The 230,686-nt window shown below is 57.0% G+C and carries 188 protein-coding genes, 7 pseudogenes and 1 riboswitch (2 of these 196 running past the window's edge); of the genes and pseudogenes, 105 read left to right on the top strand and 90 right to left on the bottom strand.

What is annotated here, in order from left to right; all coding sequences use genetic code 11:
- Together recQ and ACTJKV_RS18455 are read left to right on the top strand one after the other, a co-directional pair.
- On the top strand, positions 1 to 625 hold the end of the coding sequence (gene recQ, locus ACTJKV_RS18460) for a DNA helicase RecQ (RefSeq protein ID WP_113179012.1). Its footprint begins 1,235 nt before the window's first position; the window shows 625 of its 1,860 coding nt (coding positions 1,236–1,860); its start codon lies beyond the left edge, outside the window; it ends in the stop codon at positions 623 to 625.
- A 124-nt stretch (positions 626 to 749) separates the two neighbouring features.
- Positions 750 to 1,472, top strand: coding sequence for a L,D-transpeptidase (locus ACTJKV_RS18455; RefSeq protein ID WP_062426970.1), 723 nt, complete (start codon positions 750 to 752; stop codon positions 1,470 to 1,472).
- A 7-nt stretch (positions 1,473 to 1,479) separates the two neighbouring features.
- On the opposite strand, the gene ACTJKV_RS18450 is transcribed toward ACTJKV_RS18455, so the two are convergent.
- A complete protein-coding gene (locus ACTJKV_RS18450) occupies positions 1,480 to 2,097 on the bottom strand; it encodes a hypothetical protein (RefSeq protein ID WP_440599341.1) in 618 nt (205 codons plus the stop codon).
- A gap of 199 nt (positions 2,098 to 2,296) precedes the next feature.
- Between ACTJKV_RS18450 and ACTJKV_RS18445 the strand changes: the two genes are divergently transcribed.
- The 6 genes from ACTJKV_RS18445 to ACTJKV_RS18420 all read left to right on the top strand — a co-directional run bounded on the left by ACTJKV_RS18445 (position 2,297) and on the right by ACTJKV_RS18420 (position 8,668).
- The gene (locus ACTJKV_RS18445) at positions 2,297 to 2,983 is read left to right on the top strand and encodes an AprI/Inh family metalloprotease inhibitor (RefSeq protein ID WP_440599245.1); all 687 of its coding nucleotides are present in this window, start codon (positions 2,297 to 2,299) and stop codon (positions 2,981 to 2,983) included.
- 429 nt (positions 2,984 to 3,412) lie between these two features.
- Positions 3,413 to 4,942, top strand: a complete 1,530-nt coding sequence (locus ACTJKV_RS18440; protein WP_440599244.1) for an ABC transporter substrate-binding protein — start codon at positions 3,413 to 3,415, stop codon at positions 4,940 to 4,942.
- A 141-nt stretch (positions 4,943 to 5,083) separates the two neighbouring features.
- Complete coding sequence (locus ACTJKV_RS18435) at positions 5,084 to 6,025, top strand: ABC transporter permease (RefSeq protein ID WP_440599243.1); 942 nt, start codon at positions 5,084 to 5,086, stop codon at positions 6,023 to 6,025.
- Positions 6,026 to 6,040: 15 nt separating this feature from the next.
- The gene (locus tag ACTJKV_RS18430; protein ID WP_440599242.1) at positions 6,041 to 6,919 is read left to right on the top strand and encodes an ABC transporter permease; all 879 of its coding nucleotides are present in this window, start codon (positions 6,041 to 6,043) and stop codon (positions 6,917 to 6,919) included.
- Between the two features lies 1 nt (position 6,920).
- Positions 6,921 to 8,123 (top strand): amidohydrolase/deacetylase family metallohydrolase, encoded by a 1,203-nt coding sequence (locus ACTJKV_RS18425; RefSeq protein ID WP_440599241.1) that lies wholly within the window; start codon positions 6,921 to 6,923, stop codon positions 8,121 to 8,123.
- Between the two features lie 32 nt (positions 8,124 to 8,155).
- Positions 8,156 to 8,668 (top strand): RidA family protein, encoded by a 513-nt coding sequence (locus tag ACTJKV_RS18420; protein WP_062442902.1) that lies wholly within the window; start codon positions 8,156 to 8,158, stop codon positions 8,666 to 8,668.
- A 15-nt stretch (positions 8,669 to 8,683) separates the two neighbouring features.
- Here ACTJKV_RS18420 and ACTJKV_RS18415 read toward each other — a convergent pair whose 3' ends face one another.
- Positions 8,684 to 9,502 (bottom strand): IclR family transcriptional regulator, encoded by an 819-nt coding sequence (locus ACTJKV_RS18415; RefSeq protein ID WP_440599240.1) that lies wholly within the window; start codon positions 9,500 to 9,502, stop codon positions 8,684 to 8,686.
- A 112-nt stretch (positions 9,503 to 9,614) separates the two neighbouring features.
- Here ACTJKV_RS18415 and ACTJKV_RS18410 point away from each other — a divergent pair, with 112 nt between their 5' ends.
- The 4 genes from ACTJKV_RS18410 to xth all read left to right on the top strand — a co-directional run bounded on the left by ACTJKV_RS18410 (position 9,615) and on the right by xth (position 14,066).
- Positions 9,615 to 10,811, top strand: a complete 1,197-nt coding sequence (locus tag ACTJKV_RS18410) for an aminotransferase class V-fold PLP-dependent enzyme (RefSeq protein WP_440599239.1) — start codon at positions 9,615 to 9,617, stop codon at positions 10,809 to 10,811.
- 69 nt (positions 10,812 to 10,880) lie between these two features.
- On the top strand, positions 10,881 to 12,722 hold the full coding sequence (locus ACTJKV_RS18405; protein WP_440599340.1) for an ABC transporter ATP-binding protein: 1,842 nt from the start codon (positions 10,881 to 10,883) through the stop codon (positions 12,720 to 12,722).
- Between the two features lie 110 nt (positions 12,723 to 12,832).
- Complete coding sequence (locus ACTJKV_RS18400; RefSeq protein ID WP_313056694.1) at positions 12,833 to 13,090, top strand: hypothetical protein; 258 nt, start codon at positions 12,833 to 12,835, stop codon at positions 13,088 to 13,090.
- Between the two features lie 202 nt (positions 13,091 to 13,292).
- Positions 13,293 to 14,066, top strand: a complete 774-nt coding sequence (gene xth, locus ACTJKV_RS18395) for an exodeoxyribonuclease III (RefSeq protein WP_440599238.1) — start codon at positions 13,293 to 13,295, stop codon at positions 14,064 to 14,066.
- A gap of 39 nt (positions 14,067 to 14,105) precedes the next feature.
- Here xth and imm45 read toward each other — a convergent pair whose 3' ends face one another.
- From imm45 to ACTJKV_RS18375, 4 genes and pseudogenes are all read right to left on the bottom strand, one after another.
- A complete protein-coding gene (gene imm45, locus ACTJKV_RS18390; RefSeq protein WP_425532487.1) occupies positions 14,106 to 14,324 on the bottom strand; it encodes an Imm45 family immunity protein in 219 nt (72 codons plus the stop codon).
- 394 nt (positions 14,325 to 14,718) lie between these two features.
- Positions 14,719 to 15,378, bottom strand: a complete 660-nt coding sequence (locus ACTJKV_RS18385; protein WP_440599237.1) for a DUF6892 domain-containing protein — start codon at positions 15,376 to 15,378, stop codon at positions 14,719 to 14,721.
- A gap of 460 nt (positions 15,379 to 15,838) precedes the next feature.
- On the bottom strand, positions 15,839 to 16,018 hold the full coding sequence (locus tag ACTJKV_RS18380; RefSeq protein ID WP_162744362.1) for a DUF2283 domain-containing protein: 180 nt from the start codon (positions 16,016 to 16,018) through the stop codon (positions 15,839 to 15,841).
- Between the two features lie 265 nt (positions 16,019 to 16,283).
- A pseudogene (locus tag ACTJKV_RS18375) lies at positions 16,284 to 17,125 on the bottom strand (acyl-CoA thioester hydrolase/BAAT C-terminal domain-containing protein).
- Between the two features lie 191 nt (positions 17,126 to 17,316).
- Between ACTJKV_RS18375 and ACTJKV_RS18370 the strand changes: the two are divergent.
- The 3 genes from ACTJKV_RS18370 to ACTJKV_RS18360 all read left to right on the top strand — a co-directional run bounded on the left by ACTJKV_RS18370 (position 17,317) and on the right by ACTJKV_RS18360 (position 21,692).
- Positions 17,317 to 19,170: an ABC transporter ATP-binding protein gene (locus ACTJKV_RS18370; protein ID WP_440599236.1), complete on the top strand. Its 1,854-nt coding sequence runs from the start codon at positions 17,317 to 17,319 to the stop codon at positions 19,168 to 19,170.
- A gap of 627 nt (positions 19,171 to 19,797) precedes the next feature.
- On the top strand, positions 19,798 to 20,781 hold the full coding sequence (locus tag ACTJKV_RS18365) for a phosphotransferase enzyme family protein (protein ID WP_440599235.1): 984 nt from the start codon (positions 19,798 to 19,800) through the stop codon (positions 20,779 to 20,781).
- A gap of 125 nt (positions 20,782 to 20,906) precedes the next feature.
- Positions 20,907 to 21,692, top strand: a complete 786-nt coding sequence (locus ACTJKV_RS18360; RefSeq protein WP_440599234.1) for an SDR family NAD(P)-dependent oxidoreductase — start codon at positions 20,907 to 20,909, stop codon at positions 21,690 to 21,692.
- A 268-nt stretch (positions 21,693 to 21,960) separates the two neighbouring features.
- Here ACTJKV_RS18360 and ACTJKV_RS18355 read toward each other — a convergent pair whose 3' ends face one another.
- From ACTJKV_RS18355 to ACTJKV_RS18345, 3 genes are all read right to left on the bottom strand, one after another.
- Positions 21,961 to 22,371 carry a hypothetical protein gene (locus tag ACTJKV_RS18355; RefSeq protein ID WP_440599233.1) on the bottom strand — a complete coding sequence of 137 codons (411 nt, stop codon included), beginning with the start codon at positions 22,369 to 22,371 and terminating at the stop codon, positions 21,961 to 21,963.
- Positions 22,372 to 22,482: 111 nt separating this feature from the next.
- Entirely contained in the window at positions 22,483 to 22,680 is a 198-nt protein-coding gene (locus ACTJKV_RS18350) for a hypothetical protein (RefSeq protein WP_440599232.1), read from the bottom strand.
- Between the two features lie 136 nt (positions 22,681 to 22,816).
- Entirely contained in the window at positions 22,817 to 23,929 is a 1,113-nt protein-coding gene (locus ACTJKV_RS18345; RefSeq protein ID WP_440599231.1) for an ABC transporter ATP-binding protein, read from the bottom strand.
- Here ACTJKV_RS18345 and ACTJKV_RS18340 point away from each other — a divergent pair.
- From ACTJKV_RS18340 to ACTJKV_RS18275, 14 genes are all read left to right on the top strand, one after another.
- Positions 23,919 to 24,668, top strand: a complete 750-nt coding sequence (locus ACTJKV_RS18340) for a GntR family transcriptional regulator (protein ID WP_440599230.1) — start codon at positions 23,919 to 23,921, stop codon at positions 24,666 to 24,668. The two genes, ACTJKV_RS18345 and ACTJKV_RS18340, sit on opposite strands and share 11 nt — an antisense overlap.
- Positions 24,665 to 25,645 carry an alpha/beta hydrolase gene (locus ACTJKV_RS18335; RefSeq protein WP_440599229.1) on the top strand — a complete coding sequence of 327 codons (981 nt, stop codon included), beginning with the start codon at positions 24,665 to 24,667 and terminating at the stop codon, positions 25,643 to 25,645. The genes ACTJKV_RS18340 and ACTJKV_RS18335 overlap by 4 nt, the downstream gene beginning before the upstream one ends.
- Before the next feature lie 27 nt (positions 25,646 to 25,672).
- Positions 25,673 to 26,872, top strand: a complete 1,200-nt coding sequence (locus tag ACTJKV_RS18330; protein ID WP_440599228.1) for an ABC transporter substrate-binding protein — start codon at positions 25,673 to 25,675, stop codon at positions 26,870 to 26,872.
- A 66-nt stretch (positions 26,873 to 26,938) separates the two neighbouring features.
- Positions 26,939 to 27,862 (top strand): carbohydrate ABC transporter permease, encoded by a 924-nt coding sequence (locus ACTJKV_RS18325; protein WP_440599227.1) that lies wholly within the window; start codon positions 26,939 to 26,941, stop codon positions 27,860 to 27,862.
- The gene (locus tag ACTJKV_RS18320; RefSeq protein WP_111851088.1) at positions 27,859 to 28,692 is read left to right on the top strand and encodes a carbohydrate ABC transporter permease; all 834 of its coding nucleotides are present in this window, start codon (positions 27,859 to 27,861) and stop codon (positions 28,690 to 28,692) included. Before ACTJKV_RS18325 ends, ACTJKV_RS18320 begins: the two co-directional genes overlap by 4 nt.
- A 59-nt stretch (positions 28,693 to 28,751) precedes the next feature.
- Positions 28,752 to 29,633, top strand: coding sequence for a sugar phosphate isomerase/epimerase family protein (locus ACTJKV_RS18315; RefSeq protein WP_440599339.1), 882 nt, complete (start codon positions 28,752 to 28,754; stop codon positions 29,631 to 29,633).
- Complete coding sequence (locus ACTJKV_RS18310) at positions 29,630 to 30,625, top strand: Gfo/Idh/MocA family protein (protein ID WP_440599226.1); 996 nt, start codon at positions 29,630 to 29,632, stop codon at positions 30,623 to 30,625. Before ACTJKV_RS18315 ends, ACTJKV_RS18310 begins: the two co-directional genes overlap by 4 nt.
- Positions 30,626 to 30,766: 141 nt before the next feature.
- Entirely contained in the window at positions 30,767 to 31,192 is a 426-nt protein-coding gene (locus ACTJKV_RS18305; protein ID WP_440599225.1) for a GlcG/HbpS family heme-binding protein, read from the top strand.
- 618 nt (positions 31,193 to 31,810) lie between these two features.
- On the top strand, positions 31,811 to 32,503 hold the full coding sequence (locus ACTJKV_RS18300) for a FadR/GntR family transcriptional regulator (protein ID WP_440599224.1): 693 nt from the start codon (positions 31,811 to 31,813) through the stop codon (positions 32,501 to 32,503).
- Positions 32,500 to 33,675 (top strand): PLP-dependent transferase, encoded by a 1,176-nt coding sequence (locus ACTJKV_RS18295; RefSeq protein WP_440599223.1) that lies wholly within the window; start codon positions 32,500 to 32,502, stop codon positions 33,673 to 33,675. Before ACTJKV_RS18300 ends, ACTJKV_RS18295 begins: the two co-directional genes overlap by 4 nt.
- 33 nt (positions 33,676 to 33,708) lie before the next feature.
- Entirely contained in the window at positions 33,709 to 34,968 is a 1,260-nt protein-coding gene (locus tag ACTJKV_RS18290) for an ABC transporter substrate-binding protein (protein ID WP_062426772.1), read from the top strand.
- 243 nt (positions 34,969 to 35,211) lie between these two features.
- Positions 35,212 to 36,114 (top strand): carbohydrate ABC transporter permease, encoded by a 903-nt coding sequence (locus ACTJKV_RS18285; RefSeq protein WP_440599338.1) that lies wholly within the window; start codon positions 35,212 to 35,214, stop codon positions 36,112 to 36,114.
- Positions 36,115 to 36,117: 3 nt separating this feature from the next.
- Complete coding sequence (locus ACTJKV_RS18280; protein WP_440599222.1) at positions 36,118 to 36,948, top strand: carbohydrate ABC transporter permease; 831 nt, start codon at positions 36,118 to 36,120, stop codon at positions 36,946 to 36,948.
- A 4-nt stretch (positions 36,949 to 36,952) separates the two neighbouring features.
- Positions 36,953 to 38,032 carry a sn-glycerol-3-phosphate ABC transporter ATP-binding protein UgpC gene (locus ACTJKV_RS18275; protein WP_113178988.1) on the top strand — a complete coding sequence of 360 codons (1,080 nt, stop codon included), beginning with the start codon at positions 36,953 to 36,955 and terminating at the stop codon, positions 38,030 to 38,032.
- Between the two features lie 192 nt (positions 38,033 to 38,224).
- On the opposite strand, the gene ACTJKV_RS18270 is transcribed toward ACTJKV_RS18275, so the two are convergent.
- The gene (locus ACTJKV_RS18270; protein ID WP_440599221.1) at positions 38,225 to 39,094 is read right to left on the bottom strand and encodes a YiiG family protein; all 870 of its coding nucleotides are present in this window, start codon (positions 39,092 to 39,094) and stop codon (positions 38,225 to 38,227) included.
- A 345-nt stretch (positions 39,095 to 39,439) separates the two neighbouring features.
- Here ACTJKV_RS18270 and ACTJKV_RS18265 point away from each other — a divergent pair, with 345 nt between their 5' ends.
- Positions 39,440 to 41,062, top strand: coding sequence for a GMC oxidoreductase (locus ACTJKV_RS18265; RefSeq protein ID WP_440599220.1), 1,623 nt, complete (start codon positions 39,440 to 39,442; stop codon positions 41,060 to 41,062).
- A 77-nt stretch (positions 41,063 to 41,139) separates the two neighbouring features.
- Here the strand turns inward: ACTJKV_RS18265 and ACTJKV_RS18260 are convergent, their stop codons facing one another.
- The 3 genes from ACTJKV_RS18260 to ACTJKV_RS18250 are packed head-to-tail and all read right to left on the bottom strand — an operon-like array spanning position 41,140 to position 44,136.
- Complete coding sequence (locus tag ACTJKV_RS18260; RefSeq protein ID WP_062442427.1) at positions 41,140 to 41,781, bottom strand: ThuA domain-containing protein; 642 nt, start codon at positions 41,779 to 41,781, stop codon at positions 41,140 to 41,142.
- Between the two features lie 17 nt (positions 41,782 to 41,798).
- Positions 41,799 to 42,899, bottom strand: a complete 1,101-nt coding sequence (locus ACTJKV_RS18255) for a Gfo/Idh/MocA family protein (protein WP_440599219.1) — start codon at positions 42,897 to 42,899, stop codon at positions 41,799 to 41,801.
- A gap of 37 nt (positions 42,900 to 42,936) precedes the next feature.
- The gene (locus tag ACTJKV_RS18250) at positions 42,937 to 44,136 is read right to left on the bottom strand and encodes an ROK family transcriptional regulator (RefSeq protein WP_113225735.1); all 1,200 of its coding nucleotides are present in this window, start codon (positions 44,134 to 44,136) and stop codon (positions 42,937 to 42,939) included.
- Between the two features lie 204 nt (positions 44,137 to 44,340).
- On the opposite strand from ACTJKV_RS18250, the gene ACTJKV_RS18245 reads away from it, so the two are divergent.
- The 13 genes and pseudogenes from ACTJKV_RS18245 to ACTJKV_RS18185 all read left to right on the top strand — a co-directional run bounded on the left by ACTJKV_RS18245 (position 44,341) and on the right by ACTJKV_RS18185 (position 59,789).
- On the top strand, positions 44,341 to 45,642 hold the full coding sequence (locus ACTJKV_RS18245) for an extracellular solute-binding protein (protein WP_440599218.1): 1,302 nt from the start codon (positions 44,341 to 44,343) through the stop codon (positions 45,640 to 45,642).
- Positions 45,643 to 45,727: 85 nt separating this feature from the next.
- Complete coding sequence (locus tag ACTJKV_RS18240; protein WP_440599337.1) at positions 45,728 to 46,651, top strand: carbohydrate ABC transporter permease; 924 nt, start codon at positions 45,728 to 45,730, stop codon at positions 46,649 to 46,651.
- Positions 46,644 to 47,492: a carbohydrate ABC transporter permease gene (locus ACTJKV_RS18235; RefSeq protein WP_062597890.1), complete on the top strand. Its 849-nt coding sequence runs from the start codon at positions 46,644 to 46,646 to the stop codon at positions 47,490 to 47,492. The genes ACTJKV_RS18240 and ACTJKV_RS18235 overlap by 8 nt, the downstream gene beginning before the upstream one ends.
- Before the next feature lie 12 nt (positions 47,493 to 47,504).
- Positions 47,505 to 48,578 (top strand): ABC transporter ATP-binding protein, encoded by a 1,074-nt coding sequence (locus ACTJKV_RS18230; RefSeq protein ID WP_440599217.1) that lies wholly within the window; start codon positions 47,505 to 47,507, stop codon positions 48,576 to 48,578.
- Positions 48,579 to 48,982: 404 nt separating this feature from the next.
- Positions 48,983 to 49,714, top strand: coding sequence for a helix-turn-helix transcriptional regulator (locus ACTJKV_RS18225; protein WP_062426786.1), 732 nt, complete (start codon positions 48,983 to 48,985; stop codon positions 49,712 to 49,714).
- Positions 49,715 to 50,141: 427 nt separating this feature from the next.
- Complete coding sequence (locus tag ACTJKV_RS18220; protein ID WP_156380068.1) at positions 50,142 to 50,522, top strand: hypothetical protein; 381 nt, start codon at positions 50,142 to 50,144, stop codon at positions 50,520 to 50,522.
- A 217-nt stretch (positions 50,523 to 50,739) separates the two neighbouring features.
- On the top strand, positions 50,740 to 52,530 hold the full coding sequence (locus ACTJKV_RS18215; RefSeq protein ID WP_440599216.1) for a methyl-accepting chemotaxis protein: 1,791 nt from the start codon (positions 50,740 to 50,742) through the stop codon (positions 52,528 to 52,530).
- A 301-nt stretch (positions 52,531 to 52,831) separates the two neighbouring features.
- Positions 52,832 to 54,154: a solute carrier family 23 protein gene (locus ACTJKV_RS18210; RefSeq protein WP_440599215.1), complete on the top strand. Its 1,323-nt coding sequence runs from the start codon at positions 52,832 to 52,834 to the stop codon at positions 54,152 to 54,154.
- Between the two features lie 240 nt (positions 54,155 to 54,394).
- Positions 54,395 to 54,977 (top strand): annotated as a pseudogene (paoA, locus tag ACTJKV_RS18205) (aldehyde dehydrogenase iron-sulfur subunit PaoA).
- On the top strand, positions 54,974 to 55,924 hold the full coding sequence (locus ACTJKV_RS18200) for an FAD binding domain-containing protein (protein ID WP_440599214.1): 951 nt from the start codon (positions 54,974 to 54,976) through the stop codon (positions 55,922 to 55,924). Before paoA ends, ACTJKV_RS18200 begins: the two are co-directional and overlap by 4 nt.
- Before the next feature lie 3 nt (positions 55,925 to 55,927).
- Positions 55,928 to 58,126 carry an aldehyde oxidoreductase molybdenum-binding subunit PaoC gene (paoC, locus tag ACTJKV_RS18195; RefSeq protein WP_440599213.1) on the top strand — a complete coding sequence of 733 codons (2,199 nt, stop codon included), beginning with the start codon at positions 55,928 to 55,930 and terminating at the stop codon, positions 58,124 to 58,126.
- A gap of 48 nt (positions 58,127 to 58,174) precedes the next feature.
- Positions 58,175 to 59,101, top strand: coding sequence for an XdhC family protein (locus ACTJKV_RS18190; protein WP_440599212.1), 927 nt, complete (start codon positions 58,175 to 58,177; stop codon positions 59,099 to 59,101).
- 85 nt (positions 59,102 to 59,186) lie between these two features.
- On the top strand, positions 59,187 to 59,789 hold the full coding sequence (locus ACTJKV_RS18185; protein WP_440599211.1) for a nucleotidyltransferase family protein: 603 nt from the start codon (positions 59,187 to 59,189) through the stop codon (positions 59,787 to 59,789).
- A gap of 113 nt (positions 59,790 to 59,902) precedes the next feature.
- Here ACTJKV_RS18185 and ACTJKV_RS18180 read toward each other — a convergent pair whose 3' ends face one another.
- Entirely contained in the window at positions 59,903 to 61,513 is a 1,611-nt protein-coding gene (locus tag ACTJKV_RS18180; protein WP_440599210.1) for a phytoene desaturase family protein, read from the bottom strand.
- A gap of 313 nt (positions 61,514 to 61,826) precedes the next feature.
- Between ACTJKV_RS18180 and ACTJKV_RS18175 the strand changes: the two genes are divergently transcribed.
- From ACTJKV_RS18175 to ACTJKV_RS18150, 6 genes are all read left to right on the top strand, one after another.
- Positions 61,827 to 63,362 (top strand): ABC transporter substrate-binding protein, encoded by a 1,536-nt coding sequence (locus tag ACTJKV_RS18175; protein ID WP_343107293.1) that lies wholly within the window; start codon positions 61,827 to 61,829, stop codon positions 63,360 to 63,362.
- Positions 63,363 to 63,470: 108 nt separating this feature from the next.
- On the top strand, positions 63,471 to 64,481 hold the full coding sequence (locus ACTJKV_RS18170) for an ABC transporter permease (protein WP_440599209.1): 1,011 nt from the start codon (positions 63,471 to 63,473) through the stop codon (positions 64,479 to 64,481).
- Positions 64,482 to 64,536: 55 nt separating this feature from the next.
- Positions 64,537 to 65,382, top strand: a complete 846-nt coding sequence (locus ACTJKV_RS18165; RefSeq protein ID WP_440599208.1) for an ABC transporter permease — start codon at positions 64,537 to 64,539, stop codon at positions 65,380 to 65,382.
- Entirely contained in the window at positions 65,379 to 66,251 is an 873-nt protein-coding gene (locus ACTJKV_RS18160; protein WP_113225747.1) for an ABC transporter ATP-binding protein, read from the top strand. The genes ACTJKV_RS18165 and ACTJKV_RS18160 overlap by 4 nt, the downstream gene beginning before the upstream one ends.
- A 1-nt stretch (position 66,252) precedes the next feature.
- A complete protein-coding gene (locus ACTJKV_RS18155; protein ID WP_440599207.1) occupies positions 66,253 to 67,098 on the top strand; it encodes an ATP-binding cassette domain-containing protein in 846 nt (281 codons plus the stop codon).
- Positions 67,099 to 67,150: 52 nt separating this feature from the next.
- Entirely contained in the window at positions 67,151 to 67,699 is a 549-nt protein-coding gene (locus tag ACTJKV_RS18150; RefSeq protein ID WP_144622231.1) for a VOC family protein, read from the top strand.
- Between the two features lie 354 nt (positions 67,700 to 68,053).
- On the opposite strand, the gene ACTJKV_RS18145 is transcribed toward ACTJKV_RS18150, so the two are convergent.
- Positions 68,054 to 69,775 carry a thiamine pyrophosphate-dependent enzyme gene (locus ACTJKV_RS18145; protein ID WP_440599206.1) on the bottom strand — a complete coding sequence of 574 codons (1,722 nt, stop codon included), beginning with the start codon at positions 69,773 to 69,775 and terminating at the stop codon, positions 68,054 to 68,056.
- Between the two features lie 211 nt (positions 69,776 to 69,986).
- Between ACTJKV_RS18145 and ACTJKV_RS18140 the strand changes: the two genes are divergently transcribed.
- Positions 69,987 to 71,003 carry an FUSC family protein gene (locus ACTJKV_RS18140; RefSeq protein ID WP_440599205.1) on the top strand — a complete coding sequence of 339 codons (1,017 nt, stop codon included), beginning with the start codon at positions 69,987 to 69,989 and terminating at the stop codon, positions 71,001 to 71,003.
- Positions 71,004 to 71,243: 240 nt separating this feature from the next.
- Here ACTJKV_RS18140 and ACTJKV_RS18135 read toward each other — a convergent pair whose 3' ends face one another.
- Positions 71,244 to 71,825 (bottom strand): TetR/AcrR family transcriptional regulator, encoded by a 582-nt coding sequence (locus ACTJKV_RS18135; protein WP_440599204.1) that lies wholly within the window; start codon positions 71,823 to 71,825, stop codon positions 71,244 to 71,246.
- A 218-nt stretch (positions 71,826 to 72,043) separates the two neighbouring features.
- Between ACTJKV_RS18135 and ACTJKV_RS18130 the strand changes: the two are divergent.
- The 4 genes and pseudogenes from ACTJKV_RS18130 to ACTJKV_RS18115 all read left to right on the top strand — a co-directional run bounded on the left by ACTJKV_RS18130 (position 72,044) and on the right by ACTJKV_RS18115 (position 76,979).
- Positions 72,044 to 73,035: pseudogene (locus tag ACTJKV_RS18130) on the top strand (XdhC family protein).
- Between the two features lie 106 nt (positions 73,036 to 73,141).
- A complete protein-coding gene (locus ACTJKV_RS18125; RefSeq protein ID WP_440599203.1) occupies positions 73,142 to 73,690 on the top strand; it encodes a 2Fe-2S iron-sulfur cluster-binding protein in 549 nt (182 codons plus the stop codon).
- Positions 73,687 to 74,676, top strand: a complete 990-nt coding sequence (locus ACTJKV_RS18120) for an FAD binding domain-containing protein (protein ID WP_113260330.1) — start codon at positions 73,687 to 73,689, stop codon at positions 74,674 to 74,676. The genes ACTJKV_RS18125 and ACTJKV_RS18120 overlap by 4 nt, the downstream gene beginning before the upstream one ends.
- A complete protein-coding gene (locus ACTJKV_RS18115) occupies positions 74,673 to 76,979 on the top strand; it encodes a xanthine dehydrogenase family protein molybdopterin-binding subunit (RefSeq protein ID WP_440599202.1) in 2,307 nt (768 codons plus the stop codon). The genes ACTJKV_RS18120 and ACTJKV_RS18115 overlap by 4 nt, the downstream gene beginning before the upstream one ends.
- Positions 76,980 to 77,063: 84 nt before the next feature.
- Here ACTJKV_RS18115 and ACTJKV_RS18110 read toward each other — a convergent pair whose 3' ends face one another.
- From ACTJKV_RS18110 to ACTJKV_RS18090, 5 genes are read right to left on the bottom strand one after another with little or no spacing between them, the layout of a single operon-like run.
- Complete coding sequence (locus ACTJKV_RS18110; protein ID WP_440599201.1) at positions 77,064 to 78,017, bottom strand: aliphatic sulfonate ABC transporter substrate-binding protein; 954 nt, start codon at positions 78,015 to 78,017, stop codon at positions 77,064 to 77,066.
- A 45-nt stretch (positions 78,018 to 78,062) separates the two neighbouring features.
- Positions 78,063 to 78,767, bottom strand: coding sequence for an ABC transporter ATP-binding protein (locus ACTJKV_RS18105; protein ID WP_440599200.1), 705 nt, complete (start codon positions 78,765 to 78,767; stop codon positions 78,063 to 78,065).
- The gene (locus tag ACTJKV_RS18100) at positions 78,764 to 79,600 is read right to left on the bottom strand and encodes an ABC transporter permease (RefSeq protein ID WP_245495259.1); all 837 of its coding nucleotides are present in this window, start codon (positions 79,598 to 79,600) and stop codon (positions 78,764 to 78,766) included. Before ACTJKV_RS18100 ends, ACTJKV_RS18105 begins: the two co-directional genes overlap by 4 nt.
- Positions 79,593 to 80,726, bottom strand: a complete 1,134-nt coding sequence (locus ACTJKV_RS18095; RefSeq protein ID WP_440599199.1) for an LLM class flavin-dependent oxidoreductase — start codon at positions 80,724 to 80,726, stop codon at positions 79,593 to 79,595. Before ACTJKV_RS18095 ends, ACTJKV_RS18100 begins: the two co-directional genes overlap by 8 nt.
- Before the next feature lies 1 nt (position 80,727).
- On the bottom strand, positions 80,728 to 81,498 hold the full coding sequence (locus ACTJKV_RS18090; RefSeq protein ID WP_440599198.1) for an ABC transporter substrate-binding protein: 771 nt from the start codon (positions 81,496 to 81,498) through the stop codon (positions 80,728 to 80,730).
- A gap of 209 nt (positions 81,499 to 81,707) precedes the next feature.
- On the opposite strand from ACTJKV_RS18090, the gene ACTJKV_RS18085 reads away from it, so the two are divergent.
- The gene (locus tag ACTJKV_RS18085) at positions 81,708 to 82,100 is read left to right on the top strand and encodes an ArsR/SmtB family transcription factor (RefSeq protein ID WP_113260327.1); all 393 of its coding nucleotides are present in this window, start codon (positions 81,708 to 81,710) and stop codon (positions 82,098 to 82,100) included.
- A 112-nt stretch (positions 82,101 to 82,212) separates the two neighbouring features.
- Here the strand turns inward: ACTJKV_RS18085 and ACTJKV_RS18080 are convergent, their stop codons facing one another.
- Positions 82,213 to 83,532: an LLM class flavin-dependent oxidoreductase gene (locus ACTJKV_RS18080; protein WP_440599197.1), complete on the bottom strand. Its 1,320-nt coding sequence runs from the start codon at positions 83,530 to 83,532 to the stop codon at positions 82,213 to 82,215.
- A 319-nt stretch (positions 83,533 to 83,851) separates the two neighbouring features.
- On the opposite strand from ACTJKV_RS18080, the gene ACTJKV_RS18075 reads away from it, so the two are divergent.
- On the top strand, positions 83,852 to 85,810 hold the full coding sequence (locus ACTJKV_RS18075; RefSeq protein WP_440599196.1) for an AI-2E family transporter: 1,959 nt from the start codon (positions 83,852 to 83,854) through the stop codon (positions 85,808 to 85,810).
- 329 nt (positions 85,811 to 86,139) lie between these two features.
- The gene (locus ACTJKV_RS18070) at positions 86,140 to 87,300 is read left to right on the top strand and encodes a GGDEF domain-containing protein (protein ID WP_440599195.1); all 1,161 of its coding nucleotides are present in this window, start codon (positions 86,140 to 86,142) and stop codon (positions 87,298 to 87,300) included.
- Positions 87,301 to 87,493: 193 nt separating this feature from the next.
- Here the strand turns inward: ACTJKV_RS18070 and ACTJKV_RS18065 are convergent, their stop codons facing one another.
- The 13 genes from ACTJKV_RS18065 to ACTJKV_RS18005 form a co-directional block, all read right to left on the bottom strand.
- On the bottom strand, positions 87,494 to 89,254 hold the full coding sequence (locus tag ACTJKV_RS18065; protein ID WP_440599194.1) for a BatD family protein: 1,761 nt from the start codon (positions 89,252 to 89,254) through the stop codon (positions 87,494 to 87,496).
- A 14-nt stretch (positions 89,255 to 89,268) separates the two neighbouring features.
- Positions 89,269 to 91,692: a VWA domain-containing protein gene (locus tag ACTJKV_RS18060; protein ID WP_440599193.1), complete on the bottom strand. Its 2,424-nt coding sequence runs from the start codon at positions 91,690 to 91,692 to the stop codon at positions 89,269 to 89,271.
- A gap of 1 nt (position 91,693) precedes the next feature.
- Positions 91,694 to 92,725 carry a vWA domain-containing protein gene (locus ACTJKV_RS18055; protein WP_440599192.1) on the bottom strand — a complete coding sequence of 344 codons (1,032 nt, stop codon included), beginning with the start codon at positions 92,723 to 92,725 and terminating at the stop codon, positions 91,694 to 91,696.
- The gene (locus ACTJKV_RS18050) at positions 92,722 to 93,186 is read right to left on the bottom strand and encodes a DUF4381 domain-containing protein (RefSeq protein ID WP_440599191.1); all 465 of its coding nucleotides are present in this window, start codon (positions 93,184 to 93,186) and stop codon (positions 92,722 to 92,724) included. Before ACTJKV_RS18050 ends, ACTJKV_RS18055 begins: the two co-directional genes overlap by 4 nt.
- Positions 93,183 to 94,103 (bottom strand): DUF58 domain-containing protein, encoded by a 921-nt coding sequence (locus tag ACTJKV_RS18045; protein WP_062426830.1) that lies wholly within the window; start codon positions 94,101 to 94,103, stop codon positions 93,183 to 93,185. Before ACTJKV_RS18045 ends, ACTJKV_RS18050 begins: the two co-directional genes overlap by 4 nt.
- 17 nt (positions 94,104 to 94,120) lie before the next feature.
- Positions 94,121 to 95,110 carry an AAA family ATPase gene (locus ACTJKV_RS18040; RefSeq protein ID WP_440599190.1) on the bottom strand — a complete coding sequence of 330 codons (990 nt, stop codon included), beginning with the start codon at positions 95,108 to 95,110 and terminating at the stop codon, positions 94,121 to 94,123.
- 287 nt (positions 95,111 to 95,397) lie between these two features.
- Positions 95,398 to 96,714 (bottom strand): sensor histidine kinase, encoded by a 1,317-nt coding sequence (locus ACTJKV_RS18035; protein ID WP_440599189.1) that lies wholly within the window; start codon positions 96,712 to 96,714, stop codon positions 95,398 to 95,400.
- 61 nt (positions 96,715 to 96,775) lie between these two features.
- Positions 96,776 to 97,453, bottom strand: a complete 678-nt coding sequence (locus ACTJKV_RS18030; RefSeq protein WP_062597858.1) for a response regulator transcription factor — start codon at positions 97,451 to 97,453, stop codon at positions 96,776 to 96,778.
- A gap of 342 nt (positions 97,454 to 97,795) precedes the next feature.
- Positions 97,796 to 98,857 (bottom strand): DUF2218 domain-containing protein, encoded by a 1,062-nt coding sequence (locus tag ACTJKV_RS18025; protein WP_062426833.1) that lies wholly within the window; start codon positions 98,855 to 98,857, stop codon positions 97,796 to 97,798.
- The gene (locus tag ACTJKV_RS18020) at positions 98,854 to 99,684 is read right to left on the bottom strand and encodes an ABC transporter ATP-binding protein (protein ID WP_062426834.1); all 831 of its coding nucleotides are present in this window, start codon (positions 99,682 to 99,684) and stop codon (positions 98,854 to 98,856) included. Before ACTJKV_RS18020 ends, ACTJKV_RS18025 begins: the two co-directional genes overlap by 4 nt.
- Positions 99,681 to 100,730: a FecCD family ABC transporter permease gene (locus ACTJKV_RS18015; RefSeq protein WP_440599188.1), complete on the bottom strand. Its 1,050-nt coding sequence runs from the start codon at positions 100,728 to 100,730 to the stop codon at positions 99,681 to 99,683. The genes ACTJKV_RS18020 and ACTJKV_RS18015 overlap by 4 nt, the downstream gene beginning before the upstream one ends.
- The gene (locus ACTJKV_RS18010) at positions 100,727 to 101,755 is read right to left on the bottom strand and encodes a FecCD family ABC transporter permease (RefSeq protein ID WP_440599336.1); all 1,029 of its coding nucleotides are present in this window, start codon (positions 101,753 to 101,755) and stop codon (positions 100,727 to 100,729) included. Before ACTJKV_RS18010 ends, ACTJKV_RS18015 begins: the two co-directional genes overlap by 4 nt.
- Positions 101,756 to 101,766: 11 nt before the next feature.
- Positions 101,767 to 102,711: an iron-siderophore ABC transporter substrate-binding protein gene (locus ACTJKV_RS18005; RefSeq protein ID WP_440599335.1), complete on the bottom strand. Its 945-nt coding sequence runs from the start codon at positions 102,709 to 102,711 to the stop codon at positions 101,767 to 101,769.
- A gap of 330 nt (positions 102,712 to 103,041) precedes the next feature.
- Between ACTJKV_RS18005 and ACTJKV_RS18000 the strand changes: the two genes are divergently transcribed.
- Positions 103,042 to 105,168, top strand: a complete 2,127-nt coding sequence (locus ACTJKV_RS18000) for a TonB-dependent siderophore receptor (protein WP_440599187.1) — start codon at positions 103,042 to 103,044, stop codon at positions 105,166 to 105,168.
- Positions 105,169 to 105,204: 36 nt separating this feature from the next.
- On the opposite strand, the gene ACTJKV_RS17995 is transcribed toward ACTJKV_RS18000, so the two are convergent.
- The 3 genes from ACTJKV_RS17995 to ACTJKV_RS17985 all read right to left on the bottom strand — a co-directional run bounded on the left by ACTJKV_RS17995 (position 105,205) and on the right by ACTJKV_RS17985 (position 108,405).
- The gene (locus ACTJKV_RS17995; protein WP_440599186.1) at positions 105,205 to 106,104 is read right to left on the bottom strand and encodes a helix-turn-helix transcriptional regulator; all 900 of its coding nucleotides are present in this window, start codon (positions 106,102 to 106,104) and stop codon (positions 105,205 to 105,207) included.
- Positions 106,105 to 106,320: 216 nt separating this feature from the next.
- Entirely contained in the window at positions 106,321 to 107,739 is a 1,419-nt protein-coding gene (locus tag ACTJKV_RS17990; RefSeq protein WP_440599185.1) for an ATP-binding protein, read from the bottom strand.
- The gene (locus tag ACTJKV_RS17985; RefSeq protein ID WP_112520310.1) at positions 107,740 to 108,405 is read right to left on the bottom strand and encodes a response regulator; all 666 of its coding nucleotides are present in this window, start codon (positions 108,403 to 108,405) and stop codon (positions 107,740 to 107,742) included. It abuts the gene before it with no gap.
- Between the two features lie 265 nt (positions 108,406 to 108,670).
- Here ACTJKV_RS17985 and ACTJKV_RS17980 point away from each other — a divergent pair, with 265 nt between their 5' ends.
- The 3 genes from ACTJKV_RS17980 (at position 108,671) to ACTJKV_RS17970 (ending at position 111,970) form a co-directional block, all read left to right on the top strand.
- On the top strand, positions 108,671 to 109,969 hold the full coding sequence (locus tag ACTJKV_RS17980; protein ID WP_113273354.1) for an MFS transporter: 1,299 nt from the start codon (positions 108,671 to 108,673) through the stop codon (positions 109,967 to 109,969).
- 250 nt (positions 109,970 to 110,219) lie between these two features.
- Positions 110,220 to 111,038, top strand: a complete 819-nt coding sequence (locus ACTJKV_RS17975) for an alpha/beta fold hydrolase (RefSeq protein ID WP_062426842.1) — start codon at positions 110,220 to 110,222, stop codon at positions 111,036 to 111,038.
- Positions 111,039 to 111,292: 254 nt separating this feature from the next.
- Entirely contained in the window at positions 111,293 to 111,970 is a 678-nt protein-coding gene (locus ACTJKV_RS17970) for a YciE/YciF ferroxidase family protein (RefSeq protein ID WP_440599184.1), read from the top strand.
- A 302-nt stretch (positions 111,971 to 112,272) separates the two neighbouring features.
- Here the strand turns inward: ACTJKV_RS17970 and ACTJKV_RS17965 are convergent, their stop codons facing one another.
- Both ACTJKV_RS17965 and ACTJKV_RS17960 read right to left on the bottom strand, forming a co-directional pair.
- Entirely contained in the window at positions 112,273 to 113,196 is a 924-nt protein-coding gene (locus ACTJKV_RS17965; RefSeq protein ID WP_440599334.1) for an AAA family ATPase, read from the bottom strand.
- An 87-nt stretch (positions 113,197 to 113,283) separates the two neighbouring features.
- A pseudogene (locus tag ACTJKV_RS17960) lies at positions 113,284 to 113,448 on the bottom strand (AAA family ATPase); the annotation flags it as partial.
- Positions 113,449 to 113,974: 526 nt separating this feature from the next.
- On the opposite strand from ACTJKV_RS17960, the gene ACTJKV_RS17955 reads away from it, so the two are divergent.
- Complete coding sequence (locus ACTJKV_RS17955) at positions 113,975 to 115,111, top strand: polysaccharide biosynthesis/export family protein (RefSeq protein WP_062597850.1); 1,137 nt, start codon at positions 113,975 to 113,977, stop codon at positions 115,109 to 115,111.
- Between the two features lie 41 nt (positions 115,112 to 115,152).
- Here ACTJKV_RS17955 and ACTJKV_RS17950 read toward each other — a convergent pair whose 3' ends face one another.
- The 14 genes from ACTJKV_RS17950 to tssA form a co-directional block, all read right to left on the bottom strand.
- A complete protein-coding gene (locus ACTJKV_RS17950) occupies positions 115,153 to 116,019 on the bottom strand; it encodes a protein kinase domain-containing protein (protein WP_440599183.1) in 867 nt (288 codons plus the stop codon).
- A 16-nt stretch (positions 116,020 to 116,035) separates the two neighbouring features.
- On the bottom strand, positions 116,036 to 117,457 hold the full coding sequence (tagF, locus tag ACTJKV_RS17945; RefSeq protein ID WP_113267115.1) for a type VI secretion system-associated protein TagF: 1,422 nt from the start codon (positions 117,455 to 117,457) through the stop codon (positions 116,036 to 116,038).
- An 80-nt stretch (positions 117,458 to 117,537) separates the two neighbouring features.
- A complete protein-coding gene (tssM, locus tag ACTJKV_RS17940; protein WP_440599182.1) occupies positions 117,538 to 121,020 on the bottom strand; it encodes a type VI secretion system membrane subunit TssM in 3,483 nt (1,160 codons plus the stop codon).
- The gene (gene tssL, locus ACTJKV_RS17935) at positions 121,017 to 122,528 is read right to left on the bottom strand and encodes a type VI secretion system protein TssL, long form (RefSeq protein WP_440599181.1); all 1,512 of its coding nucleotides are present in this window, start codon (positions 122,526 to 122,528) and stop codon (positions 121,017 to 121,019) included. Before tssL ends, tssM begins: the two co-directional genes overlap by 4 nt.
- Positions 122,525 to 123,865, bottom strand: a complete 1,341-nt coding sequence (gene tssK, locus ACTJKV_RS17930) for a type VI secretion system baseplate subunit TssK (RefSeq protein ID WP_112360829.1) — start codon at positions 123,863 to 123,865, stop codon at positions 122,525 to 122,527. Before tssK ends, tssL begins: the two co-directional genes overlap by 4 nt.
- Positions 123,855 to 125,051: an FHA domain-containing protein gene (locus ACTJKV_RS17925; protein ID WP_440599180.1), complete on the bottom strand. Its 1,197-nt coding sequence runs from the start codon at positions 125,049 to 125,051 to the stop codon at positions 123,855 to 123,857. The genes tssK and ACTJKV_RS17925 overlap by 11 nt, the downstream gene beginning before the upstream one ends.
- Positions 125,048 to 126,067 carry a type VI secretion system baseplate subunit TssG gene (tssG, locus tag ACTJKV_RS17920; RefSeq protein WP_440599333.1) on the bottom strand — a complete coding sequence of 340 codons (1,020 nt, stop codon included), beginning with the start codon at positions 126,065 to 126,067 and terminating at the stop codon, positions 125,048 to 125,050. Before tssG ends, ACTJKV_RS17925 begins: the two co-directional genes overlap by 4 nt.
- Before the next feature lie 8 nt (positions 126,068 to 126,075).
- On the bottom strand, positions 126,076 to 127,860 hold the full coding sequence (gene tssF, locus ACTJKV_RS17915; protein WP_440599179.1) for a type VI secretion system baseplate subunit TssF: 1,785 nt from the start codon (positions 127,858 to 127,860) through the stop codon (positions 126,076 to 126,078).
- Positions 127,853 to 128,362, bottom strand: a complete 510-nt coding sequence (gene tssE, locus ACTJKV_RS17910) for a type VI secretion system baseplate subunit TssE (RefSeq protein WP_112956344.1) — start codon at positions 128,360 to 128,362, stop codon at positions 127,853 to 127,855. Before tssE ends, tssF begins: the two co-directional genes overlap by 8 nt.
- On the bottom strand, positions 128,355 to 129,182 hold the full coding sequence (locus ACTJKV_RS17905) for a type VI secretion system accessory protein TagJ (RefSeq protein ID WP_440599178.1): 828 nt from the start codon (positions 129,180 to 129,182) through the stop codon (positions 128,355 to 128,357). Before ACTJKV_RS17905 ends, tssE begins: the two co-directional genes overlap by 8 nt.
- Positions 129,179 to 130,573 (bottom strand): type VI secretion system contractile sheath large subunit, encoded by a 1,395-nt coding sequence (gene tssC, locus ACTJKV_RS17900; RefSeq protein ID WP_440599177.1) that lies wholly within the window; start codon positions 130,571 to 130,573, stop codon positions 129,179 to 129,181. The genes ACTJKV_RS17905 and tssC (ACTJKV_RS17900) overlap by 4 nt, the downstream gene beginning before the upstream one ends.
- Before the next feature lie 55 nt (positions 130,574 to 130,628).
- On the bottom strand, positions 130,629 to 132,110 hold the full coding sequence (gene tssC, locus ACTJKV_RS17895; protein WP_062426855.1) for a type VI secretion system contractile sheath large subunit: 1,482 nt from the start codon (positions 132,108 to 132,110) through the stop codon (positions 130,629 to 130,631).
- A 91-nt stretch (positions 132,111 to 132,201) separates the two neighbouring features.
- Entirely contained in the window at positions 132,202 to 132,711 is a 510-nt protein-coding gene (gene tssB / locus ACTJKV_RS17890) for a type VI secretion system contractile sheath small subunit (protein ID WP_440599176.1), read from the bottom strand.
- 62 nt (positions 132,712 to 132,773) lie between these two features.
- Positions 132,774 to 133,835 (bottom strand): type VI secretion system protein TssA, encoded by a 1,062-nt coding sequence (gene tssA / locus ACTJKV_RS17885; RefSeq protein WP_440599175.1) that lies wholly within the window; start codon positions 133,833 to 133,835, stop codon positions 132,774 to 132,776.
- Positions 133,836 to 134,065: 230 nt separating this feature from the next.
- Between tssA and tssH the strand changes: the two genes are divergently transcribed.
- From tssH to ACTJKV_RS17825, 12 genes are all read left to right on the top strand, one after another.
- Positions 134,066 to 136,732, top strand: coding sequence for a type VI secretion system ATPase TssH (tssH, locus tag ACTJKV_RS17880; protein WP_440599174.1), 2,667 nt, complete (start codon positions 134,066 to 134,068; stop codon positions 136,730 to 136,732).
- Between the two features lie 44 nt (positions 136,733 to 136,776).
- The gene (locus ACTJKV_RS17875; RefSeq protein WP_062426859.1) at positions 136,777 to 137,253 is read left to right on the top strand and encodes an Hcp family type VI secretion system effector; all 477 of its coding nucleotides are present in this window, start codon (positions 136,777 to 136,779) and stop codon (positions 137,251 to 137,253) included.
- Between the two features lie 128 nt (positions 137,254 to 137,381).
- Positions 137,382 to 137,882: a hypothetical protein gene (locus tag ACTJKV_RS17870; protein WP_312807989.1), complete on the top strand. Its 501-nt coding sequence runs from the start codon at positions 137,382 to 137,384 to the stop codon at positions 137,880 to 137,882.
- A 156-nt stretch (positions 137,883 to 138,038) separates the two neighbouring features.
- On the top strand, positions 138,039 to 140,153 hold the full coding sequence (gene tssI / locus ACTJKV_RS17865; protein ID WP_440599173.1) for a type VI secretion system tip protein TssI/VgrG: 2,115 nt from the start codon (positions 138,039 to 138,041) through the stop codon (positions 140,151 to 140,153).
- Positions 140,154 to 140,158: 5 nt separating this feature from the next.
- Complete coding sequence (locus ACTJKV_RS17860; protein ID WP_062597836.1) at positions 140,159 to 141,433, top strand: hypothetical protein; 1,275 nt, start codon at positions 140,159 to 140,161, stop codon at positions 141,431 to 141,433.
- Between the two features lie 8 nt (positions 141,434 to 141,441).
- Positions 141,442 to 142,656, top strand: a complete 1,215-nt coding sequence (locus ACTJKV_RS17855; RefSeq protein WP_440599172.1) for a hypothetical protein — start codon at positions 141,442 to 141,444, stop codon at positions 142,654 to 142,656.
- Positions 142,657 to 142,986: 330 nt separating this feature from the next.
- Positions 142,987 to 143,430, top strand: coding sequence for a hypothetical protein (locus tag ACTJKV_RS17850; RefSeq protein WP_440599171.1), 444 nt, complete (start codon positions 142,987 to 142,989; stop codon positions 143,428 to 143,430).
- Between the two features lie 19 nt (positions 143,431 to 143,449).
- A complete protein-coding gene (locus tag ACTJKV_RS17845) occupies positions 143,450 to 144,544 on the top strand; it encodes a DUF2169 family type VI secretion system accessory protein (protein ID WP_440599170.1) in 1,095 nt (364 codons plus the stop codon).
- 2 nt (positions 144,545 to 144,546) lie between these two features.
- The gene (locus ACTJKV_RS17840) at positions 144,547 to 145,656 is read left to right on the top strand and encodes a DUF4150 domain-containing protein (protein ID WP_113225788.1); all 1,110 of its coding nucleotides are present in this window, start codon (positions 144,547 to 144,549) and stop codon (positions 145,654 to 145,656) included.
- Positions 145,657 to 145,677: 21 nt separating this feature from the next.
- Entirely contained in the window at positions 145,678 to 146,610 is a 933-nt protein-coding gene (locus tag ACTJKV_RS17835) for a DUF3396 domain-containing protein (protein ID WP_113225789.1), read from the top strand.
- Between the two features lie 28 nt (positions 146,611 to 146,638).
- On the top strand, positions 146,639 to 147,502 hold the full coding sequence (locus tag ACTJKV_RS17830) for a hypothetical protein (protein WP_062597829.1): 864 nt from the start codon (positions 146,639 to 146,641) through the stop codon (positions 147,500 to 147,502).
- A 5-nt stretch (positions 147,503 to 147,507) separates the two neighbouring features.
- Positions 147,508 to 148,611 carry a hypothetical protein gene (locus ACTJKV_RS17825; protein WP_062597828.1) on the top strand — a complete coding sequence of 368 codons (1,104 nt, stop codon included), beginning with the start codon at positions 147,508 to 147,510 and terminating at the stop codon, positions 148,609 to 148,611.
- Between the two features lie 159 nt (positions 148,612 to 148,770).
- Here the strand turns inward: ACTJKV_RS17825 and ACTJKV_RS17820 are convergent.
- Positions 148,771 to 149,959, bottom strand: a pseudogene (locus tag ACTJKV_RS17820) (IS3 family transposase).
- Positions 149,960 to 150,295: 336 nt separating this feature from the next.
- Positions 150,296 to 151,177, bottom strand: a complete 882-nt coding sequence (locus ACTJKV_RS17815) for a (2Fe-2S)-binding protein (protein WP_440599169.1) — start codon at positions 151,175 to 151,177, stop codon at positions 150,296 to 150,298.
- Positions 151,178 to 151,795: 618 nt separating this feature from the next.
- On the opposite strand from ACTJKV_RS17815, the gene ACTJKV_RS17810 reads away from it, so the two are divergent.
- From ACTJKV_RS17810 to ACTJKV_RS17780, 7 genes are read left to right on the top strand one after another with little or no spacing between them, the layout of a single operon-like run.
- Positions 151,796 to 153,058, top strand: a complete 1,263-nt coding sequence (locus tag ACTJKV_RS17810) for a RhtX/FptX family siderophore transporter (RefSeq protein WP_440599168.1) — start codon at positions 151,796 to 151,798, stop codon at positions 153,056 to 153,058.
- A gap of 41 nt (positions 153,059 to 153,099) precedes the next feature.
- A complete protein-coding gene (locus ACTJKV_RS17805) occupies positions 153,100 to 154,455 on the top strand; it encodes a diaminobutyrate--2-oxoglutarate transaminase (RefSeq protein ID WP_440599167.1) in 1,356 nt (451 codons plus the stop codon).
- Positions 154,452 to 155,936, top strand: coding sequence for a pyridoxal phosphate-dependent decarboxylase family protein (locus tag ACTJKV_RS17800; protein WP_440599166.1), 1,485 nt, complete (start codon positions 154,452 to 154,454; stop codon positions 155,934 to 155,936). Before ACTJKV_RS17805 ends, ACTJKV_RS17800 begins: the two co-directional genes overlap by 4 nt.
- Complete coding sequence (locus tag ACTJKV_RS17795; RefSeq protein ID WP_440599165.1) at positions 155,923 to 157,677, top strand: IucA/IucC family protein; 1,755 nt, start codon at positions 155,923 to 155,925, stop codon at positions 157,675 to 157,677. Before ACTJKV_RS17800 ends, ACTJKV_RS17795 begins: the two co-directional genes overlap by 14 nt.
- Entirely contained in the window at positions 157,670 to 158,257 is a 588-nt protein-coding gene (locus ACTJKV_RS17790; protein ID WP_144622148.1) for a GNAT family N-acetyltransferase, read from the top strand. Before ACTJKV_RS17795 ends, ACTJKV_RS17790 begins: the two co-directional genes overlap by 8 nt.
- A 2-nt stretch (positions 158,258 to 158,259) precedes the next feature.
- On the top strand, positions 158,260 to 159,624 hold the full coding sequence (basC, locus tag ACTJKV_RS17785; RefSeq protein WP_440599164.1) for a putative histamine N-monooxygenase: 1,365 nt from the start codon (positions 158,260 to 158,262) through the stop codon (positions 159,622 to 159,624).
- Positions 159,608 to 161,413: an IucA/IucC family protein gene (locus ACTJKV_RS17780; RefSeq protein ID WP_440599163.1), complete on the top strand. Its 1,806-nt coding sequence runs from the start codon at positions 159,608 to 159,610 to the stop codon at positions 161,411 to 161,413. Before basC ends, ACTJKV_RS17780 begins: the two co-directional genes overlap by 17 nt.
- Positions 161,414 to 161,454: 41 nt before the next feature.
- Here ACTJKV_RS17780 and ACTJKV_RS17775 read toward each other — a convergent pair whose 3' ends face one another.
- On the bottom strand, positions 161,455 to 162,315 hold the full coding sequence (locus ACTJKV_RS17775) for a helix-turn-helix transcriptional regulator (protein ID WP_440599332.1): 861 nt from the start codon (positions 162,313 to 162,315) through the stop codon (positions 161,455 to 161,457).
- 248 nt (positions 162,316 to 162,563) lie between these two features.
- On the opposite strand from ACTJKV_RS17775, the gene ACTJKV_RS17770 reads away from it, so the two are divergent.
- The 3 genes from ACTJKV_RS17770 (at position 162,564) to ACTJKV_RS17760 (ending at position 167,649) form a co-directional block, all read left to right on the top strand.
- Positions 162,564 to 164,810, top strand: coding sequence for a TonB-dependent receptor (locus ACTJKV_RS17770; RefSeq protein WP_144622139.1), 2,247 nt, complete (start codon positions 162,564 to 162,566; stop codon positions 164,808 to 164,810).
- Complete coding sequence (locus ACTJKV_RS17765) at positions 164,810 to 165,913, top strand: GNAT family N-acetyltransferase (RefSeq protein ID WP_144622137.1); 1,104 nt, start codon at positions 164,810 to 164,812, stop codon at positions 165,911 to 165,913. Before ACTJKV_RS17770 ends, ACTJKV_RS17765 begins: the two co-directional genes overlap by 1 nt.
- A 479-nt stretch (positions 165,914 to 166,392) precedes the next feature.
- The gene (locus ACTJKV_RS17760; protein ID WP_144622135.1) at positions 166,393 to 167,649 is read left to right on the top strand and encodes an arsenic transporter; all 1,257 of its coding nucleotides are present in this window, start codon (positions 166,393 to 166,395) and stop codon (positions 167,647 to 167,649) included.
- Between the two features lie 423 nt (positions 167,650 to 168,072).
- Here ACTJKV_RS17760 and ACTJKV_RS17755 read toward each other — a convergent pair whose 3' ends face one another.
- From ACTJKV_RS17755 to ACTJKV_RS17695, 13 genes are all read right to left on the bottom strand, one after another.
- A complete protein-coding gene (locus ACTJKV_RS17755; protein ID WP_062426870.1) occupies positions 168,073 to 168,276 on the bottom strand; it encodes a cold-shock protein in 204 nt (67 codons plus the stop codon).
- 1,559 nt (positions 168,277 to 169,835) lie between these two features.
- The gene (locus ACTJKV_RS17750) at positions 169,836 to 171,479 is read right to left on the bottom strand and encodes a Na/Pi cotransporter family protein (protein ID WP_144622133.1); all 1,644 of its coding nucleotides are present in this window, start codon (positions 171,477 to 171,479) and stop codon (positions 169,836 to 169,838) included.
- 44 nt (positions 171,480 to 171,523) lie between these two features.
- Positions 171,524 to 173,194: a metallophosphoesterase family protein gene (locus tag ACTJKV_RS17745; protein ID WP_144622131.1), complete on the bottom strand. Its 1,671-nt coding sequence runs from the start codon at positions 173,192 to 173,194 to the stop codon at positions 171,524 to 171,526.
- The gene (locus tag ACTJKV_RS17740; protein ID WP_144622129.1) at positions 173,178 to 173,795 is read right to left on the bottom strand and encodes a dual specificity protein phosphatase family protein; all 618 of its coding nucleotides are present in this window, start codon (positions 173,793 to 173,795) and stop codon (positions 173,178 to 173,180) included. The genes ACTJKV_RS17745 and ACTJKV_RS17740 overlap by 17 nt, the downstream gene beginning before the upstream one ends.
- Before the next feature lie 116 nt (positions 173,796 to 173,911).
- Positions 173,912 to 175,039, bottom strand: coding sequence for an ABC transporter ATP-binding protein (locus ACTJKV_RS17735; protein WP_062442672.1), 1,128 nt, complete (start codon positions 175,037 to 175,039; stop codon positions 173,912 to 173,914).
- Between the two features lie 67 nt (positions 175,040 to 175,106).
- Complete coding sequence (locus tag ACTJKV_RS17730) at positions 175,107 to 176,330, bottom strand: extracellular solute-binding protein (protein ID WP_144622127.1); 1,224 nt, start codon at positions 176,328 to 176,330, stop codon at positions 175,107 to 175,109.
- Between the two features lie 28 nt (positions 176,331 to 176,358).
- Positions 176,359 to 178,188 carry an ABC transporter permease gene (locus ACTJKV_RS17725; RefSeq protein WP_144622125.1) on the bottom strand — a complete coding sequence of 610 codons (1,830 nt, stop codon included), beginning with the start codon at positions 178,186 to 178,188 and terminating at the stop codon, positions 176,359 to 176,361.
- A gap of 64 nt (positions 178,189 to 178,252) precedes the next feature.
- Positions 178,253 to 179,110, bottom strand: coding sequence for an inositol monophosphatase family protein (locus tag ACTJKV_RS17720; protein WP_113178909.1), 858 nt, complete (start codon positions 179,108 to 179,110; stop codon positions 178,253 to 178,255).
- Between the two features lie 88 nt (positions 179,111 to 179,198).
- Positions 179,199 to 180,188, bottom strand: coding sequence for a LacI family DNA-binding transcriptional regulator (locus ACTJKV_RS17715; RefSeq protein ID WP_112359076.1), 990 nt, complete (start codon positions 180,186 to 180,188; stop codon positions 179,199 to 179,201).
- A 164-nt stretch (positions 180,189 to 180,352) separates the two neighbouring features.
- Positions 180,353 to 180,853 carry an NUDIX hydrolase gene (locus ACTJKV_RS17710; protein WP_062600738.1) on the bottom strand — a complete coding sequence of 167 codons (501 nt, stop codon included), beginning with the start codon at positions 180,851 to 180,853 and terminating at the stop codon, positions 180,353 to 180,355.
- A gap of 265 nt (positions 180,854 to 181,118) precedes the next feature.
- Positions 181,119 to 181,739 (bottom strand): GNAT family N-acetyltransferase, encoded by a 621-nt coding sequence (locus ACTJKV_RS17705; RefSeq protein WP_144622123.1) that lies wholly within the window; start codon positions 181,737 to 181,739, stop codon positions 181,119 to 181,121.
- A gap of 10 nt (positions 181,740 to 181,749) precedes the next feature.
- The gene (locus ACTJKV_RS17700; protein WP_062600737.1) at positions 181,750 to 182,910 is read right to left on the bottom strand and encodes a Gfo/Idh/MocA family protein; all 1,161 of its coding nucleotides are present in this window, start codon (positions 182,908 to 182,910) and stop codon (positions 181,750 to 181,752) included.
- A 31-nt stretch (positions 182,911 to 182,941) separates the two neighbouring features.
- Complete coding sequence (locus ACTJKV_RS17695) at positions 182,942 to 184,192, bottom strand: ROK family protein (protein WP_144622121.1); 1,251 nt, start codon at positions 184,190 to 184,192, stop codon at positions 182,942 to 182,944.
- A gap of 213 nt (positions 184,193 to 184,405) precedes the next feature.
- On the opposite strand from ACTJKV_RS17695, the gene ACTJKV_RS17690 reads away from it, so the two are divergent.
- The 6 genes from ACTJKV_RS17690 to ACTJKV_RS17665 all read left to right on the top strand — a co-directional run bounded on the left by ACTJKV_RS17690 (position 184,406) and on the right by ACTJKV_RS17665 (position 191,490).
- The gene (locus tag ACTJKV_RS17690) at positions 184,406 to 185,365 is read left to right on the top strand and encodes an extracellular solute-binding protein (RefSeq protein WP_153312454.1); all 960 of its coding nucleotides are present in this window, start codon (positions 184,406 to 184,408) and stop codon (positions 185,363 to 185,365) included.
- A complete protein-coding gene (locus ACTJKV_RS17685; protein WP_144622117.1) occupies positions 185,362 to 187,368 on the top strand; it encodes an ABC transporter permease in 2,007 nt (668 codons plus the stop codon). The genes ACTJKV_RS17690 and ACTJKV_RS17685 overlap by 4 nt, the downstream gene beginning before the upstream one ends.
- Entirely contained in the window at positions 187,361 to 188,422 is a 1,062-nt protein-coding gene (locus ACTJKV_RS17680; RefSeq protein ID WP_144622115.1) for an ATP-binding cassette domain-containing protein, read from the top strand. Before ACTJKV_RS17685 ends, ACTJKV_RS17680 begins: the two co-directional genes overlap by 8 nt.
- Before the next feature lie 3 nt (positions 188,423 to 188,425).
- Positions 188,426 to 189,226 carry an inositol monophosphatase family protein gene (locus tag ACTJKV_RS17675; RefSeq protein WP_144622113.1) on the top strand — a complete coding sequence of 267 codons (801 nt, stop codon included), beginning with the start codon at positions 188,426 to 188,428 and terminating at the stop codon, positions 189,224 to 189,226.
- A 506-nt stretch (positions 189,227 to 189,732) separates the two neighbouring features.
- Positions 189,733 to 190,761: a four-carbon acid sugar kinase family protein gene (locus ACTJKV_RS17670; protein ID WP_440599331.1), complete on the top strand. Its 1,029-nt coding sequence runs from the start codon at positions 189,733 to 189,735 to the stop codon at positions 190,759 to 190,761.
- A 3-nt stretch (positions 190,762 to 190,764) separates the two neighbouring features.
- Positions 190,765 to 191,490, top strand: coding sequence for a FadR/GntR family transcriptional regulator (locus ACTJKV_RS17665; protein WP_062600731.1), 726 nt, complete (start codon positions 190,765 to 190,767; stop codon positions 191,488 to 191,490).
- 75 nt (positions 191,491 to 191,565) lie between these two features.
- On the opposite strand, the gene ACTJKV_RS17660 is transcribed toward ACTJKV_RS17665, so the two are convergent.
- Genes ACTJKV_RS17660 through ACTJKV_RS17650 form a run of 3 tightly spaced genes read right to left on the bottom strand, consistent with a single transcriptional unit; the run spans position 191,566 to position 194,832 of the window.
- Positions 191,566 to 192,678: an iron-containing alcohol dehydrogenase gene (locus tag ACTJKV_RS17660; protein WP_062600730.1), complete on the bottom strand. Its 1,113-nt coding sequence runs from the start codon at positions 192,676 to 192,678 to the stop codon at positions 191,566 to 191,568.
- 5 nt (positions 192,679 to 192,683) lie between these two features.
- Positions 192,684 to 193,640, bottom strand: a complete 957-nt coding sequence (gene pdxA, locus ACTJKV_RS17655) for a 4-hydroxythreonine-4-phosphate dehydrogenase PdxA (protein WP_062442711.1) — start codon at positions 193,638 to 193,640, stop codon at positions 192,684 to 192,686.
- Between the two features lies 1 nt (position 193,641).
- Positions 193,642 to 194,832, bottom strand: coding sequence for an exo-alpha-sialidase (locus ACTJKV_RS17650; protein ID WP_144622111.1), 1,191 nt, complete (start codon positions 194,830 to 194,832; stop codon positions 193,642 to 193,644).
- 332 nt (positions 194,833 to 195,164) lie between these two features.
- On the opposite strand from ACTJKV_RS17650, the gene ACTJKV_RS17645 reads away from it, so the two are divergent.
- The 5 genes from ACTJKV_RS17645 (at position 195,165) to ACTJKV_RS17625 (ending at position 201,151) form a co-directional block, all read left to right on the top strand.
- Positions 195,165 to 196,676, top strand: a complete 1,512-nt coding sequence (locus tag ACTJKV_RS17645; RefSeq protein ID WP_112520293.1) for an ABC transporter substrate-binding protein — start codon at positions 195,165 to 195,167, stop codon at positions 196,674 to 196,676.
- Between the two features lie 95 nt (positions 196,677 to 196,771).
- Positions 196,772 to 197,686: an ABC transporter permease gene (locus ACTJKV_RS17640; RefSeq protein WP_112520292.1), complete on the top strand. Its 915-nt coding sequence runs from the start codon at positions 196,772 to 196,774 to the stop codon at positions 197,684 to 197,686.
- 12 nt (positions 197,687 to 197,698) lie between these two features.
- Entirely contained in the window at positions 197,699 to 198,622 is a 924-nt protein-coding gene (locus tag ACTJKV_RS17635; protein WP_112520291.1) for an ABC transporter permease, read from the top strand.
- The gene (locus ACTJKV_RS17630) at positions 198,615 to 200,234 is read left to right on the top strand and encodes an ABC transporter ATP-binding protein (RefSeq protein WP_112520290.1); all 1,620 of its coding nucleotides are present in this window, start codon (positions 198,615 to 198,617) and stop codon (positions 200,232 to 200,234) included. The genes ACTJKV_RS17635 and ACTJKV_RS17630 overlap by 8 nt, the downstream gene beginning before the upstream one ends.
- Before the next feature lie 26 nt (positions 200,235 to 200,260).
- Positions 200,261 to 201,151, top strand: a complete 891-nt coding sequence (locus tag ACTJKV_RS17625; protein ID WP_062442722.1) for a dihydrodipicolinate synthase family protein — start codon at positions 200,261 to 200,263, stop codon at positions 201,149 to 201,151.
- A 400-nt stretch (positions 201,152 to 201,551) separates the two neighbouring features.
- Here ACTJKV_RS17625 and kdgD read toward each other — a convergent pair whose 3' ends face one another.
- The 9 genes from kdgD to ACTJKV_RS17580 form a co-directional block, all read right to left on the bottom strand.
- Positions 201,552 to 202,457, bottom strand: coding sequence for a 5-dehydro-4-deoxyglucarate dehydratase (gene kdgD / locus ACTJKV_RS17620; protein WP_186330262.1), 906 nt, complete (start codon positions 202,455 to 202,457; stop codon positions 201,552 to 201,554).
- A gap of 25 nt (positions 202,458 to 202,482) precedes the next feature.
- Complete coding sequence (locus tag ACTJKV_RS17615) at positions 202,483 to 203,457, bottom strand: mannonate dehydratase (RefSeq protein WP_112520288.1); 975 nt, start codon at positions 203,455 to 203,457, stop codon at positions 202,483 to 202,485.
- Positions 203,458 to 203,553: 96 nt separating this feature from the next.
- Entirely contained in the window at positions 203,554 to 204,357 is an 804-nt protein-coding gene (locus ACTJKV_RS17610; RefSeq protein WP_111849092.1) for an NAD-dependent epimerase/dehydratase family protein, read from the bottom strand.
- Positions 204,354 to 205,241, bottom strand: a complete 888-nt coding sequence (locus tag ACTJKV_RS17605; RefSeq protein ID WP_111849094.1) for an aldose epimerase family protein — start codon at positions 205,239 to 205,241, stop codon at positions 204,354 to 204,356. Before ACTJKV_RS17605 ends, ACTJKV_RS17610 begins: the two co-directional genes overlap by 4 nt.
- Positions 205,228 to 206,415, bottom strand: coding sequence for a galactarate dehydratase (locus tag ACTJKV_RS17600; protein ID WP_062426897.1), 1,188 nt, complete (start codon positions 206,413 to 206,415; stop codon positions 205,228 to 205,230). The genes ACTJKV_RS17605 and ACTJKV_RS17600 overlap by 14 nt, the downstream gene beginning before the upstream one ends.
- A gap of 256 nt (positions 206,416 to 206,671) precedes the next feature.
- Complete coding sequence (locus tag ACTJKV_RS17595; RefSeq protein WP_440599162.1) at positions 206,672 to 208,420, bottom strand: ABC transporter ATP-binding protein; 1,749 nt, start codon at positions 208,418 to 208,420, stop codon at positions 206,672 to 206,674.
- 8 nt (positions 208,421 to 208,428) lie between these two features.
- Positions 208,429 to 209,550, bottom strand: coding sequence for an ABC transporter permease (locus ACTJKV_RS17590; RefSeq protein WP_062426899.1), 1,122 nt, complete (start codon positions 209,548 to 209,550; stop codon positions 208,429 to 208,431).
- A gap of 10 nt (positions 209,551 to 209,560) precedes the next feature.
- Positions 209,561 to 210,547, bottom strand: coding sequence for an ABC transporter permease (locus tag ACTJKV_RS17585; protein ID WP_062426900.1), 987 nt, complete (start codon positions 210,545 to 210,547; stop codon positions 209,561 to 209,563).
- Positions 210,548 to 210,732: 185 nt separating this feature from the next.
- Positions 210,733 to 212,682, bottom strand: a complete 1,950-nt coding sequence (locus ACTJKV_RS17580; protein WP_112520287.1) for an ABC transporter substrate-binding protein — start codon at positions 212,680 to 212,682, stop codon at positions 210,733 to 210,735.
- A gap of 465 nt (positions 212,683 to 213,147) precedes the next feature.
- Here ACTJKV_RS17580 and ACTJKV_RS17575 point away from each other — a divergent pair, with 465 nt between their 5' ends.
- The 4 genes from ACTJKV_RS17575 to ribB all read left to right on the top strand — a co-directional run bounded on the left by ACTJKV_RS17575 (position 213,148) and on the right by ribB (position 216,936).
- Positions 213,148 to 213,867 carry a FadR/GntR family transcriptional regulator gene (locus ACTJKV_RS17575; protein WP_062442744.1) on the top strand — a complete coding sequence of 240 codons (720 nt, stop codon included), beginning with the start codon at positions 213,148 to 213,150 and terminating at the stop codon, positions 213,865 to 213,867.
- A 119-nt stretch (positions 213,868 to 213,986) separates the two neighbouring features.
- Positions 213,987 to 214,868, top strand: a complete 882-nt coding sequence (locus ACTJKV_RS17570) for an SMP-30/gluconolactonase/LRE family protein (protein ID WP_440599161.1) — start codon at positions 213,987 to 213,989, stop codon at positions 214,866 to 214,868.
- Between the two features lie 32 nt (positions 214,869 to 214,900).
- Positions 214,901 to 215,833, top strand: a complete 933-nt coding sequence (locus tag ACTJKV_RS17565; RefSeq protein ID WP_440599160.1) for a dihydrodipicolinate synthase family protein — start codon at positions 214,901 to 214,903, stop codon at positions 215,831 to 215,833.
- 210 nt (positions 215,834 to 216,043) lie between these two features.
- Positions 216,044 to 216,188: riboswitch (FMN riboswitch) on the top strand.
- 112 nt (positions 216,189 to 216,300) lie between these two features.
- A complete protein-coding gene (gene ribB, locus ACTJKV_RS17560) occupies positions 216,301 to 216,936 on the top strand; it encodes a 3,4-dihydroxy-2-butanone-4-phosphate synthase (RefSeq protein ID WP_062426905.1) in 636 nt (211 codons plus the stop codon).
- 69 nt (positions 216,937 to 217,005) lie between these two features.
- On the opposite strand, the gene ACTJKV_RS17555 is transcribed toward ribB, so the two are convergent.
- From ACTJKV_RS17555 to ACTJKV_RS17540, 4 genes are all read right to left on the bottom strand, one after another.
- Positions 217,006 to 217,794, bottom strand: a complete 789-nt coding sequence (locus ACTJKV_RS17555) for an SDR family oxidoreductase (protein WP_440599159.1) — start codon at positions 217,792 to 217,794, stop codon at positions 217,006 to 217,008.
- Positions 217,795 to 217,808: 14 nt separating this feature from the next.
- Positions 217,809 to 219,287 (bottom strand): sugar ABC transporter ATP-binding protein, encoded by a 1,479-nt coding sequence (locus tag ACTJKV_RS17550; RefSeq protein WP_343107366.1) that lies wholly within the window; start codon positions 219,285 to 219,287, stop codon positions 217,809 to 217,811.
- A gap of 107 nt (positions 219,288 to 219,394) precedes the next feature.
- A complete protein-coding gene (locus tag ACTJKV_RS17545) occupies positions 219,395 to 220,321 on the bottom strand; it encodes a substrate-binding domain-containing protein (protein WP_113181006.1) in 927 nt (308 codons plus the stop codon).
- 130 nt (positions 220,322 to 220,451) lie between these two features.
- Entirely contained in the window at positions 220,452 to 221,432 is a 981-nt protein-coding gene (locus ACTJKV_RS17540) for an ABC transporter permease (RefSeq protein WP_440599158.1), read from the bottom strand.
- Positions 221,433 to 221,663: 231 nt separating this feature from the next.
- Here ACTJKV_RS17540 and ACTJKV_RS17535 point away from each other — a divergent pair, with 231 nt between their 5' ends.
- From ACTJKV_RS17535 to ACTJKV_RS17515, 5 genes are all read left to right on the top strand, one after another.
- Positions 221,664 to 222,473, top strand: coding sequence for a transketolase (locus ACTJKV_RS17535; protein WP_062442763.1), 810 nt, complete (start codon positions 221,664 to 221,666; stop codon positions 222,471 to 222,473).
- Positions 222,473 to 223,429, top strand: coding sequence for a transketolase family protein (locus tag ACTJKV_RS17530; protein WP_274102902.1), 957 nt, complete (start codon positions 222,473 to 222,475; stop codon positions 223,427 to 223,429). The genes ACTJKV_RS17535 and ACTJKV_RS17530 overlap by 1 nt, the downstream gene beginning before the upstream one ends.
- A 139-nt stretch (positions 223,430 to 223,568) precedes the next feature.
- The gene (locus ACTJKV_RS17525) at positions 223,569 to 225,038 is read left to right on the top strand and encodes an FGGY family carbohydrate kinase (protein WP_440599157.1); all 1,470 of its coding nucleotides are present in this window, start codon (positions 223,569 to 223,571) and stop codon (positions 225,036 to 225,038) included.
- Between the two features lie 18 nt (positions 225,039 to 225,056).
- Positions 225,057 to 226,010: a sugar-binding transcriptional regulator gene (locus ACTJKV_RS17520; protein ID WP_440599156.1), complete on the top strand. Its 954-nt coding sequence runs from the start codon at positions 225,057 to 225,059 to the stop codon at positions 226,008 to 226,010.
- Positions 226,011 to 226,038: 28 nt separating this feature from the next.
- Positions 226,039 to 226,824, top strand: a complete 786-nt coding sequence (locus ACTJKV_RS17515) for an SDR family oxidoreductase (protein WP_312808564.1) — start codon at positions 226,039 to 226,041, stop codon at positions 226,822 to 226,824.
- Between the two features lie 75 nt (positions 226,825 to 226,899).
- Here the strand turns inward: ACTJKV_RS17515 and ACTJKV_RS17510 are convergent.
- Positions 226,900 to 227,171, bottom strand: a pseudogene (locus tag ACTJKV_RS17510) (hypothetical protein); the annotation flags it as partial.
- 338 nt (positions 227,172 to 227,509) lie between these two features.
- Between ACTJKV_RS17510 and ACTJKV_RS17505 the strand changes: the two are divergent.
- Positions 227,510 to 228,632, top strand: a pseudogene (locus ACTJKV_RS17505) (RHE_PE00001 family protein).
- A 100-nt stretch (positions 228,633 to 228,732) separates the two neighbouring features.
- On the opposite strand, the gene ACTJKV_RS17500 reads toward ACTJKV_RS17505, so the two are convergent.
- The 3 genes from ACTJKV_RS17500 to ACTJKV_RS17490 form a co-directional block, all read right to left on the bottom strand.
- Positions 228,733 to 229,356, bottom strand: a complete 624-nt coding sequence (locus tag ACTJKV_RS17500; RefSeq protein ID WP_440599155.1) for a hypothetical protein — start codon at positions 229,354 to 229,356, stop codon at positions 228,733 to 228,735.
- Positions 229,357 to 229,679: 323 nt separating this feature from the next.
- Positions 229,680 to 230,195 (bottom strand): hypothetical protein, encoded by a 516-nt coding sequence (locus ACTJKV_RS17495; protein ID WP_440599154.1) that lies wholly within the window; start codon positions 230,193 to 230,195, stop codon positions 229,680 to 229,682.
- Between the two features lie 16 nt (positions 230,196 to 230,211).
- Positions 230,212 to 230,686, bottom strand: partial view of an AAA family ATPase gene (locus ACTJKV_RS17490; protein WP_440599153.1) — the 3' end only. Its footprint extends 629 nt past the window's final position; only the last 475 of its 1,104 coding nucleotides appear in the window; its start codon lies beyond the right edge, outside the window; it ends in the stop codon at positions 230,212 to 230,214.

Genomic DNA, 230,686 nt, shown 5'->3' with positions numbered 1-230,686 from the left:
GAAACCCGTGGAAACCTGGGATGGGACGGATGCCGCGATCAAGGCGATGGCGGCGATCTACCGAACGGGAGAGCGCTTCGGTACCGGCCACCTCGTCGATGTTCTGCTCGGCAACGAGAACGACAAGACAACCCGCTTCGGCCACGTCGATATGCCGGTTTTCGGAGCTGGCAAGGACCTGCCGGCCAAAACCTGGCAATCGGTCTATCGCCAGCTTCTTGCCGCGGGACTGATCAGCGTCGATCATGGCGCCTATGGAGCTCTCAAGCTGGAGCCGGATTCGCGCGCCGTCTTCAAAAAGGAACGCGAGGTACGTTTTCGCAAGGATCGGCCGACGACGGGCAAGGCATCCCGATCGTCCTCGGCAAGTTCAGCAAATGCAAAGTCTGGATTGGAAGGCGCCGATCTCGAACTCTTTCAGGCGCTACGCGCTGTCCGCATGGACATATCCAAGGATCTCGGCGTGCCACCCTATGTCGTTTTTCCCGACACGACACTGGTTGCGTTTGCGACCGAACGGCCATCCGACGAAGACGAGATGCTGGATATTTCCGGCGTCGGGCCTTCCAAGCTGGAGCGTTTTGGCGACGCCTTTCTTGAGGTCATCAACGCGCATTCGCGATGACCGTGACACTTTTGGCGCAGCCCTCAGTGTATATTAGTTCGATGCCATGGATGTGATCTTCTCCGGCTTGCCATGCGTTTTTCGATGGGCAAGAAGGAGGCGCAATTTCTATGGATTTTCCCACATGACACTTCTTCAGCGCGTATCTCGTCGCAGCTTTATCTTCGGAACGCTTTCGGCAACGGCAGCGCTTGCGGGCTGCCAGACAAACTCCACACCCGCAGTGGTGCCGCAAGCCGCTCGGCGGCCTATCGTGCCGCCGGATGAGGCGGAGTTGCAGCAGCGCTACGCGGCGTTGGAGGATGGCGGACACAGCCTCCCTGCAATTCCCTACCAGCAGATCGATCCGAAATACTACCGTCAGCGCGTGCTAGACCCGACAGGCGAGAAGCCCGGCACGGTGGTCGTCGATACGCCAAACCGCTTCCTCTATGTGGTCGAGCCTGGCGGAACGGCGATGCGCTACGGCGTTGGCCTCGGACGCGACGGCTTTGCCTGGGAAGGTGAGGGGATCGTTCATTGGCGCCAGCCTTGGCCGCGCTGGAAAGTTCCGGCTGAAATGGTTGCTCGTCAACCAAAACTGGCACGCTTCTCCGTCGAGAATGGCGGCATGGATCCGGGGATCAAGAACCCGCTTGGTGCCCGCGCGCTCTATATCTTCAAGGACGGCAAGGACACGCTCTACCGTCTCCATGGTTCGCCGGAGTGGCAGTCGATCGGCAAGGCAACCTCTTCGGGCTGTGTTCGCCTCGTCAATCAGGACGTGATCGATCTTTACCAGCGCGTGCCATACCACGCTCGGATTGTCGTCCATCAAGGCCCGCTCGGCGCCCGCGCCACAGCGTAGCTTTGCGCTATCGAAGAAGGCCATCGCGGTCGAACTCTTCCCAACCGGAGAGTTCGGCCGAACTACGCTCAGGCGGACGCGCCGACTTCGCCTTTTTGAGCGAACGTGTCAGCTTGGCTTGATGCGCCGCGCGCCGTCTGTTCTCTGCCTTCGCGGCGAGATCATGTTCTCGCCATTCGTCGATGGTGCCACTGTTGAGAAGCTCCTCGATGACCTTCGGCTCGAAGACGTGGAAGGTGATCCGTTTCGCCCTGCCACGCAGTCTTACCGTCCTGATGCCGCCGCTCGGCAGGCGACCATCTTCAAGCCAGCGTCGGCGCTCTGTGGTGGAGATGGTCAGGATATCCTCGATCTCGCGCGGCAGCACCGGCAGGCTTTCCATGGTTTCCAGCAATTTCGAGACCTTGGCGCGCGCCGTCTTGAATTCGTCCTCGTCGTCTTCTGGAACCGCGAGGGTCAAAACCATGCCTGCGATATCCAGATCCCTGCGGACGGCGAAAGGCAATTTGGCGCGCAACTCCATCAAGATGCCCTTGGCACGGACGGATGAGCCGAGCGTTGCCGCGGGCGGCAGCGTCCAGGACTCCTTCAGAAGCGGCACGGTGTTTGATTTCTTTTTCGCCATAGACACTGAAGTGGTGGCGACGGCGGATATGGTCAACACGGGAACTTGCAATTCATCATCTTGACGAAGCAAATCAGGAGGTTATCGCCGCCAGCCGTCGTTGCTGGCGAATGGCAGCCCGACCGCCACCCCACAAATAGGTCTTGATAAAAAACCGGAAGCGGAGCCCAATAGGAACGAGATCGTATCTGGGGGGTGGATGATGCGAGTAGTTCGGAGCGTGCTGACAAGCTTTGCTATCATGCTGGCATCGAGCGGTGTCGGTCGGGCTCAGGAGGTCAGTGAGGACATTGTGGACGCGACGGTGGGTGACTGGCTGATCGTGTCGGAGGATGGGAGCCTTGGCTGTCACATCACGCTGAAGAAAGACAAGACGATCGGCGGGCGGGCCGTGGCGGAAGGAAAGACGTGCGGCGCACCCTGGCACGATCAGATCGCTGCCTGGGATTTCGCCGGCCCAGGGATCGTCCTGCGCGACGCGACCAAAAAAGAGATCATCGGTTTTGGAGAACGGGAGGTCGGTCCATGGGTGACGGACATCGAGCGGTCACCCCGCATTTATTTCGTTCCGGAGCCTGGAAAGATGGACCGTGCCGCAACGGAGAAGGACGCTATCGGTAAATGGGTTTTGACCGACAAGAAGGGAAAAGCGCTCTGCCACCTGTCTTTGCTGGATACCGCTTCCACCAGGGGTGACGACACCAAGGGCCTGCAGATCAGAGGCGACTGTGCTGCCAATGTCAAAAAGAAGAAAATGGACGGATGGCAGATCGATGAGATCAAGCTCGTATTCATCGGTGGCGAGGACTATGCTTACTCGCTGATTCCAACGATCGACGGGTTCGTCACAGATGACGACCGATATCAACTCAAGCGCGATAAATAGGCGCCTCTCGGGTGAGGCCTCGACCAGGCTAGCCAGAGTTTATTAGGCGTTCCAGGCCAACTGAACTCGACGGTCAAAAGTCGAAAAGCGCCCGCCACATGCGACATCGATGCTTAAATCTTTGATCGACACCATCGCGACAGTGGCGGAATCGCGCTGTCATTTGGTGAGGTTGCTGATCATTAAAGGTCGCACTCGCGCACCAGCGAGAAATCCGACCCCGTCAAACTCTATGACCCGTCGTCTCACCCCATCCAACTTCAGCCCAGCGTGCCACTCCCCTCGAGTGGAAGGTGACGCTGAATCGCCCGCGTTTCAGGACGTCCTAACTCACCGTCAAGAACGTGATTGACAGCAACTCCCTTTCCGATATTCTCTTATAAAAGCTTATATAACATAATAACGGAACAATAAAGCTGGGAGTATGATATGAAACTGAAGCTCGCATTCCTTCTCGCCACGGCACTGATTGTCAGCCCGTCGGTTCTCTTTGCGCAGGATCGTGGTGGCGTGATCAATGTCGCAACCATCGGTGAGCCGCCTACGCTCGATCCAATGGCATCAACCGCGGATCTCGTCGGCATCGTCACGCAGCACATCTTCGAAACGCTTTATACCTTCGACAAGGAGTGGAAGACGACACCGCTTTTGGCGGAAAGTCTTCCGGAGATCAGCGCAGACGGAAAAACCTACACGATCAAGCTGCGCGCCGGCATCAAATTCCACGACGGCTCCGCCATGGCGTCGGATGATGTCGTTGCTTCCCTCGATCGCTGGATCAAGGTTGCATCGCGCGGCAAGCAGGCTGCGTCCTTTATCGACAAGATCGAAGCCACCGACCCGTTGACCGTCACGATCACCCTGAAGCAGCCTTATGCGCCGCTCGTTTCGCTTCTTGCCTTCAACAACTCCGCGGCGATCATTCTTCCGAAGGAAAAGCAGGAAGAGCCGATGAAGGAGTTTATCGGTACTGGCCCGTATATGCTAAAGGAGCGCAAGGCCGACCAATATATCCAGCTCGTGCGCTTCGACGGATATAAGTCCCGCGAAGGCGACAGCAATGGGTATGGTGGCGCGCGGCATCAGTATCTCGACGAGATCCGCTTCGTGCCCGTGCCTGACGCCAACACCCGTGTCGAGGCGGCGGTTTCCGGTCAATATGATTACATCGACTCGATCCCGGTCGAATCCTTCGACAAGATCAAATCCTCTTCCGTGACAGAGCCGGTTGTCCTGAAGCCGTTCGGCTACCCGGTCTTCGTCTTCAATACGGCGGAGGGGCTTGCCAAGGATGTCGCGATGCGCAAGGCAATCCGCCAGGCGCTCAGCATGGAAGACATGCTGGCAGCCGCCTTCGGCAGCACGGATTTTTATGCGCTTGACGGTGATATCTATCCGAAGAACTTTATCTGGAACACAAATGCAGGTGTCGAGGGCAATTACAATATTGCCGATCCGGAAGGCGCTGCAAAAGCCGCCAAGGCCGCAGGCTATGACGGCGAAAAGCCCATCCGCATCCTCACAAGCCGGCAGTATGAGTTTCATTACAAGATGGCGCAGGTCGCTGCCGAGTATCTGAAGCTTGCAGGCTTCAAGGTGGACATGCAGGTGGTGGACTGGGCAACGCTTACCCAACGCCGCGCAGACAAGGCGCTATGGGACATCTACATTACCCATAGCCCATTCCTGCCAGAGCCAGCTCTGATCGGCTCTCTCGCGCCGACATCGCCAGGATGGTGGGATACGCCGCTGCGCAAGCAGACAGTTGAAGCGTTCTCGGCCGAATCCGATCCTGAAAAGCGTATCGCTCTCTGGGCTGATGTTCAAAAGGCCATGTATGAGGAGATCCCCTACATGAAGATCGGTGACTTCAATGCGGTCGCTGCCAAGTCGAAGAAGATCGAGGGTATCCAGGCGGCACCTTGGCCATACTTCTGGAACGCTTCCATCAAGAAGTAGTCGATCGAGCGAGCGTCGTCGCGCCATTGTTCATCTCATGTCCAACGGGACGCAGAGAGAGTTGGCGCGACCCTGATACTCAGTCCAGCAACGCATACCCAAGCAGACTCCTTTACCCTGCGGCAAGGGAACGCCAAGCCCATGATACGATATATTCTCCAGCGCCTCGCAGGCATGATCGTCGTGATGTTTCTCGTCGTCACGATCGTCTTCATCATCGTGCGCGTTACCCCGGGTGACCCGGCAGCCGTCATGCTCGGCCCGGATGCATCAGCGCAAGACATTGCTGATCTGAGAACGCGTTTGGGGCTCGATCAGTCGCTGGCCGTGCAATATTTCTACTACATCGGCCAGATGCTGAAAGGTGATCTTGGGCAGTCGATCTTCCTGAATATGCCCGTCACGACGGCGCTGCTTGATCGCGCTGAACCGACCTTCTTTCTCACACTGTTTTCGTTGCTGATTGCCAGTGTCATCGCCTTGCCCATTGGCATTTACGCCGCCTATCGCCGCGGATCTTTCTTGGACCAGGCTGCAACGACCGTTGCGATGCTTGCGGCCAGCATTCCGAGCTTCTGGCTTGGGCTTATCCTCATGCAGTTCTTTGCGGTGCGGCTCAATCTTTTCCCGGTCTCGGGCTATGGTGGTCCTGGCTCAAGCTTCCTTGATCGCATGTATCACCTCACGCTTCCGGCTTTCGCACTCGGATTGGTGTCGTCGGCATTGATCCTCCGCTTCACCCGCGCATCAATGCTCGATGTGCTTGGTGACGATTATATTCGCACTGCTCGGGCGAAGGGTGTGGTCGAACGGCGGGTGGTGATGAAACACGCGTTGAAGAACGCGCTCATTCCTATCCTCACCGTTCTCGGGTTGACGGCTGCGGTACTCATTTCAGGCGCTGTCGTCACCGAGACGGTCTTCGGGCTTCCAGGCGTTGGCAGTCTCGTGGTTTCCGCGGTTCTGCGACGAGACTATCCGGTCATTCAAGGTGCGCTTCTCGTCATTGCAGCGCTCTACGTCCTCATCAATTTCGCGATCGACATGCTCTACCTGCTGATCGATCCGCGCGTGCGCTATTAAAGGGGGCGGGAACCGATGACGGATATTGCTACAACTACACCGACCCCTTCGAGCAGCGAAGGCTTGAAGTTTTTCAAACGGTTTCTGAAACGAAAGACGGTGGCCTTCGGCCTGATCGTGCTTATCATCTTCGTACTTCTGGCCGCGCTCGCGCCCTGGATTGCACCTTACTCGCCATCCAAGCTGTCCATCGTCAATCGCCTCAAGCCGCCCAGCGAAACCTTCTGGTTCGGCACGGATGAATTTGGCCGCGACGTCTTTTCGCGCACCATTTATGCAGGCCGGTTGTCGCTGCTTGTGGGCGCCTCCGTCGTTTCTTTGTCCGCGATCATCGGTGTGACGCTTGGTCTGCTGGCCGGTTTCTTCAAGCGGCTGGACACACCGATTGCGCGCCTCATCGATGCAATGATGGCGTTCCCGGATATTCTTCTCGCCATTGCGCTCGTTGCAGCCCTTGGACCATCGCTCACCACCGTGATCGTCGCGCTTTCTATCGTCTATTCGCCGCGCCTCGCCCGCATCGTGCGCGCCTCGACCCTTGTCATCAGGGAGCTTCCCTATGTAGAGGCGGCTCAGGCGCTTGGGATATCGACGTTCCACATCATGACGCGCCATGTGCTGCGCAACCTGTTGTCGCCGATCCTGGTGCAGGCCTCCTTCCTGTTTGCCAGCGCCATGCTGGCGGAAGCAGGCCTCTCTTTCCTCGGGCTTGGTGTCAGCCCGGAAATTCCGACCTGGGGCACGATGATTGCCGCTGGCCGCCAATATATCGGGCAAGCCGACTGGATGACCTATTTCCCCGGCTTCGCCATTATTCTTTCCGTTCTCTCGCTGCAAATGGTCGGCGACGGGTTGCGGGACATGCTCGATCCAAGACTGCGAAGGGATTTGTAATATGACCGGCCAACAGGCAAAGCCGCTGCTCATCAAGAACGTCAAGCCCATGGCTTTCGGCGAAAGCGGAAAAGATGCCGTCACCGACATTCTGGTGAACAGCGACGACAACATTGCCGCCATCGGACAGGCGCTTGCGTGCGATGAGGCAACGGTGATCGATGGTAAAGGTGCCTGGATCTCGCCGGGCTGGGTGGATCTGCATGTCCATATCTGGCACGGCGGCACAGACATCTCGATCCGTCCGTCCGAATGCGGTGCCGAGCGCGGCGTCACGACGCTTGTTGATGCGGGATCTGCAGGCGAAGCGAACTTCCATGGCTTCCGCGAATATATCATCGAACCGTCCCGAGAGCGGATCAAGGCCTTCCTCAATCTCGGTTCCATTGGCCTCGTTGCCTGCAACCGCGTTGCGGAACTGCGCGACATCAGGGATATCGATCTCGACCGCATCCTTGAATGCTATGCGGAAAACAGCGAGCATATTGTCGGCATCAAGGTTCGCGCCAGCCATGTCATCACCGGGTCCTGGGGCGTAACACCGGTGAAGCTCGGCAAGAAGATCGCCAAGATCCTAAAAGTTCCGATGATGGTTCATGTCGGCGAGCCACCGGCACTTTATGATGAAGTGCTGGAAATCTTAGGCCCCGGCGACGTCGTCACTCATTGCTTTAACGGCAAATCCGGTTCGTCGATCATGGAAGATGAGGACTTGTTCAACCTCGCCGAACGCTGCGCATCCGAAGGGGTCCGGCTCGATATCGGCCATGGCGGCGCGTCCTTTTCCTTCAAGGTGGCAGAGGCGGCGATTGCGCGTGGACTTCTGCCCCATTCCATCTCGACTGACCTCCACGGCCATTCGATGAATTTCCCGGTGTGGGATCTCGCGACGACCATGTCGAAGCTTCTGTCGGTCGGAATGCCTTTCGACAAGGTGGTGAATGCTGTGACGCATGCACCGGCAGAAGTCATCAAGCTCGATATGCTAAACCGGCTGTCCGTCGGAGCGCGCGCCGATTTCACCATTTTCGATCTGGTCGATTCCGATCTGGAGGCAACCGACTCCAATGGCGACGTCTCGGTGCTGAAGCAGCTCTTTGAGCCGCGCTATGCCGTCATCGGCGGGGAAGCCATTACTGCGAGCCGATACATACCGCGCGCTCGCAAGCTTGTGCGCCACAGCCACGGCTACTCGTACCGATAAGACGGCGGGTCGCCGCTGGAATGAATGAAAAGATGACAGGAGTTTGCGTGACACAGTCCCCGATCAAGATCGAAGCGAAAGCAGAGACGCCGCGCGATCGGCTTGCCGCACTCGGCATAGACCTTCCACCGGCGCCACCGCCCATCGCCAATTTCGTGACCCACGTCGTCGAAGGCAACATGTTGTATCTTTCGGGGCAGGGGCCGCGCGAGGCGAATGGTTTCATGCACACCGGCAAGGTGGGCGTGGATGTCTCGGTCGAGCAGGCCTATGAGAATGCGCGGCTGACCGGCGTCAATCTCCTGGCGGTGATGAATGAGGCGCTCGGCGATCTTTCCCGCGTCAAGCGGGTCGTGAAGCTGCTGGGGATGGTCAATGCCTCACCGGACTTCAAGGACCACCCGCAGGTGATCAACGGCTGCTCGGACCTGTTCAACGCCGTCTTCGGCGAGGCTGGTCGGCATGCCCGCTCGGCTGTCGGCTTCGGCTCGCTTCCGGGAAACATCACCGTCGAAATCGAAGCGATCATTGCATTGCAGGATTAACCGGCAAGGAGACGATTAGTGGTTGCGCCATCCCATCAGCTGTTCGATCCTTGCGGCCGACGCTTTCACGCGGTCTGCGTAGCCGGTCTTGTCAGCCATGACTTTCTGCTCGGGAAGGACGATAGAAATCGTCGCTACGCAGTCTCCGCGGTTATCGACGATGGGCGAAGCGATGCAGGCAACCGAGTAGTCGGATTCCCCCGCCTGGATCGACAGACGTTCTTCGAAGGCGTTGCGCGCGGCGTCCGAAAGGCTCTTGGCGTCGATGGTGGCGCGGCCCGTCGGCGAGATGCGGGCTCCGCGCTTGAACAGATCGATGCGTTGCTCTTCCGGCATATGGCCCACAAGAAGGCGTCCAGACGCCGTCCAGTTCAGGGGTACGCGGGTACCAACCCGCGAGGCGACCTGAAAATGGCTGGGGCCATCGGCCATGGCGAGGACAAGCATATGCTCGTCATCGCGTCCGCAAACCTGCACCGTTTCACCGGCGGCGCGGCAAAGATCATGCATTTCGTGCATCGCGACGCTCATGAAATCCAGCGAGCGAGCATAGGCGAGGCCGTAATGATAGAGGCGCGCACCAAGCCAGATACTGCCATCGTCGTTGCGCGCCAGCATGTTCTTTTCCACAAGGTCGTCAATGATCGCGTAAATCGTCGAGAGCGGTGCCTTCACCGCCTTGGCAATGGCGTAGGCACCGGCCGGCGCCCCCGTTTCGTACAGATGGTCAATGATCTGAATGGCGCGGTCGATGCCGCTGACGCGCGAGCGCCGCGCCTTGCCGCCTTCCTCGGAAGACGAGAGCTCGAGGGCTTCACCAGATGAAGATGTCATATCCAATTCACGCTCCCGCACATCAAAGAACCTATTGCGTTATTATGGCATAGCCTGACGCGGGGCAACAGAAATCATGCGCCAGACAGGCTGGCAAACTGGAGAGATGAGAATGTCAGACGATATCCGCACGAAGATGGGCCTTCGGCCAGTCATCAACGTTTCCGGCACGATGACGAGCCTTGGCGCGTCCATCGTGGTTCCCGAAGCGATCGAGGCTATGGCGGCGATCCTCCCGCAATTCGTGGAGATCAATGATCTGCAGCGCAAGGCAAGTGCAGTCATCGCTCGGCTGACGGGCGGTGAAGCCGGCTTTGTTACGGCCTCATGCTCCGCTGGTATTAGCCTCGCGGTGGCCGGCACCATCACAGGGCCAGATCTCCTGGCAATCGAGAGACTGCCGGAAACGTCCACGCCAAAGAACGAAGTTCTGGTGCAGATGGGGCATATGGTCAGCTATGGCGCGCCTGTCGATCAGTCGATCCGGCTTGCGGGCGGCAAGGTGGTGATGATTGGCCAAGCAACCTCCACCCATCGGTATCACATGGAAAACGCGATTACCGACAGGACTGCAGCGGCTGTCTATGTCGTTTCCCATCACGTGGTCGATTATGGTCTCCTCAATCTCAAGGAATTTGTCGAGATCGCGCATGCCAAGGGCGTGCCGGTTATCGTCGATGCTGCATCCGAATATGACCTGCGACTCTTCCTGGAGCAGGGTGCCGATATCGCGCTTTATTCCGGCCACAAGTTTCTGGGCGGCCCCACCTCCGGCATCGTGGCCGGCAAAAAGGAACTCGTGCGCAATGCCTTTCTCCAGAACATGGGAATTGGTCGCGGCATGAAGGTGGGCAAGGAAAGCATCTTCGGCGTGATGGCGGCCTTGGAAGCTTGGGAAAAGCGTGACCATGTGGACATACGCGAGCGCGAGACCGGCTATCTGAACCTGTGGAAGGAGACGCTTTCCGATCGCCCCGGCATCACCGCATTGATCGAGCCAGACCCGACGAACAATCCATTGGATCGTATGCGGGTGATTGTCTCTCCCCAGGAGGCTCACATCACGGCCTGGGATCTTGCCGCACGCCTTCGCAGCGGCCCGACACCGATCATCGTGCGCGACCATGAGGTAGAGCACCACTACTTCTACCTCGATCCCTGCAATCTTCACCCCGGCCAGGAGCGCATCGTCGCGGCACGGCTGGCGGAAGAACTGGATAAGGCGCGTGCCTCGAACGAAGTCATCGCGACGCCGTTCGAAGATCTGAGCCGCCATCGTTTCGATGGTGCGTTGCGCTGGCCCGACTGAGCAAGCGTGCGGCCCGGAGCGGCCGCATAGCCTGCCACTCCAACGAATTGACGAGGATCGACGATGATGATGTCCAACGCCCTGAACAAGACCGCGACTGCACCGGCCACCGGCCCGGTTCTTGCCGTTGAAAATCTCAGAACATCCTTCCTTGTCGATGGTGCCTGGAAGCCGGTGGTTCGCGATATCTCCTTTACGGTCATGCCTGGCGAAACGGTCGCGATTGTCGGCGAAAGCGGCTCCGGCAAGTCGGTCACCTCGCTCTCCATCATGCGCTTGCTCCAACCTGATATGAGCAAGATCGAAGGCAAGGTTATGCTGGGAGGGCGTGATCTTCTTGCGCTTCCGGAGCACGAGATGCGCAAGGTGCGCGGCAATGATGTCGCGATGATTTTTCAGGAGCCGATGACGAGCCTGAACCCCTTGCTCACCATCGGCGATCAGATCTCCGAGGCACTGCTTTCACACTTGCCGATCAGCAAGGCTGATGCGCGGGCTGAGACCATCCGCATTCTGGAGAAAGTGCGCATCCCCTCCGCCGCGTCTCGTTTCGATGAATATCCGCACCGATTTTCCGGCGGCATGCGCCAACGCGTGATGATTGCTATGGCGCTTGCAACCAAGCCTTCGTTGCTGATCGCCGATGAGCCGACCACGGCACTCGACGTGACCATTCAGGGACAGATCCTCGACCTGATCAAAATGCTGCAGGAGGAGGAAGGTACCTCAGTTCTGTTCATCACCCACGACATGGGGGTCGTCGCCGAGATCGCCGACCGGACCGTCGTCATGTATCGGGGCGAGCAGGTGGAAACGGGCCCGACCGCCGACATTTTCCATCGTGGCCAACATCCCTATACCCGAGCGCTCCTGTCCGCTGTCCCAGTGCTTGGCTCGATGCAAAACCACCAGAGACCTTTGCGCTTTCCGGTGGTGGATGTAACGACAGGTCAGTCCGATGTTCCTGTGGAAGTGAAGAATACGGTCGTCGAAGGCCGGCCGGTTCTGGAAGTTCGCAATCTCACCAAGCGCTTCGATATTCACTCCGGCCTCTTTGGCACGCTCACCGGCCGCGTGCATGCCGTGGAAGACGTGTCCTTCGATCTCCAGGCTGGGGAGACGCTCTCCCTTGTCGGCGAATCGGGATGTGGAAAGTCGACGACAGGCCGCGCCATCATGCGGCTTATTGAACCCGATAGCGGCTCCGTTATCGTTGAGGGCCGCGATGTGCTGGCGCTGAGCAAGCAGGATATGCGCGAGATGCGCAAATCCGTGCAGATGATCTTCCAGGATCCCTTCGCCTCGCTCAATCCGCGCATGACCGTTGGCGCGGCCATCGCCGAGCCGTTTCTCGAGCACAAAATGGGAAGTGCCAAAGAGGCGAAAGATGTCGTGGCCGACATGCTGACGAAAGTGGGCCTAACACCCGATATGGCGGGTCGATACCCGCACGAGTTTTCTGGCGGGCAGAGACAGCGTGTCTGTATCGCGCGTGCACTGGCGCTCCAGCCAAAGGTCATCGTTGCCGACGAAAGCGTCTCGGCACTGGATGTGTCGATCAAGGCGCAGGTGATCAATCTGATGCTCGACCTTCAGCAAAGCCTTGGCCTCGCCTTCCTGTTCATCTCCCACGACATGGCCGTGGTGGAACGTGTCAGCCACCGCGTCGCCGTCATGTATCTGGGGGAGATTGTCGAGATCGGCCCTCGCGCTGCCGTCTTCGGGAACCCGCAGCATCCTTACACCAAGCGGCTTATGTCTGCTGTGCCGGTGCCAGACCCGGAACGCAGACGCGTAAAAAGCGCAGCTGTTGTCGAGGAACTGAAAAGTCCCATACGCCCGGTCGAGTACAAGGTGATGCCTGCTCGTTTTCGTGAAGTGTCTAAAGGCCACCTCGTGGCCGAGAATTGATGTCTGTCGTGGTGGCATCCAGCCGCGGAAAGTGACGGGCAGCGCATTTTTCCTGCTCTGGAACAACAACCGTCCCACTGTGTTAGCTTTAGCAACTTGGGAGATAAGCCATGACCAACACATCCAATGACGACAAAAAGGCGACACCGCAAACATGGTCGGCTGATCATGGCGGGGGTGTCTCTCCGCCGACATCGACCGGAACGGTCGATAAAGAGCAGGTGCACGAGCCGTCCAATGACTGGCCCGCTGCGGACGGTGTCGCGCATGATCCGGTTGAACCGGTACCGTCTCCGGTGGAAGAATTCGATCCGCCAAAAGGTGACGGTCGCCGCACGTTCCAGATCGGTGATACCGATCGCGGTTGAGACGCCGGACGTTTAGAAACGGCGCCACACCGCACGCTCAGTCGGCCGCGGATCACTAAATTTGAGATGACAAGATCGAGCTTCTTACGCTTGGTCTTTCGCCGTGGGCTCGTTCAAGTCCGCAGCGCCACCAGATCAGCCTGCCAACAGTTTAGATCGGATGCGCCGCTCCGTATTCGCGCGTCATCCACGGGGTCAACGCTTGAAAATTGCGACCTACAATGTCAACGGCGTGAACGGGCGACTGCCGAACCTTATCCGGTGGCTCGATGAAGCGTCGCCTGACATTCTGTGTCTTCAAGAGCTGAAAGCGCCGCAGAACAAGTTTCCGATCAAAGCAATAGAAGCGGCTGGCTACGGCGCTGTCTGGCTTGGGCAGAAATCCTGGAATGGTGTGGCGATCCTGGCTAAGGGGCAGGAACCTCATCTCACCAGACGGGCTCTGCCAGGAGACAGCAAAGACGAACACAGCCGCTACATCGAAGCAATTGTCGATGGAATACTGATCGGCTGTCTTTATGCACCGAACGGCAACCCCTATCCCGGACCGAAATTCAACTACAAACTCAGATGGCTTAGACGGTTGCGCGCCTACGCAGCCGAGCTTCTCGAACTGAACGTATCATCGATCCTTATCGGCGATTACAATGTCATGCCGACAGAACTCGACGTCTACAAACCTGAGCGGTGGAAAGACGACGCACTCTTTCGCATCGAAGCGCGAAACGCCTTCAAAACGCTTGTTGAGCAGGGGTGGACGGATGCTTTGAGGCATCTTCATCCCGACGAGCAGATCTACACATTCTGGGATTACTTCAGAGACGCTTTTGGCCGAAATGCCGGGCTCAGGATCGACCACTTCCTTCTCAGTCCGGAAGCCGCTTGCGACCTTATCGCAGCTGATGTCGACAGGCATGTTCGAGCGTGGGATCACAGCAGTGACCATGCACCGGTCTGGATAGAGTTGAAAGAGTAAGCGGTTAACGCGTGACGTGACCCCGTTAAATTAGGCCATTTAGAGCTGGAATTTTCCACTTATGATTCCTTGTGGGAAGAAGAGGAGAATTCGATGAAGGCCTCGGGGCAAATACACCAAGGGAATTCCCGCCTTGTAGCCGGACGAGACCATCAAGCCGTATCGTCTTTCGTCAAAACGGGTTTCGAAGATTATGAAGTCGACTCGTTCCTCATACGGATATTTCGCCGGAAGTCTGAGAACGTTCCCGCGAAACAACGATGCCTAGTCGAGATCGATGAGCCTCTGCTTTGGGTGCATACCAGTCCGTTCTATTCAAACCCTCTCGTAGCGGCTCATCCTTGGTGCGGACATGCCAACACTTCCTCACAGGATGCTGACTGTATGCTCCTGCTTACAAAAGTGTGGCCTGAATGGAAACATCTTCGAGAGGCAGCAGCACCAAGCGTTCATCAGGCAAGGGCCGTTGGAGCGCCTTTGCCTCATCCCATGGCGCATTCATCCATACGTCCACTTCCTCGCGAGAAGTCATCATCGCGCTCAGCACAAATATAAGGCATCAACCCAAATCTTTTGTTGAGGTCGCTTTCGATGCCCTTCTTGATGGTCCGCTTGGCGGCGTCAATTTTCGAAAGCGCACCCACGATCACAGTTATTGGTATGCGGCGCGGTTCTCATCGTAACTGGACACCCAATGGACCCAGACAGAGATTCCTCTAGCCTTCAGCACTTCCATCACCTGTCGATTGGGATGCCCTGGCGTCGTAACATCTGCGTAAAGCTGGTCGTCTAGGACACGGACGCTTCGTAGACTGGGCATGTCGAGCAGAGCCGGGATGTTCTCTAACGCAATCCCCGCATTGATGGTCTCGATCTTGAATGGCGGCAGGAGGTCACGAAGGTCCACAGTCCCGATCATCGACGTTAGATCAAGACTCTTAATGTTCGGGCAGTGCTTGATCCCGGCAAGGCTGTTGATGTCAAAGATATTGTCCTCTCCATCCCAGAAAAACCAGACATATCGATAGATGGAACTGCCTCCATCCAGAACAAGCTCGTCGATCTGACTCAGTAGGTCGGTCGAGAGAGGGTAGCGATCCAGATAGGCTCGAACTGCGGGAATGGGCTTGTAGCCTTCGTTCTCAAGATCGACGGGCCGCCCAAGAACATGCTCGGCAAGCTGTTGTGGAGTCCCGAGATCGATCAGTTGTTTGTCAATGAGGCTGGATAGGATCGCAAGCTTCAGATTAGGATCACCGAACGGCGCACCCGACATATCTCCAGGCGCAGGGTAGCGTGATGCGGTAGCCATTCGCGACCATCCAAGGGTTGCGAGAATGCCTCCCGCGGCCACGAAATCACGTCGTTTCAGCATTAAATGTGCCATATCTCCATGAAATTGAGCCGTTTTACCGCGCTGACCTGCTTCAATAGCAGGTCTAGCGAAAGTAGCCTACACTGACTGAGCGCGAGATCGGTGTCCGGAATGGGCCGACGGCCGTCATGGCGCTGAAGCGCCAATAGGAGACATTGCATAACGCCGCCCCGGCTTGTGCTTTTACGGCCTGTCATCTGCTGCGCGATCAGCCGAGACATTCGACTTGCTTTCGGCGAAAAGGATTGGAATGACTGTTGTTCGTGGTCGAGGGACTTGCCATAGCCCAGCCCGATCCACGCACTTCCATCACGCGACGAGAAGGAAAAGCGAAACCCGAGGCTGCGCTCCGCTTTATGGGGGCGACATTTCTCGAGCTCGATCTACTTACGCTTAACTATAAGGCATCGCGACAAGTCCGAATTACGTGTGGCGGTAATTTCTCACTTGCTTGAAGAACTTCAATTCCAATGAGACGACCATCGCTATCAAAATCCAAATTGATTTGGCCATCTACCTCGTTTGGATCACAGCAGTATGTGAAACCAAATGGGGTTTGATCGCCATCGGATTTCAACTGAATGTAAGCGGCGTCAACCGACGGATACGAGCTTGTCGTTCCGGCTTACAATGGATGGCCATGTCATGCTGACAGCAGGTCTACTGGGCATGAATCGGCGTTGTCGGCGGCGCTTTGCCTGCATTTTCGTCTAAGCGATTGCCCTTAGCGGCCGCCTTACGCGATCGCAGGTAATTACTCGGTCGCCCACAGAGTTCGCGGTCAATTTTCGCCACTGCAAACGACCGCTTCTGGACCGACGTGGTGATCTGCACCGATTAGCTTACAACAGTTGTTCTATTATCTGCCACGCTCTCACGCCGAGTTCCGCATCGGCTTCGTCAGTTCCGCCGTGTGAATGTAGGCTGGATCGTCGAGTCGACTCACCGGGGAATAGTATCCGATGACCAGCATCTTGATCGAAAATGAGTGTCGCCGACTTTCCGTGCGCCTGTCGCGATTGAACGATCTCACGAGCGAAATCGTCGGATGGCCAGAGCGCATCGTCGCCACCCGCCACGAGGATCAGCTCGGCGACGGACAGTTCGACTGGAATTCTTGCGCGCTTGTTTGTTTGGACGTAGTTGGCGAGACATTTCTCGAAAAATGAACGATAGGAGATCAGGCCATCTCTGTATTCTTTCTGCCAACTTAGGTCGGACGGAATGAAGTCTAATGGAGTACCTTTTAACGACCAAGATGATCGTTCGGGCCAGGCTATACCGTCAACACCTTCACCAATGTTACCCCAAACCACCGACGTTGGGCTAATAGCAACCACGGCTTTGATGCGCTGATCAATGGTTGATGCAAGGAGGGCCGCTTCAGCGCCCTTTGACGTTCCGACAACAATGATACGGTTACATTCCCTCGACGTTAGAAGGTCCGTTGCATCAATGAAAGTCTCAAGCGGGATTTCGCAAATTCCTGGCGACTGACTGGGTCCTCCGAACCATTGCAACGCCAACGCATGTGCCCGGCTTGTGCAAATAAACCAGCCCTCGGGATGTCAACTCTCCCACTGGAGCCGCCTAGAACGAGTACTCCCGTCTTGCTTTGTGCAGCGCCGGGAAGGAGAGCCCCTCTAACTTTACCGTTCAAGTTCTCAACGTCGTGGGCGAACATCTTTGCCTTAGATCAGTGGCCGATCTAGTGGATCAAGCGCCCGTCCGGCCCACATGTCAACGGTCGCTTTTGGCGCGAAGCAGCCCCAATTGTTCTCCTTGGGTCGATTAGCGGTTGAGCTTCCTGCCTTAAGATGTTTTGTTCTAGAAGTTGAATCCTCGCCCTCCGTTCCAACCAGAGTTCGAGCGACCATGTCTATTTCAGATGCAATCTACCGCCCATTTGAAAAGCTGATCCAGCCACTGGAGATCCCTTACCGGCCGCTGCCGTCCAGCGGACCAGTGGCGATCCTCCTGCATTTCATATCCATGTTCCGTGGCGTGTTGATAGGCGTGGCGCTTTCCGCCATGGCGATGGAGGCCATCAATCTGTCCATCGTCTGGGGACTTACGGTCGTCGTTGATGGTGTTAGTCAACATGGTGCAGGTCCATTCCTCCAGAGCAAGTGGCCACTTCTCGCTTTTCTTGCTTTCCTTATATTCCCGGCTATGCCGATCGCGTCGTTCATGCTCAACACGCTCCAGTCGCATACGCTTGGCATCGGCATGCCCGCCGCGATCCAATGGCAGGGCCACAAGGCGGTTGAGCGTCAGGATCTCGCCTTCTTCCACGACCTTTTCGCTGGTCAAGTCGCTTCACGACTGCAGCAAGTGGCATCCGCCGTCCAGCAGCAGACCATAGCTGCATTCCAGACCATCCCCCGTTTTATGCTTCAGATGGTTGGCTCCGTGATCCTCCTTAGTTCGCTGTCATGGCAACTCGCGCTCCCGGTTGTCATCTGGATAGCTCTTAATATCGCACACGCGGTGAGGATCGTCCCCATCTTTGCCGAAAGCGCTCGTCGGACTGCCAAGCAGCGGAGCCTGCTGGCAGGTGCTATCACCGACCTCTACACCAATATGCAGATGATCAAGCAGTTCGCCGCTGAAGATAGCGAGGCTGGCGCGATCCGCCGTGCCATTCTGAAGGCTGTGAAGACACAGCAGAGAGAACAACGCGTCTACCGCACCTCGGAAGCGACGGTGGTCATTCTCAACACGCTGCTCTGGGTAAGCATGCTGACGATCGGTTTTTCTGGTCTCCTCAAGGGCTTTCTTACAGTTGGCGAATTCGTCGGTGCGGTCTACATTCTCCAGCGCCTGTCGGCACAAATCTTTACCTTTCTGCAAGTGGGCCAGCAGGTCTTCCAGGCGATCGGCACCATCAAGGACGCCACGCCCGTCATGACGACGCCGCCAACTATTACGGATCGGTCGGATGCCGCCGATCTCCAAGTTGAAGCAGGCGAGATACGGTTCGAGAATGTCAGCTTCGCGTACAAGTCGGGTAAGACTGTCATCGACTCCTTGTCGCTCGAGGTCAGGCCCGGCGAGAAGGTAGGCCTCGTTGGACTTTCTGGTGCGGGCAAGACGACACTCGCGAGTCTTCTCCTACGCTTCTACGATATTCATGATGGTACCATCCTCGTGGACGGTCAGGATATCCGAGCGGTCACACAAACGAGCCTTCGGGGTGCGATCGGCGTCATAGCCCAGGATGTCGCTCTGCTCCACCGCTCTATCGGCGACAACATCCGGTATGGCCGGCCGGATGCGACGCAGGAAGAGATCGAGAGAGTGGCGAAGATGGCAAGTGCGGATGGCTTCATCGTCGATCTTACCGACGGAGAGGGCCGGAAGGGGTACGATGCCTTCGTCGGCGATCGCGGCATCAAGCTTTCGTGTGGCCAGCGCCAGCGGGTCGCCATTGCCCGTGTGCTTCTCAAGGATGCGCCGATCCTCGTGCCGGACGAGGCGACGTCGGCGCTCGACAGTGAATCTGAGGCTGCTATTCAGGAAAAGCTGAACCTCGCCATGGAGGGTAAAACGGTGATCGCCATCGCACATCGCCTCTCCACGATTGCGCGGATGGACCGGATCGTTGTGCTCGACCAGGGACGTATTGTGGAAGAAGGCAAGCCAGAGGAGTTGATCGAGGGCGAGGGGCTGTTTGCTAGCCTATGGAGACGCCAGACGGGCGGGTTCATTCCCGAGCAACTCACATAGTCCCGGAAACGTCTGTGCGTTTACGACACGCGTGTAATCGAACGATCTGATCTTCAAATCAGAGCCGGCTCCAGGGGTATGACTGCACCGGCGCACCTCATATCTCCTTACCGTAAAATTTGCAGTCGCAGGAATTTCACAGACCGTTTCACTGATAGGGAGTTCCAATCATGCTACCGATTGTGTTTGATTTGCCGATTTGAGTGAGTGGAAAGCTAGAGCGTGGAGAACAGAGAAAAAGTAGCGCTGGCGGCGCTTGCTCGTATGGTAGATCAATATCTCGAGAAACGACCTGACGGCATGATAGATAATTATGCCATGTCCGCTGGGGAGAATGCGTTCGAGGCACTATACGCGTACGGGTATATGGAGGACGCTGGCATGCGTTTCGCCCGTTGGACGGAGTTGGGTGAGGCACTCCTTGCATGGTCGCATTTTCCAAATGAAAATCCATTTCCAGCCCCGATCAGAGGAGATGGCGGCAAGGCATCCCGAAGATAAGGGCGCATACTGGGCAACAAAGGACCCAGCGTGTGATTTGATTATGGACGCCGCTGAGCAACGGACTTGGGCAATTGGAACAGGTCATGAAAGCAATAGGTTTTACAATCTGACGGCGCCACCTAGATGACTGACTTTGATCCGATCTATTCGATGGTGAGCGCTAAAGCCATTAAGGGCTTGATTGAAAGCAACTACGCCTTGGCGGGCTTAGCATCTTGTCGCTTGCTCCAGCGCGGCCTGAACGATGTGTACTTAGTCAGCTCGACTAGCGGTGAGCGTTATGTGTTTCGGCTGTCCCACCACCGCGTACGAGGGCCAGCAGATGTAAAGAGTGAAACGGATTTTCTGATCCACGTCTCCAAGCTTGGCGTGCCGGTCGCAACGCCAATCCCAACCATCGGGTGCGAACTCTTCCTACAAGTCCATGCGCCGGAGGGGCGACGAGAAGGCGTGCTTTTTCAGGCTGTAGATGGGCGGGAACCTCATGCAGGCGACGTCGGCGATGCTCATGCAAATGGAAGAACTCTCGCTCTTCTCCACAACGCGGCTGAGACATACATTCCGAATGCGCCGCTGTACAAGCTCGACTTGCAACATCTGTTGTATCGACCGCTTGCGCGAATTCGTAGCAGCGGCGTCATAGAAGACCCCTCTGTGCTTGACGAACTCGAACAGATCGCCGAACGGACCGGCGCTGCGATTAAGCTCCCCGCTAATCTCTCGTGGACCTATTGCCATGGAGACTGTCACGGCTTCAATTCGAAAATCACTGAAGCTGGAGCAGCTGTTTTCTTTGATTTCGATGACGGAGGTCCAGGATATTTGGCTTACGACCTAGCTGTCTTTCTATGGGCGCAGGTTTCTTTCGGTCGGGAGACAACACGAGCTTGGACATCATTTTTGGACGGCTATCGGTTGATAAGAACAATCACTTCAGATGATTTCGAAGCTGCTCTGCGGTTTGTTGTCGTCCGCCACGTCTGGCTCATGGGAGAACATGCAAGCCGGGTCGACGAGTGGGGCAGAAACAACGTCCGCTGGATTTCCCGTGGGTTGGGTTTTGTTAGAGCATGGGAGAGCGAGCACTTGATGGGCCGTTTGTTTTAGGCTCCCATGATCTTTATCCGCTTGTTGCGCAAGATAAACTTGTTGTCCTTCGACAGATGTTCGTGCCTACTCATGCGTGAAGTTCATGCTGTCCAACTGATGTCTCAGGAAACAGGAGACTGCCTGTGGTGCAAATATTGCCGCCGAAACGATATCCTGAGATGAGAGAAAAAATTGCTCTTGTAACTGGCGGCAGCACCGGAATCGGGCTGGCGACGGCGCAAGCGTTCGCTCGCGAAGGTGCGACTGTGATCATTGCTGGCCGCAACGAGAAGAGAGCTAAGCAGGCGCTGACGACGTTTTCTCCAGATAGTCGTGTGAGTTGGATCGAGTGTGACGTAACGAGTGGCCGCGACGTCGAGAGGCTTATGTCTTCAGCTTTGAAAGAGCACGGACAAATTGACTACGCTTTCAACAATGCTGGTAGCGGAGGTAAAATGTCTCCGATTGCGAGCATGAGTGAAGATGCCTGGGGAAAGACGATCAATGGCTATCTCACCTCGGTCTTCCTCTGCATGCGTTATCAGTTGCCGTCAATGCTCGAGGCTGGGCGCGGTGTCATAGTAAACAACTCCTCAGTCGACGGCCTTCGAGGTTATCCCCTTCCTGGCGGCGCCGCTTACTCGGCTGCTAAGCACGGGGTTTTGGGCTTAACACGAAGTGCGGCACTGGAACACGCGAAGGACGGAGTTCGAATTACCGCAATCTGCCCCGGCTGGATTGGCACGCCGCCAGTCGAGAATTTCATTAGGAAAAACGAGCAAGTTGGTGCTCAGATCGTAGGGCAAGAGCCAATCGGCCGTCTCGGCACTCCCATTGAAGTCGCGAACGGCGTCCTATGGCTTTGCTCTGACGCCGCTTCATTCATGCTTGGGAGCCCCCTTGTTCTCGATGGCGGCTACATGGCCTAGTTCTGAGACTTCAGAGGTATCCTGGGCTTCGCGCCGGCCGAGATGAATTGTTGAAGTTCGGGTTATCAGTGCTTCAATCTGCGGCAGTGGCAGATTCCGGAACGCCATCGAGTTCTCGCTGCAACGGGTTGAGCAAAAATGAGTGTAGTTGATGTCAAAGGCTGACGTGCCCTACTTCAGCCAGCGGGAGGCCGCGAAATGACTTTGCCTAGTTCGACTGACCGAAACATAAACTTGGCTCAGGCGCTCTGCGTTATCTCTTCTGCCTCTACCGGTCCATTTCGCCGAGCCACCCGGACGCGAAGTCTACAAGCACTTTTCGGGCCACCGCGATCCGGAATGCAGGCGTCGCTGGTTTTATTGAAGCCAAGTCACCCCTGTCGTCGCCGAAGAGGATGTTACGTTCGACATGAAGGATTCCGGTCCGCTGGCGGAGCTCTCCATCCCCGTCGGAGAACTTCTCGCAGTCAGTTCGAAAATGCCTTCTCAGCTCTTCCTCGAAGAACGCGACTTGTCCTTCTAAGGAGGCAGCAGTAGCATTCGCTTGTCGGCGTACAGCCGCTGCGACGGCTCTCTTGTTCGCTGCAGTCAACACTTCGGCCAGCGTCAATTTCGCGGACGCCAAGCGCTTTTTGATGAGAGTGACGTCTTTTGTATCGATACGGGCGTCGATCTCCATCCCCTCGAGGATTTCTTGGCCTCTGCAGCGACCAGGGCCTTGACCACGGGGAAAGATGCCCGCGCCGCGAAGCACGTCCTCCGAACCTTTCAGGGTCTTCGAGAATCCCATCTAGGCCGATGGCTCGGTGTCAGGCAGACTGCACCGAGCCTTAAGGGAGGTTTTCGCTTCCGCTCCAAGTAGGATTTCGGTCAGCTTCTCTATCTCAACCGCCATCGCTAAAAGACGGCAGGTCGTCTGCTGCTGCAGGTCGGTAGTCTGCTGAACCGCCGGTGAAAGCGTCTGCGCCTTTGGATCGATTTCTGCCAACTGACTGTCCCTAGTTGGGACGTCCACGCGACATCGGACCCTTCAACGCCGGTAATCGGATCGCTAAAATGCGAGCAATTGTGGAAAGCTTTGACTACGACGTAAGCTCCGCATGTGGTTTCGTTGGTTGGCGCTTTCACACCGGTGTAATTCTCCGGCCCGTCGTCGGATCGAAAAGATGGAGGCTTTCGGTTTGCGCTCGAAAATGTAACGTCTCACCAACGTTCAAGTCGCTCGTTCGAGGAAACTCCGCGCAGAGCATCTTTGAGTGACCGATCTCCACATAGCCATACGTCTGACTGCCCAAGCGCTCTGCAACAAGCAACTCTCCTGTCACCCAGGCGTCTTCCTCAGAACACTGTATAAGATCTTCCGGCCGAATGCCGACCACGACCTGACTGTCAAGCCCGCCGTAACCAAACGTCTCATCAAGGTGGATCGACTTTTTGAGTAACGTGAGTCGGCCATGAGTAAGGCTTGCGGGAAGGGTGTTCATAGTTGGGCTACCGATGAAGCGTGCGACGAATAGGCTTGCTGGTCTATGATACAAATCTAGAGGCCTGCCGATTTGTTCGATGACGCCGGCGTTCATCACAACGATGCGGTCCGCCAATGTCATCGCCTCCACCTGATCGTGGGTAACGTAAATGGTGGTCGCCCTCATGCGATGATGGAGCTTAGCAATCTCAAGCCGCATCTCGACACGGAGGGCGGCGTCGAGATTGGACAACGGCTCGTCGAAGAGAAATGCGGCCGGTTCACGCACTATCGCTCGACCCATGGCGACGCGTTGACGTTGGCCACCGGAAAGCTGAGCTGGTCTACGGTCAAGATATTCCGTGATCTTGAGGATGTCAGCCGCGTGGGAAACGCGGCTCTGGATTTCCTCATCTTTACTGCCACGCATCTTCAGGCCGAAAGACATATTGTCTCTCACGCTCATATGGGGATAAAGCGCGTAGTCCTGGAAAACCATTGCAATATTGCGTTCTGCAGGCGGGAGCAGATTCACTGTGCGTCCTTCAATCTGTAACTCCCCGCCGGAAATTTCCTCCAGTCCGGCAATCATTCGAAGAAGGGTGGATTTTCCGCATCCGGACGGGCCAACCAAGACAAGAAATTCGCCGCTCTCGATGTCGATATCGATATCGTGGATGACTTTTAGACTGCCATAAGACTTCTGGATTCCCCTCAGCGCAATTTCGGCCACGTTTTCCTCCCGGGTAGCAACTTCGTGCTTGACGATCATTATCGATGTCAATATCGATAATGATAAGTTCATCGAGACGCAACAGCTCAGGCACATTTGGATGACATATTTTCCACCCCGGCAAACCGCCACGAAATCCCTTAAATCCAGCGCAGCGTTTGCTTCGCTGAAGCGCGACATCATGCTCGGCGTGCTTGAACCGGGAACGGGTCTGACCGAGCTGGATCTTGCGACCCACTTCCAATGTAGCCAAGGCACTGTGCGCGAAGCTCTATTGCAGCTGCAGGAAGAGGGTCTTGTGCTTCGAAAGGGCCGTCGAGGAACTCAGGTTTCCGAATGCACCGCGGACGAAGCGATCGAAATGTTCAGGCTACGGCAGCAGATCGAGGGGAGTGGTATTGCGCGGATGATGCGTGCGCCGAGCCGGACTCTGATCAAAGACCTGGAGGACTTGTTGGGCAAAATGTTGGCTGCGGCCGACGCTGCCGACGAACTCGAGCTTGCGGCCATCGACCGGGATTTTCATCGTCGCATTTTTGAGGATGCCGATCTGCCGGCCCTTGATCCAATTCTTCATCGCTGCCTGGTGCATAATCATCGTTTCAAGATTTCGCGTAGTCCGATGTCACGGGATTTGAGGGCGACAGCGCTGCGCCACCGCAGCATCATCGAGTCCATTGAAAGCGGTGATGCGCGGCGGGCGACCGCCTCGATGCATCATCACATTGCTACGATTGTCGATTTCGGTCCTGAGGTATTTCCGGAGAGCGTTCAGTGAGCGCCGCTCACGCAGTCTCTGGTGCGTTGTCGGCAGAGAGTGTTGCTCTGATGGCAAGGACGCTGGCTGAACTTGGCCAGTTGCCAGATCCAACAACGTTGGCGCCCGAACAGGGGAGGGCTCAGTCGGCGTTTGCGAGCACGCGTTGCAATGTCGATCTGCCGCCGATGCGCAGCGTGTCGGAAGTCTGGATCGATGCGGATCTCGAGCTTGGTTCTGACCGCTGTCGCTTGAAAATTCTAGTTCCGAAAGGTGCTGGGCACGGTGCGATCCTGTTTATACATGGCGGAGGCTTTGCGTTCTGCTCTCCGGAAACGCACGAGCGTTGTGCGCGAACCCTTGCGATTGAAAGCGGAATGCCTGTCGTGTTGCCGGACTACCGGCTGGCGCCCGAATGCCCGTTCCCCGCAGGTCTGAAGGACGTGGTCTCGGCACTCCGGCACGTCTTTAGCGCAACATCTGCCTCGGGTGTCACGCGTGGCCCGTTGCTGGTGGCTGGCGACTCGGCCGGTGCCAATCTTGCATTGGCAGCCATGTTGCACGAAGAGGCGGCCGGACGACTCCTGCCGGACGGCGGACTGCTCTTTTACGGAAACTATGAACGGTCTTTCGAGACGCCATCCTACGTCCAATTCAGCGAAGGGCCTGGACTGACTCGCGGTAAGATGCAGCGTTATTGGGACTTCTATGCCGGGGGGCAGAAAATCGAAGGTGATCCTTTGGCATGTCCACTTGTCGCAACTGGAGAGCAACTGGCGGCAATGCCGCCGCTGTATTTGATGGCGGCGGAGGTCGATCCTCTGCTGTCGGACACGCTTCTTTTGAGTGAACGTCTCAGGGCGCTCGGTCGCAGCGACGAGTTGTCGATTATCCCAGGCGTGATGCACGGCTTCTTACAAAATACATCCGAACTGTCTGCTGCGCGGGAGGCGTTGGCAGCAGCGGGGAATGCAGCGAGGCGGCAGGCTGGCCGCTGAAAACAAATCAATCTGGAGGAGGAAAGCATGAAATTTCTGAAAACAATGGCGCTCAGCGTCGCACTGGCGGCGTCGGCAGCGCTGTCCCAGGCAAAAGCGGAAACGGTCCGGTTTTGGTACCACTTCGATAATCCAGCCAACCCGATGGCTGACCTGGTAAAGAAATTCGAAGCAGCCAATCCGGGCATCACAATTCAAGCCGAGAACGTGCCGTGGAACAGCTATTACGACAACCTCTACACCTCACTCGTGGGAGGTAATGCACCGGACGCTGCGATGGTGAAGCTTTTTGCTCAACCGCGCCTCGTTGAAATGGGTGCGCTCGAGCCGATCGGCAATATGATTGACGCCTGGAAAGGGAAGGCCGATCTACTCGATAACGTACTCGAACTGAACAAGGGGCCTGACGGTACTCAATATTACCTGCCGGTCCAATATGTCGTTCTCTATCTGTATTATCGCACGGATCTCTTTCAAGCCGCAGGCCTGCAGCCGCCCAAGACCTGCGAGGAGTTCAGGGATGCCGCTATCAAACTGACAAGGGCGCCCGACACCTATGGGTTTGGCCTGCGGGGCGGCAAAGGTGGATGGGATCAATGGGGCGCGTTTGTATTTTCTCAAGGAGCCGAACTGAAGCCTGACGGTCTTGTTAAGCCAGAAGCCATCGCTGCCAATCAGTGGGTAATCGACCTGTTCCAGAAGGACAAGGTAATACCACCATCCGCTCCGAATGACGGGTTCCAGGAAATCATTGCTGCTTTTAAATCCGGGAAAACCGCGATGACGATCCATCACATTGGCTCGTCCAAGGATCTGGTCGCGGCGCTTGGAGACAAGGTTTCAGCAGTGCCGGTACCAAAGTGCGGGAACGGTCAGTGGACATCCTACGGAGACGAGTCCCTCGCGATCTTCTCGAATTCATCCGTGAAGGACGCTGCATGGAAGTGGATTTCGTTTCTCGCCGAGGGTGAGAATAACGTCGCTTTCAATGGTGCAACAGGCCAAATGACGGTCACCAAGAGCGGTTCGGCGAATTGGAAGCTTCATGAACGCCGTTTCGTCGATGCTACGATCCAATCCCTTCCTTTTGCGACAGTGCTGCCGCAAACGTCGGCTGTCTCCGAATTCGTCAACAGTGCTTGGCAGACGAATATGCAGCAGGCGCTCACAGGGCAGATCAATTCGCAGCAGATGATGGAGCAGCTTCAAACGCTGTTTGCTCAGTAACACTTGCCATCTGTGTGCCCCGACGTCTGCGTCGGGGCCTTCCTCAAGGCTTGAAACGGACGCAGTATGTCTCTGTCAGCAACATCTTCCCCTAGGCGCCGCGCGACTTTCGACTGGCGCTCGGAACGGCTTCTTCCATATGTCCTGCTTGCGCCTGCATTTGTCGTGACGCTGGTCATTGTCTTCATGCCGATGGTGCAGGCGGTTTGGACGAGTTTCTACGATCTCATCCTCTTTAAACCGAACGCCAGCAAGTTTGTCGGTTTCGGAAACTATGTGACGCTCTTTAACGATCCCGTTTTCTGGGCCGCACTCTGGAACACCCTGTTATGGATCGGTCTGACCGTGCCACTTCAGATGGGGCTCGGCCTTCTTACGGCTTTGCTGTTGAACCGGGAGTTTCCCTGGCGTGGTCTAGCGCGAGCGCTGATCATTATTCCCTGGGCTCTGCCCAGCGTGGTGATCGCTCTGATGTGGCGTTGGATTTATGATCCCAATACAGGTGTGCTGAACGACATCCTTATCTATCTGTCGGTCGTGCAAGCGGCAGTGCCATGGCTCGCCGATCCAAAGGTTGCGATCTATGCGATCATAGCGACGTTGACATGGCAAGGCTTCCCCTTCTTTGCGGTGATGATTTTGGCAGGGCTGCAGGGTATCCCAAAGAGCCAGTATGAAGCTGCGTCGATCGACGGAGCGTCATCCTGGAGGCAGTTCCTGCATATAACGTTGCCTGGGATCGCGCCGGTTCTTGCGACCGCAGGCCTGTTGCGCGTGATCTGGGTTGCCAATTCGATGGACGTCATCTTCGTGATGACGGGAGGTGGACCCGGCTATGCGACTTATACGCTGCCGCTTTATGCGTTCATAAAAGCGCGCCAGAACCTCGACTTCGGATACGGCACCTCAATCGCCGTCACATTCACAATCCTTCTCGGAGCGTTCGTGGTTCTCTACCTCGCTCGTACCATGCGCGAGGTTGAAAGATGACGCAGAAAAACACGCTTCGCCGGATCGTCACAACAGATTTGCCTGTTCTTGCGATCGTCCTGTTCGCCATGGCACCGTTCGTGTGGATGATACTGACGTCACTCACGCCAACTGCCACCCTCTCCGCCACTGGCGTCTCCCTCTCGCCCATGGGTTGGCGGATTGACAACTATGTCCGATTGATCGAGCAGACTTCGTTTTTGAAAAACATGCTGGACAGTCTTATCATTGCTGGCGGCACGGTTGTGGTCGGCTTGATTGTCTCGGTTACCGCTGCCTATGCGTTCTCGCGTTTCCGCTTCCCTGGACGGAAACTCCTGATGATGCAGTTCTTGCTGATCAACATGTTCCCGATGGTCCTGCTGATCCTGCCGCTCTTCATTCTAATGCGCCGGATTGGAATTCTCGACACTCATATCGGGCTCATTCTTGCCAACGCAACAGTCGCTATTCCATTCGCCGTTTGGATGCTGACAAGCTACATCGCTGCAATCCCGAAAAGTCTAGATGAGGCGGCAATGACTGATGGCTGTTCGCGATTAACGGCTCTCCGAAAGGTCGTGCTGCCACTGACGATGCCGGGAATAATCTCGACCGGGATCTACATCTTCATCACCGCCTGGAATGAATATCTCTACGCGTTGACGCTGGGGGGCAGAAATGTCCGTCCTGTGACTGTCGCGATCCAGACGCTGATTGGCGAGTATCAGATCGAATGGGGATTGCTTGCTGCGGGTGCTGTGGTCGGTGCCATGCCTGCAACTATCCTCTTCCTGCTCGTTCAGCGTCGATTGGTTGGCGGCCTGACTCAGGGCGCCGTGAAGGGCTGATATTGACCCCAAACCCTTGCAAGCAACTCAATATCTACGCAGTAAAAAAGGAGGCAAAGATGAACCCTATCGGGCTGATTTCAATGCAATATGCCCGCCCGTTCACGGCCGAGCACTTCCCATTTTTTTTGAAGATGCGCGAGCATGGCTATGACTTTGTTGAACTTCTTGTTCCCGAGCTCGGTGAACTCGACATCAAGGCCACCAAAACAGCTCTCGATGATGCCGGGCTGGGCGTTGTTCTCGCCGCACGTGTGAATCTGCAGAGGAACTTGTCCTCTGCCGATGCCGACGCCCATCGTGCAGGCATCGATTACCTGAAATACACGGTGGATTGCGCCGCCGGTCTTGGCGCGACGGTCGTCGGGGGGCCCCTGACGGGAAACCCCCTCGTATTTGCGGGTCGTCCACCGCAGCCCGTGGAGGAGTCTGAGCGCGTTGCTCGAAAAGACCGGTGTGTCAAAGGGCTGAAGGAAGCGGGAGACTACGCGCAGAATGCTGGCATTGTTCTGGCTGTCGAGCCCCTCAACCGTTTCGAGAGCGACGTGCTTTGTACGACGCAGCAGGCGATGGAACTGCTGGATGCCGTTGATCATCCTGCTGTGAAGCTCATGCTCGACACCTTCCACATGCACATGGAAGAGAGTTCTCTTTCAGAGGCCATCCGGCTCGCAGGGGATCGCCTTGTCCATTTTCAGGCGAACGAGAACCATCGCGGCTTCCCCGGCACTGGCCTGACGGACTGGGTCGACGTTTGCCGCGCCCTCCATGAGGTTGGCTACAAGGGGCCGGTCTCGCTTGAACCCTTTCGTCGTACCGATGACCGTTTCGGTGTTCCGTTCGCCCAGTGGCGGGCGCCCCACGAAGACGAGAGCGATCGCCTGTCGGCATCGAGTGCATTCATGAAATCTCACCTCCTGCTTACGGAATATCGTCGATGACTATGAAAATCGGTTGGATCGGTTGCGGCATTCACGCAACCCAGATGCTGCTTCCGCAGCTTGTTCGCCATGACGTCGAACTCGTCGCGCTTTGCGATATAGATGGCGCGCGACTGAGAGATGCTGGACGTCAGTTCGGAGTGATCAATCTTGTCAGTGACGTTGCGGATCTGTTGAAGACGCCGGGCCTCGATGCGGTTGGAATGGCGGTTGGCCCTGACCAGCACTTGGCCTTCGGAAAGATGGCTCTTGAGCGGGGCCTGCCTGTTTTCATGGAAAAGCCGCCGTCGGGTAGTGCGGCAGGTGCTCGTGAACTTCTGGCCGCGTCGGAAAAGGCCAAGAAACCGCTCCTTCTGGGCTTCATGAAACGTTACTCAATCGGTAATCGCATGGCGGCCAATATCGTCAAGTCCGGTCGTTTCGGCGATGTCCTGGGATTGACCGGTTACTATATGACCGCACCGGGATATTTCGTTGGTAATGTCGACTATACCGGCTTCTTTCTCCACCATTGCGTTCATTATATGGATCTCGTGTCTTTCCTGGTTTCCCCGGTCCGCTCGATTAGTGCCCGTAAAGTCGAGAAGACGCCGGGACGCGTGCTCTTCCACGTCGGCTTCGAATTCGAATGCGGGGCCATCGGGAATGTTGCGATGGGCACAATCCAATCACGCGGCACGCCGGTTGAGCGCATCGAGCTCATGGGCGATCACCAGCGGATCGAAGTGGAAGACGTCATCGACATCAAATGGCATCGTAACCCGCCATTCAAGATCGACGATCTCGGCGCAACACTGAACGATGATTGCGACACGCTGACATGGAAACCGAATTTTACGGCAGCGGCCAATGAGGATCCCAAAGGGTACCATTCTCTGCTTGCAGATGTCGTCCCCGCCCTCGCTGGAGCAAGTACTCCTGCGCCAACGATCGCCGAGGGAGTTATTGCGATGGAGCGTCTGGAAACGCTCCGCCGTGAACTTGCGCTTTGATGCCCGAACGAGATCGCCCCGAAGAGCGGGGCGATCTCGTTCAATAGTAATCTTTGCGTAGAGTAACAGGCTATTGCGCGCAGTCGATCTTTCGAATGTGGTGCTTTGCTCGAGTTCATAAAAACAGGGAGGATACAGCAAGTGTTGGTCATCAAGCGCTTGGACATAGAGGATGCGCGTAGCTTGATTGCAGGCGCGCGAGCCAAAGCGACTGAAATTGGCGTGCCAATGTGTATCGCTGTTGTCGATGAATCCGGTCAGTTGATCGCGTTTGAACGGATGGATGGAGGTAAGATAACCAGCACCATCATTGCGCAAGACAAAGCGTACACGGCTGCGGGCGCAAAGCGAACGACCGAGAGTTACGGCACGGCAAGCCTGCCAGGTAATCCCGCCTACGGCATCAACTCTGCGATCGGTGGGCGCCTTATGGTCGTCGGCGGTGGCTTGCCAGTGATCGTTGATGGCGAGGTCGTCGGAGCAATTGGCCTGAGTTCGGGTACGCCGGCGCAGGATGTTGAATGTGCTCAAGCCGGAATTGATTACTTTCAAGCTTCCAGAAACTAAGCTCGTGATAGGTCAAATTTCTAAGTGAGATGGTGGTTGCTGCCAGAAGCGGACCAGAAGGCGGCGTATCTTGACGATGAGTTACGAGGTGTCGCTGCCGAGCTAGTCGAGGAAGTGCTCGACACCGCCATTCGTTCCTCACGGCGATGGGTGTGACGCTCATTCTTCGTGAACGGAGGCAGCAACTTCCTCGGGATGAATATCTGCAAAACTCAAAAGCTGAGCAGACACCCTAAAAACTCGACGCACCGCCGGGTACCGAACGGCTGCAGCCCACCTCCCATGTTTGATGTTCCAAGTCTCCGAAGCTGATGAGAGGCAGCGTAGCTCGCGAGTTAGATGAGCCGCGACCGCGCGCTTGGGCAGACGCTTCTTGCAGAAGATTGGACGTTCACAATGACAGCGGTCGCAGAACTCCGCAGCTTTGAGAATGGCCCTTCCGAAATTGTAAGAGGCGGTCAAAGCAACGAAAAAGAATCCAATCTCATAGGAAATCTGCAGCACGTCCGGCTTGACGCCTCCGAAAAATGAAGATTATGTTAATCGGTAAGATGTCAGACCAATTTGCAAGTGCTGACATTGCGGGGGCAAATGGATCAGACACTCGAAAAGCATGTGATGACTCCGCTGCCAGTCGTAGACCGGGTACGGCAGGTCGAAGGCGCGCTTGTCGAGTTTGTCGAGCGGGCTGATCTGAAGCCGGGGAGCCGCCTACCTGCCGAGCGTGAGTTGATGTCGGCGCTTGGTGTCGGGCGTTCCACCATTCGTGAGGTCATCCGAAAGTTTCAGGCGCTTGGTATTATCGATTCCCGCAAGGGCAGCGGCAATTATCTTTTGAAGCCGATTTCCACCGCGACTGTCCATATGCCGATTTCCATTGAGGCGCAAAGCCTGCGAGACGCGCTTTTGATGACGCTGGAAGTGCGCCGTGGGATCGAGGTTGAAGCGTCGATGGCGGCGGCTCGCCGCCGCACCGAGGACGATATCGAAACGATGCGTCTTCGGCTGGAAGAGATGGAGCGCGTTCATCTGGCCGAGGGTACGTCCGGCAAGGCTGACCTTGCGTTTCACCTTTCGATTTACGACGCCACTCATAATTCGCTGTTCAAGCAATTGCTCGAGCAGATGCGCGAAGGCTTCGAGCGCTTCTGGTCCAAGCCGTTCGACAGGCCTGATTTCGCCTCTCGCTCCTTTCCGTTTCACCGCACCCTGTTCAACGCGATCGTGGCCGGTGACACGTCGGCGGCGCGGCAGGAAACATTGAAAATCCTCGCGATCGTCGAGGAAGATATTAAGGACATGTCCAAATGAGCCAAGGCTCTGATTTTTTTGATGCAGCATCGCTCATTGTCGCGCATGACGAAACGCACGCTTTCGAAGCCGTGGTCCCACCGCTGGTGCAGACATCGCTCTTCACCTTTTCAAGCTATGACGAAATGGTCGCGACCTATCGTGGCGAAAAGAGCCGTCCTGTTTACACACGCGGGCTAAACCCGACCGTTCGCATGTTTGAAGAGATGTTAGCTAAGCTCGAAGGTGCTGAAGACGCACTCGGTTTTGCCAGTGGCATGGCAGCGATTTCGTCCACCGTACTGTCCTTCGTTTCTCCCGGCGATCGTATCGTCGCGGTCCGCCACGTCTACCCGGATGCCTTCCGTCTGTTTGGTACCCTGATGAAGCGGATGAAGATTGACGTGACCTATGTCGACGGTCGCGATGAGGCCGCAGTCGAGAAGGCGATGCCCGGCGCCAAACTGTTTTACATGGAGAGCCCGACAAGCTGGGTGATGGAGGCGCATGATGTCGGTGCCTTGGCAGCGATTGCCAAGCGACACGGCGCGATCTCTGTCATCGACAATTCCTGGGCCAGCCCGATTTTCCAGACGCCCTTGGCACTTGGCGTCGATATGGTGGTGCATTCGGCTTCGAAATATCTCGGTGGTCACAGCGACGTTGTTTCGGGCGTCGTTGCCGGTTCCAAGGCGATGATCGACCGTATTCGCGCGGAAGCTTACCCCTATCTTGGCGGCAAGATGTCGCCCTTCGACGCATGGTTGTTGATCCGCGGGCTGCGCACGCTTCCCATCCGCATGAAGGCGCATCAGGAATCGGCGCTTGCGATCGCATCGCGTTTGCAGGCGCTCGACGTCGTGGAGGCTGTTTGCCATCCGGGGTTGGCAAACCGTCTTCCGCCGGGGCTGAACGGCACGTCCGGTCTCTTCTCCTTCATCTTCCGGGAAGGTGTGGATGTACGGGCCTTCGCCGACCAGCTTCAGCTTTTCAAACTGGGTGTTTCCTGGGGAGGACATGAAAGCCTGATCGTCCCAGGGGAGGTGGTGCTTGAGCAGAAGGCGCAGCCAAATTCAGCACATACTTTCGGTATCAGCGCGCGCTCCGTGCGCCTGCATGTGGGCCTGGAGGGTACTGAAGCTCTCTGGAATGATCTTGAACCAGCCATCAGAGCGGCATCTGCCGCAGCCTGACGCATCGTGACGACAACAAAAAGGGAGAACGACATGAAAAAACTGGTAGCAGCAGCATTCTTTACCGCCATGATGGCCGGAACGGCGCTTGCCGACACAACCCTGAAACTGGTGGAAGTCATCACCAGCCCCGAGCGCACCGAGACGTTGAAAAGCCTCGTCGGCAAATTCGAGGCCGCCAATCCCGGCACGAAGGTCGAGATCATATCGCTTCCATGGAACGAGGCCTTCCAGAAGTTTGCCACCATGGTATCGGCTGGTGACGTTCCGGACGTGATGGAAATGCCTGACACCTGGCTGTCGCTTTATGCCAATAACGGCATGCTCGAGAGCCTGGAGCCCTATCTGGCAAAGTGGCAGTACACGTCGGATCTGACGCCGCGAGCCCTGGAGCTTGGCCGCGATGTGAAGAACACCGCCTACATGCTGCCCTACGGCTTCTACCTGCGCGCGATGTTCTACAACAAGAAGCTGCTTGAGCAGGCTGGCGTGAAGGAACTGCCGAAGACGCTGGACGAATTTGCCGACGCGTCGAAGAAGATTTCGGCCATTCCCGGCAAGTATGGCTATTGCCTTCGTGGCGGCGCCGGAGGTCTGAACGGCTGGGTGATGTTCGGCGCATCCATGGCCGGCTCCAATGAGTTCTTCACCAAGGACGGCAAGTCGACATTCGACAGCCCTGGCTGGGTCAAGGGCCTCACCTACGTCGTAGATCTCTACAAGAACGGCTACGCGCCAAAGGACAGCGTCAACTGGGGCTTCAACGAGATCGTCGCTGGCTTCTATTCCGGCACGTGCGCCTTCCTTGATCAGGATCCGGACGCCTTGATCGCCATCGCCCAGCGCATGAAAAGCGAAGATTTCGGCGTCATGACCATGCCGAAGGGACCGGATGGAAAGACCTTTCCGACCATCGGTTTTGCCGGCTGGTCGATGATGGCGTCTTCGAAGGACAAGGATCTTTCCTGGAAGCTGATCGAAACGCTGGAAGGACCTGAAGGCAATATCGAGTGGAACAAGAAGACCGGTGCTCTTCCAGTTCACACCTCCGCCGAGAAGGACCCCTTCTATGCAAGCGAGCAGTTCAAGGGATGGTTCGAGGAACTGGCCGACAAGAATGCCGTGCCGACAACCATGCCGACCTATCTCCAGGAGTTTGCGTTCTTCAAGGATTCGCTCGTGATCAAGACCTCCCAGGAAGCTCTTCTGGGTGACATCACACCCGAAGACCTCGCCAAGCAGTGGGCGGACTACATGACGAAGGCGCAGCAGAAGTTCCTTCAGTCCAAGTAAGGGACACCGGTGGCGTATCTTTCAAGGTACGCCACCTTCCTGCTGCCACGAGCTTTGAAGCGCTTCGCGAGCTTGTTGATCAGCGCGCTTTAAGCCGTTGTTTTGTCGCATGTCGTTACCGCAAAGTTCTCGAACACCTTTGTGCGACGTGCCGTGAAGTTGAGATCAGCGCGTGGCCTCCGGCCCAGACTTCGTTACGCTGAGGAGCAATTGATGTCGTCATTTTCAAGCGCCGCACCTGCGATGTCGCGCAAACCTATGTTGCGTAGGCTGGCCAACTCGGCTGAGCCATGGCTTTATAGCGCGCCCGTCCTCGTTCTCATCGTCACCGTGATGATGGTGCCGCTGGTGCTCGGGCTTTCCTACGCATTCCGCGACGTCCAGTTGCTCAATCCGTTTTCCGGCGGCTTCATCGGCCTAGAGCATTTCAAGACGCTGTCTCAGGATGCCGCATTCTACCGCGCTCTCAAGAACACGCTGTGGTGGACGGGCGCGTCGGTGTTCCTTCAATTCTTCTTCGGCCTTATCCTTGCCCTGCTGCTTGACAAGCCCTTTGCCGGTCGCGGTATCGCCCAGGCCTTGGTCTTTCTTCCATGGGCCGTTCCAACCTTTCTGGCAGGCCTTAACTGGGCCTGGTTGTTCAACCCGGTGATCGGACCGCTGCCGTACTGGATGACGTCGCTCGGCATGCTCTCGGCACCGAATAACATTCTGGCCGATCCGCATCTTGCCATGTGGGGACCGATCATCGCCAATGTCTGGTGGGGCATACCTTTCTTCGCCATCACGCTATTGGCCGCCTTGCAGGCCATTCCCCGCGACCTTTACGAGGCGGCTTCTATCGATGGAGCGAGCCCGCTCCAGCGGTTTACCTCGATCACCCTGCCGTTTCTGGCCCCGACGATCGCCATCACCGTGCTGCTTCGTACCGTCTGGATCGCCAATTTCGCCGATCTCATCATCGTCATGACGAATGGTGGCCCGGCCGACCGCACGCAAATCGTTGCAAGCTATATTTTCACCCAGGCCTTCAAGCGGCTGGACTTTGGCTATGCGTCGGCGATCGCGCTGGTTCTGCTCGCGCTTCTGCTCGCCTACTCCATGTTGATCGTCATCATGCGCCAGCGCCTTATCGAGAAGGATTGATCCGTGACCGGCCGAATTTTTCTCACAGTCGCGCATCGCCTGGCGATCCTCGTCTACATCGCATTCGCGCTCTTTCCCTTGTTCTGGCTGCTCAAGGTTTCGGTGACGCCGAACGACTTGCTCTATAGCGAGGGTGTGCGGCTATGGCCATCGCGCGCAACCTTCGACCATTATCGCTTCGTCATCGAAAACAGCGCCTTTCCGACATTCTTCAAGAACAGCGTCATCGTGGCGGGATCAACGGCTTTTGCCGTTACGGTGCTGTCGTCACTTTCCGGCTATGCGCTTTCACGCTTCCAGTTCCGCGGGAAATACTGGATCATCGCGCTGATGCTCATCACCCAGATGTTCCCGTTGGTCATGCTGGTGGCACCGATCTTCAAGATGCTGTCTCCGCTCGGCCTGACCAACAGCCTGACCGGCCTCGTCATCGTCTACACCGCGTTCAACGTGCCTTTCGCCACGTTCCTGATGCAGTCGTTCTTCGACGGCATTCCGAAGGATCTGGAGGAGGCCGCCATGATCGACGGCGCAAGCCGCTTTACCGCCTTCCGCCAGATCATCCTGCCTCTGACGCTTCCGGGAATTGCCGCGACGCTTGGCTTCGTCTTCACCGCGGCCTGGAGCGAGCTTCTCTTTGCGCTGATGCTGATTTCTGGAAATCAGAGCGCGACCTTCCCGGTCGGCCTCCTGACATTCGTCTCAAAATTCTCCGTCGATTTCGGGCAGATGATGGCAGCGGGCGTCCTGGCGCTCGTTCCCGCATGCCTCTTCTTCCTGCTGATCCAAAGATATCTCGTACAGGGCCTGACGGCCGGTGCAGTGAAAGGATAAATCCATGGCTTCCATCGAGCTGAACCGCGTCGCCAAGTCCTATGGGGATCATCCTGTCCTGCACGGTGTCGATCTCTCCATTGCCGATGGCGAGTTCGTGGTTCTCGTCGGCCCGTCCGGATGCGGCAAATCCACGCTGCTGCGTATGATCGCCGGTCTGGAGGAAATCACCTCGGGCACGCTCTCCATCGATGGGCAACTCGTCAATAATCTCAAGCCCAAGGACCGTGACATCGCCATGGTGTTTCAGTCCTATGCGCTCTACCCGCATATGAGCGTCGCCGACAATATGAGCTACAGCCTGCGGCTTCGCCGCAGCCCCAAGGAGGCGATTGCTGCGGCCGTTTCGTCAGCATCGAGTAAGCTCGGTCTCGATCCCTATCTTGCAAGGCGCCCAAAGGCGCTCTCCGGCGGCCAGCGTCAACGCGTTGCCATGGGGCGCGCCATTGTGCGCCAACCCAAAGCCTTCCTTTTTGACGAACCCTTGTCCAACCTCGACGCGCGTCTGCGCGAACAGATGCGTGCGGAAATCAAGCGGATGCATGCCGATCTACGTGCTACCTCCGTCTACGTCACCCATGACCAGATCGAGGCGATGACGCTCGCCTCGCGCATCGTCGCCATGAATGCCGGCTATGTGCAGCAGATCGGTGCGCCGCTCGATCTTTACGATCGTCCGGCCAACCTCTTTGTCGCCGGGTTTATCGGTTCGCCAGGAATGAACTTTCTTGAAGGCCGCTGTGTTCAAAAGCCCTATGGAAGCGCAATGTCCTTGCCAGACGGTAGCCAGCTTCCCCTGGGCCGAACGATTCCGCTTAGAGATGGCGAGGCCATGACCCTCGGTATCCGTCCCGAGCACGTTGTCGTCTCACCGGAGACGGGCGGCGTGGATGCCAAGGTGGAGCTCGTCGAGCCGACAGGCCTCGGTATTATCCTGCACCTCACGGTACACGGACTTCCCTTCAAGCTGTTTTCTTCCGACCGTGCACTGTTGCAGCCTGGAGCTTCGATTAGCGTTGGCTTGCCGGAAGCCAGGCTCCACGTCTTTGACAGCAACGGTGACCGCGTGAATACAGATCAATAGGCTCGGGCCCTCAAGTGGTTGCAGCTTCCTCTGATCTTGGCAGCCACGCCTCATCGGAGCCGAAATCTGGACTGATCTTGAATTGCACGCTCTGTGGGCAAAAAGGACGTCGTACGATTCTGATGCGTCTAAGATTACGCGCGGCGTTCTAAGGCCGCCGCGCCGAAAATCCTATTTGCACAATAGGATAGATCAATCATTTGAGAACGTCGTTGCGCTCTGAGACGTTGAGACCATCATATTGTAGTCGTTATAGATCCACTCCAGATCGTTGGCGGCTTTACGAGCATCGCCCTTGGCCTTCTGCAGTTTTTCCTGGAAGTCCCGCAGCTTGCTGAGAAGCGTTCCTGGGCTGGATTCGAAGACGTGGAACGAGCCGGGATGTTCAGTCGCGTAGTCATCGAACACCTTGACGGCTTCGGCATAGTCCTTGAGCGACGCGTTATAGGCGCCGAGGTCGACTTTTGTCTCATTGCCGCTCGGCAATGTCTCCATGACGGCTTGCGCCTTGATCATGATGTTACGCACTTGCCAGCGTGATTTCTTGCCCTCGGCCTTCTCCAGCGCGGCCAGTTCCTGCAAGTCGATTTCCCGCTTCTCCTTGGCCAGAAGCGTGTCGGCCTCGGTTCGTGCCGTTGAAAATTCATCCGCAAACTTGATGATCTGAGCGTGAAATTCCTTGCCGCCCTGCATCTTGTCGCTCTTGTAGTCCGAGCGGTCGTAATACTTGCTGGCTTTTTCCAGAACCGGCGCCAGCTCCTTATAGACGGCGATGAACCGGGTCATGGTTGCGTCGAGATCAGGCATCTTTGGCTCGGCACCTGTTGCCTCTTCCGCTTTGGCAATTTCGGTGCGAACGTCATAAGGTGCGTAAAGCCCGTAAATGATGCGTTCCTTACCGGTTGGACCCTTCTTCATGTTTACCCAGCTTTCGTAGCGGAAAAGCGAGTCCGACGCGCGGATCGCGCGGTTCATGAAGCCGACATAGGCATTCATTTTCTCCACCGCAGCACCGTGATCCTCTTCTCCAGATTGCGCCCAAGCAGCTGGGGCCAGGGCCATGGTGAACGCCAGACAAACAAAAAATCTCATCAGTTTTGTCAAATTTCTCTCCTTTATCAGATGCTTCCCCGTAAATCCCGCCGCCTTGGTACTCCTTTGCGCTGCAGCTGGAAGGTGCGTTTTTTTACCAGGACTTTTTTATAGACGGCGCGCTTAACAGGTTTGGGAGGGGCTTTGCGTTGAGACGGATTTGGGCGTTTGCTTGCGGGTTCGATCAACCCCAGGCGACGGATCGGGCACCCGTTTTTAGGCAGTTCCCGGATATAAAGTGAAGGACAAGATCTGGTCGTTGTAACGACTGCAGGATCGCCTTTTAGTGTTCATGGTTTGCAGAAATGAGAAGCCATGATTCACCACGCGCTCAACGCGACATCGATACCGTTTCAGGTCTGCATCGTCGGGGCTGGTCCGGTTGGCCTTGCTCTTGCGTGCAGATTGGAAGAGCAGGGTATCTGCGTTCTCCTGGTTGAAGCGGGTGAGAACGGCGATGCAGGGCGCCACGTTAGTGTCGCAAATCAACATCACGCTCCATTGATGTCTGCAACGGCGAGTGGGCTGGGCGGTACATCATCGCTGTGGGGAGGGCGATGCGTCGCCTTTGACGACATCGATTTTCTTCAGCGCCCATACGTTCCGAACTCCGGATGGCCGATCTCCCATAGGGAGGTAAGTGGCTACTACGGAGACGCGCTAAAGTTTTTGAATGTCGCCGACATCGATTTAGGTGATGAGCAAATAAACGGCGATTCCGATGAGGTTCACCTCGACGCCATAGAGTGGTGGAGTTCTCAGCCCAACCTCGGACTGCAATACCGCGACCGTATCGATCAATCCAAGCTGATCCATTTTCTCCCAGACACGGTTCTCAGCTCGATCGAGCTCGATTCTGACCACGCCGTCACTCATCTGCACCTTCAAGGCAAGGCGGGGACTTTGCGAATTCCCGCTCAAAGGCTGGTGCTTGCCGCCGGCGGTATCGGGAACGTGCGTTTGCTCCACCAATTGCACACGGCGCATCCCGGGGTTCTTTCCCCTGCACTTGGGCGCTATTACCAAGGACATCTGACGGGTTACATTGCCATTGTGGAACTAGAAGACGACGTCGGCGTCGATGCGCTGTCATTTCAAGCGACCAAAGGGGGAGGCATTTTTCGGCGCCGTTTCCAGCTTTCAGGTGATGCGCAACAGCGCCTCGGCTTACTCAATTGCGTCTTCTGGCTCGACACGATCTCCATCTCGAATGCCCTCCACCATTCGGCTGGACTTTCCGCGGTGTTTCTCGCCCTTCAACTGACGGGTCTCTACCGTTTTTTTGCCAATGGTAAAGCTGCGGGCTCGCGGCTTCGAAGAGGTCGTCGATACCGGGATCATCTTCGTAATCTCGTCCCCTCTGCGTCAGTCTTGAAGGATATTCGCCGCACCATCGGCCAATTGCTGCGGCGCCGCGATCGGAGAGTGCCGATCGTCAACCCCGCCCGGCGCTATTTGCTGCGCTACCATGCCGAACAGGCTCCCGACATGTCCAGCACCGTCATGCCATCGCCGTCGACGCAGGAGGATCAAGTGGCAGCGGTTGCTATCGATTATCGCGTGCGGAATGAGGACCTCATATCGATAGAAAGGTCGCATGCTGTTCTCGATCGGTGGCTGAAAGAAAGAGGGATGGGAAGGCTCGATTACCTGCACCCGGCATCCGCCCGCCTGCAAGCACTCCGTGATCAGGCCTATGACGGCTTTCACCAGATCGGCTTGACGCGGATGAGCGCTTCGCCCGAAGAGGGCGTTGTCGATCGTGACTGCAAGGTTCACGGCGTCAGCAATCTTTTCGTTGCGGGAAGTTGCGTTTTCCCCACGGGCGGGCACGCAAACCCGACCATGCCCGCAGTCGCACTCAGTATGCGACTGGCAGACCATTTGGTTGAAACGCTCACAGCCAAACAAGCTGTTGGGCCGGTCGCTATCAGTTGAATCCCATTTCGGTAGCCATTGTGCAAAGCCGCGTGCAGATACACGCGGCTTTGCATCAGGTTAGGATTCTAACGCCTTCAGCGCGCGGCCCAGTTGGCGCCGCGGCGGAAAATCTCCCGCATCTGCGGAACGGCAAATTCCTTAGCCTGGTGACCGAGTGATGAATAGAAGACGCGGCCTTTCCCGTAGTTGCGCTTCCAGGCGACCGGCATGACGACTCCGTCGATCCACCAGGCGTGATCGCCGGTAAAGGTTGTCGTCGCGAGAACCTCGTTTGAAGGGTCGACATGCATGTAGTACTGCTCGGACGTGTAGGGGAAATCGGTGATCCCGGCCATGATCGGGTCTTCCGGCTTGGTGATGTTGACGGTGTAGTCGATGATGTTGCCGGGGTGGGCAACCCATTGTCCGCCGATCATGAACTGATACTCAACGCACTCGCGAAAGCTGTCGCCGGCGCCGCCGTGATATCCGGCGATGCCGACACCGTTCTCGACGGCGGTCGCAAGATTCTTGATCTCTTCCTTTTCGATCTTGGACATGGTGACGATCGGTACGACGAGGCTGAGATCGTGGACAGAGGGATCGGCGAAGGCCTCGGTGCTGTGTTCGACATAGACCTTGAAGCCTTCCTCTTCGAGAAGATCCTTGATGATGACCGAGCATTCCTCGGGTTCGTGGCCGCTCCAGCCGCCCCATACTATCAGTGCTTCACGCATTTTATTCCTCCTCAGAATTATTGACCGATCCGGCCGTCGACAAGCGACTCGGCCAGCGGGGCCGGACGGTCGACGACGGTGGTGATGGAAACGGTTGTGCCCGTGTCCGATGCGGTTTGAAACGCTTCCATGACTTCAAGAACGTGCAGTGCCAGATCGCCATTGGCTCGGTGCTGGCGATTGGAGCGGATAGCATGGGCCATGTCCGCGACGCCGATCGATCGGTAGTTGCCATCCGCGTAGGGCGAAGACAGTTCCTGGATTTCGAACTCGCCGCCTTTTTTCAGAAGCTGGACCTCGCCACCAAAGTGGTTGGGATCGGGTACAAGCAGGGTCCCCTCCGTGCCATAGAGTTCGAGCGGGACATGTCTGTGTCCAGCCACGTCGAAACTCATGCCGACCTGAACAATCGCGCCGTTCTGAAATGCAAGCGCGCCTGCGACATGGGTCGCCACATGGACCGGGATTTTCTCGCCGTTGCGAGGCTCGCTGGTGATCAGGCGCTCGGTACGTGGCGAAAAGGCAAAGCCTGCCACCTTGGCGACGGGTCCAAAGAGGTTGACGAGGTCGGTAATGTAATAGGGTCCCATGTCCAGCATCGGTCCGCCGCCGACTTCGTAGTAGAAGGCGGGGTTAGGGTGCCAGCGTTCGTGTCCCGGGCACATGAATGTCGCCGTTCCGCCGACTGGCGTGCCAAGAACGCCTTGATCGATGAGTGTCCGCGCGGTTTGATGACCGCCGCCCAGGAACGTGTCCGGTGCCGCACCGATGCGCAGCTTCTTCGCTTTCGCCGCTTCCGCAAGCCGTTTGCCCTCGGCAAAGTTAATGCCAAGCGGCTTTTCGGAATAGGTGTGCTTGCCGGCGTCCAGTGCCCTCAAGCCCACCTCGACATGCGCCTTGGGGATCGTCAGGTTGACGATGATCTCGATCTCCGGATCCGTCAGCAAATCCTCGACGCTTCGCGCGGCGACGTTAAATTCCTCGGCCTTTGCTGTGGCCATCTCCGCGTTCATATCCGCGACACCCTTGATGTCGAGGATCGGGAAGGATGCCATCGCCTTCAAGTAAGCGCCCGAGATATTGCCGCATCCGATGATGCCGATGCCGACCTTTTGCATATTCTACTCTCCCATCATGCTTGCGCCCGCTCACTCCTCAGAGAGCTGGGCCTGTGGTGTTCCAAGGCGATTCGTACAGTTCGTAGAGCGCGACAGCCGCAGCACCCTGTGCCCAGAGCTCGTCGCTGGAGTTGTCGAAGACCAGTTCCGCCACGCCTTGTAGGGATGGCGGCACGGAAATCTCGTAGGCGCTCCTGATGCTATCGATGAACGGGGCACCGAGATCGAGGCTGGAGCCAACGAAGATGACGCGCGGCGGAGCAAACAGGGTCACGATATTGGCGAGCGTCAGACCTATCGCGGCACCCGCCCGTTGGGCAGCGGCGATGAGATCATTGTCCTGCGCCAGCACCAGCGCTTGGGCATGTTGAATGCCCCGGCCAAGCCGAATTGCTTCGGCGAAACGTCCGTCAGCGGGCCGCGACGCAAGGATTGCATTTTCGCCGGCCTGGCTCGCCAGCCGAACGGTTCCTTCCGGGCTCGCGACAAGCACAAGATCGCCAAGATTATGGCTGAGACCACCGGCACCGCGGAAGAGGTCGTTTCTATGCAGCACGCCTAAGCCCAGCGTCTGCTCCAGTGAGATCAGCACCATGTCCTCAAGATCGCGCGCCTTGCCGAACCAGTGGTGGCCAAGCGTCACGGCATGCGCATCGCTTTCAATGATGGTGGGCGTCCCAAAGCGGGCCGTCATCTCGCCTGCAAAGTCGATGTTGACTTCGCGTAGCACCGGGCTGAAGCGGATCTTGCCGGTGCGGTGTTCAATCACTCCTGGCAGACCGAGGCAGACCCGGTCGACATCTTCGAGTGAAAGCCCTGCATCGACGACGCATCGACGCACACCGTCTTCGATCAGATCTGCAATGACGCCGATCGGCTGGCGATCGATCCGAATTGGCAGCGAGAGGGACGACAGGACGTTGCCGCAGAAATCGGTGACGACGAAGACCATACGGTTGGCCGCGATCTTGGCCCCAACCACCCTGGCAGCATCCGGATTGAGTTCCAGCATCACGCGGGGACGGCCGCGCGAGCCCTCCGTTCGTATATCGCCCAGGTGGCGCGACAGAATGAGGCCATCATCCAGTAACGATGCCGTTATCGCGGAAACTGTGGTGGTGGAAAGCTGCGTCCTTTCACTGATCTCCACACGCGAAATGGGGCCGTGACGACGGATCGTGTCGAGGACGTTCAAGCGATTGATTGCACGCATCAGTTCGGGGTCGGCAGTCTTCATGGGTCCAGTCGCAACGAGCTTGAGCAGAGCAATTCAGGATGTCCGATTAATATCGGATCACGGATTAAATAGCCCGAATATGCGTCGCCATGTCAAGCTGCGTTGCGGAAAATAGTAGTTACGCCTTGACAGTTAGTGGATTCTTATATGAATTAATTCGGATTGGGGAATAAATGTGAGGAAGTCCCCGGGAGGATCATCATCATGACGTTTATGCACGCGGGCGCAAGCCTGGGCGGCAAGCTGATCACGCTTGCCTCCACCACAGCCATTACATTCATGCTCGGCGCAGCAAGCGCTTCTGCCGCAACTGTCGTCAAGTGGATGCACGTCGAACTCGATCCGAAATCCGTGGCAGTGTGGGAAGAGATTGCCAAGGATTACGAGACGAAACACCCCGATGTCGACATTCAGCTGCAGTTTCTGGAAAACGAAGCCTTCAAGGCCAAACTTCCCACCCTTTTGCAGTCGAATGACGTTCCTGACTTCTTTTACAGCTGGGGCGGCGGCGTGCTTGAGGAGCAGTCCAAGACAGGCACTCTGAAGGATCTGACCGAAATCTTCGATGCTGATGGTGGCAAGATTCGAAACGCCTATAACCCGGCTGCCATTGATGGCTTGTCCTTCGACGGCAAAGTGTGGGCTGTGCCTTACCGCGTCAGCCTCGTCAGCTTCTTCTACAACAAGCAGCTGTTTTCCAAGGCCGGCGTCAAGGCGGAAGACATCAAGACGTGGGACGATCTTGGCGCCGCGGTAAAGAAGATCAAGGACGCCGGGATTGTTCCGATTGCCGGTGGTGGCGGGGAGAAGTGGCCGATCCATTTCTACTGGAGCTATCTCGTCATGCGCAATGGAGGCCAGGCGGTCTTCGATGCCGCGAGCAAGGGCGAGGGCGAAGGCTTCATGGACCGGACGATCATCAAGGCTGGCGAGCAGCTTGCAGAATTCGGTAAACTCGAACCGTTCCAGCCGGGCTATCTCGGCGCCACCTGGCCACAGGCGCTAGGTGTTTTTGGCGACGGCAAAGCGGCGATGATCCTTGGTTTCGACAATACCGAAGCCAACCAGCGCAAGAATGCAGGTGACGGCAAGGGTCTTTCCTCCGACAATCTCGGTCGCTTCGCTTTTCCGATGGTCGAGGGCGGTGCGGGCAAAGCCACTGACACGCTTGGCGGTCTGAATGGATGGGCGGTGACGAAGAATGCTTCGAAGGAAGCAATCGATTTCGCCACCTTCCTCACCAATGCCGACAACGAGAAGAAGCTCGCGGCAGCCGGCATGATCTTACCCGTCGCAGTCGGTGCGAGTGAAGCGGTGAAAGATCCGCTGATGGCCGATTCCGCCAAGCAACTTGCGGCGTCCACGTGGCATCAAAACTTCTTCGACCAGACGCTCGGTGCCGCTGTTGGCCGCGTCGTCAACGACATCTCCGTCGAAATCGTCTCCGGTCAAATGACGCCTGAAGAGGGCGCGCAGCAGATCCAGGATGCTTTCGAGCTTCGCTGATCCCGCCTGAACGGTGGGTGCCGCCTGGTGCGGCGCCCATCGCCATTGCGTGAATACGAAAGCGGATAAGATGACCAATATTTCCATGAACGCTGCGCCCGCGCTGACAAGCCCGGTCGTAAAATCGAAGCGGAAGCAGAGCTCCGTTGCGCATGACCGCGCGCTGACTTTGTTGATTTTCCTGCCCCCGGCGCTGTTGTTGTTCACCCTCTTCGTGATCTTGCCGATGGGGGAGGCGGCCTGGTACAGCCTCTACCGTTGGAACGGCTACGGCACGCCGAGCGAATTTATCGGGCTCAAGAATTTTCAGGTCCTGTTTGGCAATGCTGCGTTCTCGCAGGCGCTGATCAACAATGCGCTGATCATCATCATTTCGATCTGCATACAGATCCCGCTGGCAATCTGGCTTGCGACGATGTTGGCCCATCGCATTCCGGGCGTCGTGGGGTTTCGTCTCGTCTTCTTCCTGCCCTATGTTCTTGCAGATGTCGCAGCCGGTCTTATCTGGCGCTTTGTCTATGACGGCGACTACGGTCTCTTTGCCGCCATTTCGAACTTCTTCGGGTTCGCCAATCCCTATGTGCTGGCGGATAAGGATGTTGCGATCTATGCCGTGCTTGCCGTCATCGTCTGGAAGTATTTCGGCTTCCACATGATGTTGTTCATTGCCGGCCTGCAGTCGGTGGACAAGAACGTGCTGGAGGCGGCCGAAATCGATGGGGCCTCAGGCTGGCAGAAGTTTCGCTACGTGACTCTGCCGATGCTCGGCTCGACGGTTCGGCTTTCGATCTTCTTTGCCGTGATCGGCTCGTTGCAGCTCTTCGACATGATCATGCCGTTGACGGGCGGTGGTCCCTCCAATTCCACCCAGACCATGGTGACGTTCCTTTACACATACGGCGTCATGCGCATGCAGGTCGGGCTTGGAAGCGCTGTCGGGGTGGTGCTGTTCATAATCTGCGTCACGCTTGCCTTCGGTTACAAAAGGATTTTCATGCGCCATGACTGACACATCCACATCCGTTCGCGTCAGCGTCCAGACGAGGATCTACCTCTATGTGTCGCTGACCCTTATTGCCGCTATCGTACTCATACCACTGCTAACGACGGCGCTTGGAGGCTTCAAGACGCTTGGCGATCTGCGCGTCAATCCCTTCGGTCTGCCAGCCGAGTGGCAGTGGGCAAACTATGGCGATATCCTCTTTGGGAAACGCTACTGGCTGCAGATTTTCAACTCGCTCGTCATTGCCGTTCTCACCGTCTTCCTGACGCTCGTCGTCTCGGCGATGGCGGCCTTCACCTTCGCGCATGTCAAGTTTTTCGGGTCCAACTTCCTGCTCAATTATTTCCTGTTGGGACTGATGTTTCCGGCTGCGACCGCAATCCTGCCGCTCTTCATTCGCATCCGCGATCTGGGGCTGCTGGACACCTATTGGGGCGTGGTCCTGCCGCAGGTGGCCTTTGGCCTCGGCATGAGCATCCTGCTCTTCCGCAACTATTTCAAGAATTTGCCGGACGAACTTTTCCAGGCAGCCTTCGTTGACGGCTGCGGTTACCTGAAATTTTTCTGGCATATCTCCATGCCGCTTTCGCGGCCGATCATCGCAACGGTCGGGATCGTCTCCTTCGTCGGCAGCTGGAACAGCTACATCCTGCCGCTCATCATGCTCAATTCCGAATCCAAATACCCATGGCCGCTCGGCATCATGGTCTATCGCGGTGAGTTCGGTACCGAGTGGCAGCTGGTGCTGGCCTTCATCACCATGACGATCCTGCCCACCATCATCGTGTTCTTCTTAGCGCAAAAACACATCATCGCGGGCCTGACGGCCGGCGCCGTCAAGTCCTGAGGGGAGAAGACAATGGCATCTGTAGAACTGAAAGATATTCGCAAATCCTACGGCTCGCTTGGCGTCATTCACGGCATTTCGCTGGAGATATCCGATGGCGAATTCATCGCGCTCGTTGGGCCCTCCGGATGCGGCAAGTCCACGCTGCTGCGCATGATTGCCGGGCTTGAGGAAATTACCGATGGCGACGTGCTGATTGGCGGCAAGATCGTCAACGAGATGACGCCGAGGGAGCGCAACATCGCCATGGTGTTTCAGTCCTATGCACTTTATCCGCATATGACGGTCGCCGAAAATATGGGTTTCAATCTGAAGATCGCCGGTCAGCCAAAAGCGGTGATCGAGGAGCGCGTCACCGAGGCCGCGCGGATGCTGGACCTTGCCAACCTGCTGGATCGCAAACCCTCGCAGCTTTCCGGTGGTCAGCGCCAGCGCGTGGCGATGGGGCGCGCTGTCGTGCGCAACCCGGCGGTCTTTCTTTTCGACGAACCGTTGTCCAACCTTGACGCGAAGCTGCGCGTGCAGATGCGCAGCGAAATCAAGACGCTGCACCAGAAGGTCGGCACGACGTCGATCTATGTGACGCATGATCAGATCGAAGCAATGACGCTCGCAGACCGCGTCGTCGTCCTCAATCAGGGGCGCATCGAGCAGCAGGGAACGCCGCTCGAGCTTTACAAGAAGCCCGCCAATCTCTTTGTCGCCGCCTTCATTGGCTCGCCTGCCATGAACCTGATCGAATGCATCGTCGATGGTGACGACGGCGCGCCGGCAGCGCGGCTGGATGACGGCACGGCCATTCGCATTGCCGCCGATCGCAAAGTCAAGCGCGGGCAATCGGTCACCATTGGACTACGTCCCGAGCATTTTGCCATGGGAGGCGAAGGCGACGTGATAGTCTCCGGCAAGACATTGCTGGTCGAACCGACGGGTGCGCAGACCCATGTGGTTTTCGATCTTGCCGGACATCACGTGACGGCGGTGGTTGATGGCGAACAACTGGTAAGAACGAATTCGATGTTTGCGGCCAGTATCAATCACGAACGGGTTCATGTTTTTGACAGGGCAAGCGGGTTGGCTCTTTGAAGCAGTGCTGAGGAACGTAGCGATCTTTCAGAGTGCAAGGGCTTTGAGGGGATCGACGTGACCATTGTAAGCAAAAATGTAAACGCTGGTGCTCTCATGATTGCATCGATGGCTGCAGGAAGTTCAAGGGGAGCAATGACGCTGTGACCCACCCTGTCAGCGGCACGCCGATCGCCACTACGATTGGGAGATGCCCTGGCTTCTACCGCACTGGTTGTACAAAGCAGCGCAAAAGCTCGCATCGGTGTCGTCATGAGTATCGTCTTGAAATCGCGCCGTCATTTATCGGTTGAGACGGCACCCACTGCTGTGCATAGTCGGCCTGATCACCTGTAGAGTGAGGTGGCCGATTTACGTCTAATTGATTTTGGTCTCGAAATTTGGGATCAAAGCCGGAGCACCTTATGCCCTTTTCTCGAACGCTTGCCCTGACATTGTCGTTCGACGAGGCCGTTGACCTGAGCTCTCTACCGGTGCGTAGGCATTTGCCCTACCACCCATTTGTTGAGCGGCTCCGACAAGCCGTGCCCTTCGATTTCTTTGCAGTGTCCGGTTTGGATCTTGATGGCTATCGATTTGGAACCGGTCATTCCATCGACACGGACGTGCCTCCTGCATATTTGGACGCATATTATGGGGACGGGCTGCTGGCCATAGACCCATTCGTCAAGGCTTCTTCAACGGCGGCGCGTGTTGTCATCGAAGAAGAGATCTATGCGGAAAATCCGCCGCCCCAGCGTCTCCTCTATCTTGCGCAAAGCTTTGGTGTGTTCAACCGCACCCTTTTTCCCATCAGGCGAGGCACGAAGGTGTTTGGAGCCGTCACGTTCTCCCGCGCGACCCCATTCACCACCGAGGAAATTGAGTTCTTACAGGAAATTGTCGGCACGCTTCATAGTATTATCACAAGGCCAATCATGGAGAGGTTTGCGGCTCAGGAGATGAAGCTGACGGACGGTGAGCTTGATTGCCTAAGATGGGCAAGTCGCGGCAAGACCAGTGAAGAGATCGCTGAAGTATGTCTCTTCACGACGGATACGGTGAATAGTTACATCAAGGCGGCAACCCGTAAACTTAGCGCCAAGAACCGCAGTCATGCGATCGCTGAGGCGATCCGACGTGGTCTCATAGAGTGAGATCTCATATTTCCATCCTTTAAATTGTAAAATTCGTGCCGATGTCGCATAATGAGTGATTGAAAATTTAGACTATAGTTCAAATCGCGTGTGTATTGCTCTATTAGCGAGCAAATGATTTTTGGCGAATATTCGAATTAATATTTTTTTCATCTTTCACCCCTAAATTTGGAATCGCACGAAGGGGCTGGAGTTACGCCCGCCCCGAGAGGTAACCATCTGCTTTAGCTGCAACTCCGCGCTCTTCTCGCTCATCGCCCGGATCGCGCTTCACAGAGCTGCGCTGGATCGAGGCCGGTTACCTCGTCGCATTCAAGGGGCCTAAATCTAGGAGCCTGCAGCGGCATGAAGCCGAGCCGTGTCGGGGGGGGTCATGCGGTCTGTTCATGTTCGATGCCATGTAATGTCTCTTCTCCGGGTGATCGTCATGTTGACGATTTCTGGATGCGCCGTCGTCTTCGGCGGTGAGGCGCTCGACACCCTTATCAGGGCAAATGACGGCTACCATATCGATGAGCTATTTCTGGCTCTAAGCCTTGCGGGCGTGCTCGCCCTTGGCTCGTCATTGTTGTTGGTCGCCGATTTTTCGAATGGTGCACGTCGGCCAGACTGCCATCAAGCGAAACCCCACTGGTTACAGTTCCATGATGCCCTTACGAGCTTGTCGATCCGTCAGGTGCTTCATCTCTTCTTGATGGGCATTCCGCTCACGTTCTCGTTGGGGCAAGACCGATTGGCAACCTTCCGCCTCTGCACCGCCTCTGCCAGTAAAACCGGGCCTCCTCAGCGTGGCACGTTGACGGCTTGAAGAACGTTCTCCGAATAAAGTCGGAAGCAAACTGAGCAACAAATCGCAAAACGTTTGAGAGACAGGGTCTTATACTGTCATCGACAGCGCGTGCCGCCTTGGGAAGACCACGGGTCCGCACCTGCGCACACATACCCCGAATTCTCAGACAGGTAATAACACCAGAGCATAGGAGGCTTCACGCCTTGCTCTGACAACCGCTAGAAGGCACGACAGCATGTTCGGTTACTCCAACACCACCCATATGCAGACCAATTCCTTGGATCATATCACGGCGAACATCATGATCGCCGATGCCGGTCTCAACATTCGCTACATGAACAAGGCCGTGCAGGAGCTTCTGAAAGAAGCTGAGACCGACCTGAAAAAAGAATTGCCGCGGTTTGATTTCGAAAAGCTCATCGGCAGCAATATCGACATTTTTCACAAGAATCCCTCCCACCAGCGCAACATGCTGGCTCAGCTTCAAGGCCAGCATCGGGCGACGATCTGGGTTGGACATCGTGCCTTCGATCTGATCGTGACGCCATTGCGCGCGAACGGAAAGATCACTGGCTTTGCTGTCGAATGGGCGAATGCCAAAGAGCGGCTACAGAATATGGACTACACGGCGCAAATGGAGGCCGTTAGTCGCTCCCAAGCGATTATCGAGTTTTCCACCGACGGCGAAATCGTGACCGCCAATGAGAACTTTCTGAACGCACTCGGTTACCGATTGGACGAGATCAAGGGTCGTAACCACAAAATGTTGGTGGAGCCGACCTATGCTCAGTCCCCCGAATATTCGGAATTCTGGGCGGCGCTGCGTCGAGGCGAGGTTCAATCCGCCGAATTTACGCGCTACGGCAAGAACGGTAAGCTGGTCGTGATCAATGCCGCCTATAATCCGATTCTTGATGCCAAGGGCAAGGTGGTCAAGGTGGTCAAATTCGCGACCGACGTCACGCAGCGCGTGCACGCCGTCAACACTATTGGTGCAGCGCTGACGAAACTGGCACAAGGCGACCTTTCCTTCAGCATTGATGAACCCTTCGCACCCGACTTCGAGGAATTGCGGCGCACGATGAACGACGCGCTCAGCCAGATGCGCAATACGTTGAGCGCCGTTGCCCATTCAACAGACCAGATCGACATGGGCACGCGCGAAATTAGCCAAAGCGCGGAAGACCTCTCCCGTCGTACCGAGCAGCAGGCCGCGTCACTCGAGGAGACGGCTGCGGCACTGGACGAAATTACAGTCAATGTGAATAACGCTTCACGGCGTGCAGATGACGCGAGACAGGCTGCGATCACGGCCAGTAACAATGCCACGCGGTCCGGCCACGTGGTTGCGGATGCGGTGGCTGCCATGTCGCGCATCGAAAGCTCCTCCAATCAGATATCGAACATTATCGGTGTGATTGATGAAATCGCGTTCCAGACGAACCTTCTGGCGCTGAATGCCGGCGTCGAGGCAGCCCGCGCGGGTGAAGCTGGCAAGGGATTTGCGGTGGTTGCACAGGAAGTCCGTGAACTTGCACAACGGTCCGCTCAAGCTGCCAAGGAGATCAAGGGCCTGATCCGAAATTCCAGCGAAGAGGTGAGCACCGGCGTCAAGCTTGTTAGCGAGACGGGAGAGTCCTTGCGAACAATCCACGAGAACATCACGTCGGTGAACCAGCATATGGAAGCGATCGCAAGCTCCGCAAAAGAGCAGGCCGTCGGACTTTCTGAAGTCAATTCCGCCGTCAATCAGATGGATCAGGTAACGCAGCAGAACGCCGCGATGGTGGAGGAGACGAATGCCGCGGGCGTGACGCTTGCGCAAGAAACTGCCCGCCTTCGTGGTCTCGTGGAGGGCTTCCAGCTTGGGAACCGTCCTAAAACAAAAAGCCAGAAGACGGTCGCTGTCGCTACCCCCGGCGATCGACCAGTGTCTTCCCCCGCTCGCAATATGGTGACGAAATTGGCGAGCGCTGTTGGAGGACATGGCAAGGCGGTAGCGGAAGGGGGCTGGGACGAGTTCTAAGTGGCTGATCGGCGCTCGGGTCGCGATGGAGTAGAATTCTGCAGCAGGGACGGGAAAGACGCATTCGAGTATCGTCCTTGCACCGACCCACCTTATGATCGACCTTTCGCCTTCGAGTGAGCGGTGGGAAATGACGCATTATCAATGACAGGCGACGTTAATCGCGCTACCCCGAAAGAGATACACCGTCGACGATTCGATATCGCTCGACAGGCGCAACTCACCAAAATACGCGTTTTTCGCGGCTATGCTTGGCACTTCCGCGTGCCGACCAACAGCCGCAAGTGTCGGGGGGACATTGATGAGCAATATAGGTAGCTACTTTCCTAGCTGGCGGCTGAAGACGGAAGGCCGGATCATGCCCGACGAGCGACTGCCAGCCGGACAAACCGCGGTGCTTGGCCTGCAGCATGTGGTAGCAATGTTTGGCTCCACGGTGCTCGCGCCACTGATCATGGGTTTCGATCCCAATGTCTCCATCTTGTTTTCTGGCATATCGACGCTGATCTTTTTCATCGCCGTCGGTGGTCGCGTGCCGAGCTATCTCGGTTCGTCTTTTGCCTTTATCGGCCCGGTCCTGGTGGCCACAGGTGCGGCTGCAGGCGCTGCGAGCCCAAATATCGCCTTGGCGCTCGGCGGCATCATTGCCGCGGGAGTGCTCTACGCGCTCATCGGCGTCATCGTAATGGTCGCTGGCCACAACTGGATCGAAAAGCTTATGCCGCCGGTGCTGACCGGCGCAATCGTTGCTGCGATCGGTCTAGTGCTCGCGCCGATCGCGATCGCAAGCGCTTCAGGCACAGGCCCAGGTAATCCCGACGGCGATCAGATCTCACGTTGGATTGCGATCCTGACTATTACATCGGTTGGTGCGATCGCAGTCTACGCGCCTGGAATGGCGCGGCGCTTGCCCATTCTGCTCGGCGGCGCGATCGCTTATCTCGTCTACCTTGTGGTCGCAAATGGCTTAGGCCTCGGCAAGCCGATCGACTTCTCAGGCGTTGCGGCGGCGTCCTGGTTCGGCATGCCTAGCTTCACGACGCCGGTCTTCTCCGCTTCAGCCATTGCGCTGATTGCTCCTGTCGTGGTCATTCTGGTAGCCGAGAACCTCGGGCACATCAAGGCAATCGGCGCGATGACCGGACGTGATCTCGACGCCTATCTCGGCCGTGCCTTTATCGGTGACGGCATTGCGACGATCTTCTCCGGCGCTTTTGGTGGCACCGGCATGACGACCTATGCCGAAAACATGGGTGTGATGGCGATCACCCGCATCTTTTCGACGCTCGTTTTCGTTGTCGCGGCATTCGTCGCCATCATCCTCGGCTTTTCGCCGAAATTTGGCGCGCTCATCCAAACCATACCAGGGCCGGTGATTGGTGGCCTCTCTGTCGTTGTGTTCGGTCTGATCGCAGCGACAGCGGGTCGGATCTGGGTGGAGAATAAAGTGGACTTTTCCGAGCCGCGAAACCTTATCACCGTTGGTATTGCGCTGGTTCTAGGTGCTGGCAATTTCAAGCTTAACGTCGGAGGCTTTACGCTGGACGGTATTGGCACGGCGACAATCGGAGCGATCGCCTTTTTTCACCTGCTTGGCCGGGGGAAGCCACGCCATGGCAAGTGATGCCTGGGCTTTCCTGGGGGATACGCCTTCTGTACATACTTGGACAAAAGCATTCAACACGAAACGCGCCTTCGCGCATCGTGTTGATCTTGAACGCTGTCGCCGGCCGCCAGCAGATGAAGCTCGAAAACGACATGCAACGGCTTGCGGAAAAAACCTCGGTAAGCTGTCACAAAGAGCAGGTACTTTAGCAAAACGATGCTGAGATTGGAACTTTAACGTCGACAATGGCTTGTCCCGTTGGCTGCACCGATTGCGGTGGGAGGCGCAACTTTGTTGTGCCGCAGACATGAAGGATAGAGCCTTGCACAGCACAACTGAAGTATCGTTCGAGGTCAACGGTAAAGCGGAAAGCTTGACACTCGATAACCGTACCACCCTCCTTGACGCTCTACGGGAGCACCTGCATCTCACCGGAACCAAAAAGGGATGCGACCATGGCCAGTGCGGTGCATGCACTGTCATGGTCAATGGTCGTCGCATCAACGCCTGTCTGACGCTTGCGATCATGCATGAAGGTGATGAAATCACCTCCATCGAAGGTCTTGGTGAGCCGGACAATCTGCACCCCATGCAGGCGGCGTTCATCAAGCACGATGGTTTCCAGTGTGGCTACTGCACGCCGGGGCAGATCTGTTCCGCCGTCGCCGTTCTGGAGGAAATAAAGGCGAATATTCCTAGCCATGTGACGGGCGATCTGACAAAGCCTGCCACGCTTTCTTCCTCGGAAGTACGCGAGCGCATGAGCGGAAATCTCTGTCGGTGCGGCGCCTACTCCAACATTCTCGAGGCCATTGAAGATGTTGCGGGAGTAAGCGCATGAGAGAGTTTTCCTACGAGCGAGCCACGTCGATCAAAGGCGCAGCGGAGGCTGCTGCTCAGCATGACGACGCAAAATTTATTGCCGGTGGCACCAATCTCCTGGACTTGATGAAGCTTGAAATCGAGCGGCCATCCCACCTTATCGACGTCAATGGGCTCGGCCTCGACCAAGTAGAGACAACATCCGACGGTGGCTTGAGAATCGGTGCTCTCGTCAGAAACACCGATCTGGCTGCGGATGAAACGGTGCGTCGCGACTATCCACTTCTGTCACGCGCACTTGTAGCCGGTGCCTCTGGCCAGCTAAGAAACAAGGCGACGACGGCAGGCAATCTTCTGCAGCGCACGCGCTGTCCCTACTTCTACGATCCCAACCAGGCGTGCAACAAGCGACAGCCGGGCAGTGGCTGTTCCGCCATTGGAGGATACACCCGCCAGCTCGGCGTGATCGGAGTGAGCGACGCCTGTATCGCCACGCATCCGAGCGACATGGCTGTTGCGCTGCGCGCTCTGGACGCAAAGGTCGAGACGGTTGCAGCGGATGGAACGGAGCGCTCGATACCACTTGAAGAGTTCTATCGACTGCCCGGCGACACCCCACACATCGAAACGGAACTTCGCGCGGGCGAACTCGTCACCAGCGTTGTCTTGCCCAAGCCTGAGGGCGGCAAGCAAATCTATCGCAAGGTGCGCGACCGCGCGTCCTACGCTTTCGCGCTCGTATCGGTCGCGGCTGTCATTAAGCCCGATGGCTCTGGAAAAGTTGCGGTCGGCGGTGTGGCTCACAAGCCATGGCGCGTTGAAGAGGCTGAAAGTGAACTGGCAACTGGTGCGCGGGCCATGTCCGCGGCACTGATGGAGGGCGCACGTCCGACGAGTGAGAATGCATTCAAAATTGACCTCGTCGAAAGAACAATCGGCGCAGTTCTTGAAGAGGCGAGGGTTTAAGCGATGAAGTTTGAAAAGCCAGCGACCACAAACCCGATCGATCAATTGAAAGTCGTCGGTAAGCCGATCCACCGTATCGATGGTCAGTTGAAGACGACGGGCCACGCGACCTATGCCTATGAGTGGCATGAGCCGGGCGTTGCTTATGCCTATGGATATCCGGTTGGTTCAGCGATCGCCAAAGGCCATGTGACCTCCATCGACACATCATCTGCAAAAAACGCACCGGGTGTCCTGGATGTCATCACCACGCTCGATGTCGGGGACCTCGAGAAAGGCGAGTACAACACCGCCAAACTCTTTGGCGGAAGCGAGATCCAGCACTATCACCAGGCGATCGCGATCGTTGTGGCCGAGAGTTTCGAGCAGGCGCGCGCTGCTGCGTCCCTCGTTCGCGTCGATTACGCGCCCGCGAAGGGCCGCTTCGATCTGCGGGCAGAAATGGGTAATGCCGAGACCCCCGATCCGAAGACAGAGCCGGAAAGCGCGGCTGGTGACTTCGACGCTGCTTTTGCAGACGCGCCCGTGACGCTGGATGCCGAATATACAACGCCTGACCAGTCTCATGCGATGATGGAGCCCCATGCTTCGATCGGTGCGTGGGAAGGAGATAAGGTCACGGTATGGACCTCGAGCCAGATGATCGACTGGTGGCGTGGCGACCTTGCGACGACGCTTGGCGTCGACAAGGAGAACGTTCGCGTCGTTTCGCCCTATATTGGTGGTGGTTTTGGCGGAAAGCTCTTCCTCAGAGCGGATGCCGTCCTCGCAGCCATTGCGGCAAAGTCCGTGGGGCGTCCGGTAAAGGTCACGCTTCCTCGACCGATGATGCCGAACAACACCACCCATCGGCCCGCCACCATTCAGCGTATCCGGATCGGCACTGAACGAGACGGCAAGATTACCGCGATCGCGCATGAAAGTTGGTCCGGCGATCTGCCTGATGGCCAGCCGGAAGTGGCAGTCATGCAAACGCGGTTGCTCTATGGTGGGGCAAACCGGATGACCGCGATGAAGCTGGCAACGCTCGACCTACCAGAAGGCAATGCTATGCGGGCGCCCGGCGAGGCCCCCGGCCTGATGGCTTTGGAGATCGCGGTCGATGAGATGGCAGAAAAGCTGGGGATGGATCCGATAGAGTTTCGGATCAAGAACGACACCCAAGTCGATCCGGAGAATCCTTACCGACCCTTCTCTTACCGCGACCTTATCGGGTGTCTGAGGCGTGGCGCGGAGACGTTCGGGTGGGACAAGCGCACCGGTCCTGCAGAGCGCCGGGAAGGCAACTGGATGGTTGGGATGGGCGTTGCGGCAGCCTTCCGCAACAATCTCGTCATGCCGTCCGGTGCAAAGGTGAAACTCGGCAGCGATGGCGTGGTAACTGTCGAGACCGATATGACCGATATCGGCACCGGCAGCTACACGATCATCGCTCAAACTGCGGCGGAGATGATGGGTGTTTCGATAGACAATGTCGTCGTCCGATTGGGGGATTCGAATTTCCCTATCTCGGCCGGCTCAGGTGGACAGTTCGGTGCGAATTCCGCTACGTCTGGTGTTTATGCTGCCTGCGTCAAACTCCGCGAAGCTGTCGCCAGCAAGCTTGGATTCAACTCGTCTGATGTCGTCTTTGAGGACGGTAAGGTGCGTTCAGGTAATCGCACCGTCGCGCTTGCAGAAGCCGCTGGCGAAGGTGGGCTTGTCGGTGAAGACTTGATGGAGTGGGGCGACCTGACAAAGACACATCAACAGTCTACATTCGGCGGCCACTTCGTCGAGGTCGGCGTTGATGTTGCAACTGGCGAGACGCGGATTCGGCGCATGTTGGCGGTCTGTGCCGCCGGGCGAATCTTGAACCCCATCACCGCACGCAGCCAGGTGATAGGCGCGATGACGATGGGTGCTGGCGGCGCTCTTTCCGAGGAGCTTGCGGTCGACACGCGGCACGGTTTCTTCGTCAATCACGATCTCGCCGGTTACGAGGTGCCGGTCCATGCCGACATTCCGCATCAGGAGGTGATCTTTATGGACGAAACTGACCCGTATTCGTCGCCGATGAAAGCAAAGGGTATTGGCGAACTCGGTCTTTGCGGGGTCTCCGCGGCTATCGCCAACGCTGTCTATAACGCGACAGGGATACGAGTTCGCAATTACCCGGTCACCTTGGACAAGCTCATCGACAAGTTGCCTGAACTTGCATGATCGAACACCGGTGGCCTTTTGGCCACCGGTCCATTTTGAGGGAATGACGTGAGCACTTCCGTTTCCACTGCACTGCCAGTGCCCGTAAGGGTCAACAACTCCGATGATCCAGCGGACATACTTCGCTTTGCTTTAAACGCCCTGGGTGGCGGTGGAGCCGCTCTCGCGACGCTGGTTGAAATCCGAGGCGGAGCAGCACGCTCCCTTGGTGCTCATCTCGCCGTTTCATCAGACGGGCATTATTGCGGATACCTGTCTGGTGGCTGCATTGAGGCTGCGGTTGCGGCCGAAGCCTTGAAAGCCATGGAGGAGGGGCGCGACCGCGTTGTAAAGTACGGCGAAGGCTCGCCGTTTTTTGACATTGTCCTTCCGTGTGGCGGCGGCGTGACGATCGCGATCCACGTGCTTCGCGCAACGGAAGCGCTGGCGATTGTTCTCGATCAACTGGCAGACCGTCAAACCGTCGCCTTGAGCCACGACCCAAAATCACAGGCGCTGACACACAGTAAAACTGTTCCACCCCGTTCCGGCTGGTACGAAGGGTCATTTGTATCGGTCTATCGTCCTCAGACATGTGTGTTGATTTCCGGTCAGACGGCGGAGGCCGATGCAGTTTCGCGTCTGGCACACGCCTCCGGCTACCAAGTGCAGCTGCTGTCCTCTTCGAAGGACCCTAACGCGATTGAAATCGACAGATTCACGGCTGTGGTGCTTCTTCATCACGATCTCGATCTAGAGGCGGCTGTCTTGGAGCGCGCTTTGACGTCTCCTGCCTTCTACATTGGTGCGCTGGGCAGCACGCGCACGCACCGACGGCGCACCGAGTTGTTGCGCGAAGCAGGCGTTTCCTCAGAAAACATCGATCGTATCCGCGCTCCGATCGGTCTCTTCGGCCCGACACGCGATTCTGCGTCGCTGGCACTCTCTGTGTTGGCGGATGTGGCTGCCGCAAGATTGGAAGTTTTTCCTTCATGAGGAGCCGAAACCATGCATCTCTATTGAGGAGGGCAGGGACCGGTTCCCTCGCGATGGCATTATGGGATCGGAGAGTTCACGCGTTATGAGGATTGCTGGAGTACTCCTCGCGGCGGGTCAGTCGAGCAGGATAACGAGCGGCCATCACAAGCTTCTGGCGGAGTTCGATGGGTTGCCGCTGGTTCGCAGGTCCGCCGAGACGATGCTTCGCTCGGGGCTGTCGTCCGTCCTTGTTGTGACGGGACACCGATCGACCGAAATCGAACGCGCGATTGACGACCTTCCTTTGTCGGTCGTATTTAATGACCGTTTCTCATCCGGCATGGGAACATCGCTTGGTTGCGGTTTCAGACATGAAAGTTTGAACGGCTGCGCAGGCGCCCTCATCATGCTTGCCGATATGCCGATGGTGACGGAGCAGCATATCAATCAGCTCATAGCCACCTTCCGTATGTTGGACGGTCGTCAAGTCGTCCGCGGAGCAAGCAAAGGCAAAGCCGGGCATCCGGTTGTGATCCCGGCTACTCTCTTCGAGAGATTGAAGCAGCTGGAAGGCGATGAGGGGGCGAAGGTGATTTTGCAGGATGCGGGGGTGGAGACACACTTGGTCGATCTTGGTCATGCCGCGCTCATTGATGTCGACACACCAGACGCCGTTCGATCAGCGGGTGGCCTCCTTAAGAATTGACGAAGATCAGCATCCCGCGACGGGATGCTCGCAATAAGCTATCCGCCCAGCAAATTGACGCGAGTGTTGAGCGGTCTTTGGACTTGAGCTGCTGCTTCAGCAGGCGTTGCCTGTTATCCGGCAAGCATCTTCGCGAGCATAAAGCCAGAGCCGGCACCCGTTCCCGCACCCGGCCACGTCGCGGCCCCACACATGTATAGGCCGTCGATCGGGCTCTTATAGCGTGAATAGCCTGCAACGGGGCGGAAGAGGAAGTTCTGGTCGAGATGATGCGACCCGGACAGGCTATCACCACCGATGAGATTGGGATTTTCCGCCTGTAGATCGAGTGGCGACCAGACAGACTTCCCGCGGATTTTTGAACGGAACCCCGGTGCGTAATTCTCTATGATCGAGATGACACGCTCGGCATAGGCGTCTTTTACCGACGCCCAGTCCTTAGCAGCGATCTCGCCTGCAGCATCGCCCTTGATCTCGGCCGGCAGCACACGCACCTGCACCCAGAGGACATGCTTGCCATCGGGCGCACGGGTTGGATCAAGCGCTGTTGGCTGACCGACGACAAGCGCCGGCTCTTGAGGCAGGAGACCGGAGATCGCGTCGTCATAGACTTTCGTCATCATCGAGAGAGTGGGCGCGATGTGGATATAGGCGTAGGAATTCAGGTCCGGAGAGGCTGTCCAATCCGGCAAGTCGTCCAGCGTCAGATGGATCATCATTGCGCCGGGTCCGGAGCGGTAGGACTTGATGCCTTCGACAAATTTCGGAGGCAGCTGGCTGTTCTTCACGACACCGTCGAAGAGAAGCTTGGGGTGAATGTTGGAGATGATGGCGCGCTTTGCCGTTAGTCTGCGTCCGTCTGCCAGCGTCACGATTTTCTTAGTGCCACTGAAAACGTCTACGGAGGTGGCGGGAGAATTGAGGAAAACCTCGCCGCCTTTGCTCTCCAACAAGCTCACCATCGCCTTGATGATGGTATCGGCGCCACCTTCACCGATCACCATTCCGAAGGCCTGATCAGCCATGGTCTCCAGATAGGGAAAGAGCGCGCCGCCGGAAGCGTCCGGAGGGAAATCGAGATGCAGACCCCAGGTCGCCATGGTCACTTTGAGCTTCTCATTGTCAAAATGGCGATCGAGAAAACCGCGTGGAGACGACAGGAGCAGGCGGAGAAGATCGGTGAGCAGGGGAATGCCGCCGGCTCGCCACGCCTTCCAGACAGTCTTGGCGCTTTGAAACGAAGGCATGGGAGCGCCCAATAGACCGAAGAGATGGGGAGCCTTGGCACCAAAATCATCCGACATGGCGGCGAAGCTCTCGGCATCCTTCTCCGAAAGGGCAGCGATCGCTGCCTTGTTGATGGAAAGGTCGGTTCCGATGCCGAGATGGGTTCCGTCTGGAAAGACGCTGGCAAAGCACTTCGAGGCGGGGACGAATTTCAGGCCGTGCGCTGCAAGCTCTTGAGCATAGGTTTGATGAAAAGCGGAACCAGCGAACATGGAAAGGTTCATCGCTGCCAGATCGTGACGGAAGCCGGGTTCAATCAATTCCTGGGTCTTGACCGCACCACCGGCACTCGTTTTTGCCTCGACCACTGCGACCTTCCAGCCTTTCGCGGCCAGATGAACCGCTGCTGCCAGCCCGTTGTGACCCGCGCCCAGAACCACCGCATCGAATTCAGCCATCTCGTTCCACCAGTGTTTTGATTTTATTTCTGTATGCATACATTTTCTCGATAATGCATCAAGCTTAAAATAAATGAGGTTTGGAACGTCTCGATCTTTCCTGATCGGATCGATGTTTTTGCCGCTGATTACCCTATCTTCCGGGCCCTTGATGAACGATAACTCAAGAAATACCAACGAAAACGCGACGAATGCTACCCGTCGGGCAATTTCATGAAATATTCTCTTTCATATTATTTTCGAAAATGGCTGGTCCGGCTCTTGTCAAAATCGGAATTTTAATTTTAAGTTTAAAGCAATAACAAATCCGGGAAACACCGGAAGTCCTTCAAGGGGAACTTAGGAGTCAAAAATGACTGACATGACGCGTCGTGGCGTACTGGGACTAGGTGCGGCTACCGTTCTGACCGGCATTCTTGCCGGACGAATTTCGGTTCAGGCCGCAGAAACGAATACTCTGACGATTGCCTTCAATTCCAACCTGCCATCCTTCGACGGGACGGTAGGGCTATCGGGCGTGAACCCGGCAATCCAGGCGATCTATCGCTCGATTTACGATCAATATATCGGCCAGAAGCCGGATCTTTCCTTCGAGCCCGGGTTGTTGACCGACTGGGGCTGGAACGACGATAAGACCAAGGTCTGGATGGATGTGCGCGAAGGTGTGAAGTGGCATGACGGCTCGGACTTCACCCCAGAAGATATCGTCTGGTCGCTGACCCGCGCCGGCAAGCCAGACAGCGGCAATCCTGTCGCGAGCGTCTGGGCCAGCATCGGCAACTACAAGGTCGAGGGCAAGCGGATCACCGCCGACGTTCTCAACTTTGATCCGACGATCTTCAAGTGGATGGCCTTCCTCACCGGCTATGTGCTGCCCAAGGCCTATTACGAAAAGGTCGGTTCGGAAGGCTTTGAAAAAAAGCCTGTTGGCACAGGCCCCTACATGTTCGACGCCTATGAGGGCAACTCCTTCCTGCGCCTCAAGGCCAACCCAAACTACTGGGGCGGCAAGCCCGCCTTCGAAACCGTCATTTTCAAATTCGTCACCGATCCGACGAGCCGTGTCGCCGAAATTGAATCCGGTTCTTCCGATGTCACTCTCGAAATTCCTTATGAGGAATTCGACCGACTGAAGGCGAAGAAGGGCCTCGCCGGCGTCTCATCGCCGATCTCGGATATCGGCATGATCTTCATCACCAATGTCGAACCCATGCTGGACAAGAATGTTCGACTGGCGGCTCATCATGCCATCGACAAGGCCGGTATTGTCAAAAAGCTCCTGCGTGGCTACGGCGTTCCGATCGACACATTGGAAGCTCCGGAATACGAAGCCTATGACGCTTCGATCAAGGTTGGCTACGACCCGCAGAAGGCTGCCGAGCTTCTCAAGGCTTCTGGTTATTCCAAGGACAAACCGGTCAAGTTCAAAATCCAGACGACACGTGGTCTCAAGCCAAAGGATTACGAGATGATCCAGGCGATCGTCGGCATGTGGCGCAGGGTTGGCATTGAGGCCGAGATCGAAGTCTACGAGGTGGCGAAGCACTTTGAGCTGCGCGCCGGTCACAAGCTCGCGCCTGCGGCTTTCTACAATTGGGGCAACGCGATCGGCGACCCCACGACATCGACCGGATTCGCCATGTTCTCCAAGTCGCCGCACTCGGCCTGGAAAAGTGACGATGTCGACGCTCTCATTGGTCCGCTGTGGGGCGAGAAGGACGAGGCCAAGCGTATCGCCGGTTGGAAGGCAGCTGACACGTATATTGCCGAGCAAGGTTACGTCATTCCGCTTTTGCAATATGTGCAGCCCATCGTTTTCAAGTCTTCGCTGAAGGTGACGCCGAATGTTTCGAGCGCGCTTCAGCCGACGCTGGTCTCCAAGGCCTGACGAGATAGAGCAGCGTTGCGTCGCGTTCGTCGTGGCGCTGCTCGCCCCTGTTCGCAGGACCGCGCGTCTGGCAGCCGCCGACGCTGACGGCAACAGGAAGGTTTGATCATGACCGTTTCCGATCTTCTCAATCGTCTTATAATGGCGGTGCTGACGCTCATGGGCGTCGCCGTCATCGTTTTCTGTCTGCTGCGCATCGTGCCGGGCGACCCGGTCGCCATGATGATTTCGCCGAGTGCGACGCCCGCCGACATTGCAGCGCTGCGCGCCCATTACGGGCTCGATCTCGGTCTGGCGCAGCAATTCGCCATCTGGTTCGGCGATGTCTTGAAGGGTGATTTCGGCACGTCGATCTCGCAACGCCGCGATGTCCTGGAACTGATCGGTGGCCGCTTGCCGGCGACGCTCGAACTCGCCTTTGCCGCGCTTGTTTTCGGGGTTCTCACCGGTGGCATGATTGCGGTTCTCGGCGCACTCGCGCGCGGCACAAAGCTCGATCCTGCGCTGGATTTTATCAACGGGCTGTTTCTTGCCGTACCAGATTTCGTCTGGGCGCTGGCGCTTGTCCTCCTACTTGGTGTGTGTTGGCCGGTCTTCCCGTTGTCCGGTCGTATCGATCCGGGGCTGACGACGGATTTCCGCACGGATTTCTACCTGATCGAGAGCCTGGTTACGTTCAAATTCGCGGCTTTCGCTGACATCCTCGCCCACATGGTGATGCCCATGCTGGCGCTCGGCCTGCCCTTGGCAGCCATCGTCGTGCGCACGCTGAAGGAAGCGCTCGCGGAAGCCATGGTGCAGGATTACGTGCTGCTGGCGCGGCTGAAAGGGATGTCGCCGCTTCGGCTGGTGCTTCAGGAGGCGCTGCGCAATGCCGTCGGGCCGACGCTGACGCTTACAGGCGTTCAGTTCACCTTCATGATTGGCGGCACGGTCATCGTGGAGCGCATCTTTTCCTATCCTGGCCTTGGCAACATGGCGATCGACGCGGTCATCAACCGCGATCTGCCGCTGATCCAGGGCATCGTGCTAACCTTCGGCGCGATCTTTATTCTGGTAAATATCCTGGTTGATCTCATCGCTGCATGGCTGAACCCAAGGAACGCCGCTCATGGGTGAGATGTCAAAAACCGCAACCACCATGGACACAGCTTTCCGTTTCCGGAGTCTGCCGATGAAGACCATCAAACCGCTTTTGCGTGAACCGCGGGTGGTGATCGCCGGCGGCTTCCTCCTCATCCTGTTGCTCATCGCGCTTTTCGCGCCCTACATCGCACCGAAAGACCCGCTCGAGCAGGATCTGATGTTGGGCAACATGCCACCCGCAAACTATCCGGGGGCAGAGCCCGGCTACTATCTCGGCACCGATGACCTTGGCCGTGACGTTCTTTCCCGTGTGCTCTACGGATCGCGAATAGCGTTGACCGTTGCATTCGTTGCCGCCAGCCTGTCGGCCATCATAGGAACGCTGCTTGGCCTCGCCGCCGGTTGGTATGGCGGGTGGGCGGATCGCGTCATCTCACGCCTTGTCGATATATGGATGGCCTTCCCGCCGGTGCTTCTTTCGGTACTGCTGGTGGCGGTCATCGGCTCAGGCCTTCACTCGGTCATCGCCGCGATCGTCATCATCGACTGGACGCGCTTTTGTCGTGTCGTGCGGGCCGAGACAATGGCGCAGGCACGTCTTGATTATGTGATGGCCGCTCAGGTGATCGGTTTTTCCCGCAGCCATATTCTGTGGCGTGAGATTTTGCCGAATGTCGGGCCTGTCCTCATTGCTCTTGTCAGCCTTGAAATGGGCATTGCCGTCATTGTCGAAGCGATCCTTTCTTTCGTCGGCCTGTCGCTTTCTTCGGACATCCCGACATGGGGCGGTATGATCGCCCAAGGTCGCCAGATGATCCACCAGGGATGGTGGGTGTTCGTCTTTCCTCTCCTCGCGCTCTTCGCCACCGTTCTCGCCTTCAATCAACTCGGCAACGGTCTGCGCACGGCGCTCGACCCGGTGATGCGCCGATGACCCAGTCGTTTGTTGCTATTCAAGGCCTCAGTGCCATCTCCACGCGTGATGCCGGCGCGCCAGTCCTTCGCGATGTTTCGCTCACCCTGGAAAAGGGGGAGGTGCGCGGTCTCGTGGGTGAATCGGGCGCTGGGAAATCCACCATCGCCAAAGCCCTGCTCGGCATTTTGCCGTCCACTGTCAAGATCACGGGGGGCTTCATTCGTTTCGAGGGGCGTGACCTCCTTTCCATGCCCCGCCGCGAACTCGCTGATATCATGGGTCGCGACATCACGCTGATCCCGCAAGACCCGCAAACGGCACTCAACCCGGCGCGGCGGATCGAGGCGCAATTGACCGATGGGCTAAGGCTGAGGCTTGGTATGGGCAAGACGGATGCCCATAAGCGTGCACTTCAACTTCTCGACGAAGTACAGATCCGTGATCCAAAGCGGGTGCTGAACGCCTATCCGCATGAACTGTCCGGGGGCATGCGCCAGCGTATTCTGATCGCATCGGCCTTTGCGTTGAATCCCAAGCTCGTTGTCGCCGACGAGCCGACGACCGCGCTTGACGTCACTGTACAAAAGGAAATCCTGCGTCTCATCCGTCGTATGCAGGAAGCTCATGGAACCGCGGTGATCTTCGTGACCCATGACCTCGGTGTCGTGGCAAAGATCTGTGACAGCGTAACACTTCTCTACGCAGGCAAAGTGATCGAAGATGGCAGGACCCGTGATCTGCTGATGGCACCAAAGCATGCCTACACCAGCGCATTGATCGCTGCTGGCCCACGCTACGATCGACCAGATGCAGGGCTTGAGCCCGTGCCCGAAGCTGTGTTCCGCCAATTGCGCGCTGAAATCGGCATCGCCGAGAGGAGAGTGTGAAATGAGCGATCTTCTCTTTGAAGCAAAGGGCATTGAAGTCACTTACGGCGCGAACAAGGGGCTTTTTGGTCGTGGCCGCACCGGCGTTCGTGTCCTTCACGGCGTCGATGTGTCGATCAGGCGTGGGGAGACAGTTGGCATTGTCGGGGAGTCTGGCTCGGGCAAGACGACGCTTGGCCGTGCGCTGCTGAAACTGGTCCCTGTCTCGGCCGGTACCATTCGTTTCGATGGGCAGGACATCACCGTCTTGTCGCCTGAGGCTATGCGGCCCTTGCGCCGGCGTATGCAGATGATCTTCCAGGATCCGATGGCATCTCTCAATCCGCGTCATACCATTCGTCGTATCCTCACGGAGCCGCTTTTCCTGCATGGTCTTGCGAGCGACCGCCGCGACGCCGAGCGTCAGGTGCGTGCCATTCTTGACCGCGTGTCACTGCCTGCCGTGATGCTGGAACGTGCACCGCATGAGTTGTCCGGTGGTCAGCGTCAGCGCGTCGGCATTGCGCGCGCCGTTCTGATGAAACCAGATTTCGTGCTTGCCGATGAGGTCGTGTCCGGTCTTGACGTCTCGACGCAGGCGCAGGTGTTGAATCTGCTGAAAGAGCTATCGCAGGAGATGGGTCTCGCCATGGCCTTCATCAGCCATGACCTGTCGGTCATCCGTGCGATCTGCGACCGCGTTACCGTGATGCGGTTTGGCGAAGTGGTGGAGGAGGGGAGATGTGGACCTGTGTTTGATGCCCCCAAGACGCCCTATACGCGCCTGTTGCTTGACGCCATCCCGCTTCCCGAGATCGATGACGGCTGGCTGACACGGCCGCCACCTGTGCTTGAGCCAGCCGCGTGAGAGCCGCATCTAAACTCGCAGAACAAGACCGCAGCCTGATCGGAGACGTGTCATGACAGCTTCCACCCAAAAAGGCCTTCCAGGCCTCGTCGGCCACGACCACACCGGGCTTACGGTACCGAACCTCGATGAGGCCATCGACTTCTTCGACCGGGTGCTCGGGTGCATCCATGTGCTCACCTTCGGCCCTATCGGCGATCCGGAAGGGAGTTTTATGACGGAGGCGCTCGGCGTTCATCCGCGCGCGCGTATCGAACGCGCCGCCATGATCCGCTGTGGCAACGGCTCAAACCTCGAGCTCTTCGAATACTCCGCACCCGACCAGCGGGATTTAAAGCAGAAGAACAGTGACATAGGTGCGTTTCATATCGCTTTCTATGTTCGAGACATCGCCGCTGCGAAGGCCTATCTGGACAAGATGGGCGTTGAGACCCGGCTCGGCCCCCTCCCTATTCAGGACGGCCCGATCGCCGGCCAATCAATCCTATATTTTCAGGCGCCCTGGGGCTTGCAGTTCGAGGCGATCAGTTATCCGAACGGTATGGCGTATGAGAGCACGAGCACGGTCCTGTTGTGGAACCCGGAGCAGCCAGCCACGTGAGCGGCAAGAGAGCAGTAAGGCCTGATGCTGCCAGCGGACCTTACGTCGGCTCCGTTATGTGCCGCCCGGTTGTTTCGTCGTCGTTGCGACCTTCGCGCCACTACGAAAGATGGGTGGAGTACATCGAAGAAGGGCTGCTGTATCGGGACATACAGACACCTAACATTAGACCAGCCAATCCGGCATCGGTCTGAAGATCGGAATTGATTTTCAGAAAATGACGACGCGTCGATTGGCGACGACGGGATCTTTGATGCGTCTGAAAGAACGCGCGGCACTCGGGTAGGACAAGCAGAGGCGGGGCTACAATATTGGCCCCGCCGCAAAAGGCAGATCGCTATCTCAATTCAGCCTTCATGGAAGAATGGTGTTCTTGAGCATATCGACAACGCCTGCCGCACGTTTAGGGCCGGAGAGAATTCCCTTCGCCGAATAGAGCGCCATTCCAAAGACTTGTCCCGCTTCCACTTTTGGGGGCATGACCAATTCGTCGCGGACGGTCACGACATCCAGCAGGGCGGGACCCGGTTCGGCGAGCCACGCTTTAACGGCGTCCTCCAGGCCATCTGGATGCTCGATCCGCCGGCCCCACCAGCCCATCGATTCCGCCATCCTGCCGAAATCTGGATTTTGTAGCTCTGTAAAGGTATCGAGTAGACCTTCCACTTTTTGCTCGATCTCGACAAATCCGAGCGTGCCATTGTTGAAAACGACAACCTTGATCGGTAACTCTTCCTGCACCGCGGTCAGCATGTCGCCAAGCAGCATAGTCAAGCCGCCATCTCCGGACATGGAGATCACTTGCCTGCCTGGGTAGGCGGCCTGCGCGCCCAGCGCCTGTGGCATCGCGTTTGCCATCGTGCCATGGCTCAAGCTTACGATTGTACGGTTTGTGCCAGTCGAAGGAATATGGCGAAGGCACCAGACCATGGGCGATCCGCCATCGGCGGTGAAGACAGCGTCTGGTGTGGCGTGCTGTCCAATCAGCCCGGTCAGATATTGCGGGTGGATAACATCCCGATGACCTGATGTCTGACGTGCATCGAGGGCCTTCTCGGCTTTATGCGTGTGTGACAGGGAGTGGTCCAGGAAGCTGCGGTCATCGCGAGGCTTAACCAGCGGGATCAATGCCTGGAGCGTGTCCACGATCGTCCCGACTGCGGCGATGTCGACTGGATGACGGCGCCCCAAATGAGTGCCGTTGACGTCGATCTGGATGATTGTCGCTTTGGTCGGGTAGAATTGCCGCCATGCGAAATCGCAGCCAAGTAGCAGAAGCGTATCGCAATCCATGATGGCTTGGTAACCGCCCGCCGTTCCGAACACCCCCGTCATTCCGACGTCATAGGGATTGTCATGTTCGAGGAAGTCCTTCGCACGGCTGGTACGAGCCACAGGTGCCTTCAGACGCTCGGCCAGAGCGAGAACTTCGCCATGCCCCTTCTCACAGCCAGAGCCGCCATAGATAGCAATCTTCTTGCCGTTGTTGAGCGCCTCCGCGATCTGTTGCAACTCGGCGTCGGATGGGCGCATCACCGGTTGGGCACGGTGGACGGTGAAATCGGGTTCATCGGGGGCTGCCGCTTGCGACACGTCGACGGGAACGATCAGAACCGCTACGCCGCGTTTCGATAGTGCAGCTTGCGCAGCCATGGCTGTCATTCGCTTGGCTTGCGCGGGCGTGCGGATCTCTTCGCAGAAGACAGTTCCTTTGGCATAGACGGATTTGAAATCGACCTCTTGCGGAAATTCAAATCCAAGTTCGTCCTGCACAATTTGGCTGGCGATCAGCACAACCGGGGCACGGTTTCGATTGGATTCCCAGACACCGTTGATGAAATGAAGGCTGCCCGGTCCGCACGATCCGGCACACATGGCAAGTTCACCGGTCAACAGAGCGTCGGCACCGGCGGCAAATGCCCCGGCCTCCTCGTGCCGGACATGCACCCATCGTATGTCGCTTCGGCGAATGGCATCGGTTACGTAATTCAATGTGTCGCCCGGCACACCATAGCATCGCTTTGCTCCAGCGGCGGACAGGGTTTCTACTATCACATCAGCTACACGTCTCGTCATAACGAATTCCTATAAAAAAACTTCCTGACGCTGGATAAATCCTACGTGCAAGGATTGGTTCCTCACGGAAAATGCGCGGTGTATAGGTGTCCAAGGCATTGCTTATGCTGCTAATAATACAGATGTGAACGCCGATTTGCGGAGCCCGAGCATTGCAATCCGGCGCGCATATAGTTCACCTGACGACCTGTGTTTTGAAGGAGCAGCCGAGTTGGCAACCGACAATCGGACGGCAATCCGCGATACTTTGCGAAAAGCGTTCTATTTCGACTGGCGAGGCGCTGTCGTCGCCACGCCCGCTCTGCTCCTGCTACTGATTGTTGGCGTACTCAGCGAGGACCATGTTCAGGCTTCGATCGCGGCAGGTGCAGCCTTCGCAACGGGCTTCGGAGCGACCAAGCGTGTCCGCCATAAACGTCTGGATGCGATGCTGTTGACAGGTGCCGGGATGACGGCAGCCAGCATCCTGGGGACCATGGCGGGCCAGGACCCTTTTATTGAACTCATCGTGACAATGCTCATGGGCGGATTGTGCGGTGCTCTCATCCGTTGGGACACCGCGCTCTGGTGGGTGTGGTTGCAGATTATCATCGCTTTCCTCCTGGCGGCGCACTACCCCGGCAACCTGATGGACGGGGTCAGTCGGGCAACATTGGTTGCGCTGGGCACGGGTATCCAGATGGCTATGGTCCGGCTCATGAAACTGGGTGTCGATGCACCGGAACGGGTGGCGACACCCGAAGACAATGTTCGAACCATCGATCTATGGCTACATGCCTTGCGCGCTGCAATCTGCATAGGCGTGGCACTGCTGGCCAGCCGAGGCGCTCACATCATCCATGAATATTGGGCCCCAATGACTGCGATGATCGTCCTAAAACCTGGCCTGCGCGACACGGCTTTCCGCGGAATCGAGCGGATTGGAGGGACCATACTTGGCATTTTGATCGCAACAATCATTATCATGGCAATCGATTCACCGATACTGAAGGTCATCGCCGCAGCCTTACTGGCCTCGGCTGCATTCGGCCTGCAGCAGGCCCGCTATGCCGTTCTCGCCACTGCCATCACTGCGACAGTCGTGTTGATGATTGCGTTGGCAGGCGGCGAGGTTTTTGGTGTCGACTGGGATCGACTGAGCGCCACTGTGATCGGGGGAGGCGTCGCCCTTGCTGGGGCCGCCATAGCGCCGAAGCGGCGAATAAGGGCGAGGGATGACAACCTCTGACCGCCAATGGACGTCTCCGGTGGATGCCCCTCTTGCGTCGTAAAGCCCGCACTGTTGTTCCTGGTGCTGAGACGCCCTTGCGACAAACAAATCAAGTTGCCCCCGGTGCGAAGGCTGTAAAGTCTAAGACAAGACGCGTGGGCCGAGAGTTATAAGCTTCGCATAGAATTCGAAGGAGTGAGGCATGGGACTTTAGGGTGAGAGGATCATCAAAGTATGTTCAATTTGCGCTAGGTGACGCTAGCGCCGCAACCCATCCATGACCAGCCGTACGATCCTGTGCGCACGATTACGCCAATCCGGACCTTCCGGTATAGAGTAGATACCAAAGAGCGCATTGAGCACGTCTGCTGCCTCGATATCTGCCTTGACGGCATCGGCCTTGACGGCGTTGTCCAGCAGTTCTCGAAATGCCATATGTAAGAGCCTGGTGCCGTCGGCAAACAGCGCGGAATTCGATGTAAACAGAAGTTTCAGGCTGCTGGCCATGCCCCGTTTTGCCGCCATGTAGCTGACAAATCTGTTCATCCACTCTTCAACCGCCTTTGCAGGTTCTTCTTCCTGTATCAACGCGCGAGCGGATGTTGCAAGTAGTTCCAGTTCCCGGCGATAGACGCTTTCCACCAAATGCTCGCGGCTTGGGAAGTGTCGATAGAGAGTGCCAATCCCGACCCCCGCACGCCTCGCTATATCTTCCAGCGACGCAGCCGCGCCCTGTTCCGTAAACGCCAGGGCTGCAGTCTCGATCAGCTTTGCGCGGTTCCGCTTCGCATCTGCACGCAGTGGCGACGGTTCAACCGATGGCGCTCGTTCCTTGGGCACGCAAAAGCCCTTCCATAAGAAATTGCTTGACGAATGATCGCAAGTCACTAGTTTAAACGGAGGCGCCTCCGTTTAGCGATGCGCCCTTCGTTTCTCTAAACCAACCAAGAGACGAATGTCATGCCGAGAATGACGATGGCGGGCGACTATGACCCAAAGAGCTCCATAGGAACTTCGCTGTCATCCATCCATTTCATGTCACGATTCCGGAGGCTCTCATGACGCAATCGGCTATCAACATCAGGGACAACGATGATGCGGGTCGTTGGTTGCCTCTTAACACTGACATTTCTGCATTGCCGCCAACGCAGAAGGCTTTCTCAACCGATGCGGCCTATGACATCCTCGCTTTCGCCATTGAGAGCAAGGAGGCGGGGCTCCAGGTTGGATTGTGTACCTTGGTGGACATCCGTGGCGGCTCTTCGCGCGCGCTTGGCGCGCACATGGTGGTCGCTGACGACGGTCGTTATTGCGGCTATGTTTCAGGGGGCTGCACGGAAGCTGCCATTGCCGCTGAGGCCCTGGAGACCATAAGAAGCGGACACGATCGCTGTTTCATGCTGGGTGAGGGGTCGCGCGTCTTCGATATCGTTTTTCCTTGCGGAGGCGGCATTACGGTTGCCATCCACATTGTCAAAAACATCGAGCCGCTGCGTTCCATCATCAGCCTCGTCGATCGCCGTCAAAGCGCATGGCTTCACTACGTCCCGCGCCATGAAAAACTTTCGGTCACCACAGAGCACTGTCGGACCGGTTGGGACGGGGACGCCTTTGTCACCTGTTACCGGCCTTCAGTGCGCGTGATTTTATCGGGGCGTACGCTCGAGGTCGAAACAGCGGCCAGTGTCGCAAAAGCCGCGGGATACGACGTCATTTTCTTTGACGATGCGGCCAGCCTTCCGCCCGACCGCGCGCTGATTGATCCACACAGTGCGGTTGCACTTTTCTACAGCATGACCTGGATCGAGAAATACCTGTTCTTGAGGCTGCGCTCGCTGCATCGCCCTTTTACATCGGCGCTCTCGGCAGTTCGCGCACGCATCAGAAACGAGTAGAGCAATTGCTGCAAGGTGGCCATTCGGCTGAGGTCATCGCGCGGATCAAGGCCCCGATCGGCATTTTCGCTGGAGCAAGAGACGCGCAGTCTCTGGCCCTTTCTGTCATCGCCGATATAGCCGCCACCCGGCAATCTCTTTCGACGCACAACTAATGCAGGGCACAAACCGTCGCATCGATCGTTTCGACGGAACGCCACGACGAAACAGTATGAGAAGTTTCACACAGGCCGTGAAGACGCGTTCATCGCGGACCTTAAGATGAGGAGATCTGCAATGCGATTTAACATCAATGGAACGGCAGTGGAGGTCGAGGCGGATATCCGCACCTCGCTGCTTGATCTCATGCGCAACTATCTTCATTTGACCGGCACCAAGAAAGGCTGCGATCAAGGGGCATGCGGGGCATGCACCGTTTTAGTGGACGGTGAGCGGATCAACTCTTGTCTCGCGCTGGCCGTCCAGTATCAAGGCCGCAACATTACCACCGTGGAGGGCCTTGCTGCGAATGGCAGCCTCCATCCATTGCAAAAAGCCTTTATAGAGCATGACGGGTTTCAATGCGGATATTGCACACCCGGACAGCTCTGTTCCGCCGTCGGCATGGTGGGCGAAATTGAACGAAATGTCCCAAGCGTCGTCACTGCCGATCTTACAAGCGACCACATCACCCTCGACGAAACCGAAATTCGCGAGCGCATGAGCGGCAATCTCTGTCGATGCGGCGCCTATAACGGCATCGTTGAAGCCATTTCGGAAACACTGATCGAGCAGAGGTCGATGAAGGCCGGCGAGAGGGCACCGGCATGAATATTTTCTCCTATCACCAGCCAACGGACGGTGCATCGGCCATTGCGATCAAAGCGGCCGGCCCAAACGCGAAATATTTGGGCGGCGGCACCAACCTTGTCGATCTCATGCGTGAGACTGTCGAGAGACCAGAAGCGCTGATTGATGTTACGCAGCTTTCGAACACGATCGAATTGCGGGCAGATGGCAGCCTTCTGGTTGGCGCCGGAGTAAAGAACACGGCGCTTGCCACGCACGCGGTCGTGCGGTCGCAATTTCCGGCCCTTTCCCGCGCCATTTTGGCGGGTGCAAGCGCGCAAATCCGAAATGTCGCAACGGTGGGCGGCAACATTCTTCAGCGCACCCGGTGCCGGTATTTCTATGACAATGCCGCCAGATGTAATAAGCGCCGACCGAATTCCGGCTGTGATGCCCTGGAAGGGTTCAATCGCTACCATGCGATCCTCGGCGCATCGAAAAGCTGCGTCGCGACGCATCCTTCGGATATGTGTGTCGCACTTGTCGCCCTAGATGCGGTGGTCCATCTGCAGGGGCCAGCAGGCATGCGCAAACTGCGTTTGCAGGATCTTCACCGTTTGCCCGGCGAGACGCCGGAGATCGAAACAGAGCTGCATCCGGATGAACTCATCACCGCGGTGGAAATTCCTCCGCTGTCTTTTGGCAATCGATCCACCTATCGAAAGGTAAGGGATCGCGCGAGCTATGCTTTCGCTCTCGTCTCCGTTGCCGCTGCCCTCGATGTCAACGGAGCTGGCGAAGTGCAGGATGTCAGGCTGGCTCTTGGCGGCGTGGCACACAAGCCTTGGCGGGCGCTTAAAGCCGAAGCGATTTTGAAAGGTCAAAGGGCTACCGCCGATACGTTCCGTGCCGCCGCCGAAGCGGAACTCGCTGACGCGATTGGCTTGCGAGACAACGCTTTCAAGATCGAGTTGGCAAAGCGCACCATCGTTACGGTTCTTGAAGAATTGAAGGGAGAGAACGCATGAGCTCCGACACCAAGATCCTACCTGATGCAGCCAGACAAGGTCGCTGGCAACCCGCGGTTACCAGTGACCCTCTTTTGCGAAAACATGGATCGCTTGGGCAGTCCGTATCGCGCATCGAAGGCCCAATGAAGGTCCAGGGAAAAACGCGCTTTGCGGCGGAATTTCCCTACGATAACATCAGCTATGCAGCTCTTGCATTCAGCACCGTTGCGCGCGGGCGCATCATCGACTTGCATGTCAGCGGGGCAGAAGCCGCACCCGGCGTTATTCTCGTCATGACTTATAAGAATGCACCGAGGATGAAGGCACCCTCGCTGATGATGTCATCTCCGACAGCCGCCGGGGCGAGCGATCTTCCTGTGATGCAAAACGACGAAATCCATTGGAACGGTCAGCCGATTGCTTTGGTGCTTGCCGAGACACAGGAGCAGGCGGATTACGCTGCATCGCTGATTGAGGCAAAGTACGAACTGATGCCCGCGGTCCTGTCTTTCGAAGAAGCAAAAAAATCGCCAAGGCAACTCGAAAACCTGCTCGGTCAGCCCCCGTTGGTTGAAATCGGCGACGCCAAGGCTGCATTGGCGAATGCAGACGTCAAGGTCGATCTCGTCTACCGAACACCACGCCATAACCACAACGCCATTGAGTTGCATGGGGCAACGGTTGTCTGGAACGATGACGAACTGCGCGTCCACGATGCCAGCCAGTTGCTCGACCTGACCACGGGACAATTGGCGGATATTTTCGGCCTCGATATCAGCAAGGTTCATGTGACCTCGCCTTACGTTGGTGGGGGCTTTGGCGGTAAGTGCTTGTGGGATCATCAGATCCTGGCTTGCGCGGCAGCGAAACTTGCAGGGCGGCCTGTGCGCATCGTCCTCTCGCGCGAGGGTGTGTTCCGCATCGTCGGCGGACGCACGGTGACTGAACAGCGCGTGGCATTGGGTGCAAGGCGCGACGGTACGCTTGATGCGCTGATCCACACCGGTACTGCTGCGATGACGCCGCATAATTCCTGTCCGGAGCAATTTACGTTTCCTGCTCGCCATCTCTATGGCGCCAGAAACTTCAGGATCGGACAGGATGTGGCAGACCTGGACATGCTGGTGAACACGTTCATGCGAGCGCCGGGAGAGTCCGTCGGCACTTTCGCGCTTGAATGCGCCCTGGATGAACTCGCGGAAAAACTGGGGCTTGATCCCATCGAATTGCGTCGGCGGATTGAGCCGGAGACGGATCCAACGACTGGCAAGCCATTCTCTTCCCGCTATCTCATTGAAGCCTATGAGAAGGGCGCGGAGCAGTTCGGTTGGAGTAAAAGAAGCCAGACACCGCGTCAAAGACGCGAAGGCGAGTGGCTCATCGGCATGGGATGCGCGACCGCGACCTATCCTTACCATCGTTTTCCTGGTGGTGCGGCGCGGATCAGGCTGACGGCGGACGGCCATGTTACGGTTTCGACTGCTGTCCATGACATGGGCATGGGAACGGCCACCGCTCAGGTCCAGCACCTTGCTGCCCGCTTGGGTCTCCCGCTCGATCATGTCACTTTTGAATATGGCGACAGCCGACTGCCAAGGGGCGTGATCGCCGGGGGCTCGACGCAGACTGCATCCATCGGCGGCGCCATCATCGCGGCGACCGAAGTCTTTGTCGAAGAGTTGATCAAACTCGCCGGCAACGACTCTCCTCTTGCTGGCCTTTCGCTTGCGGATGTCGAGACCAGAGATGGTGGGCTGGCGCATATCAGTGACAGCAGCCGTTTCGAAAGCTATCGATCGATCCTTCAAAGAGCGGGGAGAGAAGAGGTCGTTTGCGAGGCGGAGGCACCTGCTCCTGCGGAAATGGAGGCCTTCTCGATGCATTCCTATGGCGCGCAGTTCTGTGAGGTGCGTGTGAGTGAGGTGACAGGCGAGGCCCGCGTGTCCCGCTTCCTGGGTTCGTTCGACGCTGGGCAGATCCTCAATCACAAAATGGCAACCAGCCAGTTCAAGGGTGGCATCATCATGGGCATTGGTCTCGCGCTAACCGAAGAAACCAACTTCGATGAGCGGACCGGGCGCGTCGTGAACGCATCGCTAGCGGATTACCACGTGCCAGTGCAGATGGACGTCCCGGCAATCGAGATCCTCTACACCAACAAGCCCGACCCGCAAGCGCCGATGGGCGCGCGCGGTATCGGTGAAATTGGTATAACCGGGGTCGGTGCGGCCGTTGCGAATGCGGTTTACAACGCCACAGGGATTCGCGTTCGCGATCTCCCCATCACCTTGGACAAGCTGATGACAGGTTTTGCTGACTGATGCGTCACGCCTAAAGGTGGTCGCCCGGAATTTGGGATTTAATGGAAAGAGCCGCGACAGACGCGGCTCACTCGCCGCCGGCCGTCATTTGAGAGAAACGACACTGTCCTTGACATTCGGAAGTGCTAGAATGATGCCGCTTTTGGCATACCATTCAGCGACGGCTCCAATCTGTTTGACGTCCGCATCGGTTACGGACGTCGTGGGCACGGCGTTGTTCTCGCCGATTTTTTCCGCGAGATTGCTCGGGACATTCATCTCCTTGACCCACACCGCGCCAGCTTCTTCCTTATTGGCGACCGCCCAGGCGTTCTCGGACTTGATAACATCGAAGACGAGTTGAAGTTGGTCTGCCTTCGACGTGGCAAACTCCTTGCTGGCAACCAGAACGACGGCATTGTCCGACTTGATCGCCGCCCCATCGGCAACCACCTTCCCATCATAGGCGGTTTCCGCGATGGTCAGGAATGGGTCCCATGTCGCCCAGGCATCGACGTGACCCCGGGTGAAGCTCGGCCCGCTATCGCTTGGGCTCAAATACACACGCTCGACGCTTTTCGGGTCGACACCATTTGTCTGCAGGCCCTGCATCAGGAGATATTCACCCGTGCCACCCCGATTGACGGCGACCTTCTTGCCGGCAAGATCCTTGATCGAGGCGATGCCGGAGTCCTTTTTCACCACGATGCCTTCAGCACCCGGAGACATTTTCTGGTAGGCGAAAATGACCAGCGGAATTTTAGCCGACAAGGCAGCAATCGCCGATGTCGAGCTGCCTGCCGTGATGTCGATGCTGCCAGCGTTGAGCGCTTCGAAAGCGGGAGCTGCTGCGGGGAAGGGGCCAGCCCATTCTACTTTAATGCCCTTTTCGGCGAGCGCTTTTTCCAAGGTGCCGCGCGACTTGGCCAAGGTAATATCGTTCGGCCCGCGAAGCCAGCCGATGCGGATCGTTTGGTCTGCTGCCTGAGCCGCAGGGATAAGGCCCGTCACCGACGCCGCTACAACGAGGGCGGATAACAACTTTCGCTTGGTAAACATCATAATATCCAGTCTGCCGCTTCGGCTAGGGAGTGAGGTTTGGCTTCAGGCATGGGACGGTTCGACGCCTAGCTCTTGCAGGAGCTCTGTTTCGACAAGCGTCAGTTGAGGATCGCTTCGGCGCCGAGGATGGGGAGCATCGATGCGGATTTCGCGCGCGATACGCCCCTGATCGAGAACAAGAATGCGATCGGCAAGCGCGACGGCTTCCCATACATCATGGGTGACGAGCAACACGGCGGGCTTGTGCTTGCGCCACAGTTCAAAAACCAGATCGTGCATGCGCAATCTGGTCAGCGCATCAAGGGCCGCGAAGGGTTCATCGAGAAGAAGAAGAGCGGGCTCGCGCACCAAGGCACGCGCCAGCGCTGCCCGCTGTGCTTCGCCTCCCGACAAGGTGAGAGGCCATGCATCTTGCCGGTGAGACAGCGCGACATCCGCCAATGCCTGGCTGGCGCGCGAACGGGAGTGCGGCGTCTTCACGCCGAGCGCGACATTATCCATGACGCTTTTCCACGGAAGAAGTCGAGGCTCCTGAAACACCACCGAACGCCTCGAGGGAATCTCCAGTTTTTCTGCAGGAGCGGCGTCAAGGCCTGATAGCACCCGCAGCAGCGTCGATTTTCCCGATCCACTGCGACCCAGAAGCGCAACGAATTCACCCGGCGCGATCGTCAGGTCGATGCCGTCCAGGATGGCCGGTCCGCCAAAGGAGCGATGAAGCTGTCTGATGTCGACAAGATTGCTCATGCGATCACCTGCGGGCGCCAGCGTAGTGCATAAGCTTCGATCATCCGCACCAGTCCATCCGTCAAAAGACCCATCATCGCGTAAACCAGCAGGCAGACGACGATGACGTCGGTTTGCAGGAAATCGCGTGCATAGGTGATGATGTAGCCGAGGCCGCTCGAGGCATTGATTTGCTCGCCGACCACAAGGCTGAGCCAGGCGACGCTCAGCCCGTAGCGGATGCCGACCAGAAGCGACGGCAGCGCGCCTGGAATGATGATGTGGCGGATAATGCCAGCGGTGCCGAGATCGAGTGTTTGGCCCGCTTCTATGAGCTTCCTGTCGATGCCGCGGATGCCGCCATGTAACGTCAGATAGATCGGAAAGATTGCGCCAAAGGCAACAAGACCGATCTTGGGCGCTTCGCCGATACCGAACCAGAGAATGAAAAGCGGAAGAAGGCCGAGGAACGGCATGGCTTTCAACATCTGGATCGGCGGATCGATGACAGCTTCACCGAGCCGTGAGAGGCCGGAAATAAGCGCAAGCGTGATGCCGACGAAGACCGCGATCGAAAACCCGGCCACGACGCGCAAGAAAGAAACAGCAATCCCTGTGATAAGTTCTCCGGACTCGATCAGACGAACCGCCGTCGCGACGATATCGCTTGGGGCTGCAAGTATGCGCGGGGACAACAGACCGACGGTGCTGGCAACTTGCCATATGACGATGAGCGCAATCGGAGATGCGATACGGGCGCCGATCGTCCACAGCCGGCCGTCTGCATTCCTCGGCCTGGCGGATTGGTCGGCCCGTTGCCGCTTGTCTTGCGCTGATGCCATTGTGTCAGACATTGGCAGGCTTTCCGCTGAGGTCCCGGTCGAACAGGGTGGACCATGTGAAATGCTTGCGTTCCGGTGTCACGCGCGCCACGGGAAGGCGCGGTAGTACCAGTTCGCCGAAGCGATAGGCCTCTTCAAGCAGGGGCATGCCCGATAGAATGAAGGTATCGACGCCGATTTTCTGGTAGGCTTCGAGCGTGCGGATCACTGTGTCGGGAGAACCGACAATGGCCGTGCCTGGACCTGGACGAACGAGGCCCACACCTGCCCACAGGTTGGGGGCAATCTCCAGATCGCGCAGATTGGCAGGCTTGATGCCGCCATGCATGGCGCTCATACGCTGCTGGCCGACCGAGTCCGTGTTGGAGACGAAACGTTGGTTTGCCGCGATCGCCGCGTCGTCCATCTCATCGTAGAGGTCGGCCGCGGCCTCCCAGGCCTTTTCATCGGTTTTGCGGACGATGACGTAGAGGCGGATCCCGTAGTTGAGCTCTCGTCCGTACTCGGCAGCCTTTGCCTTGACCCGTTGAACCTTCTCCCCCATCTGCTCGGGTGTCTCGCCCCAGGAAAGATAGGTTTCGACGTGCTTGGCTGCGACGTCCATGGCGCTGTCCGAAGACCCGCCAAACCAGAGCGGCGGCGGCTGGATGGAGGCGCCTGCTGGCAGTGCCAGCTTGGCCCCTTCCGTCTGGAAATACTTGCCTTTGTGAGTGACGCTCTCGCCCGCCATCAGCCGGTGCCAGATGGCAAGATACTCATCAGCCATCGCATAGCGCTCGTCATGCGGCAGCATCATGCCATAGGCACCCAGCATCTTGGCATCGCCGGAGACGACATTGAGCATCAACCGGCCGTTCGAAAACTCCTGAAATGTCGCAGCCATCTTTGCAAGAAGGGTGGGCGCGATCAGGCCGGGATGAAATGCGACGAGGAACTTCATTCGCTCTGTGTAGGGCAGGAGGGCACTGGCGAGCGGCCAAACGTCATGCGCACCCGTGGCGAATAGAGCACCGGTAAAGCCCAGATGGTCATAGGCCTGTGCGAGCTGCTTGTAATAGCCATAGTCGATAGTGCGGGAGCCTTCCGGCTTCCAGGGATAAGCGCCATCGGGCGCGCACATGTACCAGAGTACGTTCATGTCAGAGATCTCCCTTATCCACCGGATAGATAGTCAGTTTCGTATCAAGGTCGCCGTGGTGAAAGAGTGTGTCGGCCTCTTCCTGCTGTTCGCGCAGCAGCGCCTGGTCGGCTCCATCCACCTGCCAGTTCCGCTCGGAAACCACGCGGGTCCATGCGCGCCGTTCAGCCTCTTCGCCAGAGGCGGACAGAAGCTCGGCGGCCTTTTCCGGATCGTTGGCGATCTCTCTGCCGAGACGTTTCAACTCGCCAGTGAAGTCCTCTAGGGTTGTCTCGGTCAGTCCGCGATTTTTGATCGTCCAGAAGGTTGAGCGATTGGGAATAAGGGTCCCGCATCGCGCAAGAACGGTAAATTCGCCGCTGACGAGAACCTGCTCCAGATGCGGGGTCATCGCAACCCAAGCCGCGACGGCGTTATCGCGCAACGCCGCAAGAGATTCAGCGGGCGACATATCCTGGCGAATGGTGTCCGTCAGGCGTAGTCCGATCTCTTCGAGTTGCTTAGCCAGAAGATAGCTCAAGAAGGAGCCATCGACGAGGGCGATCGGCTTGCCTTTCAAATCCGCGACCGCATTGATGTCGCTGGTTTTCGAGATGAGGATCGCACCATTCGTCGGCCGTGGCGCAGATGCAGCCGCATAGACGACAGGAAGCCCGGATGCTTTGGCGAGGATCGGCGGCGTCGACCCGGTGCCGCTGATGTCGAACTCACCCCTTGCCAGCCGCGCGCCGGTCTCTCGGCCTTCAGCATAGGCGACGAACTCCGGTTTCATGTTTGAAAATGCGCCCGGCCAGCGAGAGGCCAAGGTGAGATGGAGGTTATTCGGATGGTGACCGATCCTGAAAACCAAAATGCGTCCCCTTATTGATCTTCTTTATACAAATTTATATAATGATAGAGTGAGGAACGCGAGGAATTCAACCCTCTTCCCAGAGGGGCGAACGGAAAATTTTTCTAAGATTGGGAGCGAGGAGAGTGAGCATGCAAGCGTCAGGTAACGGGAATGAACGTAGACCGCACCCACCGAAGGTGAAATGCCGCGCGATCGGTGCGGCCTCCGATTTTTTGAAAGCCATGTCCAACCCGGTACGCCTGTCCATCCTATGTGTCTTGATGGAAGGCGCGCGCACCGTTGGTGAACTAGAAGAGATTCTTGACGTGCATCAACCGACCTTGTCGCAGCAGATTGGCGAGTTGAGGGAGGCTGGAATCATCGTGGGAGCGAGACAGGCGAAAGCGGTTCTCTACCGTCTTTCAGATCCGCGCGCTGGACAAATCATCGGTCACCTGCGGCTGCTCTTTCCAGATGCCAATGCATCGAAGATCTGGAAGGGAACCCAGTTCACCTCATCAACCGTAGCGCCCATGAGTTGATAGGCTTTCATCGCGCTGGCATGCGCCACATTGAACGGGCAGACTGTCTTCGTTGCCCGCTTGTTCCACGAGGGCGCCCTCACGAAACGACTGTCCGAAAGCGGGCCGCAGGTTACGCAAAGAAACGATTGACTGGTCGTGGCAAGCCAAGGTGCTCGCGCAAGGTCGTGCCTTCGTAGTCGGTGCGGAACAGACCGCGTCGTTGCAACTCCGGCACAAACTTCTCCGTCACGTCCTGCAAGCCTTGCGGCAGAAAGGGGAAGACGCAGGTAAAACCGTCCGCCGCCTCTTCGGCAAGCCATGTTTCCATCTCGTCGGCAATCATCTTCGGTGTGCCGATGAAGGCCAGTCCCGCATAGCCGCCGTAGCGTTGTGCCAGTTGCCGCACCGTCAGTTTTTCCTGCTCGGCAAGCCGCAGCACCTGCGCACGTCCGCTCTTGCTGGCATTGGTTTCAGGGATTTCAGGCAGAGGGGCGTCGGGATCGAAGCCGGAAGCATCGTGGCCAAGCGCGATGGAGAGGGAGGCGATCGCGCTTTCGTAATGCACAAGGCTATCGAGCCTGGCACGTTTAGCTTTTGCGTCTTCCACGCTGTCGCCGATCACGATCATTGCGGCGGGAAGAATTTTCAAATGCGCGGGGTCGCGACCAAACTTGGGCATGCGGCCCTTGATGTCGGCATAGAGCGCCTTGGCGGTCTCAAAATCACGGGGTGCTGCGAAGACGACTTCGGCCGTTTCCGCCGCTAGCTGCTTGCCGGGTTCCGACTGGCCCGCCTGGACGATGACCGGCCAACCCTGGACCGGTCGGGCAATGTTGAGCGGGCCGCGCACGCTGAATTCTTCTCCTTCGTGATCCAGCACATGCATCTTGTCCGGATCGAAGAAGATGCCGCTTTCCTGATCGCGGATCATCGCGTCGTCGGCAAAACTGTCCCACAGTCCTGTGACAACATCGAAAAATTCGCGGGCACGCTTGTAGCGTTCGCCATGCTCCACATGATCGGACAGGCCAAAATTGCGAGCGGCGTCGGGGTTGGAGGTCGTGACGATGTTCCACGCGGCGCGCCCGCCACTGATATGGTCCAGGGAGGCGAACCGGCGGGCAACATGGTAAGGCTCGTCGAAGGTCGTCGAGGCGGTTGCCGCAAGACCGATCCTGTCCGTGACGGCTGCCAATGCCGATAAGAGGGTGAACGGCTCGAAAGACGTTACCGTGTGGCTACGCCTCAAGGCTTCCACAGGCATGTTGAGCACTGCCAGATGATCCGCCATGAAGAAAGCATCGAACTTCGCTCGCTCCAATGCCTGCGCGAAGGATTTCAGATGGCTGAAGTTAAAGTTGGCATCCGCCCAAGCACCAGGATAGCGCCAGGCGCCGGTATGAAGGCTGACGGGACGCATGAAGGCGGTCAGGTGAAGCGATTTTTGCATGAAGTCGATCCCGTGGACTGAAGAGGAGACGCGGAGAGCGGGGCGAAGTTTATATCGAGACGGAACCGTCTTTGCGCAAGGGTGCGTTCGCTCGCAGTTCGTTCAGCCAACGAAATCAAACTCGCTAAGCTGACTGCCGTTCCGCCCGAAGGTTTCACCAAAGTGAACTCTGGTCTCGCGAATGCCAGCAACCTCCGCTCTAGAAACGGTATGAAAACGTGGTTTTACTCTGGCTGTAATTTATTTCTCTATCGCCCGATCAGTTTCGTCGCTGATGCATTTACCTGCTGGCCGGAAATCACGGCAATACTTTCAGCGCATGGGGGAATTTGTGAGCGGTATCGAGAGAAACGCAATCGCAGGAGGGGCAATCTCGAGTGGATCGGGTGCTCTCAAGGTGCCAGCCCTTTCTGGTCGGACAATCGTTGTGCTGATCGGCGTCGCGGTCATTCTGTATGTCGGCCAGGATGTGTTCATTCCCCTCGCGCTTGCCCTGCTCCTGACTTTCACGCTTGCTCCGATCGTTAGCTTTCTGCGCAAGCGTCGCGTCCCGAAGATCGCCGCCGTCCTCATGGCGGTGGCAAGCGCCTTCCTGGTGATTGCGGCTTTCGGCTTCATCGTCGCGGGACAGGTCGCCAATCTGGCGGACAACGTTCCGACCTATCAGCGCAATATCGTCGCGAAGGTACAGGCACTGAGCCAGGCTGGGTCCGGCAGCGGCGTGCTCGAACATATCAGCAAAGTCGTTGAACGCATCGGCTTGGAAATGCAGGACAATGCCGAGGAGAGCAAGGAGGGCGCCGTGGTACAAACGTCCAAACGCGAACCGATGCCCGTCGAAATCATCACGCGCTCCAATCCGGTTCAAACGCTCGGCAACTTCATCCTGCCGCTGATCAGCCCGTTCGCGACAGCTGGTCTTGTCATCGTCCTCGTCATCTTCATGCTGCTGGAGCGTGAGGAGTTACGCGATCGGTTCATCCGTCTCGTCGGGCTGGGCGATCTGCACCGGACAACGGCAGCGTTGCAGGATGCGGGAAAGCGGGTTGGCAAATACCTCCTGATGCAGCTTGTCGTAAACGCGCTTTATGCCCTTCCCATCGCGATCGGACTGTGGGTGCTCGGCATTCCGAACGCTATTCTCTGGGGACTACTAACGCTCGTTCTGCGGTTCGTCCCCTATATCGGCCCGGTGATCGGCATGATCCTGCCGCTTTTCCTGGCGCTGGCGATTGCGCCCGGATGGTCTCTCGTCGCATGGGTGGCAGCACTTTTCATCATAACGGAACTCGTCAGCAACAACGTCGTCGAGCCTTGGCTTTATGGTAGCCATACCGGTCTGTCCCCACTCGCGATCATCGTTTCAGCGATCTTTTGGTCATGGCTCTGGGGACCAGTCGGGTTGATGCTATCCACTCCTCTTACCGTCTGCCTCGTCGTGCTCGGGCGCCATGTCCCACAGTTCAGCGTCCTCGACGTTCTTCTGGGGAACGAGCCCGTCCTGCAGCCACAGGAGAAGCTCTATCAGAGACTTCTTGCAGGAGACCCAAACGAGGCGACCGATAACGCCGAAGATTTTCTAGAAGACGAGTACCTCCTCGATTACTACGAGCAAGTCGGATTTCCGGCTCTGAAACTCGGTGAGTTGGATCGCCAGCGGGGTGTGATGACGGAAGCGCAGATTGCCCTATTTGCGTCCACAACCCAGACACTGATCGGCAATCTGGCAGAGATCGCCATCGAGGAAGAGGCCGAACGCGATGTGTCAGTGCCAGACGAGGCTGCGCAGGTCGAGGCAACTGAGAATCCCGCAACGACGGAAACCAAGAGGAAATCGGTCCTCTGCATTGGCGGCAGGGGCGCGATGGACGACGCTGCCGCTTCGATGATTGCGCAAGCCCTTGCTATCCAGGGGGCGACGGTTTCCCAAGCCGAGCATTCCATGGTTAGCGGTACGACCATAAACCTGCTTCCCCTCTCAGGGATCGACACCGTCGTCATCGCATTTCTGAACGCGGGGTCGAGGGCTCATGCCCGCCAAGCTGTACGCCGCCTCAAGCGTCAAAAGCCATCTTTGCGGGTAGGGATCGTCATGCCAGCGACCGATGGTGACAGAGAAAGTCCGCTAGCGGCAGAGGACATCGACGCCGACTTCGTTGCGACAGGCATCACTCACGCTGTCCGGGGCGCTCTTTCGGACGGAGATGCTGTTGCGGTACGCGTCACGAAACGCGTTGGGCGGGCGCGCGAAAGGAAAGTCAATCCGCTCGTCGCATGAGCAACGATGCACTCGGCTCGTCTTGATCCGCCTTGAAACGGTTGTAGTGGGCGGACAGCAGACCCTTATCGCATTTTGGTGTTGCTGGTGACCTTCGGGGCAGCGTTCCCGGTTCGTCGAAAGCGCGTCGCGATCTTTCAGATCAGCTCCTTTCGATTCAGGCCTTATTCTTTCGCATGTCGTTATCGCAAAGCCGGTGACCACTTTTGCGCTACCTGCTTCAAGCCTCACTGCCTCGCTGAATGCGTCGAATTCCCACGCTCCAAGGCTTTCGCAAAAGATTAAGCAATCTTGAGTAGGAGTGCTGCAAGATAAAATTGTGGTGTTGAATGGCTACCGAACTAGATCTTCCGACTGTTCTTTTCCTCCAGAAGACGTCTTATATCGCGGGTGCCGTGACCCTAGGATACTTGCGACTAAGCTTCTCTGGGGAACGAGGCGTTGGACTGCTCGCTGTAAGCTTTTTAATTCTGGCAGCAGGCTCTACGCTTGCGGGATATGCTGAGCTTCATCCGGCTCTCTATGGCGTTCTCAGCCTCATAAATATAGCCTGTGCCGTTCTCGGGTATTGCCTGCTGAGTGCAGCCTTTGTTCTCGTCAGCAAGCCGAAACGGAAATTCCATCCCTGGCTTGTCTTCGTGCCTATGCTTGGGATTCTTTTTGCAGGTCTCGTCACGCAATTTCATCTGAATAATACCTACCGCGCCGTAACCTTTACGTCCCTGGGATTTCTGGCATTTGCTGCGACGGCAATGGTCGTCATGCGCGACGCTCGTCGTGAACCGCTGCCTATCCGAAAGTTGGTTGCAGGGACGCTTGCGGCTACCAGTCTTCTCTCGCTAACGATGGCCATCGAGTTCTGCTTCAACACATTCCCGATATTGGGAGTTGTCGACGGATTTTCTCTGATGATCATTTCCAAATTCGTCTTGGCAGTTTCGATCGTGATTTTTATTAGCGAGCGTCAGCAGACCGAGATCAGACAGTTGGCCAATCGCGATCCACTGACGGGTCTCTACAACCGTCGTGCATTTGGCGAGATCGTGCCGAGCAGCCTTCAGGAAGGGGACGCCATCCTCTTTCTCGACATAGATCACTTTAAGCAATTGAACGATCATTTTGGGCATGCCGCGGGTGATCAGGTTCTCGTCATGATGGCCCAAGCGATTCAGTCGACCACGCCGCCTTCAGCTTTGCTGGCACGCCAAGGCGGCGAAGAGTTTGTTGTTTTCCTTCCAGCAGAGGTTGGTGACGCCAAACTCCACGCAGAGCGAATTCGAAAGACGGTTGCAGACTTGCATTTTCCAGCGATTGCCTCGGATATCAAAGTGACCATCAGCGTCGGGATCGCGAGGGCATCTCGTCAACGAACGGGGCTGCCAGAAGTTTGTCGTCAAGCCGACCGGGCTCTGTACCTGGCTAAAACCGGGGGACGGAATCGTGTGTGTGACGCTGATCACAATTCCCTCCAGCAAGCTAGCTTCGGTTGAAGCCTCTTGTTCTCGAAACTCTTGGAGCGCCGTGCATCCTTTTGGACGCAAGGCGCTCTAACTCTTTCAACCTACGCATCGTTCTAATCCGAAGATCGAGTTCGGTTTTCGCGCCGATGCTATAGGATGCAATGCTCCGCTATTGCATACAATCTGGGGCTCGCCGTTCCCGGCGGGCCCCGGTCGTCATGCCTCAGGCCGGATAGAGCGACGGTAGCTTCGACGAGGTCTTGCCCTGCGTATTGCCGATCTTGCGGTCTTCCCTTGCAAGGACGTTAAGCCAATCGTGCGTTTTTGCCTCTGCTGCTTCTGCCACAAGCGCGAAGGCGGCTTTTTCCAAAGCGGCAATTGCCTCTCTGGCTGCATCCGTCATGGCAGGGTCACCACCGGCCAGCCGGCGCCAGGCGAGAACACAGCCGTAGGATCCACGCAGATCGCCGGATTTCCCTTTGCTGATCGCCAAAGCCAGTTGCTTGCGACGGTCGGAAGACGTGTCCGGACGCTCTTCCTGCTTGGACGTATTGGCCGCGACTGGCTGTCGGAGACTTTCATTGGCGTGCTGCTTTCGTCTGAAATAAAGGGCAACGCCGCCGAGTGCCGCCAGAATCGCGGCGGCCCCCAGTCCTGCAATCATATAGGCGGGCAAGACCTCGGTGCTTTCCGGATGTCCTTGCGGCTTGACCGGAGAGGCAGGTGCGGCTTTTTGCGCCGCCGCGGTTTGGTTGGCAGGTGGTATCGTTCCCTCGGCCTTGATGACCTCGCTTGGCAGAGTGGCCGTCCTTGCTTCTCCCGAGACACTGTCGGTCCAGTTCACCTTGATCTCCGGTAGCGTTATCTCACCACCACGGGTTGGCACGACGGATACGAGAAAATCCTTTCTCGCCACGGTGCCGTCAGCCGTTTGATCCTCGCCCGTCTGCGTGTCATCAAGATAAATGCGCGCGCCATCCGTGTTTTCGAAGGACAGGTCGGGAAGCTGAACGGTGCTCGCACCAAGCGCCAGCAAGCTGACGCGCCGGGTTACCGCTTCTCCTTCCCTGAAGACCGGGTGTTCGGGAGACCATTTGGCGGTCAGCTTGACGTTCTTGGCGGGCAGGAACCACTGGTGCTGCCCGGAGGCGGCGTTGGGATCTGCGCGTACCGTCAGTTTGATCGGTTCGGAGCGGACGGCAAACGGTTTTCCGCTGTCGAACATGTCGTTGAACATGGACGAGGGGAAGCCCGGGAAGCCCTGGAAGTCTGCGAAGGGATCGCGGCCCCGCGCTGAAGGGTCCGCGACCGAGCCGCGCAGGACGAAGGGGGGAATTTCGATTGCACCCTTTTCCTGGGGCTTGAGCATATAGGTGCGCTCGATGACGTTCACCGTCTGCCCATTCCGGGTGGCCTGGCTCACCCTGTCTTCTCCGCGTTGAACGAGTTCGAATGCGCTTGATTGCGGTGCAACGAGTTCGGCGCTCTTTATCGGCGCGCTGGTCTCGATCCGCACGGTCAGCGGTGTTTCCTGAAACAGGAAGGGGCTGCCGTCCTTGAGGCTTGCGGAAAGGTCGATTGCCGAGGTGCCGGTGGCTTTGGGCATGGAGCCCGCATCCACCACCTTGATAGCGACCGGTGAGCTGCTCAGTCTTCCCGCGGTGATTGCGGGAATTTCCAGTGTGCCCATCGACTTCGGTGACAGGGACACGATCCAGCTTTCGCTTTGGGACCGCTTTCCGTTGATGATTTGCGTCGACGAGGACTGCGATGTGCCCAGGACGTCAAAATCCTTCTGCAGCGGCGAAAGGTCCGGGCTTGCATCCGCCTGGCCGTTGGTCGTCAGCGTCAGCTGAAACGTGTCGCCTTGCGCCACCGTACCGCTGTCCACGCGGGCGGATAGCCCTGCGGCGAGGGCAGGAACGGCAAACGCAATCGAAAGAGCAGCAGCGCTGACTGTGGTCTTGAGGCTATTGAAATTCATAGTTCTGCTTCCTCTTAGTTGGAGCCTGACCGAAGCTGGGCGTAGTGTTGACGAATACGGGCACGCAGCAGGCCGGACGGATCGTCAGGAACTTCGCGCAACTGTTGCTCGACTGCCTGATCGACGACCGGAGCCCCGGGTACGGAGGCCTTCACCCGCTCGCCGCCCTTGTCGGTGCCATTGCCTTCCAGGACACTGGACAGCATTCTCGAAAGAGCGTTTTCACTCTCCTTGCCGGCTTCTCCGCTTTGGTTGCCGGAAGTGCTTGCCTGCTGACGGGCCTTGGCAGCCTCTTGTGCGGCCTGGTCCGCCTGGGCGAGCCCCTCAGGACCGGTCTTGTCTTGCTGCTGGCCTGCCTGCTCGCTCCCGCTGTCCTTACCCTTCGGCTCGGTCGCAGCGGCATCCTGCATTTGTTGCTGGCCAGCACCGGCGTTTTGATCCTTGGCCTTTTCTGCTTCAGCCTTTGGAGACTGGCCTGTTTTTGCCTGATCGGAGGGTTTTGATGCATCGGCCGATGCCTGGTCTTTGGGTTGTTCACCTTTTGACGCGCTTTGCTGGTTGGAGCCTTCCTGCGAGCTGTTTTCCTGACCCGGCTGAGCGGCAGACTGCTGTTGATCGCCCGATTGGCCGGATTGTCCGCCTTTCTGTTTCTGCGACTTTTCAGAGGCCTGCTGCTGGTCCTGCTTTCCGGACTGACCCTGAGATTGCTGCTGATCCTGCTTTTGACCGTTGCTAGCGGATTGCTGTTGCTGGTCCTTATTGCCGGAACCACCGGCCTGCTGCTGTTGGTCCTTTTTATTGTTCTGGCCGGATTGTCCGCCGTTTTGTTGCTGGGAATTCTCCGAAGCCTGCTTCTGGTCCTGTTGGCCACCTGCGCTCTGTTGCTGCTGCTGGCCTTGCGAACCGGACTGCTGATCTTTTTGATCCTGCTGGCCGGACTGACCCTGAGATTGCTGCTGATCCTGCTTTTGACCACTGCCACCAGACTGTTGCTGTTGGTCCTTTTTGTCGCCTTGGCCAGATTGCTGCTGCTGCTTGTTTTTCTCCTGTTCCTGCTTTTTCTGATCGTCGATCAGCTTCTGGACGAGATCACGATTGTGCTTCGTGTCCGCATCATGAGGGTTGGCAGCCAGCGCCTGGTCATATGCGCCAAGCGCCTCCTTCAGCTGGCCGGATTTCGCAAGCGCATTGCCGCGATTGTAAGCACTCTCGGAAAAGTCCTGAGCCGCTGCCGCGTAGTCACCCGCGCGGTAGGCTGCAGTGCCACGCCAGGAGGGTGTCTCGAACTTGCCAGATGCCGTGTTGAAATCTCCTGATGCGAAAGCCTTCTTGCCTTGCTGGTCGGAGGTCGACCATAGGTCCTGCCAAGTCCCTGCATGGGCCTGCCGTGTCGAAAGGCCGGGCACGAAATTCAGGCATACGATCAGTCCGATGGCGAAGACCAGGCCGCGCCGGAAGGCAAAGGGCAGAAGCAGGACCGGCAGGATCAGGAGCCAGTAGCCCATGTCGACCCAGCTGTCGGCTTTAAAGTCCTGAGCTTTGCCCGCGGCTTCAGCCTTTTCGGTCTTCGGCAGGATGCGGTCCAAATCGGTGCTGTTTGCGGACACGCTAGAGTAGACACCACCACCTGCCTTGGCGACTGTGCCAAGAGCTTCCGCATCAAGCGACGTCGTTACTTTTTCGCCGGAGCGATCGGTAATGGCCTGACCGCCTGCCGTCTGTAACGTGGCTCCCTTTTCTGTGCCGACGCCGAGAACCGAGACGGTATAACCGGCTTTGCGTGCATCGGCTGCTGCCTTTTCAGTTGCTGCCGCATCACCGGCATTATCGGCGAGCAGCACGATTTTACCCCGCGTTGCATTCGCTCCCTTCAAGACGGAGACCGCCTCCGAGACAGCAAGATCCGGCCTGTCGCCCAGTACGGGCATCAGTTTGGTGGAAAGGTCGGGGATCATCTGAGAAATCACTTTGTTGTCGCTTGTCAGAGGTGCGGCGACGAAGGGGATGTCCGAATAGATGACCAGTGCGTGCTCATCGCCTTCTGTACGGGCGAGGACGTCGCGCAACTTGTGGACCGCACTGCGCAAACGACTCGGCGACAAATCGTCTGAATTCATTGATTGCGCCAGGCTGAGAACCGCAACCACGGGCTCTCCACCGGTAAAGGAGGGAACCTCAGCCTTCTGCCAGGTCGGCCCTGCGAGCGCCGTGACCAGGACAACCAGCATGGCCGCTGCCACCGATGGCAGGAAGCGCGATGCGCGGGCTGTTGCGCCGCTCATGGCCAAGTAACGGAGCAGGTGCGCATCGACATATTTGCCCCAGTTGCCGCCGGTGGCGCTCTTGCGGGACCGCATGACGAGCCACAGAAGAAGGCCCGCCGGGATCAATGCCCAGAACCATTCCGGGCGCATGAAGTGGAACAGATTGGTTTCCATGTCAGGCTTCCTTGTCTACGGGACCCTTGTACAAAGGGCGGTTTGTGATGAAGGCCGGAACCGTAGCGATCAGCACGGAAAGGGCGGCGATGAGGAGAGCGAGACCGGCCGGCCAGAAATAGAGGGCGATTTCGGGGCGCACATGCACCGGGTCGGCGCCGATCGGCTCAAGCTTGTCGATGGACCGGTAGACCTGAGCCAGGCCGTTGACGTCTGTCGCCCGGAAATATTGGCCGCCGGTCAGGTCCGCGATCTTGCGCAGGGCGCCTTCGTCAAGGTCAGAAGATGTGACCATCTGGCGACCCATCGCGGTGTCGACGGCCATCGGAGCTCCGCCAACGCCGATCGTGTAGATACGGATTCCCAGTTTCTTGGCGAGCTCGGCTGCCCGGATTGGGTCCATTTCGCCTCTGTTGTTCGCGCCGTCCGTCAGGAGAACGAGAACACGTCCTTCGGCAGGTCTGTCCTTCAGACGGTTCAAGGACACCGCGATGGCGTCACCAATTGCCGTCTGCTGACCGGTCAGCCCGACCTGGGCCTCATCGAGAAGCTTGTGGACGGCCTCCCGATCAAATGTCAGAGGCGCTTGCAGATAGGCGCGATCCGAAAAGAGAACCAGGCCAACGCGGTCACCCTTGCGGCTTTTAATGAAAGCATCAGCCGCATCCTTGACCACGTTGAGGCGGGTGGTGGGCCTGCCGCCCACGGCGAAATCCTGCTCGGCCATGGAACCGGAAAGGTCGATAGCCATCATGATGTCGCGTCCTTCGGCAGGTAGCGGCACTTCCGGTCCGACATAGGCCGGACGGGCGAGCGCCGTCACCATCAGCAACCAGACAAGCGAAGCAGCAGCGAGCTTCCACCACGATGTCGAGGTGCGGTCTGCCCGACCTCCCAGGTCCCGCGACAGGCTGGCAAAGAACGGCACTTTCAATGCACCGCCCAATCCCTTGTCAGCGGGTTTGAGGAAATAGCGCAGCACGAAGGGCAGCGGCAGCAGTAGAAAGGCAAATGCCCAGAGAAAGGTAATCATCCGTTCCTCCTGATCCAGGTGGCGGTCTCGGCGCGCAGCGCCTCCGGTTCGAAATTCTCATTGGCCGGCGGACCGTAGGGACCGGTGGCCAGAAGCGTCGCACTGTTGCTGCTCATTCCGTATTTGCCTTCCGTCAAAAACGCGCTCCACGCCTCGCCGGTCAAAACATCGGCCCCGGCCGAGCGGCGGCGGGCAACCCGTCGCAGTAGGGAGGAGATCTGCGTAAGAAATTCGTCCGGCCTGTCAGGCTTGATCGCCTCAAGCTCGCGAAGTGCCAGAAAACGAGCGCTCTTGCGGCGCATCAGGCTCCAGACGAGGGCGACCACGCTAAGGATGCAGACAAGGGCGATGAGGGCCCACCAACCCGGCGCAAGCGGCCACCAGCCGATTGGCTGAGGCAGATGAATGTCGCGAAGCTGAGCAAGCTCAGCCTGCATTTGTGGAGTGAGTTGCGTGCTCATGCTGCCATACTCCGGTTGAGATGCGGATGGAGGATCCAGGAGGGATCATCCGGTGTCTGCAGGAAATGGCACACCATGCCGTGGTGCCGGCTGACGGTCTCCAGCCGCTCTTTGCGCGCCTCGAATTCATGCGCGTAGCGTTCGAGTTTACGTCCGCCAAGCGCCGAGACGGCCAAGGCATGTTCGCCATCGGTCAGGCGTCCGCCGCGCGGTGGTAGAGCGGCATCGAAGGGATCGCTGACGTGGATGTTGGTCACATGAGCATTCACCGCCAGATGCCGGAGCTCGGTCTCCGCTTCGTCACCAAAATCGGAGAAGTCACTGATAACGAAAGCCAGAGTTCCTGGCCGATTGCGGTGACGCAGACGGCGCAGGGCGTTCGCCAGCGTCGCCTCCGTGCCCAAAGGCCGCTCGAGTCGGGTTTCTTCCGACAGCGCTTCCAGAAGTCCAAGCACCGAGCGCCGCGTTCTGGCCGCGGGAAAGTCCCGCAGACCGTCGCGCGTCATCACAAGTCCGCCGACACGATCGCCGCCGTCATGTCCGGTCCAGGCCATCATGGCAGCCACTTCGGCTGCCAGATTGGATTTGAATCGGTTTCTGGTGCCGAACTGCATCATCGCGCGCATGTCGGTCAGAATGACGATTGGCCTTTCCCGCTCCTCCTGGAAGAGCTTTGTGTGGGTTTGGCCCGTGCGAGCAGTGACCCGCCAGTCGATGGACTTTACGTCGTCGCCCGGCTGGTAAAGACGGCTTTCGGCAAATTCCATACCGCGGCCGCGATAGACGGAGCGGTTGGCACCCCATTGATGGGTCGCGACGCGACCGGATGGTGCAAAGCCGGTTAAGCCGCGCTGTGGCCGCACCCGAACAAGTTCGGGCAGGGTCGCGACAATGCCTTTGAGGTCTTGGTCTGTCATGACGGTCTCCCGACTGTTCAAGCAACAGGAACCCTGTCGATCAGGGCATCGATGAAGGCGTCGGCGGTTTTGCCTTCCGCTTCGGCCTCAAAGCTCAAGATGATGCGGTGACGCAGTACGTCATGCAGGACCGCCTGCACGTCGGACGGAGTGGCGAAATCCTGACCGTTCATCCAGGCGTGCACGCGCGCGCAACGGTCGAGAGCGATGGTCGAGCGGGGCGAAGCGCCATAGGAAATCTGATGCGCAAGGTGGGCGCCGTACATCTGGGGACGACGGGTCGCCTGGATCAGCTGAATGATGTAGTCGGTCAGCGCATCCGAGACATGGGTTTTCAGAGCCGCCTGCCGGGCCTCGAAGATTTCCCGTTGAGACACCCGGAAGGTAGACTTCACAGTTTCGGCCATGGCCTCGCCGCGTACGATCCGCAGGACCTCTCGCTCGGCTTCCGGAGAGGGAAAGTCGATCTTGACATGCAGCATGAAACGGTCGAGCTGAGCTTCCGGTAGCGGATAAGTGCCTTCCTGTTCAATCGGGTTCTGGGTTGCCATCACCATAAAGAGTTGCGGTAGACGGTAGGTCTTACCGGCAACGGTGACCTGGCGTTCGGCCATGGCTTCCAGGAGCGCCGACTGCACCTTGGCGGGTGCGCGGTTGATCTCGTCGGCAAGGATCAGGTTGTGAAACAGAGGACCGGGATGGAATTCGAAGGTTCCCTTTTCCGGGCGATATATCTCGGTTCCCGTCAGGTCGCTGGGAAGCAGGTCCGGGGTAAACTGGACACGGCACGGCTCGCCTTCGATAAGCTCCGCCAAGGTGTTGACGGCCTTTGTCTTTGCAAGGCCCGGTGCGCCTTCCAGCAGAATATGTCCATCACCGAACAGGCCGAGAAGCAAACTGTCGATAAACGTCTCCTGGCCGACAATACGTTTGTTCATTTGGTCGCGGAGCGCATCGACAAGGGCGTTGTTAGAGCGGGCTGCGGTTCGAAGTGTATTCATGGTCATCAGAGTGCCTCGCAATCGGGCCTGGCTTTTTGCCGAGGCGCCGCGGTTTCAGGGTCAAGACGTCGATGGAAGCAAGAAACCGGCGAGGGGCAGCTACAAGGTGTCCGTTCGCCACTTTGGCGACGTAGACTTGCAGTGCAATCTCCGCGGGATATGCTGAAGAGGGAGCAGTTCTTCCAGCATGGACGGCCCGAGTCGGCTCTTGCTTTCACGGTTCATTTCCCGAAGTCGATGAACAGCTAAGACACTAGGCGACGCAGTTTGAGGCAGCTTGCCGCGTTCTATAATTATTGTTGAAGTTGGCGCTTGGGGAACGAGACGGTGACGCGCAAGCCCGGTTTATCAGCGCAGGCGGGATCGGTCGCGGAAAGCGTGATGACGGCTTGATGGTGATCGGCGACCGCCTTGACGAGCGCAAGGCCGAGACCGCTGCCCGGCTTGCTGCGGGCGCTGTCGAGCCGTTTGAACAGGTCGAAGACCTCGTTGCGTTGACCGGCGGGGATGCCGCCGCCGGTGTCCTCAACGATGAGGTCGATCGTCTCAGGCCTGTCCTGAAGGCGAACCCGGATCGAAATGCCGGAGCCTCCATGCACGATGGCATTTCCAACAATGTTGGCGAGCATCTGCTGCACCATGCTCTTGTCGCACAAAAGCAGGTATTCTTCGGTTTCCCCGACCTGAAATTCGAGCGTTTGCCCGTTCTCCTGTGAGAGCGGTGCGAAGAATTCGAGCGTATTTTCGACCAGACCGCGAAGGTCGTTCAACTGCATGTCCTTGCGCGGCGAACCGGCGCGGATGCGGGTGATGCGGAGAATTGTGTCGATGATCTCGTTAAGCGACCCGGTCTCGTTGAGTGCCCGCTCGACTTGCGGGTGCGGATCGCGGCCGGCCTCGATTGCGTCGAGCGCATCGTTCAGCAAAAGCCCGACGCGGGCGAGCGGGGTTTTCAGATCGTGGGCGATCGCAGTCGTTGTCGCGCGCATGCTCGCCATCAGTCGGGAGAGCACATCAAGGTTGGCGTTGATCTGAATGGAGATGCGGTCGATCTGATCCTTTCTCTCTACGATCGGTACGCGCGCATCCGATTCGCCGCTTGCAACACGCCCCAGAACGCCTTCGATCAACCTTAGTTTCGAAAAACTCTTACTGCTTGCCAACAGACCCAGAACCAATGTTCCGAAGGTCAACAGCAAGGTCATGACCACGAGGCCGGCAATCATGTAAACGCGCATCTCGTCCACGGCCTTGAGATTTCGGCCGACCACAAGCGTTGCATCGTTAAACTTCTGGACCGATACCACAAAATGGCCTTCGCTCCCCCTGGCCGAGAGGGATTGCAGCGTGGTGTCGCGGACACCGATGAAGTCCGGCATGGTGAGATCGGCACCTGCCAGGTTGACCCCGTTTTTATCATAGACTGCGGAGATGCGGTCCTGGCTGCTGACAAGGTTGCTCAGCGTACCGATTGCCTTCACCAAGCCGTCGCGTCCCTCCGCGGAGTAGACGTCGCTCAGAAGGACAGTCTCCTCCAGGGTCTGCTGCTCGGTGGCATCGCGCAGGGTCTTGGTCACCGACCCGATGAAGAGCGTCCCGCCAAGGCTCATGAGAACAAGAACGCCTATCGCGACCTTGGCTGAGGTCCGAAAGGAACTACCGGACATAAGATCAGTGAGGCGCACGTATCCGGTATCCCATGTTGCGGACGGTTTGGATCAACGCTGTATCGAAGGGCTTGTCGATCTTCTGGCGCAGCTTACTGATATGGGTCTCCACGACCGTCGTTCCCGGATCGAAGGAAAAATCCCAGATTTTTTCCAGGATCATCGTCTTGCTCACGACCCGGCCCTCCGCTTCCATCAGGAGTTCGAGCAGTGCGAATTCCTTGTTCTGCAGATCGATGACTTGCCCCTGGCGAACCGCAACGCGTTTGAGAAGGTCAAGCTTGAGATCGTGGCAAATGAGCTCCGTCTTCTGGCTGTTCTCTTTCGGACGCCGGGACAGGGCATGAATGCGCGCGAGAAGCTCAGAAAAGTGAAACGGTTTGACGATATAGTCGTCACCGCCTGCCATCAGCCCCTCTACCTTGTCTTCGAGGTCGGAGACCGCGGTCAAAAAAATGACCGGCAGCGAACTTTTTGACGCTCTGAGCGCCTTGACCACAGAAAGCCCGTCGAGGCCAGGCATCATCCTGTCGACGATTGCAAGATCGCAGCTGTTGTAAAGGCAATAGGTCAGCGCTTCGCGACCGTCGCTCACCCAATCGACCGAGAACCCCTGTTCGATGAGACCTTTGCGGATATAGCCCGCCATCGTCTCATCGTCTTCTGCAACCAAGATCTTCATCGCCCGGACTCTCGGTTTGAACACCCCGCATTGTTGCTGACGAGCAATTGCGTTTTGCCATGGGTGCCGGAGCGATAGGTTTCCGAGCGTCGGGCCACTCCAAAAACAATCACTCTCGTCCGGTAAGGGTCGATACCAATGTCAGGAAGAAGCCAGGGCATAACGCGTCCAATTTCCGATGCTTTTCCGGGCATTTGTAACATCGCCACTGGATTACGGCTATCATATCACGGCGGATTTCTTACGTTTTAGCAGACCTGGATGTTAGGCCCGTGGCGTTGCCCCAAACGGGCTTTACGCGTGAGCGTGACGGGCGCAGCATCTTTTCGTTCGATATCGCCGTCAATCCTCGTTGCGCCAGTACCACGCAACGTATTGCTGCTTCCGGTCACGGTCCTTCTCAGCAAGATAGCGCTTGATAGTTCGAACATCCGATTTCTCGCCGGCAAACCAAACGAATGTCTCCCGCGAGGTTTGATCTATTTCCGCTTTCAATCGCTCGACAAGGCTTCCGCTGCCTTCTTGCGGATAGGTAGACCGATGCAGCCATTCGACTGAAACTGGTTCACCGTGGCTGATCGCTTGCTCTTCCCCGGCATCCTCGACTTCGATGATCGCCTTTATCGTGGTACCAACCGGTGCTTCCTCCACCATCCTTGCGATTGCTGGCAAGGCGGTTTCATCGCCAGAAAAGAGGATAGACTTCGCTGCCGGCAAACTGCCACCTCCCGGACCCATCAGCGCCACCCGTTGCCCAGCTTCTACGTCTCGCGCAAAGTCGGCGCCGGGGGTAGCAACGCCAGGCTTCGGATGCTGGAGAAAGTCGATGCTGACGTGGTTGGCCTCTTGATCCACCGAACGTATCGTATAGACGCGCACAAGAAGTTCGTCTTCGCCTTCTGGCCAGCCAATGCGGCCGTTTTCCTGCAGCTTTGGCCAAACCGGTACCCGGCCGACGGGCGGAACGAGCACACGCACATGCATGTCGCCACCGACAAACGGGGTTACATCGTCTACCGCCAGAATGACCCTCCGCATGCGCGGCGTAACAATCTGGGAACCGACAACCGTTGCCTCGTGAAAGCCGGGTGGGCGAACCTTTGGCGCTGGTATTGACCATTCAAGAGTGAACGGTTCATCGCCGGCGAAATAGAACAGGTGCTCGGCAAACATCGTGCGTGTTGCCGCGAGCATTTGGTCGTTCTCTGTTCGAATTTCGATCATCAACCGCTCATCGGCGGTGGTTACATCGATCGCCCAATCCTCAGATCTGAGCGATGCACCTTGCTCCGATACAACAACGTCAGAGTGCTCAACGAAGTGCTCGCAGATCTCAGCAAGCATTGCATTGACGTCAGCGGGGTAGGCGACACCGGAAAGGGTTGAGGGGTGTAGTGTGTTCATGATCTTGCCTGCATAAATGGAACGTGACGGGCTTGCATATGATGGCGACCGATCGGGAGCATCATCGGCCGGCCTGATGTCGGATCGAGAAGGATCTGGCTCTCCAGTCCGAAGACGTTTCGAACCAGATCCTGCGTCAGCACAGTTTGGGGCGGGCCTGCCACGAAAGGCCGCCCTTCCAGCATGGCGACAAGGTGGTCCGCGTAACGCGCAGCGAGGTTGAGATCGTGAAGGACCATCACGATGGTCGTGCCGCGCGTCCGGTTCAGGTCGGTCAAGAGGTCGAGGACATCGATCTGATGGCTCACATCCAGAAATGTGGTCGGCTCATCCAGCAGCAGCACTTCGGTCTGCTGCGCGAGTGCCATCGCAATCCAGACTCGCTGCCTTTGGCCGCCAGACAATTCATCGACGGGTCGGTCTGCCAGTTCCAGGGTTTGCGTTGCCACCAGCGCATCGGCGACGGCGCGGTCGTCATCTTTGGTCCAGGACGCGAAAAGACCATGATGGGGATGCCGTCCCCGGCTGACCAGATCCATGACCGTAATGCCTTCGGGTGTAATGGGTGATTGCGGCAAAAGCCCTAGCCGCTGTGCAAGCTCTTTCGTTGGCAGCCGGTGGATGGCACGCCCGTCGAGAAGTACCTCGCCCTGTTGCGGCGCGATGAGGCGCGAAAGGGCCTTGAGCAGCGTGGACTTCCCGCAGGCGTTTGCCCCAACAACGGCAGTTATCTGGCGGGAAGGAATAGCCAGGTCCAGACCCTTCAATATCTGCTTCTCACCATAGCCGGCGGACAAGTTTGCGGCCTCGAGGCGGGGATCAGTCATGAGGCAGCTCCTTGGCGGTTGCTTCGAATGATCAGGATGATGAGGTAGGGCGCCCCGAGTGCGCCAGTCACGACACCAACAGGATATCGGCTGAGCAAAAGAAATTGCCCGACAAAGTCACCTGCCAGAACCAGCGCTGCGCCAATCAGTCCGGCGGGAAGGAGGATCGAATGGCGGCGTCCAAATAGGCCAGCGGCAATCGGACCTGCCAGAAAGGCAACAAAGGCGATCGGTCCGGTTATGGCAGTGGCTGTTGCAATCAGTCCCACGGCGGAAACGATCACCAGAAGGCGGGTTGATGGGACGTTGACGCCAAGTGCGGTGGCTGTGTCTTCACCGGTTCGCATCACCTCAAGATCACGTGCCTTAACCAGAAGAACGCTGCCAAAAATGAGAAGGGCGAGAAGCAGGGGACCTGCCATTTCGAGCTTTGCGCCATTCAGGCTTCCGGTAAGCCATCGCATGGCCTCCTGAAGACTGAAGGCAGGCGCGCGTGAGAGGATATAGACGATCATGCTCTCAAGCATGGCAGAAACACCGATGCCGACAAGAATGAGCCGAGCCCCCGAGACGCCGTTGCGATAGGAAAGGCCATGGACAAGCAGTGCCACTGCGAGGCCTGCCACCACAGCAAAGACGGAGGCGGCAGGACCGCCTATGCCGAGAATAACGATGGAGAAGACAGCCGCTGCACTGGCGCCAGACGTGATGCCGATGATGTCGGGGCTTGCGAGCGGATTACGCAAGAGGGTTTGAAATGCCGCTCCGCCCAACCCGAAACTCATACCTGCGACCAGACCAAGCACTGCGCGCGGCAGCCGCAGCTGGCCGACAGTGAAGCCTGCGCCCGGCACGGCTTCGCCCGCAAGGATGCGGATGACATCCGAAAAAGGGACATATGTTTGGCCGAAGGTGAGGGAGCAGCAAAATCCGGCAAGGATGGCCAGCGCCATAATGGCAAGCAGCACGTGGCGACGTCGAAGGTGGCGGTTCCGGCTCTCTCTGATCGATCCACCAGCAGTCGGGTGGGTGGACGCATAAATCATAGTTGCTTCACCTTCTGTCGACGGACGATGAAGATAAAGAACGGCGCACCCACCAAAGCGGTCACAACGCCCACTTCCAGTTCAGACGGGCGCGCGGCCAGGCGACCGACAATATCGCTCACTGTCAGAAGGATCGCGCCGCCTAGTGCGGAGAATGGAAGGAGCCAGCGGTAATCCACACCGACCAGAAGCCGGCAGACATGTGGAACCACCAGACCGACAAAACCTATGGGCCCGCACACGGCGGTTGCTGCGCCGCATAGTATCACTGCGCCGACTGTCGCGATAATCCGCGCGACGGCAACGTTTTCTCCGAGCCCGGCAGCAAGTTCCTCCCCGAGGGCTAGCACGTTCAGCTTTCTGGCGGAGAGCAGGCAAAGCATGAAGCCAATGATCAGAAAGCCATAAACCGGTTCCATGCGCTCAAAAGTCGCCCCGCCAACGCCGCCGATTTGCCAGGAACGGATTCCACCTGCGATATCTGCCCGCGGCAGAACGATGGCGATGACGAGCGAAGAAAAGGCGATGGCTGTTGCCGTGCCCGCCAAAGCCAGTTTCAAAGGCGTGGCGCCTCCGCGCCCCATTGAGCCGATCGTATAGACGAAGACGGAGGTTGCTGCCGCCCCGAAAATTGCCAGCCATATGAAACTGTGAGCGGAGCTTATTCCAAACCAGGCCACCCCGACGACAACAGCAAGAGAAGCGCCCGTGTTGATTCCCAGAATACCGGGATCGGCCAAGGGGTTGCGGGTGATGCCCTGCATCACGGCTCCGGCCAATCCGAGTGAGGCACCCGCAATCAGCGCCAGCACCGTTCGCGGTATTCGCGTCGCCACGGCTGCCCGATCCAGAGTGGACGTGTCCCCCGCAATCGCAGCCAACACCTCGAACGGCGCTACATCACGCGTCCCTACCATAAGAGAAAGGATGGCCACAATGGTCGCGACCACGAGAACCGCGACGAGACATACGAGGTTGGTGTGCCTTGGTAGAGTAAGCGTCGGCTGCTGAATCAAATGCAGCATACGGCGGGCATTCATTCCGTTTTTCTCGCCGCTTCCGCCAGCTTGGCCACATAGGCAGGCAGGACCCAGGTGATGGAAAGAGGCGTTGGGTTGGCTGCCGTGCCGACCGGATCGCGACCCAAAGTCACGATGGCATCGTGTTTGACAGCCGGCATGCGGGCGAGAAGGGGATTGGCCTTCATTGCCTCGACAAGTTGTTGATTGCCGTAGGTGACGACGATATCGACGTCGTCAAACATGTCGATCTGCTCTGCACTGATTGAGCCAGCAAAGCTGCCATTGGACGATGCCTGAGCCACGCTTTTGGGCATGGAGAGACCCAGATCCTTGAAGAAGCGAACCCGTGTATCCTGTGATGTGTAGAAGTTGACAATGCTGAGATCGGTAGCGTCGAGATGTGTCACGAACATCGCAGACTTGCCCTTCAACTCCGGATATTTTGCAACCTCTGCTGCGATCTTCATCTCGATGTCCGAGATAAGTGTCTCGCCTTCTGTGGCCATCCCCAGGCCGGCGCTATCGAAACGGATGGTCTCGCGCCAATCGGTAGACCACGGCGCCTGGGGATAGGCAACCACCGGCGCGATCTGGCTCAGTGTCGCGTAGTCGTTTCTGTTCAGGCCGGAATAGGCGGCGAGAATGACATCTGGTTGCGTTTCGGCCACCGCCTCGAAATCGATGCCGTCACCTTCATCGAACAAGCGCGGCGGATTGCCATTAAGCTCTTTAAGGCGCTCCGAGACCCATGGCAGCAGACCGTCACCGTCATCGTCACCGAAATTGGCCGCCGCCATGCCGACGGGGACAATCCCCAGCGCAAGCGGAACTTCGTGATTGGCCCAGGCAACCGTTGCGATGCGGATTGGTTTTTTCGCGATCGTCGTCGTGCCAAGCGCATGTTTGATGTCGAGCGGAAAGCGAGCCGCCTCATCTGCCGCGGTCTGTAGTGCGCTCATGCTGAGGAGCAGGGCTGCAAGCGGCGCGAGTTGATGAAGTTTGATCCGCATGGTCCTGTTCCTTTCTCATTAAGTTGACCGTCAGTCTCAGCTTAAAGTCGGAAGGTCAAGCAATTTGGGCCTCCAGTTGCGTCACCAGGCTTGATTTTCCGGGGGATTTTACAAAAGAGAGATATATACAATACTGGATTTAATTTATCCAGTTAAAGGGCGTTTGACCGGCGCCAGCCTTCCTTCGCATCCCATGTGCGGGTGGCGCGATGTCGGTCGGCTCCAGACGATGACCAGGTCATTGGCGGAGTATCGGAACGCCAATGACTGGATGAAAGCATGATCAGCGCCATTTCCTCCCACAGCAAGACACAAGCCCTCCTGCGATATCGCACCGCAACCCTTCTTGGCTGCACGGCAGTCATCGCATTGCTGCCGGCATTCGCATTGGCGCAGGAGACGAACGGCGATGCGACAGTGCTGGAGACAATTACCATCCAGGGAAGTGGCCAGTCGGACAATGACTCCAAGTCAATTGTCGCGGAACGATCAAGTGCCGTCGGCAAGATGCCGGGCGAAATCTTCACCACGCCTGCGACGGTCTCGGTAGTGACCTCCAAGGAAATCGAACAGCGCAAGGCCGATAGCATCGAACAGGTGGTGCAATATACCGCTGGCGTAACAACCGACTACTATGGCTCGGACGAGCGCTACGACTACGTCAAGATTCGCGGCTTTACGCCCTTCACCTATCGCGATGGCCTGATGGTAGGTCGCACCTGGACCGGCGTGAAGGAAGAACCTTATGGCTTTGAGCGTGTGGAAGTGCTGAAGGGTGCCAACTCCACGGGCTTTGGCGTTTCGGATCCGGGTGGTGCAATCAACTATGTGACGAAGAAGCCGCGCAGCGAGCGCTTCGGCGAAATATACGGCACCACGGGCTCTTACGCACACAAGGAGGCGGGCTTCGATTTTGGTGACAACCTGACCGAAGACGATACGCTTTCCTATCGCCTGACGGGAAAATTCGAGCGTTCGGATGGCGAGTTCGACTTTTCGAATAATGATGAGAACTTCGTTCAAGGTGGCCTGACATGGCGGCCGACCGATGCGACCTCACTGACCTTCGTGTTCGACCATCTGGACCGTGATGGCACGCCAAGCAGCGGCGGTCACCCACTCTCCACAGACTTCAACCGCGACCGCTTCTTCGGCGAGCCGTCCTACAACTACGACACGACGAACCGGAACACCTACTCCGTCATGTTGGAGCACGATTTCGGCAATGGTCTGTCGTTCGGCTCCAACACGCGCTACAGCAAGTCGAGAAACGGCTTTGGCTACACCTACATCTATGACACCTCGGGTGCAGGCGATTCCGCAGATACCATGGTCAAGCGCGACTACTTCGGCAGCGACGGTTCGGCTGAGCATTTCATTACAGATGCCCATCTCCTTTACGAAACCGAGTTTGAGCAGGTTGAAAGCCGCACCTTGGTCGGGGCCGGTTACAGCAACTTCAATTCTCGAGGCGCCAACTATTATACTGCTGCACCACAGATTGATTTTGCAAATCCCGTTTTTGCAGGCGGGCCCGGTCCGCTCGCGCCGTTCAGCAGCTCGAAAAAGGATCAGGTCAATGGCGGGATCTACCTGCAGCAGGACCTGGTTTTCAACGACCGCCTTACCGCAAGCCTCGGGCTACGCAATGACTGGCTGGATCTCGAGGATAAGAACCTCAACAACGGCACAACCGCGAGTGGCGCCTACAGCGAACTCAGCAAGCGCCTCGGCCTGAGCTACAAGTTGACGGACGAACTCGCTGCCTATGTCAGCTACGCAGAATCAGTGGCCCCGCCAACTTCTGGAAAAGAACCGACCTACGGCAAGCAATATGAGGCTGGGATCAAATATCGGCCGGATTCAATGCCGGCCCTCATTACGGCTTCCATTTATGATCTGACGCTGGAAAACATCACCACCTACGAGGCTCCCGTTTACCTGCCGAACACGGTGAAAGAGGTCCGCCACCGGGGCTTCGATCTCGAAGGAAAACTCGAGCTCACGTCCAACGTCAACTTGATCGGTGCCTACTCGTACATCGACTCGAAGATTGTGGACACTGGCGCAACCTATAACGGCAAGAGGTTTGCCCAGGTGCCGGAGCATATGGCATCTCTTTGGAGCACCTACACCTTGGAAGGAAGCGGCGAGCGCGGTGACATGACCTTTGGAGCTGGAGCGCGTTTCACCGGCTCCTACTACTTCGACAACGCCAACACGCGCAAATCGAAGGGAGCGGTGGTCTTCGACGCTTCGTTCTCTTACAATATTCGGGAAAACACCAGCTTCCAGCTGAACGTTAACAACGTCTTCGATGAGAAGCACATTGCGAACAACGACGGCGGTGCACTCTACTATAATCCCGGACGCACCATCTACGCGACGCTCCGTCAGACCTGGTAGGCAGTCATAGTCCCGGTGAAAGCCACCGGGACTTTCTCACTCTGAAGGGTGTTTACGTCGCCACGCGGCCGGTGTTTCGCCAGTGAGGCTGCGAAAGACCTTGGTCAGATGCGCCTGATCTGAGAAGCCAAGCTGCGCGCTGATATCGGCGATGCTGACGCTGGTGTCGCTCAGCATGCGTCTGGCAAGATCGATACGCCGTGACAACTGCCATTGCAGCGGAGTCATCTCAGTGGTTTGCTTGAAGACGGTGGCGAACCAACTCTCGGACAGGCCGACGACATCCGCCATTTCTCGCACGGTTAGACGTCGACCACCGCAATTCGCAAAGTAGGTTGAAAGCCGGTTCAGTTGAGCTTGGGTCAGGCGGCCGCTTGCAGCAGTCTTTTCCTCGTCAGCCGCATGTAGATCAAGGAGGCCTGTTACGATGCTGCCGATCAAATTTTCTGCAAATGCCGGGTGTCTGGCGCTCTCGTCCAGTTCATCGACAACCAGATTGCCGAGACTGATCAAAGGTCCGGCCTCTTTGAGCTCAACCGGTCTTTTTGAGACGGCACGAGCAGCAGAAGACCCGACGATTGGAGCGATGTAACGCATCAGGCGATCCTGGTGCAGGTGCAAATCAAGGTGCGAAAAACGATGACGCCGCGTAAACTTCGTCCATAACGGCACGCCGGCAGGTACATAAACCGCGGACGCCAATCCCCGTTCGAAACGATCGAAGCGAGACGATTGATCGGAAACGCGGATATGGCTGCTGACTTCCTTGAAGAACAGCATGATGCGGGGGTCTGGCGAAAGGTAATATCCACTTGCGCCCGCGTGACCTTCAGCCTCCCAGTGCACACCGACGATGCCATCCAGCGACCGCCACCTTGGAGGTGAAATGGCATGAATGCCTTGGATTTCGGTTTGCATTGCGTGAAGATATGTCACCGCACACGCCTTTCAGCCTGTCGCCAAATGCTAAGAACTGGATAAGACGTCACTTCTGGACACAAAAATCCGGCCCGTCAACAAATTATGAGGAGAACGATCAACATATCTTGGGTGACAGAACGCAGGTTATGTCATCCCGGATACTCAGAGGTGGCATTCTAGATTCGGCGAGATGGCCGATGCGCTATCCCTTGCCACTATAGGCTCTCGTGGTCAGTCCGGCGACTTCGTTTGAGAGAGCCGCAGGCTGAGCCGGGCGCTCAAGCCGCGGCCTGAAGCGGTGTCGCTGAGAGTGATCAAGCCGCCGTGGAGGTCGGCGATACGACGCGCGATTGCAAGACCGAGACCTGAACCCGGCTTCGCGTTGCCACGGGCAATCTGGTAGAAGCGTTGGAAGACACGACTACGCTCTTCCTCGGGAATACCCGGTCCTTCATCCTCAACTGCGATTGTTCCCGTCGCCGCCTCCGCTATTGCGCGCACAGTGACGCAATCGCCGTCTGCGCTATGGGCAATCGCATTATCGACAAGGTTGGCGATGATTTCCTTGATAAGAAGTGGATTTCCCGTGACGTTGACGGGATCGTCGGGCGCCTCAAGCACGATATCAATATTGCGGTTGAGAGCTTCAGGCGCTTGCTCTGCCAGGACGTCGGCCGCAAGTCGGCTGAGGTCGACGCGCTGATCGAGATCGACCGTGTCGTTCTTGGAATCGACGCGCGCTAGCACGATCAATTGCTGAAGCATGCGTTGCAGGCGGGTGACGCCGTTCTGCGCTTCGCTCAGTGTTGCGAGAAGATTGCCCTGGCCCGCGGCCTGCCGTTGCAGAAGTTCCAGATGCAGCTTGATGCCCCCTAGTGGCGAGCGCAACTGATGGGAGGCATCGGCAGTAAAATCGCGCACGCCGGCAATCGTTTCATCCAGGCGCTCCATCAATGTATTGATCGCTGAAACGAGATCCACAGCCTCTTCCGGCACCCGCGCGGTATCGATGCGGGCAAAGGGGACAGCGCCGGGGGAAGCCCGCCCCAAAAGCTCCTGACTGATCTCGGTGAGCGGTAGAAGCCCGCGCAGAATGGCCATGTAAGAGAGAATGGCAGCAGCACTGAGGAGGACGGCCTCGAAAAGGACGAGGACCACCAGCATCCGTGCTTCCATGTTGAGCCGGCTGTTGAGGGTCTCTGCCATTCTGAAGGTAAGGGGTTGCCCAAAGCCCTCAATGATGCGGCGCGTTATCGCAACGCGCACTTGGTTGTTATCCAGATCGGCCGGCACATGCACAATTCGGTCGAGTGGTGCGGTTCCCGTGTCCAGTGCGCAAAGATCCCGATCGCCGCGCTGAAAGCCGCCGCCATCTGAAATACAATAGGCAAATGTATCATTCGCATCGTCGCGCAAGATCTCAATAGCGCCCTGTACCAGCGTGTTGTCGAGATGCGCCGGACCCTGCGCGGTCGCGCGGTCGATGATGGAGACGAGTGCTGCATCGAGCAGCCGATCCTGCGTCAGGCTGACAACGCTGTGGATCAAAAAGGCGCCACCGATGCCAAAGACGATCGCCAGCACCGCAACCGGCAGCACCATGTTTTGCAGAAGGCGCCGACGAATGGACGGCGTCGCGCTCGCATTCATTCACTCAACCTCAAGAATATAGCCGACCCCGCGGATTGTACGGATGTTGGGGCCGTGTGGCTCAAGCTTCTTGCGCAGGCGGCCGAGATGCAGCTCCACAGCGTTAGGCGTGAGTGCATCGTCGAAGTTCGAAATCGCCGAGGCGAGGCGCTCCTTCTGCACCACCTGCCCAGCGCGGCTGAGAAGAAGGACGAGGACCGAATATTCTCGTGGACGCAGGAAGAGCGTGCGTCCCGCCAGCGTTACCGTGTTGGAATTGCGATCGATAGAAAGCGCTCCGCAACTCAGGATCGGGCTCGGCTGATTTTGGCCGCGTCGGACGAGCGAGCGAACACGTGCCTCAAATTCCTCGAGCGCGAAAGGTTTGGTGAGATAGTCGTCTGCTCCAACATCAAGCCCGGCGACCCGGTCGGGGATAGCGTCGCGCGCCGTCAGGATCATCACGGGCGTTGACGAACCAGCTTGCCGCAGTGCCTTCAGCACCGTGAGCCCGTCCATTTCCGGCAAACCGAGGTCAAGTACGACGAGCGCATAGTCTTCCTCAAGGGCCGCAGCGAGCCCGTCTCGGCCATTGCTGACGCGATCGACCGCGTAGCCGGCGGCCACGAGCGCCGAAACGATCCCGCGCGCCAATGACGGGTCATCCTCCACAATGAGGACCCGCATGCCTTCCTCCCTGGTCATAATCTGCTTCGGCCTAGATCAAGCATGGAGGACGGGTGCGGGACAAGACAATTTCTTGCCGCCCGGGCGCCGTGACAGGATGGTGACAGGAATTCCGATGTAAGCGGTTAGACATCAGTATGGTCAAGCTCTAGGTCGTAGCCCCGCCGTCGCCAAGCGACGTGGACTATTACGACTGACGCACAGCCGTTCGCATGAAGACCGGAGGACCCCAGACGGGATGAGTCTCATGCAAAGGGAGAAAAATATGACAGCAACTACACGCTCATCCCGCGTCGGCACCGTATTGCGCGTAACAAGCGGCAATTTCCTCGAGATGTTCGACTTTTTCCTCGTCGGCATCTATGCCAGCAATATTGCCAAGACCTTTTTCCCGTCGAACAATGAAGTTGCATCACTGATGCTGACCTTCATGACCTTCGGTGCAGGTTTCCTGATGCGACCGCTCGGTGCGATCTTTCTCGGCGCCTATATCGACAAGATCGGCCGCCGCCAGGGCCTTATCGTCACGCTGTGCATCATGGCGCTCGGCACCGTGCTCATCGCCTTCGTGCCCGGTGTCCAGACCATAGGTCTCTTCGCACCGCTTCTCGTTCTCATAGGCCGCCTGCTGCAGGGCTTCTCGGCGGGCGTGGAACTCGGTGGAGTCTCAGTCTATCTTTCGGAGATGGCAACGCCCGGCAAAAAAGGCTTCTACGTATCCTGGCAGTCGGGCAGTCAGCAGGTTGCCATCATGGTCGCGGCCCTGCTGGGCTACGCGTTGAATTCTCTGATGCCGCAGAGCACAATGTCGGAATGGGGTTGGCGGATACCCTTCTTCATTGGCTGCGGCATCGTTCCGTTCCTGTTCTATGTTCGGCGATCGCTTGAAGAGACACAGGAGTTTGCGGCCCGTCAACATCGCCCCACAATGACGCAGGTCTACCAAACGCTGGCGGCCAACTGGGGGATTGTCCTGCTCGGTATGCTGATGGTCGTTATGACGACGGTGTCCTTCTATGCCATCACCGTTTACACGCCGACTTTCGGTAAGACCGTCCTGAAGCTCTCGGAGACCGACAGTCTTCTCGTAACGTTCTGCGTAGCCCTGTCGAATTTTTTCTGGCTGCCGGTCATGGGCTCCGTTTCTGATCGGATCGGTCGAAAGCCTGTCCTCGTGGTTTTTTCGGCGCTCGCACTGGTGACAGCTTATCCGGTGATCGCCTGGCTCGTTGCCGCACCGAGCTTCGAACGCATGCTGATCGCCGAACTCTGGCTCAGCTTCCTTTATGCCAGCTACAACGGCGCCATGGTGGTTGCGCTAACGGAGATCGTGCCGCCGATCGTGCGGACAGCGGGCTTCTCGCTGGCCTATTCGCTGGCAACCGCGATCTTCGGGGGCTTTACGCCAGCCATCGCCACCTACCTCATTGAGGAGACTGGCGATAAGGCAGCACCGGGTTATTGGCTTGCCTTTGCAGGCGGCTGCGGTCTGGTGGCGACACTTCTCGTCTATCGCAAGGTGACGGACGGCGCACGACCCAGCGCCGTGACCGCCAAAGCGTGACGGGCGAAATCGCAAGAGGCCATGTCCGCGCTTTGTTTTCATCAGTCCCTTTCGCTGAAATTAAGTTTCAGCAGGGGGGCTGATAGAAACGCTTGAGAGCCGTCGTCTTCGCCTTTCAGATCAGAGCGGCTGCAAACGTAACCGCGGGGATCATTCCTAAACCTCCCTTATATGGTGTTCACTTGGTGCAGCGAGGGAACCCTATTTGCATGCCAGACTTTTACCGGTGCACCATTAAGGGAGTTACCAAATGGCATTCATCGAAGCAAAAGATGGGACTAAACTGCACGTCAAGGATATGGGCCAAGGTCGCCCGGTAATCCTCATTCACGGTTGGCCGCTAACTGGCGATATGTTCGAGTATCAGACCGTTGCCCTTTTGGAATCGGGCTTTCGTGTCATCACCTATGATCGTCGTGGTTTTGGCCAGTCGGGACATCCCGCGAGCGGCTACACATACGACACCTTCGCCGACGACCTTGCCGCCGTCATCGATGGCCTTGAACTCCAAAACGTCAGCCTTGTAGGCTTTTCCATGGGTGGCGGCGAAATAGCCCGTTATCTCTCTCGCCATGGCGCGTCGAAAGTGTCGAAAGCCGTCCTCGTTGCGTCCGTTGCCGGCTATCTTCTAAAGGACGAGAGCAACCCTGACGGTGTCGATGCCAGCGTGTTTGAAGGCATGAAAAAAGACATTCGCAAGGACAGGTTCGACTTCCTGCAAAGCTTTGCCAAGACCTTTTATGGTGTCGGCCTGGTGACCAGCCCGGTCAGCCAGGGAGTCCTGGACTGGTCTTTCGTTCTCGGAGTGATGGCGAGCCCGAAGGCCACAATCGATTGCGTTGACGCCTTTGCCAAGACCGACTTCCGTCCCGATTTTGCAGCATTTACAATCCCCACGCTCGTGATCCACGGTACGGGTGACAAGACAGTTCCTATCGATCCAACGGGTCGGGCCGCTGCGAATGGTATCGCCGGAGCAAAACTCATCGAGTATGACGGAGAACCCCACGGCCTGTTTGCGACAGTACCTGACCGCTTGAACCAAGACCTGATCGAGTTTCTTGCCTGATTTCGCAGGGTGGGCAGATGGTATGATCTGCCCACCCCATCTATCTCCGACTTCATTTCGACAGATCCACAAAAAGACTTTGAGCTCCTAGCGAGGTCTCACGACACGCGTTGAGCCGCATGTTTGTCGGCCAGTGAAATTCTCCCTAAATTGATTTCGTATGGTGAGAAATTAACTTCGTCGTTCTCTGGAACATCGCCCAATCGCTTTCGTTCTCCCACGCCTATTATAAGGCTCTAAAGGGAGAGAACGAGATGGCGACAGCCGAAAAATCCAGCAAGGAAGATAAGTCTTCGAGAACCGCCGCGAAAAAGACCGCGCGCGCCTCTGGGACCAAAAGTGCGGCTGCGAGCTCCGACGCGCGCAAGAAGCGTGCACAGGCTGTGGCAAGCAAGTCTGCCGCCAAGAAAGCGACGAGAGTCTCCGCGAAGGACGACAAAAGTCTTTCTGACCTTTTCGAGCACGCGCTCGGCGACATTTATTACGCTGAGAAAAAGATCTACAAGTCTTTGCCAAAGATGATCAAGGCAGCGGATCACCCTGAGCTGGTGCAAGCACTGACGTCTCATCGCGAAGAAACTGCCGGGCAGATTGAGAAGCTTGAGGCAATTTTTGAGCTCCTGGGCAAGCGCGCTAAGGCTGAAAAGTGCGACGCGATCGACGGAATTCTGGAAGAGAGTGAAAGCCTCTTGGAGGATTTTGGCTCGAGTGTTGCCGCAGACGCAGCAATCATCTTCAGCTGTCAGGCGATCGAGCACTACGAGATTACCCGCTATGGTTCGATGCGCGCTTTCGCAGACGCGCTTGGCATGGATGAGGCCAAGCAGCACATCGATGACATTCTCGCTCAGGAGAAAGCCGCTGACGCGAGCCTCACGGAACTTGCTGAAGACTCGGTGAATGCCGCCGCAAGCGACTACGACGAAGAGTAATCTCGTCACTCCAACAACGAAGGCTGGTCCGCATTCGGTGCGACCAGCCTTTTTCGTCATCTTCCAACACATGAGCAAGAAGGCCCAGCATTTATCGCTCTTTCGCCTTCTCTTCGCCACCGGTGCCGCCAGACGACGTCATTGCAATGGTTGCAGCCCTTCGAATGGAGGAGGGGCATTTGTGCGCTAAAGGCGATATCAAAAAATTTCTCAAATTATAACAGACACTTAAAATGATTTTCTGAAAAGATGCGTGAAGGTTGATTCTGATTTTTCTCGCCCGTGGGAGAAGTGCATGCAGATCAACGGTCCGGCCAGGTCCATGCTGGGGGCTCGACGTTCCCAACGATCGTTTCGCCGTTTTCCTTCTCCAGTGCCAGCATATGCGCCCCATGGTGGGAGAGCGCATCAACCAGGGACCTGGCATGGCTCACGACGATGACCTGACTGCGCTCGCTGGCCGATGCAATCATGCGTGCAAGTGGTTCCAACAAGCTCGGATGCAGGCTGCCTTCTGGCTCGTTCAATACCATCAGTTCTGGAGGGCGCGGCGTGTGAAGGGCTGTTGCCAGTGCGATATAACGCAAGGTTCCGTCCGAAAGTTCTGAGGCATCGAGAGGGCGGAGAAGCCCCCGTTGACGCATAGAAAGACGAAACAGACCGTCGGCAGCACCGATTTCGACGGACGACCCAGCGAAGGCATCCTCGATCGCTTCGTCGAACGCCGGTCCATTGCCGATCTCCCGCACGGTCTGAATGGCTGGCGCCAGGTCCGAACCATCGGACGCGAGCGCGACCGTGCGCGTTCCGATCCGAGGACTGCGCGCCGGAGCGTCTCGATCAATTCGGAAGTGGTCGTAAAAGCGCCAAGCCCGCATGCGTTCGCGAAGAAGAAGTAGTTCGACCGCATCGGTCGGGTCAGCGGCGCGCATCATCATGCTCTCAAAAGGCGCAAGGTCAGTGACGACAGGCCGCAGGCGACCATTTCTGTCCTGCACCAGAACAGAGGCATTGCTTCTCCGGGCAATGGCATTGTGCCTCGACAGCCTCTCGCCGACCCAGACAGCTTCCGCTTTAACGACCGGATCGTGCCCGAACAGCGACACGTCCTCCCGACCGGCGCCAGGACCAGGGATAGGAAGACCCAGATCGATCGCATAGCCGTAGTCCTCGGATGCGAATCCAAGACGAAGTGAAATCGGACCGCCGCCGATGTTGCCTTGCATAGGTGACCGCCCTGAGCGCATTGCGACCGAGTAGCCTGATCCTCCTGCCCACATGGTCGATCGCAGACCACCCTCCGCAGCGAGGGAAGCAATTGCCTGACCCTGCGCAACGTCCGCAAGCAGACGTAGTGAACGATATAGGCTCGACTTTCCGCTTCCGTTTGCACCCGTTACCACATTCAATCGTTCGAGCGGAAGGACAAGACTGCGAAGTGAACGATAGCCGGATACAGCAAGGGTAATAAGTGCCATGGATGATTTGTAGCATAAAAGAGGCTTGGTTGCATGGGCGTTCACTTCGCTATCAACATGGACGCTTCGGGACACAAGTAGCCTTACGATCGGCTTGGTCGCCTCCATTTTTGGCTAGCACGCTGCCTGACGGTCGAGTGCTCGATGCCACGGGCTTCTTTGCTGCTCTTCTCCATCCTGCTCATAATAGCATCATCGTCATCTGTCGGACTGGCCCGGCGCGATGGCGATACTGCCCCAGGAGAAAGCGTCCCCGAAGGCACGAAGGTGATAAGCCGATCGAGCAACGGATCAGGTAGCGGGAAGACAAAGGAAACTATTACTGACGAGGCTGGATGAAGAGGAGCCGGTCGTGGACGGAGTGCTTGCAGAACTGGCGCCGTTATTGCATGACCCGGAGGTTGCGTGTTCGTCACATAAAAGCGGAGATTGAGCAGCATTTTTCAATTTTTGGCTTTAAAGTTATTGCGGGTTCATTCGTTGATGCTATTCCTGCGTGCAGCTGATTCTGTGTTGGGGATTATGGATGAAGAAGATCGTTCCTGTGCTTCTTTTGGCCTTGCTGAGTGCTTGTGCAAGACCGTCTGATGGTCCCACTGCAGGAAACATTAGGTCAGCAACTCTCCCTAATACCAACGAGAAAATTGCGGTCATCGATCTTGCGAATGCTCCTGCTTCGACATCGAACGCAAATATCATGTCTTACTCTGCTGGCCCCGGTCTCGCAGCATTGCGGAACACAGGATACAACGCTCAGCGTCTGCGGCGCGGAGACGTCGTCGATATCACCGTGCTCGATACGGGCGAAGATGGTCTTTTCTCGTCCACGCAGAGCAAGACGCTCAACCTTGGTCGATTTACCGTAGACCAAAGCGGCAACGTCAATCTGCCATTCGTGGGTAGACAGAGGGTGATCGACTCCACGCCAGAAGGACTGCAGAACCAGGTTGTTGCAGGATTGAAGGGATCTGCCGTTAATCCGCAGGCGGTCGTGACAGTCGTCGACAAGCCGACAAGTGCTGTGATGGTCAGCGGGGCGGTCAAGACACCAGGCAAGATCGCTTTGACGGCGCGACAGGAACGGGTTCTCGATGCGATCAGCCAAGCGGGTGGCCCGGCAGTGGCGCCGGGGGCTGCGACGGTGACGATCGTTCGCGGTCAGCAGAGAGCAAGCGCAACCCTTGATCGGGTGATGCGTGAAGATCGACAGAATGTTCGTTTGTCGCCTGACGATCAAATCATGATTGACGGCGACGCGTCCAGTTTTACGGCACTTGGCGCGTTCAAGAGCGCGGGCGAATTTCAATTTGAAACTGGCAAGTTGACGCTTGCCCAGGCGGTTGGTCGTGCAGGTGGTCTTCTTGACGATCGCGCCGACTCGCGCAATGTCTATGTCTTCCGCACTGAAGAGGTGCCGCTCCGTTCGGTCGGTCCGACTGCGTCCAAGGAACGTGCTGAAATTCTAACGCAGAAACGCCCTGTGATTTACCGTGTGAACATGCGTGACGCTTCCAGCATCGCGCTGATGCAGATGTTCCAGATGCAGAAGGGTGATGTTCTCTATGCCAGCAACGCGCCGCTTGTTGATGCCGCCAAGCTGTTGACGGTGTTCCAGAAGAGCGTGCCGACAGCAGCAGCGCCTCAGCCGGGAAGCGCGAACTGAGCACGTTAGGCTAACCAGCCGGAAGGCGGCAGCGCCGACTTTTAGCCTGATATCATGTCCAGAATCTCCCGAGCGCTTTGCGGCCGGTCTTCTGGACGCGACTGGCAGCATTGCTTTATCAATTCGCTCCAGATTGACCTCGGCGCATCTATTTTGCTTGCGAGCTTTTCGGCCAGCTTTCCAATGGCATAGATATCGTGAGACGGATGGGCTTCCTCCCCTTGCAACTGCTCGGGAGCTGCAAATTCTGGCGATCCCGCGCGCTTTATGCCGATATCTCGATGCCTGGACCCTATCGGAATGGCGATGCCGAAGTCTCCAAGCAGCGATTGTTCGAAATCGTCTCCATGCAGGAAAATGTTGTTCGGTGCCACGTCGCAGTGAACAAGCCCCTCTCGATGTATCGTGTCGAGTGCAAGGAGAACGCTTCTCACGATCGTTGAGGCTTCTCGTTCATCGAGCAGTTGCTCTTGTGATAGAGAAGCAAGTGTGAGCGGACGCCATGGCATCACTAATCCCGGTCTGCCGTCCTCTAGACGTAACAAGGCTGATGTCTCGAGGATGTTGGGATGCCTGAAACGCAGTCCCGTTTCTGCCTCTCGACGCAGAGATTGTGCAATAACAATGTCGTCGCGACAAGTTGGTCGCAGCGTCTTGAGCGCGTGCGACGTGCCGAGATCGATATGGCGCAAATGAAGGACTTCTGTGCGTTCGCTCGTGAAGGTGACCGTCTCGACAAGGAAGGTGTTTGCGATCCGGCCAAAGTTTTGCGCATAGATCGTGGATGCGTTTCGGTCGAGCGCGTTGCGGATCTGGTCGAGCAATTCCAATGCGTCCTGGGGTGGGCGCATGCCTTCGTTACCCTGCTGAATGGCGCGCCAGAGATCGGCATAACGCTGCGCGACCAAGCCCTGATCATTGCTGCTATCTCGGCACACGGTCGTGCCCAATCACGATGGCGCTGATATTGTCTCTTGCGGTCTCGATCAGCGCTTCCTGTATGAGCGCTTCGGCGCAGTCCTCGATCTTGGTTTCGGAGAGAAGTTCAGCGACCACGCGTTCCTTCAGTTGCTGGACGAGCGGAAAACTGCACAGCAGCAACCTGTCGCTCCACCCCCAGTTTTCCCGAATAATGTCAGGCCGGAATTGCTGTGAGTGCCCGATATATTGCGCCAAAGTTCTTTTCATTCCGACAATCACGTGGTCGCGTGTCAGCGGATGCATGGTTCCATCCCTCAAAAGATAGGCTCGCGCATCGCCCGACCACAAGACGGTGATCGTCTGATTGAAGATCGATGCCGCAACTACGCTTGCTCCCGGACGCAAAGCGCCTTCGCCGACCTGTCGGGACAGAAGGAGGCTGTTGACGGTACCGAGTTTCCCTCTGATCGTCTGTGGATCGACGCTATGCTCGCTGCCTGCTGTCACATCGGCAAGAAGGTTTACGGTCAGCCGGGCTGCTTCGGCTGCCGCGTGGCCTTCTCCTATGCCGTCCGCGATGGCAAAGAGCGGAGGTTGACTGGATACGAAGAGTGAGTCCGCGTTGGCCGACAGTTTCGTTCCGGAATGCGTCGCATAGCTGTAGATGATCGAGGTCGACGTAACAGGTTTCGCTGCAAGCGGGAGAGCGACCGGCGCTTTGGGCGCAAGTGTCGGGGACTTGGCCGCGCCCACTTGCTGCGGCTTTTCGGAGTGAGGGGCAGGCTCTGGCGGAAGCTTGTTATCCTGGAAAAGCTTGATGAAATCTGCCGTGCCAGGCCTGCCGTCCAGTTTCACGCCCTTCGGGCGGCGGGTTTCCGCATCGATCTGCCACCAGAGGCTCGTCGGTTTGTCGCGGTTGTGTGTCGGAACTGGAGCATCATCGTCCTCCTTGGGTTTGGGGAGGCGAAGCCGCTTTATCGCTGTGGTGAAGCGGTTCATGTCGAAATCCTCGGACATCGAGGTTTCAGCCAGAGCCTCTGCAGCCATGAACCAGGTTTCGTCGAGATAAAGCGTTCTTGGGTGCAGTCGAAATCTGGTAAGTTGCGCCAGAACCACCAGCGGATATCTTCGACCGACGCGGTCCCGGCTCGGCAGCAAGACGCCGACATAGGCGGCATCGCCCCACACGCCGATTTCGGAGATAAATCGCGTCGGCGGCGCGTTGGAAAAAACGGAGGACCAACGCGCACCGTATTGGTCGGCGCATGCGTGCATGCCAGCTCTTAGCCACTCATCCAGTCTTGTTATGAACTCACGGTCCAGGCCCTCGGAAATGAAATCTCCGTGGCTTGGTACTTTGCCGAAAAAGCCGATACGGTCGCTGTCCGACGCCGCAACGGCCGGCTTTGGATCTGGCTTAGTCATCAGCCAGGCGTGATCTGTCTTCGGTTGTTGCCGTCATTGCGCATGAAGTTCCTCTCCTTGATTGGTCTTCTCACCTCTGGTCAAAATTGCGTCGGGCAGGAAAATTGCGACAGCGCATCCAACCTGAAGGGGTTAAGGACAGATCCGAACTGAATGTCGAACTCCGCGGTCTGCCCTTCATTTTCGAAGCGCGCCCGGAGGACGTCGCCCGTCTGGGGCTCGATTGTCGCATCATCGAACAGCCGGAAGGGAGACCAATCGCCATTTTCGGTCTTCGCCTGCTGCCAGCCGCCTGGCTGAAATGCGATGCGAGACAGGTTGGCGGAATTCTCCTGAGAAGGCCAGTGGATCGATTTTGCCTGGATTGGACCGTGGTAGTAAACCACCCGCTCTCCTTCAATTTCCAGCATGACAGCACTGGACTGCTCGCTGAGCGAGACCGGCTTCACATTGATCGAAACGACCGGCACCTCGCTGCCATTCGGGAAAAATGCCCGAGAAATTTTGTCGGCATTTTCGAACTGGGCGATGGCTTCACTTGGAATCCCCGCCGAGCCAAAGGTGCCCTTCCAGCTCCACGGCGCCGTTGTCTTGTCGACGAAGGGCTCCATCCGCTGCTTGAAGAAAGTCTGGAAGACACCCTTCGGTCCGAAAAGCCTGGTAAAGTCCGCCATCGCCACATCTCTCGAGGATGCCCGGTCAAATGGGTATCGTCCGGCAACGACCGACGAGCACAGCGACGCAGAGTCCGAAGCCCAAAGATCGGCGATGCGGCTGCGTGCGGATTTCACCGCAAGTGATCCCACATCTGCCGCAATGCCAGCGATCCAGACGTCTAGCGGGGCAGGCAGTTGCCGCGCCTGTTGCAGCAGGTCCTGATTGGACTTGGTCAATTGACTGTCAACATCGAAGACCTTCGCCACCTCGTCCGAGGTGGTGGAAGAGCGTGCCAGCTGTTCGTTGAGTGTCTTCAGATTGGCGAGAAGTTGTTCGGATGGAGTACCGGCTGTCTTGTTCTCTGCCGACTGTGCGTCCGCTACCGAGGCCGCAGATTTTTCAGCCAGCATATCCCGCAGCCGCGCATAGGGATCGACGGCATTGACCGTCGCCGAAAGGATCGTCGCCGTTGCGTCGCCATCGGCAGTGGAGGCGAGCGTGGTAAGGTTCGCGCCGGCATTTGGCCGTAGATCGGTTGCATCGGCAATGGACTTGGCTGCCTCCACGACGATATTCCGGTCGTTTGCCAAAATCCGCGTGGTCTCGACGGCATCACCCAGCGTTTGCGATGGCTTCACCCGGATGTCCGAGAGCACATCCGCCCAGCGCTTTTCAAAGCGGTCGAAGTAGATCTGCAATGCGGCCTCAGCCACCTGGTCCACAGTCGCGCCACGCACGGCGTCATCCGAGCCTCGAACCCAGGCTTCGGAGAGCGCCACGCGCGAGGCATAGGCTACTTGCGGGATTACCACATTGCGATAGCCATCCGCCGTGAACAGACCTTCGATGCCGTCCACCATGGGTGTCTTGCTGCGGCGCTCGAAGGCGCGCTCTCCGAGCGGCCCGAAAGCTGCGGCTGGAGTCCATTCCGGTAGAGCCCGCGCTTGAGGCAAGCCTGCGAGGATGTCGTAAGCACGTGCGCTGACGCCCTGGTCCTTGATCGTCTCACGTGCCTGCGCAATCAATCGGGCATCGAGTTCGATGGGAGCGAGATTCCCATTGGCGAGGGCGCGGGCATGGTCATTAAGGGAGGCGCGCGCTGCCGCTCTCCCGTCGCCAGGATAAAGAGAAGCAAACATGTCTTCAGCCTGCACCGTCATGAAATCGCGATCCAGACCGCCAATCCCGCCCAGCATGCCGTACAGTTTCAGCGAATTGAACGTTCGCGTGACATCCTTCTCGTCCTCTAACTGCTTCTGCAATTGCACGATCATGCGCGGCAGAAGAAGGGCGTTGAGGGCGCGTTGATAGGCATCCCTCTGGCGTCCGGCGATCTTGTCCTTCTGATCGAGGCCAAAGCTGATATTCCACAGACGGTCCTCGGAAAAGCCAGAGCTGGCATCCCGCAGATTGTCCAAAGCGGGCATGATGCGCAGAAAATCCGCGTCGGACACATCCCGCACCGGAATGCCCTGCACCAGCCGTTCATAGGTGTCGAGCTTCTGATCCGCCTCGGCAAGCGCCTGGGTGTTTGAGTAGTAGGTACTGATCCAACCGGTAAAGACGATCGCGGCGACAATTGCTGCTGCACCATAGGCCAGACGCCGAACCAGATGCTGGCGCCCCGACAGGCGTTTGTCGCGCATGACGAGCGCTGCTTCCGGGAAGATAACATCCTTGAACAGGCGTGACAGGAAGTAGCTTCGTCGCGTCCGCGTCGTTGCGATGTCCGTCTCTTCTTGGGTACCCGAAGCAAAATAGACGCCGCGCAGAAGCGGTGCCTCGATGAGGGGGGAACTGGCACAAAGTTCAGTCAATGCCTCGTGCAAGCGATCCTTCAACTTGGCAAGTTCTGCCGGGAAGCGGAAGATGCGCCCGCGGATCTCTGTATTCTGCTCCTGCTGCAGCCGCTCGATGAGCATGGCATCCACACGCTGTTGAAGAAGCTCGAATTCTTCCAGGAAGCGTTGGGGCAGAGAATGGGACGTGTAGCTCTCGTCCAGCTTGAAGGTCGTGCCCCATACCTGCTGGCGGTCACTCTTGTTGAAGCCATCGAAGAATTCGACGAAACCATCCAGAAGGTCGGCCTTGGTCAGCACGAGGTAAACAGGAACGCGCGCATGGAGATATTCGTCGAGCTCGGACAGGCGCTGGCGCAGCGAACGAAGTTCCTGCCGCTGTTCTTCCGGATCGCGGGTCAGAAGATCGTGGATCGATAGCGTCACCAATGCGCCGTTGATCGGCTGCGAACGGCGGTAGCGACGAAGCAGATTGAGGAACCCCTCCCAGCCGGCTTTTGAGGACCCATCCAGATCATCCTGCGTTGTATAGCGACCGGCGGTGTCGATCAGGATCGCTTCATCGGAGAACCACCAATTGCAGTTTCGCGTTCCGCCAACGCCCCGGACCGCGTTTTCTCCAATTGCGTCACCCAAGGGAAATTGCAGGCCGGAATTTGTCAGTGCCGTGGTCTTGCCTGAGCCCGGAGCACCAAAGATCACATACCAAGGGAGATCGTAGATATAGCCGAAGCGCTTTTTGGTGATGCGGCGCAGAAGCGCCAGCGCTTCCTTTAGCCGCGTCTGGATTTCGCCGACTTCTGCGTTGCGATTGGCCAGCGCCTCCTGCTCAAGGCTGTCGATCAGTTCCTTGTCCTGCTTGCGGGCGCGCAACAGGGCAATGGTGATATATACGACCCAGACGAGGAGAATGACGCCGATGGCAATAAGCCGCGCCTGCGTCGTGCCGAACGGTTTGAAATTTCCAAAGGCAACAAGATAGCCGTAGAACCAGATGACGACACAAAGGGCGATGGCCCACAGAAGCGAGATGAAGCGACGCCCGACGAGCGAGGCGTAGCTCTCGACGTAAGCCCGGATTGTATAAAAGTAACTCAGCGGATTCATTGCTGGGCTCCTGGCTGCTGTCCCGGTGTGGTGGTGATGGTTGGCGAGAGAATGCCGGCGTCGCTCAGTTTCTCGTCTGGGTTGCTCAGCACCATGATTTCAGTGCGGCGGTTCATCTCCCGTCCCTCGGACGTATTGTTGTCCGCGATCGGATCGCTGTCTGCGCGTCCCTCGGTCAGGATTGCTTCCGGGTCGGTAAATTGGGCAAGAAGATCGCCGACGGCTTTTGCGCGCGCTTCGGATAGGTGCCAGTTGGACGGGAACTGAACGGTTTTGATTGGCACATTATCCGTGTAGCCGATGACCACGGCGCGGAATTTCTCCGCCGACAATGCCCCGCCGATGCGCTGGATCAGATCGCGAAACTTCGGGCTCACCTCGGCGCTGCCCGTCTCGAAAAGGCCGGAATTGTTGATGCGAACTCTCAGACGTCCGTTCACTTCGGCCAGCGTCACCAGCTTCTGCTGGACTTCTGGCTCGAGGAACTCCATCAGCTTTTGTAGCCTAGTTGGCTCAGGCGGCTTTATCACTGGCGGTGCTTCGGCGACCTTCGGTGCTTCCTCCTTAGCCTGAGGCGGTTCGGGCGGGGCAGGCGGTGCTGCAATCAGCACGCTCGGTGTTTGGGTTGGCGGTAGCTTGGCAAGGCGCTCGAATGTCGCATCGGAGGCGTCGTTGAGTGACAGCGTGAAGAAGAGATAGCCAAGTGCAAAGGCGAGTGCCAAAAGTGAAAGCAAGGTCCACAGCGCCGACATGGTTTTCAAGGGCGTATGCCGCGCTTCTACGCCCTGCCAGTGGGGGGAAAGTTCGCGTTCGAACACGCCATATTGGCCGATCAGGGTCTTATAGAGACTGTCACGGATGCGGGCGAGTTCCAGTGCGCCTTTGGGAGAAACACGGGTGCGTCCTTCGAATGCAAGCGAAAGGCACAGATAGATCAGCAGCAGCAGGTCCTTGTTGGCGCCAGGCGACTGATGGAAATGATCCAGAATATCGAAGACCCGATCGCCGCCCGTCACGTCGTTGTGGAAGGTGGAGACGAGGCCTGAGCGCGCCCAACCAGCCCTGACACCCCAGGGCTTGCTGAGGATCACGTCGTCCACAGTGGCGCAGACGACATAGTGGGCGGCTCTGGCACGCTCAGGGCTGATCCGAGCAGACGCAAGGTCGCGTTCATAGCGCGTAATGGCTTCGAGGCAAGCGCGACGAAGATGGTCCGGATCCGGCTGCACATCGCTGAAACGAAGCACGTGGGCGAGGTTGAGGAGTGGCGCGGCAGATTGCACCAGCGTCGGCACCTCCTCTCCGCCGAAACGGAAGTTCGACAGCAGAGAATCGATCGGCAATGCGCCCTTTTCGCCGTGCGGTCGCTCGGCCGGGTCGGTGGGCTCGATGATGTCGTCAAGCAACGCCGCCATATTGCGGGAATTCTGATTGCGTTGACGGCTTTCCTCGGTGATTTCCACCACCGTTGGCAGATCCTGCCATGAGGAGGACTTTTGGTCACTCATTCGCGTAACGCCCACATTTCCATCTCAAGTCCGGGGAAATCGCCTGCCAGATGCAGAGCGATTGCGCCGGATGTCTCGAGTTGTTTCCACAAGGGTGCCTTGGTATCGATTTCGAAATAGATGGTACCGGAGCGATAAGGGAGCTGGCGTGGCAGGACCGGCAGCGAGCGCACCGGAATACCGGGCAGCGCAACATTGACCAGCTCCGAGATCCGCTCGACCGGCCCGACCTTGATCTGCGCTGGCAGCCGGCGGCGAATGTCTTCGGCTGGCATGTCGGCCCGCACCGCAAGCACGAAGCCTGCATCGCGGAGAAGCCCGCGGTCGTGGATCGTTCCGACCCGTACGCCATGGCGACGCTCGACAAGCTCGATTGCGACGGCGGCCTGTTCGAGTACCGCAGAGAGCGATGCTCGCAGGTCATCGAAGACAGCGGCAAAACTGGCTTTCAGATCGTCATGGCGGTAGGGCAGAAAATCCGTGGCACGCTTCTTCTCCGTCGTGAAGGTGGCAAGCTCGCCGGCGAGCTGGAGGCACTCTTCGTAGAAGCGGATCGGATGCATACGCGTGGCGTTAGCCGCAAGATGGGCCAGCAGCGGATCGGCGCGATTTAGGATTTGCAGTAGAAAGTAATCGCCGACTTCCGCCGTGCCACGGATCGTTGGGTCGCCGATGCGTTCGGAGATTGCCTGGGCGCGATGGCGAACGATGCCGAGAAGCTCCGTCATCAACTCATTCAGGCGGGATGACGCTGCGCAATTGAGGCTAGGCGGGATAAAATCTGGATCAAGAATGACGGCACGATCGGATCGCACTTCGATGACGCGCGCCAGTCCTATCAAATCATAGCCGGAGACATCGTCGCCGGTCTTCAGGAATTTCAGGCTGAGGCGACCGACATCGATCGGCGCGACGAAATCGGTATCCACATTGGCGTCCGTCGCCTCGTAGCTCGAGGCGACGAAACGAACACTGTTGGTCTCCGGCCTCGGAATCGACGACATATCGGCCTTACCGGGTCGGCGGGCCGGAAGCGCCAGATAGAGGGTGGCGTTCTTGACCGTCTCGTCCAATTCCAGGGGAGGAGGAAGGTCGGTATCTCCCGGAGCTTCGAATGGTGTGCCGTCAGGTAGTATCCCTCGAATATTCGAAAGCGCGAACTGGCCGATCGCAAGCGCGCTGCGGTCCACGCCGACTTCCGCGACGCCCCAGGGATAGGCTGAAAGGTTGCGCGTCGTGTTGCGCACCAATCGCTCGGTCCAGCGATCGGACTGCTGGAAATGTTGAACGCGAAGGAACATTCCTTCGCTCCAGGCAACGCGGTTCTCATGCCTCATCTTGCTTGCTCACCCCCTGATACTGTGATTTTTTGCTCGTCGTATCGTCTAGCTCCATGGCCTCTCCAAGCGCGGCGCGCTGTAGGAATTGCCGGACCGATAACTGGCGTCCGTTTTCTTCGAATTGCTTTTTGTAGAAGGCCCAATAGTCTGGTCCGGAAAGAATGCCTCGCCAGTCTTTGCGCTCGATCTTCGAGCGTAGATCGTTGCCGAGATCGGCCTTCGCCTCCAACAGTCTCGGTTCCAGCCTTTGCGTGGAGACGCGCATCATATTGTCCAGTGAGGTTGAAAGAAGTCTCTGTTGTCGCACCAGTGTCTCGAGCCGTGCAGCCACGCTGGTATGTTCCACATGGCCATCCTGCTCATCCTCTATGCCGAGGGCTGCGAGGCTGTCTGCACACGTCTTCTCCAGTTGTGAGATGAGTTCAGTGAGACCGCTGTCTGACGGTAGGGCAACGGATTCCACAGGTTCGGCACCGAGCACCTGATCAGGCTCGGTAAAAATGGTGTCGAAGTCGTCACCCTCTTGGCTGACGGGCCGTGAGACCTTCACCGGAGTGTTTAGGGCATCCGTATGCTCGTGCCTGCTGCTTTCCGCCGGCGCTTCATTCCAATCGTCCGGCAGGATGGCTCCAATGCCCGTAGACGAGGGCGGCCCACTCCAGCCGATCTCCACATTGCGGGAGATCGATTTCCCCTTTTTGGGGACGCTGTGATTGATGTCATGCTGCCAGTCGTCATTGGCGATAGCGTTACCAAGCAATCCGTTGGCCGAGCGCCCCGCCGGCGCGATATCGGAAAGAATGGCGGAGATCGTCAATTGTTCGTCGCTGACCCTCAACGCCTGGTCAGGATCGCCGAAATCCATGTCCGGTTCGCCCATAATGGCGACTTCGAAGGTTTGGCTGCCGATATCGATCCGCGAGCCGTTGTTTAAGGGCGCCGATTGGCCTTCGAGCAGCAATCGACCATCGACCATTGTGCCATTCGCGCTCTGATCGATGATGGAGAAGCGCTGCCCCTCACGCATCAGGGTGCAGTGAAGCTTGGAGACGCGCCGTTCGCCATCAACGATTTGCCAGTCGCAGTCGTTGGATCGGCCGAGCATGCGCTTGCCGTGTTCGAAACTCCAGCGCGACGGCTGGAAGCGGCCATCCGGTTGCTTTTCCTTCAGCACCAGTTTCATGCTTTAGCCCCCAAACGATCGAGCGCAATACCCTCGCGTTCGGTCACGATCGCATCCGCGCTGTCTTTGTCCGCAGGTGCTATGCGCGCCCAGCTATTCCAGCCAAGCCGTGCGGGCGTATCTGACTGGCCGAGCTGACAGAAGGGGATATCTTCTTTTCTCAGGATCACCTGCACATCGAATTCGAGTGCGCTGCCGGTGAAAAGCCGCGTCAACGCGAAGATTTCCGAGAGACGGTGGGAGCCGGGCGAAAGCGCCAGATAATCGGCGTAGCCGACCGGCCCGATGACGATCCGGAAACCGCCGGCTAAATCCTCAATACTGCTTCCGGCTGTCGTGTTCTGCCCCAAAAGGAGCCCGCCGTGCTGGCCCAACTGGCTCTGCTCATGGCTTGGGATCGATACCCACCGGCGCCGGAACTGTTTGACCTTAACAGGTAGCCCCGTGAACTCACAAAGTATCGAGGTCAGCCCCGTTGCATTTCTGGTGCGGTTAGCAAGCAGGCCGCTGAAGCGAAGCAACACATCCTGCTTCACGCCGGCTTTTTGTGCGGTACCCATTGTGCCGAAGCCCGTCAGGGACAGTAGCGTCCTGCGAAATGCACTTGCTTTGTGCTTGTCCGACCAGCGAAGTCCGCGTGCCAGCCGGTATTTTTCCGTCGCAGAAACAAAGAGTTCACTGAAACGGGTAGCAAATAGGTTGAAGAAGCTGGCAAGCGCCTTGGAGCGATTGCGCTCTTCTCGCTGAAGGAGTTCATTATAGGCGGGAGGCAATGAGCCGAGCGGTCCGACGATAGGAGCAAGTGCGGAGCGCAGGTCCGCATCCGCACCTTTTTTGCGGAAGCCACCGACGAACGCCGTGATAGGGCTCGTCCCGCCGTGCGCGCCGACAGTCAGTTTCTCGGCGTCGGCGATGTGCTGTGCCACACGAAACGCCGTGGGTGGATCGAAACGACCGGGATCGCGGCTGAGGAGCGCTTCCTGTTTTTGCTTGAGGCTTTCTGCTTGGGTTTGCATGGGCTCTCCTAAAGCAGCGGGCGATCTGCCGCGCGCGCAGGCCATCGGGCAATCGGCTCGGAATGGCCACGCATGGTCACGGTCAGGCGCGTAAAGCTGTTGATGGAGGTATAGAGGCCAAAGAAATGGTTAAGAACATTGGCAAAGACATAGGCTGCTGCCCTGTCGATCAGCGATGGATCGAACTCTACCGTGACATCCGTTCCGGGCACCATAGCAGAACCAAGTCGCGCGTGGGAATTTTGCGCCTCGACGTTGGAAATTGAATCGACCAGCTGACGGGTTTCGGGCGAATCCCGAAAGGCATAGAGCGACAGAATGTCTTTTAGCGGCGCGCCGCCATTGTCGAACAGAGAGAGGTGGTTGAGAAGCAGGTGCGAGATCAGACGCCATTCGCGAGTGGTCCGCTCGTTCATGCGGATGGCGGGTGTAGGCGGCATCAGCGCATGGATCGACTGAACTGCCTCGTTACCGGCAGAAAGTTGCAAGTAGGGGTGTCCGCCGCCGAAGGGCAACTGGCTCGGCAGTTCGCGGTTGATGCACAGCGTATCGACACTGGCGACAATATCGATCGGCCCCAGCGGTCCGCGCTTCTCGTCGACAAAGGCAATATCGGTGTCGGAAGAAGCATCATCCTCATCGAAGCGGCGGTAGGTTTGCCAGAAGACATTCGAGCCGTTGCTTTTCTGCGTACGGCCAAAGAACGGTGATGTCTTCTCGACCTGCCCGTCGCGGGTTGTGAGTTGAACATTCTCGACCGAGTAGATTTCGCGCGTGCGCTGACGGCGCGCGTCCGGCAAGAGGCGATACTCCGTCCTCGTCCCGTCTAGGCTCAAAGGCTCGCAGCTTTGCTGAAAGAGATTGATGACTGGCGACGCGTTCAGCACCAGATCCTTGGCTGAGACCATGCGTTCAAGCCTAGCATCTGCGGTCTTCAAATAGATGTAGAGCTCGCAGTCGCCACCGGACCAGCGGTCGAGCCCGTCAATGTCTATGAATAGGAACTTTTGCGGTAGCGCAAAGAATTCCGTGAGGAGACGGTAACCATCAAAGCTGTTTGGGGGATAGGGCAGCATGGCTTGGTCGCGCGCAAAGCCGGAGGGTTTTAGATTGTTCGCAGGAAGGAAAACCGCCTGCGGATCATCCGCGTGGCGTGCCAGCGCCAGTCCGACGCAATTATTGGCGAGCAATTCATAGAGCGCTGTCGCTTGTTGCCAAGCCGAGGAAATGAAGAGTTGTAGCTTCGCGAGCCCCATTTCCTGAAATGTAGAGGGCCTCGGAGAGGTGGTACGCAGTGAGATCCGCAAGCAGCTCGCTGCACCTGCCGACGCGGTTGAAAACGGCGCATCGATGGGTTGGCCGGAAAGCGTTGCTCCAGAGATGGCTAGAGGCGTGATTTCAACATCCTGCGTGGTGCGGAAGCGGCAGCTTTCACCATTAATGGGCTCTGCCAGAATCTCACTATGGCGCGCGAGCCTCTGAACCGTCGCAAGTGTAGCGCCTGGCTCAAACTGCACGACGCTCATGGACGGCAGCGGCGCCAAATAATGGGGGTAAAGCGTTTCGAGCAGACTGTCGGAAAGCTCAGGAAATTCATCATCCAGCTTTTGGCGCACGCGCGCGGCGGAATAGGCAAAGCTTTGGATCAAGCGCTCGACATGAGGATCGTCGGCGACATCTCCCGTCATGCGCAGCCGTCCGGCGATTTTGGGAAAGGCCGCCGCAAAGCGTGATGCTCGCTTTCTCAGCGCATAAAGCTCATCATTGTATTTATCGAGAAAACCATCAGCCATTGGTGGTCTCCACGAGGAAACGCTGTGTCGATGGATCGATTTTCGATTCAAAGCTGATTGGAGGCATCCCCTCATGCAGCCGAAACGTTGCCTGGATCCTCATGCGCAAGGCGCGCTCGCCCTCCATACGGTTCTTTAGGATCGTAACCCGTACATCGGAGAGGCGGGTCTCGAACATGGAAATGCGACGCTCGATGCTTTGCGCAAGCTTATCCTTGGACGCATCCGTCACAAGATTCGCCGACAAGACGCCGTCCATGCCATAGGAAACCAGCGCATCATTAAGTTCTTTAAGCGCGCCCGGTGGGCCCGAGGGACTTCGGCGGGTGTTGAGAAGTGCCTCAAGGTCGCGGCGTATCACTTCACGCATCTCCCTAACTTGATCCGAGAGGCTGACAAGCGGATCGGCCTCCATGTCGGGCGCATCGTCCAGCAGCCTGTCGAGCAAGGAGCGGGATAGGGTTCTCTGCTTCGGCCGATATTGCTCCAGCGGATCAACCACGCGCGGATTTCCTTTCACTTGCCTGGGGTGCCGCGGAAATTCTTGTGATCTCGTGGAATGGCACGAGGTCGTCGCCGATCAACAGGCATCTCTGACCCTCACCCGTGACAAGTGGGCTGCTTTCCTCGTCCCAGCGTGTCTCTCGGCCAAGCAGCAGAACAGCCGCCTTGTCCGTCCCGTGATAGATCGCGGGCAAAAGCACCGATGCCACGGCGCCATCCTTGAGCGTCAGCTCGCCATCGCGATAAGCGAGGTCGCGCGGACGCGTCATCGGCCCGATCGTGAGAGTTTCAATGCGGTCAAACCCGATCCACAGATACCTGCCACCATTGGTCAGAACTTCAAGTGCATGCGGAACACGATCGTCAAGGTCACGGATATCACTGGCCTTTTTGCCATTGACGACGATCGATACGTCGCCTCGTTTCTCATCCAGCTCGCTCAAGGCGTCAGCGGCTTCGATAATGTTGCTCTCACGTGCGGCGATATTCGCCTTGATCGCCAGTTGATCGAGTTCACTTGGTCCGCCAGGGAATTCCGGTACGGCGGCGTTTTCGAACCATGCGTCCCGCGCCGCCATGGCGCGCAACTGCTGGCGCAACAGCGAAAATCCGACACTGTCCTGCGGCGAGAAGGTCGCAGCCAGGTTACACTGCGCGTCGGCCTTTTCGTAATCGCGGACCAGAATTAAAAGATCGATGTAGAGGTGTCTGGCCTCCTTGTCGGACGGTGACGATTTGACCTGATTCCTCGCGAGTTCAAGGGCGGTCGCGACCTGGTTCTCGTCAAGAAGATCGGAAATGTCGGCGCGCAATGTCATGCGGAGATCCTCTTAGGCTCGGCCGGTGTCCACGATGGGGACGCAGACGGTACCGCCGTCTCGGCGATCAGATGGAAGCTGGTGGAAACATCATCCAGCTGGAAGTGCGGCTGGATACGCACGGTACAGGAGAAACTACCGGGTTTGCCGGGGATCTCGAAGACGCTGATGCCAGCCGAGCGAAGTGGGTAACGTGTTCTCAGCGCCACCTCAGCATCATCGTTCCCGAGCGTGTAGGATGACAGCCAGGTTTCGAGTTTGCGTTCGATCGCGGTTGCGTCGCTAAGTTGGCCGATATCGTCACGCATGATGACTTTTAGATAATGCGAGAAGCGGGAGGCACAGAGCACATATTGCAGCATGGCGGCAATGCGGGCGTTCTGTCGCGCGCTTTCGCTTGAGTAATGCCCTGGCGCATGCAGCGATTGGTTGGCATTGAAGATTGCCACGCTGGACAAATACGTGGTGGAGATCGGGACGAGTCCGAGATCGGAAAATTGCTGCTCCTGGCCCGTCGACAGTTGCACCTCGACCGGTGGCTGCGCGGAGAGCCCATTGCTTTCCAGCCCGAAGTCGAGCGGTGGCAGTTGGTAGGGGGAGAGCATTCCTCCATCGACCGTGTCCTGCGTGACACCACGTATGTCGGCAAACCAGCCGCTATCGATGAAGTTTCGCACGACGACCGTGCCGAAGGCGAAGGCTGGATTGCCCCACAGAAGTGTCGTGCCGTCCTCGGCGATATGTTCCTGGAACGGGAAGGGATCGCTGCGGCGTCGCGAAAAAGGCCGATAGGGCGATCGCAACAGAATGCGCGGGGCGACGAGGCCGATGAAGCGGGAGTCGTCACGGGCGCGCAGCGCGTTCCATCTCAGCCGGGATTTTTCCTGTCGAAGCCAGGAAAAATCATGGACCCTGCTCATCTCTGAGAAATCCTGCAATCCGACGGCTTCGGGAGAAGCGGCGGCGATGAAGGGGCAGAAGGCAGCGGCTGCGACCATGCCGATCTGCGAAAGTGCCGTCACGCAGTCGACACCGTCCCTGGTATCTGGCGAGAAGGCGTAATCTCCGATCAACAGGCCGATCGGCTCGCCACCCGGCATGCCGAATTCCCGGTTGTAGACGATCTCGAACAATTGGCTCTGGTCGAAGTCGGTTGCTTTTTCGAGATTGCGGGCAAGCTCCCTCCAGCTGGCATTCAACAGCTTGACCTTTACCTCATCGCTGCGCGATGCCTCACGCACGATCATGGCAAGCCCGCGCCATCTCGCTTCCATCGCTTGAAACTCGCGATGGTGCAAAATCGCATTGACCTGCTCGTTCAGCGCCTCGTCAATGAAGGCGATGAGCTGATCGACCAGACTGCGGGTGTCCGTGAAGGACCTTGGCGCCATGAGCAACGCTCCGAGGAATGCTTTGGACATATGGCAGGCATATGTCCAACATGGTTCAGTTCTTGGACGGAATGCGAGCGACCATGCGAAGCGAGGTCGTGAGTTCTTCCATCTGCAACCATGGGCGCATCCACGCCACCGCGTTATAGGCACCCGGTTTGCCCGGAACTTCCTGAACGGTCACCTTTGCCTCACGCAGCGGATATTTGGCACGGCTCTCCTCGCCCGCCTGCTCGTTGGCATTGACGTAATTGGAAATCCAGCGATTGAGCCAGACTTCGCAATCGGAAGCTTCCATGAAGGAGCCGATCTTGTCGCGACCCATGACCTTGAGATAATGGGCGAAACGAGAGGTCGCCATGATATAGGGCAGACGAGCCGACACGGCGGCATTGGCAGTTGCCTCCGGCCGGTCGTAGAGCTTCGGCTTATGGGCTGTCTGGGCGCCAAAGAACACGGCATAATCGGTGTTCTTGTAGTGGCAGAGCGGCAGGAAGCCGAGCTTGCCCAGTTCGGCATCGCGACGGTCGGTAATGCCGACTTCGGTCGGGCATTTGAGGTCCAGATCGCCGTCATCACTGGAGAACACATGCATGGGCAGATTTTCAACCTTGCCGCCATTTTCCGCACCGCGGATCGCCGTGCACCAGCCATGCTTGGCAAAAGCATCGGTCAGCTTGGTCCCCATGACGTAAGCGGCATTCATCCAGCAATATTCGTCGTGTTTCAGGTCGCCATTCGGCGCTCCTCTTGTTTCGTCGTAGTTGAACTCGTCAACCGGGTTGGTCTTTGGGCCATAGGGCATGCGCGCCAGCACGCGGGGCAAGGCGAGCGTCACGAAGCGGGAATCGTCGCTTTCACGGAAGCTGCGCCATTTTGCATATTCCACCGTGTCGAAAATCTTTTCGAGATCACGTGGACGCGCAAGATCGCGATAATCCTCGAAGCCGAACATTCGCGGGCTCGCGGCCGAGATGAAAGGCGCGAACGCCGCAGCCGCAATGGCGGAGACCCCTTGAAGCGTTTGGACATCATCAAAGGAGTTGTCAAACTCGTAGTCGCCGATGAGGGCGCCGATCGGCTCGCCGCCCGGCGTACCGAACTCGTCTTCATAGATCGATTTGAAGAGGCGCGACTGATCGAACTCCACTGCCTTCTCCAGGTCGCGGGAGATTTCCCGCTTACCGGCATTCATCACGCGGATCTTGAGATTTACGCTCGTCTCGGAATTCTTGACCAGGTAATTCAGCCCGCGCCAAGTCCCCTCCAGTTTGGCGAATTCCGGTGCCTGCATGATTGCCGCTAATTGCTCCGAAATTGTCTTGTCGAGTTCGGCAATCGCGTGATTTAGCGTGACCGTCAGATTGCGGTCGTATTTGACCGTTCCCTTCAAGGCTTGGTCGGTCAGTGTGCGCAGCAGATTTTGCGCGCGGTCCGGTTCGGTTTGCCTGGTGGCGGCAACGACTTTGGACAGAAGTCCGTGGTCTTCGGCGGTTGTGGCCTGTGTTTCGTTTTTCAGCAGGCTTTCGGCGCTCATATCTCAATCCTTCCACTTGCGGCCGGTGCCGCCGCTTGAACCGTTCAAATCCCCGGTCGTGGGGCTGTTCGAAAATTCTGATGGCGCGCGATTACTCAGCAGCACCGTTCTTTTCCTTCAGTTCCGAAACCAGCTTTGCCAGGTCTGTCTTGTTCTGCAGGATGTCTTCCAGCATGCGCTCAAGATCTTCGGAGCGATCGGCCTTTGACAGGAGATCGCGAAGTTCGTTTCTGGCATCCAGAAGCGCCTTTATTGCCGGCACCTGTTGAACAATGGAGCCGGGCTCGAAGTCTTCCATGCTTTCGAACTTCAGATTGACCTGAATGTCACTACCATCCTTCTCCAATGTGTTGGGGACCGAGATATTCAGGCCGGGCGTCATGCGACGCATCACCTCGTCGAAATTATCCCGATCGACCTGGACGAACTTGCGCTCGCCGAAAGGTTTGAGTGGCTGAGTGGGATTGCCCGAAAAATCGCCGAGGACGCCCACGACGAAGGGCAACTCCTTGACCACCATGGCGCCTTCCGTTTCCACCTCATATTTGATGTGGACGCGCGGCTTACGAACTCGCTCCAGCTTTTCATGAACACTTGCCATCTAGACCTCCTTCATGCGTATCCGCATGGTTGATTGAGAAGAGCACAGCATCTGTACCCGGTTCATTGGTTCCCATTGCTCTCACCGCCAGGCTTGATGCCTGCTGCGGTGAGAACAGCATTGCGGGCCTGAGCTTCGGGAAGAAGTTCGGCGAGCAGCTCTGAAAAATCCATGCGCCCCCTGCGAACCAATGTCTCGATTGCCAACGAAATTGGTGAATGCGGTTCAGTTCGACGGAAATAACGCGCAACCAGAAGAAGAGTTTCAAACGCCTCATCGCGAGACCCAATGCCCTCTGGGTTGAGAGAAGGCGAGGGGCGTGTTGCGATGGGGGCGGATGCATCGTCGTTGGTTGCCGCGGGCTCCGTCCCATCGATCTCGGTTTGATCTGCATCGCGGCCACCAAGAGCACGGATAGCGGCTGCCGCTTCGATCAGCACATTGCGGATATTAGAGCTTGGCGGCGCGTACTGACCACAACGCTCCGTCAAAAGCCGCATCAACCGGTCGAAGACCGAAAGGCAGCCATTCACCTCCGCAAGATGAGCCGTCATCGCGGTGCTCCCTGCTTCCGTGGCGGCCCGATAAAGCTCTTCTTTAAGCGTCGTTTCATTTGGTCGCTGAGCAAGCTGAAAGTCCCACAGGCTGTTTTCGCCAAACTTTTTTCCCGGAACGAGGGACGTGAGCCGCAACGGTTGGACGAGTGAGCCCTCGCTCCCGATACCGTTTAATCCGGCAAAGGGAGCAAACTTGTCTTCCTCGCTATCGTCGTCGATCGAATAAATATTTTCCCAATGGTTGTGAAAAATATGCTCGCATATCTCGTAAATCTGACGCAAACCAGCGAAGCCCTCGAGCCTCAGCTTTGCTTCCATCAGCCAGGCCAAGATCTCAACATCGAGGCTTTCCGAATATATAATCTGCAATCCAAGATTGTTTACGTTCTCCCAGTTACTGGAGACTTTCAAAACCTCTTGAGGCGATACAGTACGTTCTTCTGCGCGCGCTTGGTTTCTTTCGTCCTTTATCTTGTAATATAGTTCACGAGTTCTCGTATTGACGCGAATATTTTCTTCGCAATCTCCCGAAAACTCTAGAGTACCTATGTCCGATGTCGCGTCCAAATGCAGTTTTTCCTCTAGTAAATGTAATAGTTTTATGACGCCATCTTCCGTAACGTAAGGATATTCATCAATCAGACTTTAGACAGACTTCTTCAAAATGTGTCTAAATTGCGGCATCTACGTTTTAAGCTGCGAAATAAAAAAATCAACTTCTGGCTAGACAAGCCGGTTTCATCATCTTAATTGTACTACGCAACGTTGTGGATTGACCAAGGGCAGGAGGCACTTGCATGTCGCATATCGATCTCAATCGCCTCATCGGAGCGCTTGAGCCTGAGCTGCGCGTAGCCTTGGAAGCTGCTGCTTCGGTTGCAGTGAGGATGGGTCACCGTTACGTCGACGTTCCTCATTGGCTGAAATCGGTTGTAGAATCTGAGAAGTTTGTTGGTGTCCTCGACGAGTTGAGTATTCCGCGTCAGCGTCTTCTGGCGGAGATCGATCGTAGCCTTGAGGATGCCGTTATCGGCAATGGAGAGGATCTTTCGCTGTCGCAGAACGTGCTCGCAGCGGGTCGAGAAGCTTGGCTGCTAGCGTCGCTTGAGGCTGGCCGTAAGCACGTCGTGCTGGCCGATCTTCTTTTGGCACTCGACGAGGAGGAATCGCTTAGAACCCTCGTTCGGTCCACTCTGCCATCTTTGAAATGCATGGATCGCAACGCTCTTCAGAGACTGCGGAGCGTTGAGGATGACGCTCACACAGGCAAGGCAGAGCTGCTTGAGGACGGTAAGGCGCGCTCTGCCGAGCAGAACGAGTTCCTGCGGCTTTATACCAAAGACATGACCGCTGACGCACGGGGTGGCCGGATTGATCCGGTCATCGGGCGGGATGACGAGCTGCGCCAGATTGTGGATATCCTCACGCGGCGCAGGCAGAACAATCCCATCCTTGTTGGCGAGGCGGGCGTTGGAAAGACGGCTGTGGCGGAAGCCCTCGCACTTGAGATCGTTTCCGGCAATGTCCCCGAAAAGCTGAAGAACGTCAGGCTGCTGACGCTTGATCTTTCGCTCCTTCAGGCAGGAGCGGGCGTCAAAGGCGAATTTGAGCGTCGGCTCCACGGCGTGATCGACGCGGTCAAGAAATCGGTTGAGCCAATCATCCTATTCATCGACGAAGCGCATGGGCTTATTGGCGCCGGCGGTGCTGCAGGACAAGGCGATGCAGCCAATATTCTCAAGCCCGCGCTTGCGCGTGGAGAGGTGAGAACGATTGCCGCGACTACGTGGAGCGAATTCAAGAAGTATTTCGAGAAAGACGCCGCCTTGACCCGGCGTTTCCAACCCGTGCATGTTCGCGAGCCGGATGAAGCGACAGCAATCCGCATGTTGAGAGGTGTGGCGGACACTTTCGTCAAACATCATGACGTTATTGTTCGAGACGATGCGATCGTTGCGGCGGTGCAGCTCTCAGCGCGGTATCTGCCTGCGCGTCAGCTTCCCGACAAGGCGGTCAGCCTGCTGGATACGGCTGCAGCGGCGGTTTCTCTCGCCCGGCAAACCTTGCCGGAGAAGCTGCGCGCCCTGACAAGCGAGCAAAGCCTTCTCATGATTGAGCGGGATTGGCTGAAGCGTGAACCAGCCAGTCATGAATTGGCTGCGCGTATGGTAGCGATAGAGGAGACGATCGCTTCTGTCGGGCAGCAAATCGACGAATTGCAGGCGCGCTATGATCTTGAGATGCGGGAACTCCTTGCATCGGAAGAAACAGATGAGAAGCTGACCCAGTCGAACGTCGCGCCTCTAAGGCTTGCCTCTTCGAAGTCAGAGGCCGATAAACTTGTCCCCACCGTGGTCGACCGTGAGGTCATAGCATCGGTGGTATCGCGCTGGACAGGCATTCCGCTTGGCAAGCTGCTTGCAGACCAGATCGAAAGTGCGCGAACACTCGATGATCGGATGAAGCAGCGGGTCATTGGACAAGACGCGGCAATCAATCGAATTGCCGACGCCATGCGTGCTGCGCGCGCAGGATTATCCGATCCACGACGTCCCCCTGCGGTTTTCTTCCTGGTCGGCATGTCCGGTACCGGCAAGACGGAGACAGCTTTGTCACTGGCCGATTTCCTCTACGGCGGCAGCAACCACCTCACGACCATCAACATGTCTGAGTTCAAAGAGGAGCACAAAGTCTCGCTGCTCCTCGGCTCACCTCCCGGCTATGTGGGATATGGTGAGGGAGGTGTGCTGACAGAGGCCGTGAGACGTCGTCCTTTTGGCGTTCTTCTGCTCGACGAAATCGACAAGGCGCATGCGGGTGTTCAGGATATCTTCTACCAAGTCTTCGACAAAGGTGTTCTTCGAGACGGCGAAGGCCGCGATGTGGATTTCAAGAACACGACAATCGTTTTGACCGCCAATACCGGATCGGAATTGTTGTCGGCGCTTGCTGCGGATCCTGAGACGATGCCCGAAGGCGAGGCCCTGGAAGCGCTGCTGATGCCGGAACTGACGAAGCAGTTCAAGCCAGCCTTCCTTGGTCGCACGATCGTTCTGCCATTCATGCCCTTAGGAGCCGAACAGCTCTCAAGGATTGTCGACATTCAGATCGAAAAAATCCGCGATCGGGTCAGGGCGACCTACGGCGCGGAGTTGTCGCTCTCCGAAACGGCGCGGGCGGCATTGGTCAATAAGGCGGGCTCCAGCGACATCGGAGCACGCGCAATCGAAATCATGATGGGCAAGGACCTCCTGCCACCCCTTTCCAGCTTCTTCCTTGAGAGGGTTGTTGCCGGTGAAAAGGTAGGGATGGTCACTGTCGATTTTGACGGTAGGCGGTTCGGCGTTCATGCCGAAGCGGCTGGGGAAACGGGCGATTTCGCTTCGGCAGATGCTGCCGGGGTGGATGAAGTTGTCGCATCCAAAGGGGCAACCCGGCGTGTGCGGCGTCAGGTTGAAAGGTAACAGGGCCTCGGAGCAAGAGGTCGTTTCAAACAGGAGCTTACAGCATGCCAATTTATCTGCAGTTGGACGGTATTCAGGGTGATGCGACTCATCAGGAACATCGCAAGTGGATGGACATCGAAGCCATCCACTGGAATGTGACGCGAAACATGAACACCGCTGCGGGCTCTGCAGCAAATCGAGAAGCATCCGAGCCGACCATTTCGGAAGTCATTCTCACGAAGGTCAGCGACTCCTCCTCCACCAAGCTGTTTCAAGAAGCATGCGCTGGCCGCCAGGGTAAAACTGCTACCATTCATTTGGTAACGACGGGGGATCCCGGCAATACCTATATCCAGTATCTCCTTACCAATACGCTCATCGCCAGCTATTCGGTCGATTCCAGCGGTGATCGTCCCGTCGAGACGATCAAGCTGAATTTCACGAAGATCGAAGTGAAGTATACGCCTGCAGACGAAAACAACTCGCCGCAGTCTCCAATGATCGCTTCTTACGATCTGGCGACGACCAAGGCCGCCTGAGGAAACTGATCCGGTGCCCTTTCACAGGGCGCCGGATCACCCCCATTCGTGCTCTGCGGGCCAATAGCGCTGAAGCGCTGATGGAGCCGCGTATATCGGTTGTACCGTTCACAAGGGAGGCGTCGTGAATGCCCAATTTTTCCGTTTCTACAGATAATTTTATCGTCCGGCCGGTTCGGCAAGACGAGGTCCTTGCCCCTCAAAAAATGGGTAGGGGACCAGACCTCTCCTATATGAGCCTCCCGGACGGCCCTAGGCAATTCAATCAGCGAGCCGCAGTTGGCGGGGCTGCTGCTGCCGTCTTCAGCCAGGCTGCAGCTGCTCTGAACGAAGGTGCGATTTCCGTGTGGTTGCGGAAGTGGATACGGGCCAATGAAGCAAAGATTAGCCAGGCTCTCCTTCAGCATGGGCACAGCGCATTCGCCCTTCAAGTAAACTATGCTGTTGCAAACTCTTTTGGCAATCAGATGTTCTTGTCGAGGGATATATATCTTCTTGGCACCGCGCCCACGGCAAAGGAGATTGGGACCGTTCTCACCTCGGACGTGATGTTTGGGCCCAAAGCGGATGCCATTCCAAACAACGCGACGAAATTCAAATACGCTTATCTCGTAGGGGAACGTCGTTGACGGACGTTTGAGCAAATTGTGTGAGCTCGTTCGATGGCGAACAGGCAGTTCCAGGTATTGGAAGCAGGGTTGAGCCACTTTGCTTCACAACAGGTCATAGTGAAAGCCACAGTCCATGCGTGTCGCTTCTCATTTGATTGATCGCGGAGAGAGACCATGACCGACCAGCCCTCATCGTCTGATTTTATCCAGGCGAGCCGCGTTCTGAAGGTCAAGTCCCCGCTGGGTGAAGACCAGCTTCTCCCCGAACGCATGGTGATCGAGGAAGGCGTATCGCAACTCTTCGAGATCAACCTCAGCGTCCGCGCCAAGAAGGAAGCAGTCAAGCCCGAGGAACTGATCGGCCGTCTGGTCGATGTCTCTGTGGAGGTGCAACAGGGCGATGGCGAAGAAGGAAGTGGTGTGCGTCGCCCATTCAACGGTCTGGTGACGGAGCTGCATGAAGGCCCACCCATCACTCGCGGCCTTCGCTCCTACGCCATGACCATCCGCCCGCAAATGTGGCTGCTCTCGCGCCGCTCCGACTGCCGTATCTGGATGGACAAGACGGTGGTTGAAATTGCCGAGACGCTGTTTTCCGAACACGGCATTCCTGCACCCGACACATCCGGCATCATCACACCGCCGCCACCGCAGCATTACAGCGTTCAATGGAACGAAACGGACCTCGATTACCTCCTGCGCCGCTTCGAGGAGGACGGGCTGTTTTACTGGTTCAGCCATGAGGACGGCTCCCACAAGCTGCACGTGGCCGATAGCGCCAATGGTTGGCTTGGACCATCTCCTTCCGCTCAAGGTGAAGGCAGGGTGAGGCTGGCGCAGGGCTCTTCGGACCGCAACCACATCAATGACTGGGCGCGCCGCTTCTCCTACGTGCCGGGCCAGCGTGCCGGTGCCGACTGGAACTTCGAGACACCTTCGATGGTGCCGGGCACCATGACGCCATCATTGGTGCAGATGCCGGACGCGACAAAGCGCGAGCTTTACGAATATCCTTCCCGCATCAAGACGGTGGCAGAAGCCGAACGCGCTCAGAAGCTTCGAACCCAGGCCATCGAAGCCGACCATGACCGCGTCTTCGGCGCATCCACCTCCCGCATCCTCGAAGCCGGACGGCGCTTTACGCCTTACGAGGTAGCCCATCCCGAGCATGACTATGAAGAGCATGTGATCATCAAGGCGACCCACACCATCGTCGATCGCTCCTATGAGACAAACGGCAACGAGCCGGAATACCGCAACAGCTTCGAAGCCATCCCGTCGCGCGTGCCGCTGACCCCGCACCGGATCACCAAGCGCCCACGGATCGAGGGCACACAGGTTGCGATCGTTGCAGGCCCGGAGGGAGAGGAAATCCACCCGGACCAATATGGCCGCATCAAGCTATGGTTCCCATGGGACCGCAAGGCGAAGAAGGATGGGACAGATACCTGCTGGGTGCGGGTGGCACAGAATTGGGCGGGCGCCACCTGGGGCGGCCAGATCATCCCCCGCATCGGTATGGAGGTGATGGTTGCCTTCGTCGATGGCGATCCGGATCGACCACTGGTCACCGGTGTCGTCCCCAACCCAGCCAATGGCGTCCCTTACGAGCTTCCCGCTAACAAAACGCGCATGGTGCTGCGCTCTAATACCCATAAAGGCACCGGCTTTAACGAACTGTCCTTCGAGGACGAGGCAGGTAAGGAGCAGCTTTTTCTGCATGCGCAAAAGGATCATGATGTCCACGTGCTGAACGACACCCGCGAGCGGGTGGAACACGATCGCCATCAGCATGTGGCAAATGACAAGACGGGCTTCGTTGGTGGCGACTATGAGCAGGTGGTCGCCGGCAACGTGTCGATTGCGGTGGGACAAAACAAGCTGACCGAATATCTTCTTTCACGCACGATGAACATGTTCGGCAATTTCTCAGACTTCATGCAGAAGATGCGGATTCCCGATCCGTTCAACTTCGCCAAAGGCAACTATCAAATGTTTATTGAGAAGAACAAATCAGAGATCGTCCATGGTGGCAGCTCTGAAATCGTGGGCGTCGCGAAATCAATAATCGTCGCGAATCTTTTTCAGACCACCGTTGGGAAGAAGATGAGTTTGATTGTGCGTGGACGTTACGATGCCGATATCGGAAGGATTCACAATATTAATGTCGGCGAGCAGTTCAATATTCGTGTCGGTGAAGATGTGCTGATCACGATGTCGAAGGAAGGTGACGTGACGATTAAGGCCAAGCGTATTCGGTTCAAGGCCGACCGAATCGATGAGAACTAATCGCCATGAGCGACAAGTCCCAACCGCAGGCGAAAAATCTTGAGGCGTGGCGCGGCAATCCCAACTTTGCGCCTATTCTACCGCCTCTGCCTTTACGGAGCTCAAGGCAGGAGCATGCGCTACGACAAGTTGTTCGCAAAGATTTGGAAGGGTTCTGTCCGGCTCCATCCTCGCAAAATGTCCGGCCTCCCTTCCTACCCGGCTACGAGCCTGTCTCATACAATCCTTGGCAATTCCCTCCTAACCCATACGGCGCCGTCAGTCCGCTGGTTGGCGGGCAAACGCCACAGCCGCATCAGAATACGCTTCTGTCCAGCGACGGTTTTGCGACGGATGCATCTTATACCGAGACAAACGGCGACCCCCATAAGGTCGCCGAGGAAGCGGAGCATCGTCCTGCCAACGAGCTCATAAAGGAAGAAGACGGAAAGGACGAGGATAAGTCGAGCGATCCAGAAGTCGCAGCAACCGCGAAATCCAAGGTTGAATCTGAAGAGGCTTACGAAAGGTCGAATACGAGATGGGCCGACGGGTCCAGGGGGAGTAAGCAAGGGCACACCTCGACATACAAGGAAACCGGAAAACCCATCAAAGGAAAGTACGAGATGGGTGCAAGTGTCGAGCAGAAATATGATGAAAAGTCATATTTTTCTTCTGAGGACAAGGATGGCTTTGCTCAGGGCAAGACAGGTTTTCTCAACAGAACGACCAAATCGTCAGCCGGCGTAGCGATTTCCGACGATTGGGCAGGGGGTAATACAAATATTACCGCGAAAGCGGGAGCATCGGCGTCTGCCAGCCTTCTAGAAATGAGTGGCACACTCAATAAAGATGGACTGGTAAATGCTAACGGCGGCGTCGATGTTATGAAAGGGGAAGCAATTGCCGAAGCGGGCGTAAAGCTTGGCGCATATAATGGCTCACCAACTGTAACAGCCCAGGGCAAGGTCGGCGTGGATCTGACCCTCGCGCAGGTGAAAGGCGGATTGGGAGTATCGGTTACACCGTATCGTGCGGGCAATTTCGTCGTCCATGCCTTCAACGGCATTGCCGAATGGGCGGAGTGGGATGCGCGGCTTGGGGAGATCGATAAAAGCTGGGATTGGGGCGTCTTCATTGAGCTTGGAGGAGAGGCGGGAATTGGCGCCTCAGCGACGGCAGAAGCCGAACTAGGCACCCTCGATGACGGCAAAACGGGTTTTAGGGCTAAAGCAAAAGCGGCACTTGGACCTAGTGCCGGAGCAAAGCTTGGTCTTGGCGTGCAATCTCCGACAAAATAGGCTTAGTGATGCTAAAAGGAAAATCTAACCCGCAGGACATCGGTAAAGTATGCCGAAACGCACTTCTTACAATCGGGATGTCCATGCTTTCCAACTTTTTCCTCTCCGAGGTGGCGATGGCCCAGACCTATTCTACAGAGAGAATTCTTGCAACGACCACCGAAATCTCAGGCAAGTTCTCACGAAAAAAAATTGATCTCGGTGAGACCGGATTCAGTTTCTCAACCATCTTGGATGACAGCTTGCATATTTGGACAGAGCCTTCACCCTCTAAAGAGGGCGTGATCGCGCGTATCTACGATCCGGAAAACCGAGACAAGCTGATGATCGAGGTGCAGCGCATTCAGTTTGCCTCTTTCGCCGATGCAAAAACTGCTGGATACGGCTTCCTAGCCCTAAACGGCTATAATCGGATTCTCCAGGACACGACCAGGACGAACAGCGTATTTGGTTTCCTCGCGGCAAGCGAGTTTAAGGAGGGAACTGGCTATGGTCGTATGGCCCGGCTCGCAGCTATCAGTCATGGACGCGAGGTTCTAATCATTCAGGCAACTTTCGACTATGGGGATTATCCTCGCTTCGAGGATGCTCTGTCGCGCTTTTTTGGCGGGATCCAGATGGAGAACGACAGCGAAGCCATTAAAAGCCTGAAGCAAGAAACTGCTAAATCCGGGGAGGTTTTCCTCTACCCGCGTGGCTGGGACCTGAAAATAGTCGATAGCAGCAACAAGCCGGAGGGAACGTCTGATTACAATCTCTCTTTAGGTGGCGAGGAATATCCCAATATCGTCGTCCATATCCGCCCTGTGGATTTGGCGAAAGGCACAGAAATCGCCATGGATATGATATCCACCTTTACTAAGCAGATAGATGACAGTGCGCAGGCCTCATTTGTTGGGGACGCGGACATGGAAACCATCAAAAGCCACTCGGGCGAAATTCTTGCACATTCCTATGCGCGAGGATGGGACACGAAGAGCGGCGGGCATTTCGTGACGGAGATTTATGTCCAGAAAAACGCTACGCCGTCTTCTATCTCGGTTCTGGGACTGAACACCTACGACGCGCGCAGGAACATCGCTTCCTTCGACAAGGATGCCCAGCAGATTATTTTCAAGGGATGGGTAACGGGGGTTTCCGCATATTCGGCGGCGAAAATCTCACTAGGGCAAGCATACAAGGAGATTGAGCAGGAGTTTGAACTGCGAGCGGTTGGACGTTGATCCGGTCGCCAGCTTACTGCGACGCGCAGAGTGGAGTCAGGAGTAACCCATGAGCACTATGGAAGACAACCAAGTCTCTACATGGAGGGCCGTTCTCGCCTTCATTCTAGATTTTCTGACCTCTTTCATAGTTATTGGATACATCATTGCCATCCTTTTGGGGGAACAACTGATGCAGGCTTTGAACTCAAGGGCGGGCCGGCATTCCTGCTTTTCGCAGTTGTCGTCGCGTATTTCATAGTGTTCAACCGTTTCTTCAGCGGCACAATCTGAAACACCTTCTTAAGGCGAAACGCTATCTTTTTCGCTAACCAGGGGAGCAACATCATCATGAAGCACGATATCTCTGCTGATCTCTCGTCGGGTCTTCAACCGATCGAGGCCGCCTCCGGTCTGGATCGGTTCGGCCTCCATCTGATCCTTGACGTTTCGGCCGCAGGCGTGCCAACCGTCGCTGGCATCGATCCCGGCCGAGTGATGGCAGGAAATCCATTTGCTCAGGATGCTGTGGGATGCTTGGCGATCGGTATGGAGCTGGCGACTGGCCAAGTGCTGTTGATCGGTCATGTGACCATCGACACAATCGCCCGGACCTTCTCACAGGGTGTAACGTCGACAGTAAGCACGGTGTCTGAGAAGCCCCTTTGCCTGAAATGCGGTCGTTCGGAACTACGGCTCTATCCAGATGGCCGCATCCGTATACTAGGGGACGATGTGTCCATTGAGGCGCTGGGACGCACGGCTCTGAAAGGTGCGGTGGTCGAACTCAATTGAAACCAAGAGGATGGGCTCGATGTGGACGCTTGCCAACCGAACGCCATTTGCCGCTTTCGCGGGCTTTGACCGCGACAAGGAAGGCCGCAGCTACTGGTTCGTCTGGGCAAAAGGAACTTTTCGCATGCGCCACGGACGGTCGTGCCTGTTCGAGCGCAAGCAAATCGATCTTTTTCGTGCCCCTGTCTACCGCGCCGAAGTCGGCACAAGTGAGTTGATGGCTGATACTGATATCGGTCTTCCCAAAGCAAGGCCCGATTTCCTTTTGACCGGCCACGCCTACCGCCCGGCTTCGACATCCAGAAACGAGGCTTTCGAGGTTTCAGCCTCTATCGGATCTTGGTCCAAGTCCCTTTCCGTCCAGCCCGCTATGATCCGCTTTGGAAGAACGGCGGAGCTATTGCAGGATGACGACGACGCGCCAGTCTTTCTTGGCTTTAGCAATGCTTTCGGCGGCACCGACGCGGACAGCGAAGCCGGCCGTTCGCAGGAATTTGCGGAGAACCCATTGGGTCTTGGTTACTGGGTGTCCGAAGCCGCCGCAAGAGGAAAGGCGCTTCCGCGCCTTTACGTGCCGGGGGCTTCCCCCCTCACCAGATGGAACGACCGTGCAAAGCCGGCAGCTTTTTCCGCTATCCCGAAATCCTGGCCACAACGGGCGCAATATTCAGGCACCTACGACGAAAATTGGATGCGGAGAAAATCGCCGCTGCTACCCGACGACCTTCAGGAAGACTACTGGCAATGTGTGCCTGCAGACCAGCAACTCGATAAAACGCCGCCCGTGGGTCAGACGATCACACTCACTAATGTGCTGCCGGACGGCGGCGATGCGTCTCTGAGGCATTTCACGACCGAAATGCCGACGTTGGAGTTCGAGCTGACAACGCGTTTCAAGCACCGTTGGCAGGAGACGTCCATGACGCTGCAAACTATCCATCTTTTTCCGGATGAGGGTTTGCTAACGTTAGCCTATTGCGGCGCTATGCCTCTACTAAGCGCTACCAACGATGTGCTGGTCGAGCGCAGTGAACTTGTACTGCGTGGCCATTCTGGTTTCCGCGTGCGGCCGGACGATATGGACTGCTTCGACGGTCTTGGCATGGAGGTTTGACGATGCCCAACACTGTCTCCACTAATGGGCTAACAATGTCGCATAAGGGCACCGGCGGGTATGAGAAGAACTCGACTCCAGATGTTTGCTTAACTCCCTCCGGCCCTGTCCCTGTTCCCTACTCAATCATCTCTTTTTCTAAAGACCTTATTCGTGGAACGCGGACGGTTTTTGCCGATGGCGGGCATTCGGTGGCAGTCAAGGGGTCTGCACATACTCCTGGTTACGGCGACGAGCCGGGCACCCAAAAAGGGGTGATGTCCGGTACAAATATGCACGAATCCACTTGGATCACCTATTCGCCGAATGTCTATGCCGAAGGCAGGAACATATGCCGTTTATCGGACAAGCTGTTTATGAACAACAAGAACTGCATATCCGGCGCCGGCGGACACTACGAGCCACCTGCCCAGTTGGAAGAACTGGTGAAGGAGCTTTGCAGGATTTTCTGTCAGGTTCGCGATGAATGGCACGAGTGCAAAAAAAAAGGCGGCAGTTGCAAGCGTCCTTCGACCTTGGCCAAAGAGCGAACAGCCGACGCGCTCAAAAGCGGGGACAGCCGCCTGTCGAAGGCCATCGCCAGAAAATTTCCCGGCGCTGTTGGACATGCCGAGAAGACATTTTTCGGTTCAGCAGACAAAATTTTCGACGGAGCCAGAAAGATCTATGATCAGTCCGCTATGAAGGCCGCTATAAAGCGGCAGATCGACAAACTAGTAAAAAGGAGAATCGTCGAGAAGGGTATGAAGATGGCCGGTAAAGCTTGGATGAAGCTTGTGCCCGGCCTCAATGTGCTCTCCACGATAGTGGATGCCGCAGACCTCGCTTACACTGGCTATGAAATTTACGACATGATTCAGCAGTCGCAAACGGTCATAGACAAGGCTATCAAAGTGGTCCCCGACGTTGGTATTCAGGGTAAGGACGGTGATCTGATCGAAGTCTATGACTATAAGTTTGACGATCCTGAGACGGGTTACCAGGATGAATGGCAGAGGAAGCAGCAGCAAGAGCAAGCCTATCGGCGTGCTTCGGGCAGGTCACCTAAAAAAATCGACAATGACACCTGCCGGTGCGACAAGAAGGGCGGCTTGGTTGTGCCTTCCAGCTAGTAAACGTAATTGGAGGCCTTGATGCCTGATTTCATTCTTTATGAAGGAGAGCCGATTGCCGTGCCGGCTTTTCGCATCATCGCGATCATCGATGGTGACATACATGCCGATCGCAATCGAAAGATACTGGCTTCGATCTACGCAAAATTCGAGGCGCTTTTCGGTGAGAGAGCCAATGTTTCTTCCTACAATTTCACGGGATATACAGGTAAGATTCGGTGGACGAACCTCAAGATCATTGAAGACGGTCGTTCGTTTTTCGAAAATCAGAGTACAGAATATGGCGAGGGCCTCAGACGGTACGGCTACGCTCTCGATAGTTTTAAGGAGCCAGCCCTTCCGTTTTTCGGAGTTGAGCAGCGAAGTTATTTCAACTTTCTCGAGATTGCTATACCTGAAGACAATAACGCTGCGATGGATTTTGCGAATTTCGTGACAGAGCAGCTCATCAAGGCGCCGGTGATCAGCGGTGTCATGGGGATGGGCTTTTTTCTGCCTCCTTACAAAAGTAGCTTGCAGTTTATGATGGGCGGCACGACAGCTAGATATAGAGCCGCGATCGATGTCACGCCAGATATGCTCATGGACGGCCTCCGCAAGGAAGGCTCAGCTTATCGATGGAAGCCAGGAGAGCGACCGGGCATCTGCGATATCGGCTGGCGCACGTTTGTGGGCATTGAGTTCTGGGATCGTCTCCCCGATCACTCGGAGTTAAACAAAACGCTGGATGTACAAGTGGAAAAATCCGGCGGCGTTCTTTGCATAACCGCTGGCGATCGCCCGATCTGGGGTGACCTAAATATGGGTGAAGATATCGGAGCCTATAAGGCAGTAGCACGTTATCTTGCTCCTATTCGCATGCCACATGGCGCTTTGGAAGCATTCGCGTTCGGTGGCACCGGCACGCCGGAACAGAAGGATAAGGTAGAAGCCTATCTGACACGTTTTGATTAAGCCGCGCTCCCCAGAACTGAGAGTATCTATGTCCAGCGCCATCAAAGAAATAATCGTACAATCGGGCTCCCTGCCGCTCTATCTCCGAACGTTCCGGATCAATGTGCATTATTGCGCGGGAATGTTTCCTGACATCGAGCGGCAGGATACGATCGAAGAGGCTTTTGCAGAGTTGCAGGACGCTTTTCAGTTGGGTTTTTTCTGCTGGGATTATTTCCCCACCCGCGAAACGGCGAAGGTGACGCTGGAGTGGAACGCAGATAGTCATATGACCGTCGATGTTGTAGGCAATGGCCTGCACTATAACGCGCTGGTGGCCACGGTCCGGTTGGTCGTCAATCTTCATCATACGAATCTTGAGACATATGAATCTCTCAAGAGCCTGCTCAGAGACGATATAGACGCGTTGCCCAAACCCAAGGCCTTTCGCGAGACCGTAGCCTCTTTGGTCATATCCGAGATGGATCGCGCTGATCAGCGGATGGTGGTCACTCCAGATGTCCTAACCTATGCCGAGGAAGGGATAATCTTCCCTGCTTACGCGCCGCTGCAAGGAGCGATGAATGAGGACTTTATGGACAACGGCGGTGTGAAATTGGATAGACTGATTATTACATCGCCAGTCGATAAGTTACTTCCATCCCAAGACCTTGAAAAAATTGAGGACTATTTTCTCCGTTTGGTCGACAGCGGCGTATTTACGTCCATGGATAAGCTTGACCAACAAATTCGAGATAACGAAGCTGAAATATTCGAACGTAAGTGTGGCGATGAGATCCAACTGCTTCTTGGAGACTATCATGAACAAAAATACGGGGTTGTGGAGTTTCTGAACGTCATCTCTGGCGGTGACATCAACCGTCTGGTCATCAGCGATGAGAGCGACGGTTGACGTCTATGTTTACGGTTCTTGAATGTGGTCTCTCGTCCGCTTTAGGCGCGGGCGTCGATGCGACACATGCCTCACTGGAGGAAGAGAAATCTGCCCTCTTTCGGTATGAAACGTTTATTGGCAGCGATTTTCAACCGCAACTCTGCGCTTTCAGGCAAAAAGACAGGATCGGCAAACTTGCATACCGTTTGCGTGAGTTGCTTCATGAGGCAACTGCTGATCTAATTGCGCGCTTGGCCTTTCGCGATGAACCGTTGTCAGCTTTAAGTGGCCGAGGAGCAAAGTTGATCCTCATCCTTCCGGAAGTCGACGAGTCGAGCGGGCTCGATAAGGCCTCACTTGCAGTTGTCGGTCGCAACCTGATAAATGACATGAGCGATAGCCTATCTAACAGGTTAGGTATTGTCATCTCCGAAACGGTGATAAGGGCCGCCGGCCATGCCGGGGTAGGATCTGCAGTTGCGGATTGCCTCATGGAGCCGTCAAAGGAGCGCGATAATGTCGTTTTGATCGCGGCAGTGGACAGCTATAATGATCGGCAGCGGCTGAACCGGCTCAATGATCAGAGACGCCTCTTCAACCAACAAAATCAATTTGGCTTCATTCCAGGTGAAGCAGCTGGCATCCTTTTATTCAGGAGAGAGACCGAGGTCACCCCATCTTTGAAGGTTGTGGGTGCGGGACATAGGGTGGAGCCTGTCAGAGAGTACCAAGAGGCTGACAGTGTCTTCAATGCGTTAAGCGAGGCAGCATTCGTGGCGACAGATCTCGCCTTTAGCGGGCGTAGAGAAATGTCGATCAGTGCCTGGATCGCCGATTGGAACAACAGTCGCTACCGCGCCACCGAATTGTCTTTTGCTATTCACCGCCTGAACTCTGCCTGCTTGAAGAGTGACCTGCTACCCGTTTTTCCTGCGTTGCAGTTCGGTGATGTTGGTGCTGCGTATGGATGCCTTGCGATCGCTTTAGCGCGGTCAGCAAGAACGTTCTCCCTTACATTCGGCTCAGAGCATACCAATGCAGACACAGGCTATGAAGAGCTGTTTCTAGTATCAGCGGGCAGTATAGTGAGTGGTTTGCGGTCGGCGATGGTCTTGTCACGTGGCTGACCCCGCCTCACCATTGAAAGCACGCTGAAGGTAAAGCTTGCAATCGCGACTAAAGCGTCAAAAAAATCTGTAGAGAAAAGGGATATGGGTATGAGCTCGGTTATGAGTTGTTGGAACATCAAGAAGTGTTCACGCCCCTGGTGACCTGCCACTGAATTTTCATCCGGCGGCGATTAGAGCCTCGGTGGTTTTGGATACGCCAAATGGCGCTGTTTGAGCAACCGGCGGAAACTTGTAGCCTTCATCTTACGCAGCGTTGGAGCCGGTTGCGGCGATGAGCTCGGCATAGTCTGCCGGGGTTTGATATCCGAGCGATGAGTGTGGCCGGAAATGATTATAGTCGTTGGTCCATTCGTCGATGGCGCTACGGGCATGATCGAGGCCAAAGAACAGGCTTTCGTTCAAGAGTTCGTCACGCATGCGGCCGTTGAAGGATTCGACGTAACCATTCTGCATCGGTTTTCCGGGCGCAATGTAGTGCCATTCGACCTTGTGATCTTTCGACCAGGCCAGGATTGCGTTCGACGTGAACTCCGTGCCGTGATCGGAGACGATCATGCCGGGCTTACCGCGTCGTTCGATCAGCATCGTTAGTTCGCGAGCAACACGACGGCCGGAGATCGATGTGTCCGGGATTGCGGCGAGGCATTCGCGTGTGACGTCGTCCATGACATTGAGCACGCGGAAGCGCCTGCCACAGGCGAACTGGTCGTAGACGAAATCCAGTGACCAGCGGGCATTGGCCTTCGCCTCGACCGGATCGGAGCGCGTGTGCCGACGGCACGTCGTCGGGCCTTTCGCTTGCGGACCGACAGGCCTTCCTCTCGGTATAGCCGGTAGATTCGGTTGACGCCGGACGGCTCTCCCTCCCGCCGAAGCAGGATGAACAGTCGCCGATATCCGAAGCGTCGTCGCTCGTTGGCGAGATCGCGCAGCCTCGTCCACAGTTCGACTTCCGGTGCGCGGCAGGACCGATAGCGTATCGTCTTTCGGTCAGCGGATATGATCTGGCAGGCCCGCCGTTCCAAAAGGCGCATGACGGACTTCAGATGCGCGACGGCGTCACGCTCGGCGGCAGGCCCTACCATTTTTTTGAAAGAAGCTCGCGAAGTGCAGCCACATCCAACATCTGTTCGGCCAGCAGCTTCTTCAGTTTGGCATTCTCTTCTTCGAGCGCCTTCAGACGTTTTGCCTCAGAGACCTCCATCCCACCGTATTTGGCTTTCCAGTTGTAAAATGTTGCCTCAGAAATCCCGTGCTTCCGGCACAGGTCGACGGCTCTAGCCTCCGCTTCTTGCTCCTTCAGCACTGCAATAATCTGCTCTTCCGTAAATCTCTGCTTCTTCATGCGTCCGTCCTCAATGGACAGGACTCTAATCCATTCTGGATGAAAATTCTCAGTGGCAGGTCACCGCGGCAAAAGCGGAGTTAAAGGTTTGGGATTTGCAGCCTATTAGGAAGCAGGATGGGACTGTGGTGTGCAGTGATCTCTAGCGTCATCTGTGCTGCGTTAGCGATTGCTTAGGCTGAGAGGGAAAGCGCGCCGGCCCAGCTGACTGCTGCTTCACCGGCAAAGGAGCCAGCTTCGCTAGTGAGTGATCCGATGCGGTGGGCGCAAGAAAATTCGTGGAAGGCCGGGTTGGTGGTGGTCGCTGGCGTCGTGACGGGTGGTGCAATGGATCGATTAGGCAATGCCAAGTTGGTTGCGGAAGGCGCGACGAAGTTCATCGTCTCGGTCTGCGGGAGTTTTCAAGACACAGGTAGAACAATATGCGCCGCCTTCCACCAGATAAAATCGGCAGCAGCCACCGCGCTGCAGGAAAGTTTCGCGAACCTCCTGTTGATGTTGGTCGAATTCTGCCAGCTCGAAGTAATGAAGCTCGCGATTGGCCAACGGCGAGCCAGAAACTTTGAGAATGCGCATCGCTGCTGTCTTGGCCGTTTCGACGATTTCAAACCGGCGTCCCGTGTCCAGAAAGAGGTAGGCGATCGCGTCGCCCGCTAAGCGCCAAAGTGCGGCACGTGAAAGCCCCGTCTTCGTATGGATCTGCTCGACAACGGGACGAAAATGCTTCTCAAGCTCGGTTCTGAGCCTCTCGCCATCAATATCCTTGTCCAACTGACCGTACCAAAAGAGCGATTCGACGAACTGAACGTGGGCACGTCGAGCACGGTATATCTTTCCTTCATGCAGCTTTTCGGTCGTATAAAAACGAAGTCCAACCGATGCGGGCGAGAGGCCGGGAATGAGGCCAAAGCCGGTAATCAGCGGAACGGTTGCAGCGGCCAGGATGTAGCTGTAATCGTTCATCATCAGCGCCCCGGCTGTCTTGAGATCGACGCCTGCATATCGCGATTGTTCGAAAAGGATAAACTCCTCGATGGCTGTTTGGTCGGAGAAAAATGTTTGGGCGCTGATCCATTCGGCACTTTCCGGTCCGATCTCTGCGCGGACCTCAGGAAGATATGCCGCTTGCGCAGCAAGCGCACGCTGAAGGAATGCTTCCTTCGTGCCGGGAGTCGACGACCATGTGGTGGCCTTTGACGGTACACAACGGTCTGCCATCAGGAAAATGTTTCCTTTCGTCCCAGCAACCAGAGAAAATAAGGTCCTCCGATCGGCGCGGCGAAGAGGTCAAGCAGCTTCTTGTAACAACAGAAAACGATCCGCACTCGCCTGAGTACTGAGACCATGACGCCGGATTCGCAGTAACGAAAACGCAGCACGCCCACGCCATAGAAATCTTCGAGTCTGTTTTCCATCCGCTGCTGGTTGTGCTCCAGGATAAAACTTGTGTCTCAGTATCAAGTTCTCGATTTGGCAGCAATCTCCAATTCGCGAGAGTGGGCGACCGCATTCTCCTTTAGGTCCGGGTTGAAGCGGGTCACCGTGCTCTAGAAATTAGTGGAACAAGACTTCACGCGATCGAGATAAGAGCCTGACGGAGGACGCAAATCTGTCCATAGACGCAATTGTTGTTGAACTGCCAGCTTCAGTTCTGACACGTCGAAACCTGTTCGCAATTGTCCTAAACAAGTTCGTTCATATCCAAGCATGTCCTTGAAGATGATATAAAGATGATAAAAATACTCCTGTTTAAATGCTTTGGAACAGACCGGCGTTTGAGACGCTGAAAAACTTTAACGGTCTGCGGTGTTCCTGGCTCATCAATGCGGTTCTTGCATGGCCCAAATCGACGACGCGATCTCCGGTAACGCTACCCCGACCTCTGCTTTCGAGCGGCGGTTAATGGTTGTGCTGGGAGGGCTTTACCTTGCTCAGGGGATACCGACCTATCTGCTTCTCGTGGCATTGCCGCCGATCATGCGTGAAAGCGGGGCATCGCGCACATCTATCGGGCTGTTCTCGTTGTTGATGTTGCCGCTCATCTTGAAATTTGCGGTTGCGCCTTTGGTAGATCGGTGGTCTCCGTTTCCTAAGCTCGGCCATCGCCGCGGCTGGGTCGTCCCAACACAGCTGCTCGTCAGCGCGGGAATTGCTTCGATGGCGCTGGTGGAGCCGAGCGACGCTGCCGTTCTGTTCGCAATCTGCATATCGATTACGCTTGTGTCCTCCGTGCAGGACATTGCAACGGACGGTTACGCTGTCAGACGGCTGACGGACAGGAACCGCTCGATGGGTAACGCCGTCCAGGCGGGGGCTGTTGCGCTCGGAGTTATCATCGGCGGCACGGCGGCGCTCGTCGTCTTTCATGTTGCGGGATGGCGCACGATGATTCTGCTGGTCGCCGCGCTATCGTTGTTGCCGGTCCTGGCCGCCATGGCGATGCAGCCCGAAGCGCCCACGGCGAAAGAGAAAAAGCGCGCCAGCCTAGCCGGGTTCTTTCGTCGCCCTAATGCCTGGTTGATCCTTGGTTTTGCGCTGACATACCGGGCGAGTGAAGGTCTCGTTCGCGGTATGGAAGGCACCTATCTGGTTGACAGCAAGGTTCCGACCGACTGGATCGGTTACCTTTCCGGTGGAGCGGCAGCCACTGCGGGCCTGATTGGCGTAGCGATCGCTGCTTTCATCATCCGCAAGTTTGGCCTGACAACAACACTTATCCTGCTGGGCGGCCTCAGAAGCCTTTGCTTCCTCGCCTTTGCCCTGAACGCATTCGGCGTGTGGCCCGGTATGTGGGTCGCAATGTCGGCCTCGGCATTCCAGACGCTGATCCGTTACATGGAGCTGGTGGCCATTTATTCCTTCTTCATGAAGAACTCATCGGATGATCAACCGGGAACGGATTTCACCATTCTCACCTGCGCCGAGCTGATCGTTTACATGGCGGGGGCGTCTGCAGCTGGCTTTATCGCCGACCGCGTAGGTTACTCCGCTCTATTTTCGACGGCAACGGTGTTGTCGCTTGCGGGAATGGGACTATCGGTCTGGTTCCTTCGAAAGCTCGGGCGCTGTCCGAGGGCACCTGTCACGGCAGGTGCCTGATACGGACGCGAATCCACAACAATTCCATTGGAGTTGATATAATGGACCCGTTCCCACGGCACGATAACGATTTTTACCTCAAGCGTCAGGCACGTCGTGAATCCAACGCACGCAGCTATCCGCGACGGTTTCCCCTTGCGCTGAAATCAGCCTCGGGGTGCCTTGTCACTGATGTGGAAGGACGCACCTATCTAGATTGCCTCGCCGGTGCCGGGACGCTTGCGCTTGGACACAACCATCCTGAAGTCATTGCCAGCCTCCAGGATGTGCTGGCCTCTGGCCTGCCGTTACACACACTCGATCTTGTGACCCCTATCAAAGACAAGTTCGTTTCCGATATTTTCGAAACCTTGCCCTCCGGCCTTCGAGAGCAGGCGAAAATTCAGTTCTGCTCACCGAGCGGAACGGATGCGGTGGAGGCGGCGATCAAACTTGCCAAGACCGCCACGGGGCGCACGGATGTCATAGCGTTTCGTGGCGCCTATCACGGTATGTCTCAAGGGTCGCTGTCTTTGATGGGATCGCTTGGACCAAAGGCCGCCATCGGCCAACTGGTGCCGGGAACGCACTTCTTTCCCTACCCCTATGCCTACCGATGCCCCTTCGGACGTGGCGGCGATGAGACCGCGACGCTCGCGGCAGACTACTTCGAAAAGGCGCTACGCGACCCCGAAGGCGGTATAAATCTTCCTGCGGCGGTTATTCTCGAGGCGGTTCAGGGCGAGGGTGGTGTTATCCCGGCACCTGCCGAATGGCTACGCAAGATCCGTGCTGTGACCAGCGAACTCGGCATTCCGCTCATTCTTGACGAAGTACAGAGCGGCGTCGGGCGCACCGGGACATTCTACGCCTTCCAGAAAGCGGGCATCGTGCCCGATGTCATCGTCCTTTCAAAGGCGATTGGCGGTGGTCTGCCGATGTCGGTCATGATTTATCGCGAAGGGCTCGATGTGTGGAAGCCAGGTGCGCATGCCGGTACATTCCGAGGCAATCAGCTAGCCATGGCAGCCGGATCAAAAACCCTAGAAATCATCAAGCGCGATGGGCTCGTCGAACGCGCAGCGATTGCAGGTCGCAGGCTGCGGGCAAATCTGGAGCGCATCCAGAGCCATACGCCCTATATTGGCGAGGTCCGTGGAGAAGGCCTGATGCTTGGCGTGGAGGTAATCGACCCCACCCGCAAAGGGGACAGCTTCGGCCATCCACCCCATGGCGGCGATATTGCCAAAGCGATCCAGAGCAGCGCATTCCGCGAGGGTTTAATCCTGGAAACCGGCGGTCGTCATGGCAGCGTTTTGAGGTTGCTCCCTCCCTTGACGATTTCCGACGCGCAGATCGATCAGGCCTCCAACATCCTCTCCGACGCCTTCCTGCGCCTTGGACGCAACGCGGCATGAATGTCACCTTGTTGCATAGCAAGCAGGTCGAGATGGCGGACGACGCCTTGTCCGCTGCAATCCTTGGCCCGGGGGGCTCAGCACGGGCGGCTTATCGTCAGGCGATGATGGCTGCGGTGGCGATGATTAACGAAAACGCGGTCCGGACCGAAATTCACTCCGGTGTCGATTCTGATGCGATGCGCGGCTTCCTGGCGACGCTCGATGTCTGCCCGGAGCAGGGAACCGGCGTCTTCGCAGCGCTGGAGGAAGTCGGCGTTCCTGCGGTGCGGTATGCGCTGGACGTTGGCAATCCCGCGACCATGGCGCATCTTCATTGCCCGGTGGCTGTACCGGCGCTTGCAGCGGAAGTGCTGATTTCCGCCACCAACCAGTCGCTCGATTCCTGGGACCAGTCACCGTTCGCGACGTTGGTCGAGGAACGGGTGCTCTCATGGCTGACAGGCTTTACCGGAATGCCGGACACAGCGAGCGGTAGTTTCACCAGTGGCGGCAGTCAGTCGAATATGACGGCCCTTTACCTTGCTGCAGAGAGACAGGGGCTGGCGGTGCGAGGCAACGGCGTCATCTTTACCTCGGAACAGTCGCATTTCAGTATCCAAAAAAGTGCGTCTCTCCTCGGCTTCACCAAAGACGCCGTCGTGACAGTTGCAACGGATGACGCGGGCCGCATGTCCGTGCCTGACTTGCAAGGCGCAATCGTTGACGCGTTGGCAAAGGGTCGGCCGACGGTTGCGATAGTGGCAACCGCTGGCACGACGGACCTTGGCGCCATCGATCCACTCGCGGGCATCGCCGATCTGGCGAAGATGCACGGGGTGTGGCTGCATGTGGATGCGGCCTATGGCGGGGGCCTGTTGTTTTCAAAGCATCGTCATCGTCTGCGTGGAATAGAGCAGGCAGATTCCATAGCCCTTGATTTTCACAAGATGCTGTTCCAGCCGATCAGCTGTGGCGCTTTGCTTCTTCGTGATCATAGCCACTTCTCACCGCTTGCGATGAAGGCGGATTATCTCAATCCGGAAGTCTCGATCTTCGGTGATGTACCCAACTACGTGGAATCGTCGATCCAGACGACGCGACGCAGTGATGCGCTGAAGGTGCTGATGACGTTGCGCTCAATCGGCCATGATGGCCTCGACGCACTGATCTCCAAGACGCTCGATAACGCTAGGGCGGCGGCTGGGGCTGTGCGCAAGCGTGATTACCTGCATCTCGCCCAAGTTCCGGAGTTGTCGACTGTCCTGTTTCGTTATGTTTCGCCACAGGGGCCAGAACGATCTGACGAACTGACGCTCGCCATTCGCGCAGAACTTTTCCGAAGCGGTATTGCCGCTCTAGCAACCACCGTCCTTGGCGGACGGCTCCACTTTAAACTGACGCTTCTCAACCCCCATTCCACACCTGACGTCATTGACCGTGTGCTGGACGCGGTTGGAGAGATGGCGCGTCAACTGGAGAACGACCATGTACGCTCGTAAAGCTGCAACGCTTGCACTTCGATCGCTGCTCAATTGCGTGGCCCGCGAATATGCGGAGCTATGTGCGTGGGGGCACGATGCAGCCAAGCAAAAACTGACGCTGAATTTCCCCGAAAATGGCGGCAGCCTGAGAGTGCCGGTGCTGTATCGGTCCGCAACCGGGCATCATCTTTTCGGTGAGCCCTTGGTGCTGAGCGATGTAGCCGGTACCAACACGGTCAGCCCGGAAAGTGCGATCGACATCATCATCCAGCGCATTGAGGCAACAGCGTCCGATGATGGCCGCAAGGACCTGCAAGCCCGTGCTCATTCGAGCCGTCTCTTGGTCGAGGCAGCCCTTCAGGCCCGCGAGAACGATCTTGCGACGCTGGTTGGCGAGAAAGTTTCATTCATTGAAGCGGAGCAAGGGCTGATTGCAGGTCATGGTATACACCCTTGCCCAAAAAGTCGGGAGGGCATGACGGAAGAAGAGGGCAAACGGTACTCGCCGGAATTTGCCGCAAGCTTCCCGCTGCGCTGGTTCGCCGTTTCGCGCGAGGTCTATCACACGGGCCACTCGGAAGGTTCTCCCGCTGCCGAGCAGTGGCTTGATGCCGTGGAAAGCGAAAGCTTGGATACCCTTCGCAAGGGCCTCCCCAACAGCGACTTCGCCTTCCTGCCGGTACACCCTTGGCAGGCGGACGTCATGCTGAAGCAGGCGGATGTTGCGAGCTTGGTTGCCGCCGGGAAAATCGTGGATTGCGGAGAGGTAGGCAAGCCCTGGTTTCCCACATCCTCTGTGCGTACGCTTTACCGGCCCGATGCACCCTTTATGCTGAAGCTCTCGCTCGGTATCGGCATCACGAATTCCGTTCGCATCAATCTCGCCCGCGAACTTTTGCGGGGCGATGACATGTATCGCTTCCGGGCAAGTCATCTATGGCACAATCTTGAACAGCAATATGCCGGCCTGAACCTTATGCCAGACCCGGCCTATATGGGTGTCGCGGTCAATGGCAACGTGATTGACGGTCTTTCCGTAACAATGCGCGAGAACCCGTTTTATGGCCCTGACGCCGATCGCAATGTCACGCTTCTGGCTTCCCTCTGCGAGCATCTGCCGGAGCGTGGCAGCAGGCTAGGGGCGTTGATCAGGCGGCAGGCCGACATAGAGGGACGCTCGGTCGACGCCGTGGCCGCAGACTGGTTCTCACGGTTCCTTACAGTTTTGATGGCCCCAGTATTTGCTCTCTATCTGCGGCACGGCATTGCAATGGAGGCGCACCAGCAGAATATCCTGATCGAACTCGCTGATGGTTATCCGGTCGCCGCCTTCTATCGTGACAACCAAGGCTTCTTCCACCACGAGCGCGGTCATCCGGCGTTGAATGAAGCGATCCCGGGGATCGGAATCCGAAGCGAATCCGTTTTCGGTGAAGAGCCAGTGGACGAGCGAATCCTCTATTACGCCTTCATCAATTCTATTCTTGGGATGATCGGCGCGTTGGGCCGGGAGGGTCTGATAGCGGAAGAGGTGTTGATTTCGCAGTTGCGGGCAGCACTCATCAAACTGAATGCAGAGGAGGGCGGGCAATCGCATTTGGTAGAGAAGGTGCTCGCACCCGTTCTACGGTGCAAGGCCAACCTCAAGACGCGACTGGCGCAGATGGATGAGTTGGTCGGTCCGCTGGAGACGCAATCGGTTTATCTTCAAATCGACAATCCCTTGTTCCAGAGCGCGCGGGCCCAAGCCCATGGATAACCTGACCATTGGCGCCGGTTTTGCCTATTCCCGTTATGATCCGGACATCGACAAGACAATCAGTTTCCGGCTGCTGGACAAGGGGCGTGACCTCGATCTCCTGTGGCGCTGGATGAACCAGCCCCATGTCGTACCGCAATGGAAGATGGCAAAGCCGAAAGAGCATATCGCTGCCTATATCGACGCCAATCTGGCTGACCCGCATCAGGATCCATATATCGGTTTCATCGATGGTGCGCCCATGAGCTACTGGGAGGCCTATTGGGCGAAGGACGATATTCTTGGCCGCCATTATCCCGCCGCCGACAAGGATCGCGGCTGGCATATGCTGGTGGGGGAGCCGTCGTTCTTTGGCAGAGGAATCGCTCCGGCGGTGATAAGGGCGTTTACCCGCTTCCTTTTCCTCGATGACCCCGCCACGGAAAAGGTGGTGGGTGAACCGAGTGTCGAAGCGCGCCGTCTGCTGCGTTATGCGCCGGTCTGCGCCTTTGAGGAGCAGGGGGAAATCGACCTGCCGGACAAACGCGCGAAATTGATGTTCTGCCATCGACAGCGCTTCATCGAACAATTTGGACTTTGACCATGACCACACTCGATCTTGCCGGAATCGGTATCGGACCGTTCAATCTTGGCCTCGCCTCCCTTCTGTCCTCCCACCCCCAGGTGTCAGCGGCCTTCCTGGAGCGTAAACCTGGTTTCCGTTGGCATGAGGGCCTGATCTTGCCGGGAACGACGCTGCAGGTGCCGTTTCTTGCTGACCTCGTTTCAATGGCTGACCCGACGCATCGCCTGAGCTTCCTCAATTATCTGGCTGCTCATGACCGTCTCTACAAATTCTACTTCTATGAGAATTTCCTGATCCCCCGACAGGAGTATGACGATTATTGCCGTTGGGCCTCGCAGCAGCTCGATAGCTGCCGGTTCGGCGAAAGCGTCGTGGATGTGGAGCACGATGCTGCGACCGACACTTTCGTGACCAAAACCTCCTCTGCAAGCGGCGCCACACGCAGCTATCGCAGCCGGAATATTGCGGTAGGGATCGGAACGTCGCCCTATCTGCCGAAATGGCAGTGCCTGCAAACCAACGCCCCGGTTTTCCATTCCGCTGAATTTGCCAAGCGGAGGGCGGAATTGACGAAAGCCCGTCGTGTCACGGTGATAGGGTCCGGCCAGAGTGCCGCTGAATGTGTATTGGCGCTCTTCAGCGAATTGACGCCACAAAAGGTGGCGGCAGGTGCATCCATTCGCTGGATCACGCGCTCCGCGGGCTTCTTCCCAATGGAATATTCAAAACTTGGTTTGGAATACTTCACGCCCGATTATATGCGCGAATTCCACAAGCTGCCGCGCGAGAAACGGCGGCAGACCGTTGCCGATCAGGGATTGCTCTACAAGGGGATCAGTTTTTCGACGATCGGGGACATCTTCGATCTGCTCTACGAGCGATCAATCGGCGGTCGTGACCCGGGGCTGACATTGGTGCCCAACTGCGACGTGACCGATATCCAATCAAGCGGGTTCACCGGCGGACTGAAAATCGGTCTTCGGCACAATCTCTCTGGTCAGCAAAGCACCGTCGAGGCTGACGCGGTGATCTCGGCTACGGGCTATCGCCATGCGTGGCCACAATGGCTCGACACGTTGAAGGAGCAGATACTGGAAACGTGCGACCGTGGCGATTTGATCGTTGACGCAGACTTCCGCGCCAGACGTCGCGACGGCGGCGCGGGCGCGATCTTCGTGCAAAATGCCGAAACCTTCCAGCACGGCGTCGGCGCGCCAGACCTTGGTCTGGGTGCTTTCCGCAACGCTGTCATCATCAATCAGTTGCTTGAGACAGAATACTACCGGGTCAACGCGCGATCTGCCTTCCAGGATTTCGGAATTCCGCAAGACCACGCCCCGTCCTCAACATTCGCAGGAGATGTCTATGCCCGCGCCGTCTGAAAAGCTTTATGAGCCCGCCTTTGCGCCAGCCCTCTGGAAAGAGACGTCCCGCCGGCTGCTGGCAAAGGTGATCGAAGAGTTCGCCTATGAGCGTGTTTTCCCGGTAACGTCAGAAAAGCCGGGCCATTACCGGATCGACTTTTCGACGGCGTCGTACAGTTTCAGGGCCAGGAAATACGTATTTGATAATCTCTCGGTCGAGCCTGAGAGTATCGTCAGGCACGTCGACCACGTCAGCACGCCGGTTCACGATCCGCTGGCCTTCTGCGCGGAAATCCTGCCGGAGCTTGGCGTCAAGCCGATGACAGTTGCGCACTTCATCCGGGAACTTGGCAACACTCTTGTCTCAGATGCTCACACCGCCGCGAGAGCTGACAAAACCGGTGCGGAGCTTGCCGAACTCGACGATATCCAAATGGAAGGCGAGATGACCGGGCACCCGTGGGTCACGGTGAGTAAAGGGCGTATCGGCCTTGGTTACACGGATTACCTCGCCTACACACCGGAAAATCGATCAGCATTGAAGATTGTCTGGATCGGGGTCAGTCGCGAGCGGGCGTCGTTCGTTGGCGAAGCGGGACTGACGAATGAGCGACTGGTCACCGAGGCTCTTGGCGAGCGGCTCTATACGTCATTTGTCGGCAAGCTGAATTCCGCTGGCTGCTCTGCTGAAACGCACCACATCATGCCCGTTCACCCCTGGCAGTGGGACCACATGATTGCGCCGCACTTTGCCGCCGACATTTCTTCAGGGCATATCGTTTTCCTGGGTGAGGGCGAAGACCTGTATCTTCCACAGCAATCTGTCCGCACCCTCTCCAATGTCAGCAAACCTTCAAAGTCGACGCTGAAACTGTGCATGACGATCCTGAACACCGCAGTGTATCGCGGCATTCCCGGTAAGCGGGCGCTCACGGCGGCGCCGTTCACCGGCTGGCTGGACGAACTTGTAGAAAGTGACACCTTCCTTTCGAACGAGTGCGAGTTGGCCCTTCTGGGAGAGCGAGCGGGCATGCACTATGAGCATCCACAGTTCTCAACAATTGCAGGTGCGCCCTACCAGTTCAACGAGATGCTTGGATGCCTGTGGCGCGATAGCCTCGGGGGACATCTGAAGCCCGGCGAAACCGGCATGCCGCTTGCTGCATTCATGCATGCCGGTAGCGATGGCAAGCCCGTGGTGCAGGCGTTGGCCGAAAAAGCAGGTGTCAGCGTCGAAGGTTGGCTGGCGCGTTTCTTTGATGTCGTCCTGCCTCCCGTCTATCACCTTCTCGCCCGTCACGGGTTGGCCTTTTCCGCCCACGGGCAGAATGCGACGGTGATCCTGAAAGACGGTTTACCGGTGCGGTTGGCGCTGCGCGACTTCATCGACGATGTGATCGTCTGCGACCTCAATTTCCCGGAGAGCGAAAGCCTGCCAGAAGAGGTTAAGGATGTGCTGTTGCGCCTGCCTGCAGATTTCCTGATGCACTTCATCCAGACGACGTTGTTCATTTGCGTTTTCCGTTACATGTCCGTGCTGCTGGACAAGCGGTCGGGCGTGTCTGAGGCCGCTTTCTGGGCTTTGGCAGGGGAGAGCATTCGACGCTATCAGGCTCGCTTCCCCGACATGGCTGAGCGATTTGCGATCTTCGATCTTTTCGCGGACGAATATCCCCGCCTTTGCCTTAACCGCGTGCGGCTATTCACGCACGGTTATGCTGACGATGATGAGCGACCGGTACCGGATTTCCAGGGCATGGTCGACAATCCTCTCGTCCACTTCGACCGGAAGAGGGATGCGGCTTGAGAAGCCGCGCCATCTCCACTGTTCATTTGCATCGGCAGTGATCAAGGGATTTGCGCCGACATTCGGCGCAAATCCGTCGGGCGTACACCGTAGCGGCTGCGGAATGTGCGGTTGAAATAGGACAGATCGTTGAAGCCGACGCTGTAAACGATCTGGCTGATCGGCGTTGCGGCGTGGTCGGCAAGAATAAGGTTCTTGGCCAGCACCAGCCGCCTTTCCAGAACGTAGCGTGAAAAGGTTGTTCCCGCCCGGCTGAAAAGCTTCTGGATCGCCCGGGGTGTAATCCCTTCAGCCTGTGCCACATCGGCGATGGAAAACGAGCCATCGGCCAGGTTTTCCTCGATCATCGCCTTGATCGCCTCAAGACGACCTTGCAAGACCGCTGAAGGGGTACCTTTGGCGACGTATTGCGCCAGCACGGGAAGCAAGGAGTAAAAGTGCGCCACCATCATGCTGGCATGCTCTTTGTCCTGATGGTCCTGACGCAGCAGGTAACCCGCATAGTTGGTGAGGAGCTGCAACGGCAGGCACTCCGCTGAAAAAGGCTGCAACAAAATCTGCGCGAGGGACTCTCGTGCAAGCGTGATAGCGGCGTGAGGAAGATGGGCGCAGTCGAGGCGCCCGCCCTCGGGCAGAACGATTTCCGACATCGTGTCGGAGGGAATAAGGATCACGTCGCGCGGCGCCATCTCGAAGCTCTGCTTTCGATGATGGACCAGCAGCGGCCCGTCCGCTGCCCTCAGTATCACAATATCCGGCGTACCGACGCCGTGCGCTGTCAGTCGCAGCGACGTTCTCGGCATATAGACGGTGGCTAGCGACAGGTTTTTATGTTTCCAGACAAGGCCGGTCACGCCCGACAGATCACCGTCCTCAACGCTGATCGTTGCTTCTCCCAGCATATCCAGAAGGATCGTTCGGCACATGAGCCTGCTTTCTGAATCAGGCAGGGACAGGGTTCCAAGTTTCAAGGGTCGGATCACTTCCATGAAAAATCAAACCTCCCTTTTCTGTTCATGTTCGCATCTATCCAAATCTGGTTCGTCGTCATCCAAGCCCAGCCGCCTCATAACGCATAAAACATGATAAAAATAGTCTTGTATTTATCCGGTTGGGCCAACCGGAAGATTTTTTGCGCTTTGGGGGCGACATGATTGGAAAATGGAATGCCGGCGTCAGTCTTATGGCTATCGTCGTTGCGGTCGGTGGCAACAACGTCGCGCAGGCACAGGATGCACAGAGCGCGCAGTCCGGAAGTGGTCCGACAGTTCTGGAGCCGATTGTGATAACCGGCAGCCGCATACCCCAGGAGATATCTCGAACAGCGCGAACGATCTATGTCGTTGATGCGGAGGCCATCGAGGCTGAAGCCCGGTCCGGCAAGTCGCTTCAGCAGATTCTTGCTGAGAAAGTTCCCAGCTTCGATCCGGCCAGCGAAGGCGCGCGCACGGCTTACGGCCAGAATTTGCGGGGACGCACGGCACTTATTCTCATCGATGGTGTTTCGATGAACTCGGCGCGCGGGCTCAGCCGTCAGTTTGATTCCATCGATCCGTTCAACATCGAGCGCGTCGAGGTTTTGTCCGGCGCGACAGCCATCTACGGCGGCAATGCCACAGGCGGCGTCATCAACATCATCACGAAGAAGGGCAAGGATGCGCCGGAAGGTTTGCATGGCGAAGTAACAGCTGGCCTTGGCAGCGGCTTTGGCCGCACCCGCGACATTGACCGCAATGGTGCGGGCGCCGTTACCTATAACAGCGAAAACTGGGACGCACGTTTCGCTATTGCCGGAAACCAGACCGGAGCCTTTTACGATGGGTCCGGCACGATGCTGACGCCTGATATCACCCAGACCTCGACCGCCTTCAACAAGCGCATCGATTTTATGGGATCTGTCGGCGTGCAGATCGATGACAACAGGCGCTTCGAGTTATCGGGCCAATTTTACGACAGTGCGCAGGACTCTCCTTTTGGACTTTATCTCGGAGCTGGACTCGCGGGTATAAGAGATCCAAATTTGGTCGAAACCCGCGATGGCTACCGGTCGGATTTCAATCCTCGCACACGCCGCACCATGGTGAACGCGACTTACACCGACGATGATTTTCTGGGGCAGGAACTCCTTCTGCAGGGCAGCTTCCGCAGAGAGGAAATTCGCTTCCACCCGTTCCCCGGTAGCGCAATTTTCTCGCCCTTCGTCTACTTCGGCGGTAGCTCGCAGGACACTGACTATTACAGCCTGAAGGCGTCGATGATTTCGGAGCCACTGGACGGATTGAAGATTACCTATGGCATTGATGCAGATCGGGATTCTCTTAAGTCCAAGCAGAATGTCTTCGATTTTCTGACTGTCGCCACAACAGGCGCTATGGACTTCAAGACGCGTGGCATTACCGGCCTCTATCCCGATATCGATGTCTCCACCCTAGCCGGCTTCATTCAGGGATCCTATGAGGCGACGGACCGACTGACGGTCAACGGTGGTGTGCGCTATCAATATGTCACAACCGAAGTTTCGAGCTTTGCCGGTGCTGCGCAGCAGGTTGCCGTTCTGAATGGAGTCGGATCCTCTATCGACAGCATCCCTGGCGGCGACGTCAGCTATGATGCTGCCCTGTTTAATGCAGGCGTGACATATGAACTGACCGACACCCAGCAAGTCTATGCCAATTTCAGCCAGGGCTTCGAGCTTCCCGACCCGGCAAAATATTATGGGATCGGAAACTACAGCCTTGTCGGTGGGCGTTACGTGCTACTGAACAGCGTTAATGTCGCCGACTCCGCGCTTCAGGCGATCAAGACGAATTCTTTTGAACTCGGCTACCGCTTCAATGACGATACATACAGCTTCGAGACGGCGGCCTATTATTCGCTCTCCGACCGGTCTATCGAATTGGACCGTACAACCTTGGCCGTGGATGTCGTCGATCGTGAACGACGCGTCTATGGCATTGAGGCGAGCGCCAGCGCAAAGCTGGACTATGGTTTCGATGTCGGCAGTTCGGCGCATTGGGTGAAGTCCGAGATCAAGTCAGATGGCGGCTGGGAAAAGGAAAGCATCGGCACGGCCAGTGTTTCCAAACTCGGCGGATACGTCGGCTGGACGAAGGATAACTTCAACGTCAAGCTTGCCGGACAACATGTGTTCAACCTCAGTGATGATGATAACCGCGAGATTGATGGCTACACCCTTTTTGATCTGACCGGTGCCTATCGTTTCGAAGCGCAGGACACGATCTTGCGGTTCGGTGTGATGAACCTGTTCGACAAAGAATACACGACCATATGGGGCGCACGCGCCAACGCTCTTTACGGGGCTTTGGCAAATCAGGCCGTGTTCGACTACAAGGGGCGCGGACGCACGTTCGCCGTTTCGCTGACGAAAGTTTTCTGATGGATCATCAGGGCGATATGCGTCAGGAAATGATCACAGCGGCCGCACCGTACCGACTGGCCGGGAGGTCTGCGCCAGACCTCTATCGCGCCTTTAATCTCCATGGAAGCGGTCCCGTCGAAGTTCGTCGCCAAGGCACGCAACTCCTGATCTCTGATCCTGATGGCAGCACGGGAGCCTTCCATATTTCCACGGGCGGCGCGGGCGGCGAGATTAAGGTTGCTGACCTGCCCGGCACGTCCGGAGGTCGTTGGCGTCTTGCGGCCGCAGCGTTCGAATACTTGTTTTCCACGTTACCAGCCCTTCGATCGATAACCCTGCCGGGCGATCGTTGGACGGAGCTGGACGAGGAGTTCACGGCCCACGGGCTTTACACCCACGTGCTGTCCAACTCCGACCAGCCCGCCGTGTCGGCAGAAATGTTCTGGCAGACCACAGGTCTCTGGAGTGCCCCTGCTTACGGCTCTTTCCCTCGTTGCGATGTCTACGACGGCAGGGTGTCTCACCCCTTGCGTGCGCCAAAACCGGTGGGAACGGTTTATGCCCGTTTCATCCCCTGGCTCGGCGGCGTTCTCTCTCTGGATGTGGCGACCTTGAAAGACCTGCCAGATGTGCATCGCTGGATGAACAGCCCTCGGGTGGACAAGTTCTGGCACGAGGCAGGAGATCTAGACAAGCACAGGCGATATCTGAACGGCATGTTCGCCGACGCGCATATCATGCCGCTGATCGGCCGCTTCGATGGCAGAGCATTTTCATATTTCGAGGTTTACTGGGCAAAGGAAGATGTTGTCGGCACCTTCTGTGATGCGGGCGACTACGACCGTGGTTGCCACGTGATCGTGGGTGACGAGGCATGCCGTGGCCGCGATTGGTTCACGGCCTGGCTGCCTTCGCTTCTACATTACATGTTTCTTGATGATCCGCGCACCGAGCGCATCGTGCAGGAGCCGAGCAGCGACCATGAGCGGCAACTGAGAAATCTGCAGAAGTCTGGCTTTTCCCATATAAAAAGCGTCGATCTGCCGACGAAGCGCGCTGCCATCATGACGATAAGCAGGCAGCGATTCTTTTCTGATTGCTTATGGCATCCGGCTCCGTAATGGCTGAAATGTGGATTGGGTAGGGGAGAATGTCTGCTCGGGCCTCGACCTCGAGCATTTGATGTGGAAGGCTGAGCCTATAGCGCTACTGCTCTCACCCGCTTGGGCACAGTAAGGTGATCTCCGATTTTGGGCCAGCGTGAGCTGAAATTTTACGGGGTTTTGGCCCAGGTCGGTGGGGGCGCCAATGAGCCGTTCATCAGCGAAATCGGAACCTTATTACCAATTGCGCTATGTGGCGATGTGACTCGTGGCTTTAGGATCCAGCGCGGTTCAAAGCGCCTGCTCGGTATCATGTTGTAGATTGCTTTTGAACCGAACGCGTTTTCAAGGCAAGCCTAATGAAGGGTTTCGGCTGTTCTCGCAGTCGGCGGAACCTGTTGCTGATGATGAAGATGTGATGTATCGGGGTCGGCTGGAAGATCCAGATTCTCGCACTCTATGGCCGTTGCGCCTCACTAATATCAGGGACGAATCCTTTGACTCAGAATGCGATCGTATGGGGTATCGCGGGGCTGACAGCGGCTGGTGTGATCACCAGGCCGTTCCGTTGGCCGGAGGCCGTCTGGGCGGTTGTTGGTGCTGTTCTCCTTCTCCTTTTCCAACTGATTGGGCCAGCCGATGCGCTCGCAGGTGTTGCTAAAGGGATTGACGTCTATCTCTTCCTGATCGGCATGATGCTTTTATCCGAGTTGGCTCGCAAAGAGGGCCTTTTCGATTGGGTTGCTGCGATTGCGACGTCCTATGCCAAGGGTTCGCCCAAGCGTCTTTTTGTGCTCGTATATCTGGTCGGCCTTGTCGTGACGGTGTTTCTGTCGAACGACGCCACTGCAGTTGTGCTGACGCCAGCCGTCTATGCAGCCTGCCGTGCGAGCCGGGTTCGCGATCCGATGCCTTACCTCTTGATCTGCGCCTTTATCGCCAATGCTGCGAGCTTCGTGTTGCCGATCTCCAATCCTGCCAATCTCGTGATCTTCGCTGGCGGCGAAATGCCGCCTCTGTCGCGCTGGTTGGCAACGTTTTTGCTGCCATCGCTCATTTCCATCGTCGTAACATTCATATGCCTCTATTGGACGCAAAGGCGTGCCTTGTCGGAAGAGAGCCTCGCTGCCGCTGCGGACCGACCAGTCCTTAGCCGTAGCGCCAGCCTTGCAGGATGGGGCATCGTGATCACCGCGATCGTCCTGATCGTTGCATCTGCCCTGCATGCTGACCTCGGTGTTCCTACCTTTGTTGCCGGGATGATCACGACTATCCTCGTTCTCTTGCTGACACGGCAGAGCCCCATGGAGACGATAAAGGGTATCAGCTGGAGCGTCCTGCCGTTGGTGGCAGGGTTGTTTGTCATCGTCGAAGCGCTTGACCGCACGGGTGTGACGACCATTCTGGCCAATCAATTGGTGTCTTTGGCTTCGGTGTCTGATGGTTATGCCGTTGGCGTGGCCGGGACGTTTGTCGCTGTCATCTGTAATCTCGTCAACAATCTGCCAGCCGGCTTGCTCGCCGGAAGTGTGGTTCAGGCAGCGCACGTCTCGGACAAGGTCGCAGGTGCGATTTTGATTGGCGTTGATCTCGGCCCCAACCTTTCGGTCACAGGCTCACTGGCGACGATCCTGTGGCTGTCGGCCCTTCGTCGTGAGGGTCTCGATATCAGTAGCTGGAAATTTCTGAAGCTCGGTACGGTCGTGATGTTCCCGGCACTCATTATGTCGCTGGCGTCGCTCGTTCTACTTTGACGCGCGGATGGCAAGAAGTCAGGTTGGCGCTTCTACGGCACTCTCGGTGTCCTGATCGTTCTGATCGTCCGGGTGTAGATTTCAGTCGTTATTTGATGGTTGGCGCTGAAATCGACGCCGAGCTTGAGCATCAAACGTGAAAGGATCCAACGACTGGCGTGCCCAAGCCCACGCGAGAGCGTGGCGCGTTCGTTGCTGATACAGCTAATGAAGAAGGCTAGCGACGGCAGTCGGTGCTTAACTAAAACGAATTTTGCAACGAGCCTAGAACAGCGTCGTGCGCAGGAGCGCTGCTGGCCTTTGGTGCTACGATAAGTGCTCCGGCGGCATACACGCAATTACGAACCGCGTGGAGCGGTTGGATTAGGCACCAATCGACCAGGAACGGGTGGCCCCGACAAGGTTGACGGGGCCATTTCTCTTTCACAGAACAGTAACGTTTTCGGCCTTCGACTTGCCGGTCTTGCGATCCTGGCCGACATCGTAGCTAACCTTCTGACCGTCGGTCAGAGCGCCGCCGAAGCTGACCGCGGAGATGTGAACGAAGACGTCTGGGCCGCCGTTGTCTGGTGTGATGAAGCCAAAGCCCTTATCCTGTGCGAAAAATTTAACTGTGCCGGTTGCCATGATGTCCTCGTATGTTGATCACGAGGTTACCGCAATATCGCCTATCAGGCTGAACTTCAAGTTTTTCCGGGTTATGTTGGGATCGTGAGATCCGCGCAACCACAGCCTCAGTAGAAGTTCGATGAGACAGCCACCGTCTCGTGTGGAGAAAAACTGATAAGGCGGACGGAGTAAAACGTCGACGGATCGAGTATGAATCGACCCAGTGCGTTCGGTTGCAGGATTTAAAGCTTCCTACGGGTCTCTGAGGTTAGCTGAAGAAACCGTCAAATTTTCCCTTTAATATTTCTTGAAAATTGCCTTTTTTCTTGAGGCCAAAGCGGAATTTGAGCGCCTGTTTGCAGGTCGGCCAGCGCTGGACCTCGATAATGTTGTTGATCTTTCACGCACTCAGAGTTTGCGCCAAAAGATCCTGCGTCAAAAAAAAGAAAGTGACGACTAAGCAATCCGACTTGCGTTTTATGTCGGGAATATATCCAACTGCTCATTAGAGGGTGGGCCGAGAATAGCTTGGGTGTCTGTCTTGTTGAGCGGTTGGCAAAGCAAGAACGCGGTTCTCGTGATTTTGAAAAGAGCTGGTGTTGCTGAAGCAGCCTTGAAGCGTGAACCGAATACGCCCTGAACCCACTGCCATTGGTGTCCCCGCATTTCGGCGGCCGCATATGGCCCTTTCCTTGGGTGTAGATTTTCGGTGACTGGCATTCCAGTATTCTGAGGTTTACCGATTGGCAAAGATGGAACTGGGAAAGGCAAAGGTGGTTAATCTCGTTCACTTGGAGATAAAGTTATGAAGATTTTCAGCGCGGTGATTTGCATATTGTCTGTCGGCATTCTAAGCGGTTGCGTAGACGATCGCGGCTACCGCGGGACTGGGTATTCTGCGGGCGTGGGCCATAACCGCTCATGCGGCAACGGTGAAAACGACATATCGCACCCCTATGCAGGGATTTGCGACTGGCGCCGCGAAAACGGTCGGGACTGGGCTGACAGCGGAGCGAATAATAATATCTACCGGCGCAATCGGTGACGTCAGATGTAGAGTCTTCCCGGAGAAAATTCGTCAATGATCTCAGGCGGATGGGTTCGGGCCGTCGCGTTCAGCGCGCCGCAACATGGCATGATCTATTTACCAGTCGACCCCAACACTGAGAGTTGAATCTCCTCCTTTCACAGGGAGTGATCAGGATAGAGCATTTCCTTCGCGATGTTTCTAATGAGCGGTTTGGTAGGGCCTGGTGCCAACGCCACACCCCCGGCGCAGTCGATGGCACAACTTGCTTAGAGGTGTTTCGAAGCACAGACGCAGAAGCGAGACGTAGTATCCTGAGATGTTACCGAGAATCTGCATTCTGTGGTGTTTAAGCGAAGATAGCGTTTAGTCCGACTAAAAGGAACGGATAGGGAGCGTGCGCTGTTGCGACTCAGAAAGAAGGTGGATTTCGGCAATGTTCGCCCAACGGCTTCGCGAGCAGCAGGCGCCGAGTACGCAGCGCTTGCAAGTGGCCGGTCAACATACTCCGACTGCTTTAACAAATCATGGTGGTCTCGACCGCTCAAAGCTAGCTGGTAGAGCGAAGGCGACTTTCTATCAACAGCCCACTCTCATCTAGGATCGGATGCGCGGTAGCCACGATGTGAGCGTTGATACGCTTTAGGTCGCGCAGGATATCCAGGTGCAATGAGCTCGTTCGCATGCTGTCGGCGCGACCATCGCGCAGACGGGCGAGATGCTTGGCTGCCGACTGCTTTTCCATTTTACGAACTTCCACCTTCAACTCCATCATTCGACGTGCAAGGTTAAAGTCCCTCGTGACAAAAATTGTCTGGGCAATACGTATGTTTTCCTGTGTCAGTTCGAAGAGCGTTTTGACCTCCGCGTGTCCCTCCTCCGAGAACTGGAGACCCTGCGTTCCTTTCTTGGCAATTTCCGGTACCAAGCTCTTTTCCAGGATGTCGCCGATATGCTCGAGGTTGATTGCATAATCGATGATGGCCGCCGAACGCCCACCATCTTCCATGTTCAAGCCAGCACGTCCAAGCTTTGAGAGATACAGCTTTACCTCTTGTTGCAGTAGGTCGACCCGTCCTTCAAGAAGCGAGACCTCTTGTAAACGTGATGGATTGTAGCGGTCGAACGAATCTGCAGTTCTTACTAACATGCGCTCTACCAGATCGCCGATACCCAGCACTTCACGAGTGGCGCTGGCGAGCGCGACGACCGGTGTCGAGAGTTCTTGTTCATCGAGGTACTTCGGACCGAACTCTGCGGCTGCATCGTCGGCGATTAAGGACTTCACGATCCCCGAGACCGCGCGCGAAAAGGGCCACGCCAAGGCGGCCAGAAACACGTTGAACGCGAGATGAGCGTCGACGGGAAGCTTGGCTGGCGTCAATGGCAATATGGTCAACAACCCAGCGCCATAGTCTGCGAGTGGGAGGACCAGCACGCAACCAGCGCCTCTGACGATGAGGTTGCCGAGCGTGACACGCTTGACCGAAGCGGGACCCGACAAAGATGCCAGCACGGGAGGAACAGCGCCACCGAGATTGGCTCCGAGTACCAGGACAATGATGAGGCCGGTGGACAGCACGCCGGCTGACGCGAGCGAAAGGATTAACACGACCGCCGCCAGGCTCGAGGACGACACAAACGCAATCATCGCTGAAAAAATGAGAGCGACCGGCCAAGCATTGTCCAACAAAGCGACGAAAGCCATGAGGGCCGGGGAACTGCGCATGGGTTCCGTGGCTGCACTCAAAAGATGGAGCGAGAGCAACATCAGCCCAATACCGACAAGCGCTTTACCGCCGCCCTGACGCGCAGATGATGAGCCACGAAGGAGTATCACACCGACTAAAACAGCCAGAGGGGAAAGCCATTCCAGTCCCGCCGCGACGATCCAGGCGGTAATGGCAGTTCCCACATTGGCTCCAAGGAGAACGATTTGAGCCATCCGCGGTTTAATCAGTTCTCGTTCAACAAACGACGCGGTCATGAGCGCGGTGGCTGTCGAACTTTGCAGAGCAATCGTTGCAATCAATCCGGAGAAAAATGAGCGCGGTCCGTTGCTGGTCCCGGTCGCTAGACCAATTTTGAGTTTCGCACCGAAAGCTTGTGATACACCGTCTTTGACTTGCGCGAGCCCCAAGAGCAGCAAAGCGACAGCACCCAGCAAATTGATCATGACGACCGTGGAACTCAAGTCTTTCTCCTTTTTGCTGCCATTACGATCCTATTCCCAGTCGACTATGCGCGTGCCCGCTGCAATGACACCTTCAGCACAGTCAGAAATGTCTTGATAAAGGATGCGGCCGAAGCATTTTCTTTTGGGTCGGATGAACCTGAAAATTCCTTTTGGTGAACGACCAGCGCCTTATAAATTGACAGGTTTTCCGCGCGAATGAAGGGAAGGGCAAGTTCCTGCGCCTGGCGCAACGCGTACCAATCGGTGACGAAATGCAGCAACGATAATGACGCGGCGCTCTCCGGATCAACACCAGCGGACTGTGCAATTTTGACCAGCACAGATGAAGGCAGGTCAAGCTGCGTGAGCAGACGACCAAGTGTCGAACCGGAAAACATCTCAACCATGTCTCTGGGCCATTCACGGGGGAAAAACCGATGAGTGACGAGCGCTTCCTGGTGAGCGTAGAGGAAGTCACCGTATGATTTCGCGCTAAACGCAGAATGGTTGGGCTCTCCCTTCCGTTCGCACTCGCGATGGTAGAGACGCATTAGACGACGATCAATCGGCAGGTTGCCCAGACTGATGGTCTCGATATTGGTTTCGTTGGTCGATCCGTGCACGATCCGGAATGCAGGCGGAAACGCGACCAGGGAAGGGACAGCAACGTTGGTCAAGGTCGTGTTGCCGACGGTTCGCCTGGTCGATCCGTTGACGTGGATATGGCCGCTAAAGTGCTGTGTCATGCCGGCCTGCATGAGAGCAGTAGCCACGCCGTCCTGCGGAGTGCGATTGGCGACGTTCGTTTGTCCGAAAAGCGCTTGTTCACTCGCCAGATTGTCTGCGAACACGTCCACGACGGGATAATGCGAAAAGCATAAAAGTGTTTTCCCCAGAGCGCCCGCACGCCGGTGAACGTCTGCAATCCACGAAATCAAATAAGGGCGTTGCTTGACGACGGCATTCCAGCCAGCACCAGTACTGTCAATAAAGTCGCTTTCCAGATCAATGCCAGTCGCTCTGTCTGAAGGTTGGTACACGTTGGCGTCGATCATCAAAAGCCAAAGGCCATCTTCTGGTTCAACGAGATAGGAAGCATCTATCAACAACGCCTCGTTCGTCCCGTCAGCGGACGCTAATCGGTATTGCCGGTCCTCGAACGTGTCAGACGTCCCGAAAGGCGTTTCCCAGTGAAGGTAATCCGCCTGGCGCGTCAGACCATGCTCTACGAGAGGTTCCAGTGCATCGGGGTAGCCGGCGCAGTACATTGTCTCTGAGCAAAGCGCCACGATATTTGAAGGCTTAATATTGGGATCGCTGGTGATGACGACGGCGTCCCCATCCGGAGTCAGGAATTCCTTCGTCTGGTGTCGACCCCTCAGCGCATAGCCGTCGTGGTTGCCCGGTAAGACGTAAAAGGAGAGCGAAAACGTCTCAGCACAACTTTTCAAGAGGGAGGCAACAGCCTGTACCGTTGCTTTCTGTCCGTCATCACTATAGTCGCCGAGAAGGACAACATGTCTGATGCCACGACCGGCGATCGCATCAAGAGCAGCCGGAAAAGCCGCGAAGCTTTCGTTAAACACACGCGTAGAGCAGCGTGTCTCTGACCAGCTTCTGGCTGTCAGCCCGTCACCGGACACAGGTTCCTGCTGCCCGAAACTGCCTTCGAGGTCATGATAGTGTGCATCAGCGATGACGGCGACAGGGGTATGGCTATGCAATTGCTTCACGCAATCTGGTTTTTTCGATCATATCAATCCAGTCTGATGCGAGACGAGCAGCTTTATAAAGCATGGGTTTAGGCGCCTCGAACCATTCGTCCGGTCGCAAGAGGCGCTTTTCCCTGACATGGGCGATTGCCGCCTCGAGAGTCGGAAAACGGTCGGGTTGCTGTTTGTGGATGTAGAGACCCACAAGTGATACCGAGCGACTGCGACCGCTGCGACAATTGACCAGGACATTTCCTCCATCTTCGAATGGATAGGTCGCACGCTTGGGCATGGTCTGATGCAGCGCGCCATGGAGAATATAATATCCGCCCACCATCATTGTGTCCGGGCTGCCACCCCCATCAATCATGCCGACCTTGTAATAGCGGATAGGAGCGTAGCCTGTTGCACTAAGCTCCCCGTCCTCAGCATTGGCAGGGTCTCGTACGAAGTTGATATCCAGATTGACGGCGCAGTTGACGACTATGCCGATACCGTGAGCTTTCAGAAGCCCAAGGTCTCGCGCGCCTTCCAGACCGCCGATGTACAGCTTGGAATCATGCGGTCCGAGCCCTTGCGTAATCAGGCTGATGGGCGGTCGTTCGTAAAAGGGTGCATCCATATGCAGCACTCGATCCATTTTCAGGCGCAATGAAAGACAGCGCCAATCTCTATTATAGAAGCCTCGAAGCTGGGCGGCGCATATGTGACACAAGCGAGCAGCCAGCGCGGCAAGAGCTAAGCAGCATTCTCTTGTCGGATTGGGCCGCCTGTGGTCTGTAGAAGCTGCCCCGATCGACTATCGAAGATCATGATGTGCTCGGCGTCCAGTTCAAGCCAGACCTTTCGGCTTGGCCAGCGCTCAACGAACCGAGGAATAAGCACAGTCACCGCATTGCCTTGCGATGTGAGGGACAGGATCGTCTGCGATCCGGTTGGTTGAACGACATCGACCTCTGCGGGCAAACTATTCGCGACAGGTGCATCATGAAGCGTAAGCCGCTCCGGCCGGATCGCAAGTCGCATCGGTCCTGAGGACTGCGGCAGGGCGTGCGGCAGGTTTATCTCGATTTCACCGATGTGCAGGACGCTACGGCTGTCGCGCTGTTCCAAAGTCGCGTCAAACAGGTTGATGCGCGGATCACCGATGAACTCAGCGACGAACAGGTTGCTTGGCTGGTGGTAGATCTCATAGGGGCTGCCCATCTGCTGAATCACGCCATCCTTCATCACGACGATGATGTCAGACATGGTCAGGGCTTCGACCTGGTCGTGGGTGACGTAGATCGTCGTCGCACCGAGGTCTCGGGACAACCGCTTCAGTTCCGTGCGCATTTCCGTGCGTAGCACCGCATCGAGATTGGAAAGCGGCTCGTCCATCAACAGAATTGAATTTCTAGCGGCGATCAATCGAGCGACCGCTACGCGTTGCTGTTGGCCTCCCGACAGTTCCGAGGGAAACCGATCCTGATACCCCTCGAGCTGTACTTTCTTGAGCGCTTCGCCGAGCCGCTCCTGGATTTCGTCCTTCGGCTTTCGCGCCTGCTGTAGAGCGAGCGTGATGTTGCGATCAACCTTCATATTAGGCCATAGAGCGTAGCTCTGGAAAATGAAACCAAGACCGCGTTTTTCCGGTGGTACGAAATGGCTGTTGCGACCAGAAAATACCGACTTTCCGGACAATGTAAGTTCCCCATCCGAGGGCTGTTCGAGCCCGGCGATAATCCTGAGCGTCGTCGTCTTGCCGCAGCCCGACGGACCCAGAAGAGTGACGAATTTCCCCTTGGGAATATCCAGGTCAAGCGGCGGAATGGCGAGGTGTGCACCATAGGATTTGGTGATGCCTTTGAGAGATACTTCGTTCATGACTTCCTCCGGAGATCGTAAGCACCGACCGGCATGCGCTGGTGCGCCGGTCGGCTGAGCAAGGTTCTTACTGGCTCGTCTCAACGACCCAGAAGTCGTTGACCGCAGCAACGTTGTCACGCTGAAACTCGGCGGATCCGAAGATCTTCTTTGCCTCCGGCCACTTCTCTCCACCCTTGGGTAGCGGCATGTCTGTGCGAGGCGAGAACGTGCCGACCTTGAAATAGGCGGCCATGCCTTGAAGCAATTTCAGGCTCTCACCCTCACGGTAAGGTTTTTCAACCTTGGTGTCTGGCGTAAGGTCCTTCGAACCCATCTGGAACGCGATAAAAAGTTTCGCGGCATTGGGATGCGGAGCCTGCCCGGCTATCGATGTATAAGTCGAATAGGCGAACACACCTGCAGGATCGATATCGTAGAGGATAGCGTTGGCGTAATCGTCGCTGCCATTTTTGTTTATGTAGTGCATGCTGGAGAACGTAATGGGCGGGTTATTTTGCCCTTTGAGTCCCGAAGCAGTCGCGAGCTTAGAACCGGAATCGTAAATAACGAGATCGTTCTTCAGGAGGCGATGCAAGAACTCGTAGCCGGCGTTTTCGATACCATCCGACAGCTCGATTGGCTTGCCCGCATACGTCTCGTAGGCCTTCGCAAAGCTATCGGAGTGCTCCACGATTGAAGCAAGCAATGCCAGTGATGTCAGCGATCCTAGGGGGCTCTTCATTGCGAAGCGCTTTTTCCAATCTGGTTCTGTCAATTGCCAGACATTCTTGACAGGCGGACCGTCCTTATAAGCGTCGGCATTGTACATCAGGACGGTCGCTTCGATGACCTGCGTCAGGAGTGGTTCACGAAGCTCCTCCGGGATCTTGTCTGTCAGGTACCGCGGTACATAATTGACGATACGTTTGTTGGGGAGAAGGTCGAAGATCATTTGAGCCGTGCCCGCAGTGTTCACCACATCGACGTTGAAGATGCCCGCTTGTTGTTCTCGGACAACCTTTTCAATCGTCTTCTCCGAACCAAGATCATAGGCGTTTACCTTGATCTTCGGGTAGAGCTTCATGAAGTCTTCGGCGAGTGCGCTGACGCTGGATGACGATGAGTAGATCGTCACTTCACCTTCTTCATTCGCCTTGCGGGTGATCTCGTCCCAGTTCTCTTCCGGAGGCTGGTTGGCTCCCAGTTCTGATGTTTTAATCCATGTCTCGAACGCGTCCTGCGCCAACGCCGCAGAGCCTATCATCCAGCCCAAGGTGGCGATTGCTGCGCCCTTCATTAAAGTCTTCATAGTCTTCCTCCTCTTTCGGGTTGCCTCCTCAAGCAAATCCCATCTTCGTATTTCGAAAAACGAGCCTGAACAGCAGGTTGCAGCCAACAACCAGCGCGACGAGAAGCAAGGTGGCTGCCCCGATCAGCTGGGGTACGTCATCCGTTTGGTAGGTGTAGATGACGCTGGCTAGAACTGCTGTTGATGGCGTGACCAGTAGAATGATGAGCGACAGCTCTCGCATCGTTCCGATGAAACTCAGCAGCATACCTGAAACGAGTCCTGAAGCGGCGAGCGGAGCTACAATTCTCCGAATGCGGCCGAACCAGCCAATGCCCTGGACGCGTGCCGATTCTTCGAGCGATTTGTCAATCTGGAGCATCGCGGCAATGCCGGTACGCGAGGTGTATGGCAGGTTCTTCACCGTCGCGATCAGCACGAGCAATGCAAACGTGCCATATAGCGCAGGGATTGGCCCAAAGGACTGGGAGAACATGCCGATATAGATGGCGCCAAACGCTACCGCTGGAAAAATGTAAGGCAGGAATGCCGCCATCTCGAGCGCCCGAGACGAAAGCGTACCCCGGTTGCGAACGACGACGTAGCCAATGAGAAAACCAAGAACAGCCGTTGCCAACGCCGTGAAGAATGCCAGTCGCAAGCTGTTCCAAGCGGCATTCAGTATCTGCGGGTTTTTGAACACGCCGGCATAGAGAGCATTTACGCCGCCGCGGTCACCGATCCAGTAGTGTAGTGTCAGGTTCGATAGATCGTAGTTTCCGGCCGTTCGAGACAATGACTGGAGCACGAGCAAGCCGAGTGGCATAACGACGGTGATGGACATGAGGAGCATGACCAACGCGAACACCAGCCAGCGGGCACGGCCCAGGTCGATCTCTCTGCGTCGGAAACCCTTGCCTGACATCGTGACGAAGCTTTTGCGAACGCCGATCATGCGCTGGTTAATCCAGATGAAGAGCACGGCGAGCAACACCAGAACCAGTGCCAGCAAATAGCCGTCACCCACATTGCGCGATCCGATGGCGGCGTAGATTTGCGTGGGTAAAACAAAATAGCGGATAGGCATTCCCAGAACGGCCGGCGTGCCGAACGATCCGATGACCCTTATGAATGTCATGACGACGGCGGAGCCGACGGCTGGCACAACGAGCGGAACCGTAATCGAGACGAACTGGCGAAACCGCGACATGCCGGCAATGGCACCGGCTTCCTCGAGCTGGCTGTCCACCGTCGAGAGTGAGCCAGAGATGATCAGGAAGCCATAGACGTAGTAGTGCAGCGAAAGGCAGATAATTATGGGGAGGCTGCCGAACGCGATCCAGTCCGGCGGCTGAACACCAAAAAGGTAAGCGAAAACGCCGGAAGCGCCTGCCACACGGTCGTTCTTGAAAAACGTTACCCAGGCAAGCGCCATGACCCATGATGGGAGCATGTATGGCAAAACGACAGCTGTGTTGACGAACTCGCGATAAGGAACGTTCGTGCGTACAACCACCCAGGCAAGCAGTGCGCCAAGCGCGAGGCAGATTGCTGTTGCTCCGAACGCTGTGACCAGGGAGTTCATGAACGGCTTGTAGAATAGCGCCCAGGACATACGACCGGTGAATACGCGCTCGTAGTGGAAAGAGGTCAATTCACCAACTGCGCGACCGGGGAGGTAGACGGCATCGTAAGGTTGGACTGTGACCGTTTCCCGGATCAACTGGAACAAGGGGACGATAACGAGCAGGCAGAGGATAATTGCCATGATAAGGGCGATGAGGCGGTCAGGGGCTGAGAGAAATTGGCCGACACGTCGCGACAATCGTCCTGCTCGTCCACTTTGCCGCGTCGTCTCGATTTCCGCTAAAGTCGTCATAATGTCCTCCCAAACGGCTATCCAGGCCGCACGCCACTTCCAATTTTTCGTCTCGCCAAAGACCTCAGGCGACCTGTACTCGGGCTCCCTCGTTGTCCGGGCTGAGAACAGTCTTCCCAGACGTCAGTGGGACGTTCGCAGCTTCGCTGATTCCGGATGCGAGGCCCGCAGCGGATGCGAGTACGGGGCCTCCATGACGCAAAGAGCCAAGCTCCGTGAATGGGCAGACAGCCCCGCCAGCCTCCGCGACGATCAGCAGACCGGGTACACAATCCCAGGAATTCATGTGTAATTCGACGTAGGCGTCCGATCTTCCGTCGGCCACATAGGCGAGGCCAAGCGCTCCAGAGCCGGAACGGCGAACATTCGCACCCTTCGAAAGGAGGGCTTCAGCAACTTTGAGATATGTCGCGTTCGGAATCCGCGTCGACCAGCCGAGCTCCACTGAAGCGGTATCGAACCGTGTCGTTGAAGCGGTCGCGATCGAAGTTCCGTTGCGCGTCGCCCCTTGACCCAGCATTGCGAAATGGAGTTCATCAAGGGCCGGGTTAAAGATGGCGCCAAACTGTGTCACGCCATTCTCGATGTAGCCGATGGAAATACAGAAATGGGGGATACCCCTCGCAAAGTTTGCAGTACCGTCGATCGGGTCGACAACCCAGACGCGGTCGCGTATTTCACCACCGCCTTCTTCGCCGAAAAAGCCATCGTTGGGATAAGCCGCCAAGATCGCGCTCCGGATGTGATCTTCAGAGGCTGCATCGGTCTCGGTCAGAAAATCCTGAGGGCCTTTCATCGTGAAACCGCCCTTCGACACCTGCTTGAAACCTTCAAGCACCAATGCACCTGCCGAGCGGATGACCGCGTGGCACAGTTCAGCGCGTTCTTGGATGTCGCTCCGTGGAACTTCGCTATCAGGCATAGTCTTCTCCCTTGCACACGTGTTCAATGTTGCACACGTGTGCAAGCATGGCAACCCCAGATCCGTTCACTGGAAAGGTTTTCGCTAATCAGGAACGGACGGTGCCGCGCTCTATAAGCTCTACGGGCACTATTTGCGTCGAGACATGGCCATCGTCATGATCAAGTGCAGCAAGAACGGCGTCGGTCAGGACAGAGAATGATTGGCCAATCGTCGTGAGGTTATAGGAAATCCATGCGGCTTGTGGAATGTTGTCGAAGCCGATCACCGAAAGGTCATCTGGAACCGAGCGATTAAAGTCTTTTCTCGCTGAATCAAGGAATCCGAGCGCCATAAGGTCCGTCACGCAGAACGCCCCGTCGATTTGTGTGTCGCTCAGTAAGGCCTTGGCGGCCGCTATGCCTGTTTCGTATGCGGTCGGACCGACGCTCCACCGGACGACTTCTCCTCCGTGCTCAAGGATTGTCTCTTCAAAAGCCGTGGCTCGCCGGACCTGAGTTGGAGTGAGGCTGCCGCTGCAAACGACGGCGACTTTGCTGCATCGTGCTGCGATGAGCCGATCGGCGGCAAGCCGAGAACCCAGGATGTCATCGCTTAGAATGACATCGAGGTCGGGCCGGTTGGCATTGCGATTGATGACGATGAGCTTGACACCATTTGCAAGGCACTCGTCGACAATAGAGGCTGGAGGTTCGCCAGAAAGCACGACAATCGCACGCGCCCGAAATTCAAAGATCAGTTCGATCAGAGGCGCGATGTTGCTACGCGCATCGGCGGCATTGAGGAGCAAACACTGTTGACCTCGTCGCAAAAGGCCAAGGCTCAGCATATCTAGTTGCTTTGCGATAAAAGGAGAGGACAAATTTGCGCCCACAACTCCAACCAAATTGGAGCTCGATGTATTCAGGGTTTGCGCCAGGCGATTTACCCTGTAGCCGAGTTCTTCTGCAGCCTTCATCACGCGTTGGCGCACATCCGGCGAAACACTCGCGCCAGGAGTGAACGTCCTTGAAACAGCCGAACGGGAAACACCCGCCCTCTGCGCAACATCGATTGACGTCACAAAGCTCTTGGCCATCCAGGTACTCATTCCCTCGTGCGAAAACGAACCTGTACTCGGTTGAGTAAGGCCTTGCAATGCACTCGCGTGCATCTCGTCGCATACATCGGGTGCGTCGCTATCGGAGCGAACTAGATGTTTGATTTAGCCTGCTTGTTCTTGCAAACATTGTGGCGCACCGTCTACTCCCCAGGTCGAAAGGTCACTATCAACGATTTGAGCTCGACTTCTCTCACAAGCCGAGCGGCCTCATCTCGTGAGAACCAGGCAACTTTGCGCTGACCCGTTTCCTTGTATTTCTGCGCCGTTCTTGTAACTTCGATCTGGAAGACATCCACCACACATGGTGCCACGCGACCAGTATCGAGCCACTTGAGGTAGGTGTATCGACCGACCGGCTTTTTGCGTACGCGTCCGACCACGCCAGCTTCTTCGAAAGCCTCGATAAGAGCTGCTTCATGCGGCTTCTTCTTGTTCATCGGCCAACCCTTGGGGATGATCCAGCGGCCGGTTCCTCGCGATGTGACAAGGAGAATTTCGATGTCACGATCGTCGGGTTTTCGGTAGCACAAAGCGCCATATTGGACTTCGAACGCCTTGCTGAACAGCTTTTCGGGCATCCCTGCAAGCTGTTGAAGCAATGATTTTCCAGCCGTAGCAGCCTTGTCCTTTTTCTTTGGCAATGTCCTGTTAGCTTTCCTCGTTGCGCGTGTTAAAGTGATGTGGGGAGTGGCCTTAAGCGTCAAGACTCGGTCAAGCGACGATAATCTGACAATATTAAACCGCCGGCGTCATCTAGATTTAGTATGCGCCAATGGGCTGCGGTGCCCTAATTCACCATATAGAGTCGATGATGCGGAATCTTCGCTCACCGAAATTTTTACAAGTGACAACACAAGGCGCAGATCTAGAAAGGCGAGCCTCGGGATGCCGGCGCGCTGAAGGATTTCATTCAGTAAGCCGCTTTGCCATCAGGATGGAAGGTGTCCGGTCGATTTCGACAAAGCCGAATTTAGCGTAAAATGCTACGACTTTTTCGTTGTGCTGGTTCACACCTAAATGGACGCCTTTTATTCCAGACATCATCAACGCACGCAGTTGATGTGCCAGCAGGGACGACCCATGACCGCCATTCTGCATCTCAGGCAGAAGATTGATGTGTAGATGCGCAGGGTAGGGCTGCGTCACCCGAATTGGTGTCCTCGATACGCTTCGGATATGAGTAAGGACGTTCTCATCCTCTATTGTCTGCGCTGAGAAATCGCGAAGCTCCTCTTTTAAGGAAGGCCACCATGCAGCCTCAAGCCAATCTTCGTAGGCGCTCGTATCGGGTGTCGCAACACAATAGCCCATGACGATGCCACTGTTTGTCAGCACGAATGCATTTTCTGGACAGAAACGAACATAAGGCAGCGCCCATAGCAATCCGGGAAGTCTTGGGTCCGTGTAGCGTCGTGATCCGTCCTCCCCGCTGTCTGCGGTGCGCACGCAGATATCGAGTATCGCCGTCTCATCGGACGGTTGGGCGTTGCGGATGACGACAGGTAATGATGGCGTTGGCATGTTCATGAGCGTGGCCTTACGCTGCTGCCAAAGGGGTGTGAAGTGCGTCATCGAAACGCTGCCAGGTCTCGGCAAGCTCGATGGTGCGCCGGCCACGGCGCGCCTCCTCGATTTTGATTGCCACGAGTCCCGCTTCCAGAGCCGCAACGATATTGACGGGCAGTGGGCTCGCCTCGGTCAGATGCCTGTAGATATCCAGAGCCATCTGATCATCGGCGCCATAGTGATCGCTTTCATGCCCCTCGTAACGCCGCTCGACAAGCTTTTCGCCTGTTATAGCGGAATGAACCTCAAAGCGATTACGAATGAAATCGCCCTCTGCCATTCCCTTGTTGCCCATCACGCAGAAGCGGCGAAACTGATCCGGAACGTTGAGGTTTGTATGAAACGCCATCGTCGCTCCGCCTTGATATTCGACGATCGCGGTCTGATAGTCGATGATGTCGCCATCGCCCTCGAAGACGGCATCGCTGCCCTGCCAACCGCTCGGCTTCTTGTAGAATTCCTGCTGTTGAAACGCGGAGAGTTGATCAGGCCGGTTTTCAGCAACGAATGACTTACGCCCCCCGAAGCTGGCAACGGCCATGGCGCGCTGCCCCACCACGCTGCCGTAAAGATCGATGTCGTGACAACATTTTTCCAGGATGAAAGGGCCGGCATGGCGCGTATGCCGTCGCCAATCCCGCATGAAGAACGCTCCGTGGTACGGCGCGATATGCTCGGATGCCTCGATCGAGGTTATGGTGCCGATGTGACCTTGAGCCTGCGCCATGCGCAAATCCCGATAAAGGTCGGAGTAACGCAGAACGAGGCCAACCATGACGCTTTCATGGCCGTATTCGGCAAGCAGTCGCGCCATTTTCAGTGTTTGATCTTCATCGATCACGACCGGCTTCTCGGTGAAGACGCGCACGCCCGCGCGCAGCCCCGCGGCGATTTGGTCCAGATGAAAAACATTGGGGGAACCGACCATAAGAAGATCAGGCCGCGTTTCCTTCAGCATTGTTTCCATTGTTTCGAAGCGACGTGGTTCCGGCAGGCCAGACGAAAGAATAGCAGGCAGCCCGGCAGGTTGGGGATCCATGAGGCCGAGGATTTGGAGATCTGGGCAAGCCTTGCGAAAGGAGGCGATGACATTGGCAAGCCGAAATCCAAGCCCGGCGACTGCGATTTTCATTTTTTAGTCCTGTTTGCGAGAATTGGGTGAACTAGGCGGATGCGTCGTCATCCGTTGGCGCGCCAGCAACGCGATCGAAGCGTCTTTCGAAATCCATGGTCTGGCTGCGCCCGCGCATGGAGGAGAGACGCCTGAAGTCCGGGCTCCCATGAGCAATCACGGGCAGCATGGCCGCACCTATGGCTGCTGCTTCCGGACCCAGTGCTCCAGCGCTCAGCCGGGGAATATCCCTTTTGCTCCGGGCGCTAACCGATGGCAAAAGGGGATAGGCCCGGTCAATCAGAGAGTTGTTGAGCGCTGGTGGAAAATGCCCTCCTACTATGATTGTCTGCGGGTCCATGATGTTCTCAAGCAGCGAAACCAGCAACCGGAGGCGTTTTGAGTTGAGATCGAGCCACCGCATCAAAACACTGTTGCGTTGAGCGTAGAGTTGTTCCAACACGCCGGGCCTAGCGATCTCTTTGCTTTCGCAAGACAGCATCGATGCAAGTTCGTCGATGGAGAACGGAGTCTGTCCCTCAGCATCTGGATTAGCGAATTCGGCAGGCCATGTTAGGAGGCCGATTTCCCCAGCATTGTTCCAAAATCCCTGAAGCGGCATGCTGTCATTGATGATGCCGGCGCCGAGCCCGTGCCCGACGAAAATATGAACGTAGTGGGTCAGTCCTGAGGCTCTGCCTACCCTCAGCTCGGCAACTGCCGCGGCTGTGGCGTCATTCTCGATGATGGTTGGAAGGCCGCAACAATCTTCGATAGCCTCCGCCACAGGAATACGGCTCCAGGCATCCCAGCCGGGCGGGCCGACGGGATGCTCGAACTCTGCTTCCTGCAGCGTTGGCATGGCGATGCCGATGCCCCAGGCAGGGCGATCTGAGGCAAGCGAACGCAGGCGCTGCGTGATATCGGTGATGGCACGGATCGTATCGGACGGGTCTTCGAGGGAGGCCGATGCGGTTTCGCGCCCCAGTTCATGTCCCGCTATATCGCAGACGATACCGAGCAGCCCGTCGCGATCCACATGGATGCCGAGACAGCACCCTGCGTCGGCACGCACTTGCAATTTTTTTTGCGGGGCGCCGCGCGCGCCTTCCTGTTGAATAGATTCCACCACGAGAGAGCGGTCGATCAAATCCTTGCATATGTTGGACATCGTTTGCGCCTTCAGGCCTGTCACCTGAACAAGGTCGCGCCGACTAATGCCATCGGAAGAGCGTATAAGGTCGAAAACCAGGCGCCGGTTGTAGCGGCCCGAATATGTGTGATTGCTGCCCATCAGGCTCATGGGTACCGAATCCTATTTAATCAATTAAATAGAATTTATCAGTCCGTTGGCGCAGGGTCAAGCTGTGCGCTACGCCCCCATTATGGAGGATCGTCATTTATCTGTCATGTAATATCGATAAATCGGCGGCAAAGGCGGCTTGATTTTAAATCCATCTAATGGAATTAATATCGTCGCCTTCTTCTCAGTGACTTTAAAAAAGGGAACACAGTCATGCTGAAATGGACCTTGCGGCGGATCATAGCGGGCGCTTTGGCGTCGGTATCAATCCTGGGTATTGCGAATGCTGGAGAGCTTGTCGTCTATACTGCTCACGGGGAAGCAACCTCTGCCCCTATTCTCAATGCTTTTGCCAAAGCAAATCCGGATGTGAAGGTGACCGTCGTGCGCGGCGGTACCGGTGAACTCATCGAGCGTCTGCGCGCAGAAGGTGGCAATTCCTCTGCAGATGTCATGTGGGGTGGACCAACCCAGACGTTCGAAGAAAATGCGACGCTCTTCCAAGCTTACCAGAGTAAGTCGGACGCCGACATGGTGACGACCGATCCCAATCACATCTGGCATCCATTCACGGTGCTGCTGCAGCCGCTGATCGTCAGCACCAAGCGCGTCGACGCTGGCTCCGTACCTAAGACGCAGAAAGACCTTGTTTCGCATGACTTCGCCAAGAATGGTGGCCTGATCATTCCAGACCCGGCAAAATCCGGTACCGGCTATGTTATCCTGTCTGCCCTCGCGGGCAACTTCGGTTGGGACCTTGTCGGTCAGATGGCCAAGGGCGCGCGTATTGCACCCGGCTCCGACGACGCCTTCAACGCAGTACGAGACGGCGAAGCGGCTGTTGGCTGGATCAACGAAGATCTGGGTGCCAAATGGAAGGCCCAGGGCCTGCCGATCGATATCGTTTACCCGACCGATGCCGTCACGGGCCAGATTGATGCGCAGGCCATCGTCAAGGGCGCGCAGCACATCGACGATGCCAAAACCTTCATTGATTTTCTCGGCAGCAAGACGGCACACGAAATTGTTCGCGATGCTACTGTTCGGCGTTCGGCGCGCAAGGATGTAACGCCTCCGGCAGCCCTTCCTGACATGTCCACGCTTACAATCGTGTCCGCCGTCGATCCACGGCCCGTCGTCGTCGCCCGCTTCCAGGAGCTTCGCGGGAAATGAAGGCGCTGCGCGACAATTGGCTCATCTTTTCAATCGTCGCGCTCGTTCTATGCGGCTTGACGATTATCGTCCCGCAAGTTCGCCTGATGGCCGCCTCCCTTCTGGAGGAAGGTGGCCGTTTTACGCTTCTGCATAATAAGGACGGCTTGCAATCCGTCCCGGAAATGACCGCTCGGTACGGCGTGGAGAAAACCTCCGACGGGCTGGCCATAGCGTTAAGTTCGCCTGACCGCCTGACTGTCAGTGTCGAGGGCGACCGGACGCTACGCCTTTCGTCGCAAGAGCCGATGTCGTTTGGCAGGGACGAGGCTGGGGTCATCGAACTCGATCTCGGCACCGCTCGGTTCGCGCTCTCACAACAGGCGCCACGCGGACTTTTCGCCACAACAGTTCCGGCGCCGCTGGACCTTCAGGCGCAGGGGCCTAACTCCGTCTTATTGTCTCATGCCGTAAATGCCTATGTCACTTTCGAAAACAGGGCGCTGTCATTCTCTCCAATTCACTACATCGATTTCTTCTCACGCTCGGAAACTCTTTCCGCCACTATAAACAGCCTGGTGATCGCATTGACGTCGACGGGCCTCGCCGCTTTGATCGGTGTGTCACTTGCTTATCTGATCGCCCGCTATAGGGTTGCGGGCAGCACGGCCATCGTCTTTCTCGTCACCATGGCGTCCGTATCTCCGCCATTTCTAGGTGCCTACGCCTGGCGGCTGCTTCTTGGACGCAATGGCGTTGTGACCAACTATCTCGGTCTCGACGTCTCGATTGTCGGTCTGCATGGCGTCATCTGGGTCATCACCTGGCTTGTCTTTCCCATCATCTTCCTTCTCAGCCACAGCTCGTTTCAGAGTCTGGACGCCGGTCATATTGAAGCTGCGGAAAGCCTGGGGGCAAAACCGCCTCGCGTTCGCATGACGGTTGAAATTCCGCTGGCGCTTCCCGGCATCATCACTGGTCTCTATCTGGCAACGATGGCGGCTCTCTCTGATTTCGGAACGCCGCGCATCATCGGCCTCGATGTCAACGCGTTACCGGTCCTGATCTACACGTCCTTCCTCAGCGAGGCGGGTCGCAACCCGGCTCTTGCGGCAACAGGATCGATGGTGCTCATCACCATTTCCAGCCTGTTTCTTATGGCCCAGCAGATTTATCTGGCACGTCGTGGTTTCGCTGTGGTGTCATCGCGCGCCTTGGATCGTAAGCCGCTATCGCCTCTTGCCCATGTCATTGTACTCGCAGCGGTCATCATTGCTCTTCTCATGGCATTTACCCCGCATTTGACAGTGCTGATCTCCAGTTTCATGGAATGGCGGGTCGGCTTGCCGAGGGCGAACTTCACGCTCGCGAACTACGCCACGATGTGGCGTACGGGAATGGGACCGGCCTGGGTGACCTTGTCTCTCGGTATTGCCGGAACGCTGGCGGCAACAGCGATCGGGCTTGGAATTGCCTATGTGATTATACGCAAACGCTACCGGGTCATTGCTCCTGTTCTCAGCCTCACGGTTATGATGCCGTATGTCATACCTGGCACGGTGCTTGGTATCGGTCTTATCATGATGTTCAACAGGGCGCCGCTGCAACTGACCGGCACCTGGTTCATCCTCGTCCTTGCCTATCTCATTCGCAACCTGCCATTTACGGTGAAGGCATCAGAGGCGGCGCTGCGGCGCGTTCACCCGGCTCTGGAAGAGGCCGCCATCAGCCTTGGTGCGCGTCCGTTCAGGGTGTTCGTCACGATAACCGCACCTCTGGTGCTTGCAGGCGCAGTGACCGGGGCAACGCTGACCTTCCTTCACATCGTCACGGAATTGTCATCCACCATCGTTCTCTATCGTCCACCGTGGAAGCCGATGACAGCCGTGATCTTCGAGAACACGCTGGTGGATTCCGATTTCGGGGTCTCCGCAGCGCAGACGATTCTCCTGATGATGATCATCTACATCCCACTCTATTTCATTGTGCGCTACGGCCAAATTCGAGGACAATCCGGTGGTTGAAACTTCATCTTCCAAACTCTCCACCCAAGGCTGCGAGGTCGTCATCGACGCCGTCTCCAAAACCTTTGGCAACCACGCGGTTCTGAAAGACATCAGCCTGACGATCAAGCCCGGCGAATTCTTCACCCTGCTCGGGTCATCCGGCTGTGGCAAGACGACGCTTTTGCGTGCAATCGCAGGCTTTCATCCGATCGATGGGGGCAAGATCCTGTTCAACGGTCAGAACGTGACATCGCTTGCCGCTTGGGACAGAAATATCGGTTTCGTCTTTCAGAACTACGCGCTGTGGCCGAACCAGACCGTTTTCGACAATGTCGCCTACGGACTGAAACTGCGCAAAATTTCCAAGAGCGAAACCGCCGAAAGAGTGAGGGCCGCCCTCGCACAGGTCGAGCTTCACGGCGTCGAACAGCGCTTTCCTTCAGAAATGAGCGGCGGTATGCAGCAACGTATCGCGCTGGCGCGGGCGCTCGTCATCAACCCGCCGCTTCTCCTCATGGATGAGCCGATGTCCAATCTCGACGCGCGTCTTCGAGTGGCTCTTCGCCATGAACTGCGCAGTCTGCAGAGGAGGCTCGGTCTGACGGCAATCTATGTCACGCATGATCAGGAGGAAGCGCTGGAGATGTCGGACCGCATCGCAGTCATGCAGAACGGCATCGTGCAACAGCTTGCGGACCCGGAAACCATTTACGCGCGACCGGCCAACCGCTTCGTAGCCGAATTCGTCGGCAGTGCGAATTTTCTGGAAGGAACCTTTGACGAGACCGGGTTCCAGACGGCGGGCGGGTCGAAGTTCGCTATCGCAGGAAGAGGTCACAGCGGTAAAGGGACGCTTGTGGTGCGTCCTGAACAGGTGATGATCCGCGAGTGCGGCGGAGCGCTGACCGATGCGACGGTGGAAGATCGTCGCTTCATGGGCAAGGCTTGGACCCAAAGCCTTCGGCTCGATAATGGTACGATCATCTCCGTGGAGACCCGAAACGCAATTGATGTGGGATTGCGCGTCGGCGTGGACTTCGAGACCGTAACTTTCCTACCCGTGGAAGCATAAGCGATGGCCGACCTGACACTTGAAGAATTGATGCAGCTTGCGTCGTCTGCAGCCCTAGCAGGAGGCGCCGAGTTAAAGGCCCATTTCGGCGATGTTTCGCGTGACGGTGTTCAACGAAAAGCATTGGGGGACTATGCATCCAAAGCAGATCTCGCCGCCGAAAAGGCCATTGCCGTTATTCTGGCAGAGGCAGGGGACCATTACGGCTTCGTCGGTGAAGAGACCGGCACTCGCAATGCAGATGCAAAACACCGCTGGGTGGTGGACCCACTAGATGGGACAAGTAACTTCATCTGGGGCATCCCCTATTTTGCTGTCAGCATCGCTCTGTGTGACGACCAAGGCGAAGCGTTGGGTGTAGTCCTTGACCCTTTGCGTGACGAAATGTTCACCGCCATTCGAGGCTGTGGCGCATGGCTGAACGGAAAGAGGCTCGCCCGGCTCGGTGACAAACGCCCGGACGAAGCAATCATCTCGCTGTCAATGCCTATCCACGGACAGTTAAAGGCAATCGAACGCAGCACCTTCTTTCGAAGCCTGGATGCCATCACCAACGAGACAGCGGGCGTCCGCAGACTGGGCTCGGCCGCACTCGATCTCGCGTATATTGGTGCGGGAAGACTAGACGGTTATTTCGAGGATGGCCTCAGCCACTACGACTACGCGGCAGGAAAACTCATCGCTCAGGAAGCGGGAGCTCTTGTAACGTCATTCACAGGCGACGCTCCCGTTGATGGCGGGTCGTTGTTAGCGGGCACTTCGCCAATGCTTTTCTGGCTCAAGAGCAAGTTGCAGCACCGGTGAACACCCAGTTGAGAACACCTCGAGACTGAAACTAAGTGTGCCGGGCTCTGCCCGCAATGTCATCCGTCTGCTCTAGAAAGTAAATTTCAGTTAGAAATTTGAATCCGTTGTAAAGGCACGGCTTTTACAAGTCTCTTTCAGACACCCCCCGATCAAAGATCTTGCGTTTGATCACGCAACCGCGCCGGAACCTGCTAGGGCATCTTAGCGCTCATTCTCCACGAGACCTAAGGCCTGTCGGCTCCATTCCCAACAAGAGCGGCGCACCCATTTGCTGCAGATTCCGATTGCTGCGAAAGTTTTCTTAGTCGCCCCTTTGCCGCACCCTTCGTCTTTTTCAGAGCCGGTCGCATCATGCTCGGCGAATAGATGGTAGCAGAGGTGAATAAGGCCTGATCCGGAGAAAAAGTCTGTCTTTAGAACCGAGATGTTGTAAGCTTTCAATTGCATTGGACTGAAAAGAAAGCCATATTTATCCCGAAAAGATAACAACAAGGATGGTATTTGTGCTCGTCATCGTTGCCGACGATCTTACCGGCGCACTGGATACGGCTGCCCCTTTCGCGGCACGAGGGCTTCACACCGAAGTGGTCCTGCGAGCGAATGATGTCGATAAGGGCGTAGCACTTTTCCCGGATGTTCTCTCGATCAATCTGGGATCTCGCGATGGATCTCCAGAAGATGCCTTTGACTTGATGCAAGAGCTTGTCGGACGTCTTCCTTCCAACACCCGCATGTTCAAGAAGGTGGACTCGAGGCTGAAAGGTCACATCGCATCGGAACTCGATGCTGTTTCCTTTGATCGTGCATTAGTGGCTCCCGCGATCCCAACATTCGGCCGGGTAGTGCGCGACGGGAATGTGGAAGGTTTCGGGGTAGCAGAGCCGCTCTCCGTCGTCAGCGCCCTGAAACATCACGCGCACCGTGCAACAATTCCTGACACGGTGACAGAGAATGAACTAGACGCAGCCTTGCAACGAGCCGAAGAACTCGATGTCGATCTGCTTGTCGGCGCAAGAGGTCTTGCCGAGGCGCTGGCGCGCAAGATGACAAACGTATCCAGGGGACGGCAGGTATCTCCGCCTGTCGGTCGGGGCCTCTTTGTCATCGGCTCGCGTGACAGGATCACCCTCGATCAGTTGAAAGAGCTCCGCCAGTGCGATGGCGTTGCCTACCATCCTGCACCGAGCGGCACCTTGCCGGAGGGGCCAATCACGCCAGCGTCCTTGCTGCTGGTGCAGGCAACCGAGGGGGAGTTAGGCTTATCGTCCGAGGAGGTCTCGAGAAGCCTTGCGCACAGTGTACATCCCCGTTTAACCAGCAAGGCGTCCACTCTGCTTCTGTGCGGCGGGGCAACGGCAGAAGCGGCTCTCGCCGCGATGGGCGTGACACACTTCCGGCTAGAAGGCGAGTGTATGCCCGGTCTTGGCCTGGCATATGCCAACGGCCAATGTATAATTTTGAAATCTGGTGGCTTTGGAGAGCCTGACACTCTCGCAAAACTGGCTAGGCAAATTGTTCATGGCAGGAGCTAAAGAATGGGACTGCAAAGCGGAACGGCGCGCAAAAGCCTCGCGGACCTTGTCTTTGAGCGTATGCATAGAGCGATCAAGTCCGGCTCTTACCAACCAGACGAGAGGTTGCCGACAGAGCACGATCTGGCGATCGAATTCGAGGTATCGCGCCCGATTGTACGCGAGGCGCTGCGGCGTCTACGGGATCAAGGGTTGATTTACTCGCGCCGTGGTGCAGGAAGCTTCGTTCGCTCTGTTGGCATGAAACAACCGCTCGGCTTCGGGCAGCTCGAAAATGTCGCCGATCTCTTGAGCTGCTACGAGTTTCGTCTGACGCTCGAGCCGGCAGCTGCGGAAGCCGCTGCGACACGTCACACGCCAGCAACGCTCGGCGCGATCCGCGAGGCCCTTGAACTGATGCGTGACGCTACCAATCGTCAGGCCCACCGGGAGGACGCTGATTTCCAGTTCCACCTTGCTATCGCGCGGGCCGCGAACAACACATATTTCTCGACTGCGATGGAAGCACTGAAAGACCATATCGCTGTCGGCATGCGTTTTCATGGCGTATCGGTCAAACGCGACAATGCCGGCCTTTCTCGCGTGTTTGCTGAACATGAGGCGATTGCCAATGCTATCGCGACGGGTGAAGGCGCGAAGGCAAAAGAGCTGATGCACATGCATCTGACCGGGTCGAGGGCTCGTTTGTTTCAAACGAGCGCGTCTCTCGCAGCGTTGGCGGAGGGATGACTGAAACGGTCGGGGCTATCGCGAGAAATAAAAAAGGGGCTCGCAAAGCCCCTTTTTCTTCAGTAAATATATTTTTTAGTAGGCCGCTTTGTAGATCGAAAGAACGTCGTCAACGCTCATGTCAGCCGGATTGTTGTCCATCAGACGGCGATTGGAGTGTGCTTCGGTCGCGTAAGCGGCGAGAGCGTCGTCCTTGGCGCCGTGACGTGAAAGCTGCATCTCGATGTTGAGATCGGTGCAGAAGCGCCGTCCATTCTCCAAGATTGCTTCCGGCGAACTTGCTACGAAACCGAGGGCCTCTGCCACTTCTGCCGTTTTGTCGCGAACGACGGGCTGGTTGAAGGCGAGCACGTGTGGAAAGACGATGGCATTGGCAAGTCCGTGGGGAAGGCCAAGCCGAGTGCCGAGCGGGTAGGCGATGGCATGTCCTGCGGCAGTATTGACCGGGCCGAGGCAGATGCCGCCGTAGTAGGAAGCAAGCATCATGGCTTCGCGAGCTTCAGTGTCGGAACCATCCTTGACGGCGCGTGCAAGGTATTTTCCAACGAGGCGAAAGCCCATGCGCGCAAAGCCGTCTATCATTGGGTGAGCGCGCTTGTTGGTAAACGCTTCCACGCAATGCGCCATGGCGTCCACGCCCGTTGCTGCCGTCACGGCTGGCGGCACGCTGAAGGTGAGTTCAGGATCCAGAACCGCGATGTCGGCAATCATATGCGGGCTTTCGACCGCGATCTTTGCGCCTTTGACCGGATCGGTGATCAGCGAACGAATTCCTGCTTCCGATCCTGTGCCCGCCGTGGTGGCGATTTGGACGAGCTGTGTGTTTCGGGCGGCGACGCGGTTTGGACCCGCCACATCTGTAAGCGTCTGCTCGCTGTCCCACAACGCTGCAACCAGCTTTGCCACGTCAAGGACGGATCCGCCTCCGAGCCCGATGACCACATTCGGCTTGACCTTGCGCGCAATCGCAATCGCAGCCTCAAGCGTTGCCACCTCGGGTTCGCCCGGGATCGCGTCGAAGATTTCGACTTTCCCACGCAATTGTAGACGATCGATAAAGCCGGCGGTGATGGCCGTCGCAATCACGAGTGTTGCTTGAGCATCGCCGACGAGCCCGCCGACTTGCCCAGTCGTACCCGCGCCAACCAGCAGGCGCCGTGGCTGGTGAAGAGTGATGGAAACTGTCATCGGCGTTATCCTTGATGGGCTCGGCCAGCAACCAGCTTGCGGGCATAGGCGATGGCGGAGTTCATGTTGCCGTGATTGGCGATACCCTTGCCGGCAATGTCGAAGGCGGTGCCGTGGTCAACCGATGTGCGATCGATTGGCAGTTCGACGGAAACGTTGACCGCCGTGTCGAAGGCCACAAGCTTGATCGGGATGTGACCCTGGTCGTGATATTGTGCGACCACCAGATCGAAGGCGCCGGAATAGGCGCGATGAAAGACGGTATCTGCGGAAATCGGCCCTTCGACATTGATGCCTTCGGTCCTGGCCGCAGCAACTGCTGGCGCGATCTGGTCGTCGTCTTCGGTCCCGAAGAGGCCGTTCTCTCCGCAATGCGGGTTGATCCCGGCCACTGCAATGCGGGGGCTTTCATAACCGATGCGCTTGAGGTGTTTGTCGCCGGCCCGAATGGTGGCAAGCACGCGTTCCGTCGTCGAGCGGCGGATCGCCTCCTGCAGCGAAACATGGGTGGAAACATGGATTACTTTCAGGCGCTCGGAAGCGAGCAACATATAGGCCGCACTGGAGCCAGTCAGGCTGCGCAACATGCCTGTGTGGCCATCGTAGTGATGACCTGCAGCGTTGAGCGCCTCCTTGTTGATCGGAGCCGTGACGATGCAGCCAATCGAACCGGCTTCCGCATCGCGGACGGCCTTTTCGATGAAGCGGAAAGCGGCGTCGCCTGCCGCTGGACTGAGTTTACCCCAGGGAAGAGGCGCGCCCTCTACATCGATATCGATCACATGCGGGGTCAAGTCGATGGAAAGGCCCAGTGCCTTGCGTGCGGCTTCAAGTGTGGCGAGATTGCCGTAAATACGTGTGGCTGCGCGATCTTGCGCCGACATCTCTGCCAAGGCTCGGACCGAAATCTCAGGACCCACTCCGCAGGGGTCGCCCATGGTGATGCCAATAATGTCGCTCATGTCAGTCTCCTGTGCCGGTGCGGTCCCAGCCTGCGGGCAGGTGGACATATTTGATCGCGCGTCGATGATAGGTGTAGGCGATGTGCAGGCTTCCATCCGGATCCGGCAAGAGCCACGGATAGGACATTTCCAAGTTGCGTCCATCAATGGAGTCGTTCGACAGGCAGGTGCCGGCGCCGTCCTCTATCAGGATGCGCTGGGGGAAGGTCTTGCCGCCATCGGTCGAGAGGCACACGCTGACCGGCGCGCGAGGAACGCCCCAGACCGGAACGATGCCACCTGTCGGGTCCGCGTCCGGTCTCCCGTCGTCTTCCCCGAGTTCGTCGTAAAGCGAAGCCCGGCGATCGCTCGACGCCTCGTGATTGACGGGGTTACAGATCAACGCGATCCGTCCATCCGAAAGCGTGATTGCTGCGATCGAGGAGTTGTTGTTGGGCAGGTCGGTGGGCGCCGGCACAGTCCAGCTACGGCCTTCATCGGTGCTTTCAGTGCGGAAAACGAAATCAGCCTGGCGTCGGCGGAAGAAGGCGGCAGACGCGCTGTTGCCGATCGACACCGGCGACATGTGAACGCAGCCGGTCGATTGCGACAACTCTTCCAGGCGCCATGTCTGGCCGTTGTCCTGGCTGACGCCGATGGCAGCGGTATCATGACTGCCATTCCATTTTTGGCCGGGACGCTGAACGCAACGAAAGATCGGAAGCAGCCACGCGCCATCGCGTCTGATCACAAGTGGTGCGCGCACAAAGCATCCACGGGGAAGGTCAAGATATTGGCCTTCCGAAGAGAAAAGCCGTGTCGGATCAGCAGGGTCAATCACAAGCTCGGCCATGCGAATACGGCATTCGTCCTGATTGCCTGAGGGCTGTGAGGTGTGGAAAAGAATCAGCCGTCCGTCAGGCGCCTGAAACAGGACGGGGTTCTGTTCTGAGTGATCGGGGTCAAAGCTCAATCTTTGTGCTGGACCCCAGGTGGAGGCGTTCTTCCTCAGGACGGATGCGTAGATCGAGATGTCGGATTTGCCCTCAAGAGAGCCGCCGAACCAGGCGCAGATCAACGAGCCGTCTGCCTGGCGATGCAGGAAAGCAGCGTGGTTCTGGATCATGGGCGATGGAAGAAAGGCTTCGCTGCGTCCGTCAATGGTTTGCGTCAGCGCACCAGTCATTCGCCGCGCTATCTCGTCTGGGGTCATAATAGGCTCCTCTCGCTGTCCGAGATCGATGAAATTTCTTAAGTTGTCAAGTTTATTTATGTCGAAAAAGATGTAGATTTCGCTGATGTAATTTTATATCTATATGAAATTAAACAACAAAAATAATTAATTTTTCCATTTACATTTTTACATTATGATTTCATTTGACAAGATGTACGTCAGCGTGGATGCTCTGCGCCACGCTGGAGTGAGGTCGTCAAAGAAGGCTGGCCTCTACATCCTGGCCATTCAAATATCCGGGCGACGGTTGCCGCTCGCTCGTTCAGGCTCCGGCCTGTCATGCATGGACTTCATCTGGGAGGAGAACAAAGATGAAAAGGACTGCCATTTCCTGTGCTCTGGCACTTGGCACGATTATGACGAGCGCATTTACGCCAGCCTATGCGGGCTCCGGTCCAATCAAGGTGGTGCTGGCCGAAGAGGCGGACCTGCTTGAACCGTGCATGGCCACCCGATCGAATATCGGTCGCATCATCATGGAAAATGTCAGCGAAACGCTGACTGAACTGGATGTGCGTTCCAACAAGGGCGTCATGCCGCGCCTGGCGGAAAGGTGGGAGCAGAACGCGGATGGCAGCTGGCGCTTCCATCTTCGCCAGGGTGTCAAGTTCTCCGATGGTTCAGGCTTCGATGCCAAGGATGTCAAGCACAGCTTTGACCGTATCATGAGCGATAAAAACGCTTGTGAGTCCCGCCGTTATTTCGGTGGGATGAAGGTCACGCCGTCGATCGTCGATGATTACACCATCGATTTCAAGGCCGATCCGGTCCAGCCGATCCTCCCGCTTTTGATGACGTTGGTAACGATTGTTCCGGAAGAGACGCCACTCGAATTCATCCGCGAGCCGGTTGGTACCGGCCCCTACAAGCTCACCAACTGGACGCCAGGCCAGCAGATCGTTCTGAGCGGCCGCGACGACTATTGGGGAACCAAGCCTGAAGTGACGCAAGCGACCTATCTGTTCCGCGCAGACCCTGCCGTTCGTGCCGCGATGGTTCAGGCCGGCGAAGCTGACCTTTCGCCGTCTATCTCGCAGCTCGACGCGACGAACCCGAAGACCGACTTCTCCTATCTCGACAGTGAAACGGTCTATCTGCGCCTCGACCACAATATCGCCCCGCTCAACGACGTTCGTGTACGCCGCGCGCTGAACCTTGCAATCGACCGCCAGGCTTTCCTTGGCACGTTGGTGCCGGAAAGCGCCGTGCTGGCGACCGCGATCGTGCCGCCAACGACACTCGGCTGGAACAAGGATGTGAAGGTCTTTCCGTTCGATCCCGACGGTGCCAAGAAGCTGCTTGAACAGGCCAAGGCAGATGGCGTGAAGGTCGATACGCCGATCACCGTTATCGCGCGCTCGGCAAACTTCCCGAACGTTACCGAAATCATGGAAGCCATTCAGCAACAGCTGCAGGATGTCGGGTTCAAGGTCGATCTGAAGTTCGTGGAGGTTGCAGAGCACGAACGCTATTATTCGAAGCCATTTGCCAAGGATCGCGGTCCGCAGATCGTCGCTGCCATGCACGACAATTCCAAGGGTGACCCCTCCTTCTCGATGTTCTTCAAATATGCTTCTGAAGGCACGCAGTCCGGCTTCTCCGACCCGAAGGTCGATGATCTGATCAAGCGTGCTTCGGCGGCTGTCGGCGATGAGCGCGCCAAGTTGTGGTCGGAACTGATCGCCTACCTGCATGATGATGTGGTGGCCGACGTGTTGCTATTCCACATGGTAGGATTTGCCCGGGTGTCCGAACGTCTCGACTTCAAGCCGACGATTGCAACGAACTCGATGCTGCAGCTTTCCGAGATCAAGATCAAGTAAGACCTCATCAGTCAGAGATGGCGGCCGAAGCCGCCGTCTCGTTTGCACAATGCGCGGCGAGATGACGTCGCCGCACAGGTTTCTCCGAGGATGCCATGCTGAGTTTCATTCGAAAACGGGCTGTTGCCAGTCTGATCTCGTTGATCGGACTGATCGTCATGGTCTTCTTCCTTTCCCGCCTGACGGGCGATCCCGCAGCGCTCTTCCTGCCGGTCGAAGCGTCTGCCGAGTTGAAGAACCAGTTTCGCGAATTGCATGGCCTAAACGATCCTCTGCTCGTTCAATTCGGTCGCTACGTCGGCGATGTGTTGACTGGCGACCTTGGGGATTCGCTGCGCAAGGCGCGGCCCGCGCTGGATGTCGTGCTTGAAGCTTTCGTCTGGACCTTGTGGCTTGCGGTCAGCACCATGACGCTCGTCACGGTCGCGGCGATTGTCGTTGGCTCCTTCGCCGCCTTCCGCGTCGGAGGGTTCTTCGACCGCTTTTCGTCCATCGTCTCGCTGATCGGCGCCTCGGTCCCGGATTTCTGGCTGGCGATCGTCGCGATCGTCGTCTTTGCCGTCAATCTCACATGGCTTCCAACGTCCGGTACCGGTTCGATCTGGCACTGGATACTGCCGATTGGCGTGCTTTTTGTTCGCCCCTTTGGCATTATCGTCCAGGTGGTGCGCGGTTCGATGATAACGGCGCTCTCTTCCGCCTATGTGAAGACGGCGCGCGCCAAGGGCGTCAAATCCGGTCCGATCATCTTCATCCATGCGCTGCGCAATGCGATGTTGCCGGTTATCACCGTGCTGGGCGATCAGGCTGCAAGCTTGCTCAACGGCGCGGTCATCATCGAAACCATCTTTGGTTTTCCCGGAGTCGGAAAGCTAATGATCGATTCCATCCTGCAACGCGACTTCAACGTCGTTTTGGCCGCCATTCTTGTGACGGCGGTCGCGATTTTCATCATGAACCTCCTGATCGATCTTGCTTATGCGTTTCTCGATCCGCGCATTCGGCATTAGGGAGGAATGACGATGACCGACATGACGACTGCCACGGATATCGCCCACGAGCCGCCCTTCTATCAGCGCATGTTCCGTATGCTCCTGGCGGACAAATTCGCTCTCGCTGCTGCCATCTTTCTCGTGTTTATCATCATTCTGGCCTTGATCGGTCCAAGCTGGCTTGGCGATGTCGCGACCAAGCAGAACTTGCGCGGTCGCAACGCCGCACCCTTCGACTTCGAAAAGGCATGGGTCTGGTGGATGGGCGCGGACGCGCTGGGCCGTCCGCTTCTCGCCCGCATCATCGTTGCTACTCAGAACACGTTGATGGTGGCGGCGGGTGCGGTCTTGATCTCATCGATCATCGGCACTGCCCTCGGCTTGATTGCAGGTTTTTCGTCTGCGCGCGTCAATCAGGTCATCATGCGGCTTGCAGATGTGATCATGTCCTTCCCGTCGCTTTTGATCGCCGTTATCGTCCTCTACATCTTGGGATCGTCGATCCTCAATCTAATGCTCGTTCTGGCGATAACTCGCATCCCTGTCTATCTCCGCACCACCCGCGCTGAGGTCCTTGAAATCCGCGAGCGCATGTTCGTGCAGGCGGCACGCGTGATGGGCGCGTCCAACAAGCGCATTCTCTTTCGCCATATTTTGCCGGTTGTGCTGCCAACATTGACGACGCTCGCCACGCTTGATTTTGCCTATGTGATGTTGGCCGAAAGCGCGCTCTCATTCCTCGGCATCGGCATTCAGCCTCCTGAAATTACCTGGGGTCTGATGATTAGCCAAGGACGGCAGTATCTGACCAATGCGTGGTGGCTGTCCTTCTGGCCGGGACTGGCGATCATTCTTACCACCATGTCGCTGAACCTCCTGTCCAACTGGCTGCGCATCGCGCTTGACCCTGTGCAGCGCTGGCGTCTGGAAATGAAGGGCCGCAAGAATGGCTGATCACCTGCTCGAAGTTCGCAACCTCTCGGTCGAGTTCCACACCGTAAACGGCGTGGTCAAGGCGGTGCGCGACATCTCCTACCATCTCGACCGCGGTGAAACACTTGCGATCCTTGGCGAGAGCGGTTCCGGCAAGTCCGTGTCATCATCTGCCGTCATGAACCTGATTGACATGCCGCCGGGTCGCATTACCTCCGGCCAGATCCTGCTGGATGGCGTGGATCTTCTGACCATGCCGCCTGCCCAACGGCGCGAGATCAATGGTCGCCGCATTGCGATGATCTTTCAGGATCCGCTGAGCCACTTGAACCCGGTTTATACGGTCGGCTGGCAAATCCGCGAAGCACTGACGACCCATGGCACTGATGATGCCAAGGCGAAGGCCGAGGCGCTCCGATTGCTTGGCCGTGTCGGCATTCCGAGCCCGGAAACGTCACTCGACAAATATCCCCACGAATTTTCCGGTGGCCAGCGCCAGCGCGTGATGATTGCCATGGCGCTCGCATTGCGCCCGGATCTTCTGATTGCCGACGAGCCGACGACGGCGCTCGATGTCACGGTTCAGGCCGAGGTTTTGGCTCTTCTCAAGGAGCTTCAACGGGAAACCGGCATGGCGGTGCTGATCATCACCCACGATCTGGGCGTGGTCGCCGAAATTGCGGACCGCGTGGTGGTGATGGAAAAAGGCGTGCTGGTGGAATCCGGGACGGTGCGCGATGTCTATAAGAACCCGCAGCACGCATACACGAAGAAGCTGATTGCCGCGGCACCTGGCAAGGGCGAAATGCACGCGCCGCTTTCAGGTGGCGAGCCTGTACTGAAGGTGCGCAATGTCCGCAAGACCTATGGAGCCTTCGAAGCGCTGAAGGGAGTTTCCTTCGATCTTATGGCTGGCGAAACCATGGCTGTCGTCGGCGAGAGCGGATCGGGAAAATCTACACTTGCGCGCATCCTGCTTAGGCTGGACGAGCCCGATTCTGGTCAAGCTTTCTGGAAGGGCAGGGACCTCTTCACTCTCTCAGCTGCTGAACTCTATAAGCTGCGTCGCGATCTACAGATGGTGTTTCAGGATCCGACGCAATCGCTGAACCCGCGAATGACGGTTTATCAACTGATCTCGGAGGCCTGGGTCATTCACCCTGACATCCTGCCAAAAGCGAAATGGCGCGAGAGGGTGGCGGAACTTCTGACTCAAGTGGGCCTTGGGCCCGAACATATGGGACGCTATCCGCATCAGTTTTCCGGCGGCCAGCGCCAACGCATCGCTATCGCACGGGCGCTCGCGCTCGAGCCGCAATTGATTATCTGCGACGAAGCGGTCTCAGCACTCGACGTATCGGTGCAGGCGCAGGTCATTGCGCTCTTGGACAAGCTGCGCAAGCAGATGGGGATTGCCTTCATTTTCATCGCCCACGATTTGCCAGTGGTGCGTGATTTCGCCGATCACGTCATGGTCATGCAAAAGGGTGAGGTGGTCGAAATCGGTACAGTGCGGCAGATTTTCGAGACGCCGCGGCAACCCTACACGCAGGCGCTGCTTGCCGCGGGCCTCGATCCAGACCCGGATGTCCAGACGGCCCAACGCGCTGCGCGCCTTGCTCGTGCATCCTGATTCATAATTCTGAGGAGTATCTCATCATGTCGAAAAAGGCCTTCGTCGCTCTCGTCACATGTTTCAACGAGGACGAGACCATCAATTTCGAGGCCACGCGCGCGCAGGTGCGCCGACAGGTCGAGGCTGGCAACAACATCATGTGTGCCGGCACCAATGGCGATTTCTCTGCGCTGACCTTCGACGAAAAGGTCAAGCTTGCCGAGGCCGTGGTCGATGAAGTCAATGGTCAGGTTGACGTAATCGTCAATGCAGGTATGCCGGCGACATTTGAGACGCTGAAGCTTGCACGCGAATTCGACCGCATTGGTGTCAATGCAATTGCTGTCATCACCCCCTTTTTCATTGCTTGCACGCAGGACGGACTAATCCGGCATTTTTCCACAGTTGCCGATGCGGTGAAGACGCCGATCTACCTCTATGACATTCCGGCCCGCACGCAGAACCACATCGAGCCTGAGACTGCACGGACGCTTTCGGCACATGGCAATATTGCGGGGATCAAGGACAGTGGCGGAGCAAAGGAGACGCTGGAAGCCTACCTCGCGGTCGCCCGCGACGTACCCGGTTTCGAAGTCTACTCCGGTCCCGATCATCTGGTGCTCTGGTCGCTACAAAATGGTGCAGCGGGCTGCATCTCTGGCTTGGGCAACGCCATTCCCCAGGTGCTGGCGGGCATTTTGAACGGCTTCAACACTGGCGATATTGCCAAGGCGGAGCGCCAGCAGGCTCTCTTCACCGCCTTTCGCACAGACCTTTATGCGCTTGGATTTGCGCCTGCCATGGTCAAGCGAGCGCTTTACGTCCAAGATGCGTCCGTAGGGGCCAGCCGTCAGCCTGCGCTTCTTCCCAATGCAGAACAAGATGCAGAAATCACCGCTATACTGAAGCGTTTCGACATTATCGCCGGCGCCTGATCGCCACCAACTCTGTGGTTCTCCTGCGTTTTAATGCTGATTTTTTACTATCGGGACCGACGAAGGACAATAGCGCTCCAGTTACTGGCGAACATAACGGGATTTTCGCGTCCGACGAATAGCCGCAGATAGCAACGCCGAGGAGACTAGCCACCTGCCTCGCGCCACGGAGCACGCGCGGGGGCCAGGGAGGGCATGACGGCGTCAAACCCCGAAAAAATCCAGCTCCGGCTGGCCCAAAATCGGGTAGCACTTCACAACGCAATGGGCCGTTTCGATCTAGTGGGCCGCTACGTCAACCTCGAAATCGAAATCGAAATCGAAATCGAAATCGAAGTCGCAGACGGGATCCATTCTCTTCATTGCAAACTTGACTGTGTGCTTCTCAGCAGCAGAACAATCAAGCCGCTGCCTTGACGATCTGTTTGAGGAGCGCGAATTCTTCTGCTGTCAGGTCGGTCAGTGGGGGCCTCACCGGTCCGCACTTGCGTCCACGTGCCTGTAGACCTGCTTTAATAATCGATACGGCGTAGCCTTTCTTTCGGTTGCGCAGTTTGGTCAGCGGAAAGAAGAAATCCTTCAATATCTGATTGGTGATGTCGGTTTCGCCGGCACGTAGCGCGCTGTAGAAACGCTGAGCGAGCTCCGGCACGAAGTTGAAGACGGCAGAGGAGTAGGTTGTTACGCCGGCTGCGAAATATGCCGTAGCGTAAAGTTCGTGCGTTGGCATTCCGCCGATGTAAGTCAGCCGATCGCCGAGCATCGTCGTGATCTCGATTACCCGGTCGACTTCGCCATAGCCATCTTTGAAACCGATCAGATTTGGGCAGATATCACAAAGTCGCGCGATGCTTTCCGCTGATAGCACGATGTTGTCTCGATTGTAGACGACGACCCCAACGCCAACTGCGTCGCAGACGGCCTTAACGTGAGCGACGAGACCGTCCTGTTCGCAGAGCATTAGGTAAGGGGGCAAAAGCAGGACGCCGTCAGCACCAGCTGCCTCCGCAGCCTTTGCCATGTCCACGGCCATGGCAGTTCCGTAGGCCGCACCACCGACGATCGGGGTATTCACGGACGTGGCCTTGGCGACCTTTGTGACATAGGCCGCCTCCAACGGCGTTAGGGAGAACAGCTCGCCGGTACCACCAGGAGCAAACAATACTGCTGCGCCGAAGCCGTCAAGCCAGGCGATGTGCTCTCGATAGGCGTCCTCGTCGAAGGAGAAATCGGTATTGAATGTTGTCACGGGAAAAGAGAGCAGTCCGCTGCCCAGAGCCGTCTTGAGTTCGTTCGGGTCCATAATATTATCCTGATTGTAGATGTTGGGGTCAGTAGGTCTCTAGTGCCTGAAGCAGGGCTGTGGTGTAGCCGTAGCAAAAGGCGAAGGCGACGCCCTGGGGGTCGCGACCGCTGATCGTTGGGACATGGTCCGGCATAATCATGTACTGATAGCCGACCTCCTTGTAGACGCGTAGCGAGCGTGCCATGTCCATGTCGCCCTCGTCTGGGAAAGTCTCCATGAAAGAAAGCTTGCGACCGCGGATGTTGCGGAAATGCAGATTGAAGATTTTCTCGCGCTCGCCGAACCAGCGTATGACGTCTTCGATTTCTTCGCGTGGATTATCCAGCATCTCACCCACTGTGCCTTGGCAGAAATTCAGGCCGTGATACGGACTTTCGCGCATGGTCACGAACTTTTTCAGTCCATCAACAGTACCAAGGACGCGCGTGACTCCTTTGTAGCCTGGCGGGGTATAGGGATCGTGCGGATGGCAGGCAAGGCGGATCCTGTTGGCTTCGGCAACGGGAACTACGCGCTCGAGAAAATAATCGATGCGCTCCCAGTTCTCGTCCTCTGATAAGGCTCCCGCCAGACCGGGCGCTGCGTTCTGATCAATCTTGTTCCAGCGAAACGACGCGTTCATCGATCCCCCTCGACCGGCCTCGTCTGGCGTGCGAGGAATACCGATAAGGTTGAGATTGTACTTGGCGGCGGGGACGCCGACGGCTGCGAGGTCTTCAATCAGGGTGCAAATCGCATCGATTTGCCGATCGCGATTGGGCCCCGCAAGCAGGATGTCCGGATAGGTGGCTGTCTCGATCGGGCTGGATGGGAGCGGAAGCTGGATCATGTCCAGTTCAAGGCCAAAGCTTTCGACCTTATCGCGCAGCCGCGTCAGATCGTCCCTATTCCATGCGCCCAGCGGACCATCAGGGTCCGCGCAAATGTGCTTGACGCCTAGCTGTGCCCACATGCGGTAGTCATCATCGTCGCGCGCGGCGAGCTGTGTTCCTACATACATACCGTTCCTCCTCAATTGGGTGGCTGGCTGCAAGCCGCTAAGAACCTATTTTTGAGAACTTAGTGGGTGCCGGCCTCGGATTGTCATTCTTCTTTCTCAGACTGGCGGCTTATTGGTAATGATCGGGAGTTCGGTGAAGCGACCACCTTGTCTGGTGACCAGTGGATCATTTGCCGATGGAATTCCTTCAGCCTCGATCGTTTCGCGCCAGTTTTCGGCAGAATCTCGTGGCTGCCAGCCCAACCAGGCGGCGTTTGAATTGTCCCACCAGCTAGCAGGATTTGATGAAACACCCCAGATGACGGGGCAGCCGAGCACTGGGACAGTGAAGACGCGTTCGGTAAGGGTGGCGAAATCCTCGTAGGATAGCCAACTGGATAGCATCCGATAATCGACCGGTTCTTTCGTGCAAGAGCCGATACGAACCGATGCTGTTTCCTGACCGAACTTGTCGAAATACATGCGAGCCAGCAACTCGCCATAACCTTTTGACACGCCATAGAGCCCGTCTGGCCTAAGCGGCTCATCCGCTCCCAGCCTCTGCGTTTGCGGATAAAAGCCGACCGTGTGGTTCGAAGAGGCAAAGAGAATGCGCGGATGTCCATGTGCCCGGGCGGCCTCGTAGAGATTATACATCCCAATAATGTTGGCGTGGAGTATCTCATCGAAGGGCCGTTCCACGGAAATTCCGCCCAGATGGAGAATGCCGTCGCAATCTGCGACCATGGCGTTTACGGCTGCTGCATCCGCTAGGTCGCACTGAATGCATTCTTCGCGGTCGTGCTCAGGCGTCAAGGTAACGATATCGGCCAGGCGAATCGCGTCTGCAAGACCGGACAGGCGTTTGCGCATAACTCGGCCGATTGCACCAGCCCCGCCTGTGATCAGAAGACGTTTCATGAGGGCTCTCCGTGTTTGATAGAGGTGATGGACATTCTGATGCGGCCGGACAGATGCTCGCCTTGTCCGAGCACGGCGAAGCCTGATGCTTGTCTTTCGCTCTCTGGCAATCTTAGTACGCCAGCGGCTGCAGAAACCGGCTCAAGGCAGAGGTAGCGCTCAGTTCGATGGACGGCGATGTGACCGAAAATCGGGTCGGCAGAGATCACTAATTTGGCTTCGTCACGCAGCAACTCCGCCCTCTTCCAGTTGCAAAAGTGCAGCGTATAGCCGGACGAGGCCGGGATCGTCGCATAGTCATGGTGAACCGGAACAGAGCTGATCGGCATGTTCAATCGATCGAGCACGTAGGCGGCAGTCGCGTCGGTATATGCCTTATTGTCAAGACTAGCCTGGATATAAGGATGCCATCCGATAACCGCCGGAGCAGGATGATCTGCGCGGTTCAGAAGCTTCAGCTTTAAGGATAATCCTTGATCGTCTAGAGTAAACGTCTGCCACGCGGTGAAAGAAAACGGCCATTCATCATCGGTCCGGTAATCAAGCCTGAGCGTCACACGATCACTCGCTTGCTCCTCGATACGCCATCCGCGCCGATGGGCGGGGCCATGCATGGCATCGCCTGCGAGCGCCGGGTGAGGGACGACGGTGTAATCTCTTCCAAGATGAGAGAAGGCTGCGCCAGCCACTCTGTTGTGATAGGGAAACAGAGGATAAGCTCCAGCCTTCGGCCAGGTCCATGGATCGAACTCCGTCTCATGCGTTGGAACAAGAATATCGCCGAGTTCAGCATGGACAAGATGCGTCAAACGACCGCCCCATCCAGGAGCAAAGCGGGCCAACAGAGGCCCACTGGCGATTTCGACCATATCAGGCAAAGGCATAGGATCCATCCGGACGCTTGGGAACGCGCCGCTGCCAGTGGATGTAGCCGTCTTCTTGCATAGCCTGTTCATCCATTTCGACGCCCCAGCCCGGCCGGTCGGGGCGGAGTTCGAGATATCCGTCCTTTGGCAGGTACGGATCGATGACATAGCGTGTCGTCTCCTCCTGCTTGTGAACCTCGGTCCCGCCGTAGATGTATCCTTGTCCCTTCGGAAGACGATATTCGAGGATCTTGAAGTTCTGCTGGGCAGCTGAGAAATGCACGTTAACGGCGGTTGCGAGCGGTCCCATGGGGTTATGAGGGGCAATACCGACGAAATGGGCCTCCGCCAAAGTGGCAATACGGCGCATCTCCGAAATACCTCCCACCACGCAGATATCGGGCTGGATCAGATCGGCGCCCTTGACCTGCAAAAGGCGAAGGAACTCGTTGCGATTGTAAAGGCTTTCGCCAGTGGCCAGAGTGCAGTTCAGCCCCTGTTTCAGATCGCCATACATCTCGATGTTTTCGGGACGTAGCGGCTCCTCGTAGAAAAGAGGATCGTATGGTGCCAACGCGTTTCCTAGCTGACGTGCTGCTGCGGGCTCGAAAATCTTCGCATGCGCGTCGAAGGCGATTTCGTAGTCGGAACTGACGTTTTCGCGCAGCGAGCGGAAATACTCGGCGGAACTGCGCACGACCTCGCCCCAGCGGTGGCTGTGCATGTCAATCCGCCATGGGCTAAGCTTGAATGCGGTAAACCCCCACTCGGCGTTCAGCCTGTCGAGTTCTTCCTTGGCTGCCGGGACATCCGGTGCCGTATAAACGCCGGCATAGACCTTGATCCGGTCACGGACTTCGCCACCAAGTAGCTTGTAGACTGGCACACCCGCGGCCTTGGCCGCGAGATCCCAAAGGCAGTGATCGAGGCCCGAAATGGCAGACAGACCAAGCGCGCCGGGCGGGAACCGGTTTTGCTGCAGCATGAGATTATAGAGATACTCTACCCGCGTCGGGTCCTGACCGGCAATGAAGCCGTAGAGATAATCGAGGATGGGTGGCAAGGCGAGATCAGGTCCGTGGTTGTAGCACTCGCCCCAGCCAGTCAGGCCATCATCTGTATCGAGTGCAACAATGACACGGGGCCTATCCTTGTCGCGGGTGACGTACACCCGCATCCGATCAATTTTCATTTTCGTCTCGTCCTTAAGCTTTGAAATATTCAATCCATGCAATGCGCGTCTGCATGTCGAGCCTTGCCGCAGGTTCCGGTATTGGAGGATTTGGCGCTTTTCTGCGTGGGGATGGGAGGGAGGTCTTCACTTGATGAGGAGCCAATTGCACCTGCCCTCATTGCAGTTGTTAATACGGCCGGCCACCCGCCCGATATCAATTTTGAGCAGGCGATTTGCAGGGCGTGCACGGCAGCGGTACGATTGGCCTCAATTTTCATCGTTGCACGCTCCCATTCTTGGTTGCGGCGAGGGGAGGGACGATGTGCACCGCAGGCTCTGTGTACCGGAACCGCCGCGAACGATCGCGGTCTCTCGGATCGGGACGTGGGATGGCCGAAAGCAGTGCCTGCGTGTATTGGTGATCGGGCGCGCTGCAGATCTTCTCAGCGTCGCCGACTTCCACGAGCCTGCCACGATACATGACGCCGACCCGGTCGCACATGTAGCGAATGACGCCGATATCATGACTGATGAAGATGTAAGCGAGACCGAGCTCGTCCTGGATACGCATCAAAAGATCGAGGACTTGGAAACGCACCGACACGTCGAGCGCAGAAGTGGCTTCATCGGCGACGATGATGCGCGGTTTGAGCGTGATGGCACGGGCGATGCCAATGCGCTGGCGTTGCCCGCCGGAAAAGGCGTGCGGGTAGCGCTCGCGACCGTTTGGATCGAGCCCGACCTGCTCCATCAGCGTACAGACCCGTTCGTCCAGCTCGCGGCCTTTAGCTATCCCGTTGACGAGGAGCGGTTCGCCGATGATCTGAGCAACTGTCATGCGGGGGTTGAGAGACCCGAAAGGATCCTGGAACACCATGCGCAGCTCCCGGCGCGCGGCCTGCAGCTCTTCGCCTTCGATCTTTGCGAGATCGATAATGCGACCGTCTGCCTTCCGATAGAGCATCTCGCCGGACGTCGGGTCGTAGAGCCTCATGATGGAGCGCCCCATCGTCGTCTTGCCAGAGCCACTTTCTCCAACGATGCCAAGCGTCTCGCCAGGCAGCAGTTTGATCGACACACCGTCCAGGGCCTTCATCGCGCCGAAGTGCATCGTCAGATCGCGTATTTCGAGAAGCGGTGGCGCGGTCGTATCGAGGGGCGGGCGCTTCAGCCGTATTTCCGCCTTCTGCTCGAGCTTTAGCACCGAACCGATCAGCATTTTGGTATAGGGATCGCGCGCCTCGTGGAAGATCTGCTCTACCGGACCGTATTCCTTGACGACACCGTGATGCATTACGAGGACATCATCGGCGATCTGCGCCACTACGCCCATGTCATGGGTAATGAACAGCACCGCCATACCGTTCGCCTTTTGTAGCCGAGCGATGAGATCGAGGATTTCGGCTTGGGTCGTCACGTCGAGAGCAGTCGTTGGCTCGTCGGCGATCAGGAGGTGCGGTTTGCAGGCGAGTGCCATCGCAATCATAGCTCGCTGGCGCATACCGCCTGAATACTGGAAAGCGTATTTGTCGATGGCCGTCTCGGGGTTTGGAATTTCAACTTGCCGCAGCAGTGAGATTGCTTCGGCGCGCGCTTCCGCCTTACTCATCTTCAGGTGCAGCCGTAGCGCTTCCATGATCTGGTCGCCGACCGTGTGAACCGGCGAAAGTGAAGACATCGGCTCTTGAAAGATCATAGCTATATCCGCTCCGCGCACGGAGCGGATCGCTTTGCCACGCGGATCAAGCTTGGCAAGATCGACAACTGAACCATCGGCGCGGCTAAGAAGAACAGATCCTGATGCGATATGACCGGGAGCATCTACGATCTGGAGGATGGAGCGCGCCGTCACCGACTTGCCGGAGCCGCTCTCTCCCACGACGCAGAGCGTCTTGCCCGGTTCAATCGAAAAGGAAATATCATTGACGGCTTTGAAGACGCCGGTTCGGAGAGGAAACTCTGTGACGAGATTCCTGACGTCGAGGAGCGGTTTGCGCGGCGCGATGTTCGGGATGTCTGTCATCGGTGATCTCACTTGTTGTACGGGTCGGCGGCGTCGCGTAGGCCGTCACCCAGAAGGTTGAGCGCCATCACCGCGATGACGACAGCCACACCAGGAAGGAAGAGCCATGGGGCTGTCGCGATAGAGCGGATGTTCTGCGCTTCACGCAGCAGGACGCCCCAGGATATCGTCGGCGGCTGCAGGCCGAGGCCAAGGAAGGACAGCGAGGTTTCCGCAAGGATCATCGCCGGTACGGCAAGTGTCACCGAAGCGATGATATGGCTGGAGAAACTTGGGAGCATATGGCGAAAAATTATGCGCCGTTCTGGCACGCCATCCAAACGCGCGGCAGCAACGAATTCTTCCGTTCTAAGGGAGAGGAAGCGACCGCGCACCACGCGAGCAAGCTGTGCCCAACCGGTAAGCGACAGGATGACGGTGATCATCATGTACTGCATCGTCGCCGGCCAGTTCTGCGGAAGGGCCGCAGCAAGCGCCAGCCAGATCGGGATCGTCGGCAGCGACAGCACGAAGTCGATGACGCGCTGCATGACGAAGTCGATGCGTCCACCGTAATAGCCCGAAATGCCGCCGAGGACGACGCCGAGCAAAAGCGACAGAGCGACACCGACAAGTCCGATCGACAACGAAACCTGCGCGCCTTGGACAACTCGGCTAAACACATCGCGTCCCAGACGATCAGCGCCAAAGATGAAAAGCGGCCGGCTCTTGTCGGTGGAGGCTAGCAGATGAATGTTGGAGGAGAACAGTCCCAGCACGTTGTATTCATAACCGCGGCCGAAAAATTGCAATGGCACCTTCTTTGTGGTGTCTTCCGTGAAAATGGCTGCAAGAGTGTTGGGATCACGGGTCAGCTTCATCGGGTAGTAATAGGGTCCCATCTCAAAGCCGTTCGACGTATCAAAAAGATGAACGCGCTGAGGCGGATGGAACGTTGCACGAGCGTTTTGCAGGACAGGATCGTTGACCGCGAAGAAGCCCGGCACGAGGGCCACCGTGTACATCGCGAGGGTTATGAAGAGTGAAGCCATGGCGAGCTTGTGGCGCTTGAAGGCCCACCAGATCAGCTGCCATTGCGAGGCGACGGCGGCGCGATCGGGGCGACCAGCGGTGATAGCGATATCAGTCATGGGCGCGCTCCTATTCGAGACGGATTCGGGGGTCGACGAGGGCCAGTAGAATGTCGCTGATCAGGGAGCCGATAAGCGTCAGTGCGCAGATCAGAAGGACAAAGGCACCGGCGAGATACATGTCCTGCGCCATCAGCGACTGAAGCAGCAAAGGCGCAGCTGTCGGAAGGTTCAAAACGATCGCGACGACAACGGAACCGGAAATCAGGTTTGGCAAAAGCCATGCGATAGTAGAGATGAACGGGTTAAGCGCGATACGAAGGGGGTACTTCGTCAGCAGACGAAACTCCGATAGACCCTTGGCACGTGCGGTCGTGACATAGGGTTTGGGCAGTTCGTCCAGCATGTTAGCCCGCATGACGCGGATGAGGCTTGCTGTCGAGGAAACCGCAAGAATGATAACCGGCAGCCAGATATGCTGCATCAGGTCTATCATCTTGCCGATGCTCCAAGGAGCGGCCTGATATTCGTGCGAGAACAAGCCGCCGACATCCTGCCCGAACTCCACGGCCGCGACATACATCAGCACGAGCGCCAGTAGGAAAGAGGGTATTGAGAGACCGAAGAAGCTGAATGCGGTGAAGAAATAGTCCCCAATCGAGTACTTCTTGACCGCAGAATAGACGCCTATGGGAAGCGCAATCGCCCAAGTGGCCAGAAGGCTAGCAATGGCGAGCACGAGGGTCAGTGCCATGCGCTCCCAGATCAGACCGGATACCGGCTGTTGCCATTCGAAGGAGATGCCGAAATCGCCCCGCGTGACGATTCCCCACACCCACTTTAGATATTGAATGATCATCGGCTGATCGAGACCGAAACGTTCGCGGAGCAGCGCGGCGGTATTCTGATCGACCACCTCATTGGAGGAAGCGAGCGTTGCGACGTAGGTCGTGACATAGTCGCCCGGCGGCAGCTGTATCAAGACGAAAGCGAGGAAGCTGACCGCAAAGAGCGATGGGATCATCCATAAAAGGCGTTTAACGATGAAGGCTAGCATAAGTCTCTCGCAAGCAAGGCCATGGCTGACGTTTTCCGACCGATTGATCTTCATCGGAAGGACGGCGGGTGGCGGATCAAAGGGGTGCCGCATTTTGAAGATGCGGCACCGTCCATCGTTCGCGTGAAGCGGTTGCGACCTTTCAGATCAGCGTCTCGCGCTTAATAGGCTTGGTTGGCCGTGCCTTAGCTGGTGAAGAAGAATTGCTGGGGCAGGGCGGGACCTGGATTTGGCCACGTCCAGCTGTCGGGTTCCGTTTCAGGAACGTTGCGCAGATTGTTGCGAATGATCCCGAAACCGCCGACAGCCAGGCAGACACCGATCGTCTCGAACTCGTCTGCCGCAATATCGAAGATTTCTTTCATCTTCTCGCCACGCTTTTGCAGGTCGGCGGTCGAGCGGGCCTCGTCGAAAAGCTTGAAACGCTTCTTCTGGCTTTCAGGTGGTTCCTGGCCCTTCTGCCCGTTCGATGTGTACCACTGTGCCCACGGTATGGCGTAGCGCGAACCCTGCGGATGGAAGGCGAAGAAGTCACGCGGATCGAGCATCGGGTCGAGACCGCCTGGGCCGGGCCAAACGGCCGCATCATGGGCGTTGTCGTCTCCACGTGTATAGTAGAGCGCGCGTTCGATGGTGTTCACCTTAATGTCCACACCGATCTGGGCCCACTGAGCCTTTACCAGTTCAAGCGCATCGACAAGATCCGGATAGAGGGTCGGGATCACATCGATTGCGAAGAATATAGGCTGACCGTCAGGACGAAGCCTAATGCCGTTGTCGTTCTTCTTGTCGTAGCCAGCCTTGTCCAGCATGGCATTGGCCTTGTCTTGGTCGTACTCGGTAAGCTGGCGTGCAAGCTTCTCGTGGTACCAAGGATGAGTAGGGCGGGGTCCTGTCTGGTATCCCTCGCTCTGACCGAAATAGACGATATCGATGATTTCCTGGCGATTGAGCCCAAAGGAAAGCGCTTGGCGGAAGGACTTGTCGGCGAACATCGTCCGCATAGCCGGATCTTTGTGAGTGATGTTAAGATAGATCTGGCACTGCTGCGCCGCAGAGGGCACAAGCGTCATCAAACGGTAGTCGCCCTTTTTCGCGTTTTCGGACAGAGTGGGCTTATTGGCCAGCGTGCTGATATGGCGTTCCTGAATGTCGATCTTGCCGGAGATGACGTTCAACATCAGGGATTCGACGTCCTGGGAAATGCCGAAATTGATCTCATCCACGTAGGGCAACTGGTTTCCTTCGGTGTCTACTTGCCAGAAGTAGGGGTTACGCGTCATCACGACACGCGTTGCGCCGCCGGAGTAGGGCTCCTTCACGACCCATGGATCGAGAGTAGGCTTGTCCACATTCGACCATCGGGACGGAATTTCGATATCACCGCATTTGCTGCGGAAGAACTCGGTCCAACTTGCTGCACCTGCCGCCTTCGCTTCGGCTTCGATGCTGGTGTTGTATTTTGGGAGGAACTTGCTGCAGTAGTGCTTTGCAAATAAGGTTGGATGCTGACCCAAAGGCGTTGCCAGGTTTTCGAGGTAGAGCGCATTCGGCGCCGCAAATTTGAATTTGACGGTGTAGTCGTCGACTTTGGCAACATCCACAGCCTTTCCACCAATTGAGACCTGGGCCGGAGTAGATCCGTAAAGCTCCTTGTTCTTCACCACGTCTTCGATTGCAAAGACCACGTCATCGGCGGTGAAGGGGTAACCGTCGGACCACTTGGTCCCCTTACGCAGATAGAAGGTGAATTCCGACGCGTCGGCGTTGATCTCCCATTTTTCTGCCAGGTTTGGCAGTACCTCGGTGAATTCGAGGTTCCAGCGTACCAAACCCTGGTTGCCCACCATGCGCAGGATGCCATTATGGTCGGAGGAGCCGCGGATACCGCGTCGCAAGGTGCCACCGTAGGTACCGATTTTCTCATGCGGAGTGACGACTAGAGGGTTTTCGGGTAGTCGATCTTTCAGCGCAGGCAGCTTTCCATCCTTTACCAAGGCTGCAAGCTGTGGCGCTTCTCCACTACTTGCCGCCTTGGCAACGCCGCCGGCAACTGAGAGGGCCACGGCCCCGCCCACACCTGCCAAAAACGTACGGCGCGTCACGCCCAGCGAAAGTCCTTGCTTCTCGCGCATTCCGAAATCCCTCCCAAAGATGATACCCGGCGCCACGCTAGGCGGTTTGCCGGCCACGGCCTCCCCGACCGTTCTCCGATCTCCTCATCGGATAAGGGCACCATAATCAGATTTCAGATGATTACAAGTATTGACAGATTATTACAGATTTTTTATGTGTTCCTAAAGTTTCGGAAAGCTTCAGGCTGTCAAAGCGGAGGATTGACACCTACTTCAACAAAGAGGCGTGGGGAGGCAATTTTCCCACCCTAATTCCTCGCGCTCATCCTGTTTGAGCGTGGAAAGCCGAAGGTCAGAGGCACTGGTTGTACAATCGCTACTACCCAAAAGGTGGTGGGAGGATGCAGTCGAGCAGGCGGTGCTTGAGGTCTTCGTTGAGAAAGGACTCGCGTGCCGTAGTGTTTTCGGTCTCTATCCGGAAGTGTAGGGAGAGTTCGAGCAGTTGAGAAAGGATAAGAGGCGCTGATGGACGGTCCAGTTGCGACGACGCCGACGAGAGGCGATACCCGCTTCAGCGATATCATTTACGAGAAAATCGTATCGATGATTGCGGACGGCCGTTTCCCGGTCAACGAGAGGTTGCCGTCCGAACAGAATCTTGCCGCCCTTTTGGGAGCGTCGCGCCCGGTAGTGCGAGAAGCACTGGAGCGCCTTCGCAATGATGACCTTATAGTGTCGCGCAAAGGATCGGGTTCCTATGTGCGACAAAGGCCAGACCGCTCGATTTTGCAGCAAGTGCCGGTTGGGTCTCTAGCTGATGTCCAACGTTTCTTTGAGTTCCGGGCGGGCCTCGAAGCGTCGGCGGCTGAATTGGCCGCCCGGAACTGGCAAGCTGTGGACCGCACTCGCATTTCTGACGCGATCCTGGCGCTGGAAAAATGCCTGGAGCGAGGAGACCTGGGTGCTGACGAAGATTTTGCGCTCCATGAGGCCATCGCGATTGCGAGTGGAAACCAGTTTCATGCGACAGTCCGAACCCTGTTCAGGCCTCACTTTTCCATCGGTCAGTCGGTTACGAGAAGCCTGAGTCTAAAGCGGCCTCCGCATCACGTGCGTGAGGTGCAGGGAGAACACACAGCAATTGTCGAGGCGATTTTCGCACGAAACGAACAGGCCGCTCACGACGCGATGAAGAACCATATCCTGATGGCACGTGCCCGCATGTTCCAAGGGGTGGGAAGTTAACAAAACATCTTCGGGACGACGACAATCCCGCATCGAACAATTTGAATGGGTGTGGTCTGGGGCCACACGCTGGAGCGGAGCTTTGTCTCGTGAGGCGGCTCGGGGGGAAAGAGGAAGGCATGATGTCACAAAGGATTTTCGAACCGAAAATTCGCTCGCTCATCGATACGCCGCTTTCAGTCGGAGAATCGCCCGTTTGGGACGAGCGAACCGGTGCTCTCTGGTTCGTCGATATTCTCGCACCGGCTGCCTATCGGCTGAGGGCGAACGGAAGTCTCGATCGTTTCGACATGCCGGCGGCGATTGGTTGCCTCGGTCTGTGCGAAAACGGCATGGTGCTCGCCGGACTACAGACTGGCGTTCATCTCCTTGATCCGGCAACAGGTCAACTTGAATTCTTCTGCGATCCTGACGGGGGAAGGCCGGACAGTCGCCTCAATGACGGTAAAGTCGGGCCGGACGGTCATTTCTGGGTGGGAACGCGAGACGAGGCCGTTCCTCAAACCGGGAATGCGAGACTCTATCGCGTTTCACCCGACCGCAGCTTCACCTGCCTGATTGATGGGGGATTGTTGACGTCCAACGGTCTGGCCTGGAGTCCCGACGGCCGACGCATGTACCACTCTGATAGTAGCGGCCCCATGCTCCAAGCCTTCGATTTCGATGCCGACACTGGTGCAGTTGGAGCTACAGAGCGTCTCCACGATTTTGTCCCTGGCGAAGGTAGACCGGATGGTGCTGCGACCGATTGCGAAGGCTACTATTGGAGCGCCGGCGTGCAGGGCGGTCGCTTGAATAGGATTTCCCCTGAAGGCCAGATCGTCGAAATTTACCAGATGCCTTTCGCCGGTCCCACCATGCCCTGTTTCGGCGGGCCGGATCTCAAGACGCTTTATGTTACCAGCCTGACAACCGGCGAGGGGACGTCGAGGGCACAAGGCACTCTCATCGCCTTCGATGCGCCTGTCGCCGGCGCTCCCGTTCAACGGTTTGCGCTTTAGCCGCACATCCTTTTCATTTGGAGATTTCTGACATGAACCGCTTCGACATGCGCGACCGATTGCACGGCGTATCAGGCGTGCCGATCACTGCCTACGGCACAGATGGTGAGATCGATGCACAGGTAACTGCCACGATTTACAGCCGCGTTGCGCGCGCCGGTATCCACAATATCGTGGCTGCGGGCAACACCGGCGAGTTCTACGCCTTGACGATCGATGAAATTCTCAAGGTTTATGAGGCCGCCATGGCAGGTGTGGAAGGCGTCGCGCCGGTAACGGCTGCCATCGGGAGGTCTCAGCGCGAGGCTGTTGCTATGGCACGGCGAGCAAAATCCATGGGCGCCTCGGCGGTGATGTCGCATCAGCCCGTGGATCCTTTCGCCGCGCCCCAATCCCAGATCGACTATTTCCGCGGACTTGCTGAAGCAAGCGAACTGCCGCTCGTCGCCTACGTCCGGGCTGAAGGCTTTAGCGTCGAAGATATGACGCGCCTTGCCGCTCATCCCAATATCGTCGGTATAAAGTTCGCGACGACAGACGTCATGTTACTGTCCCGCTCAATTGCCGCGTCCGACTCAAACGGTGCACTTTATGTATGCGGACTGGCCGAAAGCTGGGCGCCTGCTTTTGCTGCGGTTGGAGCGAGGGGCTTCACATCCGGGCTGGTCAATGTTGCCCCAGAGTTTTCGCTACAGGTGCAAGCGGCGCTCGCAGTTGGCGATTTTGCCGCTGCCCGTTCCGTCGTCGAGCGGATCGAGTTGTTCGAACGGCTGAGAACCAAGTATCGCAATGGCGCCAATGTAACCGTTGTGAAGGAAGCTGTTGCCCTGCAGGGCTTTCATGTCGGGCCGGTCCGTGAGCCAGGTCTTCCGGTCCTCGAAGCTGCTGACAGAGATGCACTGAGATCTCTCATGCAGTCCTGGGGACTATTGGCAGGCGCCGTTGCGGCGGATTCCGATCTTTGAGGGCTTCGACGGCGTGGTTGTAACGGAAGCGTTCAGCCCGGATTTCATGGCCTACTGCAAGAGGACGAAGGTTTGAACTTAATGGACGAGAGTCAAAGATCATGAAGTCTAGCTGCTAGTTGGGGTGCGGCAACTCGACAATCGAGCTTGTGCCTCCAATCAATGCATTATTTCTAACTTGAAATACCACTCCTGCTTGCCGTATGATTGTTTTGTTCTCAGGGCGGGGCGCAATTCCCCACCGGCGGTATCGGGATTGATCCCGGAGCCCGCGAGCGCTTCCGGGTTTCGGAAGGTCAGCAGATCCGGTGCGATGCCGGAGCCGACGGTATAGTCCGGATGGAAGAGAACAAGGTAGTGAGGATCCACATCCTGTGGGGCCTAATTACGTTGTTCGCCCAAGGGAAATTTGGCGTTTAATCAAACGCGAAAGTGCCGGAAACGGCATAACCCTTGAAAGGCAAGACATGACTATTTCAAAAATTGAAGACGCGATCGCAGCTATCTCTCGCGGTGACATGGTCATCGTTGTGGATGATGAGGATCGTGAAAATGAAGGCGATATCATCGCCGCCTCGGAGACCATCACCCCCGGCCAGATCGCATTCATGATGAGCCACGCTCGTGGTCTCATCTGTGTCGCCATGGAGGGAGAGCGACTGGACGAGTTGGAGCTTCCCTTGATGGTCCCGCGCAACACGGAATACCACAAAACAGCTTTTACCGTTTCGGTGGACTACATTCCTGGCACGACCACCGGCATTTCCGCACAGGACCGTGCCAAAACCGTGCACGCACTGGTCACGAAAGGGACGAAGCCGGAAGATTTTGCTCGGCCTGGACACATCTTTCCGTTGCGGGCCAATCCACAAGGCGTTCTCGGCCGCACCGGCCACACGGAAGCCGCTGTTGATCTCTGCCGTCTCGCAGGAAAGGCGCCCTCTGGGACCATCTGCGAAGTTGCCAATGACGATGGCACCATGGCCCGGCTGCCCGATCTAGAGGTGTTTGCCGAACGGCACGGTCTTTTGCTCGTGACGATTAAGGACTTGGTCGAATATGTGAATGCCCGGGAAGCCGAAGAGCGCAAGCAGGTGGCTTGAGGTCACCAATGCAAAATGCGCCCAGTTCGGGCGCATTTTCATTTTGTAATCTGGATCGAAGACTGCCGGTTACCAGCAGCAGAACCCGCCATCGACCAGAAGATCGACGCCGGTCACGAAGCTTGCTGCATCAGACAGCAGGAAGATGGCCGGACCAACCATTTCGTCGACATTGGCCATGCGCTGCATCGGCGTCTGCTCTTCAAAGAGTTTCGTCTGGTGAACCATTTCTGGACGCGTATTCATCGGCGTCGCTGTATAGCCGGGAGAGATCGTGTTGACGCGCAGGCCACGACCGACCCACTCCATCGCCATAGATTTCGACATGTGGATGACGCCTGCTTTGGAGGCGTTGTAGTGGCACTGCATCAGCCCGCGATTGACGATCACACCGGACATGGACGCAATGTTGACGATTGATCCGCGTCCGTGCTTCAACATGGCCTGAGCCTCAGCCTGGCAGGAAAGGAAAACGCCCTTCAGGTTGATATCCATCATCGTCTGAAACTGGCTCTCGTCCATTTCCTCTGCAGGATTGGCATTGGCGATGCCTGCAGCGTTGACGGCAAGCGACAGTGCTCCGAGATCAGCCTCGGTTTTGGCCACCGCGTCGGTCAGCGCCTGCTTGCTAGTGACATCTGCTGCAATCTGAACAGACTTGCGGCCGGCCCTTGCAATAAAGTCAGCCGTTTGTGCCAGGCCGTCGTCTGTGCGGCGGTCGAGCAACGCGACATCGGCACCGGCTTGTGCCAGGCCCATCGCGATGCGCTGGCCGATACCAGAACCCGCGCCCGTTACGAGGGCGACTTGACCGGAGAGATCGAAAAGCTTCGGCGCGTTAAGCGTAATGATGGACATGCAGATTTCCTTTTTCAGATTGTCGCCAGTTCCATAACGGACACATCGTTGGCTTCATCACGGTTGAGAATGCCAGCTTGATTTCCCTGGGCAAGCACGAGGATGCGACTGGAAACACCCAGCACTTCCTCAAGATCGGAGCTGACTACGATAACCGCCACGCCCTGTTTCGCCAGATCGACGATGATGTCGTAAATGCCGGCGCGTGCGCCGACATCGATGCCACGGGTTGGCTCATCCAGCACGACCACACGCGGGTTGCGCGCCAGCCACTTGGCGATGACGACCTTTTGCTGATTGCCACCAGAGAGATCGGATGCCGGCTGTTCACCTTTGCCTTTGACGCCAAACTTCGAAATGGCAGCATTGGCGAAGCGACGCTTGAGCCCGGGTGTGACCCAACGTGTTCCAAGCAAGTCGAGATTGGCGTAGATAATGTTTTCGCCGATTTCATGCTCGACCACGAGCCCTTGAAGCTTGCGATCCTCCGGCACCATGACGATGCCATGATCGATGGCATCGGAGGGTGATTTCAGGTTGAGCTGTTTGCCATTGAGGATGATTTGTCCCTGAGAAGTCGCATCTGCACCGGCAATTGCCCGCACCAATTCGGTCCGGCCAGCGCCGATGAGGCCTGCAATACCAAGAATTTCGCCGGCACGCACATCGAAGCTGACATTGCGAAATGCGTTGTTGACGCCTGTCAGTCCTTTGACCTCGAGCACGACCTTTTGGCTGGCCTTCGGTAGGGTAGGGAACATGCGCTCCAGCGAACGGCCGACCATGCTCTCCACGACGGTGCGTACGGGCGTAGAACTATCAGCGAACTCGTTGACCCGTTCTCCATCACGCAAGACGACGATCCGGTCGGTGATTTGTCGGATCTCCTCCATTCGGTGCGAAATGTAGATGATACCAACGCCCTCAGCCCTCAGCTTTCGGACCTGTTCGAACAGCGCCTGCGTTTCCGCCCCGCCAAGGGCTGCTGTCGGCTCGTCAAGGATGAGTAGCTTCGCATCAAGCGCCAGCGCCTTGGCGATCTCAATGAGCTGCTGGTTTGCAGTGGAAAGGCCTGCGACCTTGCGGGAGGCGGGAATGTGTAGATTGAGGCGGGCCAGTTGCTCCTGCGCGCGCCTCACCATCTCGGCACGATCGACCTTGCCATTTTTCATCGGCCAGCGCCCGATGAAAACATTCTCCGCAATGGATAGCTCAGGCAGAAGCTTCAGTTCCTGGTGTATCAGCACGACGCCCTTGTCGATCGCCTCGCGCGGCGAGGCGGGGGCGTAGGGTTGGCCAAGCCAGGTCATGGTGCCTTGCGATGGTTCGCGCGATCCCGCAATGATGCCAGACAGGGTCGATTTGCCCGCGCCGTTTTCGCCCAGAAGCGCGACGACCTCGCCAGCATGAACGTCGAGATCGACGTTTTTTAAGACCTCAAGCGGACCGTAACGTTTGCTGATGCCACGCAGCGAAAGAACCGGCTCACGCATGCTTGCGACCTCCCAAAACTTGCAATCGAGACAACCGGATGGTCGCAACGCGCCATGTCCGGTTCGAAGAGGTGGGGTGCCGCCGAGAAACGGCACCCGCAGTGTAATCAAGGATGGTTAGCAATAAAGCCGTCGACATTTTCCTTGGTGGTCAGGGTCGCATCCATCAACTGAACCGGTGCAACTTTCTCGCCGCCGACAATCTTCACGGCCATCTCGACAGCAGTGCGGCCCATCTTCTGCGTCTGCTGGGTGGCTGTCGCATTGAAGACTCCGTTCTTCAGCGCTTCGAGGGCCGCGGTGTCACCGTCAAAACCGCCAACAAAGATCTTCTGCGATGGATTGGCAACCTTGATGGCCTGCGCTGCGCCAAGTGCCAGACCGTCCGCCTGAGCGAAGACGATGGAGACATCCGGATTTGCCTGAAGCATGTTCTGCATGATCTGGAAGCCTTCGTCCTGGCTCCACATGTTCGACCATTGTTCAGCAACGATCTTCACATCCGGGTTCGCCTTGACGGATTCCATGCAGCCTTTGGTACGATCCACTTCTGGCGTCGTGCCCTTCTGGCCGTGAATGATGACCATCTTCCCCTTACCGCCAGCCTGCTTGATGATGTAGTCGCAGACTGACTTTGCAGATGCGACGGAATCAGTCGCCAGGAACGTATCGCCAGGCGCACCGTCTGCGTTACGGTCAACGTTGATGACAGGCACGCCGGCGGCCTTTGCAAGCTTCACCGGAACGGTCGCGGCAGCAGCACCGGCAGGAATGTAGATCAGCGCGTCGATATTCTGGGTCAGAAGATCCTGGATTTGGTTGACCTGCGTCGGGCCATCACCCTTAGCGTCGACGGTCACGACCGTGATGCCGCGCGTTTTGGCTTCTGCTTCCACCGACTGCTTGATCTGGTTGAAGAAGTTTGCCTGAAGATTGGCCACTGCAAGGCCGATCTTCTTGACTTCGGCGGCGTTCGCGGAGCCGAGTGAGAGGGCAAGTGCTGCCGATGCCAGTAGAATACGAGACAGTTTCATGTTGTTTTCCTCCGGTTTTGGTGATGGCTTTTGGGAGACTTTGCCTCCTCCCCTCGGGCCGGTTTCCTCCCCCTCCAGGAAGGGAGATGGTCTGTTGAGGGCGGAGTTGATCTCCGCCGAGACTTGAAGATCAGGCTCTTCTACGGCGCAGGGTTTCTGCCCCGACCGCCAGAACGATGACGACGCCGATGATGACCTGCTGAAGAAAAGGCGAGACGTTGAGAAGGTTGAGGCCGTTGCGCAGCACGCCGATAATGAGGACGCCAATAAGCGTACCGCCGATACCTCCAGCGCCGCCCGAGAGGGATGTGCCGCCAATGACAACCGCTGCAATCGTATCAAGCTCGTATCCAAAGCCGCTGGACGGCTGGACGGAGTCGAGGCGCGCTGCGAGAACGATACCGGCAAGACCTGCGAGAACAGCGCACACGACATAGACGCCGATAGTTACCAGTTGAACATTGATGCCGGCCAGACGTGCCACTTCAGCATTGCCGCCGACGGCATAGACGGTACGGCCTTCAGCACGGTAGCGCAAAAATGCCCATGAAACGGCGACGACAACTAGCATCAGAAGCACGGTCGCGGTTAGCACGCCGAAGTGCCGATCAATCGCGAGCATCATGAACCAGTCAGGAAAACCAACGATCTGCTGGCCGTCGGTGATCATGTTGGCAACACCACGCGCAACCGACATCATGGCAAGAGTAGCGATGAATGCAGGCACACGAAACACGGTGACAAGTATGCCGACAGCAAGCCCGCAAACGCCAGATGCCAGCAATGCTAGCACGATGGCTGCGCCCATTGGCATCTCGGCAACATTTGCAGTCCATCCCATGATCATCATCGACAGGGCAAGAACAGATCCCACCGAGAGATCGATGCCACCGAGCAGAATAACGAACGTCATGCCGACGGCCATGATGCCGAGAACGGTGATTTGATCAAGGATGTTCAAGCCATTGCGCAGCGACAGGAAATTATCGCTGGCAAAAGAGAGGAACACACACAGAAGCAGCAGACCGACGAGAGGTCCCGTGGCTCCACTTAACCAGGCGAGCGGATTTCTCATTTGGACGTTTGCGTCCTTGCGCTCCAACACGGTCATGGCTCCTCCCACTGGTCTTACGTTAGAACTTTTAATCCGATCAGAATAAATATTCACATACGGTGCAAAATTCATAATTCAGTTTCTGGACCCTTGTCAATAGCGCAGATGCAGGCGAGTGATTAAATGAAATGACCGCGCTGTCTCTTTTGGAACTTGACACTTCGGCCGCTTATGCAATTATATAGCTACATGTATAAATATTCACACGTGCATCTTGATGAGGATTTCATGGAGCCGAAAGAACTAGAGCGCGTAGCGCGCCAGATCCGCCTGCGCGATGTGCAAGCCGTTTTCGAAGCCGGTGCAGGTCATGTGGGTGGAGAAATGTCTGCCATCGATGTCATGACGGCGCTGTATTTCCGCGTCCTGCGCATTTGGCCGGATGATCCGAAGAACCCGGCGCGCGACCGCTTCGTCCTATCAAAGGGGCATACGGCATGCGCCCTTTACGTCACGCTCGCCAAGCGCGGCTTTATTCCGGAAGACGAAATCTCAACTTTCCTGCAGCCTAATTCGCGTCTGAATGGCCATCCCAACTGTAATAAGGTGCCGGGTGTCGAGACAAATACCGGGCCACTTGGCCACGGCCTGCCGGTTGCGGTCGGCATGGCCAAAGCCGCCAAGCTTTCTGGCGCCGATTACCACACCTATGTGATGACCGGCGACGGCGAGATGCAGGAAGGCTCTAACTGGGAAGCGATTATGTCTGCCGCCCAGTTTGGCCTCAATAATCTGACGCTTATCATTGATCACAATCGCTTCCAGCAAGGTGCGGCGCTCTCTGACACCAACGATATTGCACCGCTTCGACCCAAGCTGGAAGCATTCGGCTGGGACGTCTCTGAAATCAACGGTAACGAGATGGGCGAGGTCGTTCCCGCACTCGAACACCGTAGCGATCGCCCGCACTGCATCGTGGCCCATACCAACAAGGGCCATGGCATATCCTTCATGCAGGACAAGGTGGATTGGCACCACAAGGTGCCGAGCAAAGAACAATATGACATCGCCGTCAAAGAACTTTCGGAGGCATTATAATGAACGCGCCCGTATCTGCCCCCAAACTCCATGACTGCCGCGATGCCTTCGCCGAGACAATTGAGATGCTTGCCGCAAACGACTCACGCGTTGTCGCCGTATGCAATGACTCGGTCGGCTCGTCAAAGCTCGGCGGCTTCAAGGCGAAGTTTCCAGAACGTCTGGTCAATGTCGGTATTGCCGAGCAAAACATGGTTGGTGTTGGTGCTGGTCTTGCAAATGGTGGGCAACTGCCCTTCGTCTGCGGCGCGTCCTGCTTTTTGACAGGCCGCGCTCTGGAGCAGATCAAGGCCGATCTTGCCTATTCCAATGCCAATGTAAAACTTGTCGGCATTTCGTCGGGCATGGCTTATGGCGAGCTTGGGCCGACACACCACTCCATCGAGGATTTCGCGTGGACGCGTGTTTTGCCAAATCTGCCGGTGATTGCGCCTTGTGATCGTATCGAAACTGCCGCTGCAGTGAAATGGGCGGCTGAGTATGCAGGCCCTTGCTTCCTGCGCCTGTCGCGTGTCGGCGTGCCGGATCTGCTGCCGGAAGGGCATATCTTCGAACTCGGCAAAGCCAATCTCCTGCGCGACGGCACGGATTTGACTTTGATCGCTAACGGCACCCTGACACACCGCATGGTCAAGGCCGCAGACATCCTGGCAACACGCGGCATTAAAGCTCGCGTTTTGAACATGGCAACCGTGCGACCGATCGATGAAGCGGCCATCGTTGCGGCGGCAACGGAAACAGGTGCGATCCTGACGGCGGAAGAACACTCGATCTATGGCGGGCTGGGTTCTGCCATCGCCGAAGTGGTTGTGGAGCAGGCTCCGGTGCCAATGAAACGCCTCGGCGTTCCCGGCGTCTTTGCCCATACCGGCCCGGCCGAATGGCTGCTCGATGAGTTCGGGATGGCACCGGCCGCTATTGCCGACGCGGCTCAGGCACTGATCAAAAGAAAATAAGTCTCCTCCCTGCCGCTCACGTCTCCATCTTTGAGGCGTGGGCGGCGCCCTTTTTCACAACCGCGTGGTACTTCGATTTGCCTGACAATCCCGGCTAGGATCACGCGCCAACACTATCTGCTGGGAAAAGAGCATAGCGATGCGCGCCATTTTGTCTGTCGATCAGGGTACTACGAATTCCAAAGCAATTCTGGTTTCGGAAGAGGGAGCGATCCTCTCGCGAGGCTCGGCACCCGTCGGTATCGCTTATCCACAGCCCGGCTGGGTGGAGCAGGACCCAAAACGCATCTGGTCCTCCGTCTTAGAAGCTATCGACGGTTGCCTCAAAGCCGCGCCAGTCACTGTGTGCGTGGAGGCAATCGCTATCTCCAACCAGCGCGAATCCGTAACGATCTGGGATGCAGTGACAGGTGATCCGCTCGGGCCCGTCCTGAGTTGGCAATGCCGCCGCACCGCATCCGCATGTGCGGATCTCATCCAAGGTGGCCACGCCGATCGTGTCATGGCGCTCACGGGCCTTCCTATCGACCCAATGTTTCCCGGCGCCAAAATGCGATGGTTGCTCGACCGCGCGCCCAAAGGTCGCAAGGTCAGGCTCGGCACTATCGATAGCTGGCTGATCCATTGCTTCACTGGCGGTCAGGTCCATGCCTGTGACGCGTCAAACGCAGCCCGCAGCCAAGCCTTGGATCTCAAGCGGCTCGTCTGGAGCGACGAACTCTGCACGCTCTTCGGCGTCGACATTAACGCCCTTCCGGATGTTCGTGATAGTAGCGGCGAATTCGGCGTGACTAAAGACGTCCCTGGCATCAAAGACGGGACGCCTATTCTGGCGGCGATTGGCGACAGTCACGCCGCGCTCTTCGGCCACGGGGCATTCAATCCTGGCGATGGCAAGGTGACCTTTGGTACCGGATCCTCGGTCATGACCACATTGCCGCACTTCATTGCACCCAAACAGGGCATCACCACGACGGTAGCTTGGCAGCTCGCGGGCACGCCGACCTTCGCGTTCGAAGGCAATATTCTGGTCTCTGCCGCCTCGCTACCATGGATGGCCGATATCCTCGGGTTGCCAGATGTCGCCGCTCTGGTGGAATTGGCCTCGACGGCCGCGCCGGGTGGGCCCGGTTTCGTGCCGGCCTTCGTCGGCCTCGGCGCACCTTACTGGGATTCGGATTGTCGCGCTCTTTTTTCCCAAGTGAATTTTTCCACAAGCCGCGCACAGATGGCGCGTGCCGTGACCGATTCCATCGCTTTTCAGGTTCACGACGTCTTCGCCGCGATGGGTGCCCAATCTCCCACAGATTTTGGCCGACTGTTCGTCGATGGCGGACCGAGCCAGAACCGCTTTCTGATGCAATGCGTGGCGGATATGCTGGATCATCCTCTCATCCAGCGCGATGCACCGGAAGCTTCCGCCTTGGGCGCTGCATATCTGGCTGGTCTCGCAATCGGCATGTGGCCCGATCTCCAGACGATTGCCGGCCTCAACGCCAGCGGTACGCAGATCGCGCCTGTAACATCCGGTAAAAATGAGAAGCTCGCCACATGGAAGGATGCGATTGCCCGCTCGACCTTAAGAATCCCGTCCGATAAGAGTGAATAAAAATTCACTGGAGGTTTCATGGGTAGGATCAACGAACTTCGCCTGATCTCGCGGGTCGCTCAGATGTATTATAGCGAGCACAAGCGTCAGGCTGAAATTGCCGAGCACCTGCATCTGTCGCAAGCAACGGTCTCTCGCATGCTGAAGCGTGCGGAGGCCGAAGGCATCGTTCGCACCAGCATCATACCGCCCGTTGGCACCTTCAATGATCTGGAAACCCGGCTGCGTGAGCGCTACGACGTGCCGGAAGCCATTGTGGTGGATTGCAGCGAGGATCGCGATGGCGCGATCATGGCGCGCATCGGTGAGGCAGCGGCCCACTTTCTGGAAGTGACACTTTCGCAGAACGAAATCATCGGCGTGTCCAGCTGGAGCCAGACCATTTTCAAAATGGTGGAGAACATCCATCCGCTGAAGGGCGCGAAGGCGAAATACATCGTGCAGACGCTCGGCGGCATGGGGGATCCATCCGTGCAGACGCACGCCACGCAGATCACCACGCGGCTTGCGCGGCTGACGGAGGCAGAGCCGAAGCTGCTCGCCGTGCCCGGTGTCGCCACGTCGCGCGAAGCAAAGCTTTTGATGCTGTCCGATCCCTTCGTGCGTGACACGATCGATCTCTTCGGCTCCATCACGCTCGCAGTCGTCGGCGTCGGCGCGGTTGAACCGTCAGAACTTCTCGCCCGCTCCGGCAACATCTTCTCCGCCAAGGAACTCGCCGATCTCGCGCAGGCGGGTGCCGTCGGCGATATTTCGCTGCGCTTTTTTGATAAGGAAGGGCGCCCGGTCAAGACACCACTCGATGACCGGGTCATAGGTCTGCCGCTCGAAAACCTCTCCAATGTCGACCGCGTGATTGCGCTGGCCGGCGGGGCCAAGAAGACGGAAGCCATTGCAGGCGCACTCAGAACCGGCGTGATCGACGTTCTGGTCACCGATAAATTTACCGCCGAACGTCTGGTCGGCCTATAGCGAGTTCCAAGTTTCATGAGGAGGAGAGATGAAACGTTTTGAAGGTCAGTCCGTCTTTGTCAGTGGCGGCAACAAGGGTATCGGTTACGGCATTGCTCGTCGCTTCGCTGAAGAAGGAGCAAAGGTCGCCATCGCTGCTGTAGAGAAGGACATTCCGGATGTCGCGGCGAAGCTTGCCGAAGAAACCGGCGTTCGAACCTTTGGCGTCACGCTTGATGTGCGTGATGCCGCAGCGGTTCGTGAAGCTTACGAGGCGGCGGAGACCGCGCTCGGAGCCCTTTCCATCTCTGTTCAAAATGCGGGCGTCATCACCATTTCCAAAGTCGAGGATCTAACTGAGGATCAGTGGGACCTAAATATAGAGGTCAATACCAAGGGCGCATTTCTTTGCTGCCAGGAAGCTATCCGCCGTTTTCGCCAGAGCGGAACGAAGGGTCGCCTCATCAACACCGCCTCTGGCCAGGCTCGACAAGGCTTCATCTACACGCCGCACTATGCCGCATCTAAGTTCGGGGTTGTCGGTCTGACCCAAAGCCTTGCCAAGGAGCTCGCCCCAGAGGGTATTACCGTCAACGCTATCTGCCCTGGCATCATCCATACGGAAATGTGGGATTATAACGATCGCGTCTGGGGCAAAATGCTTGGGGACTACAAGCCGGGCGAGCTGATGTCTGAATGGGTAGCCAATATTCCCATGCGTCGTGCGGGTACACCGGCAGAAGTAGCAGCTCTGGTCGCGTTCTTGGCCTCGGAAGATGCTGCCTACATCACGGGTCAGACCATCAATGTCGATGGCGGTCTGATTATGTCTTGATGGTTCCCTACGTTCTGCCCTGTCTCGTGTAGAAGCGGCTAAAAAATGATATTCCGCTGTCTAGAGGCAGGATTGTCACCTAGATAAGCGGCAAGCTGATGCCGTCCAAGCCTTAAAGATCCACGGCATAGGGGTGTGGATTTCGCTGATAGGTCCGCCGTTTGCGATGCGCTCAAGCGTCTGCGTCAACCCGTCTTGGGGATCGACGGAATTTATCTTTGGAGTCTGCATCATCGTCGCGATTGTCGCCCATGTTTTGCCGCCGCCGTCACTGCCAGCGAAGAAACTGTCTTTTTTTGTATGATCGCCTGCGGTCTGATCGCTCGCTCAACTACGTTGGAGCCGATCTAGACACGGCGGTCCCACATGCGCGGCGGCGGTGAGAAGTCATCACTGTATCGCATGCAACTGCACCTCGGCGCCTGGGTGCTTGGTACGGATGCCAACAATTGAACGCTGTGCGCAGTATTGGAGTATACTTAAAAATTATCAACATAGATAAATAGAACTAAGTATTAGCGTCATGAATTAAGGTTAAATATAAGCCTGTGATATGAATTGAAATTTTTTCACTTCCGATAAGAGGTACTTATCAAAGGTTATGCAACCAACCATGACCCATACGAAGTGCCTAATCTTAATGGTGAGATAGCTTTCATTTAAGCTTCTGTTAACCACGATTTCAATGGCTTACGATCTCGCGAAAATCGGCATGAGTGGCTTGATACGGACCGCTTTCGACGCAGGTATCGCTCTGACCCGTCTCGACGAGCGCATCGCCCACTCGATGGCCGGCGCCGGCTTCCTCGAGCGTGAAAAATTTCGCCGACGCCTGTGCCTCGCTGTGGATCGACGGCGAACTTGTCCATCTCGAAGACCTCGTTCTGCATGACGCCATTCGCGATATTCGCACACCCCACCCACGAACCGACAATCGCCAGCGACGTGCTCCGCACCCGTCGGCGTATGGCGGCCCAGTTGCCCGATTGGGCGCCCTCCGCAGAAGGTGTCCGAACCTTGCTACAGACGTCCAACATGACTCCGGCCGGCGATGAGGGGGGCAAGCCAAGCGGCGCCATTCGGCCTGCGGCGCCCCTAGATCCGGAAGGGGAGGGAGGCGATGGCGACGAAGCCGAGAATCTCCCCGGCGTCGACTATGCTGCTATCGATGCGCTGCTCGCACGCTCTGACGCTGCGATTGAACGAGCCAAAAAGCCCGGCCGGGCTCCGGCCGATCCGCTGGTCTATGATCTCGACTGGGACGAGGATGCGCGGCTCGACGAATGGCATGCGGTATTGCGCCAAGTCGAAAATCTGCCGGCGGTGCTGCAGGCGATCGTCGCCCTCGATGCCTGGAACGAGATTTCCGTGCTGTAGCACGCGCCCTGGCTTGGCCGGTTGTTTTCCGCATTGATTCTGCGCCAGTCCGGCGTCAGCAACGGCGCCCATCTCGCGGGAATCAATCTCGGACTGAAAACCATCCCCGTTGATCGCCGCCGGCATCGCGATCGGGGGACTCGGTTGCTCGCCATCGCAAACGGACTTTTGGCGGCCGCCGAGATCGGTATGAGAGAACATGACCGGCTGACGCTGGCGAAGACGATGATGGATCGGAAGCTGGAAGGGCGCCGAACCTCTTCGAAACTGCCAAAACTGGTCGAGCTGGTGATGGCGAAGCCGCTGGTGTCGGCGGAATGGTGGCGAAGTCCCTCGACGTCACGCCGCAGGCGGCGCGGCGGATTGTTTTGGAGCTGGACGGGCGCGAGATGACGGGGAGGGGGAGGTTTCGGGCGTGGGGGGTGTCGTAGTGCACAGTTGCAACCGCCGCGGTTAGCGCCACCCCCGCCTTGGTCAAATGCTGGTCCTGCAGAGGGTCCACTAGCGAGCGAAGACCCCCAGGCGGCGCGATTACTCTGTCACCAAGTCGCCTTCTGCGGCGAGCTTGAGGACCACCGGCACCGGCAGGTCTTTCACCTTAGCGCTTGTTAGGCGTGGATCGCCGATCGGGCTTCTAAATAATTCCAGGAAAAACCGGTACGATGTCCACGTACAGGCTTCATAAAGATCTCGATTCGTCGAGCCCGATATTTTGCTGGCGGATCCGCATCTCATGTCATTCATGGCGTAGTTGAACACGAAGGAGGCGGGCGTCACCGCCAGCATCTTGTCGCACTGTCCGATTAGATCCATTTGCTCTGTTTTGCTCATAAGCGCGCCGGGCTGGTGGCGCTTCGCCTGTATAAGGACCGCTTTAGAGTAAGTCTGGATCTTTGTCTTCACCGCGACGTGGATGATCACGTCAGCGCCGATGCGTCCTTCTTCGCTAGCGACGCCTTTTCGGTGTCGAAGAATTGAGCTTGACCACTCAACGCCGGCGATGTTTTTGCTAAATTCGGCATCGAGATTGCCGACAAGGACGCCTGTAAGATCGTCCTCATCTGTAACTAAACCATCACCGTATTTGCGCATCGCCCGATGGACTGCACTATCCGCTGCCTTGGCAGCCCTTCGCATGGCTTCTTCAAATCCCATATTCGTCCCAGACAGCCCGGCGCTCAAATGTTGTTTTTAAAGCAATTTCGCCGGACAATCACTTTTGCCGACAATTCACTCTAGGGGCAGTATATGCACCATATCAATGCAGAAAGCGGGTTTGGGGAAGCTATTCGCCGATTTTCTGCGCAGAGCTAGCGGTTGTGAAGACAAAAGCCAGTGCAAAACGGTTGCGCTGATCCAAACCGTGAGCATAGGCAGAAGCTTAAATGACGACGATCCATCCTCGAGGGATAAGTCTTTCGCCACTGCCGCCTCGTCGGGCCGAACCCCAGGCAACGAATGCTGGGCCGAGCGCAATGTCAGCACCCGCCGACAATCGCTAGGGTGCGCTGCGCATAAGTCTGGACCTCACTATCGACGAACACGGTATTGGGATCGTGATGAAAAGGCGCCGTATACTGGTTGATGTCGTCCAGCTCATTGTACTGCGGCGTAAAAGGATGGGTTGGGTCGTCGCGGATGGTCTCCAGCATGTCGCCGAGCCATTTCCCTTCCAGCATCTGGTTCGGGAAGCGGTACCGTATGTATTTCTCCAGAAGTGGCCGCATGTTGGTGCGCATCTCCCGGGCGTTGGTGGCGTTCCCCGCCGCGAACTCCTCGAGCAGCATATGGTCTTGGAGATAGCCTTCCTTGACCTCCCACGCTATATCCCATAGTTCGATGTAGGAGCCTGCGCTCGTCCCGGAGGTCTGCATCGTGGTGCATGGAACGCCGTGGATGAGGCCGTGCACCGCGTCGAGGAAGAACTTGTCATGGCTCAGGACGATCGTCTGAGCGGCGTCGCCGCCCGTCCGGACGATTTCTTTGGCTTTCATGGCGCGGCGGAAATCGTCAAGACTGGTGAAAGGGTCGTCGAACGCGACAAGCTTGCGGGCAAGGTCCGGATCTCGCTTGAGCTGTGCGATAAAAAAAAGTCAGAGCGAACGCGTTTTTGTCCCCGGCGCTCATCGTCGTATCGAACCCAGGATCGTTCCCGCCATTGCTGGTCACGTCGACGTCGTTGGTGTCGAACCGCAGGCAATAGGTCGACTGCGGCACCTTGCCTACATAGTTTTTACCACACTGGGCGAGTCGGAAGCCAGCCCCTAACGTGGCAAGGATCCTGTTGATGTCGGTTTCATAAGCACCTATGATCTCCGCGTCATAGGCGTCGAGCGCGGCCTTCTTTGTGTCTTTCGCGTCCACGAGCGCTTTCTTTTCGTCCTGCAGCTTCTGATAGGCGGTCGCGATCGAGAGAACAGGCTCGGCATGCCGTTTCTGGACGGCCTCGAAGCCGTTAAGCGCGGTCTCCACAGTCGCCTTGTTG

Origin of the sequence: Agrobacterium sp. 22117 (assembly GCF_052045735.1) — a bacterium.
GTDB classification, from domain to species: domain Bacteria; phylum Pseudomonadota; class Alphaproteobacteria; order Rhizobiales; family Rhizobiaceae; genus Agrobacterium; species Agrobacterium cavarae.
This window is presented reverse-complemented; position numbering and strand designations above follow the sequence as displayed.

Excerpts from the sequence above, each read along its gene's own strand:
- ACTJKV_RS18270 (WP_440599221.1), bottom strand. The coding sequence starts at position 39,094 with ATGGCCCTGGCCCCAGCTGCTTGGGCGCAATCTGGAGAAGAGGATCAC.
- ACTJKV_RS17975 (WP_062426842.1), top strand. The coding sequence starts at position 110,220 with ATGGCATTCATCGAAGCAAAAGATGGGACTAAACTGCACGTCAAGGAT.
- ACTJKV_RS17980 (WP_113273354.1), top strand. The coding sequence starts at position 108,671 with ATGACAGCAACTACACGCTCATCCCGCGTCGGCACCGTATTGCGCGTA.
- ACTJKV_RS17515 (WP_312808564.1), top strand. The coding sequence starts at position 226,039 with ATGAAACGTTTTGAAGGTCAGTCCGTCTTTGTCAGTGGCGGCAACAAG.
- ACTJKV_RS17675 (WP_144622113.1), top strand. The coding sequence starts at position 188,426 with ATGGCCGACCTGACACTTGAAGAATTGATGCAGCTTGCGTCGTCTGCA.
- tssK (WP_112360829.1), bottom strand. The coding sequence starts at position 123,865 with ATGAGGCATGAGAACCGCGTTGCCTGGAGCGAAGGAATGTTCCTTCGC.
- ACTJKV_RS17780 (WP_440599163.1), top strand. The coding sequence starts at position 159,608 with ATGCCCGCGCCGTCTGAAAAGCTTTATGAGCCCGCCTTTGCGCCAGCC.
- ACTJKV_RS18085 (WP_113260327.1), top strand. The coding sequence starts at position 81,708 with ATGCAAGCGTCAGGTAACGGGAATGAACGTAGACCGCACCCACCGAAG.
- ACTJKV_RS17660 (WP_062600730.1), bottom strand. The coding sequence starts at position 192,678 with ATGACAGTTTCCATCACTCTTCACCAGCCACGGCGCCTGCTGGTTGGC.
- ACTJKV_RS18215 (WP_440599216.1), top strand. The coding sequence starts at position 50,740 with ATGTTCGGTTACTCCAACACCACCCATATGCAGACCAATTCCTTGGAT.
- ACTJKV_RS17955 (WP_062597850.1), top strand. The coding sequence starts at position 113,975 with ATGAAGAAGATCGTTCCTGTGCTTCTTTTGGCCTTGCTGAGTGCTTGT.
- ACTJKV_RS18115 (WP_440599202.1), top strand. The coding sequence starts at position 74,673 with ATGAGCTCCGACACCAAGATCCTACCTGATGCAGCCAGACAAGGTCGC.
- ACTJKV_RS17645 (WP_112520293.1), top strand. The coding sequence starts at position 195,165 with ATGAAAAGGACTGCCATTTCCTGTGCTCTGGCACTTGGCACGATTATG.
- ACTJKV_RS18105 (WP_440599200.1), bottom strand. The coding sequence starts at position 78,767 with ATGAGCAATCTTGTCGACATCAGACAGCTTCATCGCTCCTTTGGCGGA.
- ACTJKV_RS17530 (WP_274102902.1), top strand. The coding sequence starts at position 222,473 with ATGAACGCGCCCGTATCTGCCCCCAAACTCCATGACTGCCGCGATGCC.
- ACTJKV_RS18275 (WP_113178988.1), top strand. The coding sequence starts at position 36,953 with ATGGCTTCCATCGAGCTGAACCGCGTCGCCAAGTCCTATGGGGATCAT.
- ACTJKV_RS18330 (WP_440599228.1), top strand. The coding sequence starts at position 25,673 with ATGAAATTTCTGAAAACAATGGCGCTCAGCGTCGCACTGGCGGCGTCG.
- ACTJKV_RS17805 (WP_440599167.1), top strand. The coding sequence starts at position 153,100 with ATGGACCCGTTCCCACGGCACGATAACGATTTTTACCTCAAGCGTCAG.
- ACTJKV_RS17570 (WP_440599161.1), top strand. The coding sequence starts at position 213,987 with ATGATGTCACAAAGGATTTTCGAACCGAAAATTCGCTCGCTCATCGAT.
- ACTJKV_RS17740 (WP_144622129.1), bottom strand. The coding sequence starts at position 173,795 with ATGGATGCACCCTTTTACGAACGACCGCCCATCAGCCTGATTACGCAA.
- ACTJKV_RS18200 (WP_440599214.1), top strand. The coding sequence starts at position 54,974 with ATGAGAGAGTTTTCCTACGAGCGAGCCACGTCGATCAAAGGCGCAGCG.
- ACTJKV_RS17540 (WP_440599158.1), bottom strand. The coding sequence starts at position 221,432 with ATGACCGTGTTGGAGCGCAAGGACGCAAACGTCCAAATGAGAAATCCG.
- ACTJKV_RS18015 (WP_440599188.1), bottom strand. The coding sequence starts at position 100,730 with ATGATTTATGCGTCCACCCACCCGACTGCTGGTGGATCGATCAGAGAG.
- ACTJKV_RS17665 (WP_062600731.1), top strand. The coding sequence starts at position 190,765 with ATGGGACTGCAAAGCGGAACGGCGCGCAAAAGCCTCGCGGACCTTGTC.
- ACTJKV_RS17535 (WP_062442763.1), top strand. The coding sequence starts at position 221,664 with ATGGAGCCGAAAGAACTAGAGCGCGTAGCGCGCCAGATCCGCCTGCGC.
- ACTJKV_RS17855 (WP_440599172.1), top strand. The coding sequence starts at position 141,442 with ATGCTAAAAGGAAAATCTAACCCGCAGGACATCGGTAAAGTATGCCGA.
- ACTJKV_RS17770 (WP_144622139.1), top strand. The coding sequence starts at position 162,564 with ATGATTGGAAAATGGAATGCCGGCGTCAGTCTTATGGCTATCGTCGTT.
- ACTJKV_RS17970 (WP_440599184.1), top strand. The coding sequence starts at position 111,293 with ATGGCGACAGCCGAAAAATCCAGCAAGGAAGATAAGTCTTCGAGAACC.
- ACTJKV_RS18260 (WP_062442427.1), bottom strand. The coding sequence starts at position 41,781 with ATGCGTGAAGCACTGATAGTATGGGGCGGCTGGAGCGGCCACGAACCC.
- ACTJKV_RS18320 (WP_111851088.1), top strand. The coding sequence starts at position 27,859 with ATGACGCAGAAAAACACGCTTCGCCGGATCGTCACAACAGATTTGCCT.
- tssF (WP_440599179.1), bottom strand. The coding sequence starts at position 127,860 with ATGGCTGATGGTTTTCTCGATAAATACAATGATGAGCTTTATGCGCTG.
- ACTJKV_RS18345 (WP_440599231.1), bottom strand. The coding sequence starts at position 23,929 with ATGATCGTCAAGCACGAAGTTGCTACCCGGGAGGAAAACGTGGCCGAA.
- ACTJKV_RS17985 (WP_112520310.1), bottom strand. The coding sequence starts at position 108,405 with ATGCGGGTCCTCATTGTGGAGGATGACCCGTCATTGGCGCGCGGGATC.
- ACTJKV_RS18040 (WP_440599190.1), bottom strand. The coding sequence starts at position 95,110 with ATGACCATGAATACACTTCGAACCGCAGCCCGCTCTAACAACGCCCTT.
- ACTJKV_RS18325 (WP_440599227.1), top strand. The coding sequence starts at position 26,939 with ATGTCTCTGTCAGCAACATCTTCCCCTAGGCGCCGCGCGACTTTCGAC.
- ACTJKV_RS18310 (WP_440599226.1), top strand. The coding sequence starts at position 29,630 with ATGACTATGAAAATCGGTTGGATCGGTTGCGGCATTCACGCAACCCAG.
- ACTJKV_RS17730 (WP_144622127.1), bottom strand. The coding sequence starts at position 176,330 with ATGAAGACTTTAATGAAGGGCGCAGCAATCGCCACCTTGGGCTGGATG.
- ACTJKV_RS18455 (WP_062426970.1), top strand. The coding sequence starts at position 750 with ATGACACTTCTTCAGCGCGTATCTCGTCGCAGCTTTATCTTCGGAACG.
- tssH (WP_440599174.1), top strand. The coding sequence starts at position 134,066 with ATGTCGCATATCGATCTCAATCGCCTCATCGGAGCGCTTGAGCCTGAG.
- ACTJKV_RS17815 (WP_440599169.1), bottom strand. The coding sequence starts at position 151,177 with ATGGCAGACCGTTGTGTACCGTCAAAGGCCACCACATGGTCGTCGACT.
- ACTJKV_RS17905 (WP_440599178.1), bottom strand. The coding sequence starts at position 129,182 with ATGACATTGCGCGCCGACATTTCCGATCTTCTTGACGAGAACCAGGTC.
- ACTJKV_RS18175 (WP_343107293.1), top strand. The coding sequence starts at position 61,827 with ATGACTGACATGACGCGTCGTGGCGTACTGGGACTAGGTGCGGCTACC.
- ACTJKV_RS18170 (WP_440599209.1), top strand. The coding sequence starts at position 63,471 with ATGACCGTTTCCGATCTTCTCAATCGTCTTATAATGGCGGTGCTGACG.
- ACTJKV_RS17800 (WP_440599166.1), top strand. The coding sequence starts at position 154,452 with ATGAATGTCACCTTGTTGCATAGCAAGCAGGTCGAGATGGCGGACGAC.
- tssC (WP_062426855.1), bottom strand. The coding sequence starts at position 132,110 with ATGAGCGCCGAAAGCCTGCTGAAAAACGAAACACAGGCCACAACCGCC.
- ACTJKV_RS17565 (WP_440599160.1), top strand. The coding sequence starts at position 214,901 with ATGAACCGCTTCGACATGCGCGACCGATTGCACGGCGTATCAGGCGTG.
- ACTJKV_RS18425 (WP_440599241.1), top strand. The coding sequence starts at position 6,921 with ATGACCGGCCAACAGGCAAAGCCGCTGCTCATCAAGAACGTCAAGCCC.
- ACTJKV_RS17775 (WP_440599332.1), bottom strand. The coding sequence starts at position 162,315 with ATGCTGGGAGAAGCAACGATCAGCGTTGAGGACGGTGATCTGTCGGGC.
- paoC (WP_440599213.1), top strand. The coding sequence starts at position 55,928 with ATGAAGTTTGAAAAGCCAGCGACCACAAACCCGATCGATCAATTGAAA.
- ACTJKV_RS18100 (WP_245495259.1), bottom strand. The coding sequence starts at position 79,600 with ATGTCTGACACAATGGCATCAGCGCAAGACAAGCGGCAACGGGCCGAC.
- ACTJKV_RS18025 (WP_062426833.1), bottom strand. The coding sequence starts at position 98,857 with ATGAACACACTACACCCCTCAACCCTTTCCGGTGTCGCCTACCCCGCT.
- ACTJKV_RS17870 (WP_312807989.1), top strand. The coding sequence starts at position 137,382 with ATGCCCAATTTTTCCGTTTCTACAGATAATTTTATCGTCCGGCCGGTT.
- ACTJKV_RS17610 (WP_111849092.1), bottom strand. The coding sequence starts at position 204,357 with ATGAAACGTCTTCTGATCACAGGCGGGGCTGGTGCAATCGGCCGAGTT.
- ACTJKV_RS18090 (WP_440599198.1), bottom strand. The coding sequence starts at position 81,498 with ATGAAACCGGAGTTCGTCGCCTATGCTGAAGGCCGAGAGACCGGCGCG.
- tssG (WP_440599333.1), bottom strand. The coding sequence starts at position 126,067 with ATGCAAACCCAAGCAGAAAGCCTCAAGCAAAAACAGGAAGCGCTCCTC.
- ACTJKV_RS17590 (WP_062426899.1), bottom strand. The coding sequence starts at position 209,550 with ATGACTGATATCGCTATCACCGCTGGTCGCCCCGATCGCGCCGCCGTC.
- ACTJKV_RS18160 (WP_113225747.1), top strand. The coding sequence starts at position 65,379 with ATGACCCAGTCGTTTGTTGCTATTCAAGGCCTCAGTGCCATCTCCACG.
- ACTJKV_RS17715 (WP_112359076.1), bottom strand. The coding sequence starts at position 180,188 with ATGGCCAAGAGCTTTGTGACGTCAATCGATGTTGCGCAGAGGGCGGGT.
- tagF (WP_113267115.1), bottom strand. The coding sequence starts at position 117,457 with ATGACTAAGCCAGATCCAAAGCCGGCCGTTGCGGCGTCGGACAGCGAC.
- ACTJKV_RS17635 (WP_112520291.1), top strand. The coding sequence starts at position 197,699 with ATGACCGACATGACGACTGCCACGGATATCGCCCACGAGCCGCCCTTC.
- ribB (WP_062426905.1), top strand. The coding sequence starts at position 216,301 with ATGACTATTTCAAAAATTGAAGACGCGATCGCAGCTATCTCTCGCGGT.
- ACTJKV_RS17575 (WP_062442744.1), top strand. The coding sequence starts at position 213,148 with ATGGACGGTCCAGTTGCGACGACGCCGACGAGAGGCGATACCCGCTTC.
- ACTJKV_RS17790 (WP_144622148.1), top strand. The coding sequence starts at position 157,670 with ATGGATAACCTGACCATTGGCGCCGGTTTTGCCTATTCCCGTTATGAT.
- ACTJKV_RS18365 (WP_440599235.1), top strand. The coding sequence starts at position 19,798 with ATGACTGACTTTGATCCGATCTATTCGATGGTGAGCGCTAAAGCCATT.
- ACTJKV_RS18220 (WP_156380068.1), top strand. The coding sequence starts at position 50,142 with ATGTTGACGATTTCTGGATGCGCCGTCGTCTTCGGCGGTGAGGCGCTC.
- ACTJKV_RS17685 (WP_144622117.1), top strand. The coding sequence starts at position 185,362 with ATGAAGGCGCTGCGCGACAATTGGCTCATCTTTTCAATCGTCGCGCTC.
- ACTJKV_RS17875 (WP_062426859.1), top strand. The coding sequence starts at position 136,777 with ATGCCAATTTATCTGCAGTTGGACGGTATTCAGGGTGATGCGACTCAT.
- ACTJKV_RS18385 (WP_440599237.1), bottom strand. The coding sequence starts at position 15,378 with ATGGCTACCGCATCACGCTACCCTGCGCCTGGAGATATGTCGGGTGCG.
- tssL (WP_440599181.1), bottom strand. The coding sequence starts at position 122,528 with ATGAGTGACCAAAAGTCCTCCTCATGGCAGGATCTGCCAACGGTGGTG.
- ACTJKV_RS17625 (WP_062442722.1), top strand. The coding sequence starts at position 200,261 with ATGTCGAAAAAGGCCTTCGTCGCTCTCGTCACATGTTTCAACGAGGAC.
- ACTJKV_RS18235 (WP_062597890.1), top strand. The coding sequence starts at position 46,644 with ATGACTGACACATCCACATCCGTTCGCGTCAGCGTCCAGACGAGGATC.
- tssI (WP_440599173.1), top strand. The coding sequence starts at position 138,039 with ATGACCGACCAGCCCTCATCGTCTGATTTTATCCAGGCGAGCCGCGTT.
- ACTJKV_RS18050 (WP_440599191.1), bottom strand. The coding sequence starts at position 93,186 with ATGAGCACGCAACTCACTCCACAAATGCAGGCTGAGCTTGCTCAGCTT.
- ACTJKV_RS18250 (WP_113225735.1), bottom strand. The coding sequence starts at position 44,136 with ATGAAGACTGCCGACCCCGAACTGATGCGTGCAATCAATCGCTTGAAC.
- ACTJKV_RS17825 (WP_062597828.1), top strand. The coding sequence starts at position 147,508 with ATGTTTACGGTTCTTGAATGTGGTCTCTCGTCCGCTTTAGGCGCGGGC.
- ACTJKV_RS18060 (WP_440599193.1), bottom strand. The coding sequence starts at position 91,692 with ATGGAAACCAATCTGTTCCACTTCATGCGCCCGGAATGGTTCTGGGCA.
- ACTJKV_RS18065 (WP_440599194.1), bottom strand. The coding sequence starts at position 89,254 with ATGAATTTCAATAGCCTCAAGACCACAGTCAGCGCTGCTGCTCTTTCG.
- ACTJKV_RS18355 (WP_440599233.1), bottom strand. The coding sequence starts at position 22,371 with ATGGAGATCGACGCCCGTATCGATACAAAAGACGTCACTCTCATCAAA.
- ACTJKV_RS18445 (WP_440599245.1), top strand. The coding sequence starts at position 2,297 with ATGATGCGAGTAGTTCGGAGCGTGCTGACAAGCTTTGCTATCATGCTG.
- ACTJKV_RS17965 (WP_440599334.1), bottom strand. The coding sequence starts at position 113,196 with ATGCAAGGCAACATCGGCGGCGGTCCGATTTCACTTCGTCTTGGATTC.
- ACTJKV_RS17495 (WP_440599154.1), bottom strand. The coding sequence starts at position 230,195 with ATGAAAGCCAAAGAAATCGTCCGGACGGGCGGCGACGCCGCTCAGACG.
- ACTJKV_RS18255 (WP_440599219.1), bottom strand. The coding sequence starts at position 42,899 with ATGCAAAAGGTCGGCATCGGCATCATCGGATGCGGCAATATCTCGGGC.
- ACTJKV_RS18225 (WP_062426786.1), top strand. The coding sequence starts at position 48,983 with ATGCCCTTTTCTCGAACGCTTGCCCTGACATTGTCGTTCGACGAGGCC.
- ACTJKV_RS18370 (WP_440599236.1), top strand. The coding sequence starts at position 17,317 with ATGTCTATTTCAGATGCAATCTACCGCCCATTTGAAAAGCTGATCCAG.
- ACTJKV_RS17705 (WP_144622123.1), bottom strand. The coding sequence starts at position 181,739 with ATGAACATGCCAACGCCATCATTACCTGTCGTCATCCGCAACGCCCAA.
- pdxA (WP_062442711.1), bottom strand. The coding sequence starts at position 193,640 with ATGAGCGACATTATTGGCATCACCATGGGCGACCCCTGCGGAGTGGGT.
- ACTJKV_RS17835 (WP_113225789.1), top strand. The coding sequence starts at position 145,678 with ATGCCTGATTTCATTCTTTATGAAGGAGAGCCGATTGCCGTGCCGGCT.
- ACTJKV_RS17630 (WP_112520290.1), top strand. The coding sequence starts at position 198,615 with ATGGCTGATCACCTGCTCGAAGTTCGCAACCTCTCGGTCGAGTTCCAC.
- ACTJKV_RS18120 (WP_113260330.1), top strand. The coding sequence starts at position 73,687 with ATGAATATTTTCTCCTATCACCAGCCAACGGACGGTGCATCGGCCATT.
- ACTJKV_RS17525 (WP_440599157.1), top strand. The coding sequence starts at position 223,569 with ATGCGCGCCATTTTGTCTGTCGATCAGGGTACTACGAATTCCAAAGCA.
- ACTJKV_RS17860 (WP_062597836.1), top strand. The coding sequence starts at position 140,159 with ATGAGCGACAAGTCCCAACCGCAGGCGAAAAATCTTGAGGCGTGGCGC.
- ACTJKV_RS18295 (WP_440599223.1), top strand. The coding sequence starts at position 32,500 with ATGAGCCAAGGCTCTGATTTTTTTGATGCAGCATCGCTCATTGTCGCG.
- ACTJKV_RS18145 (WP_440599206.1), bottom strand. The coding sequence starts at position 69,775 with ATGACGAGACGTGTAGCTGATGTGATAGTAGAAACCCTGTCCGCCGCT.
- ACTJKV_RS18440 (WP_440599244.1), top strand. The coding sequence starts at position 3,413 with ATGAAACTGAAGCTCGCATTCCTTCTCGCCACGGCACTGATTGTCAGC.
- ACTJKV_RS17925 (WP_440599180.1), bottom strand. The coding sequence starts at position 125,051 with ATGAAACTGGTGCTGAAGGAAAAGCAACCGGATGGCCGCTTCCAGCCG.
- ACTJKV_RS18410 (WP_440599239.1), top strand. The coding sequence starts at position 9,615 with ATGTCAGACGATATCCGCACGAAGATGGGCCTTCGGCCAGTCATCAAC.
- ACTJKV_RS18020 (WP_062426834.1), bottom strand. The coding sequence starts at position 99,684 with ATGACTGATCCCCGCCTCGAGGCCGCAAACTTGTCCGCCGGCTATGGT.
- tssC (WP_440599177.1), bottom strand. The coding sequence starts at position 130,573 with ATGGCGCCAAGGTCCTTCACGGACACCCGCAGTCTGGTCGATCAGCTC.
- ACTJKV_RS18415 (WP_440599240.1), bottom strand. The coding sequence starts at position 9,502 with ATGACATCTTCATCTGGTGAAGCCCTCGAGCTCTCGTCTTCCGAGGAA.
- ACTJKV_RS18210 (WP_440599215.1), top strand. The coding sequence starts at position 52,832 with ATGAGCAATATAGGTAGCTACTTTCCTAGCTGGCGGCTGAAGACGGAA.
- ACTJKV_RS17735 (WP_062442672.1), bottom strand. The coding sequence starts at position 175,039 with ATGAACGAAGTATCTCTCAAAGGCATCACCAAATCCTATGGTGCACAC.
- ACTJKV_RS17580 (WP_112520287.1), bottom strand. The coding sequence starts at position 212,682 with ATGCGCGAGAAGCAAGGACTTTCGCTGGGCGTGACGCGCCGTACGTTT.
- ACTJKV_RS18035 (WP_440599189.1), bottom strand. The coding sequence starts at position 96,714 with ATGAGCCTTGGCGGGACGCTCTTCATCGGGTCGGTGACCAAGACCCTG.
- ACTJKV_RS18075 (WP_440599196.1), top strand. The coding sequence starts at position 83,852 with ATGGGGGAATTTGTGAGCGGTATCGAGAGAAACGCAATCGCAGGAGGG.
- ACTJKV_RS18290 (WP_062426772.1), top strand. The coding sequence starts at position 33,709 with ATGAAAAAACTGGTAGCAGCAGCATTCTTTACCGCCATGATGGCCGGA.
- ACTJKV_RS18265 (WP_440599220.1), top strand. The coding sequence starts at position 39,440 with ATGATTCACCACGCGCTCAACGCGACATCGATACCGTTTCAGGTCTGC.
- ACTJKV_RS17830 (WP_062597829.1), top strand. The coding sequence starts at position 146,639 with ATGTCCAGCGCCATCAAAGAAATAATCGTACAATCGGGCTCCCTGCCG.
- ACTJKV_RS18400 (WP_313056694.1), top strand. The coding sequence starts at position 12,833 with ATGACCAACACATCCAATGACGACAAAAAGGCGACACCGCAAACATGG.
- ACTJKV_RS17605 (WP_111849094.1), bottom strand. The coding sequence starts at position 205,241 with ATGCCTTTGCCTGATATGGTCGAAATCGCCAGTGGGCCTCTGTTGGCC.
- ACTJKV_RS18010 (WP_440599336.1), bottom strand. The coding sequence starts at position 101,755 with ATGCTGCATTTGATTCAGCAGCCGACGCTTACTCTACCAAGGCACACC.
- ACTJKV_RS18300 (WP_440599224.1), top strand. The coding sequence starts at position 31,811 with ATGACTCCGCTGCCAGTCGTAGACCGGGTACGGCAGGTCGAAGGCGCG.
- ACTJKV_RS17845 (WP_440599170.1), top strand. The coding sequence starts at position 143,450 with ATGTGGACGCTTGCCAACCGAACGCCATTTGCCGCTTTCGCGGGCTTT.
- ACTJKV_RS17545 (WP_113181006.1), bottom strand. The coding sequence starts at position 220,321 with ATGAAACTGTCTCGTATTCTACTGGCATCGGCAGCACTTGCCCTCTCA.
- basC (WP_440599164.1), top strand. The coding sequence starts at position 158,260 with ATGACCACACTCGATCTTGCCGGAATCGGTATCGGACCGTTCAATCTT.
- ACTJKV_RS18150 (WP_144622231.1), top strand. The coding sequence starts at position 67,151 with ATGACAGCTTCCACCCAAAAAGGCCTTCCAGGCCTCGTCGGCCACGAC.
- ACTJKV_RS17810 (WP_440599168.1), top strand. The coding sequence starts at position 151,796 with ATGGCCCAAATCGACGACGCGATCTCCGGTAACGCTACCCCGACCTCT.
- ACTJKV_RS17650 (WP_144622111.1), bottom strand. The coding sequence starts at position 194,832 with ATGACCCCAGACGAGATAGCGCGGCGAATGACTGGTGCGCTGACGCAA.
- ACTJKV_RS18420 (WP_062442902.1), top strand. The coding sequence starts at position 8,156 with ATGACAGGAGTTTGCGTGACACAGTCCCCGATCAAGATCGAAGCGAAA.
- ACTJKV_RS18435 (WP_440599243.1), top strand. The coding sequence starts at position 5,084 with ATGATACGATATATTCTCCAGCGCCTCGCAGGCATGATCGTCGTGATG.
- ACTJKV_RS17595 (WP_440599162.1), bottom strand. The coding sequence starts at position 208,420 with ATGACAGACATCCCGAACATCGCGCCGCGCAAACCGCTCCTCGACGTC.
- ACTJKV_RS18450 (WP_440599341.1), bottom strand. The coding sequence starts at position 2,097 with ATGGCGAAAAAGAAATCAAACACCGTGCCGCTTCTGAAGGAGTCCTGG.
- ACTJKV_RS18110 (WP_440599201.1), bottom strand. The coding sequence starts at position 78,017 with ATGTTTACCAAGCGAAAGTTGTTATCCGCCCTCGTTGTAGCGGCGTCG.
- ACTJKV_RS17640 (WP_112520292.1), top strand. The coding sequence starts at position 196,772 with ATGCTGAGTTTCATTCGAAAACGGGCTGTTGCCAGTCTGATCTCGTTG.
- ACTJKV_RS18125 (WP_440599203.1), top strand. The coding sequence starts at position 73,142 with ATGAGGAGATCTGCAATGCGATTTAACATCAATGGAACGGCAGTGGAG.
- ACTJKV_RS17690 (WP_153312454.1), top strand. The coding sequence starts at position 184,406 with ATGCTGAAATGGACCTTGCGGCGGATCATAGCGGGCGCTTTGGCGTCG.
- ACTJKV_RS18055 (WP_440599192.1), bottom strand. The coding sequence starts at position 92,725 with ATGATTACCTTTCTCTGGGCATTTGCCTTTCTACTGCTGCCGCTGCCC.
- ACTJKV_RS18430 (WP_440599242.1), top strand. The coding sequence starts at position 6,041 with ATGACGGATATTGCTACAACTACACCGACCCCTTCGAGCAGCGAAGGC.
- ACTJKV_RS17755 (WP_062426870.1), bottom strand. The coding sequence starts at position 168,276 with ATGGCAACCGGCACAGTTAAATTTTTCGCACAGGATAAGGGCTTTGGC.
- ACTJKV_RS17585 (WP_062426900.1), bottom strand. The coding sequence starts at position 210,547 with ATGCTAGCCTTCATCGTTAAACGCCTTTTATGGATGATCCCATCGCTC.
- ACTJKV_RS18405 (WP_440599340.1), top strand. The coding sequence starts at position 10,881 with ATGTCCAACGCCCTGAACAAGACCGCGACTGCACCGGCCACCGGCCCG.
- ACTJKV_RS18240 (WP_440599337.1), top strand. The coding sequence starts at position 45,728 with ATGAACGCTGCGCCCGCGCTGACAAGCCCGGTCGTAAAATCGAAGCGG.
- ACTJKV_RS17850 (WP_440599171.1), top strand. The coding sequence starts at position 142,987 with ATGAAGCACGATATCTCTGCTGATCTCTCGTCGGGTCTTCAACCGATC.
- ACTJKV_RS17555 (WP_440599159.1), bottom strand. The coding sequence starts at position 217,794 with ATGTCCATCATTACGCTTAACGCGCCGAAGCTTTTCGATCTCTCCGGT.
- ACTJKV_RS18155 (WP_440599207.1), top strand. The coding sequence starts at position 66,253 with ATGAGCGATCTTCTCTTTGAAGCAAAGGGCATTGAAGTCACTTACGGC.
- ACTJKV_RS18180 (WP_440599210.1), bottom strand. The coding sequence starts at position 61,513 with ATGCATACAGAAATAAAATCAAAACACTGGTGGAACGAGATGGCTGAA.
- ACTJKV_RS17500 (WP_440599155.1), bottom strand. The coding sequence starts at position 229,356 with ATGGGATTTGAAGAAGCCATGCGAAGGGCTGCCAAGGCAGCGGATAGT.
- ACTJKV_RS17990 (WP_440599185.1), bottom strand. The coding sequence starts at position 107,739 with ATGAATGCGAGCGCGACGCCGTCCATTCGTCGGCGCCTTCTGCAAAAC.
- ACTJKV_RS18245 (WP_440599218.1), top strand. The coding sequence starts at position 44,341 with ATGACGTTTATGCACGCGGGCGCAAGCCTGGGCGGCAAGCTGATCACG.
- ACTJKV_RS18000 (WP_440599187.1), top strand. The coding sequence starts at position 103,042 with ATGATCAGCGCCATTTCCTCCCACAGCAAGACACAAGCCCTCCTGCGA.
- ACTJKV_RS18070 (WP_440599195.1), top strand. The coding sequence starts at position 86,140 with ATGGCTACCGAACTAGATCTTCCGACTGTTCTTTTCCTCCAGAAGACG.
- ACTJKV_RS18165 (WP_440599208.1), top strand. The coding sequence starts at position 64,537 with ATGAAGACCATCAAACCGCTTTTGCGTGAACCGCGGGTGGTGATCGCC.
- ACTJKV_RS17520 (WP_440599156.1), top strand. The coding sequence starts at position 225,057 with ATGGGTAGGATCAACGAACTTCGCCTGATCTCGCGGGTCGCTCAGATG.
- ACTJKV_RS18030 (WP_062597858.1), bottom strand. The coding sequence starts at position 97,453 with ATGAAGATCTTGGTTGCAGAAGACGATGAGACGATGGCGGGCTATATC.
- tssM (WP_440599182.1), bottom strand. The coding sequence starts at position 121,020 with ATGAATCCGCTGAGTTACTTTTATACAATCCGGGCTTACGTCGAGAGC.
- ACTJKV_RS18315 (WP_440599339.1), top strand. The coding sequence starts at position 28,752 with ATGAACCCTATCGGGCTGATTTCAATGCAATATGCCCGCCCGTTCACG.
- ACTJKV_RS17700 (WP_062600737.1), bottom strand. The coding sequence starts at position 182,910 with ATGAAAATCGCAGTCGCCGGGCTTGGATTTCGGCTTGCCAATGTCATC.
- ACTJKV_RS18230 (WP_440599217.1), top strand. The coding sequence starts at position 47,505 with ATGGCATCTGTAGAACTGAAAGATATTCGCAAATCCTACGGCTCGCTT.
- ACTJKV_RS18095 (WP_440599199.1), bottom strand. The coding sequence starts at position 80,726 with ATGAACGTACTCTGGTACATGTGCGCGCCCGATGGCGCTTATCCCTGG.
- ACTJKV_RS17725 (WP_144622125.1), bottom strand. The coding sequence starts at position 178,188 with ATGACGACTTTAGCGGAAATCGAGACGACGCGGCAAAGTGGACGAGCA.
- ACTJKV_RS18080 (WP_440599197.1), bottom strand. The coding sequence starts at position 83,532 with ATGCAAAAATCGCTTCACCTGACCGCCTTCATGCGTCCCGTCAGCCTT.
- tssB (WP_440599176.1), bottom strand. The coding sequence starts at position 132,711 with ATGGCAAGTGTTCATGAAAAGCTGGAGCGAGTTCGTAAGCCGCGCGTC.
- ACTJKV_RS18005 (WP_440599335.1), bottom strand. The coding sequence starts at position 102,711 with ATGAGCGCACTACAGACCGCGGCAGATGAGGCGGCTCGCTTTCCGCTC.
- ACTJKV_RS17695 (WP_144622121.1), bottom strand. The coding sequence starts at position 184,192 with ATGAGCCTGATGGGCAGCAATCACACATATTCGGGCCGCTACAACCGG.
- ACTJKV_RS17720 (WP_113178909.1), bottom strand. The coding sequence starts at position 179,110 with ATGCCTGATAGCGAAGTTCCACGGAGCGACATCCAAGAACGCGCTGAA.
- ACTJKV_RS18285 (WP_440599338.1), top strand. The coding sequence starts at position 35,212 with ATGTCGCGCAAACCTATGTTGCGTAGGCTGGCCAACTCGGCTGAGCCA.
- ACTJKV_RS17795 (WP_440599165.1), top strand. The coding sequence starts at position 155,923 with ATGTACGCTCGTAAAGCTGCAACGCTTGCACTTCGATCGCTGCTCAAT.
- ACTJKV_RS17600 (WP_062426897.1), bottom strand. The coding sequence starts at position 206,415 with ATGAAAATTGATCGGATGCGGGTGTACGTCACCCGCGACAAGGATAGG.
- ACTJKV_RS17765 (WP_144622137.1), top strand. The coding sequence starts at position 164,810 with ATGGATCATCAGGGCGATATGCGTCAGGAAATGATCACAGCGGCCGCA.
- ACTJKV_RS17550 (WP_343107366.1), bottom strand. The coding sequence starts at position 219,287 with ATGCGTGAGCCGGTTCTTTCGCTGCGTGGCATCAGCAAACGTTACGGT.
- ACTJKV_RS18045 (WP_062426830.1), bottom strand. The coding sequence starts at position 94,103 with ATGACAGACCAAGACCTCAAAGGCATTGTCGCGACCCTGCCCGAACTT.
- ACTJKV_RS18185 (WP_440599211.1), top strand. The coding sequence starts at position 59,187 with ATGAGGATTGCTGGAGTACTCCTCGCGGCGGGTCAGTCGAGCAGGATA.
- ACTJKV_RS17615 (WP_112520288.1), bottom strand. The coding sequence starts at position 203,457 with ATGTATGTAGGAACACAGCTCGCCGCGCGCGACGATGATGACTACCGC.
- ACTJKV_RS17840 (WP_113225788.1), top strand. The coding sequence starts at position 144,547 with ATGCCCAACACTGTCTCCACTAATGGGCTAACAATGTCGCATAAGGGC.